Origin of the sequence: Clostridium formicaceticum (assembly GCF_001854185.1) — a bacterium.
GTDB classification, from domain to species: Bacteria; Bacillota; Clostridia; order Peptostreptococcales; family Natronincolaceae; genus Andreesenella; species Andreesenella formicacetica.
On record NZ_CP017603.1, the window covers coordinates 1,441,788 to 1,672,473 of the forward strand.

Sequence of the window (230,686 nt, forward strand, 5' to 3'; positions counted from 1 at the left end):
TACCTGACCTCAACTCAGCAGGGCATTGAGTTGAGATATAAGATAATAGTTATTAATTACAAAAGGCCTATAGGATTAAGGGCATTAAGCTTTAAACCAAAGTGCAGGTTCTATTGGTCAATTTTGACGTAACCGACGTAATCATCGATGGAATAGGAAAGACAATTTCCCTTTTCCATACAGATACGATTTTTCTCATAAAGTCACATATATGCTGAAGAAGTAGTAAAGGGGGATTTGAAATGGATAACAAAATATTAGTAACCGGCTCATCCGGTTTCATAGGATTTCATTTATCTGTGCTATTATTAAATAAAGGATATCGAGTAATAGGAATAGATAACTTGAATGATTATTACGATGTAAGTCTCAAAGAAAGTCGTTTAAAGATTTTAGAGAAAAAGGATAACTTTATATTCCACAAAATAGACTTGAAAGATAAAGAGCAAGTAAATAAGCTTTTTCAACAATACAAATTTGACTATGTTATAAACCTAGCAGCCCAGGCTGGTGTGCGGTATTCAATTGAAAATCCATATGCTTACGTGGATTCAAATCTCACTGGGTTTATGAATGTCTTAGAGGCCTGTAGAAATTATCCTGTAAAACACCTGCTTTATGCATCATCAAGTTCTGTTTATGGCGGCAATAAAGTAGCGCCATTTTCCACTAATCATAATGTAGATCATCCAGTAAGTCTTTATGCAGCAACTAAGAAATCAAATGAATTAATGGCGCATACATACAGTCATCTATATGATATTCCAACTACTGGACTTAGATTTTTTACTGTCTATGGTCCATGGGGAAGGCCAGATATGGCGTACTTTTCATTTACAAAAGATATTCTATCTGGGAAACCAATTAAAGTCTTCAATCATGGTAAAATGGAAAGAGATTTTACATATATAGACGATATTGTGGAAGGCGTTTATAAATTAATTGATAAGCCACCAGTTCCTAACAAAGACTGGGATGAGAGCAAAGATGATTTAAGTACAAGCTTTGCACCTTATAAGATTTATAACATTGGTAACAATAATCCAGTTCAACTTATGAGGTTTATCAACGCTTTAGAGGCTGCCCTTGGTAAAGAAGTTGAGAAAATATATATGGACATGCAGCCTGGAGATGTTCTTAGAACTTATGCTGATGTCTCGGATCTAGAAAGAGACATTAATTTCAAACCCTCTACTAGCATTGAAGATGGACTTTATAAGTTTGTAGAGTGGTATAAAGAGTATTATAAAGTTGAGTTATAGGAAAAGTCTAAAACCGTCATCTGATATCTGATTTAAGAAACAAGCAAGTTATAAAAGGGGGACATTCAAATGAAAATAACAGTAGCAGGAACAGGATATGTTGGATTGTCATTAGCAGTTTTACTTGCACAACACAATGAAGTGACAGCCCTTGATATTATTCAAGAAAAGGTGGAGATGATTAATCGCAAAGAGTCACCTATTGTAGATAAAGAAATTGAAGAATTCTTAGCAAGTAAGGAGTTAAACTTAGTAGCGACTACAGATAATTTGAAAGCCTATAAAGATGCAGAATTTGTAATCATCGCTACACCAACTGACTATGACCCAGAGAAGAATTACTTTAATACCAGAACCGTTGAAGCGGTTATTGCGAATGTATTATCTATTAATCCAGATGCAGTTATGGTTATTAAATCAACAGTTCCAGTAGGTTATACAAAGCAAGTTAAGGAAAAATTTGAAACGGAAAATATTATTTTCTCACCAGAATTCTTAAGGGAAGGTCAGGCGCTTTATGATAACCTCTATCCGTCGAGAATTGTGGTGGGTGAACAATCTGAAAGAGCTAAAGTATTTGCAAACTTATTGCTCCAAGGCGCTATTAAGAAAGATGTTCCAGTTTTATATACTGATCCAACCGAAGCAGAAGCAATTAAGCTTTTTTCAAATACCTACCTGGCACTTAGGGTGGCATACTTCAATGAATTAGATACTTATGCTGAGGTTAGAGGATTAAATACAAAGCAAATTATAGAAGGTGTAGGTCTTGATCCACGTATTGGAAGCCACTACAACAATCCATCCTTCGGTTATGGTGGATACTGTCTGCCAAAGGATACTAAGCAATTAAGGGCTAACTATGAAGATGTACCCAACAATATAATAGGCGCTATTGTAGATGCCAATAGAACAAGAAAAGACCACATAGCAGATATGATTATCAAAAGAAACCCTAAGATTGTAGGAATTTACAGACTAACAATGAAAACGGACTCTGATAACTTTAGAGCTTCTTCTATACAAGGAATTATGAAAAGAGTTAAAGCTAAGGGTATAGAAGTAGTGGTTTATGAGCCAGTGTTAAAAGAAGAGGCTTTCTTTAATTCTAGAGTAATAAAAGATTTAAATGAGTTTAAGAAAATATCAGATGTTATAGTAACAAACAGGCTATCCAGTGAACTGATGGATGTAGAGGAGAAGGTGTACACAAGAGATTTATTTACTAGGGACTAAAAAACTTTTTCATAAATATAACTATCATAAACACAAGAATCCTAGTGTTGATAAGCCTTTTAGGAGAAAGGTATTCATTAAAGGGGAGTAATGATGGAAGCTTTTTTACAGCAAGTACTTAATTTTTTAACGATAGAACTAACAGTGCTGCTAACAGCGGCGCTGCCTATAATAGAGCTTAGGGGTGCAATACCAGTAGGAATGTCGCTTGGGCTGTCTCCCCTACATGCTACGTTTATAAGCTTCATAGGCAGCATGATTCCTGTGCCCATAATTTTATTTACTAGTAGGCCAATATTTAATTATCTTAAGAAAACGAGATTGTTTAAAAAAATGGTGAATAAGCTTACCGACAGATCTTTGAACAATAATGGAGGAAGAATACAGAAATATGGTGCTTGGGGACTGTTGTTAATAGTAGCTATTCCATTGCCTGGAACTGGTGTATGGAGTGGGAGCCTAGCCGCTGCACTTTTAGATATGCGCTTTAAGTGGGCATTTCCTGCTATATTGCTAGGAAATTTAATAGCGGCTATTGCTATTATGACACTAAGTAATGGTGTAGTAAGTGTACTATCGAGGTAAAGTAAAAGAAGGAGGATTGTACCAATGGAAGTACGTAAGGCAATTATACCAGCAGCAGGATTAGGAACTCGTTTTCTGCCAGCTACAAAAGCACAACCAAAAGAAATGCTACCAATCGTAGACAAGCCTACTTTACAGTATATTATAGAAGAGGCTGTAGCGTCTGGGATTGAGGAAATTTTAATCATTACAGGAAGAAATAAGAAAAGTATAGAAGACCACTTTGACAAATCTGTGGAACTGGAGCTGGAGCTGGAGACAAAAGGAAAACATGATTTGCTGGCGGAGGTAAGAAAGATCTCTGATATGGTAAATATTCATTATATAAGACAAAAAGAAGCTAAAGGATTAGGCCATGCTATACATTGTGCTAAAAGCTTTATAGGGAATGAACCCTTTGCAGTTCTTCTAGGGGATGATATTGTCCATCATCCAAATAAGCCCTGTCTAAAGCAAATGATAGATGCCTACTCTGAATATAAGACTTCTATCCTGGGTGTACAGGAAGTAGCTAGAGAAGACGTATGTAAATATGGGATTGTTGAAGGAAAGCACATTGAAGATAGAGTATATAAAGTAAAAGGATTGGTAGAGAAACCAGCTGTAGAAGAAGCGCCTTCCAATGTAGCGATTCTAGGCAGATATATTATTAATCCAGCGATATTTGATATATTGGAGGATACTGAGCCTGGGGCTGGTGGGGAGATACAGTTAACTGATGCGCTAAAGGTCCTAGCTGAGAGGGAAGCCATGTATGCCTATAATTTCGAAGGTAGAAGATATGACGTGGGAGATAAGCAAGGGTTTTTAGAGGCTACAGTAGAGTTTGCCTTAAGAAGAGAAGATTTACGGGAAGCGTTTCTAAAATATCTAAATAAGATTGTTGAGAAAGAAACAGAGGTTGTTGCATTAGAAGCGGTTGCTATGGCTAAGGAAGCATAAATGAGTAAAAGAGTAATTATCATTTCATGGATATCAGTTCTGTTTTGGATGGGACTGATATTTTATTCATCATCCCGACCTGCAATCCAATCTAAGGAGATGAGCAGGGGAGTAACGGAAATAGTCCTTCAGACGATAGAGAGAGTTGCTCCTGATAGGGCTGCTGAGTTAGATATGGGAAGACTACATCACTTGATAAGAAAAAATGCTCATTTCTTTTCCTATTTAGTGCTGGGGGTTTTGGTGTTGAATGCTTTGCGAAGAGGTGGAGTAGTTGGATTTAAGGGAGTTGTTATAGCTTTTATCATTTGTGCCATGTATGCTGTTTCAGATGAAGTCCACCAGCTCTATGTTCCAGGACGAAGTGGTGAGATTCGAGATGTATTTATTGATAGCGCTGGAGCAACTGTTGGGATTTTAGGATATTTAGGCGCCAGTAGCAAAATTAAGAAAGTGTAATACTGGGACACAAGGGAAGGGACAAGACACAGGGGGACAGTTCTTCTGTGTCGTTGTTAATTCTTCTTGAAATCTACCTTCGGAGAATATGTAAAAGCTATGGGAAAACTATAGTAAACCCTTTGACATTTTGATAGAATAGCAATAAGGTAGTCGGATAAAAGCAGGGTGTGGTTGCCACTTCACTTCAGATGAAGGGAGGTGGTGCGATGAGTACATATGAAGCAATATCAGTGATGATACTGTTTTCTATGTTGATTTTATCGCTTATCTCCTATTTAGATAGGAATAAGAACCAAAAGAAATAATCACCCTGTATGCCCCTACAGAGTGATTAAGATGATTTAAAACTGTTGGTGGCAATCGCATTATGCGAATCCGATTACCTTTTTTATTATTATATCATACTTAGAGAAAAAATAAACAACATTTTACAAAACCTCGGTGCACACTTGGAGAAATTGCTGGTAAAGAAGTAGGAAGAATAAATGTGGGAGAACACAAGGGGACGGAGGTTTTATGTCATTTTCACCTCCAATTTATGTTAATTGTAAAAAACAGTAGTAGAGAAATCTTTAAAATAGAACTCAATACCTGACATCAACTCAGCAGGGCATTGGGTTGAGAGAAAGGGCGTTAAGCTTTAAACCAAAGCGTAGGTTCTATTGGTCAATTTTGACGTAACCATTGATGGAATAGGAAAGACAAGTTCCCTTTTCCAGAGGATATACAAGGGGACGGTTCTTCTGTGTCGTTTTAACCTTAAGAGAAGCAATGATAGCATTAGATAAAATAGATAAACAAGAAAAAGGTATAGAATATTTTGAGACCTTCATTAGATACATTATGAATGCTAGAAATGACCTAGAGCTAAAAGCAGTGTATGATATGGCAAAGGATATTTCCATTGAAAGGAGAGATGTAATCATGACAATAGCTGAAAAGTTGATAAAAGAAGGCATGGAGAAAGGCATGGAGAAAGGCATGGAAAAAGGTATGGAAAAAGGCATGGAAAAAGGCATGGAGAAAGGTAAGTGGGAAGAAAAAAGAGAGGTGGCTAGAAACTTACTTGGTTTAAGCGTGGAAATAGATAAGATTATAAAAGCTACAGGACTTGAAGAAGCTGAAATAAAAAAATTAATGAATTAAGACAAGGGGTAACAACTATGGACAAACAAGAATGGTGACAGCTACCACAAACACCACACAAAAGCTGACACAGTGCCAGACACCAACTTATCAACTTAAAAACTTAAATGGATAAAGATAAAGAAACTACAGGCTCTAGTATAGGAGCTGTAACGATGGGTGTACTTTCACCAGATTGCTGGCATTTCCTAAATCATTCTATGTTTAGCAGCCATAATACACTCACTCCTAAAGCATCGGCAATAGCCACAAGTTCAATATCTGTTACCGGTCTTGTTTTTGCTTCTATCTTGGAAATTGTTGTTTTTTCCAATTCAATTCCTCGAACAGCCAGACGGGCCAAAAGGTCTGTTTGGGTTACTTTAGGTTTAGTTTTATGACGAGCTTGACGAACACGATTGCCTATTAAGTTTCTAGCATTTAAATTGTTCATATTTATCATAAATTAATCTCTCCAAATTGGTTGTTTATAAACTTGATTATAGAGCAAGTTTAGTGATATAATTTGCTTAACAAGCAAGTTATATAAAATTATTGGAGGAATTTACAGATGATAAAAATGAAAAAATGTATAGAAGAATTGAGAAAACAATTGGATATGTTTGCTAAAGATATAGATAACCGTAATAAAGAGAAATTGCTTGAGATTAGCCAGGAAATGGATAAAGTTATCAATGATTATATCAGTAAACGTAAAGTCTAGCACATAGGAGACACAAGGAGACGGAGGTTTTGTGTCGTTGTCAATTCTTCTTGAAATCTACCTTCGGAAAATATGTAAAAGCTATGGGAAAACTATAGTAAATTTCTTGACATTTTGATAGAATAGCAATAAGGTAGTCGGATAAAAAGCAGGGTGTGGTTGCCGCTTCACTTCGGATGAAGGGAGGTGGTGCGATGAGTACATATGAGGCAATATCACTAATGATACTGTTTTCTATGTTGATTCTGTCGCTTATCTCCTATATAGATAGGAATAAGAACCAAAAGAAATAATCACCCTGCACAGCCCTGCAGAGTGATTAAAAAGATTTAAAACTCACGGCGGCAATCGCATTATGCGAATCCGATTACCTTTTTTACTATTATATCATAACTAGGGCAAAAATAAACAGGATTTTTATAATTTTAAACCTAAACAACGGTGTCAGGCAGAGGATATACAGGGGGACGGTTCTTCTGTGTCGTTCTAACCTTAAGAGAAGCAATGATAGCATTAGATAAAATAGATAAACAAGAAAAAGGTATAGAATATTTTGAGACCTTCATTAGATACATTATGAATGCTAGAAATGACCTAGAGCTAAAAGCAGTGTATGATATGGCAAAGGATATTTCCATTGAAAGGAGCGATGTAATCATGACAATAGCTGAAAAGTTGATAAAAGAAGGCATGGAGAAAGGCATGGAGAAAGGCATGGAAAAAGGTATGAAAAAAGGCATGGAAAGAGGCATAGAGAAAGGTAAGTGGGAAGAAAAAAGAGAGGTGGCTAGAAACTTACTTGGTTTAGGCGTGGAAATAGATAAGATTATAAAAGCTACAGGACTTGAAGAAGCTGAAATAAAAAAATTAATGAATTAAGACAAGGAGTAACAACTATGGACAAACAAGAATGGTGACAGATGTCACAAGGACATAGCTGGCACTGAGGGACAGCTCTTCTGTGTTAAAAAGCAAATACACAGGGGGGATAGTTCTTCTGTATCGTTGTTAATTCTTCTTGAAATCTACCTTCGGAGAATATGTAAAAGCTATGGGAAAACTATAGTAAATCCTTTGACATTTTGATAGAATAGCAATAAGGTAGTCGGATAAAAAGCAGGGTATGGTTGCCGCTTCACTTCAGATGAAGGGAGGTGGTGCGATATGAGTACATATGAGGCAATATCACTAATGATACTGTTTTCTATGCTTATCTTATCGCTTATCTCCTATTTAGATAGGAATAAGAACCAAAAGAAATAACCACCCTGTTAGCGGCAGGATGGTTATCATGTATTAAACTTTAACCTGATTGTGGCAATCGCATTATGCGAATCCGATTACCTTTTTTACTATTATATCATAATTAGAGAAAAAATAAACAGCATCATAGGAATCTCTAAGTTAAATTTTTAAACGGTGGCAGACTGCGTAAAAACTAACCTTATTCGTGTTTTTGTCATTCTGAAGGTAGTGAAGAATCTTGTGTTTTAAACCTTTAATACCCATTCGCTACGATTTTCACGCAGTCTGACGGAGGCTTTGTGCTGTTGCTAATTCTTCTTAAAATCGATGTTTGAAGAATGCTTCAAAATCTATAGTAAATAGTGTGATGTTTTGATAAAATAACAGTAAGATAGTGGGAAAAGGAGAAAATGATGAGTGAAATAAAAAAACCTCATGACAAATTTTTTAAAGAGACTTTAAGCGATATCAAGACAGCAAAGAACTTTATGACCAATTATTTGCCTAAAGAAGTTTTGGAGATAATAGATCTAGAGACATTATCGCCCCAAAAGGATAGCTATATAGAAAAAGAGCTAGAAGAAACCTTTTCCGACCTATTATTTAAAACAAAAATGAAAGAAGGAGAGGGCTATATTTATTTCCTCTTTGAACATAAAAGCTATTCATCAGGCAGAATATCTCTTCAACTGCTAAAATATATGATAAAAATATGGGAACAGAAGATGGTTAAGGAAAAAGAAGCAAAGCTACCAATCATTATACCATTGGTAGTACACCATGGAAGAAGTTTTTGGAATACTTCTTTAAAGCTATCAGACATGATAGAAGGTTATAAAGACCTTCATAGGACGGTGGCAAAATATATACCCGACTATGAATATATCCTATACGACCTATCTCGATATACAGATGAAGAAATAAAAGGAGATACAAAGTTAAGAATATTCATAAAAATATTAAGAGATATATTTGAAAAGGACTATGATGAATTTCTTCTAACCTTAAGAGAAGCAATGATAGCATTAGATAAAATAGATAAACAAGAAAAAGGTATAGAATATTTTGAGACCTTCATTAGATACATTATGAATGCTAGAAATGACCTAGAGCTAAAAGCAGTGTATGATATGGCAAAGGATATTTCCATTGAAAGGAGCGATGTAATCATGACAATAGCTGAAAAGTTGATAAAAGAAGGCATGGAGAAAGGCATGGAGAAAGGCATGGAGAAAGGCATGGAGAAAGGCATGGAAAAAGGTATGGAGAAAGGCATGGAAAAAGGCATGGAGAAAGGTAAGTGGGAAGAAAAAAGAGAGGTGGCTAGAAACTTACTTGGTTTAGGCGTGGAAATAGATAAGATTATAAAAGCTACAGGACTTGAAGAAGCTGAAATAAAAAAATTAATGAATTAAGATAAGAAACAAGAACGGTGACAGACATCAATTTAACACCAACTTATCAATTTAAAACTTAATAAAACTTAATAACTTAATAGATTGATGAATGTCCTCCACACCCCCGTGACTTTAATCGTGGATTAAGGGGGGGCGGTTTTTTTATAACTGATTATGAAGGAGAGATTAATTTGGCTGTAGAAGGTGCAGAAAGAAAATGTCCTTTATGCGGACAGGACAATAATTGCCAACATGGAGAAAACAGTTGTTGGTGCAGTGATTATGAGTTTCCCCAGGACTTATTAGATATGGTTCCTGAGGATAAAAAAAGAAAGGCTTGTATATGTAAGTCTTGTGTAGAAAAGCATATTAGAAAAAAAGGAATTTCGGTGCCTGAGACTTAAATTCTTTAAAAAGAAGGTTGTAAAATAACATGAATAGAAAAAAACTAAGTATTATATTTTTTGTTGTATTTGCATTCTGGACGATGATCATATTTTACTTTTCATCCCAACCCCCCAGTGTATCTTATAGTCAATCAAATATGGCGGTAAGAATTATAAGAAAAATAGATGACATTTTAGATATAACCCATACAAGACTATATCAAAGGGCTGAAAATGTTATAAAAGACCTATGGCTTATGAATAGGTATAAAACAACAAATATGGTAGTGAGAAAAAGTGCCCATTTTGGTATTTATTTTATTCTAGGTATAATTTGTAGTAGCTTTGGCTATGTCTACTCAAAAAAAATATTTATAGGATTTTTGCTAGGCATAAGTCTGCCGGTAACAGTAGCGGTACTTGATGAATTCAATCAGGGGTTTGTAGGTAGAACAGCATCTCTAAATGATGTAATTATTGATGGAGTAGGGGCCTTTACAGGAACTATCCTTGTGATGGCAATAATATTTATAACAAAAGGCATCCTGCTATTAAAGAAAAAATGAAGACACAAGGGAAAGGAGATTTTGTGTTGTATAAGAGAGAAAAAGGACTTATAGAATAGAACATCAAGAATTTGGTGGTAGGTATGGAAGATGGAGGATTGAAGGAGCATATTGATAGAGCTGGAAAGGAATGATGATTATGAGTGAGTTTCCGTCGATAGATGAAGTGCATGATATGTTAGATGAAATAGCGGAAGAAATACCAAAGGATTTTTTTAGAGAACTAAATCAAGGAATTCTTTTGTTGCCTCAACACAAAATACATCCTGAAAGCAGAGCTAGAGATAAACTCTATATCATGGGGGAATATCATAAAAACATTACCGGAAGACAAATTATAATCTATTATGGTTCATTTAAAAGATTTTATCAAGAAATATCAAAAGAAAGGCTATACCAAAAACTTAAAGATACCCTCCTACATGAGTTCACACACCACTTAGAATCCCTAGCGGGAGAAAAAGGTTTAGAAATAAAAGATGCTAGAGATCTGTACAAATATAAAAATAGGCATAAAGACTAGACCCAGCACCAACGTTTGAAATATTCAATGAAAGGGTCTTTAAGTGAATATAGATAGAAATAAACGCAAAACCGCTTCAAGAACTCACTCCTAAGGGGATTTTGAGAAAGGTTTCTAGTTGTTTTAAATTTTTTTGTTGTATTTCTATTCCTTCAAAAATTTCGCAAACAATAACGGAATCATAATGGCTTTCTTTGAGCTTTATAAAAAACTCCTCGAAATCAATACTGCCTTCCCCTAAAGACAAGTGTTGGTCTTTTTCTCCATGATTGTCGTGAAGATGAATATACTGAAGATGTTGTCCATAGGACGCAACCCATGGTGTCAGTAGGCTTTTACCCAAAGCATGAGCATGACCTGTATCTAGGCAAGCTGCTAAATAAGGAGAATTTACTGTATTGATGACACTTTTAATTAGGTCAGCAGTTTTGTTATGTATATTTTCTATCACCACCGTAACCCTCAAGGCTTCAAACTCGCTAATAATATTCTTCCAAAATAAGATACTTTGTTTCAAGAAATAATCTTCGTACCCTTCATAGTATGCTGCAGATTCATAATCAGAATGAACCACCATAAATTTTGCATTTAATGCTGCAGCTGCCTGCAATGCCTGGCGATAACGCTGTGCACATAAGTCACGCACCAAAGGGTCGAAGCTGGTGGGGTGCAGATCAATATAAGGACCGTGTATGGTTAAAAGTCCTTTATAATTTTTTAAGATAGCACGATACTCTTCAACAATTTCATTGCGATTTTCATCCAAATTGCTAGGCATAACAAAATCTTGAAGCTCTAGACAAGTATATGTTTCCTGATAAAAGTCTGGATTTTCTTTTAGCTTTTCTAAATAGATGCCGGTACCAATTTTCATAAATATTCTCCACTTTTTTCTTTTCAGCTTAACATGTATTGTTTTGGGTGTCAAACAGTCTCTAGGGGAGAGGTTTAGGAACAAAGAGCTAAGCTCTCAGTTTCACCCAAAAAATTATTTAGATAAGTAGGTTGAGGTTGAAAGGAATAGCATGAAAAATCTACTGTTATTTGTCTTTAGCCTTGGACTTTAAAAAAGTTTCAAAGTAACTTCATCTAAAAACTTATTAAAGTATAGGATTGCGTCATCATATCTCTGGTGATAATACAATTCTCGGGCATAATAATAATACAGAGCACTAGGGCTTAAGGTATCACCTCTGCAGATGAATTACAGCAGGGTAACACATGTTGCCCTGCTGTGGTGCTTCAGCACAAAGTCGTTTGTAATCCTTCAAATATAAGGCATTAGATGGATACCATCCTATTTTGTTGATAAAAAAACTTATGCTTTACTAGGCATCTATTCTTTGAATTAAGATGGAAGCATTAACATTAACTTGTGTACCACCTGCAAAGGTTTGAAGAATAACAGGAACTTCACTGGTGTGGTTGCGTACTGTTAATACATCACCAGCAGAGGCGTTAATAATCGCCCAACCTGGGTTAGGTGAGGTACCCGCCTCAGCACCGTAGGTGGCGCCAGGTACAGGAGCGCCGTTTAAAAATAATGTAAACTGACTTGGTTCCAGAGCTGAAGCATAGAACCATACGGAATAATCACCAGCGCTGCCAAGAATGATTGCAGCTGTTCCTGCTGCATGTGTGATATTTCCGGAAATAACACCGTTATTACTGAATATAACATCTGTTTCCAACGGTATAGTTTGAGCACCTACATTGTAGATATAAGCATATTCAGATAATCCTTGAGGTCCAGTGGGTCCAACCGGTCCAGGCACGCCTTGAGGCCCAATGGGTCCAGTAGGCCCAGGCACGCCTTGAGGTCCGATGGGTCCAGTAAGTCCGGGTATGCCTTGGGGTCCGATAGGTCCGGTAGATCCTTGAGGTCCAATAGGCCCTTGGGGCCCAGCAGGCCCAGTAGGTCCTGGAGGACATGGTTGTGGCTTACATCCCGGATAATAGCAAGGTATAACTCCTAATTTATGGGAGTAATAGTGACACGTTTGATCACTCATAAATTTATTCTACCTCCTTAATGAAATACCTTTTATTTTAAAGAAAACAAACTTAACAAAGCACCATTTATAAAAACAACACCTTTTTTATCATTTGCTCCAACAGTATCTATGATTTTTTGCAAATAACGCTTAATAAGCTTCAAAAGAATAACTATCAGCGTTATATAAAGCAAACTTTTATGGCCTTTCAGTAGTAAATTATGCAGAAGTCATATAAAAGGTTACTAAAAATTTATCAGCAGGAGGGATATTAAAAAACAAGATAGGGTAAAGGGGGAAAATTTATGTTATAATTATAGATAGTTAATTCATTTATAAATATTTTGCACTAGGAGGAGTTAATAAATGAACTACAAAATGCTACATACTTGCATCAGAGTGATGGATTTAGAGAAGTCTTTAAAGTTTTACCAAGAAGCGCTGGGATTAGTAGAAACAAGACGTAAAGATTTTCCTGAACACGCCTTTACTTTAGTATATTTAAGTGACGCTTCAGGTCAATATGAATTGGAGTTAACCTATAACTATAATCCAGATAAGCCCTATGAGATAGGAAATGGATTTAGTCATATAGCAGTTGCAGTAAAAGATTTGGAAGGATCGAGAAAGAAGCACGAAGAAATGGGTTACAAGGTTACAAAACTAATGGGACTTCCAGGTAGCCCACCTAGATTTTACTTTGTCACAGACCCAGATGGATATGATGTTGAAGTAATAAGAGCAGATTAAAGGAACTGAACTTAAAGAGATTGGTTAACTAGATGAATTCTTAATAAGGCGCTATGTTTCTTTAATAACATAAAAAAAGGTCATGATGAGCAGGTGGTAGCCTGCTAGTTGTGACCTTTTTTTGCAAAAAAATTATTGATTTTAGTAAATACTCTTGATATCAAAGTTAAACTTTATCATAAGGGCTTCGATTTTAGCTTGTGATTCTAGAAGTTGTTTTTTGATTAATTCAGCTTTTTCCTCAGTTAAACGAAACTTAGGAACAGTAACACTGAGGGCCCCGCTAATAAGCCCATTTTTTCTAAGAGGCACAGCAAAACATTGGATATATTCTGTAATTTCCTCAGACTCGTAAGCTATTTGTGTTTGTCGCACTTCAAGAAGTTGTTCATATAAAACTTCAATATCTGTTATCGTACTTGGTGTAAACTTTTTTAAGCCTTCTGGAAATAGGTTATGCAGTGCTTCTTTATCATGATCGCAAAGAAGTGCTTTGCCAAGACTTGTACAATAAGCAGGGAGGCGTTTACCTACATGTGAAATCATCCGTATAGGTTCGGGAGAATCTATCTTCTCGATATAAAGAACATCTCCCTTATCCAAAATACCAAGTTGGCAGGTCTCAGAGCATGTATCTACAATATGCTGCATTTCTTTTCGAATAAAACTAAGCATACTATGACTATTTAGATAAGAAGAACCAAGATCTAGGGCCTTGATACCTAAAAAATATCTAGAGGTATTTTCATTGATTTCTATATAACCTCTGCTTTGAAGTGTATGAATAATAGGGAAGATGCTACTTTTAGGTGCATCAATAGCTGCAGCCACCTCTGTAAGTGTATAGCCCTTCTGTGAAGAAGCGAGTACTTCTAATATATCTAAAACTCTTGATGTAGAGCGATGGTTATCTGAAGACATAGTTACACTTCCTTTCAATTTTTCAAAATAAATGTCAGTCTATTATAACAATTTTTTTGTTTTTAATGCATGCAGGGTTGTAGGTTGATATACAAGTTACATTATACCATAAAATGATTCAATAGAAATCTTTTGCGTAGATAAAATTATCCTTTACTTACAATAGCCGGCCTATAATTATTTAATCCTACGTTATATGCCAGGGGGATATTATAGGGGATAAAAACAAATTTGCCAGGGTATAAAGATTTACCCTGGCTACATTATAAATATAAGGAGGTAGAAATAGTTAAAAAAAGAAATTTTTTAAAGCAAAATCTCAATCGTACTTTGTGCTTTTAGGTTTTCTATAAATTCACCAAAACTTGTTTGAAATTTTTGATACTTAAGCTCTTCCTCTAATTCAAACTGCATTTCTTCGAAGGCAGGTAGATCCTCCATAGATTCACTATATTCTTCATACATAGCAATTATTTCTTCCTCTGATACAGTAGGTTCACCGATTTCATTTTGTATATACTGTGCCAGCATGATTTCGTTAGCGATACTTTCTATTAAGGCATCTAAAGTTAGATGATTTGCTTCTAATGCCATATCAAACTCCTCATCAGTTCCAAATTGAGCTTTAATCTGTTCTAGTTCATGGTCTATTTCATCTTGAGAAGCTGCATAGTTCTTTTCGAGTGCACTTTGTAAAAGTAGTTCTTGTTGAATTAAATTATTTAAAGCTTCTTCCTTCATTAGCTCTAGCATTTCCTTATTTTCCTCGCTATCAAAATCCAGACCAAACTGTTGGTAAGATAATTTCATATTTTCCAGTACGTTTTCAAAATCTGATCTTTGAATTTCCTTGCCATTTACGAGGGCTACTATAGCGCTAACCTCTTCATCTACTGAATCGGATGCACCATCCTCTGTAGCAGTACACGCTGCAAATGAAAACAACAGCATTCCCGACAATATAATTAGAAATAATTTTCGTAGCAAATAAAAAACTCCCTTCATATATAGTATTTTTAAACTATCCATAATTGCTATCTTAACATAAAAACCATTTAATTTCAAATATACAGACATATGCACTAAGGTAGGACTCATGACTGAGTATAACAGCCAATTATAAACTGTAGCTAAATAAAGTATTAAATATTTATTAAATATCATGTTAAATTATGATAACGATCATTGGCTTTAGATTTCCTTATGGAGAAAATATCTACTTCGATAACTTTCCTTTAGATGCAGGTGTGAAAACTTTTTATGGGGCAGTGGCCGTTTTAACCTTATTTAAAAGTTCCCTACGTTTTTGATACTTGCTTTGTATATAGTACTTTTCTATATCTTCAACCAAAGATAAGTCTTGGTTTTGTTGTTTAAGCTCCGCTGAAAGCTGTTCAAGTAGAAGCTTTACTTCCTGATCTCCCTTTTTTTCTAATTCATTAAGGGCGTATAAGTATTTGTTTCCTAGTGCATAAATAGAGATGGTGTCTTTGTTTTCCTCATATTCCTTTTTTCCTTCTTCTACTAAACCCCATAATAGTACTTCATAATTTGACTGTAGTTCCACGAAGGCTTTCTCGTATTTTTGTATAATGGCTGGATCATAGATAAGTCCGGCTTCTGGTGCAAAGGGATACCTTAACTGCGCCACTTCTTCATGGAAAGGGGAAACGGGATCTATATTCTTCAAGCTCTGAAAACCCCGAACAAAAAATGCAGTAAGAATAAGCAGAATAGATAATGTAGAAATAGCGATAATGAAGGTAATTTTTTTCAATAAATAATTCATAAAAACAGCACCTTTGTTTTAAATATGCAGCTACCATAGCGGTGAAAAAAGTGATATAATAGCTATATTAAACTTCAAGTATAAAGGTATATAGTTATTATACTTATAAATTATTAGGATTAGTAGTAGTGTCGGGAAAAATAGAAAATATATACGTTTTATGCTATAGAGATAATAAAAACACAGAAGAAGGGGAGATGAGCAAATGAAAAAAAAGCTATTTATTGGTTTAGCGGTTATATTGGCCATCGGTGGGGTGGCAGGGCTTTGGGGGTATAAGTACTTTCTTGGGACAGATGAAAAACTAAGGAGTCAATTACAGGAAGAATTAAGTGAAAACTTTTTTTATTTTGGAGAGGCAGATTTAGAGGGCAATGTTGCAGAGGGTGAAGGTATAGCAGAGGTACATAATGAAGAAGATCAACAAGAAGCCGAATCTGCTCCAGAAACCTCTCTAAGCCCACAAGATCAGGAAACTAAAAACACCGAAATAACCAAAGAGGTGATAGCAGATAACTATAGACCTAGATTAGAAAGGTTAGAAGCTACAGCATTAGAAAGAATAGATGTTTTATTCCAAAGAGCTCATGAAGAATACAATCAACAGAAGGCAGAAGGCAAAGTAAACAAAACACAGCTGGCCAGAAAATACCTACAGGCCGCCGCCATGCTGGAAGAATCAGTAGAAGGAAGATTTAATGAACTATTAAAAGAAATGGAGACGGAGCTTCTTCAAAATCAGTTACCTACTGATCTAGTGAAAGAGGCAAGAGATCAGTATGATCAAGCAATAAAACAAAAGAAAACATCGATGTTTAGCAAATTGGAGGGCTTAATATAGCCTTCTTTTATTTTAAGCAATTTACTTGTAATCAAAAATGCATTTTTCCATAAATAATGATATATGGCATATTAATAATTTATATAAAAAATTTAACAAAAAAGAAGGATTATGGGAGGATGTAGAGAATTTATAAGTTTAAGTGTAAAACTATGTAAAAATTAGGATCAGACAATATAAGGTAAGGCAAAGGGGTGATGGGAATTAATACATAAGATGCACTATGCTACAAGCAGTTTTAAAAGAATTTTATAAAAGGAGGATGACAAATTAATATGAGAAAGTCAATTGCAATGTTATTAATTGTAACCATGATGGTTACTATGTTAAGCAGCTTTGCTTTTGCTGCACCTGCAGCAACGGCAGATTGGTTTGATCAGGTAGTACAGAATGATCTAGTACAGAACCTGATGGGTTTATCCAATTGGAATAAGCTACAGGTAGCAACAGCTATGAAGGCCCTTGATGATGCAGATGTTTTTGTAAGTACAACCATGGAGGCTATAAGCGCTTCAAATTACTTAACCACTAGATTAAGTAGAAATGGTGTCAACTTAGCAACAGCAGAAGCGATTTCAAGAGAAGTTAGAAAATCTAGACGAAATATTGGCTCAAATATAGATGACCTTATTCTTGACTTATTGAATGGTGGGCTTAATTCAGGGACAACAATAGGGAATACCACTGTAGGAAAAGAGATTGAAGACCTTCGCACTAGATTATTGGCAGATTCTGCTGTAAAGGAAATGAATCAAAATGTAAACAGCAAGTTGAATGCCAACTATGAAGATAATCCAATGGAGGCAAAGGTAAACTTTGTTTTAGATGCCATGGATATAGTCATTCAACATGTTAACATCACCAGCCAAGTAGTAGATGGCAAAAAAGTTTATACAGCTGCTGTAAGCAATGGCGCTGGATTTGCAAGTGCCATGAATCAAGCAGCAGAGAAGTACTTTAATGTTGCTTCAGTGCCAGCAGAAGAATATAAACTGGTTATAAATGCTTTTGTTAAAGAGATAGATACCTATCTAAATGAAACAGATGTATTTACTCAAGCTCAAAAGGACGCAATCGTGACAATGTTTAAAGTCCTAAAAGGCGAAGATGTAAGTTTAAGTGATCAAAACCTTATCACTGAATTTACTTTAGTCACCACAGATGGTGCAAAGTATCCAGGAGTAATTGATCAAGATGCCAAGACGATTGTTGTCAGAGGCGTTCCAGCAGACAAAGACATCTCCAGCTTAAAGCCTGAAGTAAAAGTGTCAGAATATGCAACCATCAAACCAACTACAGCACAAGACTTTAGAAATGATGTGGCGTATACTGTAACTGCTGAAAATAGTGATGAGAGAACTTATGTAGTAACAGTAAGAAAACTAGCTAAAGTTTCTGCAACATTTGTAGCAGATGCTGATGGAAGCATGAAGATTGAACCACCTGTGGGTTACAATCCAGCAAGAGATGAACTGCAAATTGAGTTAGTGGATATCAGTTCTGATACCTTCAATGGCAAACTAGAAATTCTAGTGCCACCAGGACTTACAGGAACATTAAACATAAGAATAAAGCCAGCAGCAAAGGATGCTATAAAAACAAATAAACCAGTTAATGCTATTGAAATCACTGGCTTATCTGGACTTAAAAAGGTAAAAATTAAAATTACTGTTCCTAAAGGCGTAAACAAAGCAGCAGGTTTCCACGAAAACAAAAATAACGGACGTTATGAGTTTAGAGAGGCAACCGTAGAAAATGGCGTGGCTACCTTTGAAACAGATTTAAGTATGGTGTTAGTGGCAGAGGAAGTAGCAGTACCTTCTGTTAGTACTACTAAGACACATAATAGTGTAACATTAAGCTGGTCTCAACCAGCGGGCACTACTTATGAAGTGTTCCAAGGAGATACAAAATTAACAGCTGCACCAATTAACGCAAGTTCATACACCGTTTCAGGATTAAGTGCCAATACTACTTATGACTTTAAAGTAAGAGCGATAGATGCTGATAACTTTGAATCTGATTATGCAGAAGTTAGTGTAACAACCAACGCAAGCTCTGGCAGCAGTGGCGGCAGCAACAGTGGCGGCAGCAGTGGCGGTGGTACGTCAACATCAACAACCACAACCATTAAAGCTACTGCTGGTGGAACAGTTACAAGAGATGGATTAAGCATTAAGTTCCCAGCAAACGCATTGAGCACTGATTTCACAGTGAAGGCAGAACAACTTGGCAGAGTAGCTGCTTCTAGATTGGCCTTACCAGAAAGAACCAAGTTAGTAAGTGGCGTATTTGAAATCACCAAGGATGTAAAAGGTGACTTTGATAAAGCAGTAAGTCTTACTCTAGAATACGATAATGATGAAGTAGATTTAGACAAAGAAGAAGTAAGCCTATACTGGTTAGATGAAGAAGACAATGTATGGGTAGAGCTAGATAATATAAAAGTGAATGAAGATAAAGCTACCGTTACAGGTGAAGTAGATCACTTCACAAAGTTTGCAGTTTTAGCAACAGAGAAACCAGAAGCACCACAGCCAAAGCCTGTAGCTGCATTTAAAGATGTTGCAGGACACTGGGCAGAAAGCTACATAACAGCATTAGTAGAAGCTGGTGCAATCAGTGGTTACCCAGACGGTACTTTCAAACCAAATAACAACATTACAAGAGCAGAATTTGCTACTGTATTAGTAAAAGCCCTTGACTTAGAGATGGCACCAGGAAAAGTATTCCAGGATACAGCAAATCATTGGGCGAAGGATTACATTGCTACAGCGCAAGCTAATGGAATCCTTAGTGGTTACGATGATACTACTTTTGGAGCAAATGATCTAATAACAAGAGAACAAATGGCTGTAATGATTACCAAGGCATTCAATTTAGTAGCTACAGAAGATGTAAAAGTGTTTAATGACGCTGACAACGCTTCAGTATGGGCTGCAAATGCTATAGAAGTAGTGTCCTCCAATGGTATTGTTTCAGGTTACCCTGACAACACCTTTGGACCAAAGAATAATGCAACAAGAGCAGAAGCTGTAACAGTGATTGTTAAGGCACTTGCTCAATAAGAAAATGATAAATACTCCTCTGATTGAAGTGCATCAGAGGAGTATTCATTATCTAGAATTTAATGGAAAATCAAGGAGGCACAAAAAAAGATGAAACTTAAAAAATTACTATCTTTAACACTAGCATTCTTGTTGACGTTAGGGGCATTTCAATTAAACAGTGTAAATGCAGCTGATTTTGTAGATAGCTACAACAAGCTTAAAAATGATTATGCAGATTTTGTGAATGCTGTAGGGGTTACTGACAATCAAATGATAGCCTTTCTTACAGAGCTAGAGCAAACAGTAAAGCAAGGTGGAGACTTGACTCAATCAAATTTTAATAGTAGAATGTTCAGTGCTTTACCTGGAGTTTTAAATAATCATCCAGCGGTTTTTGAAGGTGTGATCAATCAATTGACGGCAGAAGAAATAGCTGCCCTTGCAAGGGGTCAGGTTCCTAGCAGTCTTGCACCCTTAAGCAATGCTGTAAAAGAAAGTTTGTTAGGTACTGACACCCAGACAGGCGGAAGCAGCGGCGGCGGTGGAGGCGGCGGTGCCCAAACGCCTAAAGCAGAAGAAAAAATAGAAGAGGAAGTTGAAGAAGAAGTAGAAGAAGTAGAAGAAGTAGAGGAACAACCAGCACCACAAGAAGAAGCTCCTCAAACAGAAACCTTTCAAGATGTTGTAGGTCATTGGGGTGAAAAGTATATCACACCTTTAGTAGCTACAGGGGCCATCAAAGGATATCCTGACGGTTCTTTTAGACCAAATGCAAACATCACTAGAGCGGAGTTTGCTACTGTGCTTGTGAAGGCTTTTGATCTAGAAATGAAGGGTGATAAAGTATTTGATGATACACAAAACCATTGGGCGAAGGATTTTGTTGCAGCGGCACAAGCCCATGGAATTATTAGCGGTTATGATGACACTACCTTTGGAGCCAATGATTTAATTACAAGAGAACAAATGGCTGTAATGATTGTGAAAACCGCGAAGCTAGAGGCAGTAGCAGGAAATAGCACTTTTATAGATAGCAGCAATATTTCTGAATGGGCTGTAGCAGCAGTAGAAGCAGCAGCGGCCAATAGCATTATTTCTGGATATCAAGATCAAACCTTTAAACCTAAGGCAAATGCTACAAGAGCAGAAGCGGTTACTGTGATTGTAAAGGCTTTAGAAAAATAGTAAAATTGTATAGGAGAAAGGGTCAAGGGGAGAGGACTTCACCTTGATCCTTTTTTGTATATAATTTTAGATTATAATATTTCCATAAATAGAAATAATAGTGATAGATAAAATAATCTATAAAAAATTCCTTAAAAATTGACCTAAAGAAGAAAAAACATCATAATATAGATAGGTAAAAGTAAATTGCCCTAAGGAAACCATATGGATAAAGGAGAATCTATGCATAGTATTCATGAAGAAAAAGGAAAAGAGAAATAAGTTCAAATGATAGGCTTTTACTAGTCAAATACTAAAAAAACCAGTATAATAGAAATGAAACTTACAAAATTAGGAAGTAAAAATATTTTATTCATAAAATAAGCTAGGGGGAGGATAAAATGGACCTGCAAACCATAAAAAACTACGAGACGTGGTTATTTGATCCATATTTTGATGATAAAACAAGAGAAGAATTGAAAGAAATCATGGGAAAGGAAAAGGAAATAGAAGATCGTTTTTATAGAGATCTAGAGTTTGGCACAGGGGGGCTAAGAGGTGTTATTGGTGCTGGTACCAATAGAATTAATAAATACACCATTAGAAAGGCGACACAAGGATTAGCTAATTACATAAAGGCCCAAGGAGAAGAGGCGATAGACCGTGGGGTAGTGATCGCCTATGACTCAAGACATATGTCCAAAGAATTTACGGAGGAGGCCGCTTTGGTCTTAGCTGCAAATGACATAAAAGCCTATGTTTTTGAAGATCTAAGACCAACACCAGAGCTTTCCTTTGCTGTAAGGTACCTGAAGGCTATTGCGGGTATTGTTATTACGGCTAGCCATAATCCTCCGGAATACAATGGCTACAAGGTATACTGGGAGGATGGGGCGCAGGTGGCCACCAGACTGGCAGAGGAAATTACAAAAGAAATTCAACAAATCCACGATTTATATAAAGTCATTCCAATGAATAAAGAGGAAGCCCAAAGAGCCAAACTGTTTCAGTACATAGGGGAAGAGGTAGATGATGCCTATATAAAGTCTGTAAAAAATCAATCTTTAAGGGGGGAAATGATTCGTAAAGTAGCCAAGGATTTTAAAATCGTTTTTACACCATTGCATGGCACAGGAAATCTTCCTATAAGGAGGGTGCTGAAGGAAATTGGGTTTGAAAAGGTATTGGTGGTGCCAGACCAAGCGTTGCCAGATCCTAACTTTTCTACAGTAGCTTATCCTAATCCAGAGGAAGAGGCAGCTTTTCAACTAGCTATTGGCTTGGCGAAACAAGAAGATGCTCACTTGATTATCGGGACGGATCCTGATTGCGATAGGGTTGGGGCAGTGGTGAAAAACAAAGAAGGAAAATACAGCATCCTTACCGGCAATCAAGTAGGTGCATTGCTGGTAGAGTATATCCTCTCCACGTTGAAGGAAAAGCAAGGAATACCTGCTAATGCTGTGATTGTAAAAACCATTGTCACCAGTGAAATGGGGGCAGTCATAGCAAAACAACATGGAGTAGATGTCGTCAACACTTTGACAGGTTTTAAATACATTGGTGAAAAAATTAAGGAATTCGAAGAAACTGGAGAAAAAACCTTTTTGTTTGGTTATGAAGAAAGTTACGGTTATCTAGCAGGTACCTACGCTAGGGATAAGGATGCAGTGGTGGCTTCTATGCTGATCTCTGAAATGGCTGCCTTTTATTATGCTAAAGGGATGACCCTATATGAAGGGCTGATGGCGCTTTATAAAAAGTATGGCTATTATTTGGAGGACTTAAAATCCATTACGCTGAAGGGAAAGGAGGGCATGGAAAAAATCCAAAACACTTTGGAGATTTTTAGAAGTAACCCTCCCATTGAAATCGGAGGTTACAAGGTGGCGTTGGTGGAGGATTATTTGAATCAAAATAAACTTCCTAAATCCAATGTATTGAAATTTATCTTAGAAGACAACGCATGGGTTTGTTTAAGGCCCTCTGGAACAGAACCAAAACTAAAAATCTATTGCGGGGTAGCAGAGGATTCTTTAGAGAATTGTAGAAAAAAAGTAAATGCCTTGATGAATTATATCGCAGAAAAGATATAAACGATAAATGGTGAAGAAGAAGTCTTCTTTACCATTTGTTTTTTTGTTTGAAACCAGGAAAAGAGGTATAATATAAAAATAGGCACTTATTTTTAATAAGGAGTTGAAATCTATGAAGGTATTAATCATTGATGATGAAAAATTGCTAGTCAAGGGATTAAAAAAAAGCTTAGAGCAAGAAGGTTTTGAAGTTTCAGTTGCTTATGATGGAGAAACGGGTTTTAGTGTTTTTGAGACCAGTAGTTTTGATTTATTGATTTTAGACTTAATGTTGCCAAAGATAGATGGAATTACCCTTTGTCGTATGATCCGTCAAAGTAGTGAAGTGCCTATTATGATGTTGACAGCCAAGGACAGTGATATTGACAAAATATTAGGACTGGAGCTGGGGGCAGACGATTATATGACAAAACCCTTCAATACGAGAGAACTGATTGCTAGAGTCCGAGCCATCCTTAGAAGAGTGGAAAAGCAAGAAGTTCAGCAAGAGACTGTCTATACATCTGGAGACCTGGTGGTGGACTCCGGCTATCGTACTGTAAAAAAGGCTTACAGGGAAGTTGAATTAACGCCTAAGGAGTTTGATATTTTAGAACTGCTTATCAGAAATAAGGGTCGGGTTTTTCCCCGGGAAGAAATTTTTCGTCTTGTTTGGCAAGAACCCTGTCTTGATACTAGAACGATTGATGTTCATATAAAAAATCTTAGAGAGAAGTTAAAGGATCATGAGAAAAATTCTCCCATGATTCAAACAAAATGGGGTGTAGGCTATTATTTTAGAAGGGATTGATGGCTATGTTTTCCTCCATTAAACAAAAGCTAACAGCAATTTATATCGTCTTGATTTTACTGCCTCTGTTTGTCATCAACTTTTTTTCTACAGAAAATATGAAGGAAACCGTGCTGCGGGAAATAGAGGTAAACACCCTAAAAACCGCCAATATTCTCTCCAACATCAGTAGAAATAACTTCCAGGACCCCCTGGCCCTAAAGGACAGTATTCAGCAATATACAGGAATGGTGGGGGGGAGAATTTTGGTCTTGAACCATCAGGGCGCTGTGCTGGTGGATAGTTTTCACCTTTTAGAGGACACTGTTATCGATAATGAAGAAATTCGCCAGGCCTTAAATATGCAGGAGAAGTTTAGCTACTATCAAACAGATAAATATGTGTTACAGGCAGCAGTGCCTATTTTACAAGTATCAGATACCAGCAGAAAGGTCTTAGGGGCGGTGCTAATATCTATCAGTGTGGATGATGCCTTTAACACGATTTATGAGTTTAGGAGCCGATTGATGGCCCTCTCAGTAGCGGCAGCGATTATAGGGGTATTTGCTGCGATTCTTGCCAGTGAAAAGATGGCAAAGCCTATTGTCGCCCTATCGGAGACAACAAAGCGAATTGCCAAAGGACATTTAGGGGAAGTGGTAGAAATTGATTCAAAGGATGAAATTGGTAAACTAGCGGAAAATTTTAATCAGATGAGCAAAGAATTGCATCGGATAGATGAGGGAAGAACGCAATTTATAGGGGATGTGTCTCATGAACTAAAGACGCCGCTTGCCTCAATGAAAGCATTGATTGACTCCCTTCTCTATGGAGAGGATGATATTGAAGTTTATCGAGAGTATTTAAGGGATATGGATGGAGAAATTGACCGTTTAGCAGGCTTGGTAAGTTCCCTTCTATCCTTAACAAAAATTGAGGAGCAGGGTATTACCACCAACTTCTTTTCCTTAAGAAGTATGGTGGAGGAGGCTGTAAAGATTTTGCATCCTTTAGCAGAGAAAGATGGGGTAGAGGTGGTGCTTGACTTAAAAAATCCTCCTGAGGTAAGATGTGATAGAGAAAGAGTCAAGGAGGTCTTTATCAATCTTATTGACAATGCAATGAAGTATAGGGATACAGAGAAGTTACAAAGCAAAGTAACTATAACAGGAAGATGGGAAAGTCAACATTATGAAGTTGCTATTGAGGACAATGGTATTGGCATTGAAGAGAAAGAAATTCAATCTATTTTTGACAAGTTTTATCGCACAGATTTATCCCGTTCTCGAGATACTGGAGGAGCAGGGATTGGATTATCTATTGTTAGTCGTATTGTGCAGCTGCACCAGTGGAAAATTCACGCTGAAAGTAAGCTGAAGGAGGGGACAAAAATTACCCTTTTTATTCCTAAAAATTCTTTAAAGGTTTCTTCATGATTTCTTTACATTTATTCATGGGGTCTTTATATTCCTCATGTATAATAAAGATAAGAAAAGAACAAGAAAAAGAAAGGAAGATAAAAATGAAGAAAACAGGTCTAATTTTATTGGTTATTGCTATGATGTTGACGTTTGTTGGATGCAACAGGACACCGAAAGAAACACCTGTGCCGCCGATAGAAGCAGAAAACCCTCCGCAAGGAGAAGGTACAGATACCGTAGTGGACCCCGCACCAGAAGGAGAAATAACTAGGGTTACACTATACTTTGTCAATGATGAATATGTGGCGACAGGAGATGAAAGACTTGAAAAGGTACTTCCTGTAGAAAAAGAGGTAACTGTAGGAGAAAAATCAGTAGAGGCAATGATCTTAGCAGAGCTTCAGCAAGTGCCTGAAGATGATGCGTTATCTACAACTTTAGAAGGAATTAAAGTGTTGAGCGTAGATACAGCTGAAGGTGTAGCCTATGTGAACATAGCAGGAGAAAGGTTAAGTGGTGGTAGCCTTCAAGAAACCTTAGTGATTCATCAAATTGTTTACTCACTAACAGGGCTTGAGGAAATTGAAGCAGTACAATTTTTAGTAGATGGCAGTAAAAGAGAAACCTTAATGGGTCATATACTTATTGAAGAACCGTTAAAGAGAGAAGACATTAGGTTTTAGTGAGGGAGGAAAATATACCTCCCTTTTTTATATAAGTAGGAAAGTTCTACTTTCCTATTATATAAAAAAGTAGGGGTTGTAGGGGATGGAATCCCCTGCCCGTATTAAGGAGGGTGCTCAGACTGCGATAGCAGTCGTCGAAGGGAACCATAGGGTTCCCTAGCGAAAGCGCTATAGGCGCTCTTTTTATGTTTTTTAGGACATCTACCTTGGTAGATTCTTTCTTGTGATACAGCAAGGTTTCTGCTATGATTAAATTGTATGAAAATTTTTTTTAGGGGGATCAAATCGTGGCGTTTTTTGCAACCTTTAACCAAATATTGATTTTATTTCTTGTAATGATGATTGGCTATGGTGCCAAGAAGCTAAATTATATGGATAATGCCCTTAACAAAGGTCTAAGCAATCTAGTGATGCATGTAACGCTTCCGGCTATGATTATTAAATCTATGCAGTTTGAGTTTTCAAAGGAGTTGTTTTTTACCAGTATAAAGGTTATTCTCCTTTCTCTAGTGGTGTATGCTATCGTCATAGGAATCTCTTTTTGTTTTCCTAGGATGATGAGGATAGGAGGTAAGAAGAGAGATGTTTTTCAATTCATTTTAATTTTTTCAAATGTAGGTTATATGGGATACCCCATCGTAGATGCCATCTATGGTGAGATAGGGGTATTTTATACGGCATTATATAATATCCCTTTTAACTTTATCATGTTGACACTAGGCGTCTATGTACTTCGTCGTAGTAGTGAAGGGATAAAGGAAAAGGTAGATTATAAGAAGGTACTGTTAAACCCGGGAATTCTTGCAGTAGCAGTAGGTTTTTCCTTCTTTTTATTATCTATAAAACTGCCGCTGCCGGTTTATGAAACCTTAGATATTTTAGGATCTACTACTACGCCTCTAGCTATGCTGGTAATAGGTTCTTTTCTGGCAGATATGTCCCTAGGGGATGTGTTTAAGGAGGAAAAAATATTATGGTTAGCCATGGCAAGACTGGTGGTTTTACCGGGAATGGTGATGGGGATTTTGTATTTTGTCGGGGTAAGGGGATTGATGCTAGGGGTGCCTGTAGTCATTACAGCAATGCCTGCTGCTGCCAATACCGCTGTGCTGGCTACCCTTTATGAATCAGATCATTACTTAGCTTCTAAGGGGATATTTCTTACGACAGCCCTCTCCCTCATAACAATTCCCCTTCTTACCTTTATCATTTAGGGCAAAAAACAAGATTAGAGTAATCTAGACATGATTCTAGTATTACTCTAATTTTAAATTTAAATGGAAGAAGTTTTTCCTGGAGATCTCTTTGCTGATCTATCGCATGAGGCGATGATCTTCTACAATATGGTTTATGAATCTTTATATTTAGACTTTTTTATCTACCTATCGTTAAACGATGATATTCTACAATTAATTTATCGATAGTTATATTTAAGCTGAAGATTTTATCATAGTCTTCATTTTGTTCCAAATAACGACCTAATTTGTTTCTTAATCTTTCTATTTCTAGTTTTAATTCGTCTACTCTACTCATCAGCTTCTCTCCTCACTATGATTTTTAAATAGGCTGCAAACTTTTTCGTTGGTATGTATATTTATAAGTCGTAGTTTGTAAATTAAAATGAAAATAGTATTATCTTCCATAAGTAAAAATATAGATTATAATTGGTTCTTAAGTAAGATTATACCATAAATGCAAAGGAAAAACATTAAAATTATATTACAAATTTTAAATATTTTAACATATTGTCGATATATACATGTATTTCCATAATCGATTGTTCTACCCACCTCTAAGAACTTATATAATGATATAGAATAGAGGTGAAATTATGGAAAAAATATTGGAGATTGTTACCCATGAACTGATGGTTTTGTTGATTGCTGCTATGCCTTTAGTGGAGTTGAGGGGTGCAATACCCATTGGTGTATCATTAGGGATGCATCCTATTCATGCGACAGTTTTAGGCATCGTAGGAAGTTTGATTCCTGTGCCTTTTTTGTTGATTTTTGTAGGGCCCATGTTTAACTATCTACGGAGGATCAAGCTATTTTACAAAGTGATAGACAACACTGTAAAAAAAACACTAAAGCGAAGCAAAAATGTAAAAAAATATAGTATCGTAGGGTTGATGTTGTTTGTGGCAATACCACTGCCTACTACAGGCATATGGAGTGGTTGCTTAGCAGCGATTTTATTAAATATTCCCTTTCGATATGCTTTTCCTGCCATTGCTATGGGGGCTACAATAGCAGGAACCATTATGTTTCTTGTGAGCTATGCTGTTATTCTTATCTGACAACAAAAATTCATAGCGCTGTCTATTTTTGCAAAATACTTATTGACATATAAAACCCGGGATGATATTATAATCATTGGTAAAATTAAATAAAATCTTGATGCCTTATCAAGAGCGGTGGAGGGAAGGGCCCGACGAAACCCGGCAACCATAGAAGGTATGGTGCTAAGTCCCACAGAATGTTGATTCTGAAAGATGAGGAGACGGTATAAGCGTAAAGGTACCTCTTCTTTTTGAGAAGAGGTTTTTTTAATGCTTTTTAAAGGGTTTGAGGGATAATTTTTCAATAAAAATTAAAAATAAAACTAAACATGCATCTAACACAATTACTTATGAAAAACTATATATTAAGGAGGAATACGATAAATGGCGAAAAGATTATTTACTTCAGAGTCTGTAACCGAAGGACATCCAGATAAAATTTGTGACCAAATTTCTGATGCAATTTTAGATAGCATCTTTGCACAAGATCCAAAGGCGAGGGTAGCTTGTGAGACATCTGTAACCACTGGACTTGTGTTGGTGGCGGGAGAAATTACAACAGATTGTTATGTAGATATCCCTAAAATTGTTAGAAAAACGATAGAAGAAATCGGTTATACAAGAGCAAAATATGGCTTTGATAGTGACACTTGTGCAGTTTTGACAGCGATTGATGAGCAGTCTCCTGATATCGCTATGGGAGTAAATGAAGCGCTTGAGAGGAAAAAGGGAGAAATGCAGGACGAGCTAGAGGCTATTGGTGCTGGAGACCAAGGAATCATGTTTGGTTTTGCCTGCAACGAAACGCCAGAGCTTATGCCACTACCTATTGCTTTAGCCCACAAATTGGCTAGAAGACTTTCAGAAGTAAGAAAAAATGGCACCTTAACCTACTTACGTCCTGATGGTAAAACCCAAGTAACTGTAGAATATGATGGAGACAAGCCAGTAAGAATTGACGCAATTGTTATTTCTACACAACATAGCCCTGATGTAGATGTCGAAACGATTCAAGCTGACCTCATGGAGCATGTTATTAATAAAATTGTTCCAGCAGAATTATTAGATGAAAATACAAAGTACTACATCAATCCTACTGGAAGATTTGTTATTGGAGGACCACAGGGAGATGCTGGTTTAACCGGTAGAAAGATTATTGTGGATACCTATGGTGGATATGCTCGTCATGGCGGTGGCGCTTTCTCTGGAAAAGATCCAACAAAGGTAGACCGTTCAGCTGCCTATGCTGCTAGATACGTAGCAAAGAACATTGTAGCAGCAGGTTTAGCCGATAAATGTGAAATTGAACTGGCTTATGCTATTGGGGTAGCGCAGCCGGTATCTATCATGGTGGAAACCTTTGGTACTGGAAAAGTAGAGGAAGAAAAAATGGTACAACTTATAAGAAAGCATTTTGATCTAAGACCTGCTGCCATCATTAGGGACCTAGACTTAAGACGTCCAATCTATAGACAAGTAGCAGCCTATGGACACTTCGGAAGAACCGATATTGACCTTCCATGGGAAAAAACCGATAAAGCAGAAGCACTAAAAAATGATGAAATCTTAAAAGCCTAGTTTAGAGAGAAGGGATACTTTTCCCTTCTTTTTTTCTGTTTTCGGGAAAAAAGACAATTCCCTTATGATTTTTTGCTCTTTTAAATAAATTCTCCGCTAGAAATCATCTTATTCCTTTTGAAACAATAAAAATCAACCATGAATTCATGTAAATTCCTTCTTAGGAGGATTGAAAAATCTTCTGTATAATAAGGTTGCCGGTAAAAAAAGAAAAGGAGGTGTAGAAAATGCCAGTAAGAATCAAAGAACAAACCTCAAGGGTAAGACTACAGTTTGTTGATAGCAGAGATGAAGAGGGGAAAGAAAAGTTATCTTCTACAAGCTATAGCAATATCAAGCCTGAAGCCAGTGATGAAGCAGTATTTAATCTAACGACACAATTGATAGGCTTGCAGGAAAAAGAAGTAAAAACCATCGTAAGAGTTGTAGAAAAGGAGTTGGTGGAGGAATAGGAAATGTCATTGAAAGTTAGAAAAGGGGGTGAAAAGCCATGAAAAAAGTATTGGAAATGACTTTTAAAAAAGAAGATGACAGCACCAGTAAATTCACCTTAGCCAACCCTCGCCAGGATATAACGCCGCAGGAGGTAAAGGCGGTGATGGAGAGCATATTAAGCGAAAACATCTTTAGAATAGGAGGGTCAGAACTAGTAGAAATTGATACTGCAAAAGTCATTACGACAACAGAGGAGATTTTAGATTTAGCATAAAGGAAGAAAGTCCAGCAGTCTTATGTATTTTTATACATTGAGACAGCTGGACTTTTCTTTATAGCTCTTAAGTCATCACCAAATACCTCCTTCAGGTTGTCATCCTGAGCAGGGCGAAGGATCTTATGGCTTATAACCAAATGCTGGAGCAGTGGCATCATCCTATGGTATAATAAGGCTAGCGAATTACACAGGAGGAAAAAAAGGTGGTTGAAATAGAGGGAAGATTGATAGAGATTATTTTTAAAAATGAATCAAATGGCTATACCGTTGGGGTGCTGGAAACAGCAGAGGAGGAAGTAACCTTAGTGGGGTATTTGCCGGCATTGAGGGAGGGAGAACATCTTCTTGTGAAGGGAGACTGGAAGGTTCATCCTGTGTATGGACATCAGTTAGAGGTAGAGGAATATCGTCCTCAAGTTCCTTCATCGGAGGAAGGGATGATCACCTATCTGTCTTCTGGTATTGTTCCTGGTGTAGGAAAAAAGATGGCAAAGCGGATTGTAGAACACTTTGGGCAAGAGGCCTTAGAAATTATAGAGTTTCAAACCCATAGACTGACGGAGGTATCGGGAATTGGAAAAGCAAAGGCAGAGGCGATTGCGGAGGCTTTTCAAGAGCAGCGGGAGCTTAGAGAAATTATTCTTTTTCTTTCTCAATATGGTATTTCTCCTAGCTATGCTGTCAAAATTTATAAAAAGTATGGAGACAGTACGATTGCCACCATACAAGAAAATCCTTATCGTTTAGCGGAGGATATTGTAGGGATCGGTTTTATTACGGCAGATAGAATTGCTAAAACCATGGGAATCGCTGCAAATTCTAAGTATCGTGTCTATGCTGGAACAAAATACATACTCAATACCTTTCATATGGAAGGCCATACCTATGCGCCACAGCAGCTGTTGATAGAACGTACAATGGAGCTCTTGAAGGTGGAAGAGGAGATGATTAGAGAGGCAGTCCAAAGCTTAGCTTTAAACCAAAAAATCCAAGTGGAAAGACAGGGAGAAGAAGTCGTTGTCTATACAATGCCTTACTATTATGGAGAGACAAATGTATGCAAGAAATTAATCGAACTTTCAAGGGTAGAACTAGATGCTTTAGAGATGAATCTAGAAGAAGAGCTTCAAGCTTTACAACAGGAAGAGAATATCTCCTTAGCAGAAAATCAAAAAGAAGCCATTAAGCAGGCGTTGGAAAATGGTATTTTGGTGATTACAGGAGGTCCAGGAACAGGAAAAACCACCACCATCAATACCCTCATAAAGGTTTTTGAAAAATTAGAGATGAAAATTATACTAGGCGCCCCCACTGGACGAGCCTCTAAAAGGATGACAGAGGCAACAGGGAAGGAAGCAAAAACTATTCACCGTTTGCTGGAAATGGGGTTTTCGGAGGATGAAGATAGCATGATGTTTCAAAGGGATGATAACAATCCTTTAGACTGTGATGTGGTTATCATCGATGAGGTTTCGATGGTGGATATCCTGTTGATGAATAGTTTGATGAAGGCAGTTGCCCTGGGAACCAGGTTGATTTTGGTGGGGGATGTGGATCAGCTGCCCTCCGTAGGGGCAGGAAATGTACTGAAGGATATTATTTCTAGCAGAATTGTGAAGGTAGTACGTCTGGAGGAAATTTTTCGACAGGCGGGGGAAAGCATGATCATTGTTAACGCCCATAAAATTAATCATGGCCAATATCCTGTAGTCAATGTCAAGGACAAAGATTTTTACTTTATTTCTAAATACCAAAAAGAGCAGGTAGCCCAAACTATTTTGCAGCTGGTAAAGGAACGCCTGCCTAAGCATTATCAGTACGATCCTATCAAAGAGATCCAGGTATTAACCCCTATGAAAAAAGGGGAAGTGGGGACCTTCCAGCTAAATAAGATGCTGCAGCATGCCCTAAATCCTCCTGCACGGTGGAAGGCAGAAAAAGAAATGAAGGAAAAGCTGCTAAGGGTAGGCGATAAAGTAATGCAAATAAAAAATAATTATATGTTAAAATGGTACAGCCAGAATCCTGATGACGAAGAAGAAAGAGGAGAGGGTGTATTCAATGGAGATATTGGATTTATACAATCTATCGATCAACAAGAGCAGGAGTTGACGGTCTTGTTCGACGATTATCGTCTGGTGACCTACAATTTTAGCCAGCTGGAGGAGTTGGAATTAGCCTATTGTATTACAATCCACAAAAGTCAAGGCAGCGAGTTTCCAGTGGTGGTAATGCCTATTACATGGGGACCGCCTATGTTGTTGACCCGTAATCTGCTTTATACTGCGATTACTCGTGCAAGAAAATTGGTAGTGCTGGTGGGGACGGAAAATTATCTGAAAAAGATGGTGGATAATAATAAAATTGTCCAGCGTTATTCTGGATTGAGCTACCGTTTAAATAAATTTTATGAATTTCATCAATCGTAAGTATAGAGGATTTCTGTAGCGATGGTTTACTGGGCCAAAGTTACTAAAATTTTGAATCAATTTGTTAAAATACTGACAGTATATTGCAAGGATGTTGAATGCCCTATATAATAAATAGTAATAAATTTGTTTGAGAGGGATTTCGTTTAAGGTGGAGAAACGATGAGGGTTTTTGACGTCTTAGAAAACTATTTAGAAGCACTGCTGAAATTAATCTATCCATCGGATTTACACTGTATTGTTTGCAATAAATACTTACTTACAGCAGAGAAATACAGTATTTGCAACACCTGTTTTGAAAAAATTTCCTTTGATAAAGGTATCTTTCGAGGGCCTGTTGCGGTAGGTGTTCATGAAAATCCTTTGAAAAAATTGGTTTATCGTTTGAAGTATCAGGATGCCACCTATTTATCCAGCGTGATGGGTAGGATGATGGTAGAGGTTTATAAAAAAGAAGAATTAAAGGTGGATATGCTGGTGGCAGTGCCTTTGCACCGGAAAAAACAAAAACAAAGGGGCTATAACCAAGCCTGCCTTCTAGCAAAATATATGGGCAAAAAATTAGGTATACCTTACATAGAGCAAAACTTGATTCGTGTCAAAGATACAGATGTCATGTATAATCAAACAAGAGAAGAACGATGGAAAAATGTAGAGGATGCGTTTTCTGTAAAAAACCCTCAGGTTATAGATAAGAAAAAAATATTGTTGGTGGATGATATTTTTACCACTGGCGCTACTGTAGAGGCTTGCAGTAAAGTACTGATGAGAGCTGGAGCAAAGTCAGTGGAGGTAATGACCTTCACTAGAGGCGTGAATAGCGAATGATTTACTTAATAAAACCATGCGATGAAGGGGTGAAACTATGGATTTAAGAAATTGTGCCAACTGCGGCAGGGCATTTGCCTATGCTGGATCAGAACTTTGTTCTCGATGTGACACCACGATAGAAGAGGACTTTAAAAAGGTAAAGGACTATCTGTATGATCATCCAGGAGCCAACATCATAGAGGTTTCTGAAGCAACTGGAGTCAGTGAAAAAAAGATTTTGAGGTTTTTGAGGGAAAAAAGAATTGAAATCAAAGAAGAAGACAACCTGTTGTTAGACTGCCAGAGATGCGGTATTGCCATCCGCTCCGGAAGATTTTGTGACGCATGTACGATAGAATTGCAAAAGGAGTTTACAGAGGCAGTAAAACCAGCAAAGCAAGAAGCAGAAAGGAAAAAACTTCTCACAAGTACAGAAAGTCAAAAAATGTATATTGCGGAGATAAGAAAAAAGCAGAAATAATATAAAGAAACACCTTTAACTTGCCGATACTAGTAATAGGAAAATAATCGGAAAGCTAGAGGTGTTTTTTATGAAGATTCATAACAATCCCAATATCAATAAAGTGATGAAGTTATACAATAAAGCCTGCCAAGAGACAGAGAAAATCATGGAGACTCAGCAGAAAAAGGATAAGTTGGATATTTCTGATAAGGCAAAGGAATTTCAGGTGGCGATGAAGGCCTTTAAAAATTTACCAGAGACTCGACAGGAGAAGGTAAAGGTGTTAAAGGAAAGTATTCAAAACAATAGTTATAATGTGTCCGGTAAAGAAATCGCTGATAAAATGATGGAAGGTATTATGCTGGATAAAAAAATCTAGAAAATTTCAGTAGGTGGTGAAGGTATGATAAGATCGATTCAACAGCTTAAGGATACCTTATGGCAAGAGTTGAAGATGTATAAAGAGGTTTTAGAGACTGCCCAAGGGAAGACGGAAATTATAAAAAAAGGAAAACTCAAGGAATTAGAGGCAACCACTGAAAAAGAACAACAGTACATTCGAACGATGGGAACCTTTGAAAAAATCCGTCGTTCCATTTTTGTCAACATTTCAGAGGAAATGGATATTACACCTCCCTCTAGTGTATCAGAGCTGCTGCTGTATTTGGAGGAGGAGGAAGCGGCTGCTATAGATGGTCTGAGAAATGAATTGTTAGACGTGATAGCAGCACTGGCAGAAACAAATGAATTAAATGAAAAATTAATTTATCAAAATCTGGAATATGTTAATTTTAATATAGAACTAATGACTTCCCGACCAGAAGAAGGGAACAACTATGGAGAAAATCAAGGCATAAAAAGAAAGACTTCTTCAAGTTTATTGGATGTAAAGATATAGGAAAAAATTTTAATATTGACTAAGGTGGTAGATAAAAATGCGTTCAACATTTTCAGGATTTAATACAGCCCGTTCGGGGTTGTTTGCCGCACAGAGGGCTTTAGATGTCGTAGGACATAATATAGCAAATGTAAATACACCAGGCTATACAAGACAAAGGGTAGAACAAACTGCAAGTACCCCTATGGCGATTGCAGGTGGAAAAGGGATGTTGGGGACAGGTGTAAATACTTTAGCCGTCAAACAACTGAGAAATGAATTTTTGGACTATAAATACAGAAGTGAAATAAATTCCCAAGGCTACTGGGAGGTAAAAAGAGACGGCTTGTCCCTCATTGAGTCCATTATGAACGAGCCCTCTGATACGGGAATTGCTACTGTTATGGATGAACTTTTTTCTTCTTTTCAAGAGTTAAGCAAAAATCCTGAGAACCAGACAACCAGATCCCTAGTAAGGCAACGGGCAATCGCTTTTACAAACTCTGTGAACAGTACATATAATCAGCTGGAAAAGATGGCGACAGATTTAAACTTCGATATCCAAACAACCGTGAAAACTATCAATACCTATGCAGAACAAATCGCGGTATTAAACGAACAGATTTATCGTTTTGAGCTTAACGGCAGTAATGCCAACGACTTAAGGGATCAAAGAAATTATTTAATAGATCAGCTTTCTAAACTCGTCAATGTAGATGTGATCGAGGTAAGTGATGGTAATTATAATGTTGCCAGTGATCAGGAGCATGTAGGAAAAAAAATGGTATTACAAATTAATGGACAATCCTTGGTGTCTCATGATAGAGTCTACAAGTTGAGCGCAGAGGAAAAACAAAAAAGTGAGTTTTTTGATGAAATGGGTGCAGATGTACATCTTAATGTAGTACAATGGGCAGACGGTTCCAAGCTTAATACCAAAGCATTGCAGGGAGAATTGCGGGCGTTATTGGACCTAAGAGATGGTGATAGTGGTGCCAATAAAGGTGTGCCCTACTACATCAATGAATTAAATCGCTTTGTTGAGGTTTTTGCCCAGGAGATAAATGATCTGCATGTGGAGGGTTATGGCTTAGGTGGGGAAACAGGCTATCTGTTTTTTACTGCCAACGGTGTATCTACATTGGATATGCAAAATCCTGATGCCCCGAAAATAACAGCTAAAAATATAAAAATTTCTTTAGATATAGAAGATCCAAATAAAATAGCCGCTTCAAGCAGCGAGGATCTCTTGCCGGGGGATGGGTCTATTGCTCTGAAGATGTTAGAACTTCGACACAAAAGTAGTATGTTTCAGGAAGGAAAGCCAGAGGATTTTATAAAATCCTTGATTTCTAACTTAGGGGTAGACACCCAGGAGGCTATAAGAAATGCCTATAATCAGTACACATTGACAGAACAGGTGGATATCGAAAGGCAACGAATTTCAGGTGTATCTACTGATGAAGAGCTTTCTAAGATGGTGATGTTTCAGCACGCCTATAACGCTTCTGCCAGGATGATGACCACCATGGATGAGATGCTGGAAACCATTATTAGCCGTGTAGGGCTAGTAGGAAGATAAGGGGTTGATGACATATGAGAACCACGAATAATATGTTGATTCGTAATATGATGCGAAATTTAAATCAAAATATAACACGCTTAGATAAAAGGCAAATGCAAATGGCTACAGGAAAAAGAATCCATAAGCCTTCGGATGATCCCATTGCTATTTCTAGAAGTTTAAAAATTCGAGCAGATATTAAAGAGTTGGAGCAGTACAAAAAGAATACAGATGATGCTATCTCTTGGTTGGAGGCCACAGAATTAGCGGCAATTAATACTGGTGATGCTCTGCAACGCTTAAGAGAGCTTATGGTACAGGGTTCTAATGGGGTTTTGACAGAGGAGGAAACCCGGAAAATACAGGGAGAAATCAAAGAAATCAAGCAACAAATTATTAGTTTAGGGAATACTACTTATGCAGGAAAGTATGTGTTTTCCGGTAAAAGAACCGATACACCTTTATTTGATCATTATGGAAACTACAATATAGATCTATTTGATGCAAAAAATCCTAACTTAGTGGATCATAGAATTCAGTATGAAGTTGGCGTAGGTGAACTGATCGATGTAAATACGTTAGGGATAGACCTGTTTGAAAAGTACACTAGTGCCAGTGATTTAACCCTTCACATGCCAACAAAAGAGGGAGAAAACCATGCTACAAAGTTTCAACTGGAGGGGGCAGAAATTGTTATTGAAATGACAGAAGCTCCTGAAGAAGGTAGTCAGGAACCGCCGAAATTTAAGGTAACCATGAAGATAGCGGCAGATGAAACTGTTAAAGAAATAGAATTTACCAATATAGAAACCACCGAAGTAGATGGTGAGGAAGAAACTGTCATAATAAGCAAAGAAGATTTTATGAAAAAGATTGTTGAAGCCTTAAAGACTGAAATAGCTGCTATAGAAGATACCCATCATCCACTTAAGACTTTTGATTTTCAAGTAGAGGATCTAAAAAAAGGAAGGACGGTAGTGGGAGCGGAAGTAGGCCAAGAAAATTGGACTATCAAAGCAGTTCCACAAAAATCTGGACTTATTCATCTAATAGATACCATAGAAGCCCAGCTGTTGGCGGGAAAGCATGAAGAAATCAGCAATCAGCTTGGCAACATAGATAAATACATAGATTCACTATTGACTACCCGCGCTGAAATAGGGGCAAAAGTCAATAGAATGGATCTTGTGAAAAATAAAATAGAAGATAACATCATTAACTTCAGAAAACTTCAATCTCAATTGGAGGATGCGGATATGGGAGAGGTAATCATGGAGCTGATGAATGAAGAAAATGTCTATAGAGCTTCCCTCTCTGTAGGGGCCAGAATTATTCAACCAACCTTATTGGACTTTTTAAGATAGGAGGAAAATCATGCTACTGAATACAAAGCACTTCGACGAAATAGAAGTAGATGAAAATAAAATACTAGATTTTTCCGATGGCATCCCTGGATTTGAGGCTTTAACCAAATTCGTTATTATTCATAATCCAGAAGAAGAAGTTCCCTTTCAGTGGCTTCAATCGGTGGAGGATACAGATTTAGCTTTTGTCATTGTCAATCCCTTTATCTTCCGATCGGATTATGATTTTGAAATACCTAAGAGTACCTTAGAAAAATTACAAATTCAGTCCCCTGAGGATGTCAGTGTCTTTACCATCGTTATCATCCCTGAAGATATAAAGAAAATGACTGCTAATCTAAGGGCACCGATTATCATCAATACAAAAAATAACAAAGCAAAACAAATTGTTTTAGATGATGAAAACTACCACACAAAGCACTACATCCTAGAAGAAATGAAAAACGCCTCCGCTAAGCCTCAGCAAATACTAGAAGCTGAGGAACCTCAAGTAGCAGAGGAGGCAAGATAATATGCTGGTACTGGCAAGAAAACTAGAAGAAAGCATCATGCTAGGCAAGGATATAGAAATAAAAATCCTAGGCATAGAAGAAGACCGAGTAAAATTGGGGATCTCCGCGCCAAGGGATGTAGAGATTTTTAGGAAGGAAGTTTATTTAGAAATTCAAGAGGAAAATAAAGCTGCAAGTCAACAGAAGGGGAACTTTGCAGGGCTGAAGGATGTTTTTAAGAAGAAAGAAGAGAAATAACTAAGAAGGGTACAAAACCAATTGTATTTTTATGGTATTCAGGGTATACTATGAATAAAGATAGATTATTCTATCAAAACACTTTTTCTTTTGAAGGGGTTCAGTATGTATTCAGAAAAAAGCAGGTGGTGCGACACCTGCTTTTTTTCATTGGCTTTATTGTTTTAATACAGCTATTAATCCAGTAATTGCTGTAATTAAAGTAGCCAATGCCAGGATAAATTTTATCCTGTACTCTGATTTTTCTACGGGGTTCAATATGTACTCACCTCCTTTCAAAGAGGCTAACTTAATTATAGCATAAAGGAAAAAACAGTTAAAAATTCCCTCTAAAAAATTTGTATTTAACTATAAAGTTCTACAGAAGCATACCGATATATATAATAAGCACAAAAAATCTCACCAAAACCCTTGGCCAAGGAAAGGTAGATTTTAAATTTTTTTAAAACAAAACAAGGCAAGGATGCCAAAACGAAAATCAAGGAGGAATAACAAATGAGAATTAATAACAACTTAATGGCTATGAACACCCATAGACAGTTGGGAATTGCTAACAATGCTGGTGCGAAGTCAATGGAAAAACTATCTTCAGGTTTTAGAATTAACCGTGCAGGAGATGATGCAGCTGGTCTTGCAATTTCTGAAAAAATGAGAGGACAAATCAGAGGTTTAAATCAAGCTTCTAGAAATGCTCAAGATTCTATTTCTTTAATCCAAACAGCAGAAGGTGCTTTAACAGAGACCCATGCTATCCTTCAAAGAATGAGAGAGCTTGCAGTACAAGCATCTAATGATACCAATACAGATGCTGATAGAAACGAACTTCAAAACGAGGTTAAGCAATTAATCGATGAAATCGATAGAATTGGTAATACAACTCAATTTAATACAAAGAATCTATTAAATGGAGATTTAAAGAATGGTGCAGCTAAGATAGAAGGTAGTGTACGTTTAAGCAATAACTCTACAGTAGCTTTATCTGGTATGGATGCTTTCCTATCAGGAGTAAAAGCAGATGGTAAGGCAGTAGGCTCTTATACTATCACAAGAGTGAAAGCTACAAGTGGTGGTGGGAATTCAGATGACTTTGTAATCACTGGTCCTGATGGTAAAACTATTACTACTGGAATTACTATATCATCTGGTTCAATTACATTTGATTCAGGTACATTTGGTGTTTCACAGACATTAACCCTAAAAGATAGTCAAAGTATGTTTGCGGTAGACTCAGGAACTGGAGATGGAAAGAACTTCAAAGTAGGTCAAAGCATGACATTTGTATTTAATGAAGCACTAAAGGCAGAAGACATAGATCTAGACAAATCCTTCTCCACACAATTAGGAGCGAATACAGGTCAGAGCAGTTTTATGGCCATTAGAGATATGCGGGCAGAGGCTTTAAATGTTGATGATATAGATATTTCTGAAAAAAGATCAGCAGAAGCTGCCATCGAAAAAATTAATGGTGCTATTGAAAGAGTATCTGCACAAAGAAGTTACTTGGGTGCTGCACAGAATCGACTAGAGCATTCTATTAAAAACTTAGATACTGCCAGTGAAAACCTACAAGCATCTGAATCAAGAATCAGAGACGTAGACATGGCTAGAGAAATGATGGAGCAATCAAAGCAAAATATTCTTCAACAAGCATCTACTGCAATGTTAGCTCAAGCAAACATGAAGCCACAATCAGTTCTTCAATTATTAGGATAATCAGCCACAAGATAACGATTGTTAGCAAAAGAGGCATAAAGAGCCAGAGAGTACTTTCTCTGGTTCTTTTATGTATTTTTTGGAAACTTCCTTAAAACGCTTAAAAATTTGTCGCAAAATGCCGATAACATTTATGTATTGTATTATTTTGGAGGTGTCCTATGAAACTAATGTTATTAGATAATAGATTGGAATTTCCCAACAAAGAAGATTCAGTAGAAGTTATTTTAAATGAAATCAATAAAATACTAGAAGGTAGTCATTATTTTTTTAGTCATTTCATTATAGATGGGGTAGAAGTATATGATGATTATGAGGATTATCTTTTTGAAAACATTGAAGTTATTGAAGAAGTTAGAGTAGAAGTGAAAAAACTTAAAGAGTTGATCGAAGAAGTGCTAGAATCTACAAAAGAATATGTTCATAGAGCATTGCCTTTAATTAAAGATTTAGGAGAAGCTTTTTATCAAGTGCCAAAAGAAGCGTCATGGCAAAATTTAGCAGACCTTTTTGGTGGCATACAGTGGATGCTAGAGTCTTTCTCTAATATAGATCGAAACAAGCAGTTAGAAGAAGTCATATCAAGCTATGAACTATGGAATGAATATGCTCAACAAATTTTAAAGCTAAATGAAATTATACCAGATCTGCAGCAGGCGGTAGAAAATCAAGATATCGTTTTAATTGGTGATATACTAAGCTATGAAATAAGCCCTATATTTGAAGAGATGCTACAAAGACTACAAAGGCTGATGCCAGAGGGGGTGAATGATGGTCATGTTAATTGACAATATAAATTTTTTAAAGATGAACTATCCATCCTTATATCAACAAATGAAAGAGATAGAGGAAAATATAGATGAAACATTTGTACAATTAGAGGCAACGAGAAATGGAGAAAAAACTTTAAAAATACAAAATGATGGAAAAGGTATTTATCTTCATAGTAGATATGATCCTATAAAAGAAGCAAATACCCTCTTAGAACAATATGAAAATACGGATGCCATCGATGGAAATGTGCATGTTATTTTTTATGGTATTGGTTTAGGTTATCATGTAAATTTATTTTTACAAAAATATAATAACGTGTCCTTCTCCATCTATGAACCAGTAGATCAAATCCTATATCATTACTTAGCCAATCAAAATCTACAGCAGCTGCCGCTAAAAAATATGAGACAAATGCTGGTTGGTGATAAAGAAGAAAGTACAATGAAATTTTTAGAAGAAGTGGTGGGAAACAGGGATAAGGAAGTGATTATTTTTCCACTACCAAGCTATCAGAAAAATTTCTCTGAAAATTATGAAGCGTTTCTAACGATGTTTAAAAAATTCGTAAAAGACGAAAGAAGTTCATGGGGGACAAATTATACTTTTCAAAGAAGATGGATTTTAAATAGTATGGTGAATTTAAAAGAAGTATTAAGAACCCCCAATATATTGCTGAACAAAAAAGAACAGTTTAAAGATAAACCAGCTATCCTAGTAGCGGCAGGACCTTCTCTAGATGAAGAAATAGAGAATCTAAGATATATAAAGGATAAAGGATTAGCATATATTTTCACAGTAGGGTCAGCGATTAATACGCTGGTTCATCACAATATTTATCCCCATGCTGCTTGTACATATGACCCTAGTAAGGCAAATCAAAAGGTTTTTGAAAAAGTTGTAGCAAAAGGCATTGTAGACATACCTCTTATTTTCGGGAGTAGTGTAGGGTTTGAGACATTAGAAAACTACCCCGGGAAAAAAATTCACATGATTACCAGCCAAGATGCTACAGCAGCTTATTATCTGAAGGCAAAATTTTCTGAGGAAATTGAAGGTGTAATGGATGCACCTAGTATCGCAGTTATTACGCTGCAACTTCTATATAAACTGGGTTTTGAGAAAGTTATTTTGCTGGGACAAAACTTAGCATATCGAGATAATAAGGACTATGCAGAGGGAATTGATTATCATGCAGGACGAATTAATGAAGCAAACCTTAAAAGTGCAACTAAAGTAAAAGATGTCTATGGCAATGAGATATTGACCAATGATAATTTTAACAGAATGCGACAGCAAATAGAAATGTATATTAAGCAATTTAAAGGGGTAGAAGTCATCAATGCCACAGCAGGTGGAGCACATATAGAGGGCACTAGATTTATTGATTTAAAAACAATAATAGAGAAAGATCTTCAAAAACCAGTTGTAGAAAGAGATTGGTTGCTGATGGATAGCAACAATTATGATATGCAATATATGAAACAGCAGATGGAAAAAATGAATACTGCTTACAAAAACGTTGATAATCTGATAAAGAAAATTAGGGAAATATTAAATAAAATAAAAAGATTATGTCAGAATAGAAATTTTAAACAGGTTGAAAAAATGTATAATAAGTTGGATGAGGTTTTTGAAACCATCAAAAGGAATGATTATTTCAATACCTTTATCATGCCTAGAAATAGGGTGTTTTATAAAATTCTCCAAGATGAAGTAGTAAGCACTCAAAGTGAAGGCAATCAAATGAAAAAAGCGGAAAAGCTAATCAATGCCTTTGGTAAATTTATTTTTACATGTGAAAAAGACATAAAAATTATAGATAAATTTTTCAAGCAAATGCATAAAGAAGCTGAAGCTTATATGAAGGATAATGAATGTGACAATAAAGAACAAATAGATAGTAAAAAACAAGAGCTTTTCAATATAGATCAAGATCCAAAGCAAAAAGAGAAGGCTATACAGGAAGAAAAAAAAGAGTGGTTACCGAATGATTTAAAAGAAAGTGAAAATACAAAAAATGAAGAAACTAATAGAATGTTTATTGAAAATCTTTTCGTCAGGAAAGAAGATACCTTGAAATATACGATGGAAACGATAGATAGAACTGCAAAAGGAATTGCGCTGGTGACGGATTATGAAGGGAAGCTAGAAGGAACCGTAACAGATGGAGATATACGGCGAGCCATATTAAAGGGTAGTTCTTTAGAGGATACTGTTGAGAATATTATGAAGAAAAACTTTATATTTGTTGGTGAAAACTATAGTAGTAAATTTATTGAAAACATCTTTAGACAAAAATCTATCTTCCAGATCCCTGTATTAGATGAGGAAATGAAAGTAGTAGATATTATATTTTATCAGGATTTTATTAAAAAACCTGTTAGAGAAAATTGGGCAGTAATTATGGCAGGGGGAGAAGGTAAAAGGCTAATGCCCTTGACGGCGGATATTCCTAAGCCAATGCTGTCAGTAGGCTCTAAGCCTATACTAGAAATTATTATAGAGCAACTTAAAGATTATGGTTATAACAATATTTTATTATGTCTTAATTATAAATCAGATATTATAGAAAATTATTTTCAAGATGGGAAAGCCTTTGATGTTAATATTGAATATATTAAGGAGGAGAAGTCTTTAGGGACGGCTGGGGCTATTAGGCTAGCAAAAAGCCACCTAAATCAATCTTTCTTAGTTATAAACGGAGATATACTGACGAAGCTGAATTTTGAGGAATTTATGAATTATCATCAAAAACATAAAAATAAAATCACAATAGCTACGAGAAGGTATGAGCTTCAAATTCCATATGGTGTATTAAAGATAGATAATGAAACGGTAGTTTCTTTAAAAGAAAAGCCGTCTTCTAGCATGTTTATCAATGGTGGAATTTATTGTTTAGAACCAGAGATTGTAGAGGATATTCCTGAAAATGAATACTTTGATATTACCCAATTAATTCAAAAAATAATAGACAGGGAAGAAAAAATAGGGAGTTTTCCTATTGCGGAGTACTGGATGGACATAGGGCAGGTAGAGGACTATCATCAAGCGAATACAGACTATCAAACTTTATTTAGGAGGGAAGCCTGTGCATCTAAAGAATAAAAAGGTATTGATAACAGGTTCCGAGGGCTTTATTGGGAGTCATTTGGTTGAAAAATTAGTGGAATTGGAGGCTGAAGTAACTGCATTTGTGCTTTACAACTCCTTCAACAGCTGGGGCTGGTTAGATACTTTAGATGAGAAATATAAAAAGCATATTAAGGTATTTACAGGAGATGTTCGAGATGAAAATAGTATTAGAAAGGCAGTGGAGGATAAGGAGGTCGTCTTTCATCTGGCAGCATTGATTGCTATACCTTATTCTTACTATGCACCTTCTGCCTACGTAGATACAAACGTAAAGGGAACCTTAAATGTATTGCAGTCATGTAGAGACTTCAACGTAGAAAAGGTAATACACACCTCTACGAGTGAAGTCTACGGAACTGCTCAATATGTGCCTATAGATGAAAAACATTCCTTGCAAGGCCAATCCCCTTATTCTGCCAGCAAAATAGCTGCAGATATGATGGCGGAAAGCTACTATCGATCTTTCGAAACACCAGTTGCTACGATACGACCTTTTAATACCTACGGTCCAAGACAATCAGCAAGAGCTGTTATTCCCACTATCATAGCTCAAATCTTGGCAGGAGCAAAGGAAATAAAACTAGGAAGCCTTACACCAACGAGAGATTTTAACTATGTAAAGGATACAGTAGAAGGGTTTATAAAAGTAGCAGAAAGTGACAGGACGATAGGAAGGGTGACCAACATTGGAACGGGTAAAGAAATATCCATAGGAGAGCTGGCAAAGAAAATCATCTCACTAACAGGAAGAAATGTAGAAATCATCTGCGAAGAAGAAAGAATAAGACCAGAAAAGAGTGAAGTTAATAGGCTTTGTGCCTGCAACAAAAAGGCTATGGATGATGCTGGTTGGAAGTCACAATATTCTCTAGACACTGGACTAATAGAGACAATACACTGGATAGAGAAAAACTTACAGTATTTTAAAAGCAATATCTATAATGTATAAAAAACAAAAAGAGGTGGATCATATGATTCCATTAGCTATACCTAACATAGCAGGCAATGAATGGAGGTACATTAAGGAGTGTTTAGATACGAATTGGGTATCCTCTGTAGGTAGTTATGTAGACTTGTTTGAAGAAAAATTCAGGGAGTATTTAAGTACACAAAAAGCAGTAGCAACCATGAATGGTACTGCTGCCATCACTTTAGCATTACAAACGCTAGGAATAGGAGCAGGGGATGAAGTTATCGTTCCTTCTATGACCTTTGTTGCTAGTGTAAATCCTGTGGTATATGTAGGGGCAAATCCTGTATTTATAGATATTACCCCGGACACATGGGTGATGGATGTAGATATGCTAGAAGAACGAATCACGGAAAAAACAAAGGCAATTATTCCTGTGCATGTCTATGGAAATATGGTGGATATGGAGCCGCTATTAAAAATAGCCAAAAAGTATCATTTATATGTGATAGAAGATGCCACGGAAGCCTTAGGTTCAGAATATAGGACAAGTGATGGAAAGTGGCATAAAGCAGGAACATTAGGTAATTTTGGCACCTTCAGCTTTAATGGCAACAAATTGATTACTACAGGAGCAGGAGGTATGTTGGTTACACATGATGTAGATTTAGGAGAAAAAGCCAAACATCTGTGCAACCAAGCTAAAACCACCTTACCTAATGGTGATATAGTACATGAGGAAATAGGTTATAACTATCGCATGCCTAATATATTGGCTGCCATGGGTGTGGCGCAGCTAGAAAAAATAGAAGAATATATACTAATAAAAATAAAAAATGCAAAATTATATCATAGCTATTTGCAAAATATCGAAGGAATTAGACTACCAAAAGAAAAAGAAAATGTTAAGCATGTTCACTGGTTATACAGTATCTTAATAGAAGAAAATTATGGTTCTGATAGAGATGAATTGATAAAAAAGCTAAATGAAAGAGGAATTGGAAGTAGGGGTTTTTTTCAACCAATTCATACTATGAGACCTTATGCAGATTACTCAAAGGGAGCTATGAACAATACCTATAGGGTTAGTAAACGAGGAGTCAATTTACCCAGTTCAGTATCCTTGTCTTCAAAAGATTGTCAGTATATATGCAATACAATTCATAATATTCATAGAGGATGCTTGTAGTTGCAATTGTTACGAGGTGATAAACATTGAAAAAATTGTTGATCGCAGGTGTAGGTGGTTTTGGAAGAGAAGTCTTTCAATGGGCAAGTGATTTCCAAAACAAAACCCCTAAGTGGAGAGAAATAAAGTTTTTAATAAAAAGTTTACAGGAAAAGGACGACTTAGCGTTAATAGAACAATTTCACCTACCTTATGAAACGGAAGAGGAAATAAAGCTTAGTAATAAAGAGGAGATAGAAATAGTATGTGCGATAGGAGATCCTAATCTAAAGTTATCAGTTTGCAACGAACTGGAAAAAATGGGACTAAACTTCGTTACACTCATACATCCTACAGCCGTGGTGGGAAGAGATTGTGAGATAGGTAAGGGTGTGATTATTTGTCCTGGAGCAGTTATTACAACAAATGTTAAAATAGGAAACTTCGTTAGTATTAATTGTTTGTCCTCTATAGGGCATGATGTTGTTGTAGAAGAAGGGTGTACCATTAGTTCTCAATGTGATATTACTGGAAGTGTTTATATTGAAAGAGGCGTCTTTTTAGGGAGTGGTGCTAGAATACTGCCAAAAGGAAGGGTTGGAAGGTATGCAAAAGTTGGTGCGGGAAGCGTTGTTCTTAGGAGAGTTAAACCAAACTCCACTGTTTTTGGAAATCCAGCAAGAGAGATATAATATATGAACCAGGAGGTATAGCATGAAAGTAGAGGAATTGATAGAAAAAATAGCGGAAGCGTTATTAGAGGAAAGAGAAATTACTTTAGAAACAGAGCTTGATGAATTAGAAGGCTGGGATTCATTAGGAAGGCTAGGAATTATTGCATTATTTGATGAGCTATTTAATCAAAGCTTAGAGGCAGAAAAACTAAAGCGGTGTGAAACAATAGAGGACATCGTAAGTCTAGTTAAAGTAAATTTGGAGGAATAAAATGGCTATTTCAAAGATAAATAATGCTAAGATACAAGGAATAGTATGCGCATTACCAGATAATGAGATTTCTATTTTCGATCTTGGCAAAAATTATTTTCAGGAAAAAGATATAGAGAAGATATCTGAAATGAGTGGGGTAAAAAGGGTTTTTCATGCAAAGTCAAATCAAACCGCTAGTGACTTATGTTATGAAGCAGCAGAAAGATTACTTAAGGAATTGGACTGGCAAAAAGAAAGTGTAGATGGACTTTTATTTATCTCACAGACGCCTGATTACATTACTCCCTCCACTGCTTGTATATTACAAAACAAACTAGGCTTACATAGAAATTGTATTGCTCTAGATATCAACTTAGGCTGCTCTGGCTATGTGTATGGGCTCTGGTTAGCTAGTCAATTTATTCAAACAAAAGCCTGCAGCAGGGTGTTAGTTCTAGTAGGTGATACCTTAACACGGACCATTTCAAAACAAGATAAATCTGTAGCATTAATCTTCGGAGACGGTGCCTCAGCCACTGCTATTGAATACACAGAACAAAACAGTACAAGCACTTATATACTGAATTCTGATGGTGCGGGAGCAAATAGTCTAATTATACCAGCCGGTGGTTTTAGAATGCCTGCTTCTCCCACTACAATGAAATTAGAGTCAGATGAAGATGGGAATATAAGAGGGCAAGAACATATTTATATGAATGGAATGGATATTTTTAGCTTTGCGGTTAAAGAAATTCCTCAGATTATCCAGGAGGTTATCAACTATCATGGATGGAATATAGCAGATGTCGATCAATTTTTGTTACATCAGGCTAATAACTACATGTTAAAATTCATCGGTAGAAAGGCCAAAATCCCTATTGAAAAAATGCCTTTAAATATAGATGGATTTGGCAATACAAGTGGAACCACAATTCCTTTGTTAATATGTGATAAACTAAAGGATAGACTAAAAGGTGAGAATTTAAATATTGTCATGGCAGGATTTGGTGTAGGACTATCATGGGGAGCTTTGGCTGCATCTATGTCTCAGGTACATTGTACAGAAATAATCTATATATAAGGGGATGAGTAGACATGAGGGACCCATTTAGTCTTAATAATAAAACAATTCTTGTTACAGGGGCATCTTCAGGTATTGGAAGGGAAGTAGCTATTGCCATTAGCAACCAAGGGGGCAGAGCTATTATTAGTGGTAGAGATGAAATGGAGCTTAATAAAACCTATGAGGTTTTAGAATACAAAGAAAAACATGCTATTGAGGCATATGATCTTATGAATATTGATGGTATTCAAGCCTGGTTGACAAGTATAGTTAAGAAATATGATGGGAAATTAGATGGATTCGTCCATTGTGCAGGAATGAGTATGCTTAAGCCACTATTTCTTTTAAACCATCATGAAATTGATAAAATCATGAAATTAAACTTTCAGGCGGGAGTTGAGCTGTTAAAGCATGCTGGAAACCCTAAGATAAGTTTAAAAGGCAGTTCTTTTGTTTTTATTTCTTCAGTGGCAGGGATGATGGGGGAACCTGGAGCCCTAGCTTACTGTAGCAGCAAAGCGGCATTGATATCTGCAGCTAAGACGGCAGCAATAGAATTAGCAAGATTTTCTTATAGAGTGAACTGCATTGCTCCAGGCATGGTAAAGACCCCTATGCTGCAACAATATGAAGAAACTTTGGGTGAAGAACAAATGGAAGTTTTAAAAAGAAAGTTTCCATTAGGTATAGGGGAGCCTAAAGATGTGGCTGCTTCTTCTGTGTTTTTGCTTTCAGAGGCGGCAAGGTGGATTACAGGCACAACATTAGTAGTAGATGGTGGATATACCTGCGGAAAATAATAATGGTGAATTGGAGGTTTAAGGTGTGAAGACTATTCATCGAGAAGAAGTAATGACTATGATTAAAGAAGCAGTAGAGGAATATAACCAACTGCAGGAAACAGAGGAAGATAAGATCCCTTTTGGAGAAGAAACAAAACTATATGGCAATGGTGGACTATTAAAGTCAATTGACTTAGTAACCCTTATTGTAGAACTGGAGTACAAATTGGAAGAAAGATATGGGCTCTTAGGTGTTCTAACAGATGAAAAAGCCATGTCCCAAAAAAATAGTCCTTTTAGAACCATTCAAACACTGGCAGACTACATCTCTTCACTGGAGGTAGCGTGATGGAGGAACAACCAATTATTTTAATAACTGGAACTAGAAAAGGAATTGGCAGATTTTTAGTAGATTACTATATTAAAAAAGGATTTAAAGTAATTGGATGCAGTCGAGGCAGTTTTGAGGAAGATATTGAAGGCTATGAACACTACTTAGTAGATGTTACAGATGAAAGAGAAGTTAGTAAAATGATTAAGGACATTTATAAAAAATATACAAAGTTGGATGTTGTTATTAATAATGCAGGCATAGCATCAATGAATCACATGATGTTAACACCTACAAAAACAGTAGAAAAAATTTTAAACACCAATGTCATTGGTACTTTTAATGTTAGTCGTGAAGCATCTAAGCTGATGATGCGTAGAAAATATGGGCGGATTATAAATTTTGGAACGGTTGCTGTTCCTCTAAAAATTGAGGGAGAAGCAGTTTATGCGGCATCTAAAAATGCAGTTGTTTCCTTGACACAGGTGATGGCAAAGGAATTAGCGCAATACAATATTACTTGCAATGTAGTAGGACCAGCACCTATTGCTACTGATCTGATCGCCAATGTTCCTAAGGAAAAAATTCAACAGTTAATTGATAAAATGACAATAAAACGTCTTGGAAAATTTGAAGATGTTGCAAACGTCATAGATTTCTTCATAAAAAAAGAAAGTAATTATATTACTGGACAAGTTATTTATCTAGGAGGAGTTTAAGATGCATCTACAGTGGTTGTTGGATAGATTCACCTCCTTTCAAGACAGAGAAGCGATTATTTGGAAGGGAAAAGTATACACCTATAATTGGTTAAGCCACAAAACTAAAGAGTTCTTGCAAATTTTAAAAAGCCAAAATATTCATGAAGGTCAAATTGTTTCAGTAGAAGGCGATTACTCACCGACAATTAGCGCTTTAATCATTGCACTAATTCACAATGGAAATATTATTGTACCTTTGTCTTCAGCTATTGAGGAAAACAAGAAAGAGTTTTTACAAATTGCTGATGTTTCTAAACGAGTTGTCTTTGATAAAGAAGACCACTATGAAATGATAGATACAGATAATAAAATAGAGAGTCCTTTGCTGGAGAGATTAATTAAAGAGAAGGAATCGGGATTGGTTTTGTTTTCTTCAGGTTCCACAGGGAAAAGCAAGGGTGCGCTGCATAATTTTAACCTATTATTAGAGAAGTACAAGAAACAACAAAAAACGCTAAGGACATTGATATTTTTACTGATTGATCATATTGGTGGCATAAATACTTTGTTTTATATTTTAGCAAATGGCGGAACGATGGTGATTGAAACCTCTAAAAATCCTGGAGATATTTGTAGGGCAATTGAAAAATACGGGGTAGAACTATTACCCACATCGCCTACCTTTATGAATCTGCTTATGCTTTCAGAGGAATACAAGAACTATAACTTAACATCTTTGAAACTAATAACTTATGGCACGGAGCCGATGCCAGTATTTACATTGAAAAAATTCAATGAAATTTTTCCTCATATACAACTGAAACAAACCTATGGTTTATCAGAACTGGGAATAATGGCTACAAAGTCAGAAAGCAATTCTTCGTTGTGGGTTAAGCTTGGGGGAGATGGCTATGAAACAAAAGTAGTAGAAGGAACGCTATGGATAAAAGCAAAGTCATCTATGTTGGGATACTTAAATGCTCCCAATCCTTTTGATGAAGATGGCTGGTTTAATACTCAGGATATGGTGCTGCAAAAAGGTGATTACTTTATGATTTTGGGGAGACAATCGGAAATCATCAATGTTGGAGGAGAAAAAGTTTACCCTGCAGAAGTAGAAAGCGTCATTTTAGAGGTGGAAAATATCAAAGATGTGACTGTAAGAGGTGAAGCTAATCCTTTGATGGGAAATATCGTTTGTGCAAAAGTAAACCTATTGTATCCAGAAGATCTTCTTTCGGTTAAAAAAAAGATTAAAGCATATTGTCAAAAAAGATTAGAAAAATTTAAGATTCCTATAAAGATAGAAGTTGCTGAAGAAAATCTATTTAATCCTCGATTTAAAAGAATGAGAAGAGAATAAAAAAGGAGTATTTATGTTTATTGGTATCGATATTGTAGAGATTAAAAGAATAAAAGGGCTATTAGATAAAGGGAAGTATATAGAAAAAGTTTTTACCCAAAATGAGATAGCTTTAGTTAAAGATATAAAGGAAAGACGAAGGATAGAGATTCTGGCAGGAAGATTTACAGCTAAAGAAGCGGCAGTCAAAGCTTTAGGTACGGGATTTGCTGAAGGAATTTTGCTAACAGATATTGAGACCATAAAAGATGAAAAGGGAAAGCCCCTTATGTTTTTATACAATAAAGCAAAGGAAAAGGCTAACACAATGAATATACAAAAATTCAATGTATCTATATCCCACTGCAAAGATTATGCTGTGGCAATGGTAGTTTTTGAAGGAGAGACAAACAATAAAGGGGGTTTTTAATGAGAAAAAAAAGGTTTGCTGTTATTACTGGAACTAGAGCTGAATATGGGTTGCTATATCCATTAATACAAGAAATAAATAAGGATACAGAAATAGATATGGACTTGATTGTTACAGGGTCCCATCTTGCTGAATCCTATGGAAAAACCATTAGCTTTATAGAAAGCGATGGCATAAAAATAGACCATACTGTAGATATGGAGATACAAGGAGACAAAGAAACAGAAATCTGTTCTTCCATTGCAATAGGATTAGAAAAATTTTCAGATACACTTGAAAGGTATTCTTTTGATGGACTTATTATACTGGGGGATCGCTATGAACTATTAGCAGTATGCACAGCTGCTATAATTCATAGAGTGCCAATTATTCATATCAATGGAGGAGAAGTTACAGAAGGAGCTATTGATGATGCCATAAGGCATGCTATCACTAAGATGGCATCGATTCATTTTCCTTCTTTAAATATATATAAAAAGAGAATTATACAAATGGGAGAAAATCCAAAACGTGTTCATTTAGTAGGCTCACTAGCAATGGATAATATGAAAAATATAAACTTGATGACGCAGGAGGAAATCTCTGAATACACTAAAATAAATTTTGCAAAAAAAGTAGCATTGATGACTTATCATCCTGTTACATTAAACAGTTTAGAAGAATCAACAAAAGAAGTACAAGAAATTATGGAAGCTTTATTAGAAACCGACTTAATTACCTTGATCACCATGCCTAATGCAGATGCTGGCAGTCAAAAAATTTACAATAAGATGTTAGATTATATTGAAAAAAATTCCAATAAATTTTACTTGCGAAATAACTTAGGACAAAGAGGATATTTAAGTGTCATGAAACATGCAAAGTTAATGATAGGTAATTCTTCCAGTGGTATCGGAGAAAGCCCCTACTTCAAGATAGGGGTAGTTAATGTAGGAGAAAGGCAGAAAGGTAGATTTCGGACGCCTAATATTGTTGATTGTCAAGGCCACAAACAAGATATACTAAACAACATTAAATGGGTGCTTTCTGAAGAATTTCAACAAAAAGTGAAAAACATGCAAAATCCTTATGGAGAGGGAGATACGGCAAAAAAAATAGTACAAGTATTAAGACAGACAGATTTCAGGAATAAAGAAGCATTGCTTAAAAAAGGATTTTATGATTTGATTTAAATAAGGATGTGTTGAATATGGGATGTTTCATTATTGCAGAAGCAGGAGTAAATCATAATGGAGACTTAAAACTAGCTAAAAAGCTGGTAGATATTGCAGTAGAAGCTAAGTGCGATGCCGTAAAATTTCAAACCTTTAAAGCGGAGTTAGGTTTGACGAAATCTGCTCGTAAGGCAGCATATCAAGTAGAAAACACAGGACAAGATGGAACACAATATGAGATGGTTAAGAAGTTAGAACTAAATGAAACGGATCATATAGAATTGATAAGCTATTGTAAAGGCAAGAAAATATTATTTCTTTCTACACCTTTTGATAAGGAATCGGTGGATTTATTACACAGATTAGATGTTGCTATGTTTAAGGTTGCTTCAGGAGAAATTACAAACAAGCCTTTGCTTAAATACATTGCAAAAAAAGAAAAGCCAATTATTCTGTCTACAGGGATGTCTACTTTAGGGGAAGTAGAAGAAGCGCTGGAATGGATTTATCAAGAAAACAATAGGCAAGTGACACTCCTACATTGCACTTCAAGCTATCCAACCCAGATGATAGATGTCAACTTAAAAGCAATGGAAACTTTAAAAAATGCTTTTCAGGTAGATGTAGGATATTCTGATCATACCCTCGGAATAGAAATACCAACAGCTGCTGTAGCATTAGGTGCTAAGATCATAGAAAAACATATAACCCTTAACAAAGAAATGGAAGGGCCAGATCACAAAGCCTCCCTAGAACCCCATGAATTAAAGCAAATGGTAGCAGCAATTCGCAATGTTGAAGCTGCATTAGGGAACGGAATAAAAAAAGTGGCAGATGGAGAAAAAGATACGTTGATCGTAGCTAGAAAAAGTATTGTAGCAAAGCGAAGAATTAAACAGGGAGAAGTGGTCACCGAGGAAATGCTCTGTGTGAAGAGACCTGGCAATGGGATATCACCTAAAAATATAGGACAGGTAGTGGGGCTCAAAGCAAAAGCAAATATTGAAGAGGATACACTGATTACACTAAAAGATTTTTGGTAAAGGAAAGAGGTCTGTGGGGGGACATTATGAAAAAAACAGATGAAAAGATATTGTGTATTATACCAGCTCGTGGTGGTTCGAAGGGTGTAAAAAGAAAAAATATTAAACCTTTAAGAGGAAAACCTTTAATAGGGTGGACAATTGATGAAGCTAAAAAATCTAAGTATATCGATAGAATTATTGTGTCTACAGAGGATGAGGAGATTCGAAGAGTAAGTGAAAAGTTAGATGTTGAAGTGTTAATAAGACCAGAGGAATTAGCACAAGACCATACGCCTTCAATCGATGTAGTTTTTCACACATTAGATGAACTAAAAGAAGGGGGATACGTACCGGACTTAGTAGTATTATTACAATGTACATCTCCCTTAAGAAAAGCTAAGCATATAGATGAAGCGCTTTCTATGCTAATACAAAACAAAAAAAATGCAGATGGAATAGTTTCAGTAACAAAAGAGGAGCATCCACCATGGTGGTTGAAGAAGGTAGATGAAGATGGTTACTTGACCGACTTTTTAGAAGATCAAGATAATAAATTTACTAGGAGACAGGACTTCCCAGACGTTTACCGCTTGAACGGCGTTATATATGTAACAAAGACAGAGACACTTCATAAAGAGAAGTCTTTTATTACTAATAAAACCATGTCTTATGTAATGGATAGAAATGCTTCAATTGATATTGATACGGAGGAAGATTTTTTGCTAGCCGAAATCTATTTTAGGTAAGAAAATAACTTGATAGGTCGTGGATGATTTAAGCTACTAGATACACATTGGGAATGCTGCAAAACATAGAGCTAGTAACGAATAGAAACAAGATTTGAAGGAGGCCTAAATAGATGGTAAAAGTTAGTGTCTTAATGCTTACTTACAATCATGAAAACTATATAAAAGAAGCGATAGAAAGTGTTTTGAGGCAAGATACAAGTTTTACATACGAATTAGTTATAGGCGAAGACTGCTCTACTGACAATACAAGAAAAATAATTACAGCGTATAAAAAGGAATATCCTGATATAATTAAATTAAATTTGCACAATCGTAATGTTGGTGGGAGAAAAAATTTTATTTCTACTTTGCCCATGTGCCAAGGTCAGTATGTGGCATTACTTGAAGGTGATGATTATTGGACAGATGAGAAAAAGCTTCAAAAACAAATAGAATTTTTAGATAATAATCTTGATTGTAGCTTTTGTGCTCATTCTTATAAGATATATAATGAGGGTACTAAAAACTTTGTAGGTGATAGGGTTTTTAGCAACGCTAAGTTTAATCTGAAAGATTTTTTAAAAGGAGATGCAAATAATAATAGAGAACCGAATCAATGGTACATGAGAACCCTTAGTATTATGTTTAGAAAAGAAGCCTTAGACAAGCCACCAACAATTTGGTATCAGGTTCCTTATGGGGACTATATATTTCACATACTATTTTTAGAAAAAGGATTGGGCTATTGTTCAGAAGAGATTATGGGGGTATATAGAATAAATCCCAATAGTGCCACCAACAAGGATCCTAGTAAACATGATGAGTTAATACTTCAGTGTAGAAAGTTAGCTTTAGGATATGTGCCTGAAAAGTATAGGCATTATATCCAACAAAGTATAGATGGTTTAATTCTTAGAAAAAAATATTCTAGTCTGATGAACCGTTTAAAGTATGCAATGAGCAGGGAGAAAGTTATAGATTATTTTAACAGGAAAAGCTTTAATAGGATAGCTATATATGGAGCAGGAACTTCAGGCAATTTATTAGCGAATAAGCTAGAAAATTCTACTATTGCTATTTCATTTTTTATAGATAAAAATATACTATCCTCTGATAATAGAACTGTAATAAAGCCTGAAGAAATAGATGAAGGTTTCTCTGTAGATGCGATTATTATTACGCCAGTTTTCGATTTTGATAATATTAAAGCATCTCTATTGAAAAACAAAGTAAACGCTGAAATTATATCATTATGCGATATCGTAGAGAATGTCTAGTCCTTAGCTAGGAGAAGGCTGAAAATAGGTGGAAAGGAATATTTTATTATGAAAAATAGCATAAGGGTTGGAATAACAAGTGTGGGCAGTGGCGTGGGGCAGAGTGTTATAGACTCATGTCGATTATCGAAAATGTCCTTGTATAAAATAGGGCTAGGCGCAAATCCTATGGCTTTTGGTGCTTATGATTGTGACCTACAAGATACCTTGCCAAATATATATGCAGCAGATTATATTGAGGCATTACTGTCTCAATGTAAAAAACATAAAATACAGGTATTGATTCCAGGGTTAGATGATGAACTATATAATATTTCTTTAAACATAAATGAATTTAAAAAAATGGGGGTAATACCTATTGTTGCAAGTCCGGAAGTCATTGAACTCTGTAGAGATAAAGAAAAAATGAGCAATATCTTAAATAACATTGAAAAAGTATTTGTTAATAGTTATAACAAAGAATCCCTCATTAATCAATACAACAAAGATCAAGTGAGATTTCCATTGATTGCAAAACCTAGAAGTGGATTTTCTTCCAATGGATTAGTGATCATTAATTCATATGAAGACTTTAAATTAATCAATGATCAACAAGTAATACAAGAGATCGCTGTTCCTCACGTTGATGATCCTAACTACGAAAGCTATGTGTACAATCTTCAGCAGGGAAATGTTTCTCAGGTAGCAGAAATATCGGTCCAATTTGTGATAGGAAAAAAAGGCAATATTATTGGAAAGTGTGCTACCTATAATAAGCTGAAGGGAGGCGTGCCGATAGAAATTATTCCATATAGCAACGATGTTATATGGCAGTCATTAGACAAGATTATTACCTATCTAGTGAAGATAGGTTTAAAAGGCCCTATTAACATACAAGGAAGAATCACTAATGAGGGACCCAAATTTTTTGAAATGAATGCGAGGTTTACAGGTATTACTGGATTGCGGGCGATGATGGGCTTTAATGAAGTAGAAGCATTGATTAAGGATTTTATGAATGTAGATGAACCAATAGAGGAACTTAAACTCAATGAAAGGCGTGTGGGAATAAGACAGGTTAGCAATCGTACTATCCAGTATGGAAGAAATCATGAATTGGATAAAACGGTGGAGAACGTGGGATACGGAAACTGGAGAAAAACAGGTAAAACAGTTCTCCTTACAGGAGCAACGGGATTTTTAGGCACAGAAATTGTTAGACAGTTATTACAACGCAGGGATATTGAGACTATCGTCTGTCTTGTAAGGGATGCGAGGAAAGCAAAGAAGTTTTTTTCAAAAAGTAATGGGGTTAAAATATTTACAGTAGAGAATATTGAACAGGGGTTATATAGTTTTGGGCATGTAGATGTTCTTATTCACGCTGCCTTTGGCAGAAGTCATGAGGGGCTTCAGTCTATCTCTCAAGGGTTACAGTTTACAAACTGGATAATGAATACAGCATATAAGCACCACGTTCCAGCAGTTATTAATGTATCAAGTCAGGCTGTTTATGGATTGTCTAGGCCTCCTCTATGGAAAGAGTGTTTAATACCAATTCCTGAAACACCTTATGGACAAGCTAAATGGGCTAGTGAATTAATGGTATCAAATATTAACGAAAATAATACACAAATATGTGCAACATCTATAAGACTATCAAGTATCTTAGGCCCTAATCTTTCAAATAACGAGCTTTCATATAAATTTATAAAGACAGTATTGAAAAATGAAGATATTATTATTAGAGGCGGAACACAAAATTTAGATCTATTGGATGTCCGTGATGCAGCAGCAGGTATAATTAGCTTGCTAAATTTATCTCCAACAAAATGGAAGAGTGTATATAATATCGGATCAGGGGTTCCTACAAACATTAAGGTTGTTGCAGATACAGTAAATTGTGCGGCTAGAGCTTTACAGAAAAAAACTTCAAATGTAGTAATAAGGTCGGAAGAAATTAGTCTAGATCTAGGGATGGACATAAAAAGAATTAGTACAGATACAGGTTGGAGACCTAAAATAGGACTTGTAGAATCATTTGTTGATATAATAGATTGGTTCGTTAAGAATGAAGAAGTTGAAAGGCATCTAAAGATTTAAATTAATAGGTTCTATTTTGATATTGTGATTAAGGTTTTTTAGGAAGAACAGGAGGAACATTGTATGGAAACACCTTTTGCAGAACCTATTTACATAACAAGGCCATTAATTCCTGAACTAGGAAATATAAATGCTAAAATGAAAGAAGTATTTGATAGTAAATGGTTAACAAATAATGGTGCTCAACATGAAAAGTTACAAAATGAATTAAGAAAATACTTAAAGCTCAATCATTTAGTTCTCTTTAATAATGGCACATTAGCATTATTATTAGGATTAAAGGCATTGCAATTGTCAGGAGAGGTGATCACTACACCCTTTACTTTTCCTGCTACTATACAGGCGTTAGATTGGAATGGGTTAATACCAGTTTTTTGTGATATAGATAAGGATACTTTAAATATAGATGCTAATCAGATAGAGGCGTTGATTACAGAAAAAACAAGTGCGATTCTTGCAGTACATGTCTATGGGAACCCTTGCAATGTAAACCAAATCAACAAAATAGCTGAAAAGAACAACTTGAAAGTAATATATGATGCAGCGCATGCCTTTGGAACAGAAGTAGATGGTATACCCATAGGTGAGTTTGGGGATATGACCATGTTTAGCTTTCATGCTACTAAATTATTCAACACGATAGAAGGTGGAGCATTAACTTTTAAAGATGCTTCGTTAGAAAAAAATTTGAACCTTTTGAAAAATTTTGGCATAGCTGGTCCCGAAGAAGTGGTGTTGTCAGGAATTAATGCTAAGCTCAATGAGGTTCAGGCAGGTATAGGCCTAGAAGTATTGAAACTAGTAGAAGAAGAAAAACGCAAAAGGGAAAAAATAAAAGGTCTTTATGAAAAAAGGTTTGCAGAGATTGAAGGAATAAAAATTGCGACTAAATTTAGTGGGAGCAGCAATAGTTATCAGTACTTTGTAATAGAAGTTGATCAAGAGAATTACGGAAAATCGAGAGATTGGCTCCATGAAGAATTGAAAAAGTATAATATCTTTACAAGAAAATATTTTTATCCATTATGCAGTGATTTTCAGTGGTATCAAGATGTAAAACCTTCTAACGATCCAAATCTTTCCCAGGCTCGAAAATCAGTACAAAGGGTGTTGGCACTGCCTTTTTATGGGGAGTTGCAATTAGAATCAGTAGAAAAAATCTGCAACATTATAAAGATACTGAAAAGATGCAAGATAAATTATACTGAACATAATGAGATTATTTATAAACATGGATAGGGGGCGAAAAAGTTATAGTATTTAACGCTATAACCAATGGTGCATATGCAAAATAATTTAAACCTATATGAAATTGTAGAAAAAACTGAATGGCAAAGCTTTTTACAGGATACAAAGAATAAAAAAATTATTGTTTTTGGAGCAACTTCTATTGCAGAGGAAATGGTGAAGTTTCTTCCATTTAAAGTCGATTATTATGTAGATAATGATTGTAAGAAATGGGGAAAAGATTTGAATGGTATATCAATATTTGATCCTCAAGTACTACTAAATGAAAATGAAGAAATTGCGGTTTTAGTAACTAGTAGTTTTTTAAAGGAAATAACTGAACAAATTAAATCATTTAATATATCAAAGTATATAATTATTGACCTAGGAAAAATGTTTATAAAGTTAAAAGCATTTCTTCAATTAGACAATTATAAAGCTGATTTTGAAAGATTTGTTCTAAGAATGCCTAAATTAGAAGAATTTAAGAAGCATGTAAAATCATCCAAATGCAATTTAGAGCCCAAGACGAAGCCTATTGGTGTCGTTATATATAGTTATATATTTACTCTCGTACCTTTTTATTTTATGACGATAGCAGCTTTATTAAAATACCAAGGGCATAATGTAATTATAATTTGGGATGATGTTAACAAACACAGTGATATGCTAATAGATTGGCAGGGATCAACAGAATATCAAAATGAACAAATAAAAGAAAGTATAAATTTATTAAGCAGCAAACTGAAATTGCAAGTTATAAAAGTTAGTGATATGCCAGAAGCGAAACTGGATGTGGCTGATAAGAATGAAATAAACAGGCTAGCAGAGTTAAATACCATATGGAAGTATAGAGCGAGTTCAATGAGGGATGAGCTGCTTCATTTTAAGGAAGAGTATGCAAATAAACTTACCAACAACTTGAAAAGCATAAAGTCTCTTTTTAATAGGATAGATTTTCAAAGATTGATAGTGTTTACAGGAATATATGACTGTATGGGGTTATATTCATGGATGGGTAAAGTAAAAGGGATTGAGGTTGCAAGTTGTGACATTGGACCAGAGGGAGGTTTTTTGTCAACAAATGCGCCTTGTGGACATATGATGGACGTAAAAAAGATATTAAAGGAATATTTCTCAAATATAGAAATAAAAGAGAAATTTGTTGAATTAGGAAGACAGAAGTTTAAAGAAAATATTGCCTCAAAAGGGCGGGTAGCAAATGGAGTCTGCCAAGAGATTTCTTATTATGAAGATAGATCCGATGAGGAATATAACATTATCATACCACTAAATGTAGGTTGGGATGCAGCTGCGCTAGGAAAAAGCAGATTTTTTTCTTCTATTAGGAATTGGGTTATAGAGACAGTTGACTTTATACTAAAACATACAAATGCTACAGTTGCTATAAGGCAACATCCTGCTGAAAAAAATCAAGTGGGTGTAAATCACAATTTGCTAAAGTATAAAAAATTTGAAGAAGTTTCAAAAAGCGGAGAGGATTTATTCTTAGAATTAAATAAAAAATTTGAAGGAAATAAAAGGTTTCGATATGTAAGAAGTGAAGAAAACGTTAATACTTATCGATTGATAGAGAAAGCTGAATTAATTCTTCCCTATACATCAACGATAGCCTTAGAGGCTGTAATGATGAAAAAAAATGTGATAATAGAAAGCGATGCTTATTATGGTGATATTACTGCTATAAAAAAAGCCAACTCTAAGGAAGATTATTTTAATAAAATATTACAGCATTATAAGCACAAGAGTAATATAAGGCTAGAGGATATTGAGGAAGTAGAGTTTGCTTATGGAATAACAAGACACAGTTATTTGCAGACAGAGTTCACGCCCTCTGCCGGTAAATGGTTGAATAGAAGTATCATAGATCTGCTTGATGACGCAAGCGTTGTAAAAACTTTAAAGGTTTTAGGAGAGGGAGTACCTCTAGCGGTTTTACATATTGAGGACTTCTTAAAGAAATAAAAAAATATTACGAGTTTAGAAGGAGATTAATTATGCTAAACAATGCATCTATATTAATAACAGGAGGGACAGGTTCTTTTGGCAAAAAATTTGTAGAAAAGATTTTTGATAAATACAGTCCTAAAAGATTAGTTATTTATTCAAGAGATGAGTACAAGCAGTATAATATGAAAAATATGCTTTTAAAAAAACTAACAGAAGAGCAAATGGCAAAATTACGTTTTTTTATAGGAGATGTTCGTGATAAGGATCGATTATACAGGGCATTTAAAGATGTTGATTATGTAATTCATGCGGCAGCTATGAAACAGGTTCCAGTTTGTGAATATAATCCTTTCGAAGCTATTAAAACCAACATTCATGGAGCACAAAATGTAGTAGATGCAGCTTTGGATAGAGGAGTAAAAAAAGTGGTTGCACTATCAACTGACAAAGCAGTAAATCCTATTAATCTGTATGGAGGCACAAAACTAGTATCGGACAAATTATTTACTTCTGCTACTGCCTATTCTGGAGAGAAGGGGACAGTGTTCTCTGTGGTTCGTTATGGAAATGTGGCAGGCAGCAGGGGATCTGTTATTCCTTACTTTAAAAGTCTGATTGATAGGGGGGAGAAAGAACTTCCTATAACAGATTTCAGAATGACTAGGTTTTGGATAACATTAGAAGAAGGGGTAGAACTTGTATTTAAAGCGTTGGAGGAGTCTAAGGGTGGAGAAACTTATATTTCTAAAATACCTTCTTTTAAAATCACAGATTTAGCTAAGGCGATGCTTCCACACTGTTCGTTTAAGGAAATAGGTATAAGAGAAGGAGAAAAACTTCATGAAGTAATGATTACAAAAGATGATGCAAGGATGACCTATGAATATGAAAAACACTACATCATATATCCCCATTTCGACTGGTGGTCTTCCAAGAGATATTTTACCAAAGGAGGAAAGCCTATTAAAGATGAGTTTGAGTATAATTCCAGTACGAATAGTGAGTGGCTGAATATTGACTCATTGCGAGAAAGGATAGCGATGTTGAACTTAGAAGATTAAGATTGTTGCTTGTTATAAATACATGTGTATATAAAATGAAGGAGGTGTTTGAAATCAAAAAAGTGGTTGCAATAATACAGGCAAGAATGGGTTCTACTAGGTTACAGGGAAAAGTTCTAAAAGATTTATGTGGAAAAACAGTTCTAGCACACGATATTGAAAGAGTAAAGCAATCGAAATTAGTTAATGAAATTGTTATCGCTACAACTATATCCAAAGAAGATGATGCAATTGTTGCTGAATCCCTTAATAATGGGACTAAATTTTATAGAGGAAGTGAAGAAGATGTATTAGGGAGATATTATAAAGCCGCTTTAGAAAATGAAGCTGATGTAGTAGTGAGGATTACCTCCGACTGTCCCTTAATAGACCCCTATATAGCAGATGAAATTATAAATTATTATTTAGAAAATAACTATGATTTAGTAACTAATGCAGGTTCAGATTTAGGACAAAGAACGTATCCAAGAGGACTAGATGTGGAGGTTTTTTCCTTCTGCATACTAAAAGAAGCCCATGAAAAAGCTAAACAACTATATCAGAGAGAACATGTAACACCTTATATATATGAAAATAGTGAGAAAATATATTACTATAAGAATGAAGTGGATTACTCAAGATATAGATGGACTTTAGATACGGAGGAAGATTTTCAGCTTATTACAGAAATATATAAAGAATTATACGAAGGAAGGCATGATTTTTATTTAGATGATGTTATAAAATTGTTCAACAGGAGACCAGAATTGTATGATATTAATAAACATATAAGTCAAAAGAAGGTTTAGCATACTCTTGGCAAAAAGACTTTTCATAAATTAAAAGGTAATTTAGATTCTAAGTTACCTTTTAAGCGTGATAGATATAATTTTTCATGTAACGTTAGAAAGATCAACTATAAAAGCTTAATAGCTGAAATGCAAAAATAACGATTAGACAAAATCAGTAAAATTGCACTACAAAAATACCTGTTAACGACAAGTTTTAATATAGATGCTAAGATTAAAGCGATGCCAGTTTTCCAGATATGGGACAGTATCTCAAGAAGTGAATGAGACTCCTCTATTCAATAATCTAATCATACATGTGGATACATAACATTTCATCTAAAAAGGGTTACAGGTTGCCTTTAATAACCTAAATATATTATGCAAGGAGTACATGATTGTTATGAGTAAAAGTGTACCAATAAATAAAGGAAACTATTCAATGGAAACAGAAAATAGAGAAAGGTTATTTGAGAAAAATAGGGGAGAAGGATGGGAGGAAGAGTATAAACAGTATAGAAACAACTGGATAAAATATCCTCAAGAATGTATTGTTTCAGAATATCCCTTATTAGTTGATCTAGAATTATCGACTATATGTAATCTAAGCTGCCCTATGTGCTATACAATTACAAAAAAATTTAGAAAGAATATTAAAAAAAGCTATATGGATTTTAGCTTGTATAAAAAAATCATTGATGAAATAGCAGGCAAGGTGCCTGCGTTGAGATTAAGCCTTAGAGGCGAAGCTACATTACATCCGAATTTTATAGAGTGTATTCAATATGCAAAGAAAAAAGGGATTAAAGAAGTGTCTTTTCTTACTAATGGAAGCAAACTAGATTATGAGTTTATTGAAAAAATCATAAGATCAGAAGTCGACTGGATCACTATTTCAATAGATGGAGTTGGGGAAACATATGAAACAATAAGAAAACCGATGAAATTTAATAATATATTAAATAGTGTTATCTCCTTAAAAAGTATAAAAGAAAAGCTGGGTGTTAAAAGACCAGTTGTAAAGATACAGACGATTTGGCCTGCAATAAAGGATGATCCTGAGAAATATTATAATACTTTTAAGCAATATGTTGACTTAATAGCTTTTAATCCACTTATAGAGTTTTCCAGCAAAACTAGTGACATTGCTTACGAAGATTTTTTTTATTGTCCTCAGCTATATCAAAGACTAGTTATCGGCGCTGATGGATATGCCTTGATGTGTGCTTGTGATGAATATGGAAAAAGTAGAGGACATATAGGAAATGCTAATGAAGAAACTGTATATGAGATTTGGCACAGTAGTAAATTAAACTATATAAGGGAAACTCATAAAAAAGCAAATGGCTTTAAAGAACTTGAAGTCTGTAGCCAATGTTTTGTTCCAAGAAAAACAGAAGAAAATGAAAGTTTTGTTTTAGATGGCAGGAAAATCATAGTTAAAAACTATAAATAGTGGAATACGATTAGATATGTAACTTCATATTTCTATTGAGTGGGTGAAATAGATGTCCATAAAATTTAGGATTGCTACAGAAAGAGATTGCGATTTGATGTTTAAATGGGTAAACGATGAAAAAGTTAGAGCAAATGCATTTAGAAGTAAAGTAATTAGATATGACGAACATAAAGAGTGGTTTAAGAAAAAAATAGCTTCTGATACTACGAAAATATTTATTGCTAGTAGAAATAATGAGGATATAGGTCAAATTAGAATTGACATTGAAGAAAGAATAGGTACTATTGATTATAGCATTGCAAAATGTTATCGAGGAAAGGGATATGGCGTTGAACTATTAACTGGGATAACTAGGTTAATTAAAGAATATAAGATACCAGTAGTTAAACTAGTTGGAAAAGTGAAATATGCTAATACAGCATCAAAAAAAGCTTTTATTAAAGCAGGGTATACTGAGGAGAGAAAAGAAGAATTTATAGAGTTTAGTAAGCAGACGTAAAATTAATTAAAAGAAGAATTTGCTACATAATCGTTTTATAAAGCCTAAAGAGATTGTTAATAAAGGAAAAAATAGAAGAACTAAGTTTTAAGTCTATATTAACTTAGTACCAGATATTAAAGTAAGAAAGTAGAAAATATCTTATCATAAAGTCATATAAAAACGTAGTAAACTAGACATTCAAGGAGTGATATTATGGGAAAGTTTTTAAAGATAAAAAATAGACTAATCGGAGATAAGCAACCAGCTTATATCATAGCAGAAATGTCTGCAAACCATGCTGGCGATATAAGCAGAGCAATAGAGATTATTCATGCTGCGAAAGAAAGTGGTGCAGATTGTATCAAGATACAAACTTATACTGCTGATACTATAACAATAAGCTCTAATAAAAAATATTTTCAAATAGAACAAGGCACATGGAAGAATGAAAATTTATATAGACTTTATGAAAAAGCTTATACTCCTTGGGAATGGCATGGAAAACTAAAAAAAGAAGCGGAAAAAGTTGGGCTAGATTTCTTCTCTACCCCCTTCGATTTTACGGCAGTAGACTTTCTAGAAGACTTAGGTGTAGAATTTTATAAGATAGCTTCTTTTGAATTGATAGATATCCCTCTAATAAAATATGTAGCCTCTAAAGGAAAGCCAATTATTATGTCTACAGGAATGGGAACATTGGGAGAAATTGAAGAAGCTGTAAGAGCTGTTCGTTCACAAGGCAATGAACAATTATGTTTATTAAAATGTTCAAGCGAGTATCCAGCTATACCAGATGACATGAATTTAAAAACAATGCAAAACATATCTGAAACCTTTGGAGTTATAGTAGGATTGTCCGATCATTCATTAGGATCTATTGCAGCTATTACAGCAGTTGCTATGGGAGCTAAAGTTATAGAAAAGCATTTTTGCATGAGCAGGCAAATAGAAAATCCTGATGCTTCTTTTTCCATGGAGCCCCATGAGTTTAAAAAAATGGTAGAGGATATAAGACAAGTTGAAAAGGCCATAGGTACAATTAGCTATGAGGTATCGGAAAAAGAAGAAAAGAATAGAATGTTTCGAAAATCTATTTTTGCAGTAAAAGAAGTAGCAAAAGGTGAAGTTTTTACAAAAGATAATATTAGAATAATTCGACCTGGAAACGGACTAGCACCTAAATATTTTGATGAGATAATAGGAAAATATGCTAGTGAAGAAATACAAAGGGGAACGCCGTTACGTTGGAGTATGATTAAATAAAATAAAAGTGTTTACTGTAATTACTTATAATCTTATCTCTTTAATAAAGAGATAAAACCATTATAAATCGTTAAGCGTGTAATTAATTGTAAAAAATTAGAGGAGTTATTTGGAGATGAAAAAAATAGCTATTAGTCAGCCGAGGTATTTGCCTGCATGTAATTATATTGAGAGAATGATTTTATCAGATACTTTTGTGATGTTAGATAATGTTCAGCATCAAAGACGGGCTTTCGAACATAGAAATAAAATAAGAACAGATAATGGAGACTTTTGGCTATCAATTCCTATTGATAGAGTAAATTCTAAAAGCAATCAAATTAAAGATTTATTAATATTAAATGGCGAAAACTGGGAAGAAAAACATTTTAAAAGTTTTGTACACTATTATAGAAAGACACCATTTTATGATGAAGTCATTAAGCTTTTAGATAATTTCTACTCAGTAAAAAGAACAAGCTTAAACCAAGTTGTAAAAGATATGTTAAATATTCTAATAGATTATTTAGACCTGCAAGTTGATGTTAAGTGGGCATCTAGCTATAATTGGACAAAACAAAAAGACGACTTACTAATTGAAATTACGGAATTTTTTGGCGGTAGTACATATATATCGGGTCCTAATGGCAGGAACTATATAGATGAAAGGAAGTTTGAGAACAAAGGCATTCAATTACTTTATCATGAATATGATCATCCAGTTTATAGACAAGTTTGGGGGGAGTTTATTCCTTATATGACTATATGGGATCTCCTTTTCTATTATGGCAAAGACACTGTTAATTATATAAAAAAAGGGAACTTAGTAAAAGAATAATAGAAATATAAAATAAAGAACAAGAGTATTAAAAGAAGATATTAACTACTTTTATTTATGGTGATAAAGTTATGGATTAACATTTGATAAGAATTAAGAATATAGAAAGTAAGTATTATCTTAGGAGGATTATAAATGATAAAAGTTCTTGTAATAGCAGCTCATCCTGATGATGAAGTGCTAGGTTTAGGTGGCACCATAAAAAAACATGTAAATCAAGGAGACTTGGTTCGATGCCTTATACTAGGAGAAGGCGTGACTTCAAGAAAAAGCAGTTGTGAGGATGCTCAAAAAGCTGCAGTTGATTCATTGCATAAGCACGCAATCCAATCAGCTAAAACTATAGGCTATGAAAAGATTTTTTTTGCTAACCTTCCAGATAATAGATTCGACTCAGTGAATCTATTAGATATTATAAAAATAATTGAAGAATATGTAGAAGTAGTAAGACCAGATATTATTTATACGCATCATTATGGAGATCTAAATATTGACCATAGGGTGACATTCGAAGCAGTACTTACAGCTTGCAGGCCAGTAGGAGACGATTCGGTGAAGGAAATATATTCCTTTGAAACTCCATCCTCCACGGAGTGGAATTTCAAGTATGGGGAGAGTAGCTTCAAACCTAATGTATTTGTTGATGTTACAGATACCATTGATGATAAATTGAAGGCTATAAGCTGTTACAAAAGTGAGTTAAGAGAGTATCCTCATCCAAGATCATTAGAAGCTTTGAAAATCATTGCTGCAAAGTGGGGGACAGTTATAGGAAAGAAATATGTAGAAGCATTTGAGTTAATACGAAAGGTTCGATAGTATGTACAAAGTTTGTATTCGAGCAGATGGCGGTTGCAATATTGGTATGGGCCATATTATGAGGTGTATATCTTTAGGAAAAATGTTTGAACAAAAAGGTTGTGAAGTGTTTTTTATAAGTAAGTATAAAGAAGGTAAAGAAGCAATCAAGGCAAATGGGTTTGATATAATTCCTCTTACTGTGGAAGACAAAGGATACAACATTGAATTAGGATTCACTTATGAGGGTGGAAAACACCTTGAGAGTGAAAAAGAAGAATTAGCAAATATTTTGAAAAATAAAAAGGTAGATATATTCATTATAGACCATTATAACGTAACAGAAGATACCTTCATGTTTTTAAAATCTTATGTAAGTATACTAGCATATATAGATGATGTTAATGCGTTTACTTATCCAGTAGATGTAGTAATCAATGGTAATATTACTGGCAAGCATATAGGTTATAAATCATATTTTAAAGAACAACAGTTTTTACTGGGGCCATCTTATAATCTTATCCGAGAGGAATTCAAACACACTCCTATAAGAAATGTGTTTGAAAAAGTAAAAAAAATCATGGTAACTACTGGTGCCTCAGATTCATTTGGAGTTACAGGGCAACTGATAGATATGGTACGAAGTGAAAACTTATTTAATGAGATTGAGCTACATGTGATTATGGGAAATAGTTTTATAAACAAAGCTGAAATAAAAGAAAAACAAAGTAAATATAAAAATATTGTTATTTATGAAAATATAGAAAAGATATCTAAGATAATGCTGAATTGCGACATAGCCTTGTCTTCCTGTGGCAGTACATTATATGAGCTTTGTGCTTGTGGTGTGCCTACTTTAGGATTTATATTAGCAAAAAACCAGGCTTTTATTGCAGAAAAGATGGATGAGCTTGGATACATAAAAAATCTAGGATGGTACTATAACTTTAAAGAAGAAGAGATAATCAGAGGAATAAAATTTTTTATCAATAATTTTGAGTCTAGAAAGGAAATGGTTGAAAAACAGCAAAACTTAGTAGATGGAAGAGGAACTGAGCGAGTTGTAGGAGCTATAATTAAAATGATGAAAGAAAAAGAAGGTGTTACCCATGAAAAAAAAATTCATACCCTACGGGAAACAATGGATTGATGAAGAAGATATACAAGCAGTGGTAGACGTATTGCGATCAGATTATTTAACAACTGGTCATAAGGTAGAAGAGTTTGAAGAAAAATTTGCAGAATATGTAGGTGCTAAATACGCAGTAACTATTTCTAACGGAACAGCTGCACTACATGCAGCTTGCTATGCAGCTGGCATAGGCGATGGGGATGAGGTTATTACGGCACCTATTACCTTTGCGGCTTCTGCCAATTGTGTGCTATATTGTGGTGGGAAGCCTGTCTTTGCAGATATTGATCCTAAAACCTACAATATAGATTCAGAAGAAATAAGAAAACATATTACATCTAAAACCAAGGCAATTATACCAGTACATTTTACGGGACAACCCTGTGATATGAAGGAAATACATAAAATAGCCGAAGAATATAATCTAACTGTGATAGAAGATGCTGCCCATGCATTAGGGGCTCAGTATCAGGGTAAAAACATAGGCAGCATATCAGATATGACCACCTTTAGTTTCCATCCTGTAAAACATATAACTACAGGTGAAGGAGGAATGATTACTACTAGCCAGAAGGAATTATACGAAAAGTTGCTATTATTCAGAAGTCACGGAATTACAAGAAATAAAGAGTTGCTTCATAATAAAGAAGAAGGACCTTGGTATTATGAACAATTAGATTTAGGATATAACTACCGCATGACAGATATTCAATGTGCATTAGGGATAAGTCAATTAAGAAAATTAGATAAATTTGTTGCTAGAAGAAGAGAAATTGCTGCTAGATATAATGAAGCCTTTAAAAACCTAGAAGGCGTAACAGTTCCTTATCAGAAGGAAGATACAAATTCCAGTTGGCATTTGTATGTCATAAAGTTGGAGTTAGAAAAGCTTAAAGTAGGAAGAAAAGAAATCTTTAATCTTTTAAAAGAAAAAAACATAGGTGTAAATGTTCACTATATACCTGTCTATTATTTGCCATATTATAAGAGCTTAGGTTATCAAAAGGGAATTTGCTACAATGCAGAGAATCTATATGAAAGTATGATCACTATACCATTATTCCCTAGGATGAGGAGCGAGGATGTAGAGAATGTAATAACAACTATTTGTGATGTTGTGAATAACAATCTTATTTAATACCTAAAGGAGTTTACTATTATGAGCGAAAAGAAGAAAATTATTTTATTTGGTGCCAGTGATTCAGGAAAAGACGCATATCAGAGATTGAAAGATAAATATGATATAGTTGTCTTTTTTGATAATAATGGGGCAAAGCAAGGTGAAAAGTTTTGTGACGTTCCAGTAGTGGCCCCCATACCTCCACAACATTTCGATGCTGAATTTATTGTAATTACTAGTCACCAATGGAAAGATATCTATGAACAACTTAATAGAAGCTTAAATATTGGGGATGAAAAAATACGAATAGGACATGCTCTATTAGAGAAATCAAAATTAATTAGAGATATTACAATACTTCAAGTAGATGAAGCGGATAATGGAAAAATAAATACAGATAAATTTGAAATCTATTGGTTGTTAGGCTATCAATGCAATTATACATGTTCTTATTGTTTTTATAAAATGAAGGAAAAAAACGTGTTCAAAGTGTCAGATGATCAACTTAGAAATGCGACAAATAACATAGCTTCATTGCACAATAAAAAAATAAAGGTAGATTTAGTAGGTGGAGAACCTACTATATTTCCATACTATCAGCAACTTATATGGGATCTAGAAAAATTACCGAACGTAGAAATGATTCAAACCGAAACTAATCTAAGCAGAAGTTTAAAATATTTTGAAGAGCTTTTTAGTCAAACAGTGAATATAGAGAAGTTAACTTTCAGTGCTTCATATCACTTTGAATTTGCAAAGCAAGATGAATTTATAGAAAAGATATTATTGTTCAATAGATATAATGTGCGTATAGGTATAACCTTTATGGCACATCCTGATAAACTTCAGGAAGTTAAGCGATTTATTGATACTTGTAGCATTTATGAAACAAAATCTGTTGCATTTCAATTGGCTGTGGTATTGGATATGGGTATGCCTGATCCACGGTATAAAAAAAGTGATTTAGAATGGATAAACTCTGTGAATGATATATTTAGAAAAAATTCTAATAAGTCAGATAGTGGTGTTTGTATCAAGTATCAAAAGGATGGAGGAAATATACATGAGATAAAAATAAGTCCAAGACGAGCCATTGCTGATGGTTTTAATGATTTTAGAAATATGCAATGTATGGCGGGTATGGATTCTATAAGAATTAATGAGAAAGGTGATGTTTTTCCAGCCATGTGTTTTTGGGAAAGCAGCAAGGATGATTTCTGCAGAGGAAAAAATATATTTAATAAAGATGAACAGCTTTATTTTGATTCGCCAGTTATTTGTCCTTTTTCTTGTTGTTTGGTGCCATCAGATGTGCGAATAAAAAAACGTTAGATGAGAGAGAAGATTTAGCTATTATGTAAACCCACAAAACTTTTATTAGTTGAGGTACTAAAAAAAACTCCAACAAAAAGCCGATAGCACGACAGCACAAGGCACAAGACAGAGCACAAGTGAGAGCACAAGGGGAAGGAGGTTTTGTGTCAAAAGCCTTTCCGGAATATATAGCGAAATTAAGAAAACAGGTGACACCATGCCAAATCAAGAAGTAATCAAACAAACGCTAGATTTCCTGGAAACCATGGAAGAAGGAATTGGCTATGTAAAGCAAAAACTAGGAGAAATTAACACGGAAGCAACGATGACAGTACTGACAGATCTCACTACTGCCTTTACAGAAATACAAAAAAACATCTCCAATGCTAAAAGAACTGCAAAAAAAGTCAGATAGCAGAAAGAGCTGGTAAACTAAAAAAAGCCTTTGATATCATGGTAAAGGAATATGAAAGTACAAATGGACAAAAAGCCTATGAAATTATGCAGCTGACCCTAGAACCAGCCTTCAAGAACTGGAAGGAAGAACTGGAAAAAACGTTGAGACCCTACATTCTATCATAGGAGAAAGGAGATGATACTATGGATATAGCAGCCTTATCAATGGGACTAAGTCAAATGAAAGTAACTCAGCAAGCCAGCATTTCCGTCATGAAAATGGCAATGGATGCAGGGCAAACCCAGATGAATGATATGGTACAAATGGTACAGGAAAACACCAAGATGATGGAGCAATCTGTAAATCCTCATCTAGGGAAAAATCTAGATATTAGTCTGTAAATAATAAAAAATGAGATGATGAGATGATGCAAGAAGAGCAGGTAAAACTATTAGATAGGGAAAGTACCCAGCTGTTCTAGGATTAAAGTTTAATAAAATGGCCGCTAAAGATCCTGAGAGGGGTCTTTTTTCTGCTGCTTTTTACACAAACTTTATTGCTAGAAACAGTTCAAAACCTATACTTATCGTAAAATATAAGTATAGCAAAAAGAAAGTGTTAAAAGCGGATAAAGATATTATTAAGGAAAACAAGCAAAAAGCCGATAATATTTATAGAACATGCTATCCTGAATAAGAAGCTACAGTGACAACAACTCAAAAGTGATTGATATTTAGTCTGATGAAGAACCTTCAGTGGGCAATGAATGCTGCTAAGCTGTAGTGATAAAAAACTTTTTAAGGTAGGATGGAAAAAATAAATCTATTGACTTTAAGGGGGAGATTTTGATGAGAATCAACAGTGTACCCGACAAAAATTATTTTTCTAACAGACAAATAACAACGAAAGAGGAGAAACAAAAAAATATTCCTTCAAAGGATAAAGAACTAAAGGATGAATACATACCAACCCAGAAGGAAGAAAAGACTGGGATCTATAAAAAACCTATGCATAAAGTAGATATGGATACCATCCAAAAACTAAAAGAAGAAAGTGAAAGAACCTATAGCCATTTAAAAGAAATGGTAAGACAGCTGCTGGAAAGACAGGGTTTAACCTTCAAGGATCTTGTTGGACTAGAATCAGAGATTAAGGTTGATGAAGAAACTCGTCTAGAAGCACAGGCTATGATTGCTGAAGGAGGGCCATTAAGCCCTGAGGGTGTTAGCGACAATATTATAGCCTTTGCCAAAGCCATTTCAGGTGGTGACAAAGAGAAAATTGATCTGTTAAGATCTGCCATCGAAGAAGGTTTTAAGCAAGCAGCAAATATATTGGGAGGAGAACTGCCAGAGGTTTGTCAAAAAACCTATGACTTAACGATGGAAAAATTAGATGCATGGAAGGCGGAGGAATAATTAAAGCATAATCACAATATTATTGGTTACGGGTCGTTCTCTTCCATCTGATGGCTTATTTAAAAGGAGATCTTTAAAATACATAGCGCTAGATCCTCATTAAGGTACCTGAAAGAAGAAAAATCATCTTCTAGCTTTGGTAGAAGATGACGTGGATAGGGAAAAAACTAGATATTCGGTTGTAATGCAAGAACTTAAAACCCCCCATGTTACTTTGATAACATGGGGGGTTTTTAAGTTCTTTATCTTACTGATAAATTTCTATGGTATTTGTTGCATCCTGCCATATAACATAAAAACCGTAGTTTTCTAAATCTTTGATAGCTAATAAATCTTCACTAGCCGCTATCTCTAGGTCTAGCAGTTTAGAGGCATCTGCCATAGTGATATGGGCTCTTTTATTTACTAAATGTAATTGAAGTTTTCCTGCTTCTACTTCTTCTGCCAGTTTTACATAATCTCCCTCAAGACCGATAACGGCTTTTAATTCCATATTAGAAGTTTCAGCAGAAGTTTGAGTAAGGCCCCCTGTTAGTAGATGAGTAAGTTCTTCTTCTGTAATCGTCATCACTGATGTTGGTAGTTGAATATTAGAAGAAGTGAGTCTTTTAGAAGTAGAAGTACTTTCCATATCTACTTGACCCATAGGGGTTTTTATCGCTAAGGTTGCTTTTTCATTATAGGCATCATCTTCAAATGTGCTTACTTGATGATAGAAGCTTCCTTGAATAAATGCCTTTGCCATTTCCTTATGGGGTGCTAGGAAGGTATTGTAGCTTTGTAAAACCTCTTGTTTTTCTTCTTCTGTTAGTGTGGCTTCAGGTGGCATAAAACCAGCAGGCAATTGATCTATATTGGTGATGACGTATTGGATATAGGCATCCAAAAGGTCGATAAGTTCATCAGATTCTAATGTTAAGGTATAGACATTACCCTCCTGTGTCATACCTAAATCAATACCTAAGTCCATTTCTTCAATGAATGCGATCATATCCTTTAGTATATTAGCATTCATATCCATGTTGTTTTGATTACTTTGTAACATGACATACGCTTCTGGTATATCCAGCGCTTCTTCTTTCCCCATTGCCGCTAGAAGAGCAAGCATAGCTTCTCTATTGATATAAAGATTTGAACCTTGTGTATAAGCTTTAATTGTTGGAATATGTTGCAAGCCTGCTACATCTTCAATATGCATTTCAGTATAAGAGATAAAATCCTTTAGATTTGTTTCTGAATACATATGTACCTTATATTGCTGGTCTAAGTCAGGAGGAACTACTACTGTAAGATTTAATGTTACATCTCCCTCCATAGCGTCCCATTCATACATTGTTTTTAGCTCTTCCCAGTAGGATGCTTCTGCTGGGGCAAATCCAACCATGGTTAACATGGAAGCTACTAGTAGCATAACAACCAGTACTTTTTTCATTTCCTATGCACTCCCTTTCAAGATTTTTTATGAAGAATTTAACACTTATTCCTATATTTTACCATAGAAATGCCTTTTTTTCAAATATTTATGGCAAACTCAGAGGTTTTATCTATTGGCTCATGACTTCATTAAAATAATATGATAATATAGAATAAAATTCATTAAAATGAGAGCAAAATCATTGGAGGCATAGGATGAAAATTAATTTCGAGGGCAAGAATAAAAAGCTTTTGGTGATTGTACCTATGATTTTGATTATTGGACAATCCTTTGTAAGTAGCATTTCTTTAAAACTTCTATTAAACACAACCGCAGTACAAATTATTTTTGCGGGGATTTTTATATCTGTGTTCATTAGTTTTTCTATGACGACGTTAGCAGATACATTGAAAATCACGAAAGAAAGCTTTATAGAAGAAATCAATTATGCTGAGGATATCTATAAAATCCACAGTCTTGCTGTGAAGGTAAAAAAGGATGGTTTGTTATCTATACAATCTGACATCGCTGTAGAAGAGGATGTTTTTATAAGAGATGGCATGATTTTGTTAAATGATTATAAAAAGCCAGAGGTCATTCGGGATATTTTAGAAAAGGATATTGAATCAAGGGAGATAAACTTGCTTAAAGCCTATCATGTTTTCAAAATGATTTCCCATGTTGCACCTTCTTTGGGTCTTATAGGAACACTGGTGGGATTGATAGGGTTATTGGCCAACATGCATCAGCCCTATGAGATCATGAATAATATGGCAGCGGCTTTAGTAAGTACACTGTACGGTAGTTTGATCGCTAACTTTATCGCTGTTCCCATTATGGTAAGAATTAAGGAATATATTGATAAAATTGTTTTAAGGTATGCTATGATTATGGAGGGCATGCTGCTGATTGCTCAAAATGATTCAGCAAGAAACGTGTTTGATAAGATGAACGTTATGCTAAAGGAAGAGCATCGTCTAGAATATCCTGGTAAGAGGGTAAATGAAAGGAACTATCAGCTCCATGAGTTCAAAATACAAGAATAAAAAACCAGAAATAGAGTTTTCAAACAACTGGATTATTACCTATAGTGATATGATCACCATTGTTTTATGCTTTTTTATTATATTTTTTATCTTTACGGCGGAGGAAACCAGTTTGTTACATGATATAAAAGCTGCCCTTTCTTCAGAGGTAGAGGATTTAAGTAGTCAAGTGGATGAGCTTAGTAAAGAAAATGAAGTATTAAAAAATCAAAACCTTTCTTTGGCTGCTTTGCTCTTTGGCTTAGAGGATATAGAAGTAGATATTCAACAATCCCAGGAAGAGTTTATTGCCTATTTAAGAGAACAAGACCTTTTGGATCAAGTCAATATTATACAAAACGATACGGGACTTCTGATTCGATTTAAAGATGGTATTCTGTTTCCAAGCGGACGAGCAGATCTATCGGAGGAGGGACATATCGTATTAAATCATATTGGAGAGAGATTACAAAAAATCGACAATAAAATTATTGTAGCAGGTTATACAGACAATCTTCCTATAAATACGTCTGTATACCCATCAAATTGGGAGCTGTCAGTGGCTAGAGCCATTAATGTAGCCAAAGTTTTAATCGAAGAAAAGTCAGTGGCGGAGGAACGAATTTCTGTGAGTGGCTTTGGAGAAAATCATCCTATTGCCTCCAATGCTACAGCAGAAGGACGAGCCAGCAATCGAAGAATTGAAATTACGATTCTTCATTAAATCATTGCGCCAGCTAAGCAAATAACAATAAAAGGGGACATAATAAAGTATGGTTATTTTTACTGCAATACAAAGTATTCTTAGTATTATTATTTTGATTCTAATCGGTTATATTTTAACCAAAATAGGATGGTTTGATGAAAGCACATCTAAGCTTTTTTCTAGAATGGTTACAACCATCTCTCTCCCAGCACTAATGATTTATAACTTTACCACTTCTTTTACTAAAGGGATGCTTCTAGATTCAGCAATTGGATTGCTGATTCCTTTTTTATCAATATTTATATGCTTCTTAATCAGTGTTGTTTTTTCTCATTTCTTTGTTCAACCCAATAGGCGTGGAACCTTTGAGACAATGTTTACCGTATCCAATACAGTGTTTATAGGTATTCCTGTAAATATTGCCTTGTTTGGAGAAATCAGTGTTCCTTATGCTTTATTATATTTTGTAGCAAATACACTTTTTTTCTGGACCATCGGTATCATGAAAATTAGCCATGATGGTGGAGAGGGAAAGAAGAAAATATTTTCTAAGGAGACTGCAAAGTCTATCTTATCACCCCCCTGTATGGGCTTTTTTGTTGGGGTGCTTCTTGTGCTTTTGGAAATCAGATTGCCTAGCTTCATCGTGGATACCAGCAGATATTTAGGGAATTTAACAACCCCTCTATCTCTGCTTTTCATTGGCATGACTTTTCATTCTATTGATATCAGGAAGCTTTCCTTTAGCATAGACCAATTACTTTTGTTTTTGGGTAGATTTTTGATCGCTCCTCTTGTGGTCTATCTTTTAGCGATTTTCTTTCCAATTCCTCCGCTAATGTTCAAGGTGTTTATTATTCAATCTGCTATGCCTGTGATGGCACAGGTAGCGATTGTTTCTAAAGCCTATGGGGGAGATTATGAATATGCTACCCTTATGGTTACTTTTACAACCCTAGCCAGTGCCTTAATCATTCCTTTATATATGGTGTTATTGAGTAGAATTTAGTAGGACAGGGGCGGTGTTTCGCCCCTGTTTTCATCCTTTACTGGAGGAGATCTTTGAGAATCTCCTGATGATTTTTACCTGTCTTCAAGGCTTCTGCAATAGAAATTTTATTGTTGACTGCCTTTTTTACCTTCGGTATCTTTGCCATATCATTGATGACTACACCACCAGTAATGATACCATCAGTGACATAGAACTTATAGTGGACCTCTGCATCTCTATCTGCTATCGTATCTGTGAAGTTTTGTACATTTCCTATAGAAAAGACCGACAATCCTCCAATGTTTAGCAATGTACTCAATTGACTGGGATGATAGGTTTTTGTACCACCTGTCATATTTTCTCCAGCTACCTTTCCTTGATCAGCGGCGGTATTCCATAAACCCAAAACGTTGCCATCTATTTCTGCTACGTCTCCTGCAGCAAAAACATTTTCTAGGTTGGTTTTCATATGGGGGTCTACGTGAATACCTTTATCTGCTTTGATGGTGAGACCTTTTATGAGGTCTAAGTTGGGGCGAATGCCGGCTGAAAATAATACAGCATCTGTTTGTAGCTCTTGACCACCTTTTAGTGCCAATCCTGTGACCTTTTCTTCTCCTAAGATTTTTTCAGCGGCTGTATTTGTATAGATATTTAATCCTTTTTCCTCTAATTTTTTAGTAAATTCTTTTGAAATATTTTCATCTAACTGTCTTGGCAGTAGATAAGGGAAAAACTCTAGAACATTTACGCTTTTGCCTAGTTCTTTGATGGCCCAAGCTGCTTCTAGCCCCAATAATCCCCCTCCGATGACGGTAACGGTATTACAGTCTTTTAAGTAATCTTGAAGGTTTTTTAAATCCTCTAGCGTCCTGAGAGCAAAGACCCCCGCTAGCTCCCTTCCAGCGATGGGAGGGACAAAAGGACTACTGCCGGTAGCAATTAACAATTGCTCATAAAATACCTTCTTGCCACTGGATAACTGAAGCTCTTTTTTCTGGGGATCAAGTCCATCTACAGTTACACCTAGCTCTACATGCACTTGATTCTCATCATACCATTGCTTTTTACTAACGAGTAGCTCCTCATCTTGAAAATTTTTACTAATAAAGTGTGATAGTTTGACGCGATAATAAGTTAAATATTTTTCACAACTGATGATTTTTATACTTCCCTGAGCATCAAGTTTTCGAATGGTTTGGGCGGCAGATAAGCCAGCAATGCCATTGCCAATAACAACGTACTTGATTGTTTCCTGCATTTGATAAAAGCCTCCTTCTTATTTGAGCATGATCATTGGATAAACCTATGCTCTTAGTATATTAAAATTTATAGCACTATATTTATATACACTTTTTTTACCCATTTGATTTATATTAAAATCATAAAACAGGGAATTATTTCAAGTTGAGTAAATAGCCTCCATTGACAAATACAGGTTTCCTACCTACAATGAGATGAGAAAGGGGGAATCGGATATTTCATCCCCCAGTAAATCCTACAGCGGTGGTTGCGTTAGTGGAGGAAGCTCCTGTCTTACCACAGGATATAGAAGATTTCGTTTTAGAAAGGGTTCCTTATCAATATTGGTGGCTAAGAAAAGGTTGATAGAAAAAAATAGTGAGAAAAAAGCAGTGATATATGCCTAAGCCATATATTTTCTTCATATTGAACTTCTAATCCATAGTTGGTATACTGAAAGAGTAGTACCAACTATTTTCTTATAAAGGAGTGTTCTTATGTCAAGAGGTCCAAGAGAAATATTCAATGAATTTGCGCAGGGACTACAAGAGGTGCAGACAACCAACAAAGCCCAAGTGGAAGCTTTTATGAAGTTAAACGCAGCAGCCTACAAGACCGATGTGATGGATTTAAAAACAAAGGAATTAATCAGTGTAGCAATCGGTGCCTATAATCGTTGCGAGTATTGCATCGTGTATCATGTGTATAAGGCACTAGAGGCTGGAGCAACTCGTGAAGAAATTATGGAGGCGGCGATGGTAGCGGTTGCCTTTGGAGCAGGGCCTTCTATGGCTTATTCTGTAACACTATTAAAACAATCTATTGATGAATTTGAAAAGGACTTCTTAGCAAAAGCTTAAAGATATTACATAATGCATAGATCATAGGATTTTGGAAACCATAAGTTTGCAATCATTTTAATGAAATCTTGAAATGCAGGAGGTAAGTCATGCCATACATTAGTTTTGACGGTCCTAAACTAACCAAGGAACAAAAGGAAAAATTAGTAAAAAAACTGACAGAGGCTTCTACCAGTGTGCTAAGTATGCCTAAAGAAGCTTTTACTGTAGTGATTAAGGAAAACGATTTAGAAAACATTGGGGTAGCTGGAGAACTGTTAGCGAATAAATATAAAAAGTAATTTCATAAAACCAACCATCCTTCATTAGAGGATGGTTGGTTCTTTTAGTGAAAAATATTGGCATGGATTTCTAAACCTTTGTGAAATATCTTTTCGAAGCATTTTTCGTATTTCATGGCGCCGCTGATTTCTAAGTCTACAGGATGATCCGCTTGAAGCCTAATTTTTACCTTGTTGGGGGTGATACTACAATAGAGATTTTTTACACCGCCATAGCCTCCACGATCCAGTTTTTCGGCAATCTGCAGGAAAATCGTAAGTTTTCGTATAATATCATGATCATTTTTATCAATCAGCATGGTATAATTTCTCCAGTTTTCACGAAATTTCATTTCACGATGATTGGAGACGATAAAAGCACACATCAGTCGTTCTCTATTTCTAAGACCATTTAACACACTGTTCAGTACAAGATAGAAGCCATGCTTATGATGATTATAATAATCAATATACATGCCAATGTCATGTAGCAGGGCAGAGGCCATCAAAAGTCTTCTTTCTTCTTGCCCTAAGCGATGGATTTCTTTGGTTTCGTCAAATAATGCTAGGGCCAAATCTTTTACATGATAACAGTGCTTTCTGTTCATATCATAATTGATCAATAGGTTTTCAATGCTGTGTAGTAGAACATCCTCTACTAAGTCCTGTTGTTGCGTCATGGCCAGGTAGTTTTTATAAAAAACCCCCTCCCGTAGTCCATTACCACTAATGATCAATTGGGTACCTCTGATATATTCCATTAACAATTTAATAGGTACAAGTCCAGCGGTTAAAATATCCCCCCGTTCCTTTTTTACACCGGGAATTTTTTTTATGGCTGCTTTATTTCCGTGGTTAACTTTTTCGTAAATAGCTAAAACCTCTTGAAAAGTGATCTGATAATTATGCAGGCTCACTAAGGGAAATCCGATGATGTGCTTATTTATTTTTGCCAGGGTTCGAATCGTTCCCCCTAGCCCTACTATAGGCAAACCGTCTGCTTCTTTTAACCAAGGTATCTTATCAAATTGCTTCTTGATAAAGTTTTCTAGCGTTTTTACAGCAGAAGCTTCAATTGTATCTTTAGGTAAAAACATTTCAGTTAAGGTAACAGCTCCGTAGGGGAGACTCACAGCTTTTTTTAATTGCTTATTTTCTATCCAAACTAATTCTGTGCTGGCGCCCCCGATATCGATCATCAGAGCGCTTTCTAATTTGATGGTATTGATTACCCCCATATAACCGTAATAGGCTTCTTCCTCACCAGTGATAACATGAAAGGAAAAACCCGTTTCTTGTTGTACTTTTTCTAGAAAAGCCTCTTGGTTTCTAGCGATTCTTACGGCAGCGGTAGCGATAGGGAAGATTTGATCTACCTGATGAACATTGATTAACTTTTTAAATAGTTTTAAGGTATCAAGGGTTCTTTCCATGGGAAGAGGCTTTAGGATTCGTTCTTCCCCCATACCTTCACTTAATCGTACCATTTCCTTTGCCTGTTCAATCATTTTATAGGAGGCATCTTCATAAACCTTCATAATAATCATGCGTACAGAATTAGATCCTAAGTCGATGATGGCAAGTTTTTTGTTCATAAATTTTCACCTTCTATTGTGGGTTAGTTTTCATCTTGTTGTATGCGTTTATCCGACAGGATAGGTTCGAAAATGGCTTGAGACCTCTCCTGTAGGTGCTTTTTCGTGGTTTTTAAAGCAAATTTACAAAAATATTTTTGGGAATGCAGCAGTTTTTTTCCCCGCTTATCTATTTTTATGTACTTGCCTTCGGCATTCAGTTGTTTTGCTTTGATTGTATCCAAAAGGGTGATCTTCAGGATATCAATAATTCTTTCCTTGATACGAAGGCTTTCTATAGGAAAAAGTATTTCTACCCTTCTATCTAGATTTCTTGGCATCCAGTCGCAGCTGGACAAATAAAGATTTTCTTGACCATCGTTATAAAAATAAAAAATTCTACTATGTTCTAAAAATCTGCTAACAATACTAATCACGGTAATATTTTCACTGACACCTGGAATGCCAGGCTTCAGACAGCAGATTCCTCGTATGATCAGCTCCACCTTTACACCAGCAATAGAAGCACGATAAAGGTTTTTGATAATTTCTGTATCTACCAAGGAATTCATCTTAGCAATAATTCTTGCCTTTTTGCCCCTTTGAGCATTTTCAATCTCGTTTCCGATCAGTTGTAGAAACTTGCTTCTTAAATTGAGGGGAGCTACCTCCAGCTTGTGTAAATCAGGGGGATCAGAATAGCCGGAGAGCATATTAAAAATGGCAGAAGCATCAGCACCGAAGTGTTGATTACAGGTAAATAACCCCATGTCTGTATAAAATTTAGCGGTAATATCGTTATAATTGCCTGTACCTAGATGAACATATCTTTTGATCCTATTTTCTTCCATACGAACAATCAGGGTAATTTTACAGTGGGTTTTTAACCCCACAAGACCATAAATTACATGACATCCTGCTTTTTCTAGTTTTTTTGCCCACTGAATATTATTCTCTTCATCAAAACGAGCTTTTACCTCCAGCAACACCGTCACTTGTTTTCCTTTTTCCGCTGCCTCCATCAATGCTTGAACAATAGGGGATTTACCGCTGACACGATAGAGGGTTTGTTTGATGGCTAATACCATAGGGTCATTAGCAGCTTTTTTTACAAATTCCACTACTGGATCGAAGCTTTCATAAGGGTGATGGAGGAAGATATCTTTTTTATCAATGGCTTCAAGAATATCTTCGCAATCGATTAAATCCTTTGGGGTCTGGGAGATATATTCTGTATATTTTAAATGATCATAACCTTTTAGATCGTATAACTTCATCAAAAAGGTTAAGTCTAAAGGACCATTAATAGAATAGATTTCTCCATCATGGATTTCTAACACATTTTTTAGTATATGGACAAGTTTTTCATCCATATCTTCATCTACCTCCAGCCTAATGGCAGCCCCCCACTTTCTCTTTTTTAAAGAGCGTTCGATTTCAATCAAGAGGTCTTCTGCTTCCTCTTCTTCGATGGTTAAGTCTGCATTTCTGGTGATCCTATAGGGATAGGCACAAAGGACAGTATGGCCTAAAAATAAATCATCAATAAATAATGCAATAACTTCCTCCAACAGGATGAAGCACTGATGTTTATCGGTGACCTTAGGAAGTTCAATTACTCTAGGCAATACAGAAGGTACTTGAACGGTGGCAAAAATCACCCCATCTGGCGCCTCCTTTTCCTCTATCAGTACGGCAATATTTAAGCTTTTGTTTAAGATCAGAGGAAAGGGTCTACTGGAATCTACTGCCATGGGCGTCAGCACAGGGTAAACAAAGGTTCGAAAATACTCCTGTAAAAAACTTTTTTGATCCTCCGCCAGCTCTTCTTTCGTAATAAGGTAAAGCTGATGCTTTTTAAGAATCGGCATGATAGATCGATTGAAAATATGATACTGCTGCGAGACCATTTGCTGTGTACGGAGAGAAATCTCCTTTAACTGTTTTTTAGGGGTTAAACCAGAGGGATCTGGCTTATGGTAATTTGCGTTAACCTGATCCTTTAGGGAAGCTACCCGAATCATAAAAAATTCATCCAGGTTAGAGCTGGTAATGGCTAAAAACTTTAATCTTTCCAGCAGAGGGTTTTTATTGTCTCGTGCCTCCTGCAGAACCCTATCATTAAACTCCAGCCAACTTAGTTCCCTATTAATAAAGTATTCACTTTTATTTAAGTTTACTTCCTTCAACATCATATCTCCCTCTTTATATGTAAAATAGGTGTTATGCCAAATACCTCCTGAAAGAAAAAGGATTTGGCTTCAAAAGTCCATTCCTCCAATAAAATCTCCTCTGCTGTGGTGGCTTTAATGATCATCTTGTTTTCCTGGAGTTTTACCTCGATATTCTTAACTTTTTGTTGATGACTACGATCTAAGGCATCGGCGATTCTGATGATAGATACCAGCTTTGCAATAATCACCCGATCATCGTGGCTTAATCTGTTGAAATTCTTGTGATTGATGGTAGGGGTCAAGGTACTGTGATACTTTGCTATATTTGCTATAATTTCCAATTGTTGCTGAGAAATACCCATGATATTGGAAGCCATAATAATATCATAAGAATGATTATAATGTTGGTTGATATTAATAAACTTCCCAACATCATGAAGAATCGTCGCCAACTGCAGTAAAAATCTTTCTTCTTCGCCTAAGCCATGTAATCGCTTGAGTCCATCAAAGAGTCGAAGGGATTTATCCATCACTTCATTGGCGTGATTTTCGTCATAACGATATTTTTTTGCTAAGGAGCGCACTAAGGTGAAGATATCGTGAAGAAATTCCTGTTTTCTCTTGGTGTTTAACTTTTGGTCGATTAAATCTGCTACAATACCATCCTCAAGATTTACCAAAGGAGCATAGATTTGAGGTGAGGAGGTCATACCTAAAAATACTTTCAAAAGGATCAAGGAGGGCATCAGTGTATAGGCTCCTTCTTTAGAAATCTTATAAGAACTTAAAATTTTGTGGGAGGGTTTGTATAGAAGGTTTTGGTAGATGGTAAAAAACCGGTCTTTTTCTATATAATTGTTATTACAATCACACAGCTTACTAAGATCCTTCATCACATCCCCCAGTACAATAAAGTGCTTCACATTACTATGCATATCGAAGGTTTTTGCTAAGATATCTGTATTGCTTTTAATGTAGTCCTCCAAGAGTTTAGGAAAGTCTAAGGTTTTGCTTTCTAATTCAGATAAAACCTCCTTTAGACGTAGTGATCCCAGCTTTAGATTTTGACTAAAGGTTAAGTTACCTTGCTGATAGATGGAGACTTCGATATTACCTGAACCAATATCCAATACCATAGACCCTTCTTCCCGGATTTTTTCATGATTTTGTAAATTTTCCCGAATGGCTTTGTAGGTAAGAAAACGCTTCACGGAACTATTGATGATTTCAATCTTTAATCCAGTTTTAGAATAAATCTGATCTAAAATATAATCCTTGTTTTCGGCTTCACGAATACCGCTGGTGGCTACGGCACGATAGGTTTTTACCTTATATTCACTCATTAATTTCTTAAAGCCCTTCAAGACCTCACAAATTTCGTTCACAACCTCATAGCTTACCTTTCCTTTGGAAAAGGTATCTCTCCCTAAGGCAATAGATTTACTGACGATTTCTAAGGGTCTTATTTTGCCATCTGCTAGAACTTCTGCTATATTCATTCTTAAGGCACAGGAACCTACGCTGATTCCTGCCATAATGACCAAAGTGTTTTTATCATCCATATAGATTTCTCCTCATTAGAAGTGGTAAAATTATTGATATTATACCATAAAACCCTTGATGCTAAAGCAAATAAAAGTTAAATTTTTAGAAAATGTAGCCCTTAGTATATTAAAATTTAGGGGCACACATCTATAAAGGCTTTTTGATCTTAATCTAAAGTTTGTCATCCTATAGATAAAATTAGAAAATTTTTACGGAAGGAATAAGTTATAAAAATGGTATAATAAAAACAAGCATGATATAATAAAGAACAAAACATTGAGGGAAGAAAATGAAGAAAGAAAAATATAACAATAAAAATGTAATAAGGCCTTTAAAACAGTACTTTGAATGGGGAACGGTGAAGTGGCTTCATGAACCGGAAGAAGTGGACAAAGGGAAGTTGATGGTGGGGCACATTACTTTTTTACCCAATACAGAGCAAAAAAAACATCTTCATACAGGGGATGAACAAATACTATATACTTTGTCTGGTAAAGGTGTGCATTGGATTGACGGAGAAGAATATCCTTTATCCTACGGAAGAATCTATCATATGCCTCCTTATGCGGAACATGAAGTGAAAAACCTGACGGATGAAGCCCTAGAAATGATTATCGTGTATAATGCTACGAGTCTAGATTATAGAGAAATATTACCGCCAGTGGAATTTACAAAACGTTTTGCCATGGATAATTTAAAAAATATTATTGATGTAACCATGCTGCAAAAAATTCAAGATAAGTTTTCAGAGGCTTCCCAAATGGCGATTGTCATTAAAGATGAAAAAGGAGAAATTATTACAGAGCCCAGCAATCTTTCAGCTTTTTGCAAACTGCACTGCAGCTACGACACAAACTGTCATTTGAAGAATAAAAAGACCATAGAGGTGGCAAATGAGACGAAGGTGGCAAACTGCTGCCTGGATCTTGTGACAGTTCATACCCCTATATTTATGGGAGACACTTATATAGGCAGTATTAGTTGTGGGCCGGTATTTTTAAACGAACCTTCTAAAGAAACCATCAAGGTCTTAGAAAAAGAAGTTAAGGGAAATGAGGAATTGATGACCGCCTACCTTAACCTACGGAGAATGACGAAGGGAAGGTTGCATGCTATTATTGAATCCCTTATGACCATGAGTCATTTTATTGTGGAATCTGGTATCAGTCATTTAGCCCAGAAGGAATTGCATAAGAAAACGATTCAAGTATTAGAGGAGCAGAAAAAGAAAATAGAGCTGGAAAAAACGCTGCAAGAGGTGAAAATGGGGGTCTTACAGGCTCAGTTAAGTCCTCATTTTCTCTTCAACACCTTAAGTGTCATAGGAGAATTAGCCTATATGCAGGGGGCCAAGGAGGCAGCAGAAACCACTTTTGCTCTTTCCAACCTACTAAGAACTACGCTAAAGAAATCAGAGGAATTGGTGAAGGTAAAAGAGGAGCTAGACTATATTCAAGATTATTTATTTATACAAAAAAAGCGTTTTCAACACCTTATTCAGACAAAGATAGACATGGAAGAGGCTGTTTTGGACATAGAGATTCCCTTTATGACACTGCAAATTTTAGTAGAAAACACGATTGCCCATGGTGTAGAGGCTTTAGGAAGGGAAGTTACTATTACCCTTGAGGGAAGAAGAAAAAACAATTATCTATATTTACAGGTGATGGATGACGGTTGTGGTATAAAAAAAGAAGTCATGGAAAAGTTATTTGAGAAAAAAAGTGATGAAAAAGAAGGAACTGGCATTGGATTAAATAATTTAAAGGAGAGATTTTCCTACTATTATGGAGAAGACTTTCAATTTGATATACAAAGTCATTGGGGAGAAGGTACCAAGGTATTTATAAAACTACCAATAACCAATTACAAAAAGGAGCTTGGGTAATGAAGTTATTTGTTGTAGATGATGAAAAAATGATTAAAGAGTATATTAAATTTATCATTGCAGAGGAAGCAATGAAGATTGAGGTGTTTGAGGCTTCCACTGGAAAAGAAGCCATTGATATGGCTCCTAAAATAAAGCCTTTCGCTGTTTTGATGGATATTAAAATGCCAGAGGGCAACGGATTGGAGGCGGCTAGAAAGATCGTAGAAAAACTGCCTTACGTAAAAATTGTTTTTCTTTCTGCCTATGATAAATTTGAATATGCTCAGGAAGCTTTGCGGTTAGGGGCTATGGACTACTTGTTGAAGCCTATTTCTCCAGAAGACTTAAAACAATTATTAAAAAGGCTCTTGACTTTAACGGAAAAACAGGAAGCAAAGCCTGCTATAATGCGACAAGAGGAAGATGATGAAGATTATGAAGATGAAGTGATTGTAAAGGCGAAGGAATATATTCAAGCACATTATCATGAAAAGGTGCAACTGCAGGATGTGGCAAATTATGCGGGTTTAAGCAGTACGTATTTTTCTAAGTTTTTCAAACAAAAAACTGGTATCAATTTTTCCAACTATTTAAATCAAGTGCGACTTCATAAAGCCAAGGAGCTTATGAAAAATCCTAATTTGACTTTGAATGAAATTTCTTATCGCGTGGGATATGAGGATTTAAGCTACTTTAGTATTGTTTTTCAACGCTATGAAGGCATGACCCCTACCAACTATAGACGACAACTTATGACAAAATAATCAAAAATAACAAAATAATAAAAATAGCCATGACAAAAGATTCTAACTATTTCTTCAAATAATGAATAGTTTTGAATCTTTTTTTTTGATAAAGTATAAAAAAAAGCAACAGGGAGTTGAATCAATGATGAAAATTAACAATACTTATCAAGGTCCAGATCGAGCACCCCATCGTTCTTTATTTTACGCTATGGGCTATTTGCCAGAGGATTTAAAAAAACCAATTATTGGGGTTGTTAATGCCCATAATGAAGTAATTCCAGGACACTTTCATTTAGATGAGATAGCACAGGCGGTGAAGCTAGGGGTAAGTGCCGGGGGTGGAACCCCTATGGAATTTCCTGTGATTGGTATATGTGATGGTATTGCCATGAATCATAGTGGCATGAAGTATCCATTGTCTACTAGAGAGTTGATTGCTGATTCTATTGAAGCCATGACAGTAGGTTATAAATTTGATGGTCTAGTTCTAATAGGAAACTGTGATAAAATCGTGCCGGGGATGATGATGGCAGCTGCCAGAATGAATATACCTGCTATCTATATTAGTGGTGGCCCTATGCTGACAGGAAGCCATAAGGGAAAGACAGTGGACTTAATTAGAGGTGCTTTCGAAGCAGTAGGTTCTTATGCGGAAGGAAATATTGATGCACAACAATTAGAGGAAATTGAAATGGAATCCTGTCCAACTTGTGGCAGCTGTGCTGGGATGTTTACTGCCAACACCATGAATTGCCTTGCAGAGGCTCTAGGAATAGGTCTTCCAGGAAATGGAACGATACCAGCACCCTATGGACAAAGAAAGCAATTGGCAAGAAGAGCGGGACTTCAAATTATGGAGTTGGTAAAGGAAAATATTCGACCTAGAGATATTTTAACCCTAGGGGCCTTTAGAAATGCTGTTACTGTAGATATGGCTATAGGTGGTTCCTCCAATACAGTGCTGCATCTTATGGCGATTGCCAATGAAGCAAAGGTACCTTTAAGTCTTGAGGTGTTTGACGAAATCAGTAGAAAAGTTGCCAATATCACGAAGTTAAGTCCTGCTGGCACCTATAGTATAACAGATCTTCACAGGGCGGGAGGGATCTCTGCTGTTATCAATCAATTAATTAAAGCAGGTATGGTCTATCCCGATGAAATTACTGTTACTGGCAAAACATTAGGGGAAAGTGTGGCAAAGGCATCGGTTTGGGATAATGATGTTATTCGTGATATGGACAATCCTTATAACAAAGAAGGTGGTATTGCCATTCTTAGAGGTAACCTTGCACCAGATGGAGCTGTTATCAAACAATCGGCAGTAGAGCCTGAAATGATGGTGCACAAAGGACCAGCAAGGGTATTTGAATCAGAAGAAGAGGCTTATGATGCCATTATCAGTAAGAAGATCAAATCAGGCGATGTGGTAGTCATCCGTTACGAAGGCCCTAAAGGTGGCCCTGGTATGAGGGAAATGCTAAGTCCTACTGCTGCTATCGTAGGTATGGGCTTAGAAAAATCTGTTGCCTTAATTACTGATGGACGTTTTTCTGGGGGTACGAGAGGACCCTGTATAGGACATGTTTCTCCAGAGGCATCAGAGGGGGGACCGATAGGGATTATTCAAGAAGGAGATATGATTGAAATTGATATTCCCAACAGGATATTGAAGGTAGATTTAAGTGACGAAGAAATACAAAACCGTCAAAAGGATTGGAAGCAACCACCTTCAAAGGCAGAAGAGGGAACTTATCTATATCGCTATAGCAAGTTAGTTACCTCTGCCAGTACAGGAGCAGTATTTAAGTACTAAGATTAGTGTTTAACGCCAACAAGCGGATATAAGTAATATACAGGTACAAATTAATTCATACGAAAAACCATGAAGATGCAAAAAATCTTCATGGTTTTTTTACGTAAAAACCATTGTTTAAAAAACTTTTGTAAATTCTAAAATTTTGTATTATAATGAAATTATTGGATGAATATGGACAGTTGTTCTCCAATTATATACATATTTCTAGTTATTAGAAGCATATGTATAAAATGGATTCTTCGGTGATTTCTGAAGGATGCATATAAAAAAAGAAGAATCAAAAGGGGGAATTTACGTGAAAAAGTGGCTTTCAATTTTATTAGTTATGTTGTTGGTGGTATCATTAGGCTTAACAGGCTGTAGCAGCCAAGCACCAGCAGATACATCAGCGCCTGAAGGGGAGGAATCTTCAGAAGACGTTATTAAGATTGGTATTTTTGAACCAATCACTGGTGCGAATGCTGCCGGTGGTGCATTGGAAGTAGAAGGTGTTAGATTAGCAAATGAGCTATATCCAGAGGTATTAGGCAAAAAAGTAGAGCTTGTTATTGCCGATAATAAGTCTGATGTTGTTGAAGCAGCCAGTGCAGCAGCTAGACTTGTGGAAAGAGATAAGGTTACAGCGATTATAGGAAGCTGGGGTAGTGGTTATTCTATAGCCGCTGGAGATATTGTTAGAGATGCTGAAATACCAGCGGTTGCTGCATCTGCTACAAATCCTTTGGTTACACAAGGAAATGATTACTACTTCAGAGTGTGTTTTATCGATCCATTCCAGGGAACTGTTATGGCCAACTATGCCTTTAACAATCTTGGTGCTAAGAAGGCGGCGATTATGCAAGAGGTTTCTAATGACTATGCTGTTGGTTTGGCCAAGTTCTTTACAGACTCCTTTGTAGAGTTAACTGGAGATGAACAGGCAATTGTTGAAGTGGTTAATTACAATACTGGAGATCAAGATTTTTCTTCACAATTATTAAACATTGCTGCTAAAAATCCAGAGGTAATTTTTGCTCCTGGTAACTTTACTGAATCTGCGCTAGTGATTCAGCAGGCAAGACAATTAGGCATTGATATTCCGATTATTGGTGGAGATACCTGGGAAACACCAGAATTTATTGACATCGGCCAAGAGCATGTGGAAGGTGCTGTATTCTCAACCTTCTTTACATCTGAAACGCCGATTACAAAAGAATCAGAGGTTTTCTTAGATGCTTATAGAACCAAGTATGGTAAAGAACCTGCTGCTGTTACAGCATTGGGTTATGATGCTTACATATTAATTCTTGATGCGATTGAAAGAGCTGGAACAACAGATCCAGTGAAAATAAGAGAAGAGATTGCTAAAACAACAGGTTTTGAAGGAGCTGCTGGTGTAATCACCTTAGATGCAAATGGTGATGCTGTAAAGAGCGCTGTTATCAAAACTGTAAAAAATGGTGAATTTGTATACTTAGATACGATAGAGCCTTATTAGAAAGATGACTTTAAGTACTACGCTTCCCTCCTGTAGGAGGGAAGCGTAGTTATGTGATATACCAAATGGAAAAATTAGTATATAAATTCTAATGAGGTGGTGGACATAGAATGTTTGAGATGAGTTTTGATCAGTTTATGCAGTACTTGACCAACGGGATATCACTGGGGAGTTTATACGCACTTATTGCTATTGGTTACACTATGGTTTATGGTATTCTTCGACTTATTAACTTTGCCCATGGTGAGATTTTTATGATGTCCTTGTATTTTGCTTTTTATGGCGTTAGTGTCTTTAATATGCCCTGGTATCTATCCTTTTTGGTGGCAATTATTATGACAGCAGCGTTGGGGATGATGGTGGAAAGAGCCGCCTATAAGCCTTTAAGGGATTCACCGAGGATCACTATTATGGTTTCTGCTATTGGTGCTTCCTTCTTCATTCAAAATCTTGCCATCGTTATTTTTGGTGGTAGACCAAAGGCTTTTCCGAATGTAAAGTTATTAACAGATGTAATGAAAATTGGTACAGTTTCTTTTCAAAGGTTAACACTAATTATCCCTGTTGTAACCATTATTCTTCTATATAGTTTATTATTTCTAGTGCATAAAACCAAAACAGGCATGGCAATGCGGGCTGTGTCGAAGGATCATGAGACCGCTAGGTTGATGGGCATCGATGTCAACAGAATTATCACTATTACCTTTGGTATCGGCTCTATTTTGGCGGCTATTGGAGGGATTATGTGGGGAGCAAAATTCCCTCAGATTCAGCCAGCAATGGGGGTAATGCCAGGATTAAAATGTTTTGTTGCTGCCGTTGTAGGAGGGATTGGTAACATTACTGGAGCGGTGATAGGAGGATTTATCCTTGGTGTAGGGGAAATTATGCTGATTGCATTTTTGCCAAACTTGACGGGTTATCGTGATGCTTTTGCCTTTGTACTATTGATTATTATCTTGCTATTTAAACCAACGGGCATCATGGGAGAAAAAATATCGGAGAAGGTGTAGACTATGAAAAAGAGAAATGTAATTTTAACCATCTTATCTATCGTTTTGTTAGTACTATTTCTAGGGTATGCCAGTAAAAACTTTGATTCCTATAAAGTAAGAATTCTAAATCTATGTGCAATTTATGTGGTGCTAGGCCTCAGTATGAATTTAATCAATGGCTTCACCGGTTTGTTTTCTTTAGGACATGCTGGTTTTATGGCGGTGGGGGCTTATACAACAGCTTTGTTGACAATGACACCGGAAAGTAAAGAAATGACTTTTTTTCTAGAGCCTATTATTTCTCCACTGGCAGAGATAACGCTACCTTTTTTCATAGCCTTGCTGTTGGGAGGAATGTTGTCGGCCTTAGTAGCCTTTTTGATTGGTGCACCTACATTGAGGTTAAAAGGAGACTACTTAGCGATTGCAACCTTAGGTTTTTCAGAGATTATTCGTATCATTTTTACCAATACCCAAACCATCACCAATGGCTCTTTGGGATTGAAATCCATACCGAACACAACCAATCTTTGGTGGAGCTTTGGTACAATGCTCTTCACAGTGATGGTCATGGTTTCGTTAATTAACAGCAGCTATGGAAAAGCTTTTAAGGCGATTCGAGAAGATGAAATTGCTGCTGAAAGCATGGGCATTAATTTGTTTAAACATAAGGTGATGTCTTTTGTCATCGGTGCTTTTTTTGCTGGAATTGGAGGTGGATTATTAGGGAACCTATTAGGCACCATCAACCCTATGATGTTCCGCTTCGTCTTAACTTTCAATGTATTGCTGATTATTGTTTTAGGTGGTATGGGAAGTATCACGGGAACAGTGATTTCTGCTTTTATTGTAACCGCGGGATTAGAATATTTGAGATTTTTAGATGAATCCATCAACCTTGGTTTCGTTAAACTAGAAGGGATTGCTGGGCTTAGAATGGTAGTTTTTTCTGCCTTATTGATGATTGTAGTTATTTTCTTTAGAAACGGTTTAATGGGTACCAATGAATTTAGCTGGGATAATTTTTTTAACTTCTTTCAAAGAAGGCCCTTTAGCAAGAAGGGGGTAGGACAATAATGACAATGTTAAAAACAGATCATATCACAATGCGATTTGGAGGATTAACTGCTGTAAAAGAGCTTAACCTTCAGATTCATCAAGGAGAAATTATTGCACTAATTGGACCGAATGGGGCAGGAAAGACAACTGCCTTCAATATGATTACAGGCGTTTACAAACCGACAGAGGGTAAAATTATTTTTGGTGATGGAGAAATTACAGGATTGAAGCCCCATGAAATTACAAAGAGGGGAATGGCTAGAACCTTTCAAAATATTCGTTTGTTTAAGGAACTGAGTGTATTGGACAATGTATTTATTGCTAACCATCTACACTTAAAATCCAATTTATTTCAATCCATCGGTGGTAAGATGTACCCTGACTTTTTAGGCAAAATTTGGGAGCCTAAATATAAGAAGGAAGAAAAAGAAATCTTAGAAAAATCCCACATGCTGTTGGAGAAGGTAGGACTAATAGATTTAAGATACGAAAAGGCCAATAGTTTGCCCTATGGTGTTCAAAGAAAATTGGAAATTGCTAGAGCTTTGGCTACAGATCCTAAGCTGCTACTGTTGGATGAACCTGCCGCAGGTATGAATCCGAAGGAAACCAATGATTTAACAGATTTTATTAGACAAATTCGAGAGGAGTTTGACCTAACAATCTTCTTGATTGAACATCATATGCAGGTGGTTATGGATATATCCAATAGAATTTACGTTTTAGATTATGGTGTTACGATTGCAGAGGGCAGCCCCTATGAGATTCAAAACAATGAGAGAGTAATTCAAGCCTATCTGGGGGTGAGTGAAGATGCTTAAAATAGAAGATTTGAAGGTTTCTTATGGTGGTATTCAAGCCCTAAAGGGGATTAACTTAGAGGTACAAGAGGGAAAAATTGTTGCCTTAATCGGTGCCAATGGTGCCGGTAAAAGTACAACCCTTCGTTCTATTGTAGGTTTGATTAAGCCGGAGTCAGGAAGGATTACTTATCATGGGGAGGATTTATCTAAAATACAAACCAAAGACATGGTAAGAAAGGGGATCACCCTTGTACCTGAGGGTAGAAGAGTTTTTCCAGACTTGACGGTATTGGAAAATATAAAAATCGGTGCTTTTTATAGAAATGATGAAAAGAATATTAAAGAAGACATAGAGTGGGTCTATTCTCTATTCCCACGATTAAAAGAAAGAACATGGCAGCTGGCAGGAACACTGTCTGGTGGTGAACAGCAGATGCTGGCAGTAGGAAGAGCCCTGATGTCAAGACCAAAGCTTTTGATGATGGATGAACCTTCATTGGGATTAGCACCCTTGATTGTAAAGGAAATTTTCAATATTATTGAAGAAATTCATAAGCAAGGGGTGACAATTCTTCTGATAGAGCAAAATGCCAACGTATCCTTAAAAATCGCTCATCAAGCTTATGTTATGGAGACAGGAACAATCACCCTTGAAGGTACAGGCAAGGAATTGTTAACCAATGAAGAAGTAAAAAAGGCATACCTCGGGGAAAGTGTACATGGATAATAAGAAGGATAAAGAAACCTTTAGGATTTAATCCTAAAGGTTTCTTAGTGTAGACTTGTGATTATGACTGAGAATGAATTCTACCATTGATGTAATTCTCAATTGCAGCATCATAAGCCCTTTGTACTTTATAAATCGTTGCATTCCTTATAGAATCATAAGGCTTACCATCTACAGAGGTAATGGGCAAGACCTTCGGAGAAGTTCCAGTCATAAATAAACCGTCAGCTTCCCTTAAAAAAGTTAAAGAAATGGGGGTCTCCACTACGGAGAACTTCAAACTTTTACATAAATCAATAATGCGGTTTCTTGTAACCCCCTTTAGTACCTTTGCCGCTGGAGCGGTATAAAGAATATCTTCCTTGACCAAAAAGATATTGGAGCGACTGCCTTCTGTGATCTGCTGATGTTGATCTACTAGAATAGCTTCATAGGCGTCAGCTGCCTTCAGCGCCTCCTGTACCTGTTGACGAAAACTCTTTAAAATAACTTTGGCATTAGGATTTTCTCTTTCTCCTTGGTACAGTATAGCTGCTATGCCTTTTTCGTATTGTTGATGGCTAGGATAATTACTTTCAATAAAGAATAAAAATATATTTGGATAAGCTTCTTTGAGATTGTTGACAATAAGTTTTAAATTGTAGTGATAACACTTGTTGATTTCTACTAATTGATGAATTTGCTGTGTTATACTTTTCTTATCTATGGAAAAATCAAAGCCTAATAAATGGAAGGATTGATTCAACCGTTCTAAATGCTCCTCTAAAAAGAGGGGAATACCGTGAATGATACGAATGACTTCATAGACTGAAGTGGTTTTTGTGATTTCATGGGGATCAAATGCCTCAGCAGGAGCAATTTTCCCATTAATTAAAAAGTAGTCTTTGTGCATTTCTTTGTGACTTCCCTTCATTTTTACACCTCCATCTGCTAAGATTATTTTACCACCCATTAAATCAAGTGGGAAGAAAAATTTATTATTGCTCACCCCTACCCATAGGGGGTATAATATTTGTAAGGAGAGTGATAAAAGTGGCCAATCTAATCTTATATGCTACTGCCTTTGGTTTTTTAGGTGTATCCTATGTGAAAGATCGAAAAAAAACGAAAATGGCACTAAAAAAGGCTTGGAAAGCCTTTGAAAATATTTTGCCACAATTTTTAGGTATTATTATTGTTGTAGGGCTTTTGTTATCGATATTAAACCCTGAAGTGATTGCTAGGATCTTAGGGGGTCAGTCAGGCTGGTTTGGCGTGGTAATTTCCTCTGTGGTGGGGGCGATTACACTAATGCCTCCCTTTGTAGCCTTCCCCACAGCTGCATTATTATTGGAAAATGGTGCAGGGCTTATGCAAATGGCAGCCTTCGTATCTTCCTTGATGATGGTAGGGGTAGTAACGGCCCCCATAGAGATGCAATATCTAGGAAAAAAATTAACCCTGTGGAGAAATGTTTTAGCGTTTATTTTTTCTTTTCTTGTAGCTTATGTCATGGGAAGGGTGGTATAGGATGAAAAAAATGTTGAAGCGATATAGATTTTTCTTTGCGATGTTTAGTGTATTGGCGCTGGTTACTCTTACACATAGAAGTATTGGGGTAAAGGCCATAGGCATAGCGACCTTCAGCTTTAAAGAAATGGCGATGATTGTACCGCCAGTATTTCTTTTGCTAGGATTACTAGACGTATGGGTACCTAAGGAGCTGATGATTAAATACATGGGGGAGGATTCTGGCATCAAGGGAACTGCATTGGCTTTTTTAATGGGATCAGCAGCAGCAGGACCGCTTTATGCAGCTTTTCCAGCTGTACTGATCCTGATAAAAAAAGGGGCTGGCTTTAAAAATATTTTGGTTTTCATTGGAGCATGGTCCACCACAAAAATTCCTACCTTATTATTTGAAATATCTGCTCTAGGCAAAGATTTTGCTTTAACAAGATTGATGATAAATATCCCTGGAATCATTATTATGGCTCATTTGCTAAATTATTTTGTGGCTTCCAGAGAAAAAGAAAATATTTATGAAAATGTCAAGAAACTTGAAAAAGCCTAAAAAAAGTTAAACTTTCTCTGTGAACGAACCGATAATAAGTTATAGAGAAATATGTTAAAAACAGGAGGGAGCCTAGGTGAGATTAGAAGGGATGCAGAACATTCAAGTAAATCCTGGCGTAAAAAGTGTAGGTGAGCAAGGAAGCTATCAACCTATCAAAAACAACGGTGTTGAAATAAAACATCAGGAAAATGTAAAAGAAAAGGACAGATATACTGAGGAACAACTGGTGAAGGCGGTAAAGAAAGCTAATGAAAGCTTTGAAGCTTTTGACAGAAGATTAGAAATCACCATACATGAGGCAACAAAGCAAGTGATGGTGAAAGTAATCAATTCTTCTAATGACGAGGTTATTAGGGAAGTGCCTCCAGAAAAAATATTAGACTTTGTGGCTTATATGATGGAGGTAGCAGGTTTGATTGTAGATAAAAAAGTATAGAAGGTAGCCAAAAGAAGGGATGAGGAAGGAAGTGGGATCATGAGAATTGGGGGAATTGCCTCCGGCATGGATACGGAACAAATGGTTCAAAGCCTAATGAAGGCAGAGAGATTAAGAATTGACAGATTTTTTCAGCAGGAGCAGCGCTTAAAGTGGCGACAGGAAGCCTATAACAATATCAATAGAAGTATGGCAAACTTTATTTTGGATTCACGAAAAGCTTTTGGATTAACTACTGTTTCTAACACAGGCACGATGCTAAACAGGAGTGCTGAAAGTTTTAATTGGGTAAAAAAAGCTACCTCTAATGACGAAAGTATTGTGAAGGCTACTGCTAATGCCAATGCGATGGCAGGAACTCATAAAATAGAGGTGAAGCAGCTGGCGGATGTAGCTAGTGCCACTAGTAAGAACCTCAAAGAAGAGAATTTTGATGGTAAAATGCTTGTAGATGGGGAAGGAAAATTTAATTTTAATAAAAGGGAGTTAATACTGAGTACTGGTGCAGCTGAGGGGCGATCCATAAAGGTAGAAATTGGATCAGATACAAATATCAAAACAATGGATGACTTTGTAAAGTTTTTAAATACAGCTACATCAAAAGAAGAAGGAAAAGAAGACGTTAGTCTAGGCATGAGGGCTGCCTATGATAAAAGCTTAGGTAGATTGATGCTTACTACGAAAGAAACTGGTGATAATCAGTATATAAAAATAAAGGATACTACAGGAGATAATTTAAATTTTGCAGAAGTAGCATTTGATGCGGAACAGATTGATGGCGAAGGAAATCTAAAGATTAAAGGAGAGGATGCTAAAATCCTCTTTAACGGTCAAGAAGTAAAAAAATCTACCAATAACTTCTCTATCTTCGGTATTAACCTACAGCTTCAAGCAGAGCAGGCAGAGAATGCTGAGCCTATTACCATCCGTGTAGAAGCAGATACAGACAGTATCTTTGATAAAGTAAAATCTTTTGTCGATGAATATAATAAAATCATAGACATGATTAATGGGCAATTGGGAGAAAAGTATTATAGAGACTTTGCACCTCTTACTGATGAACAAAAAGAAGCTATGTCAGAAAAAGACATTGAACTTTGGGAGGAGAAGGCAAAGAGTGGACTGCTCCGAAATGATAGTACCTTGACCCGAACACTACAGACGATGCGAAGTAATTTATATGAAAGAGTAGAGAATGTTACTGGTAGCTATAACAACATCACACAGTTAGGTATTACAACAGGTGCTTACCAAGATGGGGGCAAGCTAGTGATTGATGAACAAAAACTGCGAAATGCTATCAATGATGACCCGGAGGGGGTAGTTAATCTACTATTTAAAACTCCAGATGCAAGTATAACAAATGACAAAGAAAAAATGAAAAATACAGGCTTGGTGCAAAGAATTTATGATGGTATGACCGATGGCATAAAGGAAGTAATAAGGCAGTCTGGTCCAGGTGAAGATGCTGCACTACTAAGAAATGTTCGATCCAATATTCTAATTGATTTTGTAACAGCAGGATCACAAAGTGTGCTGGATAAGGATCTTAGTAATATTAATTCTAGAATCGCTAGGGAAGAGATGCTTTTAGCAAAAAGAGAAGATCGCTATTGGCAGCAATTCACAGCCATGGAGAAAGCCTTATCACAAATGAATCAGCAGAGTGCGTGGCTGATGTCACAGTTGGGTCAGCAATACTAATAGGGGGAAGATAAGCAATGGCAATGCAAAATCCATATAATCAGTACAAAGAAAACAACATCATGACGGCTTCACCCGAAAATTTGACATTATTATTATACAATGGTGCATTAAAGTTTATCCATCAAGGCAAAATGTTTATAGAACAAAAAAATATTCAAAAGGCAAATGATGCTATAATAAGAACACAGGATATTATTCAAGAGTTAAATATTACCTTAGATATGCAGTATGAAGTTTCTAAAAACCTAAGGAGCCTATATACCTATATTATAGAAAGATTGGTGGAGGCTAATATTCATAAAGATACAGCGATATTAGAAGAAGTCAATGGGATGATTACAGAATTAAGAGATACTTGGAAAGAAGCCATGAAGTTAGCGAAAATAGGAAAATAGGTGGTTAGATGATAAGAGAAGAACTGGTGGCATACCTTCTTCGTATTAGCCAGGGAAAACTGCTTTTAGTAAATCATTTACTAAAAATTACACAGCAGCAGAGCAAGGCCTTGGAGGAAGAGGACATAAAAATCTTAGAAGATCTCGTTCAAGAAAAGCAAGGGATCATGGAAAAAATAGATGTGTTGGATAAGGAATTTATGGACAAGTACAGCCTCATCAAAGAAGAGTTAGGAATAGAAAACCTTCAGCAATATGAAGGGGAAGTTTCTGAGACCTTTAAAGAATTGAAGGAAAAAATAGCTGTTATTTTTAAAGTAATAGAAGAAGTACATGATCTAGATCAGGAAAACACAAAAAAGGTAAAAAACAATATTGCGAAATCTCAGCAAAACATTAAATCCATCAAAACAGGTAAAAGAGCCTTAGCGGGATATAATCAACCCTATAAGGAAAGTCATTCTTTCTTCATAGATAAGAAAAAATAATTTAAAATCTCATCTATGCTAAGGCTTAGGAGGAGAAAAAAACTTTTTTAGTGATGCTATCCACAGATGGGATCACATATTGTAAAAGAAAAATCCAGATAAGTCTTGAGAAGTGTAGGGATATAGTGTATAATAAAATAGAATGTGTATTGTACAATGGAAGGTCTGTGGTTGAAAGTCCATGCCAGTCGCAGGCAAAGGGACCCACGTAAGATAGTAAAAAACTTACTAACGATCATGGTGCGGCTTAGATGTTAGACCTGCCGGTGATTTCACCGAGAGGAGTAGTAGTGAAGGTAATCCCTGGGCGAACCTTCCAGCAGGCGAGTGTGGGGGCAAAGACCAGGTCAGCTTCTCTTGTACCATATTTACCATTGAAAAAGCTTTGACATTAAGTCGGGGCTTTTTTTAGTGCTTAATTTGTGGAATAAAAGAGATTTTATTGAAAATAATGTAAAAGATAAAAAGTAAAATATTTAGAAGATTTGTATAACAAGGATAAAATATGTAATAGAAAATTCAGAATTTACAGTTGTCCCTGACTGTGCACATATATATACACATGCTGTTTCCTTTGAAAATAAAGTTATCAACAATGTTATTAACATTATCCACAAAAACTATTTATACATATCCACATAAACAATTATTTTGTAAAAGAAAAACGAATACTTCTGTGGATAAAAAAACACTGACTATTTTCCAATAGAAATTCATATAATAACTTTAAACGAAGACAATTTATTTATTATTTTATAAAAAATAAAAAAACTTTGTTTGACAAGCTCTGCTGGGGGTATGTATATAGATACCTACATCATTAACTTTGTTTTATAATTTTAAGTTGATTTTTATCAGCTTAATGTAGAATAGAAGGGAAAGGAGCTGGAGATATGAAGGTCATTATAAGTGGAAAAAACATAGAAGTAACCGAGGCTTTGAAAGGGACAGTTGAATCGAAAATCTCTAAGCTAGACAAATATTTTAATGAAGGAGCTGAGGCACAGGCTACTTTGACAGTAGAGAAAAATAGACAAATTATAGAAGTAACAATACCTATCAACGGTTCTATTTTGAGGGCAGAGGAAGTTACTCATGATATGTATACTTCTATTGACAAGGTTGTAGATAAATTAATTCGCCAGCTAAGAAAGCATAAAACGAAGATGGAGAAGAATCGTGTGAGCAATTATGAAACAATTCGATTCGAAAATATACCAGTATTCGAAGAGGAAGATAGGGATGTTGAGGCAAAAATTGTAAAAACAAAGCGTTTTGCGTTAAAACCAATGGTATCTGAAGAGGCAGTACTACAAATGGAGCTGATTGGGCATAATTTCTACGTATTCGCTAATGCTGATACCGATGAAGTAAATGTTGTTTATAAAAGAAAAGACGGAAACTACGGATTGATAGAGCCTGAATTCGATTAGGACAAATTTTAAATAAATAAAATTTACAAGGGTAGATCGAAAGATCTACTCTTTTGTGTATGAAAATTTAAATCAAAAGAAGCATATTCATAAACTTTCTAAAAAATAGCAGGAAAAAAGTATTTTCTATAGAAAAGTTATGAAATAAAGAAAGTTTTTAAAAATTCGAAGGGTTGTGATTTGTGTGGTGCTAGAGGCCATCGTATTAGGATTAATTGTAGGGAAAATTCGGGGAGGTCAGTTTAGAAGATTGGGTATTACTACTTTAAGGTTTTCGTGGGTTATTTTGCTGGCTTTTTCCTTAAGGCTGGCAATCTCTGTGATGATTTCTCTAGGGCATCCCGTTGTTATACATTATAGAATGATACTTTATTTAGCCTCCTATATCCTGTTGTTTGTAGCATTATTCTTCAATATGCATTTTAAGTGTATGTGGCTTATCACAATAGGTAGCATAACAAATTTTTTAGCGATTTTATTAAATAAAGGAAGTATGCCTATCAACATGGAAACATTAGAAAAATTTGGATTTGAAAATATGCTAACTTCTATTCAATTAGGAGTACTACCTCAATATATACCGATGGAGGAAGCGGAGCTTTACAGTACCTACCTGGGAAAAGGTCTCTCTATGCCTTCTATTTATCCTTTGAAACAGATTTTTAGTATAGGAGATCTTCTCATTGTAATAGGAATATTTTTCCTAGTGCAGCATATGATGTCTTCTAGTTTGTATCATAAAACCTCTAGGGTATTACATTTCGATCATAAAAGCAAACCGTCTTTGTAATGAAATCTTCTTTTTATTGTTTTAAAAATAGATAAATGATACAATAATAGGATAGATAGGCAGGTATAATCAAGTTGAGGCTAATAAGAAAAAGCCTCTCTTAATTTTGCAAATATATAAATGAGGTGAATTACTTGAAACAGTTATTTGAGAAGGTTTTTGGCACCTATAGTGAAAGAGAACTTAAAAAATTAGATAAAATTATTCAAAAAATAGAAGCTTTAGATGAGGTTTATTCAAAGTTAAGTGATGATGCATTAAAACAAAATACTTTTGAGTTTAAAGAACGTATACAAAAGGGAGAAACTTTAGATGATCTTCTTCCAGAGGCATTTGCCACTGTAAGAGAAGCCTCCTTCAGAGTATTAGGTATGAAGCATTATAAAGTACAGTTATATGGAGGTATTGTACTGCATCAAGGTCGTATCGCAGAGATGAAGACTGGGGAAGGTAAAACCCTGATGGCAACCCTAGCAGTTTACTTGAATGCCCTTGCCGGCAAGGGAGTACATGTGGTTACCGTAAATGATTACTTAGCTAAGAGGGACTGTGAATGGATGGGAAAGGTCTATCACTTTTTAGGACTTTCTGTAGGAGTGATTCTTCATGGATTGACACAGCCAGAGAGAAGAATTGCTTACAATAGTGATATTACCTATGGTACCAACAATGAGTTTGGTTTTGATTATTTAAGAGACAATATGGTGATTTATAAAGAAGAACGCGTCCAAAGGGATTTAAACTATGCGATCGTGGACGAAGTAGATAGTATTTTAATTGATGAAGCTAGAACACCACTGATTATCTCAGGGCAGGGAGAAAAGTCTACAAAAATGTATTTTATTGTAGATCAATTTATAAAAACCCTAAAGGCGGAAGTGGACTTTACCATAGACGAAAAAGCAAACTCTGTTTCATTAACAGAGGAGGGGGTAGAAAAGGCTGAAAAATCCTTTGGCATTGAAAATCTATCGGATTTATCCAATATGGAATTATCTCATCATATTAATCAAGCCCTGAAGGCCCATACCCTCATGAAGAGGGATAAAAATTACGTGGTAAAGGATGGAGAAATTGTTATTGTAGATGATTTTACAGGCCGTTTGATGTTTGGAAGACGCTACAGTGATGGATTACACCAGGCGATAGAGGCTAAGGAAGGACTTGAAATCCGAAGAGAATCCAAGACCTTGGCCACCATTACCTTTCAAAATTACTTTAGAATGTATAATAAGTTATCAGGAATGACTGGAACAGCAAAAACAGAGGAAGAGGAATTTATGTCTATTTATAAAATGGATGTTATAGAAATTCCTACCAATAAGCCGATCCTCCGACAAGATCATCCTGACGCCGTTTATCAAAGAGAAATAGGCAAGTTTCAAGCTCTTGCAAAAGAAATCGAAGAAAAACATAAGAAGGGGCAACCAGTATTGGTGGGCACCATTTCTATTGAAAAATCAGAGGAATTATCAAAGTTATTAAAGAGGAAGGGTATTCCCCATGAAGTATTAAATGCCAAACATCATGAAAGAGAGGCAGAAATTGTTGCTCAAGCAGGTCGTAAAGGCGTTGTTACCATTGCCACCAATATGGCGGGACGTGGTACCGACATTCTGTTAGGAGGAAATCCTGAGTTTTTAGCAAAACAAGAGATGAAGAAAAAGGGCTATAATGATGATTTATTAGCGGAGACTACGAGCTTTACAGATACAGACAATGAAGAAATTCTTGAAGCTAGAAGAACCTATGAAGAACTTTCTAAAAAGTATAAAGAAAAAACAGACCAGGAACATAAGGAAGTAATTGCTGTAGGAGGTCTGCATATTATTGGTACAGAAAGGCATGAATCACGAAGAATAGACAATCAGTTAAGAGGCCGTGCAGGCCGTCAAGGAGACCCAGGTTCCAGTCGATTCTATATTTCTCTAGAGGATGATTTAATGCGTCTTTTCGGTGGTGATAAGATGCAGGGCTTTGTAGAAAAAATGGGGCTGCAGGAGGACGAAGCAATAGAACATAAGCTTCTTTCTAGATCAATTGAAAATGCTCAGAAAAAAGTAGAAGGAAGAAACTTTGGTATTCGTAAGCATGTATTACAGTACGATGATGTTATGAATAAGCAAAGAGAAGTTATTTATGGGGAGCGTAAAAAGGTGTTGGCGGAGGAAAATATGAGGGAACATATTTTCAACATGCTTGCTAATATCATAGATAATGCTATTGCTATTTATACCGCTGATGCTCAATATCCTGAAGAATGGGATTTGAAAGGCTTGGAAGAAAATTTAAGTAATATCTTTTTGCCTAAGGAAACCCTTGCTTTTGACAATGTAGAGGATTTAACCATTGAGACACTAAAGGAAAAAATCATGACGCTTTGTGAAGAACTTTACCAAACAAAAGAAGAAGAGCTGGGCCAAGAGAGAATGCGAGAAATTGAAAGAGTTGTTCTTTTGCAGGTGATTGATACGAAGTGGATGGATCATATTGATGCGATGGATCAATTGCGTCAAGGAATTGGTTTGAGGGCAATTGGTCAGGTAGATCCTGTCAGGGCTTATCAAATTGAGGGTTATGATATGTTCCAAGAGATGATTAATAAAATTCAAGAGGATACGGTAAGATATCTGTTTAATATTGAAAAGGAAGTAAAAGTTCAACGAAGACAAGTGGTGAAGCCAACCGCCTCCAATCATGGTGGAGAAGATGCTAAGGCAAAACCAGTAGAGAAAAAAGAAGAAGCTGGACGAAATGACGCATGCCCTTGCGGTAGCGGTAAAAAATATAAAAAGTGCTGCGGAAGGTAGGGAAGAAAGAATAGATGATTAATTTAGATATTTATAGACAGCAGCTTTTAAAGCTCAAGGAAGAAATTGAGGAAATGAGGGTTTCTCTTTGACATAGAAACATTAAAAACAATACTTGAGGAGTATGAAACCAAGATGACGGAAGGCAGTTTTTGGGATCATCCTCAACAGGCTCAAGAAATATCCAAAAAGGCAAAAGATATACAGGGAAAAATAGAAGCCTATGAGGATCTAAACACCCGTTATGAGGATTTGGAGACCATGGTGATTTTTATAGAAGAAGGAGACAGCTCCTTTGAAAAAGAACTGATAGCCGGTTTGGAGGTTTTGGAGAAGGATATAGCCGCCATGAAAATAGAAACCCTATTGAGGGGAGAGTATGATAAGAATAACTGTATCTTATCGATACATGCTGGAACTGGAGGACTGGATGCTCAGGACTGGGCTAAGATGTTATGGCGAATGTATACCCGATGGTGTGAGGAAAAAAATTACAAGGTAAAAATGTTGGATTTATTACAGGATCCTGAAGCTGGTATCAAAAGTGTGACGCTTTTGATAGAAGGATTAAATGCTTATGGTTATTTAAAGGCAGAGAAGGGGGTACATCGTTTAGTAAGAATTTCTCCCTTTGACTCCTCTGGAAAACGCCATACATCTTTTGCTTCTGTGGATGTTATGCCAGAGATTGATGAAACAGTGGAAATAGATATCAAACCAACAGATTTGAAAGTAGATACCTATAGGGCCAGTGGTGCTGGTGGGCAGCATGTGAATAAAACTGATTCTGCTGTTCGTATTACCCACATACCCACTGGTGTGGTTGTACAGTGCCAAAACGAAAGATCGCAGCATAGCAATCGTGAGACTGCCATGAAGATGCTGAAGGCAAAACTATTGGAGTTAAAGGAATTGGAGCAAAAAGAAAAAATCGAAGATTTGCAGGGAGAGTATAGTCAAATTGCATGGGGCAGTCAAATTCGATCCTATGTGTTTAACCCCTATAATTTAGTAAAGGACCATCGTACCAATGCGGAGGTAGGGAATATTCAAGGGGTTATGGATGGGGATATTAATTTATTTATTAATGAATTCTTAAAAAACAGCAGAGATCAGTGATCTCTGCTGTTTTTTTAAAAACTTACATGAAATTTCTAAACAGTTTACTACAGATGATTTATAAAACAACAAGGACCCACAGTAATGTGGGTTCTTACATGAATGTATCAAATAACATTCCTCGTATATCATCTAATCTTTTTAATACATTAATGCGATCTACTTCCTGGGTTAAAAATTCCTTCGTTAAGGCTTCTAGTTCACGATCTACTTTTTTTACAATACAATAAACCCTATGGCGACCCCTACGGTCTAAAAAATTCTGCTTAGAAAATTTGTGGGAATTTTTTACGGCTACATCTAAAAATTCTCTAACCAAATTTTTGTATCGAACCACTTCACTTAGATGAAGCTTCTCTCCTATTTTCTCTGACTGTTTTACAATTTTTTCATAGAGACCCTCAAGATGTTCTCTTACATGTTGCGATTGAATATCTTGAAATTTCGAGATGAACTGGCTTGCTTTTACGTCAGTTTTTTTATTTTGAGATTCTATTTTACTTAACATTTCATTAATATGAACAGCACTAATTTTATCCATAAAATTTCCTCCAATGAGAACACAGTAAAAGCTATAAGTACATTTTACAACAAAAACGAACTTTGTACCATCATATATTCTATCGGCAAATAAATAAAAAACATTAATGAAATGCTATTTTATTTAAATTAAAGGAAGAGAAGAAAAATGACGATAAAATAAGCAGAAGGTAAAAGGCGGTGACAAAATGAACAGTAATATTTTTCAAAAACTAACCTTAGGAATTCGTCATCAACATTATGGTAAAAGTGCCGAATCCTTTAAAATCAAAGGAACCTTAGTGCATAAAGAAGCAAATCACATTACCCTTCACTTAGGTGATAACAAAATGCTAGAGGTACAGTTGAAGGGTGACATTGAAGGAGAAATAGGAGAAACTGTCGTTGTAGACAAAAAAGATTTCGTAAAATCTAAACTATATGATGAATCTGATACAAAAGTCCTGGATGAAATTTCTGAAGAGGAAAGTGAAGCAGAGCTATTAAGGAAACTAGATATTCCTGTCAATGAAACCACAAAAAATGCGCTAACCGTCTTAGAAAAGCATGGGATGAAAATTTCTAAAGAAAATATTCAAGCCTTCGTTAGTGCTAAGGAGCATTTAGAACAAGTGGTAGAGGGGCTAGACTATGATACAGCCATTAAGCTTTTGAAAAAAAATGTAGATATTTCAGAAGAGGCATTACAAAAGTTAGCTGTGGGTATACAGGAGGTTAAAGGAGAAAAGGAAGGTTTTTCACTACGAAAACTTTTTATGAGAAAAAAGGAGTTATCTACAGAGGATGCAGAAAAAATTTCCATGAGGCTTTATGGCAGCAAAATGGGTAAGGATATTATTGATACTATGAAGGCCCTACATAAGGCAGAGATGGATATTACAAAGAAAAACATCCATCGAATCCATGATGTTATCAGAAAAGTGGATGACCTTCAGGACATAAAAGAGGAGACCATCATTGATGCTGTAAAAAATAAAATCGATGCAACTGTAGATTATCTATATAAATTAAAAAATGCCGTAGTAAAGGGAAAAATTCAACCACAAAAACATATAGGACAGGCTGTTGCTAATCTCTATGAAACCACATCCTACAGAGCTCCTCAAGTCACAGAAAAAGACTTAAGGACAATGGAGGAGGATATTAGGGAGCTTTTAGCAAGAGAAGAAGTGAAGGCAACAGAAGAAGCTGTACGACTTTCGAAGGATTTTGTTAAGGCTGGGCTAGACCTTACAAAGGCGAATATTGAAAAGGTACAAGAAATTAAAGAGGCAATTAAAGAATTAAAAGACCATCTTAATTATGAAAAAACAGCGGAACTTCTAGGCAATGGGATAGAGGTGGAAAAGGAAGAAATTACAGAGCTGGTAAAACAAATAAAGGAATCTGAAGATGAAAAGATAAAAAGGTCTGAAGGGACAGAAAAAGTAACGGAAGAGGCGTCTGTAAAAGAAACTTCAAGAGAAATGATAGAAGAAATAAAAGAATTAATGAAAAGCATAGAAAATAAAATACCACAAACTACAGATGAAAAAGCGCTTCATGAACTAAAGAAAAAAGTTGCTGAGCTAAAGGATAAAATAGTAGAAGTAGAGAAATTGAAAATTCCTGAAGTGGCAGAAAAAGAAAAAAACGAAATGCTGCAACAACTGAAAAATATTATGATAGAAGTAGAAAATATCAGGAATCAAGAGGATATGAAAAAAATTCAAGCAGAAAAAATAAGTGTAGAAAAAACAGAGGGAGAGAAAGAAAAGTCAGAAGATACGGAAATAGAAAAACCTCTGGGAGAGTTAGTGGAAAAGATAAGAGAAAAAGAAATAGAGGTAAAAAATCTACTGGGTAAGTTGGAAAAGTTGGAGAAGGTAGAAAATGAAAAATTGATAGAGTTGATTAAAGAAGAAAAATCCATCAATATAAAAACATTGATGGCGCTGGTAGATAAACGAGAAAAAACGCTAAAATTCTCTAAGGCTTCAGAAGGGTTGGAGGTTTCAAGGGTTTCATCAGCCGAAGCAAGGGTAGTGGCGGATACTAGCCTGAGATTAGCAAAAATGTTGAACCAATTAAAGGACTTGAAATTTGATACAGTAGCTTTTCAAATGAACAACAAGCTGCCTATGACCCTAAAAACCTTATCCACCAGTCAGGAACTGCTAGAGGTCAGAGAAGAAGTACAACACCTGACAGAAAAAAGTGGTGAAACAGCAGCAAAGGAAGTAGAAAAACTACAGGAAAGAAGTCAAGGATTGGCCAAGCATCTACAGCAGTATATGAAAGAAACTGTGAAACTGCCTAAAATTGCCATGGCAAATACGATGGAGGCAATTAAAAGCTTTATAGACAAAAACGGAGAAAAACTGGGGCTAACAGCAGAAAACAAGGATATAGAAGCAGTGCAGGCTTTGGTAAAGAACAGCATTCCTCTTAGCAAAGAGAATATAGCAAAACTTTATGAAACCAATCTTCACGTGGAAAATATCACAGAAAATCTAACCACCACTACGGTAGATAAAAGTTTACAGGAGGGCCTACAGTTAGAGGAAGTGGAGGTAAAGGATTTAGCAGAATATATAGAAAATCAGACAGTCAAAGAGATGCCGAAAGAAGCTACACAGGAAGTGGCAAAAAAAGCAGCAGAAGAGATCAAAGAAATATCTAGAGAAACAGTGAAGGAAATATCTGTAGAGATAGATAAGCATCTTAAGGAGATAAAAATCAAGGCAGCTGAATTAGAGGAAAAAATGCCAAGAGAAGCTTTTGAAGCAGTAAAAGAAGCGGTAGCAAAGTTAAAGGTTCCTGAAATAGAAGGTAAAGAAGAAAAGAAAATATTACAGCAGTTAAAGGATGCTATCGTAGAAGTAGAAAAGATTAAACCCCAAGAGCATGCAATGAAAACAGATGAAGAACGAATAAATGTAGAGAAAATGCTGACAGAGGTGGTAGAAAAACTAGAAGAAAAAGAAGTAATAATAAAAAATCTACTGGGTAAGTTGGAAAAGTTGGAACAAGTAGAAAGTGAAAAGTCCAACAATATAAAAACATTAAAATTCTCTAAGGCTTCAGAAGGGTTGGAGGTTTCAAGGGTTTCATCAGCCGAAGCAAGGGTAGTGACGGATACTAGCCTGAGATTAGCAAAAATGTTGAACCAATTAAAGGACTTGAAATTTGATACAGTAGCTTTTCAAATGAACAACAAGCTGCCTATGACCCTAAAAACCTTATCCACCAGTCAGGAACTGCTAGAGGTCAGAGAAGAAGTACAACACCTGACAGAAAAAAGTGGTGAAACAGCAGCAAAGGAAGTAGAAAAACTACAGGAAAGAAGTCAAGGATTAGCCAAGCATCTACAGCAGTATATGAAAGAAACTGTGAAACTGCCTAAAATTGCCATGGCAAATACGATGGAGGCAATTAAAAGCTTTATAGACAAAAACGGAGAAAAACTGGGGCTAACAGCAGAAAACAAGGATATAGAAGCAGTGCAGGCTTTGGTAAAGAACAGCATTCCTCTTAGCAAAGAGAATATAGCAAAACTTTATGAAACCAATCTTCACGTGGAAAATATCACAGAAAATCTAACCACCACTACGGTAGATAAAAGTTTACAGGAGGGCCTACAGTTAGAGGAAGTGGAGGTAAAGGATTTAGCAGAATATATAGAAAATCAGACAGTCAAAGAGATGCCGAAAGAAGCTACACAGGAAGTGGCAAAAAAAGCAGCAGAAGAGATCAAAGAAATATCTAGAGAAACAGTGAAGGAAATATCTGTAGAGATAGATAAGCATCTTAAGGAGATAAAAATCAAGGCAGCTGAATTAGAGGAAAAAATGCCAAGAGAAGCTTTTGAAGCAGTAAAAGAAGCGGTAGCAAAGTTAAAGGTTCCTGAAATAGAAGGTAAAGAAGAAAAGAAAATATTACAGCAGTTAAAAGATCTTATCGTAGAAGTAGAAGAAATGAAAGTTCAAGAGAATACAGAAGAGGTGAGTGCAGAAAAGATAGGTTCAGTAAAAACAGAGATAGAAAAAATAAAGATGGAACAAGCAGAGATAAAGCAAACAGATGTAAAGGGAGTTCAAATCCAGTCCCAAAAGACGGGAGTAGAAAGAAGAATAGCAAGAGAAAAAGAAGAAGTCTTACAACAAGTAAAGGATGCTATAGCAGAGATAGAAAAACTCCAGCCTCAAGAGAATAAGGAAAAAGTAGATGTAGTAGAAACGATAGATCCAGAACAAGGAAAGGTAGGGACAAAAGCTTTAAGTTTAGGATTTCAACGCTTAGAGATGCTGGAAAGGCTTGAAAAAATAGAAATGGGTACATTGATTTTTCAAATAAAGAATCAACTTCCTATGACCATAGAAGCCTTAGAGTTAAGTCAGAAGCTTTTACAGGGGGAAATAGAAGCCATAGAGATGCAGGAGGGCACTCAGCTACGATTTCCAAAGGAGCTTCCATTAGGAACAGATATTATAATTAAAAATTATTTGAAGGAAAATACACCGCAGCTAGGGGCTATAGCAGAGGAAAAGAACATTAAAGAAGTTATAAGAAACCTTCTTGAAAATAACCTGTCTTTGAATAGGTCAAATTTGCAGAAGGTATATCAATTTCAAAAACATCTAGAAGCCATTAAAGAAGGCCTAACAACAGATCTACTTGAAAAAATAGAAGTACAGGGCATGACATTAGATAAAATACTGCTAAAGGACCTAAGGGATTTTATAGAGAGGGAGATTCCTGCAGATTTATTACAAGAGGAGAATGTTCTTAAAGATGAAATGTTAAAAGGGCTACTGCAAAGCATGGAGGGTATTACCTATCAGCAAAAAGATAGCATTCTTTCTTTGCTCTTAAAAAATGCCATACCTGTTACATTGAAGGAAGTGCAAAACCTTTCCTTCTTTTTAGGCAATCAACAGCAAATAGGATATCAAATGAAGGAAATCCTAAAGGCGATTGAGAAAAGTCCTAGAAAAGAAATAAAAGAAGTTGCTTTTAAAATGAGGGAACTACTTCGAGAGGTAGACGAAGCTTTAAAAGTGGGGAAGATAGAAGGCAATAGACCTTATGAGGAGTTTGGAAGACTTTTAAAGCAATTGGAGACAAAGACCCATCTGCTAGACAATGAAAGCAAGACATCCTTACAAAAATCAGGAGAAAAGCTTTTGGATTCTTTAGAGATTCAAATGCATCTAAACAAGGAGGATACAGTCTTGCAATTACCTGTGATGATGGGAGATCAGCTGAAAAATCTTCAAATTTATATCATGAAGGATAAGAAGGGCAGTAAAAAAATTGATCCTAGAGATATGTCTATTCTTTTAAACTTTGACACCAATACCATGGGAAATGTAAATGTGTATGTGGGGGTAAATTATAAAAGGGTTGTTATGAAGATGGGACTCAATCATCAAGAAGATCAACAACTGATAGCGAAATATGAAAATCAGTTGAAGGAACTTTTACAAGAGATGGGTTATGAGCTAAAGGATTTAAGCTTTAGGGTGGAAGAAGAGCAACATATTTTGACAATGGCAGATGAAGTAGCTACTAATGAAAAAAGAAAGAAAAGCCTTTTGGATGTAAAGATATAGAGGTGTAGCGATGAAAAAAAACCAACTTAAAAAAGCCGTAGCACTACAGTACGATATAGAAAAGGATCAGGTACCTAAAATCACCGCTGCTGGTGAAGGATATGTTGCTGAAAAGATCATACAACGGGCAAGAGAACATGAAGTTCAAGTATATGAAGATGAAAGGCTGGTGAAGGAATTGATACAATTTAAGGTAGGTACAGAGATACCGCCGGAGCTTTATGAAATTGTAGCACAAGTACTGATTTTTGTGGAAGGTATTGATAAGGAGAAGGCTGAAAAAGCCAGAGCCCTCTTTTAAGAAGTAAAGGTGGATAATATTTTGCAAAAAAGCTAAAGAAGATGAAGAAATAGGACGATAAATGTAATGAGGATTGAAGGAAATTAACGAAGATATGTTTTGAAATTTTACATAGAGTATTATTAGAGAAAAAATGAGGAGGAATCGGGATGAGAATTAACCACAATATTCCGGCATTAAATGCCCACAGATTATTAAACAGCAATACCAATGCATCAACAAAGGTATTAGAAAGACTGTCATCAGGAAAAAAAATCAACAAGGCAGCAGATGATGCAGCTGGTATGGCGATTTCAGAAAAAATGAAGGCACAGGTACGAGGTCTTAAAAAATCATCTCAAAATGCATTAGATGGTATTTCACTGATTCAAACAGCAGAGGGAGCTATGAACGAAATCCACTCTATGCTTCAAAGAATGAGAGAATTAGCAGTACAATCCGCTAATGGAACCGTGACAGATGAAGATCGTAGAGCGATTCAAGATGAAATTAATCAATTAACCTCTGAGGTCAATAGAATTGCTAACGGAACAGAATTCAACACCAGAAGAATCTTAAGAGGAAATGAAGGACCAAACTCCAATACAGAAGTACATAGAATGTCTACAGGACAGCCGGCTTCTATGGTGGTGGGGATTGCTGGTAATTTGATTGATGTCTCCACAGGAGGAGATAAAATCAGTCAAGTAAATGAAATAAATCCTAGTGTAGCGCAGACAAATGCAGAGGCTGCGGAATATGTTGTAGAAGTTACAAGTGGTAATACACAGACAATTAACTTCGGTACTAATAACGGAGCTAATGCTAATGCTTTAAAGATTGTATATGCTGCAGGTAGTGGTGCTACTGCTGCTACTGCAGTATTTAACGGCACTGATACGATTACTATCACTACAGGCACTTCTGGTGGCAGCAACACTGCTGCAATAATCCAAGCTGCTTTGCAAGGTTTAAATTTATCTGGTTTAGGTATAGATGCAAGTGAGATTACTGTGGTGGGTGATATAGGTGTTGTTGCTGATAATGACGCACTAACTGATGCTGCAAAAACAGCTTCTACACCAACAACAGAAGGTGTAACCGCAGCAGCAGAGTCCTTAGGCGCATGGAACTTTGATATTATAGAGCCCTTTAAGGTGGGAGAAACCATTAGTATAGATGGGCAGGTCTTTAAAGCCGTAGTTAATGACAAAGATCCATTGGGCCCAAATGAGTTTAAGGTAGGAGATGGAACAGTAGAACAGCAAGCTGCTAATCTAAAGGCAGCAATTGCAGCAAATGATACACTAAATACTAGATTTGCTATAACTGGTACTGATGCTAATATTGTTCTTACAGAAAAAACAGGTCAAGCAACAGGCACAGCAATAACTGCGGAAGCAAAGATAGATACGAAAGACTGGTCCTCCATGAGCTTAGCCATTTATATAGACGGCGAAGAAAAAAGAGTTTCTTTAGGAAAGTTAGGAGACTTGACCCGGGAATTAAATGGTGCTGCAGGTGCTGGAAAAACTGATGCTGAAAAACAAGAAATGTTGGAGAATGCATTTTTAGAGTCTATCAACATTGCTCTTGGCAAAGCAGGAACAGCGGTATTTACAGATGCAGGCGGACCGCCTAGACAGTTAGAATTTAGAACCAGCACTGTAGGAGGAAATGCAAGTATTTCTTTTGTAGGAAGCGATGCCATAAAGACATTATTTGGGGAAAACATGGTGGATGCAGCCGGAAGAAAGCTGGTAGAGAATGGTGTATCTAAAGTGTATAAAGGTGTGGCTGAAAATGATGTATCCCTGGCAAAGGGAAGCTTCCATTTCAATCAGCTACCCGAGATTGGTTCTAGAATTCTAATAGGCAATGAGATTATTGAGTTTTACAACAGTGATGTGGAGGTTTATGCAGGAACCAACCGTGCTATCAATATGAAGGACTATGCAGCAGCTACAAATCCTAGCCTAAATGGTGTAGATGATATAGCAGGACTTGTAAAGGCGATAGCTAGCTTAGAGCTGCAAGCGGTAGAGTTAGTTCAAGGAAATGATGCGGAAAAGGTAGCAGCATTATTCAATGAATATCAAGGAACTGATCCAAGTGCAGCAGATTATATCTTTAAGAATGTGTCAGAGTCTGCCAATAGATTGTATATGCAGGCAAAGCCTGGTAATGTAGGTTTTGCGGGACAGTTGATTTATATAGAGGGAACACCAGAAGAGTTTGTTACGAACCTTCAAATAGGTCCAAATCAAGGACAAGGTTTTAGGCTATCCGTGGGAGATGTAAGAGCGCAACAACTTAATATCAGCTCTAATGTGCCAAATGGTAACCCAGGGGTGGAGGGAGCTGCCTATGTGTTAAATGCCAGTGTAACAGATGGTCTTTCTGCTAACCTAGTAGAATATTCTTTAGATGTTTCTACTGAAGAAAAGGCAACAGCGGCTATTACCGTATATGATAATGCTATTCGACAAGTAGCAGAAATTAGAGGAGCTTTAGGAGCAACCCAAAATAGATTAGAGTATACAATTGCAAACCTCGATAATACAACAGAAAACTTAACAGCGGCCTTATCGAGAATCGAAGATGCGGATATGGCGTTAGAGATGTCTGAGTTTACGAAGCTAAATATTCTAATGCAGGCGGGAACTGCGATGCTGGCTCAGGCTAACCAAAGGCCACAGTCTATCCTGCAGTTGTTGGGAAGCTAAAATAAAAAAGGATTATAGGCATTAACTTAAAAATAATAATGCAAAATTTTCTCAAGCTGTTCCCTGAGCATAAGGGGGAGAACCTTTGGGAGGATAGGTCATAGTTAAAGCTAATGTTGATGTACAGAGTTATAGGATATAAATACAAAAAGCCAGAGGTTAAGATTGTTTTCAGTCTTAACCTCAAGCTTAATTTGGGGTGAATAAAATTGATAGAAAAAGAATATCTAGCCAGCCGTGTAGCAAATGCTAATGAAGCCCAGTTGGTGGCGATCTTATACGAAGGCTTATTGGACGTTTTAGAGGACGGTATAGATTATTTAAAGGTGAGTGCTTATAAAAAGCTAAATAACAGCCTGCAAAAGGCTAGAGCAATTTTAGCAGAGCTTTTATCCACAATACAAGGGAATTCAGAAATTGCTAGTAATCTAAAAAGCCTCTACATTTATGCAAATCAGTTAATAACAGAGGCTGAAAACAACAAAAATATAGAAAAATTGGAACTGGCGATTAAAGTGATTACGCCACTTTATGAGGGATGGAAGGAACTAGGGGAAAGGGCAGGAAGCCAAGGAACAGTGACATCTCCTCAAGCCCCTAAAATTGTAGCAGGCATGACCTACGGAAAAGGACAACTAAATGACTATGTTGTCAACAATAATAAAGAGTGGCAAAAAGGATAATAAGAACACCATCTTAGTAATAAGTTTACTAAGGTGGTGTTTTTTTGACAGGAGTTAAAAAAAGTAGTAAACTATTGGACTGAGAAAGTTTATTTTAGCCAAAACTTGTTTCTGCTGGGCATCGTTCATACAGAATAGAGATTGTTATAATTCTTTCAGATGCATTCGCTTCGTACATTTGATTCTCCTTTGGATAACTAGAAAAATTGCATAAGTGGCGTATATAATTAGTTTTTGCTTAAATAAAGCAGAACTGTAGAATACTAATAAAATACTTAGAAGTAAAGATAACAGGAAAAACAACTATAGATATAAGGGGTATGATATATGTTTAAAATATTTCAATACGTTGGAGAATATATGACAAAATGGCTGGTTGTCGCCACCTTGATGGGGATTGGAGGAGGGCTGGCGGCGGTGGTTTTAAAATTTTCTATAGATTTTATAACCCAAATGAGTGCTATGGTTCCCCAGTGGATTGCACCAGCTGTAGGGGGGATTTTGGTATCCGTTTTATACCTATGGGATAAAAATGCCGCAGGCTTTGGTACGGATAAGTACATCTATGCTGTCAATAAAAAGAATAGTCCTCTACCCTTTAAAATGGTATTTAGCAAAATAGCTGTTACAGCCATTACCTTAGGTTTTCAAGGCAGTGGTGGGGTAGAAGGGCCTATGCTGGTAATCGGGGGAGGTCTTGCCAGTGGTATCACCAAACTCAGGGCATGGAAAAATTATTTTTGTGATGAAGATTGCAGGACTTTAGCAATATGTGGGGCAGCTGGAGCGATAGGTGCTATTTTTCGTTCTCCTTTGGGGGGAGGAATTTTTGTGGTGGAGATATTATATAAATCTTCTTTACATTATGCAGACCTTTTTCCAGCGATGTTATCCTCCACCATGGGTTTTGTCATCTATAGTATGCTAGCAAATGCTAACCCCATGTTTGTTATTCCAAACTATTTGCCCAATGTCTGGAATGTCCCCTCTTTCCTACTGGCAGGGGTGACAGCAGGATTAGCCTCTCTTTTGTTTATGTGGATTTTTCGTAAAGTTCAAGGCTTTTTTGATAAGCTTCCCTACAAAAGGATGCATCCTTTCATAGGAGGATTGCTTACGGGAATCATTCTTATCTTTCTTCCAGACGTAGCAGCTACGGGAACAAATGTTATCCAAGAAATGATTCATGGAGTTTTTCCAATAAAGCTATTGCTATTGTTATTAGCAGGTAAGATTCTAGCTACTTCTTTTACAGTAACTTCAGGAGGAAGTGCTGGTTTAGTCATTCCTGCTCTTTTTATAGGGGCCATTAGCGGCAACTTTATTTCTGTCCTTATGGGAAATGGTGAATTTGGTTTATCGGCTTCCTTAGTGATAGCAGGCATGGCGGCAAGCTTAGCCTCTATTGCCAATGTACCTATCGCTGCTGCTATTATGCTGGTGGAGATGGTGGGATTGAGGCTTGGGGTACCAGCTACTTTAGGCAGTATCATAGGCTATGCCTTAGGACACGGCCAGGTGATTTACGGTGTTACTTCTCCAGATCATTGGCAGTTTGAAGAGGTAAAGCAATGGAGAAAAAGCGATATCAATAAAAAAGGTCATTAATGAAAAAGTGCTGTGTATACTTTAAAAGAAAAATCATGATAAAATAAAGGAATTGGAAATAAGTAAGAAGAATAATAAAGGGAAGAAAATTTTTAAAATAAAATTAGGAGAGATTATCAGAATGAAGTTAATAAACCAGTTGGCAAAAGAGTTTAATATTAAAATCAGTCAAGTTGAAGAGACGATAAAGTTGATAGATGAAGGTAACACGATACCCTTTATTGCGAGATATAGAAAGGAAATGACTGGCGGGTTAAGTGATGAGGTTTTAAGAGACTTACACGAACGGCTTGTATATTTAAGAAACCTAGAATCAAGAAAAGAAGAAGTAATAAGGTTGATTGATGAACAGGGAAAGCTGACAGAAGAATTAAAGAAGGAAATACTAATGGCGGAGGTACTTCAAAAAATTGAAGACTTGTATAGACCCTTTAGACCGAAAAGAAGGACAAGGGCTACAGTTGCAAAGGAAAAAGGCTTAGAACCTCTAGCAGAGATATTTTTGATACAGGAAATTTCACATGGAACAATAGAAGATTTAGCAAAGCCATTCATTAATGAGGCATTAGAAGTAATGAATGTTGAAGATGCTATAAGTGGTGCTAAGGATATTATCGCTGAAATTGTATCAGATGATGCAAAATATAGAGAAAAAATAAGAGGGATGAACTTAAGAAAAGCCGTGATTCATAGTGAAGCGGTGGATCAAGAAGAAAAAACAGTTTATGAGATGTATTATGGTTTCAGTGAAGGGGTAAGTAAAATCGCCAACCATAGAATCTTAGCTTTGAACAGAGGAGAAAAAGAAAAAAAGTTAAAGGTAAAGCTGCTAAGCCCGGAAGAAGAAGTGATGACATACTTAATGGAAGAGGTGGTTGCCAGCAAAAAAGGCATTACTATTCCTGTTCTAAAGGAAGCTATAGAAGATGCATATAAGCGTCTAATAGCTCCCTCTATGGAAAGAGAAATCAGAAACATTCTGACAGAAAGAGCTGAGGAGGAAGCAATAAAGGTTTTTGGCAAAAACACTAAGCCACTGCTTTTAATTCCTCCTGTGAAGGATGTCAGGATTTTAGCGATTGACCCAAGTTATAGGACAGGGTGCAAAATTGCTGTGTTGGATGAGACAGGAAAGTTATTAGACTATACTACCATTTATCCCAATGCACCTCAAAATAAAGTAGAAGAGGCCAAGAAAGTACTAAAGGAGCTCATAGATAAATATAAAATTGATATCATCCCAATAGGAAACGGTACTGCCTCTAGAGAAACGGAGTTTCTTATAGCAGAGCTGTTAAAAGAAATTGATCATAAGGTATATTACACGATTGTAAGTGAAGCAGGTGCATCTGTATATTCAGCTTCTAAGCTGGCAACGGAGGAGTACCCAGACATAGATGTATCCATTCGTGGTGCTATTTCTATAGGCCGCAGACTACAAGACCCATTAGCGGAACTAGTAAAGATAGATCCTAAAAGCATCGGCGTAGGCCAGTATCAACACGATCTAAATCAAGGCAAATTGGGAGAAACGTTAAAGAATGTGGTTGAAGACTGTGTAAATAGTGTAGGGGTAGATTTAAATACGGCTACACCGTCTTTATTGCAATATGTAGCGGGAATTTCCTCTGCTGTTGCTAAAAATGTTGTACAGTATAGAGAAGAAAACGGAAAGTTTACTAATAGACTTCAACTAAAAAAAGTCAAGAGACTGGGAGATAAAGTATTTCAGCAGTGTGCAGGTTTTTTAAGAATCTCTCATGGGGATAATCCGCTAGATAATACAGCTGTCCATCCTGAGTCTTATAAAATTACAATGAGATTGGTAGAAAAGCTAGGATACAGCAAAGAAGATATACAGGTGGGCAAGCTTAGGAGTATTGAAGAAAAGATAGCAGAATACGGAACTAAGTTAAAGGATTTGGCAGAGGAATTAGAGGTAGGACTACCTACTTTGCAGGACATTATTCAAGAGATAAAAAAGCCTGGCAGAGATCCAAGAGAAGAAATGCCGAAGCCTATCTTTAGGAGTGATGTTCTAAAGATGGAGGATTTAAAGGTAGATATGGTTATGACAGGTACCGTAAGAAATGTTGTTGATTTTGGCGCTTTTGTAGACATAGGGGTAAAGCAGGACGGCCTTGTGCACGTTTCTGAGCTAAGCAACAAGTTCGTGAAAAATCCAATGGAGGTAATTTCTGTAGGAGATGAGGTAGAGGTAAAAATTATTGGTTTAGATGTAGAACGAGGAAAGATTGCTCTTAGCATAAAGCAAGTACAAAATCTATAAAAAAGAGTTGATTTTAGGACTACTTGGAAGGGGGTGTAGGTTTTGTCTGAATTTATTTATCAAATTAAGAATCTAACCTATCATAATTCAGATGGATATATAGATAATATAAATTTAAATTTAGGCTTTAAACAGGTACACGTCTTAATAGTAAAAAACAGCTCTGAACAAAGTGTTTTTATACATTCTTTAAGAGCATTTGAAGAAGATGTTCAAGGAAAAGTATTATTCAAAGGAAAAAGAGTGGATGAAAATTTACTTAATAAAAGAGATGTGGTGCTTTTACATCAAAAACCAGTATTGGTAAACAACCTTTCAGTAGCGGAGAATCTTTCTTTAACTAATATACCTAGAAGAAAATTTTTCCCTTTGATTAACTGGAAAAAGCTTAAGAAAACGGCCCAAGAAATTTTAGACAAGCTGGATTTTGAGTTGAACTATAATATAAAGGTGGGTAACTTATCAAGAGAAAATAAAAAAATTGTATATATAGCTCAAGTATTTATGAAGAATCCACAAGTGATTATTATGCATGAACCTACGGAAGGATTATCAGCTCAAAATGTTTCTAAACTATATAGAATCATCCAAGACTATAAAGAAAATGGCGGTAGTGTTATTTATATTACGAAACAATGGGAAGAGGCTTTAAAACTTGGAGATCAGATTTCAGTCTTATCAAAGGGAAGAATTAGCGGAGGACTATCGGCCGACATAGCTAAAAAAGATCCACAATCACTGCTAAACATGCTAGAAGATTATAAATATAAAGGAAGTGGTGGAGACAAAGAAGCAGGTACTCAAAGTGTTTTAGATGCAGTTTTTAAAGCAGCAGAATTTTTGACATCAGAATATGAACTAAAAGATGTTCTATTGCTCTTAGCAAAAGAAGTAACCAAAGTCATGAATGCAGATGGATGTGTGATTGATTTAATTGATGAAAGCACCAGTACAATTATAGATAGCTTAGAATTTAAAACTAAAAAAGAGTTTCAAGCTCAACTAAAGAAAGAAGTGATCATAAAGATAGCACAACAAAGTGACATCTATTATTCCAACCAACAGGACAGGGTGTTTAACTCTTTGTTTGAAAAAATGAACAAAATCAAGACGATTATTTGTATTCCAGTTTTGATTAGATCTCAAATAACCGGCATTATTCAGATTTATTATGAAGACTTTTATGTTTACTCTAAAGAAGAATCTAAGTACTTATCGGCTTTTGCAAGACATGCTGCTATAGCTATTGAAAGTACAAGATTAATGGGGCGATCAGCTTTGTTGCAGGAGAGTCACCATAGGATTAAGAACAATCTTCAATCTATTGTAGGATTAATTTCCTTACAAAAGAGGTTTATTGATAAAAATCCCCAAAAATCTATAGATGATATATTAGACAATATTACTTCACGTGTAAAAAGCATAGCCGCTGTTCATGATCTTTTATCTAGAGATAAATTAGGAAGAAGCATTATTAATGTAAAAAAGATCATTGAAGTTATTGTGGACTTTATTAATATTGATGCTAAAATAACAATATATTTAGACTTAGATAACATATTTATTCCCTATAGCAAAGCTTCATCTATAGCCTTAATCATCAATGAGCTAGTACTTAATTGTTTTAAGCATGCTTTTTTAGGAAAGGATGCGGGAACAGTTCATATTCAATGCAAACGTTTCAATGAAAAGGTTTTCTTATCAGTTAAAGATAATGGTGTAGGCCTGGCAGCAAATTTTGATTTAAGCAAATTAGACAGCTTAGGATTATCTATTGTGTATGCCATTGTCACCAATGAATTTCACGGTAAAATGGATTTCGATAATAGAGATGGGACAGAGGTCAAAATTACATTACCTGATCAAAAGATTCTTATAAAGTGACTAAGCACCAAAAGTTCAAGACAATCATGGAAAATGTAAAATTAGGTAATAACCTAAGCGTACTTTATGTTAGAAATTGGAGGGGAAGATATGAGAAAACCGCTGAGAATTTTGGTAGGGGAAGATGAATATTTATGCCTAATGGGCTTAAAATCTAATATCGAAGAACTAGGCCATCAAGTGGTAGCAGAGGCTACTGATGGTATGAAGGCGGTGAAATTAGCTATAGAAAAAAAGCCTGATCTTGTTATCATGGACATTAATATGCCTATTTTAGACGGCATTGAAGCAATTAAGAAAATGAATGAAGAGTTATTTATTCCCAGTATCATAGTAAGTGGTTATCATGATGAAAATCTTATTAAAAGGGCTACAAAAGAAGGTGTTCTTTATTATTTAATAAAGCCTATTGATATAAGAGATATAAAGGTAGCTATAAATATCACTTTAGCCAGGTTTGAGGAATTTACAAAATTACAGCACGAGCTTAAGGATACAAAAAAAGCTTTAGAAGCTCGCAAACATATTGAGAAGGCAAAGGGTATTTTGATGGATAGAATGAACTTAAAGGAGCCAGAGGCCATGAAAAGACTACAGAAAATGAGCAGAGATCATAATAAAAAGTTAGTAGAAGTGGCTAAAGAAATTATTCAAGCGGATAAGCTTTTCGATTTTAAGTAATATTTTTAGAACATAACAAAACACAATTTATTATGTTAAATAAAAAACTAAACTTGACTACTAAATATAAAAATATTATAATAAATACAAAAGTTACTGAAAATTTAAAATTTGGATTACATGAACAGTTATATGCTTATGGGTGGCATAGACTTACTTGAACTATGTTTGTGTTAATGGATTAAAGGATATTAAAATAAAATACATTGGAAATTTTATGTCTACGGTTGATATAGGATTTCGTTGAGGCTATGGGTGCCTTGTTTGCGTATTGCTTTAGGTTTTTTTATTATTGCTATACGTATAATAAGGCATCCTTTTTTGTCTTTTTAGAGAAAACTTAATGGGATGATAAGGTTACAAGATAATAATAGATACAAAACAGTAGATAATCAGAGGAATAAAACAAGTTCGAGAGGGGGTTTTGAGAAATTTAGAAATTCTTTAGAACACTATACAGGAAGAAGGGGGTGGGGCATCTGATTATTAAAGGGTAATATGTTTTGCAGATAGGGAAATCGTTTCGAAATTGAATAAAATTAGAAAAGGGGAGAAATTCAATGAGTAAGAAGTCGATTGCTTTATTACTAGTATTACTTATGTCAGTAATGGTATTTGCCGTAGGATGTAGTGGGGGAAACGTGGATGTAGATGGGGATGCTGAAGCGGGTGGAAGTGCAGGAGGTACAGGTGAACAGTTAGTAATTGGAATGGCTTTTCAAGATATGAATAATCCATATTTCATAACAATGCATGAGGCATTTGAAGAGGCAGCAAAGTCAATAGGAGCTAGGGCTATTGTTACTGATGCACGCCATGATGTAGGAAAGCAGACAAATGATATAGAAGATATGATTCAGCAGGGAATTGATATTTTATTATTAAACCCAGCTGATAGTGCAGGGATAGAGACAGCAGTTATTGCTGCTAAAAATGCAGGGATTATTGTTGTAGCAGTTGATGCACAAGCCAATGGACCGATTGATTCTTTTGTAGGTTCTAGAAACTATGATGCAGGTTACTTAGCAGGTAAAAAGATGGCAGAAGACTTAGGGGGAACAGGAAAAGTAGCAATTCTTGATGGTATTCCAGTTGTTCCTATCTTAGAGCGGGTTGCAGGTTTTAAAGATGCTGTTGCTGAATATCCAGGGATCGAAATTGTAGATACCCAAAATGGTAGACAAGAAAGAAGCGTGGCGATGGATGTTACAGAGAATATGTTACAAGCACATGCTGACCTAGATGCTATCTTCAGTGTAAATGATGGGGGAGCATTAGGTACGCTTGCAGCTATTGAAGCTTCTGGACGTGATGTATGGATTTATAGTGTAGATGGACATCCAGAAGTAATTGAAGCTATCTTGGAAGACGGTGTTTTCAAAGCTACTACTGCTCAATTTCCACGTGACCAAGTAAGAATAGGACTTGGAATGGCTTTAGCTAAACTATGGGGAGCTGAAGTTGTACCAGAAGTAGTACCTATCGATGTTCAGTTACAAACCATCGAGAATGCTGCAGGATTTAGCTGGTAATATATTTCTTTGACTTCGGTTTTAATTGCGGGGCCTAGTGTTTCAGGAAGCATGATTCGTATATTAAAATTTATAGACATACTTTAATATATTGAAGCGCTCCAACAAAAAAGGAGCGCTTCAATAAACACAGTGGGGCTCATAGAAAGGAAAGTGATATAAGTGGATAAGATTTTAGAAATTCAAAATATAACTAGAGAATTTCCTGGAGTTCGAGCACTTAATGGTGTAAGTTTTGATATAAGACGGGGGGAAGTGCATGCCTTAGTAGGAGAAAATGGCGCGGGGAAGTCAACCTTAATGAAGATTTTATCAGGTGTTTATAGGCCTACTACTGGCAGAATCTTATTCAATGGTCAAGAAGTTAATTTTACAAACCCAAAACAAGCACAGCAGCTGGGAATCAGTATCATTCATCAAGAATTCAGTTTAATTCCCTACCTAAGTGCTGTTGAAAACATTTTTTTAGGTCGAGAACTAAAAAAAAGCGGCGGACTTTTAGATAAAAAAAGAATGAAAAAAGAGGCAAGCGAGGTATTAGAAAGATTAAATGCAGAGATTGATTTAGACAAACCAGTAGCTAGATTGAGTGTTGCCAATCAACAATTCATTGAAATTGCCAAGGCGATTGCCATAGATACAAAGATATTAATTTTTGATGAACCTACAGCCAGTTTAACGGGTAATGAAATAGATAAATTATTTGAACTTATAGCTACACTGAAAGAAAACGGCGTAACGATGATTTATATTTCCCATCATCTAGATGAGATCTTTAAAATTGCGGATCGTATGACCTGCTTAAGAGATGGTGAATGGGTTGCAACAAAGGATATAGCAGCATGTACAAAGCAAGATATTGTAAAAATGATGGTAGGAAGAGAGATCATTAATAGTTTTCCACAGAAACCCTCATGGGAAAATAAAGAAGCTGATATTTTGCTGGAAGTGAAAAAGCTGAAAAACAGCATCATTAATGATGTAAGCTTTCATCTAAAAAAGGGAGAAATTTTAGGGATTGCTGGATTGGTGGGGGCAGGAAGAACAGAAACCATAAGAGCATTAATTGGTGCTGATAGTGTAGAAGAAAAGGAAGTTTACCTAAAAGGAAAAAAGATAGAGATTAAGTCCCCTGCTGAAGCCTTAGATCATGGTATTGGCTTGATTCCTGAGAGTAGAAAAACGCAAGGGTTAGTTTTAGATATGTGCGTTAAAAACAATATTACACTATCCATATTAAAAAAGATTGCAAGTAACTATGGCTTTATTGATAAAAAGAAGGAGCAAAATATTGTTGAAGAATCCATTGAAAATCTCCTGATAAAGACGCCCCATATGAGGCAAAAGGTGAAAAATTTAAGTGGAGGTAATCAGCAAAAAGTAGTATTAGCAAAATGGTTAAGTACTGAATGTGAAATATTAATTTTCGACGAACCTACCCGGGGAATTGATGTGGGAGCAAAAGAAGAAATTTATAAATTAATACGTAATCTAGCAGACAACGGAATTTCAATTATTATGATTTCCTCTGAACTACCAGAGGTGCTTGGAATGAGCGACAGGATTGTTGTTATGTACAAGGGAAAAGTAATGTCAGAAATTAGTGGAAAAACAGCTACATCAGAAGAAGTGATGTATTATGCAACAGGAGGTGTTGGCAATGAGTCAAATCAATACTCAAAAAATTGAAACGAAAAATAATAAGCCTTCTTCAAAGCTGAAGGAGTTATTTGAAAATCAAGAAATGCTAACTTTGGTGGGATTCTTAGGTTTATGTATATTTATGGCTATCATCAGTGAGCAATTTTTAACCACATCTAATTTAGTAAATGTAGCAAGACAGGTATCTATTAATGGGATTTTGGCTGTAGGAATGACTTTTGTCATTTTAACTGGTGGTATCGATCTCTCCGTTGGTTCTGTGATGGCTTTTACAGGTACCATTATGGCGGGAATGATGATCAACTCTGGTTTACCTCCTGCAGTGGCAGTGATCATTGGTATTGCACTTGGGGCCTTTATAGGTTATCTAAATGGTATTTTTGTAGCCTATGCTAAAATCCCAGCAATCATCGTTACACTAGCCATGATGGAGATTCCAAGAGGATTGTCTTTATTATATACAGGGGGGTACCCCTTATCAGGCTTGCCAAGGTCCTTCGCTTTTATAGGAAGAGGATATATTTTAGGCATCCCTATGCCTGTAGTGATTATGATTATTGTTTATATTTTGGCTTATGTGATTCTAAATCATTTACCACTGGGCAGATACATTTATGCTATCGGAGGAAATGAAGAAGCAGTTCGTTTATCAGGTGTTAAGGTAAAAAGGTATAAAATTATAGCTTACCTTATAAGCGGGTTTACTGCTAGTATTAGCGGGATTATTTTAACCTCTAGACTTATGTCTGGTCAGCCAATGGCAGGAGTTGGATTTGAGTTGGATGCTATTGCAGCTGTTGTACTGGGAGGAACAGATATTGCTGGTGGCCGTGGACATATACTAGGAACTTTATTAGGAGCCCTGTTGATGGGGGTTTTAAGTAATGGTTTAAATCTTATGGGGGTATCTCCCTATGTTCAGAGGGTTTTTAAGGGATTGATTATTCTTGTGGCAATTTATTATAGTACTAGACGAAAGTCAGACTAATATTTCTATATAAGCAGCTAAAAGCAACTATAAATAAATTATTTATAAGGGGAGAGGATTTTATGACAAATTTATCAGGTAAAATGAAGGCTGTTGTATGCTATGGTCCAGAGGACTATCGAGTAGAAGCGGTACCGGTACCAAAAATCGGGAAGGAAGAAGTACTGATTAAAGTTGAAGCTTGTGGGGTTTGCGGTAGTGATGTAAAGGCTTACTATGGATCTGATATGTATTGGGCTGGGGAAGATCCTTGGCTAAAAGCTCCGGTTATACCTGGACATGAATTTTATGGTGTGGTTGTAGAGCTAGGAGAAGGTGCAGCAGAGAAATTTGAGTTAAAAGTTGGTGACAGGGTAACAGCAGATCAAATTAATCCCTGCGGTAAGTGTCGTTTCTGCCAGACAGGAAAATATTGGATGTGCGAAGTACATAATATCTATGGTTTCCAAAAAGATGTTGCTGAAGGTGCAATGGCAGAATATATGAAATTTAGCAGCACATCAAAGATTCATAAAATTAGTGATGGTGTAACACCAGAAGAAGCCAGCTTAATTGAACCAATGGGATGTGCAATTCACACAGTACAAAGAGCAAATATTGAGTTTGAAGATGTGGTAGTTATGGCTGGAGCAGGAACTTTAGGTTTATGTATGATACAGTTGATTGCTTTAAAAACGCCGAAAAAGCTGATTGTATTAGATGTAAATGAAAAAAGATTAGAAATGGCTAAAAAGTTTGGAGCAGATATTTGTATTAATCCTAAGGAAGAAGATGCAGTGAAAAAGGTTAAGGACTTAACGGATGGATATGGATGTGACGTATATATCGAAGCAACTGGTTCTCCAATAGGGGTAACGCAAGGGCTGGAAATGGTGAGAAAACTAGGAAGATTTATAGAATTTAGTGTATTTGGCAAAGAAACCACCACCGACTGGAGTGTGATCGGAGATAGAAAGGAACTAGATATAAGAGGATCTCACTTATCCCCATATACCTATCCGATTGCCATAGATTTGTTTGAACGTAAGTTAGTAACTGCTGAGGGAATTGTTACACACAGTTATAAACTAGAAGATTTTGTAGAAGCTTTTCAAAAGGCTCAAATGCCAGATGCTATAAAGGTTTTATTAAAGCCATAGCAAGAGCATTGGATTTAATTTGCTAGAATAAAACAGAAAGTTCTAAGAAATTTACTCAGTATCTACATAAATAAAAGGGATAAAGGAGTTGGAAAGATGGCGTATCTAATCGGAGTAGATATAGGAACTCAGGGTACCAAGGCTGTTTTGATAAATCCAGCAGGTAAAGTTTTAGCCCATAGTTATAGAGGTTATGATGTTGAGACGCCTAAGCCTTCTTGGGCGCAGCAATGGCCAGAACCATGGGAGGAGGCTACCTATGCTACCATTAAAGAAGTGGTGGAGAAATCTAACGTTGGGGCAGAGAACATTAAAGGCGTAGCTATAAGCAGCTTGTATGGGGGATCTGGAATCCCTGTGGATAAGGATATGAAACCATTAGCCCCTTGTTTAATCTGGATGGATCGGCGGGCAGAAGCTGAAGTAAAGTGGGTAGAAGAAAATATTGATCTTGATGAACTGTTTGAGGTAACGGGAAATTCTGTAAACTCTTATTTCGGGTTTACTAAAATCTTATGGATGAAGAATAACCTGGATATTTGGGACAAAATACAATATTTTCTGCCTCCAGCACCTTATCTAGTTTATAAACTCACTGGAGAAGTAGCTGTAGACTATTCCTCAGCAGGAAATATTGGAGGGGTATTCAACCTCAAGGAAAGAACATGGTCTAAAGAAATGATAGAAAAGCTGGGTATTCCTTTGGGATTTTTTCCTCCACGCCTTGTAGAGTGTACTGAGATTGTTGGGGGAATTACAAAGGAGGCGGCTATAAAAACTGGATTGAAGGTAGATACACCAGTAATCTGTGGTGGTGTAGATGCGCCTGTAGCTACTTTGGGTGCTGGTGCCTTCAGTGAAGGAAACCATGTGGCTATGACGGGGACCTCCATGTGTTGGGGCTTTATTACCAATAAACCCAATCTTTCTCCAAAACTAGTGAGTATGCCCCATACGATAGATTCCAAGGAGATTATCTATACCTTTGGAGGAGCGGCTACTGCTGGAGCTGTGGTGCGATGGTTTAGAGATGTCTTCGGAGCTCAGGAAATGGCAGCAGAGGAGAGTTTAGGTATTAATGCTTATACACTACTAGAGTTAAAGGCAAAGGATGTACCTGCTGGATCAGAAGGTTTACTAGTACTTCCCTACTTTATGGGAGAACGAAGTCCAATATGGGATAGTAATGCCAGAGGTACAATTCTTGGATTAAGCTTATTTCACAACAAAGCCCATTTATATAAAGCCTTTATGGAGGGGGTTGCTTATTCCTTAAGGCATAATATGGAAATGGTAGCCGAAACCGATGCAGTACTGGATCGAGAAACGATTCTTGTCGGAGGAGGTTCAAAGTCTACGATTTGGCCTCAGATTTATGCGGATGTTACAGGACGCCCTGTGAAAATTATAAAAAATGATGTAGAGGCTCCCTTAGGAGATGCACTATTAGCAGGACTGGCTACTGGTGTCATTAAGGACCCAGGAGTGATAACAACATGGTTGGACTTTGAAGATACCATTGAACCAAACTTAGAAAATACGAAAAAATATGATCAATACTATGAACAGTATAAACAGGTGTATCTAAACCTAAAAGAAAATATGATGGCTCTTAATCAGATAGGGAAAGAATAAGGTTTTATTTCATGCTTAGTTAAGGAGGGTCAAGGATTGTTGAAAAAATTGAAGGAGCAAGTATTACAAGGCAATTTAGAACTGCCAAAGCGCAACCTTGTCACCTATACCTGGGGCAATGTAAGCGGAATTGATAGAGAAAAAGGATTCGTTGTTATTAAACCTAGTGGTGTGCCTTACGAGGAAATGACATTAAAGGATCTTGTTGTGGTAGATTTGGAGGGAAATCAGGTGGAAGGAGATATGAAACCCTCCTCTGATACCCCCACGCACTTAGTACTTTATAAAGCTTTTCCTGACATTGGGGGCGTGGTGCATACGCATTCTCATTGGAGCACAGTATGGGCCCAGATAGGGAAAGGGGTTCCTGCCTTAGGAACTACCCATGCCGATTACTTTTATGGTGAAATACCTTGTACCAGAAAAATGACATTGCAGGAAATTGAAGGAGATTATGAAGAAGAAACAGGAAAGGTGATTATTGAAGGATTTATAGACAAAAACCCTAACTATTTTCCTGGAGTACTTGTAAAAAATCACGGTCCATTTTCCTGGGGAAAAGATCCTCAAAAGGCAGTTGAAAATGCAGTAATTATGGAAGAAATAGCTAAGTTAGCTTACTATACGCTATCTTTTTCACCAGACACTGAGGCTATTAGTGATGGTCTATTAGACAAACACTTCCTAAGAAAACATGGAAAAAATGCTTACTATGGACAGGGATAAATTAGGAGTGAACAGTATGCGTTATAAATTGGTAGTACTTGACATGGATGGAACACTATTAGACGATCATCATCAAGTATCGGAAAAAAATAAAAAAATCATTCAGCACTTCAGTAAAGAAGGAATACAATTTATTTTAGCCAGCGGCAGACCTTATGCATCTTTATATCCTTATGTAAAAGATTTAGGCTTGCAGCTACCTGTGATTGCCGCCAACGGTGCTGTGGTAAAATGTCCTTTAACCCATAAAACCCACTACGAATCTGTTGTTCCTTTGGAATTAGCACAAGAAATTTTAGATTATGGCAAAGCCTATGCATATTCGATTAGTTGCTATTTTGAAGATGAAGTTATTACCTTTGATGAGAGAATGGTTAAAGTACACTGGGAGCTAGAAAAACTTAAAGCCAAAATGATGGATAAGTTTTTAGTGGAAAAAGCTCCAAACAAGATGATTTACTCTGCTGCGCCGCAAAAGATTGAAAAGGCTTTTAAATTCTTAGCAAATAAGTATTCAGAAAGATTATATATCACTTGTTCTGCTGATATTTACTTAGATGTAATGAATTTAGGAACCTCTAAAGGAAGGGCATTAAGTCATATACTGAGCCAGATGAATATATCTTCCAGTGAGGTAATGGTAATTGGGAATAATTTTAATGATTTAGCCATGTTTGAGGTGGCAGGCCTGGCTGTAGCGATGGCCAATTCACCGGAAAAAGTAAAACATGAAGCTGACTTTATTACTAAACTTAACACAGAAGATGGTGTTGCTTATGCATTAGAGCAGTTGATCACATAGCGATTCTCCCCCTTCCATAATACCCGGTTTGTCTTGAGACAAAGCGGGTATATTATTTTTATAAACTTTTATGGTAATATAAAGACTACTGAAGTGAACTGGTTCCAACAAGCTGAAACATCGGTGAATCGAGTGGAGAGTCTACTCCACCTGATTTTAAAATCTCACCTACGCTAACGCTTAGAGGTGGGGGTCTTTACCCTAAAAACAAAATAGAGATAAAATAGAACAGTAGTAATTTATTACCTTTTATGCCAAGAATATTTTTGATAGAATGAGATTAGTATAGATAGACTGATAAATATAACAAATCGAAGGAGAGAAAAATAAATGATAACAGAAGAAAGGAAGCTAAAAACCTATAGATGGTATGTGTGGGGGGCATTAGTAATAGCATATATTATTGTGTTTTTTCACAGATTGTCGATAGCAGTAGTTAGGGAAGAACTGGTGGAAGCTTTTGATATTACCAGTACAACCTTTGCCAACTTAGGTTCAGCTTATTTTTATCCCTATATGGTAATGCAAATTCCTTCAGGAATTTTGGCAGACTCTCTAGGGGCTAGAAAAACAGTAACCTTAGGAACACTAGTAGCGGCGATCGGTTCTATCTTATTTGGGTATGCCCCAACAATTGCTGTAGCCTTTCTAGGAAGATTTTTAGTAGGTATAGGTGTATCGGTAGTGTTTATAGCTATTTTGAAGGTGCAATCCCAATGGTTTTTTGAAAGGGAGTTCGCTACTATGTCGGGACTCACTGCCTTTATGGGAAACTTAGGAGGCATCTTTGCTCAGACACCTCTGGCTGTCCTTGTAGCATATTTTACATGGAGAACCACCTTTATTGGTATTGGTGTTATTAGCTTGGGTATTGCTTTGTTGTGCTATATGGTTGTGAGGAATTCTCCGGCGGATATGGGACTACCCACAATAGAAAGCCTTGAAGGAAAGAAAAGGGAGATAATAAAAACACCACCTTTGGGGGAGGGGCTGGTGAAGGCATTATTGAATAAAAGAACATGGCCGCCTTTTCTTGCTTTTGTTGGTTTTTTTGGCGCTTTTATGACATTAACAGGCACTTGGGGTCCTAGTTATTTGATGGAGGTATATGGTTTTTCAAGGCAGGAAGCGCCCAATTATACAACGGTGGCGATGCTAGGCTTATCGCTGGGATGTATTATTATTGGTAAGATTTCTGATGCTATGAAAAGCAGAAAAATGCCTATGCTGGGCTTTGGAGGTATTTATGTCACAACCTGGGGGATGCTGGTTTTCGTAGGGGGAGGAAAACCACCAGTAGGGATGCTATACCCTTTGTTTTTTGCTATGGGTGTTGGGTGTTCTACCTTTGTTTTGGGCTGGGCATGTGGAAAGGAAGTAAATCATCCTAGCATTGCAGGAATATCTACCTCCATTGTTAATATAGGGGGCTTTCTAGGTGCGGCTGTGCTTCCACCTATATTAGGAAGGGTTTTTGATCGATATGCAGATGTATTAGAAGCAACAGCATTATTTCAAAAAGCTTTTATGTACTGCTTTATTTTTGCAGCAGCAGGATTTTTGTTTATTTTCTTTATAAAAGAAACCCATTGTAAAAATATATATGAAGAAAATAAACAAAAATAATATTTTTTGAAACTTTTATGAAGTAAAGTCGTCTAATAAATAAGTGCAGCAGGGAAAATTTTGGGAAAAGGGAGTTTTATCATGGAGACGATGCCTTGGAAGGTTGTGATTTTCAACGCTATGCCAGAGGCAATGCTGTTAATTTACCTGGGATTGACTTTGATAGGCATAAAGCCAGATAAAAAAAGGGTATTCATCGCAGGTGTTTTTCAAGGAGTTATTTGTTATTATGTAAGAAAAAACTTTGATTTTGGTATACACATTTTGTTGCAATATCTTTCTTTTGTTATTTTAGTATGGCTATTTACAAAGGCTCCTCTTATTGCTTCTTTTATAGCTAGTATTATAGGAATCATCATAGCTATATTACTAGAGAGCTTCATAGGTATAAGCATCCCTTATTTAACAGGGATTACTATTTTGGAGATTATGTCGAGGGATTGGATACGGATATTCATTTGTTTACCTTATCTAGGTACGCTAATACTAATTGCCTACTTGATTGATAAATATGAATTTACATTGGAACAGGAAATTAAAATCCTTAAGAAAATAAAATGACACTTCATAAAGCATTGCATAAAACGAAAAAAAGGTGTATAATGAGTTCAATAAAACTACATAAGATATTGTTTCTTCAGGGCAGGGTGAAATTCCCGACCGGCGGTGATAGTCCGCGAGTCGATGCTATAATCGACTGAACTGGTGAGATTCCAGTACCGACAGTAAAGTCTGGATGGGAGAAGATATAATACAAGAAATTTTGTAATGTTATAACACGCCTGAAGAGTTTATCTTTTGGCGTTTTTTATTTGCTAAAAACACCTTAAATATTTTCTCCTAGATGCCATTTTTAGAATTAATTGTTAAGGAGGCGTTATCTATGCAAAATGTAGAAAAAACAGTAAATCTTAAGAAGAACAAGGTCTTTACCACTAACAATCTAGTGAAAATGTCGGTTCTGACGGTAATAGCGTATATTTTAATGTTTGTTCATTTCCCACTACCGATTTTTCCTGGATTTTTAAAAATTGATGTAAGTGATGTACCAGCACTAATAGGAGGATTTGCATTGGGTCCTGTAGCAGCAATTGTGATCACCTTCGTTAAAAATATTTTACACTTTTTAACGAAGACTTCTACTGGGGGAGTAGGAGAACTATCCAATTTTATTGTAGCGACATCCTATGTGGTACCGGCAGCGATGATTTATCATTTAAAAAAGGACAAAACCCATGCCCTTGTAGGTGTACTGGTGGGGACAATCACCATGACCATTGCTGGGGCGCTATCAAACACCTACTTAATCATTCCTTTTTACTCAAAAATCATGCCAATAGATGCTATTATACGGATGGGAACGGTTGTGAATAGTAGAATTGTAGATGTACCTTCCCTAGTACTTTATGGTGTTACACCCTTTAATATTTTTAAAGGACTGTTAATGGCCTTTACAACCTTATTAGTTTACAAAAAAATATCACCAATTCTTAAAAAATAAGACTGAAACAGTCTTATTTTTTAGTTGGCTTTTTTACCTTTAGCATTAGCGCTATTGCCCTTGTTTTTATTATCGCTATTATGTTTTTCTTTTATAGATTCTTGAATAATTTGTTTATCCTCTGCTTTTTTCTCGATAAGCTTTACTGGCGTTTCTTCTGATAAAGTTTTTTGTGCATTTACTTTTAGCTCAATCACTTTATTTTCTATCTTTAAGTTTTGAAGATTGTCCTTTTCTTCTTCCAAAAGATCTTTTAACTTATCTGTAGTATAATCTGAAATTTTCAGCTGTATTTTATCAATATTTTTTTGAATAGCTGGTTTTGCTGGTGCTGCAACGCGATGATAGACTGCTTCATACTTTTCTAGTTTTCTATGTAATTTTTCCAATGCTTTATCTGCTATTTCTTCTTTTGTTTTTTCCTTATCTTCCTTATCTTTCTCATCCTTATCAACAGATGAATCACTTTCATCCTCATACAGCTCTTCTAAAACCTCTTCTAGTAATTCAACGAGTTCTTCCTGCTGGTCTACTTCTGCGATAATCTCTAAAATTTCTTCTAAGGCTTCTGTGGTTGTCTTGGTAGAATCCGCTCGAAGATCTTCTGCCTCCACGACAATAACAATAGGCTCCTCCTCTGCTTTATTTGTTCCTTCTAGTCCAAAGGCATAGGCGGCAGAACCTATTAATAAAGAACCTCCCAAAGCAAATGCTAACATTTTTTTCATATGATGTACCTCCCTGTAGTATTTTTTCAATATAGTATACGCAGCATATTTCATAAAAAAGGGTATCTCAAGGAAACAAAAAATTATTGAATATATGGATAAAAGATTTAATTATGTTAAAATAAAGTATGAAGCGTCAGAAATTCATTCATAATCATAAGAAGCGTATAATAAAAAGAAAAAACAAGTAGGTGTACTGATGAAATGTATTAAAACTTTTAATGAAAAAGAAACAAAGGCATTAGGAAAGAAACTAGGGGATTTAGTAAAGGCAAAGGATGTTTTATGCTTAGTAGGGGATTTAGGCGCTGGAAAAACCACTTTTACAAAGGCTTTTGCTATAGGGCTGGAGGTAGAAGAGGATGTTACCAGTCCTACTTTTACGATTGTACAGGAATATCAAGGGAGAATACCTCTCTACCATTTTGATGTATATCGCATAGAAAATATTGATCAAATGGAGGACATACCCTATGAGGAGTATTTTTACGGAGATGGCGTATGTGTGATTGAATGGGCTCATTTAATTGAAGAAATTTTGCCAAAGGATTATATAAAAGTTCAAATAAACTATGTAGATATAGAGACAAGAGAAATCTGTTTTGAAGCTACCAATGGATACTATAAAAAACTAGTGGAGGAGTTGTTGAAATAAAACGAGATAACTTGAATCGTTGTCTTGTTTTTGGTAGAATTATCTTAATAATCTGAAAAGTGGACTCCTCCAGCTAAAACTGAGCAGCGGGGAATCAAATGGAGAGCCTACTTCACCTGATAGGAATCCCTTCTAAGCTAATACTTAGAGGTGAGAGGCGTATAGCCTAAAAGTAAAATCATGATAAATTGATGAATGAGTTACAATATAATATTGCTTCGTTGTTTCTTAAGATTCATTCATATGTGGGGGACTATGAAAAAAAAAGCGAGAAGTATTTTTACTTTTTTTGTGATTTTAGTGTGGACGTTGATGATAGGTGGTTGTAGCGATACCATTGAAAAACCAAAAGCTGTTAATGGTGTTCTGGATTTATCTCAGTGGAGCTTTGAAGAGAAGGGGCCTGTAGAGTTAGATGGAGAATGGGAGTTTTATTGGGAACAACTACTGATGACAGAGGAGCCTAGGCCTGTTCAAGAAGAATCTCTGGACAAAGCGTATATACCTGTACCACAAACATGGAATACCCATGAGATACGAGGAAAAGGGAAGACAGGGTATGGTTATGGCAGTTATCGATTACAGGTTATACTTCCGGATTACGAAAAAGTACATGCTCTAAGGGTTTCCTCTATTGCCACATCTCATGAAGTTTGGATTGATGGAAAACTCGTGTCAGTAAGAGGAAAGGTAGGGGTTGATCAGAACACAACGCACTCGAACGTTAGGCCAAATATCATTTATTTCAGTGCTGATCAGCCTAAGATTGAAATCATTATACAGGTATCTAACTTCATGCACAAGAAAGGCGGGATATGGCAGTCATTACTTATTGGCAGCAATGAGCAAGTCCGTAAGATATATGACTTCAGCGCTTTTTTAGATGTTGCTTTATTTGGGAGCATATTTATTATGGCTTTTTATCACTTAGCTCTCTATATTTTGGGAAAAAAAGATCCTTCTACCTTGTACTTTAGTATTTTTTGTTTTTTAATTGGACTTAGGATTTTATTAGTAGGGGAAAAATTTTTACAGCAATTCGTTCCTGGATTATCTCAAGAAATAGCATTCAAGTTAGAGTATCTAACCTTTTATTTAGGTATGGTGGTATTTTATATGTTCATTTATGCTCTCTTTCCAAAAGAAATGTCCACCAAGGGCTATAGGGGTGTTATTGTTATTGGAGGCATTTATTCAGCGATTGTATGCATTACACCTGCCAGTATATATACCCATATGTTATCCAGCTTTCAAATACTTTCGGTTATTTTTTGTATTTACATCCTCTATGTTCTATCTGTGGCTGCTTTTCGGCGAAGAGAAGGAGCAGGTATGATCTTGACAGGATCGGTTGTTTTTATTGCTACAGTGATCAATGATATTTTTTATTATAGTGAGATGATCTTTACAGGAAACCTAATAGCCTTTGGATTATTTGTATTTATTTTTGTACAATCTATTATTGTTTCAGTGCGGTTTTCAAAGGCTTTTACGACTATAGAGCAGATGTCTGAAAAATTATTATCCATGGATCGTTTGGAAATGCAATTTCTTCAAGCACAAATTAAACCCCATTTTTTATATAATACATTAAACACGATTATGGCTTTTTGTCGTACTGACCCAGAAAAGGCATGGGAACTATTAGATGAATTTAGCAACTATTTGCGAGGAAAATTTGGTTTTAAAAGTACAAGTCGTTACATAACTTTAGAAAAGGAGCTGAATTTTGTTTCCTCTTATCTTGCTATTGAAAAAGCGCGGTTTGATGAACGATTAAATGTAGAATATGACATTCGATCGGATACTGCTGTGTTGGTACCGCCTTTGATTCTACAACCTATTGTAGAAAATGCAGTGCGTCATGGTATTTACCCCAAGAAAGAAGGGGGGACCGTGACCGTATCCGTAGAGAAGCAAACCGAGGCTGTAAGGATACAAATAGCAGATAATGGTGTGGGAATGACACAGCAGCAGATCAAGGATTTATTAAAAGGAAAAAAGTCACAGCAAGGGATTGGTCTATTAAATGTACATACACGCCTGAAGGCAAACTACAATCAGGGGCTTGAGATTCAAAGTGAACCAGGGCAGGGTACTAAGGTTACGATTATGATTCCACATGGAAATCCAGCAGCCGAAACAATGAAAGAGTGAGTAAATAAAAATTTGTAGCTATGTATACAAACGTAAGGGGAGAAGAAAAGTGGTGAGTGCTATACTAATTGATGATGAGAAAGTTTCATTGCAGGAGCTTACCTACATGTTGGTACAATATAAAGAGATACAGATTCTTGGAACCTTCACTGATCCTGTAGAAGCTTTAAAAGAAATACCAAAACTAAATCCTGACGTCATCTTTTTGGATATTGAAATGCCAGAAGTAAATGGTTTTGAAGTAGCTGAACAAATTGAAAAACTTTCAGTGGAACCTGCTATTGTATTTGTTACAGCCTATGATGAATATGCCATTAGGGCTTTTGAAGTCAATGCTGTGGACTATATTTTAAAACCCATCTCTCCTAAAAGAATCCGAAATACCCTTCAGAAGCTAATGAAAAAGAAGTTTCATCCTGATAGTCAAGGTAAGAAAAAATACGTATCAAGACAAAAGTCTATAGATTTCAATAAGGTTTATGACAACAGATTTTCGAAAGTATTTATATATCAAGGAGAAGAAATTATTCTCTTAAAGCCTTCTGATATTTTATATTTTATGGTGGAAGGCGGCGTAGTAACAGTGGTGACGCAGCAAAAGACTTATAAAACACGAGAAAGTTTAAACTATTGGGAAGAAAAATTGCAAAGGCAAGGTTTTTTTCGCTGCCACCGTTGTTATTTAGTGAATTTAGAGAAGATAGAAAAAGTTATTCTTATGTTTAATAGTACCTACTTGCTCAAACTTGCCAGTAGTACTGCTGAAATTCCTGTTAGTCGCAATTATAGTAAATTATTAAAACAAATCTTGATATAAGAAACAAAAAGAACAGCTATTCTCCTTAGCTGTTCTTTTTGACTTCCTACGATTTAATTCCTGCATCTCACAGGCAAATCACATAGGTTTTTTATGAAATATGCTAAAATTACACTAAGACCGTCTTATCTTAGGTTTTTGCCACATGATATGACCATTTGAAAATAGGAGAATATGTGGGTGGAAGTATGATTGATAACTATAAGAATATAGAATTTCAGCTTTATGGCTACCTAATACAACTACGACAGATATTTCAGGCAAATTGTACGAGTAAATACGAGATTGAAAATATCAATAAAACTATTGAATTAATTCAAAATAGAAAATTTAATGTTGCTGTTATGGGCGAATTTAAAAGGGGAAAGAGTTCGTTAATCAATGCTTTGCTTGGAGTAAATATTCTACCATCAGATGTAACCCCTACAACCGCCACCATTAATAGAATCACCTATGGGACAGAACCCTCTATGACGATATTTTATTACGATGAAACAACAGAAGTTGCAGATATAGATAATATCTCTGAATATGTCACGATGCTTACCGAAGAAGGTTTAAAACGGGCAGAGGAAATTCGAGAGGCAGTTATTCATTATCCAACCGTCATATGTCAAAACCATGTTGATATTATAGATACTCCTGGATTAAATGATAACAGAGATATGACAGCAATAACAATGAATATGCTTGGCTGCATTGATGCTGCTATTGTTGTTATTTCTGCATTAGCGCCTTTTTCAGAAAAGGAAGCTGAATTTGTAGGTCAGCTGATAAAAAGTGATTCTATTGAAAATATAGTTTTTGTGGTGACCTTTATTGATGAAATTGATGAAGATGAGCAGAATAAATTCATCACATATATTCACAATCGAATAGTCAAAAGCGTTTTAGAACTTATAGAGAAAGAAAATTCTCCAGGAAAAATACGGATAAAAGCTAAACAGTTATTAGATAACTCGTTAATTTTTGGTGTATCTTCTTTATTGGCTATGCAGTCGTTTGTTGCGGGGGATCGGGAGTTACTAAAGAAGAGCAGATTTGAAATATTTAAAACTGAACTATATGAATTTCTTACGGCACAGCAAGGTGCCAATACCATCATAAAGGCAGTAAAGTGTATACAAAAAGCAGGCGAGGAATTTGATAAGTTATATAGCAATAAAATATTCCAAGAAGATCAGTGCCTATATATCATTGACCAAAAAACCAGCACCATCAATAACTATTGTAGTGAATATAGGAAAGCATTGGAATGTGCCCTTCAAAAGCTTGAAAAACCACTAAAGGAATGTCTTGATGATATTTTACACTTAAAAAGTGTTTTTACAAATAATTTCACAAGTGCTTTAAGTAAGTCTCAAAATAGCCAACAAAATGAAATCATAGAGGCGATAGCATCGGAAGCTGCTGGATGTTGGAGAATAGCAAATGAAGAATGTGCAGAAAAGCTTAAGAAAAAAGTATTTCAGCTATTTACTTCTGTTATGGAGGATTATTACAGTATGAGAAAATGTGAATGCATGGAACCAATTGAGGAATTAAGCAAAATATGCAATTTTCACTGGCAGGCTTCTCCATGTTTTGATAAAAGTATGATAGAGATCATAACATCTTTTGGGTTTCCTATATTCAACTGGCAGGCATCACCTATTCCTCATCCTCAATACTTTCATAACTATAACCTGCTGGATAATATGAAATATGCTGTTGAAATTTCTGTAGAGAAATACTATGAGCACTGGCAGTTTCTTATCCATTCAGTGAAAAATTGGTGGATGCAACAAAGTGATCATGAAGTTTTAGCAATAACGGCGTTATTAAATAATGAAATCAAAGAAAATAAAACCTCCAAAAAAGCTGAGTTATATGCGTTAATAGATACTTACCATAAACAAAAAAGCATGATACAAGAGATAAGAGAAAAAACAGAGGCAATTTTCATTACTACATCAAATCATGGCATAACTTAAGGAATTAAATTCATGTTAAGTAAGCTTGTGCAATTAAAGCTGAGCACCGGGGAATCAGGTGGAGGGTCTACTTCACCTGATGGAGAATCCCACCTACGTTAACGCTTAGAGGTGGGGTCGTATACCCTAAAAGCAAAATCATGATAAAAGGGGATGTTAATGATGAATGAGAAGGCAACAAATTTCAGTAGTTTTGTAGGCTATAGGCAGTTGGTCATTGATCTTACTACTGATCTAAAAAAGCTAAAGGAATATGGAGAACATTTAAAGCTGGAAAACGGTAATATGCTCATTGAAGAAATACTGAAAAGAATTGCTAATGATTCCTTTGACATTGCAATTGTAGGAGAATTTAAAAGAGGAAAAAGTACTTTAATCAATGCTCTTTTAGGTAAAGATATCTTACCTACGGATATTCTGCCTTGTTCCGCCACATTAAATAGAATTACCTATAATGTATCTCCTTTAGTAAAAATTGAGTATAAGGACGGACAAATTGAAGATATTTCCATAGATAAACTTCCAGAATATGTAACAAAACTGACGGATGAATCAGCAAAAATATCTGAAAAAATAAAAGAAGCAACAGTGTATTACCCTATAAACTATTGTAGAAATAATGTTGATATTATTGATACGCCAGGGTTAAACGATGATAAAAGCATGACAGATATTACGCTATCGGTACTTCCACAGGTAGATGCAGCGATTTTAGTCATCATGGCACAATCACCCTTTTCTGAATATGAAAGAGATTTTTTAGAAAACAAGCTGCTGACCAATGATTTGGGCAGAGTTTTATTTGTGGTAACGGGAATTGATCGTTGTGACGAAGATGAAGTTGATAAAGTTCTTAAATCAATAGCAGATAGGATTGAGAAATATGTTCTGAAAAAGGCGGCAAAAACCTTAGGAGAGGATTCAGAAGAATTTGCTGTATATCGAAGAAAGCTGGGGAAACCAAAAGTATTTGGCATATCTGCAAAACAAGCATTAAAAGGGAAGATAAAAGGCGATGATGAGCTGCTTGAAAAAAGTTGTTTCCCACAATTTGAAAAGGAGCTAGAACGTTTCTTGACGGAAGATCGAGGGGCTGTAGTTTTGCAAGTGCCTGTAAACAGGATATTAGCTACTTCTTCCGAAATACTTAAAACAATAGAAATTCAGGAAAATGCTCTGGCAATGAAAAAAGAAGAATTCGAGGAAAAGTATCAGGAGGCCATCAATGAAATTAATCACTTAAGACAAAAGAAAAAAGAGGAATTATCCCGCATCAATACATCCGCAACAAATGCATTTAATCATCTTCAACCCCTCCTTGATGAATTTTGGCCGACGTTGGAAAGTCAATCTCTAGCAATCATTGATAATGTGGATATTCAGGCAGAGGACATAAAAAAAGACAATATAGAGTATACACAGCAGCGAATACTCTCACAAGTTAGTGATAATGCAAAAAATATAGGCCAAAATTATTCTGAACGGATACAAATTGAAATTGAAAAAGCCCTTGATCAAGAAGCAGTAAGACTTCAAAAGTTTGGTGACGAAATGTTAGCATCCCTTGATAGAATTCACAATATTTTCGTAAATCCAACTGGTGCACCTGATTTAATGGTTGAGGGAATTGTCAGTTCTGCCATAGGCAGCTTTACTATTCCGGGACTTGCGGGAGTATGGACGGGTTATCGTATTGCAGGTGTCAAAGGTGCTTTCGTTGGTGGAATTGGAGGGTTTGGAGGTGCAGTGGGAGCAGGAGCTATTATGGCACTGTTAGGAATACCTCTTGTCTGGCCCGCCTTTCTAGCTGTCAGTATAGTTTCTGTTTTTACTGGAAATTGGTTAACGAAAGCAGTATTTAAAAAGGATGGCATTGAAGCGTTTAGAGCTGGCATGAGAGAAGCAGTATTGAATCAGTTTGATGAGATGAAAAAACAGGGGGATTTTGTGAAGAATGTTCGTCAGCAAGTCAATCGTGCCTTTGATGCATTAAAAGAAAAAATTGAAAGTGAAACGGAAACGGTATTAAACGATACACAGCATACGCTGGATGAACTAAAAACAAAAATTCAAAGAGAAAATATTATGACGGAAAAGGAAAAAGAAGAATTAAAGGAAATTGCTCTGGGGGTTACTAAAATCATGGAAAATGCCAGTAAGATCAATCAACAGTTGATTTCAGTACTGGATAAGTAAAAGGGAGTGGATGAATATGAATCCTACTCAAGATATAAATATTAGCTTCAAAAGCTATGCAGCTAGGAGAAAACATGAATTATCTGCCCATATAGTGAATGGCGTACCTGATTATTCCTTTTCAATGGACTATGCAATACGGCAAAAAATCAATGCAATACCAGGAATGTTTCAGTTGTTTAAAGCCATTACAAGTCATATGGTACCCTTTCAAAGACAAAAGCTAAATATGGAATGCGTTGCAGCAGGACCACAACAATATCCAGAGCTGCATGCTATGGGAGAAGAATGTGCTAAAAGACTTGGAATAGGTGTTCCTCAAATATTTGTAAAATATGATGTGAAAATTAATGCTTATGCCTTTGCTACAGAAGATTCCACACCAGTAATCATGGTGACATCTGCTATCGTAGAAAATTTTACAAAGGCTGAACTCAAAGCAATCATAGGGCATGAATGTGGCCATATACACAATAACCATACGATTTATAAAATGGCGGCAGGTATTGTTACAGGAACAATAACAGAAGGTTTGCATTTGATTCCCGGACTTAAGCAAATGGTTAGTTTGCTTTCGCTAGGGGCAAAATGGCTATTGTTAAACTGGTCAAGATGTGCTGAAATAACTTGCGATCGTGCAGGACTTATATGTGCAGACAGTCTTGATGATGCTGTCAAAGCTATTGCAAAATTTGGCTTTGGTGGTGTAAAAGCTTTAGAGCATATCAATATTAATGAATATATAAAACAAATTGAACAAATGCAGGCAACCCCCGTACGCTATATGGAATTGGAAAGCACACATCCCTTGACGCCCAAAAGACTACTGGCTTTTAAAATTTTTAACCAGTGCGATGTTTTGTACTCATGGAGACCAGATTGGAAAACATCTGATATGGATTTATTTTCTAAAGAAGAAGCTGATAAAAAATGCGAAAGCTTCATATCAGTTACATCTAAAAAAATGAATGTCAAATAGGGGGATGGTTATGAAAAATGTTATTGATGAATCAATAATGGATAGAATTTTTATCGATTTTGAAGAAGTAAAAAATGACATTCAGTCTATTTTAGATGAACTCCTGCAGTTTAAAATTGATAAAAGAATACAGGTATCTGTTGGCTCAGAGAACATTGAAAAACTACATGCTTGGGAAAGAAATATTAAGAGACGATTAAATGATGATTTTTCCATAGTGATCATTGGAGATTTCAAGCGTGGTAAATCTACGCTTGTTAATGCTCTGCTTCGTGAACAGGTGGTTACTACAAATGTTACTCCAGAAACTGTTACCATCAATCGTATTTCATTTGGTGAAAAAAACAGTATAGAAGCTGTTTTACAAGATGGGAGACGTGCGATGTTAGACATGGTTGAGTTAAATAGAGAGAAGCTGGAGAAAATTATATCAAAACTTCCTTCTCCTGTGGCGTATATAGACATCAAAGTCCCAGTGGATGCCTTAAAGGGAATAAGGATAGTAGATACTCCGGGTGTCGGAGACTTGTTAAGGAAGTTTGATCATCAAGTGCAGGATTACATGGTACACGCAGATGCAGTGATTTATGTGGTATCGGCTTTATCCCCACTATCAGAAACTGAGCAAGCTTTTTTGTGTGCATCTATATTACCACAAAACTTCTCAAAACTATTTGTGGTTTTAAACATGGTGGATTGTCTTGAGAGCAAAGAAGAAGTTGAAAAAGTGAAAGGTCTTACCAATAGTAAACTAGCAAATATTTTTCCTAACAGTTATGTTTATGCAGTTAGTTGTTTGGATGAATTTTGCAGAAGAAAAAATCTTAAGAGACCTAAACCAGATTTAAAAGAGGTATTAGAAAGGTCCTTTGATGCTATGTATGATACTCTCCAAAATGACATTGTACTGAAAAAAGATAGCATTCAAACAGAACGTTGTTTAAATATGCTAAAAATCATGATCAGTGAAATAGAAGGAAGAATAGCTTTGATTGAGAATATGTTGCTGCTTAATCAAAGTAAACTGAAGATTTTGATGGATCAATATCAAAATGAAAACTCAGATTTATTACAGCGCATTAATAAACATAAAGAATCCCTAAAGCTTGAAGTGAGAGAAATGCATAGCGAGGCAAGAGAATGGATGGAGGATTTTTTAAGTCGTTTAGAAGAAGAAATCCGTTCTGCTGAAAGTACACCATTAGAAACATTAGAAAAACATTTTCATTTTTATATGATTGATATGCTTCGTTCCGCAATGATAGAATGCACAAATGCTCACCTTAAAAACATAGCTGAATTATTAAAAAGCACTACAACAGCCTTTGCCTATGAATTTTCAAATCTTACATCTGTAGCCTGTTCTACAAAAATTGCGACTTCTACTGTGGAAGTCTCCTGGACCAATTTAGATGCTACTGCTGCTGCACTGAACTTCATTCCTGGATTAGGTCCATTAACCTTATTAGGTCAAGCCATTATCGGATTTTCAAAACAAAAAAACACATCGAATCTACAAAAAAAATATACTAACAATATTTTAAATCATTATAGGGAAATCAAAGAGAGCGTATTTTTGGAATTAAGAAGTATTTATGAAAATCTTGTACAGTTTGCAGAACAGCAGATCAATATCATTTACCAAAATCAAGTAGAGGCTTCTGTACAAGCGATAAAACAAGCACAAGAAATAGCTATGAAGGAGAGTACAGAAAAAGAAGAGATGCACTTGGGTCTTGACGCAGCAAAACAAATCCTTGCATCGGCAAAACTTAGACTAAGCAAATACGAAGAAGTCTCATAAAACCAGACTTTGAAGATGTAGTGCTTGAGCTTCCGACTTAAGAAGTGGGTGCCTTAGCAATACATCAAAAGATATAAAAACTTGATAAAGAAAAGGGGAAAGATGATGGTCTTTTGTACAAAATGTGGCAAGGAATTGACGGACTTTTCTTTGTTTTGTTCTGTCTGCGGAATGCCTGTAGAAGAACCGAAAATAAAACAAGAAATTAGCAGCGCTACGTTGCTATTTAAGTACCAAAAAAATCCGATGTTGATGATGCTGACAGAGCCCTTAGATGTAACGCTAGATGGACAGCTGCACTTTAACGTAGTAAGTGATGGGGAAGTTTGTTATAATGTGGCACAGGGCAACCATACTTTTTCGACTTATGTACCTTATATGAGTGGAAAGAAGTATGGCCTTACTACTAAAACTTTTTATGTTGGCGCTAATGAAGTTTTAGAAATATGCTATAAGCCGCCAATGGCAGTTTTTATGGCAGCCAATATTACAATAAGACCAGTACATAAGAAGCCCATATTGGAGACAGCTGAAAAAGAGTATCATCATAGAGATCTAGCAGAACCTATGAGTTTGTCACAAGAAAATCATCAAAAACAAGCACAAAATATCTCATTAAATGATGAGGGAATAAAAAGCATTTTACATCAATACAAGCAAGAAGGAGAAGAGTTTGTTTACTACCTTTATGGTGTTGTTGAAGCCACCTTCAAAGAAGCCATAAAGTATGGGCCATTTGTCTCCTTTGCAAATACCTATTATCTTGTACTGTTTTCAAATAAAAAAATTGATATGATTGAATTAAGCAAACTCACGATGAAGCCTAAACCTGTCAATCATTACTTAATTCCTATAGAAGATGTGAAATTAGTTAAAGTATCTAGCTGGCTCTCTAGTTTTGGTAAACAATTTAACATTTTAACAAAGGAAGGTAAAGGTTTTAAGCTGAAGGTGTCTAAAGTTTGCTATGGAATAAAAGAACAGAAAAATAATATGAAAAAATTTGAAAGATATATAGAAAGTTTGGGGCTTAAAGCTTAGCTGGGTTGAGTCTCATGGATTATTTAGAGAAAGTCTCTGCAAAAATGCTAGAGACTTGTTGTTTTTTATACGCTAAGTATATCTATTTACCCTATAGATATAGATGTGTGCCCTTAAATTTTAATATACTAAGGGCTACATTTGCAGTCCACGGTTTTGGGGCGAAACCGTAGACCGTGTATATTAAAATTTAACTTTAGAAGCGCACATCTATAATAGTAGAGGCTAGGGATAGAAAGAGCGTATTTTGTCAAAATAAAAAAATAAATAGGAATAAAATTTTCCAACATGTTAAAATATGTTAAAATAGAGAATAAGAACAAGTGACAAATAGAGGAGCTGTTAAAACGATGAAAATATTAGCATTGGATACATCATCCATCGTAGCTACCGTAGCTGTTTTGGATGATGAAAAATTGATGGGAGAATATATTTTAAATCATAAAAAGACCCACTCCCAAAAACTTATGCCCATGATGGAGGAGGTACTAAAAAGCTGTGAATTATCTCCTAAGGAAATCGACGTATTTGCTGTATCTTTAGGACCCGGTTCTTTTACAGGTCTGAGAATAGGTTTAGCTACCATAAAAGCAATGGCTCAAGCTCTGGACAAGCCAGTAGTAGGGGTTTCTACATTAGAGGGCCTGGCCTTCAATTTAGTCCACTGTGAAGCGCTGATTTGTCCTATTATTGATGCGCAGCGAGATTTGGTTTATACAGGAGGATATCAATGGAAACAAGGATTTTCTAAAGTAGTGGAGGAAGAAGTTATTGCCATAGAGCAGCTGTTGATGAACCTGAAAAGCAGAAAAGAAAAAGTGATTTTTCTTGGAGATGCTTTGGAGAAATTTCGAGAACTTATTATAAGAGAGTTAGGAGATTTGGCGATATTTCCTCCAAAGACGCTTACAATGCCTAGGGCTTCTTCTATAGGGGAGCTAGCTAGACGAAAAGTGCAAAATGGAGAACTGAGAAAAGCATCGGAAATATTGCCGGTGTATATGAGAAAATCTCAAGCTGAAAAGCAATGGGAAGAGCGAAATAGGAGTTAAGGGACGATGGAAAAATTAGAAATAAGAAAGATGTTGATGAAGGATATTCCAAGTGTCATAGAGATAGAAAAACAATGCTTTCCTATACCATGGACAAGAGGTGCTTTTGAAACAGAGTTAAAGAAGAATAAGTTAGCAATTTATAGGGTGGCTACTTGGGAAAATCAAGTAGTAGGCTATGGGGGTATGTGGTTCATTGTAGATGAAGGGCATATTACAAATATAGCAATACATCCAAATTTTCAAGGCAGAGGCATTGGAGAAGCTATCGTAAGAGCTTTGATGGAGGAGGCAAATATAAAAAGAATTTATCGTATGACATTAGAGGTTAGAAAGTCTAACCTCATTGCACAGAATCTTTATAAGAAACTAGGTTTTATCTCCTGCGGCATAAGACCTGGTTATTATAGTGATAATGGTGAAGATGCTTTGATTATGTGGAAGGAGATTTAAGGGGGAGAGACGATGTCAAAGAGTAAGTCTAAAAAGAAGATCATTATTTTTGCAGTAATCATGGTTATTATTGCAGTCACCATAGTAACTGCTGCTGCCATGAGAGGAAAGGAGCAGGAGATTTCGGTAGATGTATTTACCCTCAAAAAAGGAGAAATAACGGTAACCGTCCCTGCTAATGGCATTTTGGAGGAGGTAGAGAGACAAACAATTTATACAGAAGATAGTGCAAAGGTGCTATCTATCGAAGTAGAAGAAGGCGATCATGTGACAGCAGGCCAGGTATTGGCTTTATTAGATGGGGATGATTTAGAAATCCAGCTAAACATTAAAGAGAAAAATCTAGAAATGAATAAAATTGAATTAGCTAAATTGGAAAAGATATATGGGGAAGAGAAAACAGAACACAATCGGCGATTAGAAAGTGCAAGTAGAAAAATGGAGGAAGCGAAGAGGGACTTCGATAGGGATAAAGAGCTATATGAACATGGAGCTATTTCTCAGCAGGAATATAGACAAAGTGAGAGAAATTTTGAAGATGCTGTGGAAAGTTATGAAGAAATACAGGCAAAAGTATATACCACTGAATTTGATATTGATAGAATGAAAAAGAGTATTGCAGTGACAGAACTAGAGATTCGTGAAATACAAAATAGAATAGAAAAGCAAGAAGACAAGATTCTTAGTTCTATCAATGGTGTTGTTACAGCCATTCATCTAGAAGAGGGAAGTTTTGTAAATCCAGCAAACCCTGGTTTTGTTATCTCCAATATAGAGGATTTAACGATTGAAATAAAAGTGAGTGAATACGATATTGCTAAGGTAGAATTAGGTCAAGAAGTAGAAATTCAAACGGATGCTATAACAGGAAAAACCTTTAAAGGAATTGTGGAGAAAATATCCCCTGTAGCAAAAAGAGAGTCTACAGGGCAGACAACAGAAACAATTATTCCTGTAACCATTAAGGTAGAAGAAAAGGATGATCTTTTAAAACCAGGATTTTCTGTAAAGACAAGAATTATTAGCCAGCAAAAGGAAGGTGTGTTGGTGGTGCCTTTTGATACAATTACGATGGAAGCAAATGGTGCAAAGACTGTTTTTATAGTGAAGGAAGAGGTTTTACATAAGGTAGAAGTACAAACAGGAATAGAATCTGACTTTGAAATAGAAATTGTTGATGGATTGCAGGAAGATGACAAGATTGTTTTAAACCCTTCCATGTATTTACAGGAAGGAATGAAGGTTGTTGTGAATGAGAGATAATAGCAGGGAAAATAAGGACAGGGAAGGATTGTTATGAACTTATTAGAAAATGTTGTGTTAGCTTTCTCTACGATTTGGGCAAATAAGATGAGGTCCTTTTTAACGATGTTAGGAATCATCATAGGCATTGCCGCAGTAGTAGCCATATCTGCCATAGGTAATGGGGGGAAATATCAAATACAAAAAAGCATGGAACAATTCGGAACAAATCGGTTGATGATCTATATGAATTGGGAAAAACAAGGAGATATGAAACTTAGAGATTTTCTTAATGATAGGGATATTGAAGCGATTAAAAATCTAGAGGGGATAGAAGCGATTACACCTCTTTACGAAGATTGGTCTTCTATTGGTGTTAAAAATCGTCATATAGACGTGGTTTTAGTAGGCGCTAATGCCGATAGTCAAGCGATCACAAATGTTGAAGTAAGCAAGGGAAGATTCATTACTGACAATGATGTAGAAAAATATAGCAACAGCATCGTGATTTCTGAAAAAGAGGCAAGGGAGTTATTTGGAACGACTGATGTTATGGGAGAGATCGTCACATTAAATAGTTATAGAGGGCCCGTTGATTTTCAAGTGGTAGGTATCACAAAGTATGAAGAAAACTTTTTTAGCAACACGATGAATGGTGGGAGAGCACAGGTTTATGTGCCTATCACAACTATCATGAGAGTCTATAATCAAACCGTATACTATGGTGTAAACCTAAAGGTTGCTAATAGAGAGGATATGGATCGTGTGGGCCAGCAGGTTATAAATTTATTAGGGAGGATACATAATAATCAAAACATGTATACGGTATTTAATCTTGAACAGATGATGCAAACCATTACAGGTGTAATTAATACCATAACAACTGTATTAGCTTTTATTGCAGGAATAGCTTTGCTGGTGGGAGGGATTGGCATTATGAATATTATGCTGGTTTCTGTAAGCGAAAGAATACGTGAAATTGGCATTAAAAAAGCTATAGGTGCTAAAAGAAGTACAATACTGCTGCAATTTTTAACAGAATCCTCCATTATAGCTTTAATAGGAGGGGTTGTAGGCATTGGTATCGGATTTTTATTAGGGACAGGTGCTTCTTTTTTGTTGAAAATGCCACCTTTGATCAGCTTAAAGGAAGTGTTAGCTACTTCCCTATTGGCAATGGTAATAGGTATAGTATTTGGCGTTTATCCTGCAAATAGGGCTGCAAAAATGGACCCAATTGAGGCCCTTAGGTATGAATAGAGAATTTAGGTTAAAAAGGAAGGTAGAAAAATGTTATTAATAGAAACCTTTAAGGTAGCACTGCAAAGCATATGGGCAAACAAAATGCGATCTAGTTTAACGATATTAGGCTTAGTTATTGGTATTCTGTCAGTGGTAGTAATTACAACCTTAGGCAATGCTGCTCAAGCGGACATGATGGGGGCTTTTGATAAATATGGCAAAGGAAAGTTAAACCTCAATCTCAACTATTATACTGAAAGACCAGTGGTTTATCGAGATTATTTCAGTGATGATGATGTTGCTGCCATAAGCAGAATGGAAAGCGAAGTGGCTGCTGTATCTGCAGAATTAAGAGAATGGATGACGATTAAATATGGTGATAAGGAAATGCGTATAGATACCTATGGGGTAAGCAATAACTATGATGAAGTTGAAACGGTGGATTTGCTTCGAGGTAGGTTTTTAACGGAAGAAGATGTATTAGGAAGAAGAAATGTAATGGTTATTGACGAAAAAATCGCTAGATATCTATTTGGTTCTACCGATTGCATTGGTGAAGTTGTAACCCTTACTACTGGATGGTATACAATGGAACTGATGGTGATAGGAGTAGATAAACTATCGGATTCTGCTATCTTAAATATGGCGCAAGGAAACTACGCCTATGGTTATATGCCTATTTCAGTAGCCTCTAGGATGAACTTTATCGACAGATATCCTAGATTGATGCTGCAGGCACAAGAGGGCCTAAATATCAATAGCGTAGGAGAAAAAATACTTAACCTATTGGAAAGAAGAGATAAAGAAAAAAGTATGTATCGTGTAGATGCCAAAGAAAGTCAGTTTAGTCAAGTTACGCAAGGCCTAGGATTTTTAACAGCAACGATATCAGGAATTGCTGCGATATCTCTAGTGGTGGGGGGGATTGGCATTATGAATATCATGCTGGTATCAGTGACAGAACGGACACGAGAGATTGGTCTTAGAAAAGCTATAGGTGCTAAGCCATCAGTTATATTACTTCAATTTCTGGTAGAAGCAGTGATTCTTTCTGTATTTGGCGGAATGCTGGGCTTATTGGTGGGAGGAATCATTAGTTTTGGTATTGTTCAAGTCTTAGGATTACCTTTTATCCTATCAATAAACACAATTGTTTTGGCTTTTCTTTTTTCAACGACAGTGGGTGTTGCTTTTGGTGTATATCCAGCTAGAAAGGCTTCAAAACTTGACCCTATAGAAGCTTTAAGATATGAGTAAATGAGGTGATAGCATGATTACTGTTAAAAATTTAAATAAAGTCTATGAAAATGGTAGTATAGCCGTGCAGGCATTGAAAAATATAGATTTAGAAATTAAAGCGGGGGAGTTTGTAGCCATCACTGGCGCCTCTGGTTCTGGCAAATCTACTTTTATGAACATTATCGGGTGTTTAGATCGAACAACTTCCGGATTATATATATTAGATGAGGAAAGAATAGAGGATTTATCTGATTATGACCTAGCAGAAATTCGTAATAGAAAAATTGGATTTGTGTTCCAATCCTTTAATCTATTACCCCGTACTTCTGCTTTGAAAAATGTAGAGCTTCCTATGATGTATGCTGGCGTATCGGGAAAAGAGAGAAAACAAAGAGCGATGGAGGCATTAGAAAAAGTAGGTCTAGCAGATAGAGTGCATCATAAACCGAATGAATTATCGGGGGGTCAGAAACAGAGGGTGGCTGTTGCTAGAGCCTTAGTAAACCAGCCTTCTATTATTTTGGCAGATGAACCTACTGGGAACCTAGACTCTAAGGCGACCCACGAGGTAATGGACTTATTCCAAAAATTAAATGATGATGGTGTGACAATCGTCATAGTGACCCATGAGCAGGAAATTGCTGAAAAAACAAAGCGCATTATAAGTTTTCGCGATGGAGAAGTTATTTTAGATGAGCAAACAAATGCTTATAAGAAAGCTTAAATCGATAGAAGCAAAAACAGCTCCTATCGATTATCCTTTTACCTTCGCCTATTGTTCTTTGGATATCTTCCTCGCATGATTTGAAAAACTGCTAAGTCTGTTGGTTCAACTGGATACAGCATACCATCTGGCATGATGTTTTCGCTGCCTAATCGCTCAGCTAAACTTCTTTTATGGGAAGTGGTGCGATACCTTCTGGCCATCGTCGTCAACTCCTTTAAAAAGAGAGATATATTAAAGTTCAGTTTAAAGGTGTATAGCTATATAGATAAGCAAGTACAAAGATGAATAAGCCGCAGAGGGCGTACTTTGTTAAGTTGTAAATTGGTTATCTATATATAGATGTGCGCCCCTAAATTTTAATATACTAAGGGCTACATTTGCAGCCCACGGTTTTGGGGTGAAACCGTAGACCGTGTATATTAAAATTTAACTTTAGAAGTGCGCATCTATAAAGTTTCTTATTTATAGTATAAACCAAATTTAAAAAACTAGTAATTTAAAAAATTCCAAATGCAAAAATTTTGCAATTCATATATAATCTATAATAGAGTGGACAATCTAAATAGATGGAAGGCTTGCAAATATTGTAGAGCCATTTGAATAGAAGAACTGTTCCTGTGGCGTATAGAAGGAGAGAAGAAGTAGAATGTCTATTGATGTTATAAAAGATGATGTCATCACTTTAGCTATCGAAAGCAGCTGTGATGAAACTTCCGTTAGTGTTTTAAAAAACGGTAGATTCGTTTTGTCAAATATTATTGCTTCGCAAATTGAACAACACCAAAAATTTGGTGGTGTTGTTCCGGAGGTAGCCTCTAGAAAGCATATTGAAAATATTAATCTTGTTATTGAAGAAGCACTGCAAGAGGCAAAAATTACCTTTGATGATGTTACCCATGTAGCTGCAACCTATGGGCCTGGATTGGTGGGAGCACTGCTGGTGGGGCTATCTGCAGCAAAAGCCATTGCCTTTGCAAGAGAAATCCCTTTAAATGGTGTAAATCACATAGAAGGTCACATTTATGCCAACTTTATTGAACATAAAGAGCTAGAACCTCCTTTTATCTGTTTGATTGTTTCTGGGGGACATACTCACTTAGTTTATATGAAGGACTATGGTGCCTATGAAATACTGGGTAAGACAAGAGATGATGCGGCTGGAGAGGCTTTTGATAAGGTAGCTCGAGCACTAGGCTTAGGTTATCCTGGCGGCCCCCTGATCGATAAACTTGCAAAGGCAGGAAATAAAGAAGCAATCCCTTTCCCGAAGGCATACTTGGAGGAGGGAAGCTATGATTTTAGCTTTAGTGGCTTAAAATCTGCTGTATTAAATTATTTAAATGGTCAAAAAATGAAGGGGAATCCTATTCCTGTGGAGGATGTAGCAGCTAGTTTTCAACAGGCGGTTATCGAAGTTTTAGTAGAAAAAACCATAGCCTGTACTGTGGAAAAGGGAATGAAGCAAGTTGTTTTGGCTGGAGGGGTAGCCGCTAATAGCGGACTTAGAGAATTATTACAACAAAAGACAAAAGAAAAGGGCATAGACTTAAAATATCCATCTCTAAAGCTATGCACAGATAATGCCGCTATGATTGGTTGTGTAGGATACTATAACTACATAGGAGGTCACCGATCAAGTTTAGCGTTAAACGGTATTCCAAATCTAAAAATCGGAGAAATACATTCATAATATTTGTAAAATTTACTAAAACTACATAAGATTACTTGTATAAGCCGCTATCCCCTCTATGCTATAATAAAATGGATAAACCAATACAATAGGGGGAGAGTTTATATGGAAATGTTATCATGGATGAAAAAAGTGGATAGCTCTATGGAAAAAAACGCGCTCTTGGAATTAATTGACGAAATGCATGGTGTTATTCATGCACTCTTAGAAGAAAATAAAGCATCTAAAAGCACGATTGAGAAACTATCAAAAGAGCTAGAAAAGTAATAATATCTTACATAGTGATACAGCAAAAACCATAATAAATTTAATTTTATGTTAATAGAAAACCCTGCTCTTGGAATAGAGAAGGGTTTTTATTTTTTAAGGTTTTTATAGTATTATACACAGATATATAAAAACAAAGGTGTTATGATTGTGGATAATTTTGAAACAAGGCGATTGTAAGGGGTGTAATTGTGGATAACTCTGTGGAAACTGTGGAAATCCTGTGGATGAATGTGGATATACCTCCTCACTATAATATATGCTTCTTCTCTATAGAATATGCATAAAAAATTGCAGCCGAATTTATGCTTCTTCCACTTCCCACATTTCATAGAGCTCATTAATTTTTTCCTTAATCTTTACTGTTTCTTGATGCACTTCTTTGCTTTTATCAGGATTGGAATAGACTTCTTCCTGACACATAAAAGCTTCTAGTTGCGAGAGTTTTTCTTCTAAGGTCATGATTTCTTCTTCAATTTTTTCACGTTTTTTTGACAGCTGACGTATTCTATCACGTTCCTCTTTTTCTTTACGACGCTCTTCTTTTAATTGCGTTTTTGTTTTGGTTTGTATATCTTCCTCTTCTGTGAACTGTTCTTTCTTCTTTTCCACATAGTAATCATAGTTGCCCAAAAAGACTTCTACCCCGCTACAGCTTAAATCGATAATTCTAGTAGCTACGCGATTTAAAAAATAGCGATCATGAGAAATAACAAAAATCGTGCCATCATATTGTAAAAGCGCCTCTTCTAATACTTCTTTAGAATCAATATCTAGATGATTTGTGGGTTCGTCTAATAGTAAAAGATTTGCTTTAGATAAAATTAATTTTAGTAAAGACAGGCGGGCTTTTTCACCCCCACTCAAAGTAGATATTATTTTAAATACGTCTTCTCCTTGAAACAAAAATGAGCCCAGCAATGTTCGTACTTCTGTTTGATCCATATAGATATGATCGTTCCAAATTTCATCAATGATGCTTTTGTTAGGATGCAAACCTTCTTGTTCTTGATCATAATAGCCCATATGGACATTATGACCTAAACGAAAATTTCCTGCTGTAGCATGAAGTTTGTTTAATAGGATCTTAAATAGCGTAGATTTTCCTACACCATTAGCGCCAATCAGTGCTACTCTTTCTCCACGATAGATATCAAAGCTTATGTCTTGAAATAATACTGTATCGCCAAAGGATTTGCTAAGATTTTCGACATGCAGTATGTCATTGCCGCTTTGTATGGCTGCATGAAACTGCATTTTTGCTTTGCCACGCTGGCTTGGAGGGGGAAGAATTTCTTCTATTTTAGTCAATTGTTTTTCTTTGCTTTTAGCACGATTTATTAACTTCTCTGTACCATGTTGACGAAGTCGTCGAATGATATCTTTTTGTCGTGTAATTTCTTTTTGCTGTTCTGTATACTCTTTTAGCTGTTGTTCTCTTATGATTTGCTTTTTTTTCGTAAAGGCTGTATAATTACCGTTATAGCTCTCTAATTGACAATTTTCTATCTCCATAACACGATTTACTAATTGATCTAGGAAATATCTGTCATGGGAAATAATGAGGATGGTTCCAGGGTAATCCTTAAGAAATCCTTCTAACCATTCCACTGCTTCTATATCCAAGTGATTGGTGGGTTCATCTAGCATTAAGACATCTGGTTTTGATAGTAGGAGTTTAGCTAGTGAGACACGGGTTTTTTGTCCACCGCTAAGTTGTAGAACTGGTTGTTGGAACTCCTCTTCAGTAAAGCCCAAACCCCGTAAAACGCCCCTGACTTCACTACGAAAACCATAGCCATTTCTTTGGTTAAATTCATCTAACATGATGGCATATTGCTGCATATGCGTGTCTAGTGCTTGACTTGGATTATTTCCTAATTCTGCAATTTTATGTTCTAAAGTTCTTAACTTTTCCTCCATTTCCACTAGGTCAGAAAATACAGTCATTACCTCTTCGTAGACAGTATGAGGGGGATTTAAAATATTGTTTTGCTCTAAGTAACCAACCCTGGTAGATTTGGCTATATACAACTCACCGTCGTCATAGGGGAGCTGCTGGCAAAGAATCTTAAAAAGAGTAGACTTCCCAGCACCATTGATACCGACTAAAGCGACTTTTTCTCCTTTGTTGATACTAAAGGTAATATTTCTGATAATTACATCAACGCCAAAAAATTTTGATATATTATTACAGGATAATACAATCATTTTTATAGTGTCCTCCCAAAATTATTGCTATTATTGAAAAAGAGTTTTTTTACTCCATTAATGTATTTGCAATTAATTTATATTTTATTAATAGTTTAGCAAAAAAAGTGGGAATAATAAAGACAAACCTATAGGTAGCCTAAATAGCCTAGTGGAAAATGATTGTTAAAAATTTGTTTAATAAAAGATTTACACAAAAATTTTTTTTTGTTATAATACACTAATATAGAGGGGATTGCTTGTTGTGAGCTTATTACGAGATATGTGGATAGAGAGATTCATTTACATATAGAAAAATCTGTAATTTGTTGTTTTATGGGTGTTACAGTACTAAAAATTAATAGTGGGAGACGATTGCATGGCAAAAAATAATAAAAATATATCAATGGCGGTGATACGTAGGTTACCTAAATACCACAGATATTTAAAAGAATTGTTAGACAAAGAGGTTTACAGAATTTCTTCCAAAGAACTAAGTGTTATGATGGGATTTACTGCTTCTCAAATACGACAAGACCTAAATAACTTTGGTGGCTTTGGTCAACAGGGATATGGTTACAATGTAGAGGAGCTTTACAGAGAAATTCAAAAGATCTTAGGATTAACAATTACTTATAGGACCGTGATTATAGGATCTGGGAATTTAGGTCAAGCTATTGCCAACTATACGAATTTTCAAAAGTATGGTTTTAAGTTATTGGCGTTATTTGATACGAATCCAAAACTAATTGGTATGAAAATTAGAGATGTACCTGTATTTGATATTGATGAACTGCAAGAGTTCATTGAGCAAAAACAGGTAGATATAGGTATTATTTGTACCCCTAAAGAGTTTGCTCAAGATATAGCAAATAAACTTGTGAAGACAGGTGTGTCTGCTATTTGGAACTTTGCTCCAGTAGATCTTAAGGTTCCAGAACATGTTATTATTGAAAATGTACATCTAAGTGATAGTTTATTTATTCTATCTTATTTGTTGAGTAATCAAGAAAATTTTTAAAAAGATGATGAAATAAAGTGACATAAAATCCCTAATAAATTTATGGGAGGAAGGTCGCTTTTATTTTATTCATGTGAAAAGTAAAAGATAGAAGGAATGTTAATAAATTAACAATAGAAGGTATGCTTTTAAGAAATAAATTTCTTATAGATAATATATATAAAAGGCAAACGTTTGGAATAATATTTTTTCTATAAAATTGTAATTTAAAAGGTGATGGGATGAGAAATTATTATGTTGAAATTAATGAATACCTACAGAAACTAGTCAAAAACACTATTTTTTATGATAGAAAGGGGATTTGTTTTAGCGTAGGAATGTTGTCAATAACAGATTTGCTGATATTGAAAGCATTGGGGGATGAAAAAGAAAAGAAGATGTACGAAATTATTGATGATTTGGGAATAGACCGTAATGTTTTTGCAACCATTATCAATAAATTACAACAACAGCAATTCATTATGAAAACAAAGTCTAAAAGAGATAAAAGGGTTCAAATTTTAAGTTTAACAGAAAAAGGACAAGATGTTTTCCGTGAAATAACCAGTAAAGAGAAAGAAATTATTTTTTCTCTATTAAACGATTTTTCTTTTAATGAAGAAAAAGCAGTACTAAAGTTTTTAGTAAAACTAGATATGTTGCGCAAAGAAAAAAATAAAACTTTGGAAGAAACACCATGAAAAAAAGTGGCAGTATAACATATACGCTACCACTTTTTTAAATCGTTTTTAAAATTACTTTTGAGCAGGTGCATCTACAGGACATACATTAGCACAAGCACCACAGTCAATACATCCTTCAGCGTCGATTACATATGTGTCTTCACCAGCTGAAATAACATCTACTGGACACTCTGGTTCACATGCCCCACAATTAATACAAGCATCACTAATTACATAAGCCATGATCAGTTCCTCCTCTTTTAATATGTATATTTTGTTTTCCTACAATTAGTATTATATCAAGGAGAAAATAATATAATCAACAAATAAATAAAATTTTTGGACAAAATCAGCAAAATATAATGATTTTCATTTTAAATGCGCTTCTGTATAAAATAAATAAATTGTGCTAAAATAAGTAGAAGTATTAATTAGGGGGTTCAGTTTATGAGGGTAGTTGTGTTGGTGGGACCTAGTGGTACTGGTAAGAGTTACCAGGCAGTTCATCTGTCAAAGACTAAAAAAATTAACTATATTATTGATGATGGTCTGCTGATCAAAGGGAATAAAGTGGTGGCAGGCTATTCTGCTAAAAGAGAAAAGTCAAAAATGGCTGCTGTAAAAAGAGCCTTATTTCTAGCTGAAATTCATCGTGAAGAAGTGAAAAAGGCATTGAACAAAGAAAAACCTGAAGGAATTTTGGTTTTAGGTACTTCAGAAAAAATGGTGAATGCCATCGTAGAAGCTTTGGAGCTTGGAGAGATTACAGAAAAAGTTTTTATACAGGATATTGTTACAGAAGAAGAAATTAAGTTAGCTAAAAAAATTAGAAAAAAAGAAGGAAAACACGTTATTCCCGTGCCTACTTTTGAAATAAAAAAAGATTTTTCTGGATATTTTTTAAACCCATTAAGGGTTTTGAAAAAGCTAGGAAAGGGAGATTATCAGGAGCTAGAGGAAAAATCTGTTGTAAGGCCCACCTTTAGTTATATGGGTAAATACACGATTTCCGACAGAGTTATTAGGGATCTTATATTTTACACTGCCAACAAGATCATTGGTGTTTATAAGGTGGAGAATGTAGATATTGTTAATACCCACGGAGGATTAATTATTGAGTTGGAAGTTAAAATTCTTTATGGTAATCCAATTAGACCTTTGATGGAAAGATTGCAGGAACAAGTAAAGCATGAGGTGGAAGAAATGACTTCTTTCAATATCATAGCGGTTGATGTAGCTGTAAAAAGTTTAGTAATATCCTAGCAGGCTGTTTACAATCAAAACGAGGGTATGTTATAATGCAAATGAAGGTCATGAAAAGGATTTCATGGGTTTCCTATACCTCTCTGAAGCAAGCATTCTCAAGTCAAGGGAAAAGCCTTTCAAAATGCTACGCCAGATTTTTTATCACCCTAAAAAATATTTTTAAGGAGGACTTAGAAACATGGGAGAGAAGCACATTAATGTATTTGAAACAGCACAACAACAGGTAAGACAGGCATGCGATAAGTTAGGTGCAGATCCGGCGGTATATGAGATACTGAAAAATCCAATGAGGGTATTGGAAGTAGCCATCCCTGTTAAAATGGATGATGGCACAGTAAAGAGTTTCATTGGCTATAGATCGCAACATAATGATGCTGTTGGTCCCTTCAAAGGTGGCGTGAGATTTCATCCGGATGTAACGATGGACGAAGTAAAAGCGCTTTCTACATGGATGACCTTCAAATGTGGTGTAGTAGGTATTCCTTATGGTGGTGGTAAGGGTGGTATTGTTGTAGACCCATCAGAGTTATCTCAAGGGGAATTGGAAAGGTTATCCAGGGGTTTTGCAAGAGCTATTTCTCCAATTATTGGAGAGAGGGTGGATATTCCGGCTCCTGATGTAAACACAAATGGTCAAATCATGGCCTGGATGGTAGATGAATATCATAAAGCTACTGGTAGATTTGAGCCAGGTGTACTTACAGGAAAGCCTGTAAACTTCTATGGTTCTTTAGCAAGAACAGAAGCTACAGGATATGGCGCAGCAATCATGGCAAGAGATGCTGCTAAAAAAATAGGCATGTCATTACAAGGAGCAACAGTTGCTATTCAGGGCTTTGGCAATGTTGGTAGCTATGCTGCCGTATATATCGAAGAGATGGGAGCAAAGGTAGTAGCTGTTTCCGATGCATCTTGTTGTCTTGTGAAGGAAGATGGACTAGATATTCCAGCACTAGTAGAATATACAAAAGCTAACAAGTTGATAAAAGGGTTTCCTGCTGCCCAAAAAGAGCTGGATAGAAATCAATTGGTTACAATGGATGTGGATATTCTTATACCTTGTGCCCTAGAAAATCAGATTACAGCAGAAAATGCAGGAAATATTAAGGCAAAAATCATTAGTGAAGGGGCAAATGGTCCTACCACGCTTGAAGCGGATAAAATACTTGATGAAAAAGGTATTGTTTTAGTACCGGATATCTTAGCAAATGCTGGTGGTGTTACAGTATCTTACTTTGAGTGGGTACAAAACTTGATGAGATATACATGGACATTCGAAGAAGTCCAAGAAAAACAAGAGCAGCTTATGGTAAAAGCCTTTGAAGAAATTTGGGGCTTAAAAGAAGAGCACGGAGTAAATATGAGGGTGGCAGCTTATATGATGTCCATCAAGCGTGTTGCCGATGCTATGAAATTAAGAGGTTGGTACTAAGTATATATAGACTGATTTACCTCGAGTTCCTGTAAGAACTCGAGGTTTTTGCAAAGGATAAGTATTTCTAAGAAAAAACTTGGCCTCATGTCTAATGAAGGAAGAAATAAAAAAATCACTAGACTTGCAGGAAAATCTATTATATAATGTTCGAAAAAAGGTAGAAAATTCAGACAACAAATAACAGCGTAAGATTTTTGAGCCAATGTATGGAAACAATTCCTTTAAAATAGTGTGAAGTAAGAGGAAGAGGGGGAAATTATGGCGGCTAATTACAAAGCGTTGACGGAAGATACTGCAATGGAGTATGTGAAAAAAAATTTAGACATTTTTTCTGAAGAGGCTGTTCTTCGATGTAAGGAAATTGGAGACGGCAACTTAAATCTAGTGTTTCGTGTTTGGGAAGAGATTTCCAGCAAAAGTATTATACTGAAACAGGCGCTACCCTATGCTAGAATTGTGGGAGAAGCAATGCCAGTAACACTGGATCGTGCTAGAATAGAAAGTGAGGCATTGATGTTGCAGGGAGAGTTATGTCCTGCTTTGACACCTAAAGTATATCGCTTTGATAGGGATCTATATCTGACCGTTATGGAGGACTTATCTGACCACATTATATTGAGGAAGGGCTTGATTGAGGGTAAAGAGTATCCTAACTTTGCAGAAAATATTGGAGAGTTTATGGCATATACACTTTTCTTTACTTCTGATTTGGGCATGGATCAGGTAAGGAAAAAACAATTACAAAAAAAATTTATTAATCCAGAGCTTTGTAAAATTACGGAGGATTTAGTATTCTCTGAGCCTTATTTCGATGCAGCAGGAAATAAGATCGAACCCCATCTATTGGATAGAGTAGAAGAAAATTGGAAAAATAAAGATCTTATTAAGGAAGTTGCTATCCTAAAGGAAGGTTTTATGACAAAAGCGCAGGCTTTGATTCATGGAGATCTGCACACTGGCAGCATTTTTGTAACGGAAAAAAGTACAAAAGTGATTGATCCAGAATTTGCATTTTATGGACCAATGGGCTTTGATATAGGCGCAATTATAGGAAATTTTATTTTAAATTATGCTGCACAGCCTGCCTATATGGAAAAAGATCAACAAAAACTACAACACTATAGAAGTTATCTATTAGAAAGTATAAGAAAGATATGGCAGGAGTTTTATAAGGAATTTATAGAATTATGGGAGATACATGTTAAAGCACCTATAGAATCCAGTAACTTATATAAAGAAGTCTATATGAGAAATTTGTTTGAAGATACATTAGGTTACGCTGGATGTAAAATGATTCGACGGATTTATGGATTAGCTGGTGTTGCGGATATTGACAATATTAAGGAGCTTGTAAAAAGAAGTAGAGCACAAATGCTAGCGCTAGATATTGGAGAAATGCTTATCTTAAAACGTAGAGAGATAAAGGATATTGATGAAGTTATAGAGAAAATAAAGTCTTTTGATTAGTTTTATAAAAACAATAAAACATAGGAAAACCCAGCAAATTTACCTATACAGATATAGTTAAATGTGCTGGGTATAATTGTAGAATATAAGTCTATAAGAAGGCGATGGTGGAGAAGCATGAGAGAAGAAATTTGTCAGATAGGTAAGCGAATGTATGATAGAGAGTTTGTAGCGGCTAACGATGGTAATATATCTGTTCGCATCTCAGAAAATGAAATATGGACTACCCCGACAGGAGTAAGTAAAGGTTTTATGACACCGGAGATGTTGGTAAAGGTAGATTTACAAGGAAAGGTATTGGAGGGGGATAGCAAGCCATCTTCTGAGCTAAAAATGCATTTAAAAGTATATGAAGAAAGGCCAGAAATCAAAGCAGTGGTGCATGCTCATCCCTTAACAGCAACAGTTTTGGCGGTGGCTGGAATCCCATTAGATCAGGCACTTCTGCCAGAGGCTATTGTTACATTAGGAACGGTACCTATAGCGCCGTATGCTACACCCTCTACAGAAGAGGTGCCAGAATCTATAGCTAGTTATTTGAAGGATCATAATGCAGTGTTACTGGAAAATCATGGAGCACTAACATGGGGAAGAGATATTTTAGAAGCCTACTATCGTATGGAAACCTTAGAGTTTTACGCAAAAATCATACTCACTACTAGAATGTTAGGTCAAGCCAATGAACTACCTTATGATAAGATAGCGGGTTTATTGAAAATCAGGGAAAGTATGGGAATTGTGGGCAACATACCATGGCCTAAAAAAAACTAAGATGATTTAGTTTCCACATCAGATCCAACCCCAGAGGAGCTAAAGGCGTTAGATGATGTTGATCCCCTGAGGATTAGAGATATAGAATTTACTTAAAGATTTAAGGATTTATGACTTTTTCTTTTTTTCTTCGAAGGCATAACAAGGTTTCCTTGAGGATTCAAAAACAGAAGCTGAGGGGAGCTGATAGGTTTTAAAACCGAAAAATTTGCAACCCTTTGGAAATTTTTTATCCCAAGTAATATGAAAATGTCTACACTTATAACAGTTGATAGGTTGTTGTTTCATAGATATCCCACATTTCTGTAAGCAGGGACAGACTTGTTATAAACATGCCATCCTTTGCTATGGTCTTTTAATTCCATGGTAACTAGAAAGCCTGAAAAAGTCAAGAAAGGACTTACTCATTCTTCTATCTTTGTGGTATGATATAGGAGAGAAAAGAAGCTAGGGGGTCATAGAGGCAATGAAGAAATATACCAAAGCCATTCTAGTTATATTGTTAATAGGCAGTATAGGGATCAATTTGATTTACTATAGAGATTTAAGAAATGCCAATGAAAAGATAAAACAAGCAAATACTGTTATAGCTTCTAATGTTGAAAGCAATATACGACAAAGTATTATGTATATACAAGAGTTAATCGAAGAACAGTCCCCAGAGGCACTGCAAAGTCTTGAAACATCTGTTGTGACTTTGGCTTTTGTATTCAATCATTGGGTTGATTTAAACCAATCTAGTGAAAACCCTAACGAAAGAATGCAAAGAGGACTCAGTGCAGTTGAAACCTTAAGAAACACAATTAGTCACCATTTAAGTAATCAATATAAGACAAACGAGCATCAATTGATGGTGTATGATATAGAGATGCTGGAAAGTATGAAGGAGCAGCTAAAAAGATTGTCATTAGCCTATCATAATATAGAGGATCATTTAGCAGAATCGAAAAACTCTGGCCCAAATGATGGAGGATTAATCCAAATTGCAAATAATATTGAGGAAATTAGCAGACTCTATAGACATAGTCAGTTACCGAATAAGCATCCTAAGTATATTTCCTATGAAGAGGCGGTAACTCTTGCTGAAAGTACAATACCTTTTCTAAAAGACGTGTTGTTGAAGCAAGAGAATCAGCAGGTGGTTATAAGGGATGGAATACATTACTATCAATTAAGCTATTACGATGATGATGATGAAGCTTATTTAATAGGGATAGATGCTATAAATGGTAACGTTAGAAACTACGAAGCCAAACAAAATATTTCTCAAGAAAAAAACCTATCTACAAAAGATGCGCTGAATATTGCAAAGAATTTTCTAAATAGATTGTATAAAGGAGAGATGAAGGAAGAAGTCTTTTACATGGAATCATCCGATAAAAAGGATGCGGTATACTCCTTTAGATTTACGCCTATAAGAGATGAAGTGCAAATTACGTCAGATGCTTATGTAATTAACATAGCTGCTAATTCAGGAAAAATTTTAAAATGTACCAATGATTTTACAGACACAAAACTAGGAGATTATAAGCAAGCAATAACAGAAGAAGAAGTGCAAGAGACCTATAGAGAAAGTTTTGGGGATATGGAGTACAACGGGTTAGCTATCATTAGGTCGTTTTATACCCGTTATCAACCTAAGCTAACCTATAGTTATAGAACGATACAAAATCAGCAGCAAGTAATGATGTTTATTGATGTAACGACGGGGATGCCGGTTTATGAAATGTATTATATATATCAACCTATTTTTTGATACACACTCTACCACTTCCGTATATAGAAGTGGTATCTTCATGGATAAGGTTTTCGCGTAAATATAGCCCTTAGTATATTGAAATTTAAGGGCGCACATCTATATACCTTTAGACTTGAACTTTAATATACAAGGAGGAGCTTGAGTAGATAATGCTCAGCAAAAATGGAGAGCATGGTGATTAGAGAATTGCAGCAAACAGAAAAAGGAATCTTTGATACACAAAAAGAAGGTTCGAAGGTTTTTGTTATAGAAAAGGAAGGGACAACCATAGGATATATTGAAATGCTCTATGACGAAGACCGCAGCCTTTTAAGAATATTAAACCTTTGGGTTTTGCCTCAGTACCAAAGGAAAGGTATCGCTAAAAAGCTAGTAAAAGCCTCTAAGGGATATGCAAGATTTGAAAAAGCAGAGGGAATTATCGTGGAAGTAAAAAGTGATAACAACCCTGCTATTGCATTTTTTCAAAAGGAGGACTTTAAAATTTGGTCTGAGGAAACATCAAAGGCAGAGGAAGAAAGAAGTGTTTTTCTAGGCTTTAGATTTGAGGATATTTATAGATAGCTCATATAAAACCTTAGAAAAATGATAGTAGCCATTGATTAAAATATAGAACCAGTTGAAAAAGAAGGAGAAAAATATGCAATTAGATATCCTCTATAAAGATAATGAAGTAATTCTAAAAAATATGCTAGACTTTGACCCAAAGCATATATTTGAATGTGGACAGTGTTTTCGATGGAATAAAGAAGAGGATGGAAGTTATACAGGAATTGCTTTTAAGAAGGTATTAAATATAAAAAAATCAGGTGGAGATATTATATTCCGTTATACGAATAAAGATGATTTTATAAAAATATGGATGAATTATTTTGACTTAAATACCGATTATAGTGAAATTAAGAAGAAGCTAAGTAAGAATGATGCTATTATGAAGGAAGCGATAAACTTCGGTGAAGGGATTAGAGTTTTGCGACAGGAACCGTGGGAAACGTTAGTGTCTTTTATTTTGTCGGCCAACAATAATATACCTAGAATAAAAAGGTCTATTGAATTGCTATGTGAAGGGTATGGGGAATACCTAGGAGCGTTTTATGGACAAAAAAGATATAGCTTTCCTGATGCGAAAACCATAGCGAATTTAAAGGCGGAAGAAATCACAGCCTGTAATACAGGCTATAGGGCTGCTTATATTGCCAAAACTGCAGCTATGGTTGTTGATGAACCTATGGCGTTGGAAAGAATAAAAGCTTTTGATATAGAAGTTTGTGAAAAAATGTTGATGCACTACCCAGGTGTAGGGCCCAAAGTTGCCCAATGTGTTCTGTTTTTTTGCATGAGCAAAATGGAGGCTTTTCCAGTAGATGTATGGATAAAAAGGGTGATGGAGTACTTTTATTTTCACCAGGAAACAACGGTGGAGGTAATTCAGCAGTTTGCTAAGAAAAAGTATGGAAGGTATGCAGGTTTTGCACAGCAATATTTATTTTATTATGCTAGAGAATTAGGCTTGGGAAAAAAATAGCATAAGAAATTGAATTTTAAAAGAAAAATTAGAGGGAAACGGGGGAACTAAGGATGTTGGGAACAATTGTAAACACAATAGCGATTGCTTGTGGAGGGCTGTTGGGGGTTTTGCTAAGAAAGGGTATTCCTGAACATTATAAAACGACGATTATGCAGGGGATTGGTCTTAGTGTACTTGTAATAGGTTTAATGGGGGCGTTTAAGAGCGGTAACATTCTTGTAGTGATATTCAGTATTGTAGTAGGAAGTATCATTGGAGAGAAGATAAAAATTGCTACGAAGTTAGATGAAATGGGACTTTGGATCGAAGGAAAAATGGGTAAAGGGCACGGATCTGTTGCCAAAGGCTTTGTAACTGCAAGTCTTGTTTACTGTGTAGGAGCGATGGCCATTGTGGGCTCTTTAGAAAGTGGATTGACGGGAAACCACCAGACTCTATATGCAAAATCCCTGCTTGATGGGATTTCTTCTGTTATTTTTGCCTCTACGCTAGGTATTGGTGTTGTTTTTTCTGCTGCGGCTGTTTTTATTTATCAAGGAATCATCACGATAACAGCAGGAGCTGTAAAGTATCTTTTAGTAGAGGCAGTGATACAGGAAATGTCGGCTATAGGGGGACTGCTTATTGTGGGGATTGCCTTCAATATCTTAGAAATCAAGCGAATTTCCGTTGCCAACATGTTGCCGGCAATATTCTTACCGATTGTCTATCAATTGTTACAACCATTACTTCTTAGTATTACTACAATTTTACAGAACATTTTTTAAAAAGCGATGTGATGCTGCTTTTTAAAAAGTAGCATCAGTACTTACTTAATAAATTCCGCTACAATTCAGTGGGACTAAAACCTCGCCCTGCGTGAAGTCTCATTTTATAAAAATGTATATAAATCAACAAAAAAGAATGAAAAAATGTAAAAAACTTAGATAAATAGTAATAATAAACAATAAATGGTTATAATAACAAATAGCGAAGTTTGCCTGGAAAAATGCTTTTATATAATATTATAAATGTAATTAGCACTCCTTAAAGATGAGTGCTAACAGAAAGTTAGGCAAATCTATTTTAAAATAAAAAATTTTGTTAAGGAGGTTAAATTATGAATATTAAACCATTAGGTGACAGAGTTGTTATTAAAAAAGTGGAAGCTGAGGAAACAACAAAAAGTGGTATTGTTTTACCAGGAAGCGCTAAAGAACAACCACAAATGGCGGAAGTTGTGGCTGTAGGTCCTGGAGGTGTAGTAGAAGGTAAGGAAATTACAATGGAAGTAAAGCCAGGAGATAAAGTAATTTTCTCAAAATATGCAGGAACAGAAGTAAAGTATGATGGTGTTGAATACACGATCTTAAGACAAAATGATATTTTAGCTATTGTTGAATAAACGAGAGAAGAATACATAATAAGAGAAAAAACAAAAAGATTCGAGGAGGGTATTACAATGGCAAAAGAAATTAAATTCAGTGAAAACGCTAGACGTGCGTTAGAATCAGGTGTAAATAAGCTTGCTGACACTGTAAAGGTAACATTAGGGCCAAAGGGAAGAAATGTTGTTATCGATAAAAAGTTTGGATCACCACTAATTACAAATGATGGTGTTACGATTGCTAGAGAAATCGAACTAGAAGATCCTTATGAAAATATGGGAGCTCAGTTAGTGAAAGAAGTTGCTACAAAAACAAATGATGTGGCTGGAGATGGAACTACCACAGCTACACTTTTAGCACAAGCGATTATCAGAGAAGGTATTAAGAATGTAGCAGCTGGAGCAAACCCTATGATCTTAAAAAAAGGTATAGAAAAGGCTGTAACTGCAGCAGTAGCTGAATTAAAAAATATTTCTAAAGCAGTAGAGGGTAAAGAAGCTATTGGGCAAGTAGGTGCTATTTCTGCTGGTGATGAAGAAATCGGAAAATTAATCGCGGATGCTATGGAAAAAGTAGGTAAAGATGGCGTTATTACTGTAGAAGAATCTAAGTCTATGGGAACTACTTTAGATGTAGTAGAAGGTATGCAATTTGATAGAGGATACTTATCTCCATACATGGTTACAGATACAGAAAAAATGGAGGCAGTGCTAAGCGATCCTTATGTTTTAATTACAGATAAAAAGATTGCCAACATTCAAGAAATCCTACCGGTATTAGAGCAGATTGTACAGCAAGGTAAAAAGCTATTAATTATTGCTGAAGATGTTGAAGGTGAAGCCTTAGCTACATTAGTTGTAAACAAATTAAGAGGTACTTTTGAGTGTGTAGCTGTAAAAGCGCCAGGCTTTGGTGATAGAAGAAAAGCTATGTTAGAAGATATCGCTATCTTAACTGGCGGTACAGTGATCTCTGAAGAATTAGGTTATGAATTAAAATCTGTTACAATTGATATGCTAGGAACAGCTAGAACTGTTAAGGTAGATAAAGAAAACACAACTATTGTAGAAGGTAGTGGTGATGAAAAAGCCATTAAGGATAGAGTACATCAAATAAAAGTACAAATCGAAGAAACAACCTCTGAATTTGATAAAGAAAAACTTCAAGAAAGATTAGCAAAATTATCTGGTGGTGTAGCTGTAATCCAAGTGGGTGCTGCTACAGAGACAGAATTAAAAGAAAGAAAACTTAGAATTGAAGATGCACTAAATGCTACAAGAGCTGCTGTAGAAGAAGGTATTGTACCTGGTGGTGGTACAGCATTAGCAAATGTTACTTCAGCTGTAGAAGCCTTATTAGACACTGTTGAAGGCGACGAAAAGACAGGTGTTAAAATCATCAGAAGAGCATTAGAAGAGCCTGTAAGACAAATTGCAGAAAATGCAGGACTTGAAGGTTCTGTGATCGTAGAAAAAGTAATGAACTCAGAAAAAGGTGTAGGCTTTGATGCATTAAACGAAAAGTATATCAATATGTTTGAAGCGGGTATTGTAGATCCAACAAAGGTAACAAGATCTGCATTACAAAACGCAGCATCTGTTTCAGCGATGTTATTAACAACTGAAGCTGCAATCGTGGATGTTAAGGAAGATGAGCCAGCAATGCCTCCAGGAATGGGTGGCGGCATGCCAATGATGTAGTTTAATATTGCTAAAGGGAGTAAGGTTTTTCTTACTCCCTTATTTATTGTGCGCCAGCATGGGCGTCTTAGCAATATACGGAAGGGTAGAAAGGACTTTTGTGCTGGAAATAATTAGAAAATTTTAAAAATTTAAAATATTTTTAAAATAGTATTGTTAATTTTCAAAAAACTTGGTATACTATAGATAAGATCCTTCCCGAGCAGGTTATACCAAAAGCTTTATCATAAGTGTTTGTAGTACAGTAAAAATATAGAAATAAGAATTTTCAAACTTTGCATGAAGGACCGCAATATAGTTTTAGGTGTAAATAGTAAGGTGTAAGGATAAAAAAGTATTATCGCAATAGTGTACAAGGAAGCTTTAAGAAATGATTTTGTAGGTTGAAGGGTAATATAAGCAATCAAATGGAAGAGGTTCAAAAGATAAGACGACAAGCATCTACCAGTGAGATTTGGAGATGACTTAATTTCAAGGCTATAAACTCGTTGGTAAATAACATGGAAAGGAATAAAATGGAAGAATTGATTGAAGAAGTGTTTCAAAAATCTGCTGAGAAGGATTCTAAAAACTAACAAACCAGGTATTCAACGTATTGAAAACCTGGTCTGTTAGTTTTTTGCTGCTATGGTTATTTTAATTCTGTTTTCATCTGATTATATTTTGTTTTAGCGTTTTGAACATCTTGAGATTGTGCTTGCTTTATTTGATACCAGCCTCTTTTCTGCATTGCATCGAAGATTTGGTATTCAATTTGTTGTGCATCGTTTAGACATTGTGTTAAATGCTGTCTCAGATTTTGGCAAGAGGCTTCAGTAATACCAACATTGTAAGCAGAGGTTACTTGTTTTTCAGAAGCCAATAAATCGTTCATTAACTCTTTTTCGGTAAAGCTGGCTTGGTGGTTTGTATTCATACAATGATCCTCCTTGAAATAGATTTAAGGTTATAGGCATACGTCTGTAAGTTTGAATTTTAATGTTCGGGGTCTATGGTTTCGCCTTAGCTAAAAACCTAACCAAAAACTGAAAATGTAGTCCTTAGTATATTAAAACTTATAGGCACATTTCCATATGATGATTATTGATGTGTGTTTAAATAATTTAACAATTCATTGTAATGCTGCTTGTGTTTTTGTGCTGCTTGCTGACATAAGTTTTTTAGCTCAGTGTCTGTACAATATCCAGCATAGGTGGCAAATTTTTTGTTCATCATAGCTTCATAGTTCAATTGATCTTCTAATATTTTTAGATTATTAGCATCTAGCTGTGGTGATGTTTGATTGTTCATATTAGTATTCATCAATGCAACCTCCTTAAATATGTAAAGTGACATCTTTTCCTACATTATTATTGGATAAAATCAAAAAAATATAGGTGGAAAATAAATGTAATAATAAAAACTCATATTCCTATGGGGGGTTGAACTTGCATAAAGGCATTCAAGAAAAATTAGAAAAAGAAAAAAAATTCATGTATAATAAATAAAAAGGAAAAACTATCTATATGGAATCATAGTAAGAAAGTAACAAGGAGGCTTCAGCATGATTTATAGAGAGTATGGTACCACGGGGAAAAAAGTCTCTGTGATTGGCTTTGGTGGAATGCGGTTTGGTAAAGATGAAGATTATGCTGTAGAAGTAGTGCGAAGAGCTAATGCTTTAGGAATCAATTACTTTGATACAGCTCACCTTTATTGCGATGGGCGTAGTGAGGCAATTTTCGGTAAGGCTTTTAAAAGTATGCCAAAAGAATTTTATATTTCTACGAAAACTATGTTGAGAATCGACCCTGATGCAGATGCTGTTAGAAGAAGAATAGAAAACTCTTTAAAGCAGTTGGCGGTAGAGAAAATCAACTTTTTCCATATGTGGTGTATTACAGACTTAGAACAATATAAGAAAATTATGGCGCCTGGAGGTCCTTATGAAGGAGCCTTGAAGGCGAAGGAAGAAGGCTTAATTGATCACCTCGTGTTTTCTACCCATTGTAAGGGAGAAGATATTCGTAAAATTATTGAAGACAAGGTTTTTGAAGGGGTGTTATTAGGTTACAATGTGATTAACCATCCTTTTCGCCAAGAAGGTATCAAAGCAGCCCTTCAGCATAAGGTAGGTGTTGTAACCATGAATCCTTTAGGAGGAGGATTGATTCCTCAGAATCATGAGTATTTCGACTTCATAAGACAATATGAGAATGAATCAGTGAATCAAGCGGCTTTGAGGTTTAATGGGGCAGAAGATGGTATAACAGTAGTTTTGGCAGGGATGGGAACATTAGAAGAGGTGGAAGAAAATATAAAGACTTTAGAGCATCCTTTAGCTTTTTCGGAAGAAAAACGTGAAGAAATTAAAAGAAAAATTGTTAAAGATATGGACTCTCTGTGCACAGGCTGTCAATACTGTATTAGATGTCCTAAAAAAATACAGATTCATCATTACTTACAGGCTTATAACTTAAAAATTTTAAAAGATAAAGAAACAATGAAAAAGCAAGTTGATTGGCTGAAACAGGCGGGTAGGATTAAAGAAAATGATCCTATTGCAGCCGACTGTATAGCCTGTGGTAAATGTGAAGATTTATGTACACAAAAGTTGCCTATTATAGAGAGGTTACAGGAGATCGCTGCATTATAATATTATGTTCATTTTCAGTTGATAAGCGTTGTTGCAATACTTTCAAATCCTTTCGCTTAATATATTTAATTTTTTCTCAAAACAGCTGAAAAATTGCACGAGTCAAGTATGTAAGTTAAGAAACATGATTTTTAAATTTAACAAGGGGTGTATGAGGAATGGAATTTAATTTAAAGGTTGGTATGTCTTATAAGGCAGAATTACAAGTTGAATTAAAGGACACAGCGGTATCATTGGGAAGTGGTAGTGTAAAAGTACTAGCTACACCAAGGATGATTGCTTTGATGGAAAATGCAGCATTAAATGCGGTAGATGCCGATTTGCCTGAAGGTTACTCAACAGTGGGAACCCATTTGGATGCAAAACATATGGCTGCTACGCCGATTGGCATGAAGGTTTATGCGGAGGCTGAGTTGGTTAAAATAGAGGGTAAAAAACTGACTTTTAACGTTGTTGCCTACGATGAAAAGGATAAGATAGGAGAAGGAACCCATACAAGATATGTTATTGCGGTGGATTCATTTATAGAGAAAACCAATCAAAAGCTAAATGGCTAGAAATACGAACAAAATCGCAAAAAATGGCAAAATAATTCTTGACATTTGTCGAATCATTTGTTAACTTATATATAATTAACAACTCAATAAAAACAACACTCATATAATATCGGTAATATGGATCGATAGTTTCTACCATTGGGACCGTAAATCCCTGGACTATGGGTGAAGTTATTATATTACGGTGGGGCTGTATGGAGAGGATTTCTGTGTGGTTTTGCTGAGTTTTATATATTTTGTAAAATCCGTATAATAATTTCACTCTTTTGAGAGAGTAATTATATACGGGTTTCTCTTTATCTATTATATTATTTCAACAAAGGAGGGTTTACCCCATGGAGGATAAAATTGTAAAAGAAGGCTTAACCTTTGATGATGTCTTGTTGATTCCTGCTAAGTCTGAAATTTTACCAAATCAAGTGGATTTATCTACTTATCTTACGAAGACAATAAAGCTAAACATTCCTTTAATGAGTGCCGGTATGGATACAGTAACAGAAGGTAAAATGGCAATTTCAATGGCTAGAGAAGGTGGCATCGGTATTATTCATAAAAATATGTCCATAGAAGAACAGGCACTAGAGGTGGACAAGGTAAAACGAAGTGAGCATGGGGTTATTGTGGATCCCTTCTTTTTATCACCGGAACATGCTGTTTCTGATGCTTTAGAATTGATGGAGCGATATCATATCTCTGGCGTACCTATCACTGTAAAAGGAAAACTTGTGGGTATTATTACGAATCGTGATATTCGTTTTGAAACCAACTACGATAGAAATATCACTGAAGTAATGACGAAGGACAATCTGATTACTGCAAAAGAGGGCATTACTATGGAGGAAGCCCAAAAAATATTGATGGCAAATAAGATTGAAAAGCTACCTATTGTAGATGGCGACGGCATGCTAAAGGGATTAATCACCATAAAAGATATCGAAAAATCTATAAAATATCCTAATTCTGCTAAGGATCAAAAGGGAAGATTATTGGTTGGAGCGGCTGTAGGCATTACCAAAGATATGATGGAGCGGATAGAAGCCTTGTACAAAGCAAAGGTAGATGTCATCGTAGTAGATACTGCTCATGGCCATTCTAAAGGGGTTATCGAGGCGGTAAAGAAAATCAAAAACCAATATCCTGAGCTGCAATTGATAGCAGGAAACGTAGCTACTGCTGAAGCAACTGTAGCATTGATTGAAGCTGGTGTAGACGCTGTTAAAGTAGGGATTGGTCCAGGATCTATCTGTACTACAAGGGTCGTAGCAGGTATAGGCGTTCCACAAATTACAGCCGTATATGACTGTGCAAAGGCTGCTAAAGCCTATGACATCCCTGTCATTGCTGACGGTGGTATAAAGTATTCTGGAGATATTCCAAAGGCTATTGCTGTAGGTGCTAATGTTGTGATGATCGGTTCTTTATTTGCAGGGACAGAAGAAAGCCCTGGAGAAACAGTGATTTATAAAGGAAGAAGCTTTAAAACTTATCGAGGTATGGGATCTATTGGGGCGATGGAAAAGGGAAGTAAGGATCGTTATTTCCAGGAAGACAATAAGAAGCTAGTGCCAGAAGGCGTAGAAGGAAAAGTGCCTTATAAAGGACCTTTAAAGGATACAGTACTCCAACTAATAGGTGGACTAAAGGCAGGTATGGGTTATTGTGGTACTGGTAGCATCAAGGATTTACAGGAAAATGGCAAATTTATTAGAATTACAGGAGCTGGATTAAGAGAGAGTCATCCCCATGATATCATTATTACAAAAGAAGCACCAAACTATAGCGTAGGAGAATAAAGACGAGAGGATGAATAGCATGAATAATGAACTAGTCCTGATTCTAGATTTCGGTGGACAGTATAATCAATTAATCGCTAGACGGGTTAGAGAATGCAATGTATACTGTGAAGTTGTGCCCTATAAAATAACGATAGATGAGGTTAAAGCCAAAAATCCCAAAGGCATTATCTTTACAGGAGGACCTGCCAGTGTTTATGGAGAAAAATCTCCAAAATGCGATGAAGGCATTTTTAAATTAGGTATTCCTGTGCTGGGAATCTGCTACGGCGGTCAGCTAATGGCTGAAGTTTTAGGCGGTAAAGTAAACGCTGCTGAAAAAAGAGAATATGGAAAAACCGCTCTAAATTTAAAGAATAATTCTTCATTATTTAAAGATATAGCACAAAATAGTATTTGCTGGATGAGTCATACAGACTTTATTGAAAAAGCACCAGAAAACTTTGTTATTACAGCTACTACAGCGGATTGTCCTGTGGCGGCTATGGAAAATAAAGAGAAAAAGCTCTATGCTGTTCAATTTCATCCAGAGGTAGAACATACAGAGTCTGGAAAAGAAATGATTAAGAACTTCTTATATGAAGTATGTGACTGTGAAGGAACTTGGACCACCGAAAACTATATAGAAGAAGAAATAGAAATTGTTAAAAACGTGGTAGGAGATAAAAAAGTATTATGCGCTTTATCTGGAGGTGTAGATTCTTCTGTAGCGGCAGTATTGATTCACAAAGCAGTAGGAGATAATTTAACCTGTGTTTTTGTAGATCATGGACTGCTGCGCAAAGAGGAAGGAGACCAAGTAGAGGAGATCTTTAAAAACAAGTTTAAAATGAACTTTATACGGGTAAATGCAAAAGATCGCTTCCTTGGAAAGCTAGCGGGTGTATCGGACCCTGAAAGAAAACGAAAAATCATTGGTGAAGAGTTTATTCGTCTTTTTGAGGAGGAAGCTAGGAAGTTGGGACAAATTGATTATCTGGTACAGGGCACCCTTTATCCAGATATCATAGAGAGTGGTACAGAGACGGCTTCTGTTATCAAAAGTCATCACAATGTAGGCGGACTTCCTGAGGATATGCAGTTTGAACTGATAGAGCCCTTTAAGTACTTGTTTAAAGATGAAGTAAGAGCTGTTGGTACACAGTTAGGTCTTCCAGAAGAAGTTGTGTGGAGGCAACCTTTCCCAGGGCCTGGGCTGGCTGTTCGTGTTTTAGGAGAAATTACAGAGGAAAAGCTGTACATTGTTCGAGAAGCAGACGCAATTGTTCGGGAAGAAATCAAAAAAGCTGGCTTAGATCGAGAAATATGGCAGTACTTTGCAGTATTGCCAGGTATCAAAAGTGTAGGTGTTATGGGGGATGAAAGAACCTATGCTCACACGGTAGGTATTCGTGCCATCACCAGCTCTGATGCCATGACAGCAGATTGGGCGAGGATTCCCTTTGATGTATTAGAAAGAATGTCCAATAGAATTGTAAATGAGGTACAGGGAGTAAACCGTATTGTTTATGACATCACCTCCAAGCCACCATCAACAGTGGAGTGGGAATAAGGTCGGTGGATTTCCACCAAGAAATACAACGCAAAAGTACCTGCTGTAATTTGTGCACAGGTACTTTTGTATTTATTCGACATAAAAAGAGAGATCATATCTGCAAATATCATTGTAAAAAATGTAAAACCTAGTAGGTTCTAGAATTCATAGTGAGACCACATACTGATAATTTTTACAGTTTGTATGTCTTCGATCACTTCATAGACAAGCCGATGTTGAATATTGATTCTACGGGAATATGCGCCTTGCAAATCACCTTGAAGTTTTTCGTATGGCGGTGGTGACTGATAAGGATTTTCTCGTAAAATATCAATGAGTGCTTTGGTTTTGCTGTCCAGTTTGCTTGCTTTCAGCTTGGGAATATCCTTTAAAGCCTTTTTATCATAAAAGATGGAATACATTACCATTGAACCTCGTTTTCAGGAACACACTCATCAATAGGGGTTTTTAAGCCTTCCATGATACGTTCGCGCATGTTTGGAATCAAGCAGAGATAAAGTGTTTCCATTAAGCCGTTATAATCATCTTCACTGATAATGACTGCATTTCCTTCTTTAGTACTGATGTTGATAGGCTCATTGTATTTTATTGTTTGTTCTAGCATGCTAAACAGATTTTTTCTGAAATTAGTGATATTTGTATTAATCATGATGGATACCTCCAATCTATCTTATATGTACATTATAATGTACATATAAGATGTTGTCAATATTTACATATGCAATAATGTACATAGTTATTCTTGATGTAAATTAAAAAGTTTTTTTATATTATTGTATCCTGATGACTTCATTTTGACTCCAATTTTTAGGCAAGTCATTTACTTCATCGAAAATAATGATAATACGAATACGAGAAATTGCTAAAAGTCAACAAAAAACATGAAATACAAATCTATCCTTATCGAATGGGTATAAGGTATGAAGGTATAAGATCAAAATAGGTGGTTTAGGTTTTGCTCTATTTTAGAGCTATCTAAACCACCTATTTTCATTTGTTGGTTTATCAACAATGGATAAAACAAAAAAACAATAGATTACTAAGATTTTTTACAAATATGATTCAGTTTCATCAAAACTAACGGTGACGTAGAATTTAGGATCTAAATATTTTTTTTGTTTAGTATTTCATATATAAGAAAAATTTGTAAAAATTAAGAGGAAAAAGTAAAAGATTGTAGAATATTATGAGAAGGTCAATGATGCTTATAAGCTACTATAGATACAACGTCTAAGGAGTGGGATAATGAAAAATAGCTTTATAAATAAAATAAACCTAGATAAAGCAAGTGATGCCATTAATCAAGCTAAGGAAAAAGGTGATTATTTTGTGTTTAGCCCTAAAACCGTATATGCAGTAGGGATAGTGTTTTGTCTTTTAATCGTTGGTATGGCCGTTTCTTTAACTATGCTGGCTACAGCCAGAAAATATAGCCCCATAGCCCATGTGGAGGAATTGATTGACATGGGGGATTATAAAAAGGCGGAGGAACTTAGCTATACAATGCTGTATAGTGAAGGGAGGCTATTGGGTTATTCAGAGGGAGCCCTATTGAGGATTGCAGGAGAATACGCCTCAAGGGGGAGACACAATGATGCCACAAGAGTCCTGGAAAGACTTCTTTCGGCTAGACCTGAGAGCTTTGCTGGTCGGACGGGATATGTTGTATCCTCCGCCCTAGCTGGTGATGCAATGGGTGCTATTAAGGGTGTGGCGGAGATACCTAATATAAATGCCTTTGTCCCGAATATAGGGACAATTGTTAGAGACTATTCCATTGGGAGAATAAGCAATACCAATCAATTGATAGAGCAGATTTTAAGGGGAATCTTTACTAAAAATTAAAATGTTTGGAGGTAGAATCCATGAGTATTTTCAACAGTGTTAAAGGAATTTTAGATGTTGTAGCCAACAATCAAATAACAGGTCAGTCGGGAACAATGATATGGAAGCATCCTAGTCCCGCAATTGTCTCTGGATCCAGGTTGATTGTTGGAGAATCCCAAGAGGCTATTCTAGTGAAAAGTGGAAAAATCATACATATCTTTGATACAGGAGCATATGAGCTGAATACACAAAACATGCCTTTTTTACAGGGTCTCTTAAATCTTCCCTTTGGTGGCAAAACACCTCATCCTGCAGAGATATGGTTTGTTAATAAATCCATCCAGATGGAGGTGCCTTGGGGGACCCCTTCACCTATTAAAGTGGAGGATAAAATCTATGAGGCTATTTTGGACATACGTTCCAATGGCTCTATAAGCTTCAAGGTAACAAATACTAGAAATTTATTTACAAACATTGCTGGTCAGGTTCCAAACTTTTCTTTGGAGGATCTGAAGAAAAAAACAAAAAGTATTGTAATAAGTAGGATAACCGATGTTTTGGTTAAATTCGTAATCAAAGAGAAAAAATCCTTTACAGAGCTGAATGGCCATTTGACGGAAATCGGTGGATTTATGGCCACTGCCTTAAGTGTTGAATTCCAGAGATATGGGCTAGAGATTGATGGTTGTTATATACAAAAAATAGAGCCTGTGGAAAATGAAAATTTAAGAGAGGTTATGGCTCTGAAGAAGGAGAAAAAGAGAAGAATGGACTTGGCTCAGGTACAGGCCTATGAAGAACAAACCATCGAAAACACAAGAATCCAAACCCAAAAACATAGAATGGCTGAGCTAGGCTATGACTATAGAACAGAGAAACAATTCGATGTTATTAAAACAGCCGCAGGGAATGCTGGCAATCCTATGATTGCTGGAGGCGTTGGCCTTGGTATCGGTATGGGATTAGGGAATGTAGCAGGACGACAGGTGGGGACCATGTCTGAAGAGCTTTTGAATAACGCAGATCAAGCCGAAGCAATGTCTCTAGCGGTTATGAAGCAGTCTAAGGGTCAAGTGGCAGCAACCTCAGAGGGTACCACCTGTCCAAACTGTGGAGAGGCATGTTCAAACAATGTAAAATTCTGCGCTAATTGTGGGTATTCCCTGAAGAAACAGTGCCTCCAATGTCGTAATACTATTGAAGGTGAGGTGAAGTTTTGTCCTGAATGCGGTAAAAAACTTCATTTTTGTCCCAACTGTCTAACCGACAATGAAGCTGGTGCAGAAACCTGCCAAAGGTGTGAGGCTGCACTGATTGAGAAGATGGTTTCATGTGGAGATTGTGGTTATGAGGTTATAAGTGGTACAAAATTTTGTCCCGAATGTGGAAAAAAGTTGATATAAGGGGGAGAAAAAAATGACCCAAGAAAGTGGACGAATGCTAAAAAAAGCGATATTTAGTTTAACAGCCATTATCATTACCTTTATAGTAGCCTTCTATGAAGTCCCTGCAGTAGCCAGGGATGTAGGCTTTTACTATTTTTTATTCTTACTTTCCTATGGATTTATTGCTATTTTTTTCTCGGATGTGGTGGTAAGGCCAAATTTTCAAAACTTAGGACAAAAGCTGGCCTTTTTAGCTATTCCAGTGGTCTATATTGTATTGATCGTAATTGCGAGGGTTATTTTTAACATCTTTGATATAGCCCTATTGTACTTCATTGTTACCACACTGCTGATGACGGTACTGTCCTCCACAGCTATTCAAAGTATTAACAAGGCCTTTGTTGATATTAACCAGCAGGAGGAGGAAAATAGAGGACTAAAGATTGCAGAGGGTGTGAAGAAAATCAGATTGGAGGAAATTGCAGCCACCATGAAGGAAAACAGCATGCTGATGGAGGATAGAGATTTGAAGCATCAGCTTGAACTCCTACAAAATGCTGTAAGGTATGGTAATCCTGGAGAAATTAAGGAAACTCAAGAAATTACCAAAGCGATTAATAACAATATTGAAACAATCGGTGGAATGATTGGGGAAATGGAGGAAGGCAGTGACATTGCTGCCATAACTGCATTAATGAAGAAAACTAGATTGATGCTTGAAGAAAAAGATAAAATTACGCAGCTTTACTACAAATAAAGGACTAGGAGGTAGAAGAATGAAGATATTAAAGGGAATTGTTAAATTTCTTGTTTATGTATGGATAATATGGCCCTTCACAAGGGGAATCATAGTGAGTATCTTTGGTTATAAGCTTGGTGACACTGTAGCCGTTATTGTAATGCTTGGGTTAATTTACTACTTTGAAAAGGCTAAGATTGTCACAGGTTTAATAGAGAAGGGCTTCAGAAAATTCAATATTGGGGCACGATCTAAAGGTCAGGTCTTTGATGCATCTACTACTGCTTTCACAGATGCTATCATGATGGAAGGGCCTAAAACCACCAAAACCTGCCCTAACTGTGGTGCAGTGGTGGAACTAACAGGTGGTAGAGGAAGTTGTGACAGTTGTGACACAATTTTTTCTTAAAGGATGAATATATGGATGAGGAGGGAGACCCAATAGCCTATTGGGGAAGCTTATGACACTTTGTACAAACTGTGGCACAAAAAATGAAGAAAATAGTAAGTTTTGCATAAACTGTGGTAGGGGTATGGAGATAGAAGCACTGAAGCAGGAGGCTGTAGAAGCAGCAGAAGAACTAGAAGCATCCCAGGAGGAGTCTAGGGATATAGAACAGTCTACTGAAGGTAAAAAAGAGGGTGGGACTCCCTATATCTTTAAAAAGCTTGATGACACAGAGGAAGAAGCTAAAATCCACTTTAGAAAACTAAATGATGATGAAGTCTTTACCCCTGTTGATAGAATAACCCCTATCAAGGAAAAAATGGTCAGTGCCTATAACGATAAGGTGAAAAGCAGCAAAGATAACCTGGATAAAAGGATTAGCAAAGGGAAGGCATTTATCAATGATAAGGCTACCCAATTAAAGGAGACGGATCCTAAAAAGCTTTTATTTCTAAAAATAGGGGTAGTTGCATGTGTCCTACTATTGATTTTTGCTATTGTTGGTGTAAATTTTTATAGGAATTCTGAGCATCGAGCCTTTGCTATTGCTGAAAAATATGAAAACAAGGAGGATTATGAAGGCGCTTTAGAGGCCTATTATTTGATATTAGAGAAGAATCCCAATAACCTATTGGCTAAGGAACGAATAGGATTCCTCTACCTAGAATACCTAGAGGATTATTGGATGGCGGAAAATTACCTTAGGGAAGTGGCCTTGCTGTCAGAGGACCCAGCTGTGCAACTGAGGCTCAGTAATCTCTTTCCTGTTATCACCGTAAGTCCTGAAGAAGATGATACAGTTTATAAGGATTTTATAACCGTTGAGCTTGCTACAACTGCCTCCGATGCTGTTATCTACTACTCTTTAATCAATAATAGCGGAGAGAGTCCCTTTACAGAGTATTATCAGCCTATAGTCTTAGATGATGGAGAAAATATTATTCTTGCCCAAGGAATATCCACCTATGGTTTTGAGTCGGACGTGTATACATTTGTATTTCATGTGAATGTCGATGATAAGTTTGTTGTCTTTGATAATGCAGCTTTAGAGGAGGCCATCAAGGGAGCTTTAGGAAAATCCCAGCAGGCGACATTAAAGGAAAGTGATATTTATAGTATTTCCTCTATCCAGATGCTAGGGAATAGAATAGCCATCAATAAAGATATCATAGAAGCGGAAGAACTGAAGGAAGAAAATATGACAGCTGGTAATTGGAATGATTTAGGGGACTTAGGTAAGCTTAAAAATCTCAAAGAGCTGATGATATACCATCAACCTAGTGCTAGGGATTTTCAGTTTGTTGCCTCTCTACCAAGTCTTGAGAACCTGACAATTACAGCTACGGGCCTTGAGGACATTCAGTTTCTAAAGGATAACCAGCAGCTTAACTATTTAAATCTCTCCAATAATAAGATACAAGGTTTAAATGGCATCCAAGACCTTTCTAATCTTCAATACTTAGATTTAAGCCATAATAGAGTCAATGATGTCTACCATATATCTAATCTAACTGCTTTAAAGAAGCTATATCTAGGAGGTAATTCAATAGAGGATGTCAACATATTAAGAAAGCTTCAAGAACTAGAGGAACTTTCAGTTGCTACCAACAGCAACACCGACTATGAATTCTTAGGAAGTATGACAGGTCTAAAAAAGCTGGATCTCAGCAATCCTTCTAATGCTAGGGTCTCTGGTGGCGATGATGGACGAGATATTTCTGGCCTTTCTCAATTGACCTCTCTTGAAGATTTATCCTTGGCAGGCTGTGGTGTAAAAAATGTTGAAGCCCTTTCTGACTTGCAGAATTTGAAGTATCTAGACCTTAGTCGCAATGCCATCAATGCTGAGGCATTAAAAACTATAGGGAAGCTTAGTGCCCTTGAGACTTTAAACCTTGAGGACAATCAAATAGATGAGGGATTATCTAGCCTTACTAATCTAGGAAGCCTTAAAGATTTAAACCTATCCTCTAATTCCGGGATAGATGACTTCGATTCTTTGGCCTCCTACCCAAAACTAGAAAGCTTGACCCTTAAGGGGGTAAGGCTATCGGACTTTAGTAGTATCAGCTCCCTAAGTGGTCTTAGATATCTTAACTTAGAGAACAATAGCCTAGAGGAGATCACCTTTAGGAATATGCCTAATCTGGAATACTTAAATTTAGCAGGCAATAATATTAGTCAGATGCCGGATATAGCTAAGTTGCCTAATATTAAAGTAGCTATTCTCAAGAATAATGGTATAACAGATATAACAACCCTAGAGGCGACAAAGGGCAGCTCTCTTCTTCTGTTGGATTTATCCAATAACCGCATAACTGATGCAGCAGCGTTTGCTGCCATGAAGAATCTGAAGTTCCTGAATATCTCTAGGAACAACCAGATGGTGAATATGTCTGTATTTGATAATATGGGGCATATGAAAGTTATTCCAGTCAATGGAAGGGAAGCGGATATTCCTAGAAAACTTTTAGAGGGTAATTTATAAGAAAAAAATGAAATCTATAGAGGAAAAGATTTATTGAAACCAGCTTTCAATAGATCTTTTCTAATAGAGGGATACTTTATAACAAATTTTACCGATTTGTCATGAACAGCAGCTAGCTGATTTAGCAGCAGCTTTAGTAGCAGGGGATGTTGCTATTGCATTATTACCTCAGCCTCATTTTACTACTGCCATGATGCAAAATGAGAACCTAAGAATAGCACTGGATATCACAGAAGAATGGCATAAGGTGATGAAAGAGGGAGGGAAGCTTCCAGTAAGGAATCTGTAGACTTTGTGAATAGCCAAATTGACAAGGCGGCTGAATTAATTGAAAAGTACGAAATTTTACCTAAAGCTGCCATTGCAAAAAAAGCAATTCCTTATAGCAATATTGTGTACATATTTTGCTTTCATGGTATAAGATTCCCCACCTCTAGACGTTAGCAGAGGTGTTTTTTTAGCTTGCTGGAATTAGTTCACTAAATGTAAAACAAGAATAACACAACCGATACAAAGACACAAAGAGATTAACATTCGTAATAATACAAACTTAATGTTAAATATACAGAAAAATATTCGAAAAAATCATTGACCTTTTACACTGCATTTGTTATCATAGAGGTAATAAGACATACTATGACAATAGAAACCTCATATAAAGTCGATAATAGGGTTCGACCGTTTCTATAGAATAACCGAGAATTATTCTACTATGAGTGAAAGTGTATCTAGGGTTCCGTTCTTATAAAGAAGCTGGTCCAAGGGATGCAGGCATTGATTTAATGCTACACCGATGGGAAAAAAGCCCGGACGGATAGGTTCACTTAAAAACAACCTATCCCTCCGGGTTTATTTTTTAATAAATATGGCATCATAAAACTATAACACAAAGGAGGTCATACTTATGAGTACAAAAGGTTTAGACAGAATGTTTAAGCTTACGGAAAATAAAACTGATGTAAAAACAGAAATTATTGCAGGGATTACTACTTTTATTACAATGGCGTATATTTTATTTGTTAATCCAGATCTTTTATCTGCTGCTGGCATGGACTTTAATGCCGTTTTTATGGCAACTTGTCTTTCAGCAGCGATTGGTACGTTGATTATGGGTTTTTATGCAAATTTACCCTTTGCGCAAGCACCGGGAATGGGTTTAAATGCATTCTTTACCTTTGGTGTTGTATTTGGTTTAGGTTACACATGGGAGCAGGCTTTAGCAGCAATTTTTATTTCAGGAATTGTTTTTATTATTTTAACTGTAACAGGTCTTAGAACTGCTATTGTGGAAGCTATACCTACATCACTAAAACACGCTATCGGTGGAGGTATTGGCTTATTTATTGCATTGCTTGGATTTAAAAATTCAGGAATTGTTGTGCCTTATGAAGCTACTTTAGTAGAATTAGGAAATTTTCAAGATCCAAAGGTATTATTGGCGGTGATCGGCTTAGTGATTACTTCTGTACTTATGGTAAAGAGAGTGAGAGGTGCTATTTTAATAGGAATTATTGCAACCATGGCTATAGGGGTTCCTATGGGTGTAACTGATTTATCTGCTGGAATGAATTTTTCCTTTGATATTCGTCCTACACTATTTAAGTTGGATTTACTTGGATTATTAAATATTGGAGAAGCTGGTGTTGTAGGAGCCATAACAAGTGTATTGACAGTCGTTATCTCCTTCAGTTTAGTAGATATGTTTGATACTATTGGCACATTAATTGGTACAGGTGCAAAAGCAAAAATGCTGGATGAAAAAGGTAATTTACCTAACATGAGCAAGGCATTGATGGCGGATGCTGTAGCAACCTCTGCAGGTGCATTATTAGGAACATCTACAGTAACGACTTATGTTGAGTCTGCTGCTGGTGTGGCTGAAGGTGGAAAAACCGGGCTGACTGCTGTAACAACAGGTGTGTTGTTTATTTTCTCTATACTTTTAGCACCTTTTGCCTTGATGGTACCGGCACAAGCAACAGCACCTGCGTTGATTATTGTTGGTGTGTTAATGATGAGTACATTAAAAGAAATTAATTTTGAAGACTTTGGTGAAGCGTTGCCGGCCTTTTTAACCATTGCCGTTATGCCTTTTTCCTTTAGCATAGCAAATGGTATTGCAGCAGGACTTGTGTTCCTTCCAATCGTTAAGATTGCTACAGGAAAGGCAAAGGAAGTACATCCGACTGTATATGTGTTAGCGTTGCTCTTCATCTTAAGGTTTACGATATTACCGCATTAATTGAAAATAGCAGCTAAGAAAACCTTAGCTGCTTTTCTAAACTAAAATTTAGTTAGAAAGGGAGGGACTAGGTTGAATTTTAAAAAAATTGGCATAATTGGCGGCGGTCAACTGGGAAAAATGATGGTTTTAGAGGGGAAGAAATTAGGGCTTCACTTTACTGTCTTAGATCCTAGTATGGATTGTCCAGCCTTCTCCATCGTAGATGAATATATTGAAGGAGACTTTTATGATAAGGATAAAATTCGAAAATTAGCGGAGGCAACAGACCTTATTACCTATGAATTTGAACATATTGATGCAGATATATTGATGGAACTTAAGGAAGAGGGCTATAAAATTTATCCTACGCCATCGACACTAAAAATCATTCAAGATAAATTTCAACAAAAAAACTTTTTAAGACAATGTAATGTTCCTGTGCCGGATTTTGATGCAGTAGATTCAGTGGAGGCGCTTGATGCGGCGGTTGATAAATATGGTTTGCCTTTGCTTTTAAAGAGTTGTAGAGGAGGTTATGATGGTAAAGGGAATTATCTTATAAGACATAGAGAAGAAATTCCAAAAGCTTATCATACTTTAGGTGGGGATGCTACGCAGCTTATGGTGGAGGCATTTGTTCCCTTTATCAAGGAAGTTTCAGTGGTAGTAGCAAGAGGGGTAGATGGAGAAATAAAGGTATATCCACTGGCAGAGAATATTCATGAAAACAACATTTTAAAAACTACCATTGTTCCAGCTAGAGTAAATAAGGTAGTAGCACATAAGGCACAGGCTCTGGCCTTAAAGACGATGGAACTACTGAAAGGGGTTGGGATATTTTGTGTAGAGATGTTTGTGGATGCCGATGATGATGTACTGGTGAATGAAATTGCTCCTCGAACCCATAACTCTGGCCATTATACCATAGAAGCCTGTAGCACTTCTCAATTTGCTCAACATATTCGAGCTATTTTAGGATTGCCCCTTGGAGAAACAAAGCTTTTGAAGCCAGCAGTCATGATCAATCTTCTAGGAGGGGATGGGTATGATGGAAGGGCAAAGTTGGTAGGTGCAGAGGAAATACTGGCTATCCCTGAAGTATATCTTCATTTCTACGGAAAAACCTATACACAGCCGGAACGTAAGATGGGGCATGTAACTGTGTTAGCAGAGGATGTAGATTCTGCTTTAAGCAAAGGGGATAAAGTAAAGGAATTAATGCGAATTATCGCTGAAGAATAAGTTTGGTGTAGTAGGAGGAAAAATATGAAAAATACAACTGTTAGTATTATTATGGGAAGTGATTCGGATTTACCTATTATGAGGGAAGCGGCAGATATATTAGAGGATTTAGGCGTTGTTTACGAGTGCACCATCGTATCCGCTCATCGTACGCCAGATAGAATGTATGAATTTGCAAAAACAGCAGAAAAAAGAGGTATTCAAGTGATCATAGCAGGAGCAGGAGGTGCAGCTCACTTGCCCGGGATGGTGGCTTCTCTTACGAATTTGCCTGTGATAGGGGTACCGGTAAAGACGAAAATCTTAAACGGCATAGACTCTCTCTATTCTATTGTACAAATGCCTCCGGGAATTCCTGTGGCTACAGTAGCCATCAATGGTGCAAAAAATGCGGGAATATTGGCAGCTCAAATCGTAGCTTTGCAGGACCAAGGGGTAAAGGAGAGCTTAGAGAAATACAAGAAAGACCTTAAACAAATGGTAGAAGAAAAGGCTTTGAATCTAGAAGAAGTGGGCTATGAAAGTTATTTATCAAAATAATCATTTTATGATGGCAGTATGATCTGTCATTCTGAAGATAATGGAAAGTCTAGGTTTTGGGAGTTTTTTTCAGACAAACAGGATGATAGAAATACTTCTTTCATGTTTCATGTTTATTTTAATATTGGATATTTTTTATTTAATCCACGAGAAGGGTATAGGAGGAGTTATCATGTGTAAAATCGAAAAATTACAGATGCTGTATGAGGGAAAGGCAAAAAAGGTTTATAAGACAAAGAATGAGGATCAGTATATCGTAGAGTACAAGGATGATGCTACTGCCTTCAATGGAGAGAAGAAGGGGACAATCATCAATAAAGGTATTGTTAATAACCAGATGGCAGCACTGATTTTTGCTATCTTAAAGGAACAGGGTGTTGATAATCATTATATTGAAACTCTAAGTGACAGAGAGATGTTGGTAAAGGCAGTAAAGATTTTGCCGGTTGAGGTTATTGTGAGGAATGTGGCGGCGGGGTCTATGGCAAAACGACTAGGTATGGAGGAAGGTAAAGTATTGAAAGCCCCTGTGCTAGAGTTTTGCTATAAAAATGATGAACTAGGGGATCCTCTAATTAATGAAGATCATGTGATGGCCTTAGAACTTGCAACGGAGGAAGAAATTAAGCGCATCAAAGAGCTAACCTTTAAAATTAATGAAGTATTAAAGAAGTTTTTTATAGAAAAAGATCTAAAACTTATTGATTTTAAACTAGAATTTGGTTTGTATAAAGGGCAGGTAATTTTAGCAGATGAAATATCCCCAGATACTTGCAGACTTTGGGATGTTCATACAAATGAAAAGTTAGATAAGGATCGTTTTAGAAGGGATTTAGGTAAGGTTGAAGAATCTTATCAGGAAGTATTAAATAGATTGAAAAATAGTAAATGATTGAAAAAATTTTAAGGAAGATGAGAGAGGGGCATTAAAATGTATCATGAAATAAATCTCGATAAACTAAAAGAAGAATGTGGCGTATTGGGGATTTATACAGATAGCGATGAAAATACCTCTAGGCTTTTATATTACGGACTATATGCATTGCAACACAGAGGTCAAGAAAGTGCTGGGATTGCTGTGAATAACGGCTTAAAAAGCAATTATCATAAAGGTATGGGTTTGGTGCCAGATGTATTTGATGAAGATATTTTAAAAAGATTGTTGGGCCATATCGGCATAGGTCACGTAAGATACTCCACTTCCGGCGAGAGCTATGTGGAAAATGCCCAACCCCTTGTGGCCAGATATAGAGGCGGCAGCATCTCTCTAGCCCACAATGGCAATTTAACTAATGCAAAGATTATTAAAGAGCGTCTAGAGGATGATGGGGTTATTTTTCAAACCTCTATTGATAGTGAAGTAATTGTTAATTTAATTGCCCGATACAGCGGGGATGGCATGATTGATGCTATTGAAAGAACGATGGATTTAATCAAAGGCGCTTATTCATTAGTAGTAATGACGGAGGAAGAACTGATTGGTGTGAGGGACCCATTGGGCTTAAGACCTCTTTGTTTAGGTAAAATGGGAGATAGTTATGTGTTAGCATCAGAAAGTTGTGCCTTTGATGTGATGGGAGCAACCTTGGTAAGAGATATTGAGCCAGGGGAGATTGTTACCATTAATAAAGAAGGTATTCAATCTACCTTCTATAAAAACAATGGTACACGAGCTTCTTGTATTTTTGAGTACATTTATTTTGCTCGTCCTGATAGTGTAATCGATGGCGTAAGTGTTTATGAGGCTAGAAAAAATGCTGGTAGAATATTAGCGAAAGAGCATCCAGTAGAAGCAGATTTAGTGGTTGCTGTGCCGGATTCTTCTGTTCCAGTAGCAATAGGATATGCAGAGGCTTCTGGCATACCCTTTGGAGAAGGTTTGATAAAAAACAGATATGTAGGCAGAACGTTTATTCAACCGACACAATCTATGCGGGAGTTAGCAGTAAGATTAAAGCTAAATCCTCTTAAGGACAATTTACAGGGGAAAAAAATAGTTATGATTGATGATTCTATTGTAAGGGGAACCACCAGCAGACGTTTGGTGGAGAGACTTAAAAGTGCTGGTGCCAAGGAGGTTCATGTGCGAATCAGTTCTCCTCCAGTGGCTTTTGGTTGCTATTTTGGTATTGATACCCCAGATCGAAACCAATTGATTGGTGCGGTAAAAACCGTAGAACAGATTAGAAAAACCATTGGTGCAGATAGCTTGGGTTATATCAGTACTGATGGGTTGGTGAAATCTACCGGGCTATCTAAAGAACATTTTTGCCTAGCTTGTTTTAATGGCGTGTATCCTTTGGAAGTGCCGGAAGTAGGGGATAAAAAGGTGTTTGAGAGATTATCAGGAGGTGAATAGCATTGGAAAATATGACCTATAAAAATGCTGGTGTAGATGTGGAAGAAGGCCAAAGGGCAGTACAGCTAATGAAAAATCATGTAAAGAGCACTTTTAATCAACATGTGCTAGAGGATATTGGTGGGTTTGGAGGATTGTTTGCTTTAGATCTTAAAGACATCAAGGAGCCTATTTTGGTTTCTGGAACGGATGGTGTAGGAACGAAACTGAAGCTGGCTTTCTTGTTAGATAAACATGATACCATAGGCCAGGATTGCGTTGCTATGTGTGTCAATGATATATTATGCCAAGGAGCAAAGCCTCTATTCTTTTTAGATTATATTGCTACTGGCAGACTTAAAGCTGAAAAGGTAGCAGACATTGTAAAAGGTATTGCTGAAGGATGTAAAATGGCAGGCTGTGCTTTAATCGGTGGAGAAACTGCAGAAATGCCAGGATTTTATCAAGATGGAGAGTATGATGTTGCCGGCTTTTCTGTAGGAATGGTGGACAAATCTAAGGTAATCACAGGCAAAGATATCCAGGTGGGAGATGTAATCATAGGTATTCCCTCCAGCGGTGTCCATAGCAATGGTTTTTCACTGGTGAGAAAGGTTCTTTTAGAAGGAGACAAATTTGACCTAAATGCGCCTATGGAGGAATTGGGAAATACCCTGGGAGAAACCTTAATTACCCCTACAAAAATTTATGTGAAGGCTGTGTCAGAGGTGCTAAAGGCGGTAGAAGTAAAGGGCATAGCACATATCACTGGTGGAGGATTTTATGAGAATGTTCCAAGAATTTTGCCTGAAGAGGTGGATGCGCATATCCAATTAGATAGCTGGTCAATACCTGAGATATTTAAAATGATTCAAAAGATAGGTAATATCCAAGAAGAAGAAATGTACAAAACTTTTAATATGGGTATCGGTATGATGTTGGTGGTCCAGGCGAAGGATGCTGAAAGCACTTTAAAGGTATTACAGGAGGTAGGAGAATCCCCTTATAAAATAGGAGAAATTCGTGCGGGGAATAAACAGGTGGTATTATGGAGGGAATAAAGATTGCTGTCCTTATATCCGGTGGAGGTACGAATCTTCAAGCATTAATAGATGCGGTGGAAGCGGGATTCATCAAAGGAAGCATTGCTTTGGTGATCTCTGATAGAAAAGGGGCTTTTGGTCTTATACGAGCAGAGAATCATGGAATACAAACCATGCTTTTGGATAAGAACACTTATGGTACTATAGAAAAAAGAGATGCTGTTTTATTGCAAGCATTACAGGAGAAGGAAATAGATTTAGTAGTTTTAGCTGGATATTTAGCGATCGTGCCCCAAAATATCATTGCTGAATATCGGAATAAGATCATAAATATTCACCCCTCTTTAATACCAAGCTTTTGCGGCAATGGATATTATGGAGAAAAGGTTCATCAGGAGGCATTCAACAGAGGTGTAAAGGTTACTGGAGCTACAGTGCATTTTGTTAATGAGGAAACCGATGGGGGACCGATTATCCTACAAGAGATAGTAGCCATAGATTTTGACGATGATTGGAAGGATATACAGCTAAAGGTGCTAAAGATAGAGCATAAAATCCTTCCCCTTGCAGTAAAATTATTTGCAGAGGATAGGCTAGAGGTTATAGGAAATAGAGTAAAAATAAACTGAGGTGATAAAAATGATAAAAAGAGCATTGATTAGTGTTTCTGACAAAACTGGGATTGTAGATTTTGCGAAGGCGTTATCTAAGCTGGGGGTAGAAATATTATCTACTGGAGGAACTGCAAAGCTTTTAAGAGATGGTGGTGTAAATGCCATCGATGTATCGGATGTAACCGGTTTTCCAGAATGTTTAGATGGAAGAGTAAAGACGCTGCATCCAGTAATCCATGGCGGCATTTTAGCTATACGGGATAATGAAGAACATCAAAAAACCTTACAACAACAAAATATTACTCCGATTGATTTAGTTGTTATCAATCTATATCCCTTCAAGGAGACGATTTTGAAAGAAGGGGTAACGATGGAGGAAGCCATAGAAAACATTGACATTGGTGGACCGACGATGCTACGTTCAGCTGCAAAAAATCACAAATTTGTAACAGTTATAACGGACCCTAAAGACTATGGAAAAGTCCTTGAAGAAATAAAAGAAGCAGGCGATACGTGTTTTGCAACAAGATATGACTTGGCGTTAAAGGTATTTCAACATACAAGTCATTATGACACATTGATTGCTGCTTATTTAGGGAAAGACAAGGAAGGCTTTGGCGATACTTTAACATTAACTTATGAAAAGGTACAGGACTTAAGATACGGAGAAAACCCTCATCAACAGGCAGTCTTTTATAGAGAGGTAGGTCTTCAGCCTGGCACATTGGTAGAAGGCATTCAGTTGCAGGGAAAAGAGTTGTCCTTTAATAACATTAATGATGCAAATGGGGCATTAGAACTGTTGAAAGAATTTGAAGAACCTACAGTGGTGGCGATTAAACACACCAATCCTTGTGGTGTAGCCTCTGGTGAAGATATCTACGAAGCTTATAATAAAGCCTTTGAGGCAGACCCCCTATCTATCTTTGGAGGTATTATTGCTGCCAACCAAGTCATTGATGGAAGAACAGCAGAAAAAATGAAGGATGTCTTTTTGGAAGTAATTATTGCTCCTGATTTTACAGAGGAGGCTTTGAAGATATTTAACGATAAGCAAAACCTGCGATTGATCAAGTTGACGAATATTACAGCAAAAAAAGAAAAAGCCATAGATATGAAAAAGGTAGCCGGTGGCCTTTTGATTCAAGATGTAAACAAAGAGCTAATCAAGGAAATAGAAATAGTGACAGAGAAAAAACCTACGGAAAAGATGATGGAGGACTTAGTTTTTGCCTTTAAAATTGTTAAACATGTAAAGTCCAATGCTATTGTGTTGGTGAAGGATAAGCAAACTTTAGCAGTAGGACCAGGACAAACCAGTAGAATATGGGCATTACAAAATGCTATTAAAAATAGCACCCATGACCTTGAAGGCAGCGTTATGGCATCAGACGCTTTCTTCCCTTTTAGTGATTGTGTAGACGCGGCTTTTAAGGCTGGAGTAAAAGCTATTATTCAGCCAGGGGGATCTTTAAATGATAAACTATCCGTTGAAGCTTGTAACGAGAAGGGAATTGCTATGGTGTTTACAGGAATGAGACATTTTAAGCATTAAACTGAAGTTGCTGAGGAGGTTTCGGTATGCACTTCCTTGGTCTTGTTACTTAGTTTCAAAGGGGTATCTATATAAGTAAAACATATGGAGGTGAAGAAATTGAGAGTATTGGTGATTGGTAATGGTGGCCGAGAGCATACGATTGTTTGGAAATTAAGTCAAAGTCCATTGGTAAAGGAAATATACTGCGCTCCTGGCAATCCTGGTATAGCCCAGCTAGCAAAGTGCGTAGAAATATCTGTGGAAAATATAGAAGAACTTGTAGCTTTTTCCCGGGAAATGTCAATTGATGTAACTATCGTGGGGCCAGAGGTGCCATTGGTGTTGGGAATTGCTGATAAATTCAAGCAACAGGGTTTGAAAATCATAGGGCCTTCTCAGGCAGCGGCTCAATTAGAAGGCAGCAAAGCCTTTTCGAAAGATTTTATGAAAAAGTACCGTATTCCTACTGCTATGTACCATGAGGTGCATTCCTATGAGGAGGCGTTAGCAACTTTGAAGGAATATAGTTTTCCAGTAGTGATTAAGGCAGACGGCTTGGCGGCAGGTAAAGGGGTCTTAATCTGTAGCAACCAACAAGAGGCCGAGAAGGCTTTGGAGGATATACTTATCACGAAGGTCTTTGGAAGCGCAGGAAATAAAGTAGTTATCGAAGAATTTTTAGAAGGGATAGAAACCTCCGTCCTTTGTTTTACAGATAGTAAGACCATTGTGCCAATGGTAAGCAGTCAGGATCATAAGAGGATTTATGATGGCGATCAAGGTCCAAATACTGGAGGGATGGGAACTTACTCTCCTAATTATGTTTACACCGATGAAGTTGCTAAAATTGTAGAAAGGGATATTTTACAACCTACATTGGAGGGAATACAGAAGGAAAATATGGATTACAAAGGCATTGTTTTTATTGGTTTGATGATTACAAAAGAAGGCCCAAAGGTATTAGAATATAATGTAAGGTTTGGAGATCCTGAAACCCAGGTGGTTTTGCCAAGGTTAGATACAGACTTGATGGAAATATTTCTTGCCATGCTAGAGGAAAAACTTTCTGACATAAAGATTAACTGGAATAATAAAGCGGTGGTATGTGTGGTATTGGCTTCGGGTGGGTATCCTGGAGATTATGAAAAGGGTAAGGAAATTACAGGTTTAGAGGAAGTGAAAGAAAACACCATTGTTTTTCATGCTGGCACTGCTATGAAGGAAGGGAAGTTAGTAACCAATGGTGGACGGGTATTGGGGGTCACTTCTTGGGCACAGGATATAGAAACTGCTAAAAAACAAGCCTATATGCATGTAGAGAATATACATTTTGCAGGAAAAACCTATCGTAAAGATATAGCAGTGAGATAATTCTCACTGCTTTTTTTAAATGCTAAAGGATATTTTAGTAATGGACTCAACAATAGGATCATGTTCTTTGCTAATAGTAAATATTTTGTATAGGAAAAATTTAAAGATCCTTTTGCTCTTTTCAATAAAGTATATGCTTGTAGATGTTATATGGTTCCATGAATTAACACAAATTCTGGCAGAGAGGACTATTTGTGGATAGATAATCGTTGTTCTAAAATATAAAATGAGACTTCATTCATAAGTAGATGACCAAAATCTATGATTTTGTGTCAGTCACTTATACAGAGTGCAAACTTGCACTTTAACTTTTTTGGCAGTCACTAAAAGACAATTATTGCAAAAATTAGTTCCGAATTATCATTTATGAAAGGGTAGAAGGAGATTATATTGAAATTTCCTACAATTTATGTTAATATTGTCCAAAGAAGAATTTTTTTACGGTAATAATCATTTTAACCTATATCGTGAGGGGAGCGGGACAACGTGAGGAAAATATTAGGCAATATCAGGCTTAATAATTTTATTATGGCTATTGTGTTTTTGGGACTTATCTCTATGATTCTTATAGGTGTCACAGGATATACAGGAATTAATAATATCCACTATAGAGTAAATAGCATGTATTATGATGCTGTTATCCCTAGTCAGCAGGCCAGTGACATCAATCATAAGTTTATGAGCATTAGGGTAGAGAGTCTACGTATGTTAGATATAGGCTATAATCTTAGTATTGCTAATAACATAAATAAGCTAGATCAGCAATTAAAAGAGGTAATCGATGATTACTTAGAAACAGAAAGAGAGGGCATCAACAGAGATTCAGCATTGTTTAGTACAATTATAAAAGACTATGATCAATATATGGAAGCTTGGCAAGGGGTACAAACAAAATTAATGGAGCAAGAGGAAGTCAGTCTTGATGAAAGATTTAGGTTAGATAGTAGAGGAAATGCTATTTTTAATAACCTAAGCTATATTTTATTAGAAAATAAAGAAAGAGCAGAAGCTCTTAATAAAGAGAGCATTGCCATTTATAATGAAAATAGTAAAAATCTTGTAAAAATTTTTATTATAGGGACTGCTTTACTGTTGTTCTTTTCCCTCATCATTATTAAAGTTTTCAAGGTCTCTATCAATGATATGTTAGAAGTTTACAAGAAGATAGCTACTGGAAATCTAGCTGTTTCCATAGATACCATTGGAAAAAATGAGTTTGGAACAATGAAAAAAACCCTATCATACACGATTGAAAACTTTTCTAAGATGCTGAAAAGTATTAAAGAAAATTCTAATGAAAACAGTGACAGCGCCCATGCCTTATCCTCTATTTGTCAACAGATGACAGCGGCTGCTCAGGAGGTTGCGGAGGCTGTACAAGGGGTGGCAAAGGGTTCTAACGATCAAACACAGGAGTTAGAAAAAGTTAAAATGATATTGAATGATTTTAGTGAGGCATTAGAAAAGGTTGTTAAGGAGATAGGAACAATCCATACCAGCACAAAAGAGACAGACAAAATGATTCTACAAGGAAATGAAAAATTGCAACACTTAGTAAGTTCTACAGAAAATATCAGCACTTCCTTCCATCAAGTAAGCAGTAATGTAACCTCCTTGAACGAAAAAATTAGTAAAATTGCTGATATTACAGAGCTTATCAATAGCATATCAGAGCAAACCAACCTGCTGGCGTTAAATGCTGCTATAGAAGCTGCAAGAGCAGGGGAAGCTGGGAAAGGGTTTGCGGTAGTTGCTGATGAAATCAGAAAATTAGCTGATCAATCCCAAAGATCATCTCAAGACATCAATGAATTACTGACAAACATTACAATCGACAGAGAAAGAATTACCCATACCACAGCCGACGGTATTTATAATCTACAAACGCAAGAGAAAGTGGTGGAGGAAGCTATCAACTCCTTTAAAGAAATATTACAAAATATAGAGGGGATTATACCGAAAATAGAAAGGGTTAGTGGTGAGATCAAAGAGGTAAACGAAAACAAAAATCATGTTGCGATGAATGTAGACGCTGTTTTGAAAATTTCTGAAGAAAATGCTGCTGTTGCTCAACACATCGCTGCTTCCTCTGAAGAAATGAGTGCTTCCGTAGAAGAGGTAGCATCGACAGCGCAAGTGCTAAATACAATGACCTTGAAAATGCAGGAAGAAATGGGACAATTTATCTTAGAAGAAAATTAATTTACATAATGAATAAGGAAAGCACCACCAAAGCATTTTAGATGATTTTGGTGGTGCTTTTACCTTTGTAATAAAGCGTTATTCACCCTTCATAATCGTTTCCCATTGTTCTTCATAAAAGTATTTGGGATCAAAAAAATCTACATCTCGCACCATATCTAGAGGCATAACATAAGCATTCATATCCTTATTTTCTATTTCAAAGTCCCTAGCGTTATAAGTGTCATCGATCATATCTTGAGGATTTCTAGGGGTAGGTAGAGATTTTCTTTTCATTTTGACACCTCCTTATACTTTCCTTATGCAACTTGTAGATATCCACATAAAGACGTATATGTATCCACTGATTTTCCAAATGGTCTTTAACATAGGTTAGGATGATTGCAAAGTTTAAGCCTCATTTTATTAGTATGGCAAGTAAAAGTATTTTTATCAGAAATGTTTAACAAAAAAATAAAAATGCCAATCGTTTATTGGCATTTTTTAAAGAAGAAAAAATTAAAAAGCAGGTACAATAGCTCCTTCGTATTTAGTTTCAAGAAACGCTTTAACTTCTGGAGAATTTAATACATCAACTAGAGCTAAAATAGCTTCATTGTTTTGATCCTCTGGACGTATTGTCAACACGTTGGCATAAGGGGAATTAGCATCCTCTATAATCAATGAATCTTTTACAGGGTTGAAACCAGTCTCTAAAGCATAGTTGGTATTGATGACAGAGGCAGCTACGTCATCTAATGATCTAGGTAGCAGCGGGGCTTCTAAAGCAACAAATTTTAAGTTTTTCGGATTAGAGGCAATATCTTTTTCAGTAGCTTCTAATCCAGCATCTTCTGCTAATTCAATCAGCCCATAATATTCCAATAATAGCAACGCTCGACCACCATTGGTTGGATCATTTGGAATGGAAATGGTAGCTCCTTCCTCTAAATCTTCGAAAGCAGCTAGTTTTTTAGAATAAAGACCCAATGGTTCCACATGTACTTTAGCTACAGCGCTTAATTGTAAGTTGTTGTTGGTAGCGAAAGTTTCCATGTAAGGTACATGCTGGAAGAAATTAGCATCAATTTCGCCATCGGCTAGTGCTAAGTTAGGGGTTACATAATCAGTAAACTCTGTTATGTTAAGTTGGATACCTTCTTCAAGAAGGATAGGTTGAATAAACTCGAGTATTTCCATATGGGGTACTGGGGTAGCACCGATTGTTAATACAGTTACATCTCCTTCTACATCTCCCTCTGCAATTGTAGCCTCCCCTGTAGGTTTAGCCTTTGTACAACCTGCTAATAAGGTTATTACCAATAATCCAATAATTAATAAAATACTTTTCTTTTTCATTTTGTTACCTCCTATCAATTTTTTTAGCGATAAAGTTTCCTGAAGCTTGAACAATTTGTACTATTAAAATAAGTAATATTACTGTCCATAGCATGACGTCTTTGTCGAAACGGTGATAGCCGTATCGAATGGCCAAGTCTCCTAAGCCACCTGCTCCAACTGCTCCCCCCATAGCGGAGTAGCCAATAACATTGACGATGGTGATGGTAATACCTAAGATAATAGCTGGCATGCTTTCTGGAATTAAAACCTTGTAAATAATTTGAAAATTGCTAGCACCCATTGCTTGAGAGGCTTCTATAACACCCTTGTTTACCTCTAGGAGAGCATTTTCAATCACCCTGGAGAAAAAAGGGATGGTTGCTACTGTCAAAGGAACGATCGCTGCCGTTGTTCCAATAGCGGTTCCTACTACCATACGGGTAAAGGGAATGATAGAGATCATTAAAATAATAAAAGGGAAGGAGCGTCCCATGTTCACAATGTAAGAAAAACAATGATGCAGCATTTTGTGCTCCATAATATGATCTTTTCTAGTAACTACAAGAAGAATGCCTAAGGGAGTTCCTATCAATACGGCTAACAACGTAGAGAGAGAAACCATATAAAAAGTCTCCTGTATAGAAGGAATAATAAGATTTAATAATCTTTCCATTTTATAGTCCACCTGCCTTAACATTTCTAAATAAATTAAAGGGAATAGGCTGATGCTTTTCAAAGGCCTTGTGACCTAACAACAACTTTGTATAGGGATGCTGTGGGGTTTTAAATACCTGTTGAGCAAGGCCTTCCTCTACAACCTCTCCATCTTTTAACACTGCTACTCTATTACATATTTGCTCTATAACCTCCATTTGATGGGTGATTAATACTACGGTTATATTCAACTTTTCGTTGATCTCTTTTAATAAGTTCAGGATACTTCTGCTGGTAATAGGATCGAGAGCGGAAGTAGCTTCATCACTTAAGAGGATTTGAGGATTTGTAGCTAAGGCCCTTGCGATAGCTACCCTTTGTCTTTGACCACCACTCAGCTGGGATGGATAGTGCTTTCTTTTATCCCATAGGCCTACTAACTGCAGTAGTTGTTCTACTCTTTCTTTTATCTCATGCTTTTTTACACCGTTAAGTTCTAAAGGATAAGCAACATTTTTTTCTACATTTCTGCTGGTAAGAAGATGATAGTTTTGAAAAATCATGCCCATATTTCTACGGGATTGTCTCAGAAGGTGGGGAGAAAGTTTCGTTAAGTCAACACCATCTACCCATACTTCTCCGTTAGTAGGGGTTTCTAAGAGATTAATGCAGCGAATCAAGGTGGATTTTCCTGCACCACTAAGGCCCATAATACCGTAAATATCTCCTTTGTCTATGTTTAAGTTAATGTTTTTTAATGCTAAGACATTACCTTCTTTAGATTCATAGAGTTTACTAAGATTTTTTAATTGAATCATTTCATCACTCCTTAAAAAATTTTAAGCATTAAAAAAGCCTCTTTACAAGGAAAGAGGCACTATAAAACATTCTCCTCCCTCATCTTTCAACACTTATGTGCTGCAGGAATTGGCACCTTCGATATAGGCTATATATCGTGGTTGCCGGGCTTCATAGGGCCAGTCCCTCCACCTCTCTTGATAAGAGTTTATAAATCTATTAGGTTTTTCATTAAAAAAACCTCTTCACAAGGAAAGAGGCACTATAAACCAGTTCTCCTCCCTCATCTTTCAACACTTATGTGTTGCAGGAATTGGCACCTTCGATATAAGATATATATCGTGGTTGCCGGGCTTCATAGGGCCAGTCCCTCCACCTCTCTTGATAAGAGTTTATTTTAACTTATATGATTGTATGCTAAGCTATGAAATAAATTATATTAGGTTTTAAATAAAAAGTCAATAATAAAAATGATAAAAAAATATTGGTAATTTTTCACATGAAAAATGTGAATTGATTAACGCATTAAAGTAAAAAAGTTTTCGTAAAGAAAAGGAAATTAAAAAAAATGGTCGAATTTATATAGTAAAGTAAGGATTTGAGGTGATAAAATTGTCCTATGAATCAAAAATTAAAGATCAATTTACCGATGAATTATTCGAAGCTATTTTAAAACTAGAGACAGTAGAAGAGTGCTATAGATTTTTTGAAGATGTTTGTACTATTAAGGAGATACGTTCTATTTCTCAAAGACTAGGGGTGGCGAAGTTGTTGAAGGAAGGCGGTACTTATAATGAAATAGAAAAGATTACTGGTGCCAGTACAGCTACTATCAGTAGGGTGAATCGATGTTTGCACTATGGAGCAGATGGATATAAACTAATTTTACAGAGATTGCAACAGCAGGATCAGGAAGTGATAGAAAAATAAAAAAGGTGAAGGCTTACTAAAAAAGAGACCACTTTAGAAGAAAATTTCTTTTCAATGGTCTTTTTTTATTTTTTACTATTTATTGATCCAAATGAAAAGCTTCATGCAAAGTGCATACTGCTTTTTTTGCATCCTCCTGTTTTACAAGGCAGGAAATTGTAGCGTGAGAATCAGAGGTTTGCAAAATTTTAATACCTTCCTTAGTTAAAGCATTTACTACTGTAGCCATCACGCCGGGTATCCCCGTAATGCGGGAACCTATGATGGTAACTTTGCTGCAGGCTTGGAGAATAGAATACTTTACCTGGAAATCCTTCAATATTGCTTCTAAAGCTGTAACTTGCACTTCTTCGATAGTAAAAACTTTTTTATCCATAAAAAAGTTGATCATATCGATGCTAATACTTGCCTTTGCTAAAGCTGAGAGCAATTGACTATCCGAACTCCCCTCCGTATAGATTGTAACCTGAACGATGCCGTCTTTATGCGTAATGGCGGTTAACAATTGTTCGCAAGATTTGCCAGAATACAGTGTTCCCCTCTTTTTACGGCAATAGTGAATGCTGGTACCTGGATGGGTAGACATGGTATTTTTAATTTTAACAGGAATATTGCCATTCTGAGCAATTTCTACAGCTCTTGGATGAATTACTTTTGCCCCCTTTTCCGCCATCTGGAATACTTCATCATAATTTATTTCATCGATAATTCTTGCCTTTGGTACTACGTTTGGATCCGCTGTCATGATACCATCCACATCCGTATAAATTTCTACCTGCTTTGCCTTCAGTGCTACCCCTAAGGCTGTGGCTGAAGTATCGCTGCCTCCACGACCTAAGGTGGTGATAAAACCATCCTTAGTAGCTCCTTGAAAGCCAGCAATAATAACAACCTTACCTTCTTCTAGATGAGGTAATATCTTATTACTATCTATACTCAGTATATCTGCGCTGCCAAAGGTATCATCGGTTAGGATACCTGCTTGGTAGCCTGTAAGAGGAATAGCTGCATAACCCATTGTCTCTAGGGCGGAAGCCAGTACAACAGAAGAGATCACTTCTCCACAGGACATTAGAAGATCTAAATGTTTTAGGTTATAGGTAGAAGCATCTTCTAAGATTAACCCACGTAGTGTGTCGGTAGCATAGGGCTCACCTTTTCGCCCCATAGCAGAAACTACTACAACTACAGCATAGCCAGCTTTTTTAGCTTCATCTATTTTATTCATCACCATGGATCTTCTTTCCTTTGTAGCAACAGAAGTGCCTCCAAATTTTTGTACAATAATATTCACAAAAACCACCTCATATTTATTTAAATTATTAACCTTTATAATTAAATTATGCTTCTATATTATAAATGTTCTACTTCTAAGTCAATGAGGTTTTATTAAACGTTGTAATCATTTTTTTGTGAATGCATAGGCTCTACAGTTTGTTAAGTCTTGCAGCTAAATTTTATAGCAAAAACAGTCGAAATTAAAATTATATTTTGACTATTAAAATAATGTATGATAAAATATTTTTTAAAAATTAAACTATATTTAAAAAAATAAAATAATACTTAACACTTAAATTTTTTTTAGGTTTGCAATTTATTTTGAAAACAAAAGGCTTAAGGGGGGATTGGCATGAACATTGTGGTATTGATTAAGCAGGTACCTGACATGGATAAAGTAAAGTTTGATAGTGAAAAAGGTACGATAGATAGAAAATCTGCGGGAACAGAAATTAATCCTTTTGATCTAAATGCATTGGAGACAGCAATACAAATTAAAGAGAAAACCGACGGAAAAGTAACAGTACTGAGTATGGGTCCTCCTAGTGCAGAAGATGCCTTAAGGGAGGCTATTGCCCGTGGTGCTGATGAGGGCTTTTTAATTAGCGACAAGTACTTTGGTGGTGCTGATACAAAAGCTACTTCTCACACACTAGCTGCTGGAATTAAGAAAATTGGTGATTTTCACCTTATTATTGCAGGAGAAAAAACGGTAGATGGAGATACAGGACAGGTAGGTGCCGAAACAGCAGGTTATTTAAATATACCCCATGTTTCTTATGTGAGTCGCATAGAAGAAGTGGGACTAGAAAACTTGCAGGTGGTGTCGGAAATATCTTCTGGATCTTATCTAAAGGAGATGAGGTTGCCAGGTTTGATTACCGTAACAAAAAATATTAATACCCCACGACTACCTGCTTTTAAAAGAAAAATGATGGCTAGAAAAGCAGAAATAAAGAAGCTTACCCTTGAGGATTTACAGGAATTTTTATCAGTAGAAGAAGTTGGATTAAAGGGTTCACCAACTTGGGTAAATAAAATTGAAATACCCTCTGTTTCAACGAGGGAAGGCAAAATTTTTCGTGACGATATAATGAAGGCTACTGATACATTGGTGGAACTCTTCAAAGAAATCAAAGTGGTGGAGGTGTAAGGAAGATGACAGAGAAAACCCATAGAGGTATTCTAGTCTTTGCAGAACAAAAAGATGGTAGGATACATAAAGTTACCTATGAACTTTTAAATAAAGGAAGGACGTTGGCAGAAAGCTTAGAAGTGCCGGTATATGCTATTGCATTAGGTCCAAAGAACATGGAGGTCGAAGAACTGATTTATCGAGGAGCGGATGAGGTTTTCTATGGGGAAGAGGATGCATTTAATCAGCCGGATGAATTATTGTACAAGGAAAATATCGTGGCTCTTATAAACCGTATAAAACCTGAAATATGTTTGTTTGGGGCCACTACCTTTGGAAGATCCTTAGCCCCACGGGTGGCAGGCAGTCTAGAAACTGGATTAACGGCAGATTGCACGGAGTTAAAGATTGATGAAGATGGAAAACTGATTCAAATTCGGCCAGCTTTTAGTGATAATATTTTAGCACATATTAAAACAAAAACTTATCCTCAGATGGCAACCATTCGATATAAGGAATTTTCTGAGGCCAAACGAGATGGACAACGTCAAGGGAAGATTACAAAAATTGAGGCTATCTTATTAGAGAATCCAGCAGTAAGGATTTTAAAGCAGCTGCAATCCAATGAAATCGATATCAGTGAGGCGGAAGTTGTAGTAGCAGGTGGGAGAGGATTAAAATCTTCTGAGGATTTTCATATGTTAAAGGAGCTGGCTGCCTTATTAGGAGGCGTGGTTGGTGCCAGCAGAGCTGTTGTGGAGGAGGATTATATTTCTAGCGACCATCAAGTAGGTTATAGTGGTAATCGTGTGAAGCCTAAACTATATATCGCCTGTGGGATTTCTGGCGCGCCGCAGCATTTAGCTGGAATGCGGGAGGCAGAAAATATCGTTGCTATCAATACAGACCCTTCAGCCCCCATATTTAATATTGCGGATGTTGGGATTGTAGGGGATTTATATGAAGTGATACCTATGCTGATCAATAAAATAAATAACCAAAAAGCTAAGTTAGCTAATGCTTAGAGGTAGGGATCTTTACCCTAAAAACAAAATCAAGATAAAAATGAATATACATGAGGGGGATGAAGATGAAACAAGAAGTGATTGAGGTTTTAAAAAATATTGTGGGGGAGGATTGGGTACTGACTAGTTTGGATCAGACGCAGGGATATTTATATGACGAAACAGAAGCATTGATTCGTCCTAAAGCAGCAGAGGATTGCGTTGTTGTAAAACCTGGAACACCTGAAGAAATTGCACAGATATTGAAGTATGCCAATGAAGTGTTGGTACCAGTAGTGCCAAGGGGTGGTGGTACAGGGCTTTGTGGGGCAGCGATACCGACCCAAACTAGTATTATTCTATCGGATGAAAGATTAAATAAGATTTTAGAAATCGATGAAGAAAACCTAATGGTAACCTGTGAATCCGGCGTTACCTTAGCTGCCCTCCTAGAAAAGCTTCATGACTATGATAATTTATTTTTCCCAGTACATCCAGGGGATGAAGGAGCACATATTGGCGGCATGGCGGTAGAAAATGCTGGTGGTGCCGGAGCGGTAAAACATGGTATTATGAGGAATCAGATAAAGGGATTACAAGTAGTGTTGCCTACAGGAGAGATTGTGAATCTAGGTGGAAAGTTAATTAAAAACAATACCGGATTAGATTTACTGCATTTGATGATTGGCAGTGAAGGTATCCTAGGGATTGTAACGAAGGTAACCCTAAAACTTTATCCGGAACCTAAGCATAAGGGTACTTTATTGGTTTCCTTTGATAATCGCAAAGATGCTATAGCTGTTGTACCCAAAATACTACAACAAGGCATTACACCTTTGGCGATTGAGTATATGGAAAGAGACATTGCTTTAGAATCGGCAGCGCATATTGGAGAAAAGTGGCCAGCGGAAGAAGGCAGTGTAGATGTCATGATTATTCTTTCTGAAGATAAGGAAGAGGAGCTTTACGAAAAAAGTGAAGTGATCGTAGACCTTTGTGAAAATCATAATGCTGTTTATACCTTGATTGCAGAAACAGCAAAGGAACAGCGATCTATTTTAGCTATCCGAAGTAATGTCTATACAGCGGTTGTTCATGATGCGGCGGATGCCTTAGATATGGCAGTGCCTGTCGGCTCCATTCCTGATTTCATGAATGATATCTTTGCATTGGCAGATAAATACGGAGCAAGGACACCAGCAGTAGGGCATGCTGGAGATGGCAATATTCATAACTTTATTATGAGGGAAAATGGTGAAATTCCTTCTTACTATGAAGCGTTAAAGGAAGCCATGTATAAAACCGCTGTAAAATACGGAGGAACCATCACAGCGGAACATGGGGTAGGAAAAACAAGAATGGCTAACCTGAATCTTCAGTTAAGTGAAAAGGAGATAGAATTAATTAAAGGAATCAAAAAGGCGTTTGACCCTAATGGCATTTTGAATCCTGGAACAGTAGTCACTATTTAACAAATGAAAACTTCTTGGGGGAGGAAATACACGATGAAAAAGAGTCCTGCTAGTGCTATGCCAGCTTTTTTTGCTGTAGCTTTTGTTTGGTTTACGACGCATTTTGGCGGAGGCTTTGCCTCCGGCAGACAGTTGGTACAGTTTTTTGTACAATATGGATGGTATGCATTGTTTACACCTATTATAGCGATGCTGCTGAATGCTGTGATTTTTTACTTTGTTTGGGATTTTAGTGTAAGTCAGAAAAAATTTGACTATAAAAGCTGGTGTGATGGTTTTTATAGTCCTTATGAAAAAATATTTACACCTCTTTATGAAATTGTATTTAACCTTACTTTATTTACAGCTACAGCTGTTGCCTTCGCTACCGGGGGCGCCACTTTAACACAGGTAATCGGCACACCATATATATTAAATACTGCTGTTATTGCTATTATTATGTTTATTGTAACAATTTATGGTGCAGATATGATTAGAGCAGTGGCCTCATGGATTGCCATTATTGTAATTGCAGGGCTATTACTTATTTACGGAAGTAACTTTATTGCTATTTTGCCAAATCTAAGGGAAGTCATTGCTACAGCCCCAGCACCTCAAGGCACATGGCCTCCTCTATGGGAAGCTTTGAAGTATGGAGGATTACAGGCGTCGGTGTTGGGAAGTTATGTAGCAGTGGCGGATGTATTGAAGGATAAAAGAGATGTAAAAAAAGCAGCTGTTGCAGGATTTATATTAAATGCTTTTATTATAGGACTTGCTGCTATTGTTATTTTAAGTTATTATCCAGCTATTTTAACAGAAGCAGTGCCGGTAATATATGTTATTAATAATGGAGTAGGAGGAAGAGCTGGGGAATTATTAGTATCTGTTTTGATCTTCCTAGGAGTTATATCTACAGGAGTGAACCTGATCTATGGAGGTGCTAAACGGGTAATAAGAGTTTTTGCTAAAGAAAAATCTGATGCCTCTGATAAAAAGGCAGAAATTATTGCTTCAGCAGTTTATGTATTGTTGACATGGGGGATTGCCCTTTTCGGTTTGATTCCTCTTGTGGCAAAGGGCTACGGTTATATTGGTTATATTTCTATACCAGCAATCGTAATACCGGTATTATATATGGGCTTTATGAGAAAAAATAATTCAGCGAAGGCCTCCAATATGTAAACATAAAAATGTAAAGAAGAAGAACAGATAGATTCAAATTAAATCTATCTGTTCTTTTTTAGTTTTTGCAGTAGAGAAATGGATGCAACTTTTATGGAAAGCTGCACCAAATATCTTTATAATTCATAAGATAAAATGAGACTTGATACAAAAATAAAAAGAGAGTGAGGTGGCAAAGAATGAGTGATTGCACAAAAGGTACAGGATTATTAAGTAATTTTTTTGGAGGTGGCGGTGTAGGTGTGGGTATACCCCAGACTAGTCTGCTGTTCTTCTTTCTATTGTTGGTAATTATTTTCTGCAACTGCCCATGCTTTAAGGATTCAGGAGATAGTCTACTATTCTTCTTCTTGATTTTAGTAGTATTATTTACTGGCGGTAACATATGTGGCATATAAATTTGCAAGGTTTATCCTTGGTATATTAAGGCAGATGGGTTTTATCTATCTGCTTAAATACCAGTAACCATTTTAAAATTTTCACATAGTATATATTAAGGCTAGAGATAGTCCTAATAAGAATATAAGGAGGGTGCTATAAATGAGTGAAGTTATTAAAAAAGATGTTCTTGGTGGTTTCTTCGGTGGCCAAAGTAGTATACTATTTTTCTTCCTATTACTAGTCATTATCTTCTGTAACTGCGGTATCTTTAGAGGAACAGGAGACAGCTTATTATTCTTCTTATTGTTACTAGTAGTATTATTTGGTGGAAGATATTTCTGGGTTTAATGTTTTAGTTGATTAGCAAAGTAAAGGGGTAGATAGGATCTACCCCTTTACTTTGCTAATTATGAGACTACAACTTTTTCTTTTTAGTAGAATTTGTTATAATAGAAATAAAGAATTATGGCAAAAAGTGGTGGAAGAAATTTTGCTCTTGATGGATAAATTAATAGAAGATACTATCTATGTTTATAAAGTGAAAAAACTAAGATAAATGAAATTTGGAGGGAGACACTTTCTATGAATTTTGTATTAGATACGCATTGCCATACATTGGCCAGCGGTCATGCCTACAGTACCATACAAGAAATGGCAGCACATGCTGCTACGATAGGATTTGAGTTAATCGCTATAACGGATCACGGTCCTAAAATGCCAGGAAGCACTCATTCTCTATATTTTAAAAACCTTCGCGTAATTCCAAGAAAAATAAATGGGGTAGAAATTTTAAGGGGTGTAGAAGTAAATATTTTGGATCACCGTGGAAAGCTGGATATTCCTGAAGGTGTTTTAGAAGAACTAGATATTGTTATTGCTAGTTTTCATCACCCTTGTATAAAACCTGGTTCAGTGGAGGAGAACACTAATACCCTAATCAATCTAATAAAAAAGCCTTACATAAATATTATTGGGCATCCAGGGAATCCTTCCTACCCTGTAAATATCGAAAAGGTGGTGGAGGCTGCTAAGGAATATCGTACTCTGATAGAAATCAATAATAGCTCTTTAAAACCAGACAGTTTTAGAACAGGAAGTAAAGAAAATTGTTATAAAATCTTAGAAGCCTGTAAGAAGAAGCAAGTGCCTGTAGCTATAGGAAGTGATGCGCATATTGCCTTCGATATAGGACATTTTCCTTTTGCTAAGGAAATGCTGGAGAGACTGCAGATGCCGGAAGAATTAGTGGTAAATACTTCGGTTGATAGATTAAAGGCTTATATAAAATGAGATTTAATTCAGGGGAGTTTTTCACTCCACCTAAATTGTAGTCGAAGTTACTTCGGGATGTATTGCTAAGACGCCCACTTTAAGAATCAGCGTTATTTTTTTAAATAGTTAAAACTCTTTTTCATTTAAGAATAAGAAGAGGTTTTAGCTATTTTTTTTATGAAAAAGAATAATGAACTGTGAATTTATAAACAATAATAGTTAGTTATATCTACTTAAACTTAGAGAGGAAGGAGTCAAATGCCAGAGGAACTTAGAGTCAAGGAAAAAAACAATCTTGAAAAGCCCCTACCGAAGGAACATTATGAAAAACTGGAGGAATATATAGACAGTTTACCTTCCCTAGAAGGCAGGCTAATACAAGTATTGCACCATGCCCAGGATATTTTTGGGTATTTGCCAAGGGATGTTCAATTATTTATTGCCAGAAGATTAGGGGTAACAGGGGCAAAGGTAAACGGTGTTGTTACCTTCTATACTTACTTTACAGAGGAACCAAGGGGAGAATATGTCATTAATGTTTGTACAGGCACCGCCTGCTTTGTAAAGGGGGCCAACAAACTATTGGAGGCCTTTCAAGAAAAATTAAAGGTATCTGTAGGAGATACAACAGAGGACAGAAGGTTTACTTTGAAGGATGTTCGATGCGTGGGAGCTTGTGGCTTGGCACCGTTGGTGGTGATTAATGATAAAGTCTACGGACGAGTAAAACCAGAGGAAGTAGAAGGCATCTTATCTGAATATCAACAATAGGAGGTGGAAAAATGAAGACAGTAAAATCCTTAGAGGCATTAAAGAAGCTTAGAGAAGAAGCTAGTAAAGATTTAGGTATAAGAAAGACCAGTCATGAGAAGGCAAAGGAAATCGATGAAAAAAACCATTCCTCCCATATATTAGTCTGTGGAGGCACTGCCTGCGAATCTCAAGAAAGTAGAGAAATCATGAACCATCTTCAAGAGGCGTTGAAAAAAGCAGGATGCCATGAAACTGTGCAGGTTCTCAAGACCGGCTGTTTTGGGTTCTGCGAAAAGGGTCCGATTGTTAAGATTTATCCTGACCATGTTTTTTACGTAGAAGTGAAGCCGGAGGATGCAGAAGAAATTGTTAGAGAACATATCCTTGAAGGAAAAAGGGTAGAAAGACTGCTTTATGAAGAGCCTACCTTGGGAAAGAAGATTGAAAAGCAAGAGGATATCTCTTTTTATCACAAACAGATGCGTATTGCTTTGAGGAATTGTGGTTTTATCAATCCAGAGAACATTAGAGAATACATAGCAGAAGATGGTTATCTTGCCCTTGGAAAAGTGCTGACAGAGATGACCCCTAAAGAAGTTATACAGATTGTTAAGGATAGTGGACTAAGAGGCAGAGGCGGTGGAGGATTTCCCACCGGCTATAAATGGGAACTTACCTATAGAAACAAGAACGATTTGAAATTTGTTATTTGCAACGCTGATGAAGGAGATCCTGGGGCCTTTATGGATAGAAGTATCTTAGAAGGAGATCCCCATAGTGTATTGGAGGCGATGAGCATCGCTGGTTATGCTATTGGTGCAGAAAAGGGATATATCTATATTCGAGCAGAATACCCATTGGCGATTGAAAGACTAAACATTGCTATAGAACAAGCCAGAGGATATGGGTTTTTGGGAGAAAAAATATTTAATACGGATTTTAACTTTGATATTGAGCTTAAGTATGGGGCAGGAGCTTTTGTCTGTGGTGAAGAAACTGCCTTAATCAACTCTGTAGAGGGAGGTAGGGGGGAACCAAATGCAAAACCACCTTTCCCAGCAGAAAGTGGATTATGGGATAAACCCACTTCCGTAAACAATGTAGAAACCTTTGCCAATATTCCACAGATTATTTTAAAGGGTGCGGAATGGTTTAGCGGTATAGGTACAGAAAAAAGTAAAGGCACCAAGGTCTTTGCCTTGGCGGGCAAAGTAAACAATGTTGGTTTAGTAGAGGTACCTATGGGCATTACCTTAAGGGAAATTATCTATGACGTTGGTGGTGGTATCAGGGATGGCAAGAAATTCAAAGCTGTCCAGACTGGGGGGCCCTCAGGAGGGTGTATTCCTGAAGAAGACTTAGATATCCCAATTGATTATGAAAGCTTAAAGGAAGTAGGCTCTATGATGGGATCAGGGGGAATGATTGTTATGGATGAAGACGATTGTATGGTGAATATATCAAAGTTTTATCTAGAGTTTGCGGAGGATGAATCCTGTGGCAAATGCACGCCCTGTAGAATCGGCAATAAGAGACTCCATGAAACCTTAATAAAAATTACTAACGGCAGAGGGACGGAGGAGGATTTAAAGAATCTAAAAGATCTAGGGGAAATGATCAAAGATGCTTCTCTTTGCGGCCTAGGGCAGAGCTCTCCCAATCCTGTTTTAAGTACAATGAAGTACTTTACTGACGAGTATCATGAACACATATTTAACAAAAACTGCCCAGCTGGCGTATGTTCCATGGGCAAGAAGAAAAAAACAGTAGTTTCTCCAAAAAGCTAGGGAGGGTGATAAGATAACCATGGCATGAGGCTTAAATCGTCATCCCGAAGATTGCAAAGAATTTTATAGTAAAATAAAAAATATAGATGAATTCGTGCTAATAAAAAGTAAATATCTATATAGATAAAGGTGGTGCAAACTTGAAGGAATATGTTAAAGTGACTATTAATGATAAAGAAGTAGAAGTGCCAAGAGAATATACAATCTTAAATGCAGCAGTGGAGGCAGGAATTAAAATCCCTACCTTATGTCATTTAGATTTGCATGACTTAAAGATGGTAAATCGTACCGCCTCCTGTAGAGTATGTATGGTGGAAGTGGAAAACAGACCTGGTCTCGCCCCTGCCTGTGCAACACCTGTAAATGACGGTATGGTGGTTCGTACGGATACAGTTAGAGCAATAAAAGCTCGAAGAATGGCTGTAGAATTACTGCTTTCCAATCATCCTACAGACTGTCTCATTTGTCAGAGAAATTTAAGATGTGAGTTACAGGCACTTGCCCAAGAACTGAATATACGGGAAATTCATTATTCAGGAAAGCGGAATAAGTATCACTTAGATACCTCCAGTCAAGCCGTTATTAAAAATCAAGATAAGTGCATCTTGTGTAGACGGTGTGAAACTGCCTGCAATGAAATACAGACTTGTGGGATTCTATCGGCTTTAAACAGAGGATTTGAAACTGTAGTAGGACCAGCCTTTAACTTACCGATGGTAGAAACCTCCTGTACCTACTGCGGCCAATGCGTAGCGGTTTGTCCCACCGCCGCATTGACAGAGGTAAACCATACAAGAAAGGTATGGAAGGCATTACATAACCCCGATAAGTATGTAGTGGTACAGGTGGCGCCTGCTATCCGCGTGGCATTAGGCGAATTATTTGGCATGGAGGCAGGAACCATTGTAACAGGAAAGTTAGCGGCGGCTTTGAGAAAACTAGGGTTCGATCAGGTTTATGATACTGAGTTTGGTGCAGATGTAACTATTATGGAGGAGGCAAAAGAATTAATTCATCGTCTGGAAACCGGTGGACGTCTACCGATGTTGACCAGTTGTTGTCCCGCTTGGGTAAGCTTTATTGAACATCAATTCCCAGATATGATCGACGTACCTTCCACTTGTAAATCCCCCCATATTATGTTTGGTACCTTAGCAAAAACCTATCTAGCAGAGAAGATGGGAATTGATCCTAATAAAATGGTGGTGGTTTCTGTTATGCCCTGTGTTGCTAAAAAAGCAGAGGCAGCTAGAACAGAGCTGAGTCTTGACGATCATGACAATGTAGATATTGTTATCACTACAAGAGAATTAGGCGATATGCTAAAGGAGGCAGGTATAGATTTTGATAAGTTAGCAGATGAAGATTTTGACCATCCTCTTGGAGAATCTACCGGTGCAGCCAGTATCTTTGGTACAACCGGTGGGGTAATTGAAGCGGCTATGCGTACAGCCTACGAATGGGTGACAGGTGAAACCTTAGAAAATGTAGAATTTCAACAGTTAAGAGGGATGGAGGGGCTAAGAGAAGCCACTGTAGATTTAAAAGGGCAGGAAATAAAGATAGGGATTGCTCATGGATTGGGTAATGCTAGACAGCTTTTAGAGGACATCAGAAACGGCAAGGGAGAATACCATGCGATTGAAATTATGGCCTGTCCTGGTGGCTGTATTGGCGGCGGTGGTCAGCCTTATCACTATGGTAATGATGAAATCGTAAAAAAACGTCAGCAAGCCATTTATAGAGAGGATCAGAGGAAAAGCATCAGAAAATCCCATGAAAATCCTGAGGTTATTAAGCTCTATAAAGAGTATCTAGGAGAGCCCTATGGAGAACTGGCGAAGAAACTATTGCATACAAAGTTTGAAGCGAAGGAGAGAATATAAAGAAGATTCTACCAATAAAGAATTTTTGTTAGAAAAGACTTGCCATAGAGATAGCATTATGATATCATGGATAATAAATAAAGACAGCTACCCAACGTTGTGTAGTGTTGAAAGAGCGGCGAAGCTTGCAAGAAAGAAAATATTTTTTCTTTGCAGGCTTTTCTATGTTTTTGTACCAAGACTGTAAAGGGGTGACTTGATGGCTATAGAACCAGCTAAAGCTCAAGAAAGATAGCTTATGTGTTTTAAATCAATTGTATAGTGGGAATAAATGAATTAAGATAATCAACGGAGATTATGAAAGTATCAAAGGAGGAAGGTGCCATGAAAGGGCGAGTGGTAATAGCCGATGACGAACCTATTACTAGAATGGACATAGTAGAAATGTTGTTGGAAGAAGGCTACGATGTTGTAGGTGAAGCCTCAGATGGATTTGATGCAATTGAGTTGTGTAAAAAGTATAAACCAGATTTGGTACTAATGGATGTTAAAATGCCTTTATTGAATGGCTTAAAGGCAGCTGAAGTAATCAATCAAGATGAGCTGGCAGAATGCATTGTATTGGTAACCGCCTATAGCGGAAAAGAATTTGTAGAAGAGGCTAAGAAAGCAGGAGCGATGGGGTATATTGTTAAACCCATCAATGAAAAAAACCTATTGCCTGCTCTAGAGGTGGCGGTATCTAAAAGTAAAGAGTTTAAAGAGATGAAACAACAGGTGAAAAAAGCACAAACGCAGTTGGAGGACAGAAAGCAAATTGAAAGAGCAAAGGGGATTTTGATGAAAACTGAAGGGCTTTCAGAGGAGGAAGCCTACAATAAAATAAGGACATTAAGCATGTCCAAAAGACGCTCTATGGGTGAAATAGCAAGGATTATTACGATGAATCAATAAGGATACTAAGGGGTGAATGGATGTTAAGGGAGCTTTGTGAAACCTATACGCAACTATCCGATACAGATATTCTTATTCTAGAAAATCTAAAGCAAATGTTACCACTGATCTCTAGAGCGATTAAAGCAGATGTCTTCATCGATTGTCTAACCAATATCCCCAACATCGCTGTCGTCGTGGCAGAAGCTAAACAAACGCAGGAAGAATCCATGTACCAGCACTCAGTTGTCGGGAAATTTGCTTTGGGAGAAAATGAACCTGCTGCTTTACGAACACTAGAAACCGGGGTTTCCTCCAGGGATTTAAAGGCATTGACACAGGAGAACAAAACAGTTAGACAAAGTGTAGAGCCTATAAAGAATAAGAAAGGTCAAGTGATTGGTGTTTTGATTATTGAACAAGATATTACAAAGCATATTAAGAGAGACAAAGAGATGAAGGATCTATTGGAAACAACAGAAAAGCTAACAGAAACCTTAAGTACGTTGAAGGGTGCAGAAAATACAATTATCCATCATGTAAATGAAGCCATTATTATGTTTAACAGCAATGGCACTGCTACTTATTGCAATCCTGAGGCCCATCAACTTTATAAAAAACTGGGTTATCAAGACGAAATTGTTGGATTAGCCTTCAGCAACTTAGCATTAAGTGGCAGGAGCTTTTCTGGCATTGTGCATAACAATTTTGTCAATGTAGAAGAAGTGAAAATAGGAAAATTATCCCTCCGTGTGAAATATGTGGCTATGGAGGATGAAAATAAAATTACCGGAATCATTATGATTATCAATGATGTTACAGAGGTAAAGGAAAAAGAAATGGAACTGATTTCAAAATCTGTTGCCATTAGTGAAATACATCATCGTGTGAAGAATAATTTGCAAACCATTGCCAGTTTGTTGAGGCTGCAGTCACGACGCATTCACCAGGATAAAGCAAAGAAAGCCTTCAACGAAAGTATTAGTAGAATTTTAAGCATTGCCATTACCCACGAACTGCTAGCTCAAAATGGTGTGGATGATGTTGATTTGCGAACCATCTTAGAAAGAATGAAGGAGAGTACATTGGATTATGTGGTATCTCCAGAAAAAAATATCAGTATTCAAATCAAAGGAGATCATATCACTGTAAATTCTAATAAAGCTACCTCTATTGCACTGGTTGTGAATGAGCTTTTACAAAATTCCTTAGAACATGGTTTTGAAGGAAGGAAAGATGGTCAAATTGAAATTACGATTCAAAAGGGTGAAATCTATACGCAGGTTACTGTAACCGATAATGGTGTGGGCTTTGATACAGAAAAGCCTCAAAGAAAAAGTCTGGGGTTAAGCATCGTCAACAGTATTGTTCGAGAAAGACTTTACGGTAATCTTCAAATGAATTCCAGTAGTACTGGAACGGAAATACGGTTTAATTTTAAAAACGAATAAATAAAGCACAACGGCGTGCTTTTTAAAGGCGATGGGGCCAGGGATTTATGAAGACACATAGATTCTTGGCCCCATTGTCTTTATAGATAACCAATTTTATAGCTTAACAAAATACGCCCTCCTGCGGTTTCAGAAATGAACAATGTTAACAATTCATTCCATTGAAAAATCCTAAAATTTGCAAACTCGCTAACGCTCAAACATGCAAATTTCTTTACGGATTTTCCACTTACATGAATTGAACATTGTAGTCATTTCCTGCAAATGCATGCGGTCTGCATTTTGTCAAGCTTTGTAGGTGGTTATCTATATAGGGGAAGGGAGGAAAAATTTTGAGAGAAAACATTTTTAGTGTAGGTATTGATATTGGAACATCCACTACGCAGTTGGTATTTAGCAAACTTACCATTGAAAACACAGCTTCCATGACAGCAATTCCTAAAATACAAATTATTGATAAAGAAATTATCTATAGAAGTGATATACATTTCACACCATTGCTATCAGAAACAAGAATCGATGGAGATGCTGTTAGAAAAATCATTGAGATGGAATATAAAAAAGCAAATATCTCCTTTGAAAAAATTGATACAGGGGCGGTAATTATTACAGGAGAAACTGCTCGGAAGGAAAATGCCAATGAAATCCTCAACACCCTCAGCGGTTTAGCCGGTGACTTTGTGGTGGCTACTGCAGGCCCAGACCTAGAAAGCATTATTGCCGGCAAGGGGGCAGGGGCAGGAAAATTTTCTAAAGAAAAGGCCTGCACTGTGGTAAACCTGGATATTGGCGGAGGTACAACCAATATAGCTATTTTCAAAAATGGTGAAGTAGTGGATACTGCTTGTCTTGACATTGGAGGGCGTTTGATTAAGTTTGAGGATGACCAATTAAAGGTAAACTATGTTTCCAGCAAAATAAAAACATTAGCGAAGGATATCGGAATCGATGTTCAAGTAGGCAAAAGACTGTCGGTAGATGAAGTAGAAGGTATATGCAGAAGAATGGCAGATATTTTGGCGGAAAGCATAGGGGTGATTCCTGCAACTCCTCTTCTACAAGAGATGCTGACTGGGACTTCTTTAAAATGGGAGAAGGAAATCGATTTTATTTCTTTTTCAGGAGGTGTGGCGGATTGTATCTTTAACAAGGGAAGTATCCCCCTTTTCCGATATGGCGATATCGGTATACTTCTTGGAAAAGCTATAGCCGCCTCCCCTTGGTTAGAGACTTCCAAAGTCATCCAAGCCAGTGAAACCATTGGAGCAACAGTTGTGGGGGCAGGAACTCATACAACAGAGATCAGCGGTAGTACCATCACCATTGAAGCATCGATTTTACCTATGAAGAATATTCCTATTTTACGATTAAGCAGAGAGGATGAAGGACTTGATCATCACCAACTAAGTCGTAGGATTGCTGAAAAACTAGATTGGTTTCGTTTAGAAAATGATCATCAGTTGGTGGCCTTAGCCATGAAGGGGATAAAAAACCCAGGCTTCCAAGAGATACAAGCCTTAGCAAAAGCTATCATTGAAGGGATGGACAATAAGCTGGGGGAAAAGGAGCCGCTGATTATTATCGTTGAAAATGATATGGCAAAGATACTGGGACAAGGCATTCAGGCCCACCTGCCCCAAAAAAGGGATGTCCTCTGTATTGATTCAATAAAAGTTGATAATGGGGACTACATTGATATCGGTAAACCTTTGGCCAATGGCAAAGTAGTACCTGTGATTATAAAAACCTTGGTATTAAATTATTGAACATAGAAGGGAGATAGAACATGCTATTAAAAACAAAATTATTTGGTACAGTTTATCAGTTTAAAAGCTTAAATGAAGTGATGGCCAAAGCCAATGAGGAAAGATCAGGAGACAAACTGGCTGGACTGGCGGCAGCTTCTATTACAGAAATGATAGCAGCCAAGGAAGTGTTAAGCAATCTAACATTAAAGGACATCAGAAACAATCCAGCTGTACCCTATGAAAAAGATGAAGTGACTAGAATTATTCAAGACGGTGTGAATGAAAAAATCTATGGAGAAATTCAGAACTGGACAGTTGCTGAATTACGAGAATGGATTTTAAATAGTGAAACCACCAGCAGTGATATTAGAAGAATCAGCAGAGGATTGACCAGTGAGATGGTGGCAGCGGTGGCTAAACTCATGTCTAATTTAGATTTGGTCTATGGTGCAAAAAAAATCATCGTCACTGCCCACTGTAATACAACCATCGGTCAGGCAGGAACACTGGCCTATAGACTTCAACCGAATCACACAACTGACAACATAGAAGGAATTAAGATATCTCTCTACGAAGGTCTAAGTTATGGGGTAGGGGATGCTGTACTGGGATTGAACCCTGTAAATGATACAGTAAACAGTGTAAAGAATGTCTTAAAACTATTCGAAGAAGTAAAGCAACAGTGGCAAATTCCTACACAAACCTGTGTACTAGCTCATGTGACAACCCAGATGGAAGCCATCAGACAAGGAGCACCCTCAGACTTGATTTTTCAAAGTATAGCAGGAACTGAGAAGGGAAATGAAGCCTTTGGTGTAAGTGACAGTATTCTATCTGAAGCCCGAGAACTTGTATTAAAGGAAGGAACTTCTACAGGACCAAATGTCATGTACTTTGAAACAGGTCAAGGCTCTGAGCTTTCTTCAGATGCCCATATGGGGGTAGACCAAGTCACTTTAGAAGCAAGATGCTATGGATTAGCTAAAAAGTATCAGCCATTCTTGGTGAATACCGTTGTTGGCTTTATTGGACCAGAATACTTATATGACAGTAAACAGGTAATTCGAGCAGGTCTTGAGGATCATTTTATGGGTAAACTATCGGGGATTCCAATGGGGGTAGATGTATGTTATACCAACCATATGAAGGCGGATCAAAACGATGTTGAAAATCTAAGCGTTCTATTAGCCAGTGCTGGATGTAACTTCCTGATTGGAACACCTGCAGGAGATGATATTATGCTTAACTATCAAAGCTCGAGTTTCCATGATGCCCCTACTTTAAGAGAATTGTTAAATCTAACACCGATTCCTGAATTTCAGCAGTGGTTAGAAAAAGTGGGAGTTTATGAAAATGGCAGATTATCCAAACGGGCTGGAGATGCATCTATTTTTTTCAGTAAATAGCCCAAGGGTTTCAGTAAGCTACAAACCTTTACCTTTCTTAAAGCTGGGAGATAAGGGCTTGTCGTAAAAAAATTTAGATAAAAAGAAAAAGGAGGGCATTTCATTGGTTTCAGAACAAGCAATCAAGGATATGGTTCAGCAAATTATTCAGCAGCTGTCCATAGATAAACAACAAGTCGCTGAAGAGAAGGATCTACAAAACACAGATACAAAGGTTGAAACAGAAGTACCTTTAGACGATACAGAGTTAAAGGATTTGACAGAGATAAAAATGCAGGATTACTTTGCAGTACCTGACCCAGCCAATAAGGAAGTTTATTTAGGGCTGAAGGAAAGTACCCCCGCTCGGGTGGGGATTTGGAGAGCAGGACCCCGTTATCGCACAGAAACATTACTGAGATTTAGAGCGGATCATGCTGTTGCTATGGATGCTGTTTTTACGTATGTCTCTGAGAAATTTTTAGAAGAAATGGGACTGTTTTCAGTGAGCACCCTATGCCGTGATAAAGATGAGTATGTGACAAGACCTGATTTAGGTAGAAAATTTAGTGAAGAGGCAATAGCAACCATTAAAGAAAGGTGCGTAAAAAATCCTCAAGTGCAAATTTATGTTTCTGATGGTTTAAGTTCAACAGCTATCGAAGCGAATGTTAAGGATATTTTGCCATCTATCATGCAGGGATTAGAGAACTATGGGCTAAAGGCAGGAACACCCTTTTTCGTAAAACATGGCAGAGTGCCAGCAATGGATGTTGTTTCAGAAGCCCTTGATGCCCAAGTAACGATAGTATTAATCGGTGAACGGCCAGGGTTAGCTACTGGAGAAAGTATGAGTTGTTATATGGCGTATCGTGCAAAGGTGGGTATGCCTGAATCCAGAAGAACTGTTATATCTAATATTCATAAGGGAGGTACATCTGCCACAGAAGCAGGAGCTCATATTGCTCATATTATTAAGGAAATGATAGAACAAAAAGCAAGCGGCTTAGATCTAAAGCTGTAAATATAAAGAATGGAGTGAAGAACATGAAAAATGATGCACTGCGTGCTTCTGTCCTAAGCGTAAAAATCATTCCTAATCTAAGTTCTGATATGGTAAGAGAACTGAAGCTGGAGCAGGGACATAGAAGTATAGGAATCATTACTGCCGATAGTGATGATGTAGCTTATACAGCTCTGGACGAAGCTACGAAAAAAGCAGATGTCAAGGTGGCTTATGCAAAATCCTTCTATGGGGGTGCCGCCAATGCCAATACAAAACTGGCAGGAGAGTTCATAGGCATTATCTCTGGACCGAATCCTGCTGAAGTAAGAAGTGGTGTGGATGCTGTCACTGAATTTATTGAAAATGATGCTTGTTTTTATAGTGCAAATGAGGACGATTCTATTGCATATTATGCCCACTGTATCTCCAGAACAGGTTCCTATTTATCGCAGGTGGCAGGTATCAAAGAAGGAGAAGCTTTAGCTTATGTCATAGCACCACCTCTAGAGGCACTGTATGCCTTAGATGCGGCTATGAAGGCAGCAGATGTTCGCATGGTATGTTTCTATGGTCCCCCTACTGAAACCAACTTTGGCGGTGGGTTATTAACAGGAAGCCAATCTGCATGCAAGGCAGCATGTGATGCTTTTGCGGAAGCTGTAAAGTTTGTGGCAGATAACCCTACAAATTATTAAAGTGAGTTGAGTTTATGATGCGCTATAATGCACTGGGACTACTAGAAACCTATGGTTATACGGCAGCAGTCACAGCCTTAGACGCTGCTTTAAAGACAGCAAATGTCACACTAAAAGACTTTAAAACTGTCGGCGGCGGTTTAGTGACGATGATGATAGAGGGAGATGTGGCAGCTGTTCAGGCGGCGATTGAAGCAGCAAGTGCTGTTGCAGCAACAGTAGGTTCAGTGATTTCTCAACATGTGATTCCAAGGCCAGATATCCAGCTAAAGCTTTTGTTTCAAGAATTTTCTCCCGGCAATCAAGCAGCCCCAGAGTCAGTAGAGGAAGAAAGGGTACAAAAGGAGACGAAGGATTCGGTGATTCATCTTCATGGGAAAGAGATGAAGATTATGTCCAAAAAAGATCTCTATAGAATGAAGGTGGTGGATCTGAGAAAAGTTGCTAGGGGATTAAAAGATTTTTCTATGGAAGCACAAAAAATCAAATTTGCCAATAAAGCAGAGCTGGTAGGTGCTATATTAAATTATTTGAAGATGGAGGTGGAATAAATGAATTTGCTGGATAAAGATTTAGTATCCATTCAAGAGGTAAGAAACATGGTGGCAAAAGCCAATAAAGCTCAGCAGGAATTTGCTAAATTTAGCCAAGAAGCCATTGATCAGATTGTCTATGCCATGAAGGAAGCCGCTTATCCTCAGGCAGAGTTTCTTGGACAGCTGGCTTCTGAAGAAACAGGGTTTGGTAAATGGCAAGATAAGAAAATTAAAAACGAAATTGCCAGCAAAGGTGTATACGATCATATTAAAGAGATGAAAACCATTGGAATCATTCATGAGGATCAAGAAAAAAGGATAGTAGAAATTGGGACACCAGTTGGTATCATTGCTGCCTTAATTCCCTCTACCAATCCAACTTCTACCGTGATTTATAAAACACTCATTGCATTAAAATCTGGGAACGCTATTATTTTCAGTCCCCATCCAAATGCCTTAAAAAGCATTTTAAAGACAGTAGAGATTTTAAATAAAGCTGCTGTAGAGGCAGGGGCACCAGAAGGATTAATTCATTGTATGACCATGCCAACCCTAGAGGGAACCAATGAACTTATGAAACATAAAGACGTAGATTTGATTTTAGCTACTGGAGGCTCCGGCATGGTGAAGGCAGCCTACAGTTCAGGAACACCAGCTCTAGGGGTTGGGCCTGGAAATGTTCCTGCCTTTATTGAAAGAAGTGCCAATATAAAAGAAGCAATCGAAAAAATTGTTTCAAGCAAAACCTTCGATCATGGAACCGTCTGTGCATCGGAGCAGGCGATTGTAACAGAAAGGTGTATTGCTGAAAAAGTAAAGGAAGAAATGAAGCGTCAGGGAGGCTATTTCCTAGCTGGAGACCAGCTGGCAAAGGTAACGGCAATTATGGAAACGGCTTCAGGAGGAATGAACCCTAAAATTGTAGGAAGATCCGCCCAGGATATCGCGAAAATAGCAGGAATTGAAATTCCAAAGGAGACAAAGATACTTCTTTGTGAAGAAAAGAGGGTTGGAAAGCATATTCCCTTCTCCAAAGAAAAACTTACCGCACTCTTGGCCTTTTATACAGTTGAAGACTGGCAAGAAGCTTGTGAGCTTTGCTACTGTCTATTAGAAAATGGCGGGTTAGGACATACCCTGGTGATTCATTCTCAGGATGAAGCGATCATTAGAGAATTTGCTCTAAAAAAACCGGTTTCTAGATTTTTGGTAAATACCCCATCAACTCAAGGGGCCATTGGTCTAAGTACAAACCTTGCACCATCCTTTACCTTAGGTTGTGGAGCTATTGGTGGAAGTGCTACATCAGATAATGTAGGACCGATGCATTTGATCAATATCCGAAGAATGGCCTATGGCATAGAGGATTGCAAAGAAACAAAAAAGACAGAGGAATTAAACAACATAGATATTGAAACAATTACCCAATTGGTGATGGAAAGCTTAAAAAATAAACTTAATTAATCTAAAGGAGGAATTTTAAATGGCAACTTTAAATGCATTAGGAATGATTGAAACAAAAGGATTAGTAGGTGCAATTGAAGCAGCAGATGCAATGGTAAAGGCGGCAAATGTCACCTTGTTAGGTAAGGAGCAAATTGGCGGTGGTCTAGTAACTGTGATGGTAAGAGGAGATGTTGGTGCGGTTAAAGCTGCTACAGATGCTGGTGCAGCTGCTGCAGAAAGAGTTGGAGAATTGGTTTCTGTACATGTTATTCCAAGACCTCATAGCGAAGTAGAAGTCATCCTTCCACAAGTAAAAGAATAAATACAAATTCCTCTTGGATCAAAACCTTGATCTGAGAGGTTTTCATTGATGAAAGGGAGGGAGCCTATGAAGGTTTTAACAGAAGCAGGACTTCGAATGGCGTTCAAAAACAAGTTTCCCGAAACCTATTCCGTCAGTTCAAGGGTATTAGTAACCCCTTCAGCAAGAGAATATTTGAAAGAAAAGAAAATTGCATTGATCATTGAAGAAGAAGGGGATGCAGAAAAACAAGCTACAACATCAACCACCTCTGTGGAAACAAAGCAAGAGAGAAAAGATCAAGTTCCCCCTAAATATAAGTGCTATTACCATGGAGGATTTTTTGAAAAGAAGCCTGAACATATGACACAGCTTCACGGAAATTTCCTCGTCAACAAAGATCACCCTAGAATTCACTTAAGAGGAAAACTGGATAGCTTTCAGGCTCAAATCCTCGAGGTGCAGGTGTTTTTAGATAGCCTTAAAGAGAAAAAACTTTTAGATGATTTAGGAGAGGTACTTGTCTTTGTTAGAAATATCTTAAGGGCAGAAGTGCTGGAGGAACCCTTTGGTGAATGTAAAATACTGGGATTAGATGAGGAACAGCTAAGAAAAATGTCCCATCATCCAGAAAGGTTCTTTGATGTAAGCCATCTTCTGCCGGAGTATTCTATGGGGGCAGTGCTGATAAAACTAAATACTTTAAGAAGTGCTTCTAGAGAAGTAGAAATCGTTGGAGTGAAGGCCTTTACGGGAGAAAACGGAGAGATAAAAAGAAATGACATTCTTCAAGCACTTAATCGATTAAGCAGTTGTTTGTACATTATGATGTGCCGGTGGCAAGGTGGTCACTACAAGTAGGGGGTGCAGAGGATGCAGGAAGAATTGATCAAACAAATTGTAGAAAAGGTCATGCGGAATATAGAAGGATATCAAGAAACTTCAACGGAAATTCCAGTGGAGGTTTCTGCTAGACATGTTCATTTAAGTAAAGAGCATATGACCGCCCTATTTGGCGATGAGGCGCAGCTAGCTATTTTAAAAGAACTGTCTCAGCCAGGACAATTTCAGTATGATAAACGTATAACCCTGATGGGACCTAAGGGTTCCATCAGTAATGTAGCTATCTTAGGGCCTGCTAGAAAAGATACACAGGTAGAAATATCCTACACAGATGCTAGAACTCTGGGAATTAACCCTCCCTTAAGGGAGTCAGGTAATTTAGAAGATACAGAAGGTGTTATTATTGTTGCAGGTCGCAGGGTAGTCAATATAGACAAAGGGGTTATGATCGCAAAGCGACACATTCATATGACTCCTGAGAATGCCAAAGTCTTTCGTGTAGAGGACGGTCAGCAGGTGAAGGTGAGAATTAAGAGTCAACGACCTGTTGTTTTAGAAGATGTTTTGATAAGGGTGAGCGAAAAATATCGACTTAGTATGCATATTGACCACGACGAAGGGAACGCCGCTGCCTATCAACCAGGAATGACAGGAGAAATCGTAAAGTAATAGGAAATAATACTTATTGTAAAAAATAGGGGGTGATTCAATGGAGATGGAAGCATTGGTTCAAAAAATAACGGAAGAAGTGTTGAAGCAGCTTCGAGAAGGGCAAAGAGAAAGGCAAACCAGTGAAGAACTACAATTCACGAAGAAAGCCTGGGTACTTTTCTCTAGAGAACAAGCCAATCAACAGTATATAACTTATCTAGAGGAGATGGGGATTGCATGTGTATTTTTAGAGGAGTGTACTGAAGATGAAATAAAGCAGATGGACTATATTATTCTGCCTATCTTGCCCTTAAGCAGCTTAGCCCATATTGCTATGGGTATTGAGGGGGATGCAATTTCTAAAAAGGTTATTCGAGGCTTATTGCACGGAAAAGAGGTTTTTGTTTTAAGTGACGGAATGGAGCATCGAAGTTTTGAGAAAAGCAGTCAACCCTATTTTTATCAGATGTACGCAGATTATGAAAAAAAACTGCAGGATTTTGGGGTGAAAATAGGAACACTAGAAGAAATTCTTTCCCCCTCTCAGCAGCAGCCACAACAGCCTATCTCACCAATAAAGCAAGAAAAAACAACAGAGGAAACTTCAATAGATAATAAAGTAATCACTGAAAAAATTTTAAAGGAAATGGACTGTCACCCAAATAGCAGGCTTTGTATAAGACAAAAGGCAATCATTACCCCCATGGCAAAGGATTATATACGAATGAAGAAAATACAAGTCATTAGAGTGTAATGAGGAAGGAAGATAAAATTGATTATTGGCAGAGTAATCGGCAATGTATGGGCCACTCGAAAGGATGAAAGCTTAAATGGACTAAAACTTCTAGTGGTTGAAACTATAGATTATGGTAGAAATCAAACGAAAGAACCTTTTGTAGCTATAGACAGTGTAGGTGCTGGCATTGGAGATCAAGTACTGGTGGTAAAGGGAAGCTCCGCTAGGAAGGTTCTTCAAAGAGAGGATGCAGCTGTGGATGCGACAGTAGTGGGTATCATAGATGAAGTGGAAGTTACATTGCAAAATAACAGTTAGCAAGGGGAGGTAAAATGAATATTTTAGAAAAAATATTTCAAGCCGGCGTTGTTGGGGCTGGCGGGGCTGGCTTTCCAACCCATATTAAGCTGAAGGGTGTAGCAGAATGTTTGTTAATCAATGCAGTGGAGTGTGAACCTTTATTAGAAACCGATAAATTTTTAATACGGTATAAAAGCCATGAAATCGTTGAAACGTTAGGGATTATAGCGGATCAAATTCAAGCAAAAAAAGTTATAATTGGTGTAAAAAAGAAAAACACCAGGGAAGTACAAGCCCTTACAAAAGCCATCGAGACTTTAAATTCAAGGGTAGAGCTTTGTTTCCTTAATAACTTTTATCCCGCAGGAGATGAGCAAGTATTGGTATACGAGCTGACCCAGAGGCAGATTCCCCCTGGAGGTATTCCAAAGGATGTAGGGGTTGTGGTGTGTAATGTAGGTACAGTGGTAAATATCTATGAAGCCCTCCATGAAAAACCTGTCACACACAAATTTATTACAGTTTTAGGGGAGGTGAAAAATCCCTCTATCATTTATGCACCTATCGGTACTTCTCTTGATAAATGTATTGAAGCAGCAGGTGCAGCAACGATACAGGATTATGGTATTATCCTAGGGGGTCCTATGATGGGCAGGATGATAGACAAAAGTCAGCTAAGTCAAGAAGTGGTGACAAAAACAACAGGGGCAATGATCTTGCTGCCTCAGGAACATTTTCTTTTCAAAAACAAGCAGCAGGATTTGGCACAAATGATTAACAGAAGTCGGTCTGCTTGTATCCAATGCTCTTTTTGTACAGATTTGTGCCCAAGAAACCTGATTGGTCATCCTTTGCGCCCCCACCGAATTATGAGAAGCTTGTCAGTAGATAAACAGCAACATGAGATATTAAAAGAAGCTCTTTTATGTTGTGAGTGTGGTGTATGCCAGATTTATGCTTGTCCTATGGGGCTTTCTCCTAAAAGCATCAACGGAGAGATTAAAAACCTCCTTCGAAAGGAAGGGATAAAGTATTCAAATTCACCTGCACAAAGTGAAGTCCATGGCGTGCGGGAATATAGAAAGGTACCAGCAGAAAGACTGTTGTCAAGACTAGACCTTCACAGGTATGCTGGTAAGATTCAGGAGGGATATGCTTGTATAGAAGCTGAAGAAGTAAAAATACCACTGAGGCAGCATATTGGTAAAACAGCAATGCCTATTGTAGAGGTTGGAAGCGTCGTAGAAGCAGGTCAACTGATTGCAACGGTAGAAGAAAAGGATGTAGGAGCCAATATCCATGCCAGTATACAGGGTGTAATTAAAGAAGTAAACAATGAATTTATTTGGATTGAGGCTGGAGAGAAGGTGGTGATGCAATGATAAGAAGTATAGGATTAATAGAGCTGAATAGTATTGCTAGAGGCGTAGAAACAGGGGACACCATGATAAAGGCAGCGGATGTACAGCTATTAAAAGCACATTCTGTATGTCCCGGTAAATATATTATACTCATATGCGGAGATGTGGGAGCTGTTGAAGCCGCCATGGATGCAGGCAAGGAAATAGGTGGCGCTTATGTTGTTGATCATTTAATTTTACCAAGTATACATCCTCAGCTAATTGATGCCATTCATGGTACAAATACTGTCCAAGAGGTAAATGCTATTGGCGTGTTGGAATTTTTTAATATTGCTACCTCCATTGTAGCCGCGGATGCTGCTGCAAAGGCCGCTGCTGTTACCCTTATTGAAATCCGCTTAGGTCTTTCTATAGGAGGTAAGTCCTTTATCACACTATGCGGAGATGTCAGTTCTGTCCAAGAAGCAGTGGAAGTTGGAGCAGTCATCGGGAAAGAAAAAGGCATGATGGTAGAAAAAAGTGTCATCCCATCTCCACGAAAAGAGTTGTTCGAAAAGTTGCTGTAGAAGTAAAAGTCTTCTTATTGAAATACAAAGGTGTTTATTAAAAATTCAAAGGAAGAGGTGTGTTTATGAACATTAATGAAATTATTGTTTATATTATGGTAGCCTTCATGGTATTGGGTGCCCTGGATAAAATCATAGGCAACAAATACGGTTTAGGAGAAAAGTTCGACGAAGGAATCATTGCAATGGGTTCTCTAGCTGTGGCAATGGTGGGGGTTGTATCCTTAGCGCCAGTACTGGCTACAATTCTGGAGCCTATCGTTGTACCGGTTTATACATTTTTAGGTGCAGACCCTTCGATGTTTGCAACCACGTTATTAGCTAATGATATGGGTGGATATCCTTTGGCGATGCAGTTAGCGCAAAGCCAAGAAGCAGGACTATTTGCTGGACTAATCTTAGGAGCTATGATGGGGCCAACCATTGTTTTTACCATCCCTGTAGCTTTAGGTATTATTGAAAAAGAGGATCATAAGTATTTAGCAACAGGGGTTCTAGCAGGGATGATTACGATTCCAATCGGTTCCTTTGTTGGGGGAATCGTAGCTGGTTTTGACATTTCAATGATTTTAAGTAACTTAGTGCCAATTATTTTAGTATCTCTATTACTTTCTCTTGGATTATGGAAAGCACCTGAAAAGATGATCAAAGGCTTCACGGTTTTTGGTAAGGGTGTTGTAGTGGTGATTACAATAGGATTAGCAGCCATTATAGTGGAAACCTTAACAGGGATTGTCATTATTCCCGGTATGGCGCCAGTATCTGAGGGAATCGAAATCGTAGGAGAAATTGCCATTATGCTGGCAGGAGCTTTTCCAATGGTTCATTTTGTAACGAAAGTATTTAATAAGCCCCTAATGAAGCTAGGGAAGCTACTGGGAATGGGGGATGTTGCGGCTGCAGGTATGGTAGCTACTTTGGCCAATAATATTCCTATGTTTGGGCTTATGAAGGATATGGACCATCGTGGAAAAATCATCAATGTTGCCTTTGCAGTGAGCGCGTCCTTTGTTTTAGGCGATCATCTTGGCTTTACTGCTGGTGTAAACCAAGATATGATTTTTCCAATGGTGGTAGGTAAACTAGTAGGTGGTATTACTGCTGTGATGGTGGCTATCTTTATTGCCAATAAAACTGCAGCAAGGGAAAGTGCGGCAAAATAATAGAAACCACTAGACTAAAAAATATAAAGGTAAAACTTGGTGAAAATCAGGTTTTATCTTTATGTTTTTTATGTAAAAGTAGTATAATAGTAAAAAAACGTATTGATTTTAAGTAAGGAGAGATTTTTTATGGAGATAAAAAAATTTGTTGTGGGTATGAACGAAACCAATTGTTACATTATTTATGATAAAAATACCTTGGAGGCTCTCATTATTGACCCGGGGGATGAGGAAAAAGTACTGATTCAGTATATTGATAAACATGCATTAAAGCTTCAAGGTATTCTTTTAACCCATTACCACTATGATCATATAGGCGGAGTAGAAGGACTGAAGAGAAAATACGGCTGCCCTATCTATGCCCATAAAAAGGAAGCGGAAGGATTGCAAAAGCCTGAGATGAATCGATCTAGCATTGGTGGAAGAACAGCTGTATCCATAAAGCCGGATAAGACGTTAATCGATGGAGATATGATTTCCATAGGTACAATCATACTACAGGTGATCCACACCCCTGGTCATACTCCAGGAGGAATTTGTCTTAAGATAAAAGATAGTAGTATCATCTTTACGGGAGACACGATTTTTAGTGATGATTTAGGTAGAACTGACCTAGAGGGTGGCAGTGAAGAAAGTTTAAAGAAAAGTATTGTAAATAAAGTCTCTAAATGGTCGGATGATACCATGATTTACCCAGGCCATGGAGAAGCTGCTTTAATGTTGGAGGTTAAGGGGAGGGGTGTGCAGTACTTAAATTAGTGAAAGAAATACAGGATTTTGGGGAAGGTAGAGAATTGATTAGGCTCTAGCATGTATTATTCTGATTTTTGATTTTATAATGATAATCAAAGACAGATTAATAGAATTGCTGGAGCTTTTTTTATTTATACAAAATATAAAATATATGTAATAAAATGAAAGGTTTTGCGTATTAACATGTGAAATTACTTAGCTAAGTAAAAAGATGAAGGAAGGGAGGGACTGCCAGAAGATGCAGCAGTTTGCTTTAATAAATGTTCTAGATAAAGGTGACATCAAGAAAAATATTTGTAATGAAGAAGCCTTTACGCATATTTTTGAAACCTATTATAGGAGGGTTTACAACTATATATATTATCGCGTTCACTGTCAATCTACAGCAGAAGATCTGACAAGTCAGGTTTTTGAAAAAATAATGATCAGTATTGACAAGTATGATGAAAAGAGAGCACCCTTTGAGGTGTGGCTCTTTGCCATAGCTAAAAATATTCTAAGGGATCATTTTAGAAGCTTAAAAAAGCAAAAGTTTTTTTCCTTCTCTCTTGATAAAGTGAAGCAGTTGGTATCGAGAGAAAAGACACCAGAAGATATGATTCTGATAACAGAAACCAATGATGAACTTATCAAGGCAATAAAGACTTTAGATGAAAGAGAAAGAAATATTATAGCCTTTAAATTTGGTGGAAATTTAAAAAACAATGAAATTGCAAAAATATTGCATATTACAGAAAGCAATGTTGGGGTAATTCTCTATCGGTCAATGAAGAAGTTAAAAAAGGAAATGGAAAGGGAGGAATGGCTATGAATCCAAAGGATATGGAAGAGAAATTCTCTATAGATTTAGAGGCTTGTATGACTGAGATAGAAGATAACAATGATAAGCTGATGTCCCAAGAGTACAGCCAACTTTTAGAGCTAGGGAAGAATTTGATGGATAAGGATTTTAGTAGAGACAGTGACAAAGAAAAAGTATTGAAAAACACTTTGCAAAGTATGAATCAATGTAAAGGAGAGATTCCTATGAAAAAAGCAAATAAGTTTAGAAAAGTTTTTGCTGCCGCAGCAGCACTGGGGGTGGTATGTATCATGAGTATCTCACTCATCCAGCCCTCTTTTGCTCATAACATAGTGGAGAAGGTAATCAATACAATAAGTCTTGGTCATATAAAAGCTATACAGGTTGAACCTGCTGGATATCAACAAGAAAATTTTCCTGTTCCAGAGGTGTTAAAGGGCAAGTTGTTTGACGAAGAAGGGAAAGAAGTAGAGGTATTTTCAAGTCAATATACTGGGAAGTTCTATACAGCCGATGGTGAAGAAATTGTTGACATGTGCTTTACAACTGGAGAAATAACAACTGTGGGCATGAGAGATGAGAGGGTATTGGTGATAAAAGATCTTAGTAAATTAAATCAATATACTTGCTTTGAAGTTCTTCTTCCCAGTTATTTACCCGAGGATTACCAATTTGATAGAGCTGAGTTTTATAAAGATGAAGATGGAGCAGTAAACAACAGTAAGTATATTAGCCTATACTTTACCAACAATAAAACAGGAAAATATATTTATATGCAACAAAGATTTGCTGATGAAGAAACAGCATACGAAATGGCAACAGATGGGAAGATTGAAAAAATAAAAATCAATGGTGCAGATGCCATAATATCTGATAATAGAAGTATTGACTGGGAGGCAAATAACACACTGTATATGCTAAGCGGCAGAGGCGAAATTAGTAAAGCTGAGTTAATTAAGATTGCGGAATCTATTAAATAATGAAGAGGCTATCGTAGCTATTGTAGGTGTTAAAACGAATAGATATATGCCTTTAAACTTGAATTTTAATATACACGGTGTACTGCTTCCCTTTGGTTTAAAGACCAGCTAAGAACTGCAAATAGTCCTTAGTATATTAAAATTCATAGGCGTATATCTATGTAAGTATCTTCTATATTAAAAAGAATATATCTGTATAGGGATGAACCAGAATGAATTTGGACTCAGCTGATTTTAAGCAAGCTAAAACTTTAGACAGGCAGGTGAAGCGTCTGTTTCACCTGCCTGAAAGTTCTTATCCGTGGACAAGCGGACGTTTTGTATGTCTTCTAACTGTCGATATGTTATTCTTTAATAAGATGATATTATGACAATACAAGCAAGAAACAGAAGTACAAGTGTCCTCAATAAAATTATTTACTATAAAGTTTCCACCAATTGTCTCAACACTTACCGATACACGTTTACCATTCGGTAATCGGCCTTGAACCATACCGTTATGTCCTAAAGAACAAGCTGCGTACTCCTCATCTTTGAGTGTAAAAAACCATGCTGTCAAGTCAATTGATTTAGCAGGAACGTTGATTAAAGCATCATTTGTTCAAAGTAGGGGATGTCGTAAAGGGAATGATAAATTGATAGCCTCCGTGAATATGATGACCTTCAGAATAAATGTCAGTTCTAGGTAAAGCTATAGCTATCCGATCACCAATATATGCATCTACATCCTCTGGCTTAGGATGTGGCATTTCACCTAATATTTTTTTGAATAATAATGCATCCATAACTAAACCTCCTTCATTCTTCTTCCAATTGAAAAATAAAAAGCATTCTTATTTTCATCATATATAACCTGAGTGGTGCCTAAGGAGAGTCCTAAAAGAGTAAAAATTTTATTTTCAATGTCTGTGCTTATATTACGAAAATCACTTTTCTACTTGGTACTCATGTGGAATTGAATACGTGAAATAAAGTAAATCATTGTTCCTTTAGGTGAGCGTAAAGTAATATGATATTTTCCTAGTCCGGGAACAATCATTTCAACTTCTGCTATTTCTTCTTTTTCTTCTAGTAGTTTAATGGAAATGCCATTTTTAGTTTTTAATTCTTCTTTGCTATAGTGCACATGTTCATTTAAAATCATAGCATTTTGAGCTATTAAATTAGAACAATTCACAGTCACCACATCGATAGGATTGCTCAACCAAGGTTGATGACCTTCTTCATGTTGTTTGAAAACATCATCTTCTACATACACAATTCTTCCTCTCTCATAATAAGGAATTTGTGTGGGAGAAAGTTCGAAGAAACTGTCTGCTAAGTGATATACTGTCAGAGGTTGAAAAAGCT

220 protein-coding genes and 6 riboswitches (1 of these 226 running past the window's edge) are annotated in these 230,686 nt (G+C 36.4%); of the genes, 191 read left to right on the top strand and 29 right to left on the bottom strand.

The features are described 5' to 3' along the window. Positions 1-242 precede the first annotated feature (242 nt). The 7 genes from BJL90_RS06710 to BJL90_RS06735 all read left to right on the top strand — a co-directional run bounded on the left by BJL90_RS06710 (position 243) and on the right by BJL90_RS06735 (position 5,633). The gene (locus BJL90_RS06710; RefSeq protein ID WP_070965656.1) at positions 243-1,262 is read left to right on the top strand and encodes an NAD-dependent epimerase; all 1,020 of its coding nucleotides are present in this window, start codon (positions 243-245) and stop codon (positions 1,260-1,262) included. Between the two features lie 69 nt (positions 1,263-1,331). After that, on the top strand, positions 1,332-2,498 hold the full coding sequence (locus tag BJL90_RS06715; protein WP_070965659.1) for a nucleotide sugar dehydrogenase: 1,167 nt from the start codon (positions 1,332-1,334) through the stop codon (positions 2,496-2,498). Positions 2,499-2,591: 93 nt separating this feature from the next. Continuing rightward, complete coding sequence (locus BJL90_RS06720) at positions 2,592-3,083, top strand: COG2426 family protein (protein ID WP_070965662.1); 492 nt, start codon at positions 2,592-2,594, stop codon at positions 3,081-3,083. 24 nt (positions 3,084-3,107) lie between these two features. After that, positions 3,108-4,025 (top strand): UTP--glucose-1-phosphate uridylyltransferase GalU, encoded by a 918-nt coding sequence (galU, locus tag BJL90_RS06725; RefSeq protein WP_070965665.1) that lies wholly within the window; start codon positions 3,108-3,110, stop codon positions 4,023-4,025. After that, positions 4,026-4,484, top strand: a complete 459-nt coding sequence (locus BJL90_RS06730; protein ID WP_070965668.1) for a VanZ family protein — start codon at positions 4,026-4,028, stop codon at positions 4,482-4,484. A gap of 209 nt (positions 4,485-4,693) precedes the next feature. Next, positions 4,694-4,792 (top strand): putative holin-like toxin, encoded by a 99-nt coding sequence (locus BJL90_RS22710; RefSeq protein WP_236905037.1) that lies wholly within the window; start codon positions 4,694-4,696, stop codon positions 4,790-4,792. Between the two features lie 466 nt (positions 4,793-5,258). Further along, complete coding sequence (locus BJL90_RS06735; RefSeq protein WP_070965671.1) at positions 5,259-5,633, top strand: RpnC/YadD family protein; 375 nt, start codon at positions 5,259-5,261, stop codon at positions 5,631-5,633. A gap of 193 nt (positions 5,634-5,826) precedes the next feature. Here BJL90_RS06735 and BJL90_RS06740 read toward each other — a convergent pair whose 3' ends face one another. Then, on the bottom strand, positions 5,827-6,075 hold the full coding sequence (locus tag BJL90_RS06740; protein ID WP_070965674.1) for a helix-turn-helix domain-containing protein: 249 nt from the start codon (positions 6,073-6,075) through the stop codon (positions 5,827-5,829). A gap of 108 nt (positions 6,076-6,183) precedes the next feature. Between BJL90_RS06740 and BJL90_RS21395 the strand changes: the two genes are divergently transcribed. The 8 genes from BJL90_RS21395 to BJL90_RS06765 all read left to right on the top strand — a co-directional run bounded on the left by BJL90_RS21395 (position 6,184) and on the right by BJL90_RS06765 (position 10,453). Beyond that, positions 6,184-6,336 carry a Spo0E family sporulation regulatory protein-aspartic acid phosphatase gene (locus tag BJL90_RS21395; protein WP_081561879.1) on the top strand — a complete coding sequence of 51 codons (153 nt, stop codon included), beginning with the start codon at positions 6,184-6,186 and terminating at the stop codon, positions 6,334-6,336. Positions 6,337-6,530: 194 nt separating this feature from the next. Further along, positions 6,531-6,629 carry a putative holin-like toxin gene (locus tag BJL90_RS22715; RefSeq protein WP_236905038.1) on the top strand — a complete coding sequence of 33 codons (99 nt, stop codon included), beginning with the start codon at positions 6,531-6,533 and terminating at the stop codon, positions 6,627-6,629. A gap of 148 nt (positions 6,630-6,777) precedes the next feature. After that, on the top strand, positions 6,778-7,215 hold the full coding sequence (locus BJL90_RS22720; RefSeq protein ID WP_236905039.1) for an RpnC/YadD family protein: 438 nt from the start codon (positions 6,778-6,780) through the stop codon (positions 7,213-7,215). A gap of 285 nt (positions 7,216-7,500) precedes the next feature. Beyond that, positions 7,501-7,599, top strand: a complete 99-nt coding sequence (locus BJL90_RS23045; protein ID WP_257786403.1) for a putative holin-like toxin — start codon at positions 7,501-7,503, stop codon at positions 7,597-7,599. A 395-nt stretch (positions 7,600-7,994) separates the two neighbouring features. Next, positions 7,995-8,996 carry an Rpn family recombination-promoting nuclease/putative transposase gene (locus BJL90_RS06750; RefSeq protein WP_070965679.1) on the top strand — a complete coding sequence of 334 codons (1,002 nt, stop codon included), beginning with the start codon at positions 7,995-7,997 and terminating at the stop codon, positions 8,994-8,996. A 173-nt stretch (positions 8,997-9,169) separates the two neighbouring features. Continuing rightward, a complete protein-coding gene (locus BJL90_RS06755) occupies positions 9,170-9,382 on the top strand; it encodes a cysteine-rich CWC family protein (RefSeq protein ID WP_070965683.1) in 213 nt (70 codons plus the stop codon). A 29-nt stretch (positions 9,383-9,411) separates the two neighbouring features. Continuing rightward, positions 9,412-9,930 carry a VanZ family protein gene (locus tag BJL90_RS06760; RefSeq protein WP_070965685.1) on the top strand — a complete coding sequence of 173 codons (519 nt, stop codon included), beginning with the start codon at positions 9,412-9,414 and terminating at the stop codon, positions 9,928-9,930. A gap of 130 nt (positions 9,931-10,060) precedes the next feature. Next, the gene (locus tag BJL90_RS06765) at positions 10,061-10,453 is read left to right on the top strand and encodes a metallopeptidase family protein (RefSeq protein ID WP_236905040.1); all 393 of its coding nucleotides are present in this window, start codon (positions 10,061-10,063) and stop codon (positions 10,451-10,453) included. A 76-nt stretch (positions 10,454-10,529) separates the two neighbouring features. Here BJL90_RS06765 and BJL90_RS06770 read toward each other — a convergent pair whose 3' ends face one another. Both BJL90_RS06770 and BJL90_RS23115 read right to left on the bottom strand, forming a co-directional pair. Beyond that, complete coding sequence (locus BJL90_RS06770) at positions 10,530-11,327, bottom strand: sugar phosphate isomerase/epimerase family protein (RefSeq protein ID WP_070965688.1); 798 nt, start codon at positions 11,325-11,327, stop codon at positions 10,530-10,532. 454 nt (positions 11,328-11,781) lie between these two features. Next, the gene (locus BJL90_RS23115) at positions 11,782-12,465 is read right to left on the bottom strand and encodes a collagen-like protein (protein ID WP_070965690.1); all 684 of its coding nucleotides are present in this window, start codon (positions 12,463-12,465) and stop codon (positions 11,782-11,784) included. Positions 12,466-12,813: 348 nt separating this feature from the next. Between BJL90_RS23115 and gloA the strand changes: the two genes are divergently transcribed. Continuing rightward, on the top strand, positions 12,814-13,197 hold the full coding sequence (gene gloA, locus BJL90_RS06780) for a lactoylglutathione lyase (RefSeq protein WP_070965693.1): 384 nt from the start codon (positions 12,814-12,816) through the stop codon (positions 13,195-13,197). A 141-nt stretch (positions 13,198-13,338) separates the two neighbouring features. Here the strand turns inward: gloA and BJL90_RS06785 are convergent, their stop codons facing one another. From BJL90_RS06785 to BJL90_RS06795, 3 genes are all read right to left on the bottom strand, one after another. Beyond that, positions 13,339-14,118, bottom strand: a complete 780-nt coding sequence (locus BJL90_RS06785; protein WP_070965696.1) for an IclR family transcriptional regulator — start codon at positions 14,116-14,118, stop codon at positions 13,339-13,341. 306 nt (positions 14,119-14,424) lie between these two features. Further along, complete coding sequence (locus BJL90_RS06790) at positions 14,425-15,195, bottom strand: SurA N-terminal domain-containing protein (protein WP_205684280.1); 771 nt, start codon at positions 15,193-15,195, stop codon at positions 14,425-14,427. A 181-nt stretch (positions 15,196-15,376) separates the two neighbouring features. After that, positions 15,377-15,907: a hypothetical protein gene (locus tag BJL90_RS06795; protein WP_070965702.1), complete on the bottom strand. Its 531-nt coding sequence runs from the start codon at positions 15,905-15,907 to the stop codon at positions 15,377-15,379. 205 nt (positions 15,908-16,112) lie between these two features. On the opposite strand from BJL90_RS06795, the gene BJL90_RS06800 reads away from it, so the two are divergent. The 8 genes from BJL90_RS06800 (at position 16,113) to BJL90_RS06835 (ending at position 27,148) form a co-directional block, all read left to right on the top strand. Continuing rightward, positions 16,113-16,748 (top strand): flagellar basal body-associated FliL family protein, encoded by a 636-nt coding sequence (locus BJL90_RS06800; protein WP_070965705.1) that lies wholly within the window; start codon positions 16,113-16,115, stop codon positions 16,746-16,748. Positions 16,749-17,023: 275 nt separating this feature from the next. Further along, positions 17,024-19,816 (top strand): S-layer homology domain-containing protein, encoded by a 2,793-nt coding sequence (locus BJL90_RS06805; protein ID WP_070965708.1) that lies wholly within the window; start codon positions 17,024-17,026, stop codon positions 19,814-19,816. 90 nt (positions 19,817-19,906) lie between these two features. Continuing rightward, positions 19,907-20,983, top strand: coding sequence for an S-layer homology domain-containing protein (locus BJL90_RS06810; protein WP_070965711.1), 1,077 nt, complete (start codon positions 19,907-19,909; stop codon positions 20,981-20,983). A 380-nt stretch (positions 20,984-21,363) separates the two neighbouring features. After that, positions 21,364-23,058 carry a phospho-sugar mutase gene (locus BJL90_RS06815; protein WP_070965713.1) on the top strand — a complete coding sequence of 565 codons (1,695 nt, stop codon included), beginning with the start codon at positions 21,364-21,366 and terminating at the stop codon, positions 23,056-23,058. A 112-nt stretch (positions 23,059-23,170) separates the two neighbouring features. Then, positions 23,171-23,848, top strand: a complete 678-nt coding sequence (locus BJL90_RS06820; RefSeq protein ID WP_070965716.1) for a response regulator transcription factor — start codon at positions 23,171-23,173, stop codon at positions 23,846-23,848. Next, the gene (locus BJL90_RS06825; protein ID WP_070965719.1) at positions 23,848-25,263 is read left to right on the top strand and encodes a sensor histidine kinase; all 1,416 of its coding nucleotides are present in this window, start codon (positions 23,848-23,850) and stop codon (positions 25,261-25,263) included. Before BJL90_RS06820 ends, BJL90_RS06825 begins: the two co-directional genes overlap by 1 nt. Before the next feature lie 86 nt (positions 25,264-25,349). Further along, complete coding sequence (locus BJL90_RS06830) at positions 25,350-25,931, top strand: GerMN domain-containing protein (protein ID WP_169824195.1); 582 nt, start codon at positions 25,350-25,352, stop codon at positions 25,929-25,931. A gap of 290 nt (positions 25,932-26,221) precedes the next feature. Continuing rightward, the gene (locus BJL90_RS06835) at positions 26,222-27,148 is read left to right on the top strand and encodes an AEC family transporter (protein ID WP_081561880.1); all 927 of its coding nucleotides are present in this window, start codon (positions 26,222-26,224) and stop codon (positions 27,146-27,148) included. Between the two features lie 160 nt (positions 27,149-27,308). Here the strand turns inward: BJL90_RS06835 and BJL90_RS21820 are convergent, their stop codons facing one another. Continuing rightward, complete coding sequence (locus BJL90_RS21820; protein WP_156778723.1) at positions 27,309-27,467, bottom strand: aspartyl-phosphate phosphatase Spo0E family protein; 159 nt, start codon at positions 27,465-27,467, stop codon at positions 27,309-27,311. A 298-nt stretch (positions 27,468-27,765) separates the two neighbouring features. On the opposite strand from BJL90_RS21820, the gene BJL90_RS06840 reads away from it, so the two are divergent. From BJL90_RS06840 to BJL90_RS07070, 47 genes are all read left to right on the top strand, one after another. Further along, the gene (locus tag BJL90_RS06840) at positions 27,766-28,233 is read left to right on the top strand and encodes a COG2426 family protein (protein ID WP_070965724.1); all 468 of its coding nucleotides are present in this window, start codon (positions 27,766-27,768) and stop codon (positions 28,231-28,233) included. 102 nt (positions 28,234-28,335) lie between these two features. Then, a riboswitch (SAM riboswitch) is annotated at positions 28,336-28,435 on the top strand. Positions 28,436-28,599: 164 nt separating this feature from the next. Beyond that, positions 28,600-29,793, top strand: coding sequence for a methionine adenosyltransferase (gene metK / locus BJL90_RS06845; protein ID WP_070965727.1), 1,194 nt, complete (start codon positions 28,600-28,602; stop codon positions 29,791-29,793). A gap of 227 nt (positions 29,794-30,020) precedes the next feature. Beyond that, on the top strand, positions 30,021-30,245 hold the full coding sequence (locus BJL90_RS06850) for a DUF1659 domain-containing protein (RefSeq protein ID WP_070965730.1): 225 nt from the start codon (positions 30,021-30,023) through the stop codon (positions 30,243-30,245). Positions 30,246-30,283: 38 nt separating this feature from the next. Then, positions 30,284-30,502 carry a DUF2922 domain-containing protein gene (locus tag BJL90_RS06855; protein WP_070965733.1) on the top strand — a complete coding sequence of 73 codons (219 nt, stop codon included), beginning with the start codon at positions 30,284-30,286 and terminating at the stop codon, positions 30,500-30,502. Positions 30,503-30,708: 206 nt separating this feature from the next. Continuing rightward, complete coding sequence (gene recD2, locus BJL90_RS06860) at positions 30,709-32,934, top strand: SF1B family DNA helicase RecD2 (RefSeq protein WP_070965735.1); 2,226 nt, start codon at positions 30,709-30,711, stop codon at positions 32,932-32,934. Between the two features lie 162 nt (positions 32,935-33,096). Further along, entirely contained in the window at positions 33,097-33,762 is a 666-nt protein-coding gene (locus tag BJL90_RS06865) for a ComF family protein (protein ID WP_070965738.1), read from the top strand. Positions 33,763-33,799: 37 nt separating this feature from the next. Next, positions 33,800-34,225 (top strand): TIGR03826 family flagellar region protein, encoded by a 426-nt coding sequence (locus BJL90_RS06870; protein WP_070965741.1) that lies wholly within the window; start codon positions 33,800-33,802, stop codon positions 34,223-34,225. A 70-nt stretch (positions 34,226-34,295) separates the two neighbouring features. Further along, entirely contained in the window at positions 34,296-34,586 is a 291-nt protein-coding gene (flgM, locus tag BJL90_RS06875) for a flagellar biosynthesis anti-sigma factor FlgM (RefSeq protein ID WP_070965744.1), read from the top strand. Between the two features lie 24 nt (positions 34,587-34,610). Beyond that, positions 34,611-35,105, top strand: coding sequence for a flagellar protein FlgN (locus BJL90_RS06880; RefSeq protein WP_070965747.1), 495 nt, complete (start codon positions 34,611-34,613; stop codon positions 35,103-35,105). A 37-nt stretch (positions 35,106-35,142) separates the two neighbouring features. Beyond that, on the top strand, positions 35,143-36,666 hold the full coding sequence (flgK, locus tag BJL90_RS06885; protein WP_070965749.1) for a flagellar hook-associated protein FlgK: 1,524 nt from the start codon (positions 35,143-35,145) through the stop codon (positions 36,664-36,666). Positions 36,667-36,680: 14 nt separating this feature from the next. Beyond that, positions 36,681-38,012 carry a flagellar hook-associated protein FlgL gene (gene flgL / locus BJL90_RS06890; protein WP_070965752.1) on the top strand — a complete coding sequence of 444 codons (1,332 nt, stop codon included), beginning with the start codon at positions 36,681-36,683 and terminating at the stop codon, positions 38,010-38,012. 10 nt (positions 38,013-38,022) lie between these two features. Beyond that, the gene (gene fliW / locus BJL90_RS06895) at positions 38,023-38,523 is read left to right on the top strand and encodes a flagellar assembly protein FliW (protein ID WP_081561881.1); all 501 of its coding nucleotides are present in this window, start codon (positions 38,023-38,025) and stop codon (positions 38,521-38,523) included. Between the two features lies 1 nt (position 38,524). Beyond that, a complete protein-coding gene (gene csrA, locus BJL90_RS06900; protein ID WP_070965755.1) occupies positions 38,525-38,761 on the top strand; it encodes a carbon storage regulator CsrA in 237 nt (78 codons plus the stop codon). A 495-nt stretch (positions 38,762-39,256) separates the two neighbouring features. Next, positions 39,257-40,474 (top strand): flagellin N-terminal helical domain-containing protein, encoded by a 1,218-nt coding sequence (locus BJL90_RS06905; RefSeq protein ID WP_070965758.1) that lies wholly within the window; start codon positions 39,257-39,259, stop codon positions 40,472-40,474. 161 nt (positions 40,475-40,635) lie between these two features. After that, the gene (locus BJL90_RS06910; RefSeq protein WP_070965761.1) at positions 40,636-41,262 is read left to right on the top strand and encodes a hypothetical protein; all 627 of its coding nucleotides are present in this window, start codon (positions 40,636-40,638) and stop codon (positions 41,260-41,262) included. Then, a complete protein-coding gene (locus BJL90_RS06915) occupies positions 41,246-44,353 on the top strand; it encodes a sugar phosphate nucleotidyltransferase (RefSeq protein WP_070965764.1) in 3,108 nt (1,035 codons plus the stop codon). Before BJL90_RS06910 ends, BJL90_RS06915 begins: the two co-directional genes overlap by 17 nt. Further along, positions 44,337-45,329, top strand: coding sequence for an NAD-dependent 4,6-dehydratase LegB (locus BJL90_RS06920; RefSeq protein WP_070965767.1), 993 nt, complete (start codon positions 44,337-44,339; stop codon positions 45,327-45,329). The genes BJL90_RS06915 and BJL90_RS06920 overlap by 17 nt, the downstream gene beginning before the upstream one ends. Positions 45,330-45,351: 22 nt before the next feature. Next, entirely contained in the window at positions 45,352-46,479 is a 1,128-nt protein-coding gene (locus BJL90_RS06925) for a LegC family aminotransferase (protein WP_070965770.1), read from the top strand. 26 nt (positions 46,480-46,505) lie between these two features. Further along, complete coding sequence (locus tag BJL90_RS06930) at positions 46,506-47,150, top strand: acetyltransferase (protein WP_070965773.1); 645 nt, start codon at positions 46,506-46,508, stop codon at positions 47,148-47,150. 22 nt (positions 47,151-47,172) lie between these two features. Beyond that, on the top strand, positions 47,173-47,403 hold the full coding sequence (locus BJL90_RS06935; protein WP_070965775.1) for an acyl carrier protein: 231 nt from the start codon (positions 47,173-47,175) through the stop codon (positions 47,401-47,403). Position 47,404: 1 nt separating this feature from the next. Continuing rightward, positions 47,405-48,466 (top strand): 3-oxoacyl-ACP synthase III family protein, encoded by a 1,062-nt coding sequence (locus BJL90_RS06940; RefSeq protein ID WP_070965777.1) that lies wholly within the window; start codon positions 47,405-47,407, stop codon positions 48,464-48,466. Positions 48,467-48,480: 14 nt separating this feature from the next. Then, a complete protein-coding gene (locus BJL90_RS06945; protein ID WP_070965779.1) occupies positions 48,481-49,248 on the top strand; it encodes an SDR family NAD(P)-dependent oxidoreductase in 768 nt (255 codons plus the stop codon). A gap of 25 nt (positions 49,249-49,273) precedes the next feature. Beyond that, positions 49,274-49,579 (top strand): hypothetical protein, encoded by a 306-nt coding sequence (locus BJL90_RS06950; RefSeq protein ID WP_156778724.1) that lies wholly within the window; start codon positions 49,274-49,276, stop codon positions 49,577-49,579. After that, positions 49,579-50,280, top strand: coding sequence for an SDR family oxidoreductase (locus BJL90_RS06955; protein WP_070965781.1), 702 nt, complete (start codon positions 49,579-49,581; stop codon positions 50,278-50,280). The genes BJL90_RS06950 and BJL90_RS06955 overlap by 1 nt, the downstream gene beginning before the upstream one ends. Position 50,281: 1 nt before the next feature. Continuing rightward, on the top strand, positions 50,282-51,625 hold the full coding sequence (locus BJL90_RS06960) for a long-chain fatty acid--CoA ligase (RefSeq protein WP_070965784.1): 1,344 nt from the start codon (positions 50,282-50,284) through the stop codon (positions 51,623-51,625). A gap of 13 nt (positions 51,626-51,638) precedes the next feature. Continuing rightward, positions 51,639-52,034, top strand: coding sequence for a holo-ACP synthase (gene acpS, locus BJL90_RS06965; RefSeq protein ID WP_070965786.1), 396 nt, complete (start codon positions 51,639-51,641; stop codon positions 52,032-52,034). After that, entirely contained in the window at positions 52,034-53,206 is a 1,173-nt protein-coding gene (neuC, locus tag BJL90_RS06970) for a UDP-N-acetylglucosamine 2-epimerase (protein WP_070965789.1), read from the top strand. Before acpS ends, neuC begins: the two co-directional genes overlap by 1 nt. A 17-nt stretch (positions 53,207-53,223) precedes the next feature. After that, a complete protein-coding gene (gene neuB, locus BJL90_RS06975; protein ID WP_070965791.1) occupies positions 53,224-54,231 on the top strand; it encodes an N-acetylneuraminate synthase in 1,008 nt (335 codons plus the stop codon). Between the two features lie 26 nt (positions 54,232-54,257). Then, entirely contained in the window at positions 54,258-54,959 is a 702-nt protein-coding gene (locus tag BJL90_RS06980) for an acylneuraminate cytidylyltransferase family protein (RefSeq protein ID WP_070965794.1), read from the top strand. Between the two features lie 113 nt (positions 54,960-55,072). Next, positions 55,073-56,218 carry a glycosyltransferase gene (locus BJL90_RS06985; RefSeq protein ID WP_070965797.1) on the top strand — a complete coding sequence of 382 codons (1,146 nt, stop codon included), beginning with the start codon at positions 55,073-55,075 and terminating at the stop codon, positions 56,216-56,218. A gap of 48 nt (positions 56,219-56,266) precedes the next feature. Further along, a complete protein-coding gene (locus BJL90_RS06990) occupies positions 56,267-58,300 on the top strand; it encodes an NAD-dependent epimerase/dehydratase family protein (RefSeq protein ID WP_070965800.1) in 2,034 nt (677 codons plus the stop codon). A gap of 63 nt (positions 58,301-58,363) precedes the next feature. After that, positions 58,364-59,539 carry a DegT/DnrJ/EryC1/StrS family aminotransferase gene (locus tag BJL90_RS06995; RefSeq protein ID WP_070965802.1) on the top strand — a complete coding sequence of 392 codons (1,176 nt, stop codon included), beginning with the start codon at positions 58,364-58,366 and terminating at the stop codon, positions 59,537-59,539. A gap of 36 nt (positions 59,540-59,575) precedes the next feature. Next, positions 59,576-61,513, top strand: coding sequence for a hypothetical protein (locus BJL90_RS07000; protein ID WP_070965805.1), 1,938 nt, complete (start codon positions 59,576-59,578; stop codon positions 61,511-61,513). Between the two features lie 32 nt (positions 61,514-61,545). Continuing rightward, positions 61,546-62,559: a UDP-N-acetylglucosamine 4,6-dehydratase (inverting) gene (gene pseB / locus BJL90_RS07005; protein ID WP_070965808.1), complete on the top strand. Its 1,014-nt coding sequence runs from the start codon at positions 61,546-61,548 to the stop codon at positions 62,557-62,559. A gap of 35 nt (positions 62,560-62,594) precedes the next feature. Continuing rightward, positions 62,595-63,347: a cytidylyltransferase domain-containing protein gene (locus BJL90_RS07010; RefSeq protein WP_070973053.1), complete on the top strand. Its 753-nt coding sequence runs from the start codon at positions 62,595-62,597 to the stop codon at positions 63,345-63,347. 382 nt (positions 63,348-63,729) lie between these two features. Continuing rightward, complete coding sequence (locus BJL90_RS07015; protein ID WP_070965811.1) at positions 63,730-64,782, top strand: radical SAM/SPASM domain-containing protein; 1,053 nt, start codon at positions 63,730-63,732, stop codon at positions 64,780-64,782. Between the two features lie 52 nt (positions 64,783-64,834). After that, the gene (locus tag BJL90_RS07020; RefSeq protein ID WP_070965814.1) at positions 64,835-65,284 is read left to right on the top strand and encodes a GNAT family N-acetyltransferase; all 450 of its coding nucleotides are present in this window, start codon (positions 64,835-64,837) and stop codon (positions 65,282-65,284) included. 195 nt (positions 65,285-65,479) lie between these two features. Further along, positions 65,480-66,529, top strand: coding sequence for a pseudaminic acid synthase (gene pseI, locus BJL90_RS07025; RefSeq protein ID WP_070965816.1), 1,050 nt, complete (start codon positions 65,480-65,482; stop codon positions 66,527-66,529). Between the two features lie 115 nt (positions 66,530-66,644). Next, a complete protein-coding gene (locus tag BJL90_RS07030) occupies positions 66,645-67,346 on the top strand; it encodes a WbqC family protein (protein ID WP_070965819.1) in 702 nt (233 codons plus the stop codon). Between the two features lie 135 nt (positions 67,347-67,481). Next, positions 67,482-68,165, top strand: coding sequence for a PIG-L deacetylase family protein (locus BJL90_RS07035; protein WP_070965821.1), 684 nt, complete (start codon positions 67,482-67,484; stop codon positions 68,163-68,165). A gap of 1 nt (position 68,166) precedes the next feature. Further along, complete coding sequence (gene pseG, locus BJL90_RS07040; RefSeq protein ID WP_070965828.1) at positions 68,167-69,294, top strand: UDP-2,4-diacetamido-2,4,6-trideoxy-beta-L-altropyranose hydrolase; 1,128 nt, start codon at positions 68,167-68,169, stop codon at positions 69,292-69,294. Then, a complete protein-coding gene (gene pseC, locus BJL90_RS07045) occupies positions 69,254-70,414 on the top strand; it encodes a UDP-4-amino-4,6-dideoxy-N-acetyl-beta-L-altrosamine transaminase (RefSeq protein WP_070965831.1) in 1,161 nt (386 codons plus the stop codon). The genes pseG and pseC overlap by 41 nt, the downstream gene beginning before the upstream one ends. A gap of 21 nt (positions 70,415-70,435) precedes the next feature. Further along, the gene (locus tag BJL90_RS07050) at positions 70,436-71,728 is read left to right on the top strand and encodes a radical SAM protein (protein WP_070965833.1); all 1,293 of its coding nucleotides are present in this window, start codon (positions 70,436-70,438) and stop codon (positions 71,726-71,728) included. A 199-nt stretch (positions 71,729-71,927) separates the two neighbouring features. Continuing rightward, positions 71,928-72,125 carry a DUF8042 domain-containing protein gene (locus BJL90_RS22735; RefSeq protein ID WP_070965836.1) on the top strand — a complete coding sequence of 66 codons (198 nt, stop codon included), beginning with the start codon at positions 71,928-71,930 and terminating at the stop codon, positions 72,123-72,125. A gap of 38 nt (positions 72,126-72,163) precedes the next feature. Continuing rightward, complete coding sequence (locus tag BJL90_RS23050) at positions 72,164-72,292, top strand: DUF8042 domain-containing protein (protein ID WP_257786404.1); 129 nt, start codon at positions 72,164-72,166, stop codon at positions 72,290-72,292. Positions 72,293-72,310: 18 nt separating this feature from the next. Then, positions 72,311-72,508 (top strand): YjfB family protein, encoded by a 198-nt coding sequence (locus tag BJL90_RS07060; protein ID WP_070965840.1) that lies wholly within the window; start codon positions 72,311-72,313, stop codon positions 72,506-72,508. A 447-nt stretch (positions 72,509-72,955) separates the two neighbouring features. Further along, a complete protein-coding gene (locus BJL90_RS07070) occupies positions 72,956-73,525 on the top strand; it encodes a hypothetical protein (RefSeq protein ID WP_070965846.1) in 570 nt (189 codons plus the stop codon). Positions 73,526-73,772: 247 nt separating this feature from the next. Here the strand turns inward: BJL90_RS07070 and BJL90_RS07075 are convergent, their stop codons facing one another. Beyond that, on the bottom strand, positions 73,773-74,957 hold the full coding sequence (locus BJL90_RS07075; RefSeq protein WP_070965849.1) for a hypothetical protein: 1,185 nt from the start codon (positions 74,955-74,957) through the stop codon (positions 73,773-73,775). 197 nt (positions 74,958-75,154) lie between these two features. Here BJL90_RS07075 and BJL90_RS07080 point away from each other — a divergent pair, with 197 nt between their 5' ends. The 3 genes from BJL90_RS07080 to BJL90_RS07090 are packed head-to-tail and all read left to right on the top strand — an operon-like array spanning position 75,155 to position 77,679. Then, a complete protein-coding gene (locus BJL90_RS07080; RefSeq protein ID WP_070965852.1) occupies positions 75,155-75,985 on the top strand; it encodes a motility protein A in 831 nt (276 codons plus the stop codon). Further along, complete coding sequence (locus BJL90_RS07085; protein ID WP_169824198.1) at positions 75,963-76,688, top strand: OmpA/MotB family protein; 726 nt, start codon at positions 75,963-75,965, stop codon at positions 76,686-76,688. Before BJL90_RS07080 ends, BJL90_RS07085 begins: the two co-directional genes overlap by 23 nt. 49 nt (positions 76,689-76,737) lie before the next feature. After that, positions 76,738-77,679, top strand: a complete 942-nt coding sequence (locus BJL90_RS07090) for an AEC family transporter (protein WP_070965857.1) — start codon at positions 76,738-76,740, stop codon at positions 77,677-77,679. A 37-nt stretch (positions 77,680-77,716) separates the two neighbouring features. Here BJL90_RS07090 and BJL90_RS07095 read toward each other — a convergent pair whose 3' ends face one another. Beyond that, complete coding sequence (locus BJL90_RS07095) at positions 77,717-78,922, bottom strand: NAD(P)/FAD-dependent oxidoreductase (protein ID WP_081561883.1); 1,206 nt, start codon at positions 78,920-78,922, stop codon at positions 77,717-77,719. Between the two features lie 478 nt (positions 78,923-79,400). On the opposite strand from BJL90_RS07095, the gene BJL90_RS07100 reads away from it, so the two are divergent. Both BJL90_RS07100 and dmpI read left to right on the top strand, forming a co-directional pair. After that, on the top strand, positions 79,401-79,763 hold the full coding sequence (locus tag BJL90_RS07100; RefSeq protein WP_070965860.1) for a carboxymuconolactone decarboxylase family protein: 363 nt from the start codon (positions 79,401-79,403) through the stop codon (positions 79,761-79,763). Between the two features lie 89 nt (positions 79,764-79,852). Beyond that, the gene (gene dmpI / locus BJL90_RS07105) at positions 79,853-80,044 is read left to right on the top strand and encodes a 4-oxalocrotonate tautomerase DmpI (RefSeq protein WP_070965863.1); all 192 of its coding nucleotides are present in this window, start codon (positions 79,853-79,855) and stop codon (positions 80,042-80,044) included. 44 nt (positions 80,045-80,088) lie between these two features. Here dmpI and ppx read toward each other — a convergent pair whose 3' ends face one another. From ppx to BJL90_RS07120, 3 genes are read right to left on the bottom strand one after another with little or no spacing between them, the layout of a single operon-like run. After that, entirely contained in the window at positions 80,089-81,618 is a 1,530-nt protein-coding gene (gene ppx, locus BJL90_RS07110) for an exopolyphosphatase (protein ID WP_070965866.1), read from the bottom strand. Positions 81,619-81,641: 23 nt separating this feature from the next. After that, entirely contained in the window at positions 81,642-83,789 is a 2,148-nt protein-coding gene (locus BJL90_RS07115; protein WP_070965869.1) for an RNA degradosome polyphosphate kinase, read from the bottom strand. Beyond that, positions 83,789-85,333 carry a Ppx/GppA phosphatase family protein gene (locus tag BJL90_RS07120; RefSeq protein ID WP_070965872.1) on the bottom strand — a complete coding sequence of 515 codons (1,545 nt, stop codon included), beginning with the start codon at positions 85,331-85,333 and terminating at the stop codon, positions 83,789-83,791. Before BJL90_RS07120 ends, BJL90_RS07115 begins: the two co-directional genes overlap by 1 nt. 272 nt (positions 85,334-85,605) lie before the next feature. Here BJL90_RS07120 and BJL90_RS07125 point away from each other — a divergent pair, with 272 nt between their 5' ends. The 8 genes from BJL90_RS07125 to BJL90_RS07160 all read left to right on the top strand — a co-directional run bounded on the left by BJL90_RS07125 (position 85,606) and on the right by BJL90_RS07160 (position 94,809). Continuing rightward, complete coding sequence (locus BJL90_RS07125; protein ID WP_070965875.1) at positions 85,606-87,204, top strand: PocR ligand-binding domain-containing protein; 1,599 nt, start codon at positions 85,606-85,608, stop codon at positions 87,202-87,204. Continuing rightward, positions 87,204-87,950 (top strand): response regulator transcription factor, encoded by a 747-nt coding sequence (locus BJL90_RS07130; RefSeq protein ID WP_070965879.1) that lies wholly within the window; start codon positions 87,204-87,206, stop codon positions 87,948-87,950. Before BJL90_RS07125 ends, BJL90_RS07130 begins: the two co-directional genes overlap by 1 nt. Positions 87,951-88,077: 127 nt before the next feature. Further along, on the top strand, positions 88,078-89,745 hold the full coding sequence (gene ilvD, locus BJL90_RS07135; protein ID WP_156778887.1) for a dihydroxy-acid dehydratase: 1,668 nt from the start codon (positions 88,078-88,080) through the stop codon (positions 89,743-89,745). A gap of 298 nt (positions 89,746-90,043) precedes the next feature. Further along, complete coding sequence (locus BJL90_RS07140; protein ID WP_070965885.1) at positions 90,044-91,225, top strand: ABC transporter substrate-binding protein; 1,182 nt, start codon at positions 90,044-90,046, stop codon at positions 91,223-91,225. A 110-nt stretch (positions 91,226-91,335) separates the two neighbouring features. Beyond that, positions 91,336-92,238 (top strand): branched-chain amino acid ABC transporter permease, encoded by a 903-nt coding sequence (locus BJL90_RS07145; RefSeq protein WP_472235307.1) that lies wholly within the window; start codon positions 91,336-91,338, stop codon positions 92,236-92,238. 3 nt (positions 92,239-92,241) lie between these two features. Further along, complete coding sequence (locus tag BJL90_RS07150) at positions 92,242-93,297, top strand: branched-chain amino acid ABC transporter permease (protein WP_070965888.1); 1,056 nt, start codon at positions 92,242-92,244, stop codon at positions 93,295-93,297. Continuing rightward, complete coding sequence (locus BJL90_RS07155) at positions 93,297-94,100, top strand: ABC transporter ATP-binding protein (RefSeq protein ID WP_070965891.1); 804 nt, start codon at positions 93,297-93,299, stop codon at positions 94,098-94,100. Before BJL90_RS07150 ends, BJL90_RS07155 begins: the two co-directional genes overlap by 1 nt. After that, positions 94,093-94,809 (top strand): ABC transporter ATP-binding protein, encoded by a 717-nt coding sequence (locus BJL90_RS07160; RefSeq protein WP_070965894.1) that lies wholly within the window; start codon positions 94,093-94,095, stop codon positions 94,807-94,809. Before BJL90_RS07155 ends, BJL90_RS07160 begins: the two co-directional genes overlap by 8 nt. 61 nt (positions 94,810-94,870) lie before the next feature. Here the strand turns inward: BJL90_RS07160 and BJL90_RS07165 are convergent, their stop codons facing one another. Beyond that, entirely contained in the window at positions 94,871-95,761 is an 891-nt protein-coding gene (locus BJL90_RS07165) for an aminotransferase class IV (RefSeq protein WP_236905041.1), read from the bottom strand. Positions 95,762-95,841: 80 nt separating this feature from the next. Here BJL90_RS07165 and BJL90_RS07170 point away from each other — a divergent pair, with 80 nt between their 5' ends. The 10 genes from BJL90_RS07170 to prfB all read left to right on the top strand — a co-directional run bounded on the left by BJL90_RS07170 (position 95,842) and on the right by prfB (position 106,043). Beyond that, complete coding sequence (locus tag BJL90_RS07170; RefSeq protein ID WP_070965897.1) at positions 95,842-96,318, top strand: permease; 477 nt, start codon at positions 95,842-95,844, stop codon at positions 96,316-96,318. 1 nt (position 96,319) lies between these two features. Further along, positions 96,320-96,862, top strand: coding sequence for a permease (locus BJL90_RS07175; protein WP_070965900.1), 543 nt, complete (start codon positions 96,320-96,322; stop codon positions 96,860-96,862). Positions 96,863-96,938: 76 nt separating this feature from the next. Next, positions 96,939-97,301: a flagellar protein FlaG gene (locus tag BJL90_RS07180; protein ID WP_236905042.1), complete on the top strand. Its 363-nt coding sequence runs from the start codon at positions 96,939-96,941 to the stop codon at positions 97,299-97,301. Positions 97,302-97,340: 39 nt separating this feature from the next. Beyond that, on the top strand, positions 97,341-99,005 hold the full coding sequence (gene fliD / locus BJL90_RS07185; protein ID WP_070965903.1) for a flagellar filament capping protein FliD: 1,665 nt from the start codon (positions 97,341-97,343) through the stop codon (positions 99,003-99,005). A gap of 17 nt (positions 99,006-99,022) precedes the next feature. Then, positions 99,023-99,403 carry a flagellar export chaperone FliS gene (fliS, locus tag BJL90_RS07190; RefSeq protein WP_070965906.1) on the top strand — a complete coding sequence of 127 codons (381 nt, stop codon included), beginning with the start codon at positions 99,023-99,025 and terminating at the stop codon, positions 99,401-99,403. A gap of 8 nt (positions 99,404-99,411) precedes the next feature. After that, the gene (gene flgN, locus BJL90_RS07195; RefSeq protein WP_070965909.1) at positions 99,412-99,891 is read left to right on the top strand and encodes a flagellar export chaperone FlgN; all 480 of its coding nucleotides are present in this window, start codon (positions 99,412-99,414) and stop codon (positions 99,889-99,891) included. An 893-nt stretch (positions 99,892-100,784) separates the two neighbouring features. After that, positions 100,785-101,324 (top strand): ribosome hibernation-promoting factor, HPF/YfiA family, encoded by a 540-nt coding sequence (gene hpf, locus BJL90_RS07200; protein WP_070965912.1) that lies wholly within the window; start codon positions 100,785-100,787, stop codon positions 101,322-101,324. Positions 101,325-101,508: 184 nt separating this feature from the next. Continuing rightward, the gene (locus tag BJL90_RS07205; protein ID WP_070965915.1) at positions 101,509-102,114 is read left to right on the top strand and encodes a DUF5317 domain-containing protein; all 606 of its coding nucleotides are present in this window, start codon (positions 101,509-101,511) and stop codon (positions 102,112-102,114) included. 134 nt (positions 102,115-102,248) lie between these two features. Further along, positions 102,249-104,924 carry a preprotein translocase subunit SecA gene (secA, locus tag BJL90_RS07210; RefSeq protein ID WP_070965918.1) on the top strand — a complete coding sequence of 892 codons (2,676 nt, stop codon included), beginning with the start codon at positions 102,249-102,251 and terminating at the stop codon, positions 104,922-104,924. A gap of 14 nt (positions 104,925-104,938) precedes the next feature. After that, a protein-coding gene (gene prfB / locus BJL90_RS07215) for a peptide chain release factor 2 (protein ID WP_156778727.1) occupies positions 104,939-106,043 on the top strand; the annotation gives its coding sequence in 2 pieces (ribosomal slippage) (positions 104,939-105,001 and positions 105,003-106,043; 1,104 coding nt in all). A 94-nt stretch (positions 106,044-106,137) separates the two neighbouring features. Here prfB and BJL90_RS07220 read toward each other — a convergent pair. Continuing rightward, positions 106,138-106,584, bottom strand: coding sequence for a YaaR family protein (locus BJL90_RS07220; protein ID WP_070965924.1), 447 nt, complete (start codon positions 106,582-106,584; stop codon positions 106,138-106,140). A 187-nt stretch (positions 106,585-106,771) separates the two neighbouring features. Between BJL90_RS07220 and BJL90_RS07225 the strand changes: the two genes are divergently transcribed. The 18 genes from BJL90_RS07225 to BJL90_RS07310 all read left to right on the top strand — a co-directional run bounded on the left by BJL90_RS07225 (position 106,772) and on the right by BJL90_RS07310 (position 133,940). Beyond that, on the top strand, positions 106,772-112,177 hold the full coding sequence (locus tag BJL90_RS07225; RefSeq protein WP_070965928.1) for a DUF6240 domain-containing protein: 5,406 nt from the start codon (positions 106,772-106,774) through the stop codon (positions 112,175-112,177). A gap of 10 nt (positions 112,178-112,187) precedes the next feature. Further along, on the top strand, positions 112,188-112,478 hold the full coding sequence (locus BJL90_RS07230; protein ID WP_070965931.1) for an EscU/YscU/HrcU family type III secretion system export apparatus switch protein: 291 nt from the start codon (positions 112,188-112,190) through the stop codon (positions 112,476-112,478). Between the two features lie 149 nt (positions 112,479-112,627). Continuing rightward, positions 112,628-115,183, top strand: a complete 2,556-nt coding sequence (locus tag BJL90_RS23130; RefSeq protein WP_070965934.1) for a flagellin N-terminal helical domain-containing protein — start codon at positions 112,628-112,630, stop codon at positions 115,181-115,183. A 209-nt stretch (positions 115,184-115,392) separates the two neighbouring features. Further along, entirely contained in the window at positions 115,393-115,866 is a 474-nt protein-coding gene (locus tag BJL90_RS07240; protein WP_070965936.1) for a flagellar export chaperone FliS, read from the top strand. A 327-nt stretch (positions 115,867-116,193) separates the two neighbouring features. Continuing rightward, positions 116,194-117,474, top strand: coding sequence for a chloride channel protein (locus tag BJL90_RS07245; protein WP_070965939.1), 1,281 nt, complete (start codon positions 116,194-116,196; stop codon positions 117,472-117,474). Positions 117,475-117,595: 121 nt separating this feature from the next. After that, a complete protein-coding gene (locus tag BJL90_RS07250; protein WP_070965942.1) occupies positions 117,596-119,764 on the top strand; it encodes a Tex family protein in 2,169 nt (722 codons plus the stop codon). Between the two features lie 42 nt (positions 119,765-119,806). Beyond that, complete coding sequence (locus BJL90_RS07255) at positions 119,807-121,648, top strand: histidine kinase dimerization/phosphoacceptor domain -containing protein (RefSeq protein WP_070965944.1); 1,842 nt, start codon at positions 119,807-119,809, stop codon at positions 121,646-121,648. A gap of 90 nt (positions 121,649-121,738) precedes the next feature. Then, on the top strand, positions 121,739-122,329 hold the full coding sequence (locus BJL90_RS07260) for an ANTAR domain-containing response regulator (RefSeq protein ID WP_070965947.1): 591 nt from the start codon (positions 121,739-121,741) through the stop codon (positions 122,327-122,329). Between the two features lie 560 nt (positions 122,330-122,889). Next, positions 122,890-123,861 (top strand): ABC transporter substrate-binding protein, encoded by a 972-nt coding sequence (locus BJL90_RS07265; protein ID WP_070965950.1) that lies wholly within the window; start codon positions 122,890-122,892, stop codon positions 123,859-123,861. A 162-nt stretch (positions 123,862-124,023) separates the two neighbouring features. Further along, entirely contained in the window at positions 124,024-125,550 is a 1,527-nt protein-coding gene (locus BJL90_RS07270) for a sugar ABC transporter ATP-binding protein (RefSeq protein ID WP_070965952.1), read from the top strand. Next, positions 125,522-126,511, top strand: coding sequence for an ABC transporter permease (locus BJL90_RS07275; RefSeq protein ID WP_070965955.1), 990 nt, complete (start codon positions 125,522-125,524; stop codon positions 126,509-126,511). The genes BJL90_RS07270 and BJL90_RS07275 overlap by 29 nt, the downstream gene beginning before the upstream one ends. A gap of 62 nt (positions 126,512-126,573) precedes the next feature. Beyond that, positions 126,574-127,650 carry an alcohol dehydrogenase catalytic domain-containing protein gene (locus BJL90_RS07280; RefSeq protein WP_070965957.1) on the top strand — a complete coding sequence of 359 codons (1,077 nt, stop codon included), beginning with the start codon at positions 126,574-126,576 and terminating at the stop codon, positions 127,648-127,650. Between the two features lie 96 nt (positions 127,651-127,746). Further along, positions 127,747-129,285 carry an FGGY-family carbohydrate kinase gene (locus BJL90_RS07285; protein ID WP_070965960.1) on the top strand — a complete coding sequence of 513 codons (1,539 nt, stop codon included), beginning with the start codon at positions 127,747-127,749 and terminating at the stop codon, positions 129,283-129,285. Between the two features lie 36 nt (positions 129,286-129,321). Continuing rightward, entirely contained in the window at positions 129,322-130,011 is a 690-nt protein-coding gene (locus BJL90_RS07290) for an L-ribulose-5-phosphate 4-epimerase (RefSeq protein ID WP_070965962.1), read from the top strand. 16 nt (positions 130,012-130,027) lie between these two features. Next, a complete protein-coding gene (locus BJL90_RS07295; protein ID WP_070965965.1) occupies positions 130,028-130,813 on the top strand; it encodes a Cof-type HAD-IIB family hydrolase in 786 nt (261 codons plus the stop codon). A gap of 330 nt (positions 130,814-131,143) precedes the next feature. Beyond that, positions 131,144-132,439 carry an MFS transporter gene (locus BJL90_RS07300; RefSeq protein ID WP_070965968.1) on the top strand — a complete coding sequence of 432 codons (1,296 nt, stop codon included), beginning with the start codon at positions 131,144-131,146 and terminating at the stop codon, positions 132,437-132,439. 60 nt (positions 132,440-132,499) lie between these two features. Next, positions 132,500-133,000, top strand: coding sequence for a hypothetical protein (locus tag BJL90_RS07305; protein WP_156778728.1), 501 nt, complete (start codon positions 132,500-132,502; stop codon positions 132,998-133,000). Between the two features lie 68 nt (positions 133,001-133,068). After that, positions 133,069-133,191: riboswitch (FMN riboswitch) on the top strand. A gap of 131 nt (positions 133,192-133,322) precedes the next feature. After that, positions 133,323-133,940: an ECF transporter S component gene (locus BJL90_RS07310; RefSeq protein ID WP_070965973.1), complete on the top strand. Its 618-nt coding sequence runs from the start codon at positions 133,323-133,325 to the stop codon at positions 133,938-133,940. A 20-nt stretch (positions 133,941-133,960) separates the two neighbouring features. Here the strand turns inward: BJL90_RS07310 and BJL90_RS07315 are convergent, their stop codons facing one another. Then, positions 133,961-134,668, bottom strand: coding sequence for a hypothetical protein (locus tag BJL90_RS07315; RefSeq protein ID WP_070965976.1), 708 nt, complete (start codon positions 134,666-134,668; stop codon positions 133,961-133,963). A 199-nt stretch (positions 134,669-134,867) separates the two neighbouring features. Here BJL90_RS07315 and tsaE point away from each other — a divergent pair, with 199 nt between their 5' ends. The 14 genes from tsaE (at position 134,868) to BJL90_RS07385 (ending at position 152,242) form a co-directional block, all read left to right on the top strand. Beyond that, positions 134,868-135,323: a tRNA (adenosine(37)-N6)-threonylcarbamoyltransferase complex ATPase subunit type 1 TsaE gene (gene tsaE, locus BJL90_RS07320; protein WP_205684281.1), complete on the top strand. Its 456-nt coding sequence runs from the start codon at positions 134,868-134,870 to the stop codon at positions 135,321-135,323. Positions 135,324-135,578: 255 nt separating this feature from the next. Further along, on the top strand, positions 135,579-137,480 hold the full coding sequence (locus tag BJL90_RS07325; RefSeq protein WP_070965981.1) for a sensor histidine kinase: 1,902 nt from the start codon (positions 135,579-135,581) through the stop codon (positions 137,478-137,480). 52 nt (positions 137,481-137,532) lie between these two features. After that, positions 137,533-138,297 (top strand): LytR/AlgR family response regulator transcription factor, encoded by a 765-nt coding sequence (locus BJL90_RS07330; RefSeq protein ID WP_156778729.1) that lies wholly within the window; start codon positions 137,533-137,535, stop codon positions 138,295-138,297. 188 nt (positions 138,298-138,485) lie between these two features. After that, positions 138,486-140,270, top strand: coding sequence for a dynamin family protein (locus BJL90_RS07335; RefSeq protein WP_156894484.1), 1,785 nt, complete (start codon positions 138,486-138,488; stop codon positions 140,268-140,270). A 162-nt stretch (positions 140,271-140,432) separates the two neighbouring features. After that, positions 140,433-142,466: a dynamin family protein gene (locus BJL90_RS07340; protein ID WP_169824199.1), complete on the top strand. Its 2,034-nt coding sequence runs from the start codon at positions 140,433-140,435 to the stop codon at positions 142,464-142,466. Between the two features lie 16 nt (positions 142,467-142,482). Next, positions 142,483-143,445, top strand: coding sequence for a M48 family metallopeptidase (locus tag BJL90_RS07345; protein ID WP_169824200.1), 963 nt, complete (start codon positions 142,483-142,485; stop codon positions 143,443-143,445). Positions 143,446-143,455: 10 nt separating this feature from the next. Beyond that, positions 143,456-145,249 (top strand): dynamin family protein, encoded by a 1,794-nt coding sequence (locus BJL90_RS07350; protein ID WP_070965996.1) that lies wholly within the window; start codon positions 143,456-143,458, stop codon positions 145,247-145,249. 81 nt (positions 145,250-145,330) lie between these two features. Beyond that, positions 145,331-146,290: a zinc ribbon domain-containing protein gene (locus BJL90_RS07355; protein WP_156778731.1), complete on the top strand. Its 960-nt coding sequence runs from the start codon at positions 145,331-145,333 to the stop codon at positions 146,288-146,290. A gap of 350 nt (positions 146,291-146,640) precedes the next feature. Beyond that, complete coding sequence (gene tsaB / locus BJL90_RS07360) at positions 146,641-147,342, top strand: tRNA (adenosine(37)-N6)-threonylcarbamoyltransferase complex dimerization subunit type 1 TsaB (RefSeq protein ID WP_070966004.1); 702 nt, start codon at positions 146,641-146,643, stop codon at positions 147,340-147,342. Between the two features lie 6 nt (positions 147,343-147,348). Continuing rightward, positions 147,349-147,795: a ribosomal protein S18-alanine N-acetyltransferase gene (rimI, locus tag BJL90_RS07365; protein WP_070966007.1), complete on the top strand. Its 447-nt coding sequence runs from the start codon at positions 147,349-147,351 to the stop codon at positions 147,793-147,795. Positions 147,796-147,807: 12 nt separating this feature from the next. Further along, entirely contained in the window at positions 147,808-149,058 is a 1,251-nt protein-coding gene (locus BJL90_RS07370) for an efflux RND transporter periplasmic adaptor subunit (protein WP_070966010.1), read from the top strand. A 33-nt stretch (positions 149,059-149,091) separates the two neighbouring features. Then, positions 149,092-150,297 carry an ABC transporter permease gene (locus BJL90_RS07375; RefSeq protein ID WP_070966013.1) on the top strand — a complete coding sequence of 402 codons (1,206 nt, stop codon included), beginning with the start codon at positions 149,092-149,094 and terminating at the stop codon, positions 150,295-150,297. A 30-nt stretch (positions 150,298-150,327) separates the two neighbouring features. Then, positions 150,328-151,536, top strand: coding sequence for an ABC transporter permease (locus BJL90_RS07380; RefSeq protein ID WP_070966016.1), 1,209 nt, complete (start codon positions 150,328-150,330; stop codon positions 151,534-151,536). Between the two features lie 13 nt (positions 151,537-151,549). Then, a complete protein-coding gene (locus BJL90_RS07385) occupies positions 151,550-152,242 on the top strand; it encodes an ABC transporter ATP-binding protein (protein ID WP_070966019.1) in 693 nt (230 codons plus the stop codon). A gap of 38 nt (positions 152,243-152,280) precedes the next feature. Here BJL90_RS07385 and BJL90_RS21835 read toward each other — a convergent pair whose 3' ends face one another. Then, the gene (locus BJL90_RS21835; protein WP_156778732.1) at positions 152,281-152,445 is read right to left on the bottom strand and encodes a hypothetical protein; all 165 of its coding nucleotides are present in this window, start codon (positions 152,443-152,445) and stop codon (positions 152,281-152,283) included. Positions 152,446-152,891: 446 nt separating this feature from the next. On the opposite strand from BJL90_RS21835, the gene tsaD reads away from it, so the two are divergent. Next, positions 152,892-153,935, top strand: a complete 1,044-nt coding sequence (gene tsaD, locus BJL90_RS07390; protein ID WP_070966023.1) for a tRNA (adenosine(37)-N6)-threonylcarbamoyltransferase complex transferase subunit TsaD — start codon at positions 152,892-152,894, stop codon at positions 153,933-153,935. A gap of 105 nt (positions 153,936-154,040) precedes the next feature. Further along, complete coding sequence (locus tag BJL90_RS21840; RefSeq protein WP_156778733.1) at positions 154,041-154,202, top strand: hypothetical protein; 162 nt, start codon at positions 154,041-154,043, stop codon at positions 154,200-154,202. Positions 154,203-154,505: 303 nt separating this feature from the next. On the opposite strand, the gene BJL90_RS07395 is transcribed toward BJL90_RS21840, so the two are convergent. Further along, positions 154,506-156,413 carry an ABC-F family ATP-binding cassette domain-containing protein gene (locus tag BJL90_RS07395; RefSeq protein ID WP_070966025.1) on the bottom strand — a complete coding sequence of 636 codons (1,908 nt, stop codon included), beginning with the start codon at positions 156,411-156,413 and terminating at the stop codon, positions 154,506-154,508. A gap of 358 nt (positions 156,414-156,771) precedes the next feature. Between BJL90_RS07395 and BJL90_RS07400 the strand changes: the two genes are divergently transcribed. Continuing rightward, complete coding sequence (locus BJL90_RS07400; protein ID WP_070966028.1) at positions 156,772-157,413, top strand: redox-sensing transcriptional repressor Rex; 642 nt, start codon at positions 156,772-156,774, stop codon at positions 157,411-157,413. 221 nt (positions 157,414-157,634) lie between these two features. After that, complete coding sequence (locus BJL90_RS07405) at positions 157,635-158,093, top strand: MarR family winged helix-turn-helix transcriptional regulator (protein WP_070966031.1); 459 nt, start codon at positions 157,635-157,637, stop codon at positions 158,091-158,093. A 54-nt stretch (positions 158,094-158,147) separates the two neighbouring features. Here the strand turns inward: BJL90_RS07405 and BJL90_RS07410 are convergent, their stop codons facing one another. After that, positions 158,148-158,318, bottom strand: coding sequence for a DUF362 domain-containing protein (locus tag BJL90_RS07410; protein WP_070966034.1), 171 nt, complete (start codon positions 158,316-158,318; stop codon positions 158,148-158,150). A gap of 204 nt (positions 158,319-158,522) precedes the next feature. Here BJL90_RS07410 and BJL90_RS07415 point away from each other — a divergent pair, with 204 nt between their 5' ends. From BJL90_RS07415 to groL, 10 genes are all read left to right on the top strand, one after another. Further along, entirely contained in the window at positions 158,523-159,338 is an 816-nt protein-coding gene (locus tag BJL90_RS07415; protein ID WP_070966037.1) for an Asp23/Gls24 family envelope stress response protein, read from the top strand. A 181-nt stretch (positions 159,339-159,519) separates the two neighbouring features. Then, complete coding sequence (locus BJL90_RS07420) at positions 159,520-160,773, top strand: Glu/Leu/Phe/Val family dehydrogenase (protein ID WP_070966039.1); 1,254 nt, start codon at positions 159,520-159,522, stop codon at positions 160,771-160,773. Positions 160,774-161,034: 261 nt separating this feature from the next. Continuing rightward, the gene (gene mtnK, locus BJL90_RS07425; protein ID WP_070966042.1) at positions 161,035-162,243 is read left to right on the top strand and encodes an S-methyl-5-thioribose kinase; all 1,209 of its coding nucleotides are present in this window, start codon (positions 161,035-161,037) and stop codon (positions 162,241-162,243) included. A gap of 117 nt (positions 162,244-162,360) precedes the next feature. Then, complete coding sequence (locus BJL90_RS07430) at positions 162,361-163,014, top strand: class II aldolase/adducin family protein (RefSeq protein ID WP_081561889.1); 654 nt, start codon at positions 162,361-162,363, stop codon at positions 163,012-163,014. 466 nt (positions 163,015-163,480) lie between these two features. After that, entirely contained in the window at positions 163,481-164,770 is a 1,290-nt protein-coding gene (locus BJL90_RS07435; protein ID WP_070966045.1) for a YcdB/YcdC domain-containing protein, read from the top strand. Between the two features lie 165 nt (positions 164,771-164,935). Then, positions 164,936-165,337: a GNAT family N-acetyltransferase gene (locus BJL90_RS07440; protein WP_070966048.1), complete on the top strand. Its 402-nt coding sequence runs from the start codon at positions 164,936-164,938 to the stop codon at positions 165,335-165,337. Between the two features lie 76 nt (positions 165,338-165,413). Next, a complete protein-coding gene (locus tag BJL90_RS07445) occupies positions 165,414-166,298 on the top strand; it encodes a DNA-3-methyladenine glycosylase family protein (protein ID WP_070966051.1) in 885 nt (294 codons plus the stop codon). Positions 166,299-166,351: 53 nt separating this feature from the next. Continuing rightward, a complete protein-coding gene (locus tag BJL90_RS07450) occupies positions 166,352-167,068 on the top strand; it encodes a DUF554 domain-containing protein (protein ID WP_070966054.1) in 717 nt (238 codons plus the stop codon). A 332-nt stretch (positions 167,069-167,400) separates the two neighbouring features. After that, the gene (gene groES / locus BJL90_RS07455; protein ID WP_070966056.1) at positions 167,401-167,685 is read left to right on the top strand and encodes a co-chaperone GroES; all 285 of its coding nucleotides are present in this window, start codon (positions 167,401-167,403) and stop codon (positions 167,683-167,685) included. 57 nt (positions 167,686-167,742) lie between these two features. Next, positions 167,743-169,368: a chaperonin GroEL gene (groL, locus tag BJL90_RS07460; RefSeq protein ID WP_070966059.1), complete on the top strand. Its 1,626-nt coding sequence runs from the start codon at positions 167,743-167,745 to the stop codon at positions 169,366-169,368. Positions 169,369-169,999: 631 nt separating this feature from the next. On the opposite strand, the gene BJL90_RS07465 is transcribed toward groL, so the two are convergent. Next, positions 170,000-170,284: a spore coat protein gene (locus BJL90_RS07465; RefSeq protein WP_070966062.1), complete on the bottom strand. Its 285-nt coding sequence runs from the start codon at positions 170,282-170,284 to the stop codon at positions 170,000-170,002. Positions 170,285-170,448: 164 nt separating this feature from the next. Then, positions 170,449-170,670: a hypothetical protein gene (locus BJL90_RS07470; RefSeq protein WP_236905043.1), complete on the bottom strand. Its 222-nt coding sequence runs from the start codon at positions 170,668-170,670 to the stop codon at positions 170,449-170,451. A 241-nt stretch (positions 170,671-170,911) separates the two neighbouring features. Here BJL90_RS07470 and BJL90_RS07475 point away from each other — a divergent pair, with 241 nt between their 5' ends. The 4 genes from BJL90_RS07475 to guaA all read left to right on the top strand — a co-directional run bounded on the left by BJL90_RS07475 (position 170,912) and on the right by guaA (position 175,905). After that, the gene (locus tag BJL90_RS07475; protein ID WP_070966065.1) at positions 170,912-172,003 is read left to right on the top strand and encodes an aldo/keto reductase; all 1,092 of its coding nucleotides are present in this window, start codon (positions 170,912-170,914) and stop codon (positions 172,001-172,003) included. A gap of 158 nt (positions 172,004-172,161) precedes the next feature. Continuing rightward, the gene (locus BJL90_RS07480; RefSeq protein WP_070966069.1) at positions 172,162-172,560 is read left to right on the top strand and encodes a thioesterase family protein; all 399 of its coding nucleotides are present in this window, start codon (positions 172,162-172,164) and stop codon (positions 172,558-172,560) included. A 79-nt stretch (positions 172,561-172,639) separates the two neighbouring features. Continuing rightward, a riboswitch (purine riboswitch) is annotated at positions 172,640-172,742 on the top strand. 153 nt (positions 172,743-172,895) lie between these two features. Then, a complete protein-coding gene (guaB, locus tag BJL90_RS07485; protein ID WP_070966073.1) occupies positions 172,896-174,353 on the top strand; it encodes an IMP dehydrogenase in 1,458 nt (485 codons plus the stop codon). A 19-nt stretch (positions 174,354-174,372) separates the two neighbouring features. Then, complete coding sequence (gene guaA / locus BJL90_RS07490) at positions 174,373-175,905, top strand: glutamine-hydrolyzing GMP synthase (RefSeq protein ID WP_070966075.1); 1,533 nt, start codon at positions 174,373-174,375, stop codon at positions 175,903-175,905. Between the two features lie 140 nt (positions 175,906-176,045). Here guaA and BJL90_RS07495 read toward each other — a convergent pair whose 3' ends face one another. Both BJL90_RS07495 and BJL90_RS07500 read right to left on the bottom strand, forming a co-directional pair. Continuing rightward, positions 176,046-176,309, bottom strand: coding sequence for a Txe/YoeB family addiction module toxin (locus BJL90_RS07495; protein WP_070966078.1), 264 nt, complete (start codon positions 176,307-176,309; stop codon positions 176,046-176,048). Further along, on the bottom strand, positions 176,309-176,557 hold the full coding sequence (locus BJL90_RS07500) for a type II toxin-antitoxin system Phd/YefM family antitoxin (RefSeq protein WP_070966081.1): 249 nt from the start codon (positions 176,555-176,557) through the stop codon (positions 176,309-176,311). Before BJL90_RS07500 ends, BJL90_RS07495 begins: the two co-directional genes overlap by 1 nt. Before the next feature lie 596 nt (positions 176,558-177,153). Here BJL90_RS07500 and BJL90_RS07505 point away from each other — a divergent pair. The 16 genes from BJL90_RS07505 to BJL90_RS07575 all read left to right on the top strand — a co-directional run bounded on the left by BJL90_RS07505 (position 177,154) and on the right by BJL90_RS07575 (position 195,906). Next, positions 177,154-177,753: a hypothetical protein gene (locus tag BJL90_RS07505; protein ID WP_070966083.1), complete on the top strand. Its 600-nt coding sequence runs from the start codon at positions 177,154-177,156 to the stop codon at positions 177,751-177,753. A 20-nt stretch (positions 177,754-177,773) separates the two neighbouring features. Beyond that, positions 177,774-179,138: an SPFH domain-containing protein gene (locus tag BJL90_RS07510; protein WP_070966086.1), complete on the top strand. Its 1,365-nt coding sequence runs from the start codon at positions 177,774-177,776 to the stop codon at positions 179,136-179,138. Between the two features lie 13 nt (positions 179,139-179,151). Then, positions 179,152-179,877, top strand: coding sequence for a hypothetical protein (locus tag BJL90_RS07515; RefSeq protein ID WP_070966089.1), 726 nt, complete (start codon positions 179,152-179,154; stop codon positions 179,875-179,877). Between the two features lie 19 nt (positions 179,878-179,896). Continuing rightward, positions 179,897-180,268 carry a hypothetical protein gene (locus BJL90_RS07520; protein WP_070966091.1) on the top strand — a complete coding sequence of 124 codons (372 nt, stop codon included), beginning with the start codon at positions 179,897-179,899 and terminating at the stop codon, positions 180,266-180,268. Positions 180,269-180,320: 52 nt separating this feature from the next. Continuing rightward, on the top strand, positions 180,321-182,795 hold the full coding sequence (locus BJL90_RS07525; protein WP_070966094.1) for a leucine-rich repeat domain-containing protein: 2,475 nt from the start codon (positions 180,321-180,323) through the stop codon (positions 182,793-182,795). A gap of 294 nt (positions 182,796-183,089) precedes the next feature. Continuing rightward, positions 183,090-183,239 carry a hypothetical protein gene (locus BJL90_RS21845; RefSeq protein ID WP_156778734.1) on the top strand — a complete coding sequence of 50 codons (150 nt, stop codon included), beginning with the start codon at positions 183,090-183,092 and terminating at the stop codon, positions 183,237-183,239. Positions 183,240-183,426: 187 nt separating this feature from the next. Further along, positions 183,427-183,528, top strand: a riboswitch (purine riboswitch). Positions 183,529-183,699: 171 nt separating this feature from the next. After that, positions 183,700-185,037: an NCS2 family permease gene (locus BJL90_RS07530; protein WP_070966097.1), complete on the top strand. Its 1,338-nt coding sequence runs from the start codon at positions 183,700-183,702 to the stop codon at positions 185,035-185,037. A 72-nt stretch (positions 185,038-185,109) separates the two neighbouring features. Next, positions 185,110-186,261: a 5-(carboxyamino)imidazole ribonucleotide synthase gene (locus BJL90_RS07535; RefSeq protein ID WP_070966099.1), complete on the top strand. Its 1,152-nt coding sequence runs from the start codon at positions 185,110-185,112 to the stop codon at positions 186,259-186,261. Between the two features lie 24 nt (positions 186,262-186,285). Further along, complete coding sequence (gene purE / locus BJL90_RS07540) at positions 186,286-186,801, top strand: 5-(carboxyamino)imidazole ribonucleotide mutase (RefSeq protein ID WP_070966101.1); 516 nt, start codon at positions 186,286-186,288, stop codon at positions 186,799-186,801. Between the two features lie 172 nt (positions 186,802-186,973). Further along, positions 186,974-187,693 carry a phosphoribosylaminoimidazolesuccinocarboxamide synthase gene (purC, locus tag BJL90_RS07545; RefSeq protein WP_081561891.1) on the top strand — a complete coding sequence of 240 codons (720 nt, stop codon included), beginning with the start codon at positions 186,974-186,976 and terminating at the stop codon, positions 187,691-187,693. 39 nt (positions 187,694-187,732) lie between these two features. Next, a complete protein-coding gene (gene purF, locus BJL90_RS07550; RefSeq protein ID WP_070966104.1) occupies positions 187,733-189,160 on the top strand; it encodes an amidophosphoribosyltransferase in 1,428 nt (475 codons plus the stop codon). A gap of 11 nt (positions 189,161-189,171) precedes the next feature. After that, entirely contained in the window at positions 189,172-190,200 is a 1,029-nt protein-coding gene (gene purM / locus BJL90_RS07555) for a phosphoribosylformylglycinamidine cyclo-ligase (RefSeq protein ID WP_070973068.1), read from the top strand. Beyond that, positions 190,188-190,811: a phosphoribosylglycinamide formyltransferase gene (gene purN, locus BJL90_RS07560; protein WP_070966106.1), complete on the top strand. Its 624-nt coding sequence runs from the start codon at positions 190,188-190,190 to the stop codon at positions 190,809-190,811. Before purM ends, purN begins: the two co-directional genes overlap by 13 nt. Positions 190,812-190,821: 10 nt before the next feature. Next, positions 190,822-192,351: a bifunctional phosphoribosylaminoimidazolecarboxamide formyltransferase/IMP cyclohydrolase gene (gene purH / locus BJL90_RS07565; protein ID WP_070966109.1), complete on the top strand. Its 1,530-nt coding sequence runs from the start codon at positions 190,822-190,824 to the stop codon at positions 192,349-192,351. A gap of 99 nt (positions 192,352-192,450) precedes the next feature. Then, the gene (gene purD / locus BJL90_RS07570; RefSeq protein ID WP_070966112.1) at positions 192,451-193,704 is read left to right on the top strand and encodes a phosphoribosylamine--glycine ligase; all 1,254 of its coding nucleotides are present in this window, start codon (positions 192,451-192,453) and stop codon (positions 193,702-193,704) included. A 486-nt stretch (positions 193,705-194,190) separates the two neighbouring features. Continuing rightward, a complete protein-coding gene (locus BJL90_RS07575) occupies positions 194,191-195,906 on the top strand; it encodes a methyl-accepting chemotaxis protein (protein WP_070966114.1) in 1,716 nt (571 codons plus the stop codon). Positions 195,907-195,984: 78 nt separating this feature from the next. Here the strand turns inward: BJL90_RS07575 and BJL90_RS07580 are convergent, their stop codons facing one another. From BJL90_RS07580 to BJL90_RS07595, 4 genes are all read right to left on the bottom strand, one after another. After that, a complete protein-coding gene (locus BJL90_RS07580; protein ID WP_070966117.1) occupies positions 195,985-196,182 on the bottom strand; it encodes a hypothetical protein in 198 nt (65 codons plus the stop codon). A 222-nt stretch (positions 196,183-196,404) separates the two neighbouring features. Further along, the gene (locus BJL90_RS07585; RefSeq protein ID WP_070966119.1) at positions 196,405-197,244 is read right to left on the bottom strand and encodes a MetQ/NlpA family ABC transporter substrate-binding protein; all 840 of its coding nucleotides are present in this window, start codon (positions 197,242-197,244) and stop codon (positions 196,405-196,407) included. Between the two features lie 4 nt (positions 197,245-197,248). After that, entirely contained in the window at positions 197,249-197,899 is a 651-nt protein-coding gene (locus tag BJL90_RS07590; RefSeq protein WP_070966122.1) for a methionine ABC transporter permease, read from the bottom strand. 1 nt (position 197,900) lies between these two features. Then, positions 197,901-198,698 (bottom strand): methionine ABC transporter ATP-binding protein, encoded by a 798-nt coding sequence (locus tag BJL90_RS07595; protein WP_070966124.1) that lies wholly within the window; start codon positions 198,696-198,698, stop codon positions 197,901-197,903. 76 nt (positions 198,699-198,774) lie between these two features. Then, positions 198,775-198,885, bottom strand: a riboswitch (SAM riboswitch). Between the two features lie 73 nt (positions 198,886-198,958). Then, positions 198,959-199,069, bottom strand: a riboswitch (SAM riboswitch). 221 nt (positions 199,070-199,290) lie between these two features. Here BJL90_RS07595 and BJL90_RS07600 point away from each other — a divergent pair. Then, positions 199,291-199,608, top strand: coding sequence for a YerC/YecD family TrpR-related protein (locus tag BJL90_RS07600; RefSeq protein ID WP_070966127.1), 318 nt, complete (start codon positions 199,291-199,293; stop codon positions 199,606-199,608). Positions 199,609-199,687: 79 nt separating this feature from the next. On the opposite strand, the gene dapG is transcribed toward BJL90_RS07600, so the two are convergent. Then, positions 199,688-200,902: an aspartate kinase gene (gene dapG, locus BJL90_RS07605; RefSeq protein WP_070966130.1), complete on the bottom strand. Its 1,215-nt coding sequence runs from the start codon at positions 200,900-200,902 to the stop codon at positions 199,688-199,690. Positions 200,903-201,238: 336 nt separating this feature from the next. On the opposite strand from dapG, the gene BJL90_RS07610 reads away from it, so the two are divergent. From BJL90_RS07610 to BJL90_RS07750, 30 genes are all read left to right on the top strand, one after another. Continuing rightward, the gene (locus BJL90_RS07610) at positions 201,239-202,039 is read left to right on the top strand and encodes an electron transfer flavoprotein subunit beta/FixA family protein (RefSeq protein WP_070966132.1); all 801 of its coding nucleotides are present in this window, start codon (positions 201,239-201,241) and stop codon (positions 202,037-202,039) included. 5 nt (positions 202,040-202,044) lie between these two features. After that, positions 202,045-203,046, top strand: coding sequence for an electron transfer flavoprotein subunit alpha/FixB family protein (locus tag BJL90_RS07615; protein WP_070966135.1), 1,002 nt, complete (start codon positions 202,045-202,047; stop codon positions 203,044-203,046). 65 nt (positions 203,047-203,111) lie between these two features. Further along, positions 203,112-204,497, top strand: coding sequence for an FAD-binding oxidoreductase (locus tag BJL90_RS07620; RefSeq protein WP_070966137.1), 1,386 nt, complete (start codon positions 203,112-203,114; stop codon positions 204,495-204,497). 33 nt (positions 204,498-204,530) lie between these two features. After that, positions 204,531-205,661: a YkvI family membrane protein gene (locus BJL90_RS07625; RefSeq protein WP_070966140.1), complete on the top strand. Its 1,131-nt coding sequence runs from the start codon at positions 204,531-204,533 to the stop codon at positions 205,659-205,661. Positions 205,662-205,840: 179 nt separating this feature from the next. After that, the gene (locus BJL90_RS07630; protein WP_070966142.1) at positions 205,841-206,059 is read left to right on the top strand and encodes a hypothetical protein; all 219 of its coding nucleotides are present in this window, start codon (positions 205,841-205,843) and stop codon (positions 206,057-206,059) included. A gap of 142 nt (positions 206,060-206,201) precedes the next feature. Then, positions 206,202-206,390 carry a hypothetical protein gene (locus tag BJL90_RS07635; protein WP_070966144.1) on the top strand — a complete coding sequence of 63 codons (189 nt, stop codon included), beginning with the start codon at positions 206,202-206,204 and terminating at the stop codon, positions 206,388-206,390. 61 nt (positions 206,391-206,451) lie between these two features. Beyond that, positions 206,452-206,598, top strand: a complete 147-nt coding sequence (locus BJL90_RS21850) for a hypothetical protein (RefSeq protein ID WP_156778735.1) — start codon at positions 206,452-206,454, stop codon at positions 206,596-206,598. Between the two features lie 26 nt (positions 206,599-206,624). Continuing rightward, on the top strand, positions 206,625-207,332 hold the full coding sequence (locus BJL90_RS07640) for a phosphatase (protein WP_070966146.1): 708 nt from the start codon (positions 206,625-206,627) through the stop codon (positions 207,330-207,332). Between the two features lie 240 nt (positions 207,333-207,572). After that, positions 207,573-208,085: an NADH-quinone oxidoreductase subunit NuoE family protein gene (locus BJL90_RS07645; RefSeq protein ID WP_070966147.1), complete on the top strand. Its 513-nt coding sequence runs from the start codon at positions 207,573-207,575 to the stop codon at positions 208,083-208,085. 11 nt (positions 208,086-208,096) lie between these two features. Then, entirely contained in the window at positions 208,097-209,854 is a 1,758-nt protein-coding gene (locus BJL90_RS07650) for a NuoF family protein (protein WP_081561892.1), read from the top strand. Between the two features lie 140 nt (positions 209,855-209,994). Next, a complete protein-coding gene (locus BJL90_RS07655; protein WP_070966152.1) occupies positions 209,995-211,740 on the top strand; it encodes an NADH-dependent [FeFe] hydrogenase, group A6 in 1,746 nt (581 codons plus the stop codon). A 324-nt stretch (positions 211,741-212,064) separates the two neighbouring features. After that, positions 212,065-212,634 carry an ANTAR domain-containing response regulator gene (locus BJL90_RS07660; protein WP_070966155.1) on the top strand — a complete coding sequence of 190 codons (570 nt, stop codon included), beginning with the start codon at positions 212,065-212,067 and terminating at the stop codon, positions 212,632-212,634. Positions 212,635-212,654: 20 nt separating this feature from the next. Further along, the gene (locus tag BJL90_RS07665; protein WP_070966157.1) at positions 212,655-214,064 is read left to right on the top strand and encodes a sensor histidine kinase; all 1,410 of its coding nucleotides are present in this window, start codon (positions 212,655-212,657) and stop codon (positions 214,062-214,064) included. A 332-nt stretch (positions 214,065-214,396) separates the two neighbouring features. Further along, positions 214,397-215,830, top strand: coding sequence for an ethanolamine ammonia-lyase reactivating factor EutA (gene eutA / locus BJL90_RS07670; protein WP_070966160.1), 1,434 nt, complete (start codon positions 214,397-214,399; stop codon positions 215,828-215,830). Between the two features lie 20 nt (positions 215,831-215,850). After that, positions 215,851-217,218: an ethanolamine ammonia-lyase subunit EutB gene (locus BJL90_RS07675; protein WP_070966163.1), complete on the top strand. Its 1,368-nt coding sequence runs from the start codon at positions 215,851-215,853 to the stop codon at positions 217,216-217,218. Between the two features lie 103 nt (positions 217,219-217,321). Further along, positions 217,322-218,221 (top strand): ethanolamine ammonia-lyase subunit EutC, encoded by a 900-nt coding sequence (gene eutC / locus BJL90_RS07680; protein WP_070966165.1) that lies wholly within the window; start codon positions 217,322-217,324, stop codon positions 218,219-218,221. A gap of 23 nt (positions 218,222-218,244) precedes the next feature. Continuing rightward, positions 218,245-218,898 carry an ethanolamine utilization microcompartment protein EutL gene (eutL, locus tag BJL90_RS07685; protein WP_070966168.1) on the top strand — a complete coding sequence of 218 codons (654 nt, stop codon included), beginning with the start codon at positions 218,245-218,247 and terminating at the stop codon, positions 218,896-218,898. Between the two features lie 14 nt (positions 218,899-218,912). After that, positions 218,913-219,449 (top strand): BMC domain-containing protein, encoded by a 537-nt coding sequence (locus tag BJL90_RS23135; protein ID WP_081561893.1) that lies wholly within the window; start codon positions 218,913-218,915, stop codon positions 219,447-219,449. Next, complete coding sequence (locus tag BJL90_RS07695) at positions 219,450-220,898, top strand: acetaldehyde dehydrogenase (acetylating) (protein ID WP_070966171.1); 1,449 nt, start codon at positions 219,450-219,452, stop codon at positions 220,896-220,898. 19 nt (positions 220,899-220,917) lie between these two features. Further along, positions 220,918-221,202: an ethanolamine utilization microcompartment protein EutM gene (eutM, locus tag BJL90_RS07700; RefSeq protein ID WP_044823203.1), complete on the top strand. Its 285-nt coding sequence runs from the start codon at positions 220,918-220,920 to the stop codon at positions 221,200-221,202. A gap of 66 nt (positions 221,203-221,268) precedes the next feature. Further along, complete coding sequence (locus BJL90_RS07705) at positions 221,269-222,042, top strand: cobalamin adenosyltransferase (RefSeq protein ID WP_070966174.1); 774 nt, start codon at positions 221,269-221,271, stop codon at positions 222,040-222,042. A 12-nt stretch (positions 222,043-222,054) separates the two neighbouring features. Beyond that, positions 222,055-222,693, top strand: coding sequence for a phosphate propanoyltransferase (pduL, locus tag BJL90_RS07710; protein ID WP_070966177.1), 639 nt, complete (start codon positions 222,055-222,057; stop codon positions 222,691-222,693). Positions 222,694-222,733: 40 nt separating this feature from the next. After that, entirely contained in the window at positions 222,734-223,429 is a 696-nt protein-coding gene (locus tag BJL90_RS07715; RefSeq protein WP_070966179.1) for a hypothetical protein, read from the top strand. Positions 223,430-223,447: 18 nt separating this feature from the next. After that, positions 223,448-223,729 carry a EutN/CcmL family microcompartment protein gene (locus BJL90_RS07720; protein WP_044823199.1) on the top strand — a complete coding sequence of 94 codons (282 nt, stop codon included), beginning with the start codon at positions 223,448-223,450 and terminating at the stop codon, positions 223,727-223,729. A 14-nt stretch (positions 223,730-223,743) separates the two neighbouring features. Continuing rightward, positions 223,744-225,093, top strand: a complete 1,350-nt coding sequence (locus tag BJL90_RS07725) for a 4Fe-4S dicluster domain-containing protein (RefSeq protein ID WP_070966182.1) — start codon at positions 223,744-223,746, stop codon at positions 225,091-225,093. Continuing rightward, the gene (locus BJL90_RS07730) at positions 225,090-225,638 is read left to right on the top strand and encodes a BMC domain-containing protein (RefSeq protein WP_070966185.1); all 549 of its coding nucleotides are present in this window, start codon (positions 225,090-225,092) and stop codon (positions 225,636-225,638) included. Before BJL90_RS07725 ends, BJL90_RS07730 begins: the two co-directional genes overlap by 4 nt. Positions 225,639-225,703: 65 nt before the next feature. Then, on the top strand, positions 225,704-226,801 hold the full coding sequence (gene eutH / locus BJL90_RS07735) for an ethanolamine utilization protein EutH (RefSeq protein WP_070966186.1): 1,098 nt from the start codon (positions 225,704-225,706) through the stop codon (positions 226,799-226,801). Between the two features lie 129 nt (positions 226,802-226,930). Further along, a complete protein-coding gene (locus BJL90_RS07740) occupies positions 226,931-227,560 on the top strand; it encodes an MBL fold metallo-hydrolase (RefSeq protein ID WP_070966189.1) in 630 nt (209 codons plus the stop codon). Between the two features lie 205 nt (positions 227,561-227,765). Continuing rightward, positions 227,766-228,365, top strand: coding sequence for a sigma-70 family RNA polymerase sigma factor (locus BJL90_RS07745; RefSeq protein ID WP_335617829.1), 600 nt, complete (start codon positions 227,766-227,768; stop codon positions 228,363-228,365). Beyond that, positions 228,362-229,336, top strand: a complete 975-nt coding sequence (locus BJL90_RS07750; protein ID WP_070966194.1) for a DUF4367 domain-containing protein — start codon at positions 228,362-228,364, stop codon at positions 229,334-229,336. Before BJL90_RS07745 ends, BJL90_RS07750 begins: the two co-directional genes overlap by 4 nt. Positions 229,337-229,929: 593 nt before the next feature. Here BJL90_RS07750 and BJL90_RS07755 read toward each other — a convergent pair. Continuing rightward, the gene (locus tag BJL90_RS07755; protein WP_070966197.1) at positions 229,930-230,121 is read right to left on the bottom strand and encodes a hypothetical protein; all 192 of its coding nucleotides are present in this window, start codon (positions 230,119-230,121) and stop codon (positions 229,930-229,932) included. 149 nt (positions 230,122-230,270) lie between these two features. Continuing rightward, positions 230,271-230,686, bottom strand: partial view of a hypothetical protein gene (locus BJL90_RS07760; RefSeq protein WP_156778736.1) — the 3' portion only. Its footprint extends 133 nt past the window's final position; the window shows 416 of its 549 coding nt (coding positions 134-549); its start codon lies off the right edge, out of view; it ends in the stop codon at positions 230,271-230,273.

Excerpts from the sequence above, each read along its gene's own strand:
- BJL90_RS07470 (WP_236905043.1), bottom strand. The coding sequence starts at position 170,670 with ATGAATACTAATATGAACAATCAAACATCACCACAGCTAGATGCTAAT.
- BJL90_RS07515 (WP_070966089.1), top strand. The coding sequence starts at position 179,152 with ATGACCCAAGAAAGTGGACGAATGCTAAAAAAAGCGATATTTAGTTTA.
- dmpI (WP_070965863.1), top strand. The coding sequence starts at position 79,853 with ATGCCATACATTAGTTTTGACGGTCCTAAACTAACCAAGGAACAAAAG.
- BJL90_RS22715 (WP_236905038.1), top strand. The coding sequence starts at position 6,531 with ATGAGTACATATGAGGCAATATCACTAATGATACTGTTTTCTATGTTG.
- BJL90_RS07650 (WP_081561892.1), top strand. The coding sequence starts at position 208,097 with ATGAAGACAGTAAAATCCTTAGAGGCATTAAAGAAGCTTAGAGAAGAA.
- BJL90_RS07120 (WP_070965872.1), bottom strand. The coding sequence starts at position 85,333 with ATGGATGATAAAAACACTTTGGTCATTATGGCAGGAATCAGCGTAGGT.
- BJL90_RS07090 (WP_070965857.1), top strand. The coding sequence starts at position 76,738 with ATGGTTATTTTTACTGCAATACAAAGTATTCTTAGTATTATTATTTTG.
- BJL90_RS07505 (WP_070966083.1), top strand. The coding sequence starts at position 177,154 with ATGAAAAATAGCTTTATAAATAAAATAAACCTAGATAAAGCAAGTGAT.
- BJL90_RS06825 (WP_070965719.1), top strand. The coding sequence starts at position 23,848 with ATGGCTATGTTTTCCTCCATTAAACAAAAGCTAACAGCAATTTATATC.
- BJL90_RS07640 (WP_070966146.1), top strand. The coding sequence starts at position 206,625 with ATGAATTTTGTATTAGATACGCATTGCCATACATTGGCCAGCGGTCAT.
- BJL90_RS21850 (WP_156778735.1), top strand. The coding sequence starts at position 206,452 with ATGAGACTACAACTTTTTCTTTTTAGTAGAATTTGTTATAATAGAAAT.
- BJL90_RS06820 (WP_070965716.1), top strand. The coding sequence starts at position 23,171 with ATGAAGGTATTAATCATTGATGATGAAAAATTGCTAGTCAAGGGATTA.
- BJL90_RS07665 (WP_070966157.1), top strand. The coding sequence starts at position 212,655 with ATGTTAAGGGAGCTTTGTGAAACCTATACGCAACTATCCGATACAGAT.
- BJL90_RS07660 (WP_070966155.1), top strand. The coding sequence starts at position 212,065 with ATGAAAGGGCGAGTGGTAATAGCCGATGACGAACCTATTACTAGAATG.
- pduL (WP_070966177.1), top strand. The coding sequence starts at position 222,055 with ATGCAGGAAGAATTGATCAAACAAATTGTAGAAAAGGTCATGCGGAAT.
- BJL90_RS21395 (WP_081561879.1), top strand. The coding sequence starts at position 6,184 with ATGATAAAAATGAAAAAATGTATAGAAGAATTGAGAAAACAATTGGAT.
- BJL90_RS07070 (WP_070965846.1), top strand. The coding sequence starts at position 72,956 with ATGAGAATCAACAGTGTACCCGACAAAAATTATTTTTCTAACAGACAA.
- BJL90_RS07080 (WP_070965852.1), top strand. The coding sequence starts at position 75,155 with ATGAAAATTAATTTCGAGGGCAAGAATAAAAAGCTTTTGGTGATTGTA.
- BJL90_RS07030 (WP_070965819.1), top strand. The coding sequence starts at position 66,645 with ATGAAAAAAATAGCTATTAGTCAGCCGAGGTATTTGCCTGCATGTAAT.
- BJL90_RS07705 (WP_070966174.1), top strand. The coding sequence starts at position 221,269 with ATGAAGGTTTTAACAGAAGCAGGACTTCGAATGGCGTTCAAAAACAAG.
- BJL90_RS06730 (WP_070965668.1), top strand. The coding sequence starts at position 4,026 with ATGAGTAAAAGAGTAATTATCATTTCATGGATATCAGTTCTGTTTTGG.
- BJL90_RS06985 (WP_070965797.1), top strand. The coding sequence starts at position 55,073 with ATGGTAAAAGTTAGTGTCTTAATGCTTACTTACAATCATGAAAACTAT.
- BJL90_RS06795 (WP_070965702.1), bottom strand. The coding sequence starts at position 15,907 with ATGAATTATTTATTGAAAAAAATTACCTTCATTATCGCTATTTCTACA.
- groES (WP_070966056.1), top strand. The coding sequence starts at position 167,401 with ATGAATATTAAACCATTAGGTGACAGAGTTGTTATTAAAAAAGTGGAA.
- BJL90_RS06790 (WP_205684280.1), bottom strand. The coding sequence starts at position 15,195 with ATGTCTGTATATTTGAAATTAAATGGTTTTTATGTTAAGATAGCAATT.
- hpf (WP_070965912.1), top strand. The coding sequence starts at position 100,785 with ATGAAGGTCATTATAAGTGGAAAAAACATAGAAGTAACCGAGGCTTTG.
- BJL90_RS07300 (WP_070965968.1), top strand. The coding sequence starts at position 131,144 with ATGATAACAGAAGAAAGGAAGCTAAAAACCTATAGATGGTATGTGTGG.
- BJL90_RS07145 (WP_472235307.1), top strand. The coding sequence starts at position 91,336 with ATGTTTGAGATGAGTTTTGATCAGTTTATGCAGTACTTGACCAACGGG.
- BJL90_RS07225 (WP_070965928.1), top strand. The coding sequence starts at position 106,772 with ATGAACAGTAATATTTTTCAAAAACTAACCTTAGGAATTCGTCATCAA.
- BJL90_RS07725 (WP_070966182.1), top strand. The coding sequence starts at position 223,744 with ATGAATATTTTAGAAAAAATATTTCAAGCCGGCGTTGTTGGGGCTGGC.
- BJL90_RS06915 (WP_070965764.1), top strand. The coding sequence starts at position 41,246 with ATGGTCATGTTAATTGACAATATAAATTTTTTAAAGATGAACTATCCA.
- BJL90_RS23050 (WP_257786404.1), top strand. The coding sequence starts at position 72,164 with ATGGTAAAGGAATATGAAAGTACAAATGGACAAAAAGCCTATGAAATT.
- BJL90_RS06995 (WP_070965802.1), top strand. The coding sequence starts at position 58,364 with ATGGAAACACCTTTTGCAGAACCTATTTACATAACAAGGCCATTAATT.
- fliS (WP_070965906.1), top strand. The coding sequence starts at position 99,023 with ATGGCAATGCAAAATCCATATAATCAGTACAAAGAAAACAACATCATG.
- BJL90_RS06750 (WP_070965679.1), top strand. The coding sequence starts at position 7,995 with ATGAGTGAAATAAAAAAACCTCATGACAAATTTTTTAAAGAGACTTTA.
- BJL90_RS07695 (WP_070966171.1), top strand. The coding sequence starts at position 219,450 with ATGAATTTGCTGGATAAAGATTTAGTATCCATTCAAGAGGTAAGAAAC.
- neuC (WP_070965789.1), top strand. The coding sequence starts at position 52,034 with ATGAGAAAAAAAAGGTTTGCTGTTATTACTGGAACTAGAGCTGAATAT.
- BJL90_RS06925 (WP_070965770.1), top strand. The coding sequence starts at position 45,352 with ATGATTCCATTAGCTATACCTAACATAGCAGGCAATGAATGGAGGTAC.
- BJL90_RS07415 (WP_070966037.1), top strand. The coding sequence starts at position 158,523 with ATGAGGGTAGTTGTGTTGGTGGGACCTAGTGGTACTGGTAAGAGTTAC.
- BJL90_RS06840 (WP_070965724.1), top strand. The coding sequence starts at position 27,766 with ATGGAAAAAATATTGGAGATTGTTACCCATGAACTGATGGTTTTGTTG.
- BJL90_RS06815 (WP_070965713.1), top strand. The coding sequence starts at position 21,364 with ATGGACCTGCAAACCATAAAAAACTACGAGACGTGGTTATTTGATCCA.
- purC (WP_081561891.1), top strand. The coding sequence starts at position 186,974 with ATGTGTAAAATCGAAAAATTACAGATGCTGTATGAGGGAAAGGCAAAA.
- BJL90_RS23130 (WP_070965934.1), top strand. The coding sequence starts at position 112,628 with ATGAGAATTAACCACAATATTCCGGCATTAAATGCCCACAGATTATTA.
- BJL90_RS07050 (WP_070965833.1), top strand. The coding sequence starts at position 70,436 with ATGAGCGAAAAGAAGAAAATTATTTTATTTGGTGCCAGTGATTCAGGA.
- BJL90_RS06735 (WP_070965671.1), top strand. The coding sequence starts at position 5,259 with ATGATAGCATTAGATAAAATAGATAAACAAGAAAAAGGTATAGAATAT.
- BJL90_RS07635 (WP_070966144.1), top strand. The coding sequence starts at position 206,202 with ATGAGTGAAGTTATTAAAAAAGATGTTCTTGGTGGTTTCTTCGGTGGC.
- BJL90_RS06715 (WP_070965659.1), top strand. The coding sequence starts at position 1,332 with ATGAAAATAACAGTAGCAGGAACAGGATATGTTGGATTGTCATTAGCA.
- BJL90_RS07405 (WP_070966031.1), top strand. The coding sequence starts at position 157,635 with ATGAGAAATTATTATGTTGAAATTAATGAATACCTACAGAAACTAGTC.
- BJL90_RS06905 (WP_070965758.1), top strand. The coding sequence starts at position 39,257 with ATGAGAATTAATAACAACTTAATGGCTATGAACACCCATAGACAGTTG.
- BJL90_RS06980 (WP_070965794.1), top strand. The coding sequence starts at position 54,258 with ATGAAAAAAACAGATGAAAAGATATTGTGTATTATACCAGCTCGTGGT.
- BJL90_RS07525 (WP_070966094.1), top strand. The coding sequence starts at position 180,321 with ATGACACTTTGTACAAACTGTGGCACAAAAAATGAAGAAAATAGTAAG.
- BJL90_RS06770 (WP_070965688.1), bottom strand. The coding sequence starts at position 11,327 with ATGAAAATTGGTACCGGCATCTATTTAGAAAAGCTAAAAGAAAATCCA.
- BJL90_RS07150 (WP_070965888.1), top strand. The coding sequence starts at position 92,242 with ATGAAAAAGAGAAATGTAATTTTAACCATCTTATCTATCGTTTTGTTA.
- BJL90_RS07325 (WP_070965981.1), top strand. The coding sequence starts at position 135,579 with ATGAAAAAAAAAGCGAGAAGTATTTTTACTTTTTTTGTGATTTTAGTG.
- BJL90_RS07095 (WP_081561883.1), bottom strand. The coding sequence starts at position 78,922 with ATGCAGGAAACAATCAAGTACGTTGTTATTGGCAATGGCATTGCTGGC.
- BJL90_RS07755 (WP_070966197.1), bottom strand. The coding sequence starts at position 230,121 with ATGGATGCATTATTATTCAAAAAAATATTAGGTGAAATGCCACATCCT.
- BJL90_RS07745 (WP_335617829.1), top strand. The coding sequence starts at position 227,766 with ATGAAGGAAGGGAGGGACTGCCAGAAGATGCAGCAGTTTGCTTTAATA.
- eutH (WP_070966186.1), top strand. The coding sequence starts at position 225,704 with ATGAACATTAATGAAATTATTGTTTATATTATGGTAGCCTTCATGGTA.
- BJL90_RS22735 (WP_070965836.1), top strand. The coding sequence starts at position 71,928 with ATGCCAAATCAAGAAGTAATCAAACAAACGCTAGATTTCCTGGAAACC.
- BJL90_RS07480 (WP_070966069.1), top strand. The coding sequence starts at position 172,162 with ATGGAATTTAATTTAAAGGTTGGTATGTCTTATAAGGCAGAATTACAA.
- BJL90_RS07335 (WP_156894484.1), top strand. The coding sequence starts at position 138,486 with ATGATTGATAACTATAAGAATATAGAATTTCAGCTTTATGGCTACCTA.
- BJL90_RS07395 (WP_070966025.1), bottom strand. The coding sequence starts at position 156,413 with ATGATTGTATTATCCTGTAATAATATATCAAAATTTTTTGGCGTTGAT.
- BJL90_RS23115 (WP_070965690.1), bottom strand. The coding sequence starts at position 12,465 with ATGAGTGATCAAACGTGTCACTATTACTCCCATAAATTAGGAGTTATA.
- BJL90_RS07285 (WP_070965960.1), top strand. The coding sequence starts at position 127,747 with ATGGCGTATCTAATCGGAGTAGATATAGGAACTCAGGGTACCAAGGCT.
- neuB (WP_070965791.1), top strand. The coding sequence starts at position 53,224 with ATGGGATGTTTCATTATTGCAGAAGCAGGAGTAAATCATAATGGAGAC.
- BJL90_RS07400 (WP_070966028.1), top strand. The coding sequence starts at position 156,772 with ATGGCAAAAAATAATAAAAATATATCAATGGCGGTGATACGTAGGTTA.
- BJL90_RS07130 (WP_070965879.1), top strand. The coding sequence starts at position 87,204 with ATGAAGTTATTTGTTGTAGATGATGAAAAAATGATTAAAGAGTATATT.
- purH (WP_070966109.1), top strand. The coding sequence starts at position 190,822 with ATGATAAAAAGAGCATTGATTAGTGTTTCTGACAAAACTGGGATTGTA.
- BJL90_RS06805 (WP_070965708.1), top strand. The coding sequence starts at position 17,024 with ATGAGAAAGTCAATTGCAATGTTATTAATTGTAACCATGATGGTTACT.
- BJL90_RS07315 (WP_070965976.1), bottom strand. The coding sequence starts at position 134,668 with ATGAAAAAAATGTTAGCATTTGCTTTGGGAGGTTCTTTATTAATAGGT.
- BJL90_RS07385 (WP_070966019.1), top strand. The coding sequence starts at position 151,550 with ATGATTACTGTTAAAAATTTAAATAAAGTCTATGAAAATGGTAGTATA.
- BJL90_RS07370 (WP_070966010.1), top strand. The coding sequence starts at position 147,808 with ATGTCAAAGAGTAAGTCTAAAAAGAAGATCATTATTTTTGCAGTAATC.
- BJL90_RS07010 (WP_070973053.1), top strand. The coding sequence starts at position 62,595 with ATGAAGGAGGTGTTTGAAATCAAAAAAGTGGTTGCAATAATACAGGCA.
- BJL90_RS07445 (WP_070966051.1), top strand. The coding sequence starts at position 165,414 with ATGCAATTAGATATCCTCTATAAAGATAATGAAGTAATTCTAAAAAAT.
- BJL90_RS06865 (WP_070965738.1), top strand. The coding sequence starts at position 33,097 with ATGAGGGTTTTTGACGTCTTAGAAAACTATTTAGAAGCACTGCTGAAA.
- flgM (WP_070965744.1), top strand. The coding sequence starts at position 34,296 with ATGAAGATTCATAACAATCCCAATATCAATAAAGTGATGAAGTTATAC.
- metK (WP_070965727.1), top strand. The coding sequence starts at position 28,600 with ATGGCGAAAAGATTATTTACTTCAGAGTCTGTAACCGAAGGACATCCA.
- purF (WP_070966104.1), top strand. The coding sequence starts at position 187,733 with ATGTATCATGAAATAAATCTCGATAAACTAAAAGAAGAATGTGGCGTA.
- BJL90_RS06850 (WP_070965730.1), top strand. The coding sequence starts at position 30,021 with ATGCCAGTAAGAATCAAAGAACAAACCTCAAGGGTAAGACTACAGTTT.
- fliW (WP_081561881.1), top strand. The coding sequence starts at position 38,023 with ATGCTACTGAATACAAAGCACTTCGACGAAATAGAAGTAGATGAAAAT.
- BJL90_RS06880 (WP_070965747.1), top strand. The coding sequence starts at position 34,611 with ATGATAAGATCGATTCAACAGCTTAAGGATACCTTATGGCAAGAGTTG.
- BJL90_RS07275 (WP_070965955.1), top strand. The coding sequence starts at position 125,522 with ATGAGTCAAATCAATACTCAAAAAATTGAAACGAAAAATAATAAGCCT.
- BJL90_RS07015 (WP_070965811.1), top strand. The coding sequence starts at position 63,730 with ATGAGTAAAAGTGTACCAATAAATAAAGGAAACTATTCAATGGAAACA.
- BJL90_RS07435 (WP_070966045.1), top strand. The coding sequence starts at position 163,481 with ATGAAGAAATATACCAAAGCCATTCTAGTTATATTGTTAATAGGCAGT.
- BJL90_RS07475 (WP_070966065.1), top strand. The coding sequence starts at position 170,912 with ATGATTTATAGAGAGTATGGTACCACGGGGAAAAAAGTCTCTGTGATT.
- BJL90_RS07620 (WP_070966137.1), top strand. The coding sequence starts at position 203,112 with ATGAAACAAGAAGTGATTGAGGTTTTAAAAAATATTGTGGGGGAGGAT.
- BJL90_RS07165 (WP_236905041.1), bottom strand. The coding sequence starts at position 95,761 with ATGGGTGGTAAAATAATCTTAGCAGATGGAGGTGTAAAAATGAAGGGA.
- BJL90_RS07295 (WP_070965965.1), top strand. The coding sequence starts at position 130,028 with ATGCGTTATAAATTGGTAGTACTTGACATGGATGGAACACTATTAGAC.
- BJL90_RS23135 (WP_081561893.1), top strand. The coding sequence starts at position 218,913 with ATGATGCGCTATAATGCACTGGGACTACTAGAAACCTATGGTTATACG.
- BJL90_RS07750 (WP_070966194.1), top strand. The coding sequence starts at position 228,362 with ATGAATCCAAAGGATATGGAAGAGAAATTCTCTATAGATTTAGAGGCT.
- BJL90_RS07245 (WP_070965939.1), top strand. The coding sequence starts at position 116,194 with ATGTTTAAAATATTTCAATACGTTGGAGAATATATGACAAAATGGCTG.
- BJL90_RS07430 (WP_081561889.1), top strand. The coding sequence starts at position 162,361 with ATGAGAGAAGAAATTTGTCAGATAGGTAAGCGAATGTATGATAGAGAG.
- BJL90_RS07175 (WP_070965900.1), top strand. The coding sequence starts at position 96,320 with ATGAAAAAAATGTTGAAGCGATATAGATTTTTCTTTGCGATGTTTAGT.
- gloA (WP_070965693.1), top strand. The coding sequence starts at position 12,814 with ATGAACTACAAAATGCTACATACTTGCATCAGAGTGATGGATTTAGAG.
- BJL90_RS07075 (WP_070965849.1), bottom strand. The coding sequence starts at position 74,957 with ATGAAAAAAGTACTGGTTGTTATGCTACTAGTAGCTTCCATGTTAACC.
- BJL90_RS07310 (WP_070965973.1), top strand. The coding sequence starts at position 133,323 with ATGCAAAATGTAGAAAAAACAGTAAATCTTAAGAAGAACAAGGTCTTT.
- BJL90_RS07380 (WP_070966016.1), top strand. The coding sequence starts at position 150,328 with ATGTTATTAATAGAAACCTTTAAGGTAGCACTGCAAAGCATATGGGCA.
- BJL90_RS07350 (WP_070965996.1), top strand. The coding sequence starts at position 143,456 with ATGAAAAATGTTATTGATGAATCAATAATGGATAGAATTTTTATCGAT.
- BJL90_RS07280 (WP_070965957.1), top strand. The coding sequence starts at position 126,574 with ATGACAAATTTATCAGGTAAAATGAAGGCTGTTGTATGCTATGGTCCA.
- ppx (WP_070965866.1), bottom strand. The coding sequence starts at position 81,618 with ATGAACAAAAAACTTGCCATCATCGACTTAGGATCTAATTCTGTACGC.
- BJL90_RS07675 (WP_070966163.1), top strand. The coding sequence starts at position 215,851 with ATGCTATTAAAAACAAAATTATTTGGTACAGTTTATCAGTTTAAAAGC.
- tsaE (WP_205684281.1), top strand. The coding sequence starts at position 134,868 with ATGAAATGTATTAAAACTTTTAATGAAAAAGAAACAAAGGCATTAGGA.
- BJL90_RS07440 (WP_070966048.1), top strand. The coding sequence starts at position 164,936 with ATGGAGAGCATGGTGATTAGAGAATTGCAGCAAACAGAAAAAGGAATC.
- BJL90_RS07465 (WP_070966062.1), bottom strand. The coding sequence starts at position 170,284 with ATGAATACAAACCACCAAGCCAGCTTTACCGAAAAAGAGTTAATGAAC.
- BJL90_RS07160 (WP_070965894.1), top strand. The coding sequence starts at position 94,093 with ATGCTTAAAATAGAAGATTTGAAGGTTTCTTATGGTGGTATTCAAGCC.
- BJL90_RS07155 (WP_070965891.1), top strand. The coding sequence starts at position 93,297 with ATGACAATGTTAAAAACAGATCATATCACAATGCGATTTGGAGGATTA.
- flgK (WP_070965749.1), top strand. The coding sequence starts at position 35,143 with ATGCGTTCAACATTTTCAGGATTTAATACAGCCCGTTCGGGGTTGTTT.
- BJL90_RS06870 (WP_070965741.1), top strand. The coding sequence starts at position 33,800 with ATGGATTTAAGAAATTGTGCCAACTGCGGCAGGGCATTTGCCTATGCT.
- BJL90_RS07740 (WP_070966189.1), top strand. The coding sequence starts at position 226,931 with ATGGAGATAAAAAAATTTGTTGTGGGTATGAACGAAACCAATTGTTAC.
- purE (WP_070966101.1), top strand. The coding sequence starts at position 186,286 with ATGAAAAATACAACTGTTAGTATTATTATGGGAAGTGATTCGGATTTA.
- BJL90_RS07250 (WP_070965942.1), top strand. The coding sequence starts at position 117,596 with ATGAAGTTAATAAACCAGTTGGCAAAAGAGTTTAATATTAAAATCAGT.
- flgL (WP_070965752.1), top strand. The coding sequence starts at position 36,681 with ATGAGAACCACGAATAATATGTTGATTCGTAATATGATGCGAAATTTA.
- BJL90_RS22710 (WP_236905037.1), top strand. The coding sequence starts at position 4,694 with ATGAGTACATATGAAGCAATATCAGTGATGATACTGTTTTCTATGTTG.
- BJL90_RS06940 (WP_070965777.1), top strand. The coding sequence starts at position 47,405 with ATGGCTATTTCAAAGATAAATAATGCTAAGATACAAGGAATAGTATGC.
- BJL90_RS21820 (WP_156778723.1), bottom strand. The coding sequence starts at position 27,467 with ATGAGTAGAGTAGACGAATTAAAACTAGAAATAGAAAGATTAAGAAAC.
- ilvD (WP_156778887.1), top strand. The coding sequence starts at position 88,078 with ATGAAAATTAACAATACTTATCAAGGTCCAGATCGAGCACCCCATCGT.
- BJL90_RS07495 (WP_070966078.1), bottom strand. The coding sequence starts at position 176,309 with ATGTATTCCATCTTTTATGATAAAAAGGCTTTAAAGGATATTCCCAAG.
- purN (WP_070966106.1), top strand. The coding sequence starts at position 190,188 with ATGGAGGGAATAAAGATTGCTGTCCTTATATCCGGTGGAGGTACGAAT.
- mtnK (WP_070966042.1), top strand. The coding sequence starts at position 161,035 with ATGGCGGCTAATTACAAAGCGTTGACGGAAGATACTGCAATGGAGTAT.
- BJL90_RS07060 (WP_070965840.1), top strand. The coding sequence starts at position 72,311 with ATGGATATAGCAGCCTTATCAATGGGACTAAGTCAAATGAAAGTAACT.
- BJL90_RS23045 (WP_257786403.1), top strand. The coding sequence starts at position 7,501 with ATGAGTACATATGAGGCAATATCACTAATGATACTGTTTTCTATGCTT.
- BJL90_RS21835 (WP_156778732.1), bottom strand. The coding sequence starts at position 152,445 with ATGGCCAGAAGGTATCGCACCACTTCCCATAAAAGAAGTTTAGCTGAG.
- BJL90_RS07625 (WP_070966140.1), top strand. The coding sequence starts at position 204,531 with ATGAAAAAGAGTCCTGCTAGTGCTATGCCAGCTTTTTTTGCTGTAGCT.
- BJL90_RS07375 (WP_070966013.1), top strand. The coding sequence starts at position 149,092 with ATGAACTTATTAGAAAATGTTGTGTTAGCTTTCTCTACGATTTGGGCA.
- BJL90_RS07520 (WP_070966091.1), top strand. The coding sequence starts at position 179,897 with ATGAAGATATTAAAGGGAATTGTTAAATTTCTTGTTTATGTATGGATA.
- acpS (WP_070965786.1), top strand. The coding sequence starts at position 51,639 with ATGTTTATTGGTATCGATATTGTAGAGATTAAAAGAATAAAAGGGCTA.
- BJL90_RS07585 (WP_070966119.1), bottom strand. The coding sequence starts at position 197,244 with ATGAAAAAGAAAAGTATTTTATTAATTATTGGATTATTGGTAATAACC.
- galU (WP_070965665.1), top strand. The coding sequence starts at position 3,108 with ATGGAAGTACGTAAGGCAATTATACCAGCAGCAGGATTAGGAACTCGT.
- BJL90_RS07590 (WP_070966122.1), bottom strand. The coding sequence starts at position 197,899 with ATGGAAAGATTATTAAATCTTATTATTCCTTCTATACAGGAGACTTTT.
- BJL90_RS07630 (WP_070966142.1), top strand. The coding sequence starts at position 205,841 with ATGAGTGATTGCACAAAAGGTACAGGATTATTAAGTAATTTTTTTGGA.
- pseB (WP_070965808.1), top strand. The coding sequence starts at position 61,546 with ATGCTAAACAATGCATCTATATTAATAACAGGAGGGACAGGTTCTTTT.
- rimI (WP_070966007.1), top strand. The coding sequence starts at position 147,349 with ATGGAAAAATTAGAAATAAGAAAGATGTTGATGAAGGATATTCCAAGT.
- csrA (WP_070965755.1), top strand. The coding sequence starts at position 38,525 with ATGCTGGTACTGGCAAGAAAACTAGAAGAAAGCATCATGCTAGGCAAG.
- BJL90_RS07420 (WP_070966039.1), top strand. The coding sequence starts at position 159,520 with ATGGGAGAGAAGCACATTAATGTATTTGAAACAGCACAACAACAGGTA.
- BJL90_RS06960 (WP_070965784.1), top strand. The coding sequence starts at position 50,282 with ATGCATCTACAGTGGTTGTTGGATAGATTCACCTCCTTTCAAGACAGA.
- fliD (WP_070965903.1), top strand. The coding sequence starts at position 97,341 with ATGAGAATTGGGGGAATTGCCTCCGGCATGGATACGGAACAAATGGTT.
- tsaB (WP_070966004.1), top strand. The coding sequence starts at position 146,641 with ATGAAAATATTAGCATTGGATACATCATCCATCGTAGCTACCGTAGCT.
- flgN (WP_070965909.1), top strand. The coding sequence starts at position 99,412 with ATGATAAGAGAAGAACTGGTGGCATACCTTCTTCGTATTAGCCAGGGA.
- BJL90_RS07230 (WP_070965931.1), top strand. The coding sequence starts at position 112,188 with ATGAAAAAAAACCAACTTAAAAAAGCCGTAGCACTACAGTACGATATA.
- BJL90_RS06935 (WP_070965775.1), top strand. The coding sequence starts at position 47,173 with ATGAAAGTAGAGGAATTGATAGAAAAAATAGCGGAAGCGTTATTAGAG.
- BJL90_RS07410 (WP_070966034.1), bottom strand. The coding sequence starts at position 158,318 with ATGGCTTATGTAATTAGTGATGCTTGTATTAATTGTGGGGCATGTGAA.
- BJL90_RS06855 (WP_070965733.1), top strand. The coding sequence starts at position 30,284 with ATGAAAAAAGTATTGGAAATGACTTTTAAAAAAGAAGATGACAGCACC.
- BJL90_RS07100 (WP_070965860.1), top strand. The coding sequence starts at position 79,401 with ATGTCAAGAGGTCCAAGAGAAATATTCAATGAATTTGCGCAGGGACTA.
- BJL90_RS06830 (WP_169824195.1), top strand. The coding sequence starts at position 25,350 with ATGAAGAAAACAGGTCTAATTTTATTGGTTATTGCTATGATGTTGACG.
- pseI (WP_070965816.1), top strand. The coding sequence starts at position 65,480 with ATGGGAAAGTTTTTAAAGATAAAAAATAGACTAATCGGAGATAAGCAA.
- BJL90_RS07530 (WP_070966097.1), top strand. The coding sequence starts at position 183,700 with ATGAGTACAAAAGGTTTAGACAGAATGTTTAAGCTTACGGAAAATAAA.
- BJL90_RS07345 (WP_169824200.1), top strand. The coding sequence starts at position 142,483 with ATGAATCCTACTCAAGATATAAATATTAGCTTCAAAAGCTATGCAGCT.
- eutL (WP_070966168.1), top strand. The coding sequence starts at position 218,245 with ATGAAAAATGATGCACTGCGTGCTTCTGTCCTAAGCGTAAAAATCATT.
- BJL90_RS06945 (WP_070965779.1), top strand. The coding sequence starts at position 48,481 with ATGAGGGACCCATTTAGTCTTAATAATAAAACAATTCTTGTTACAGGG.
- BJL90_RS07125 (WP_070965875.1), top strand. The coding sequence starts at position 85,606 with ATGAAGAAAGAAAAATATAACAATAAAAATGTAATAAGGCCTTTAAAA.
- BJL90_RS07595 (WP_070966124.1), bottom strand. The coding sequence starts at position 198,698 with ATGATTCAATTAAAAAATCTTAGTAAACTCTATGAATCTAAAGAAGGT.
- BJL90_RS06785 (WP_070965696.1), bottom strand. The coding sequence starts at position 14,118 with ATGTCTTCAGATAACCATCGCTCTACATCAAGAGTTTTAGATATATTA.
- BJL90_RS07500 (WP_070966081.1), bottom strand. The coding sequence starts at position 176,557 with ATGATTAATACAAATATCACTAATTTCAGAAAAAATCTGTTTAGCATG.
- BJL90_RS07260 (WP_070965947.1), top strand. The coding sequence starts at position 121,739 with ATGAGAAAACCGCTGAGAATTTTGGTAGGGGAAGATGAATATTTATGC.
- BJL90_RS06990 (WP_070965800.1), top strand. The coding sequence starts at position 56,267 with ATGAAAAATAGCATAAGGGTTGGAATAACAAGTGTGGGCAGTGGCGTG.
- BJL90_RS07715 (WP_070966179.1), top strand. The coding sequence starts at position 222,734 with ATGGAGATGGAAGCATTGGTTCAAAAAATAACGGAAGAAGTGTTGAAG.
- BJL90_RS07085 (WP_169824198.1), top strand. The coding sequence starts at position 75,963 with ATGAGTTCAAAATACAAGAATAAAAAACCAGAAATAGAGTTTTCAAAC.
- BJL90_RS07610 (WP_070966132.1), top strand. The coding sequence starts at position 201,239 with ATGAACATTGTGGTATTGATTAAGCAGGTACCTGACATGGATAAAGTA.
- BJL90_RS07115 (WP_070965869.1), bottom strand. The coding sequence starts at position 83,789 with ATGTTGAAGGAAGTAAACTTAAATAAAAGTGAATACTTTATTAATAGG.
- BJL90_RS07000 (WP_070965805.1), top strand. The coding sequence starts at position 59,576 with ATGGTGCATATGCAAAATAATTTAAACCTATATGAAATTGTAGAAAAA.
- BJL90_RS07450 (WP_070966054.1), top strand. The coding sequence starts at position 166,352 with ATGTTGGGAACAATTGTAAACACAATAGCGATTGCTTGTGGAGGGCTG.
- pseG (WP_070965828.1), top strand. The coding sequence starts at position 68,167 with ATGTACAAAGTTTGTATTCGAGCAGATGGCGGTTGCAATATTGGTATG.
- BJL90_RS06740 (WP_070965674.1), bottom strand. The coding sequence starts at position 6,075 with ATGATAAATATGAACAATTTAAATGCTAGAAACTTAATAGGCAATCGT.
- groL (WP_070966059.1), top strand. The coding sequence starts at position 167,743 with ATGGCAAAAGAAATTAAATTCAGTGAAAACGCTAGACGTGCGTTAGAA.
- BJL90_RS07220 (WP_070965924.1), bottom strand. The coding sequence starts at position 106,584 with ATGGATAAAATTAGTGCTGTTCATATTAATGAAATGTTAAGTAAAATA.
- BJL90_RS07730 (WP_070966185.1), top strand. The coding sequence starts at position 225,090 with ATGATAAGAAGTATAGGATTAATAGAGCTGAATAGTATTGCTAGAGGC.
- BJL90_RS07340 (WP_169824199.1), top strand. The coding sequence starts at position 140,433 with ATGAATGAGAAGGCAACAAATTTCAGTAGTTTTGTAGGCTATAGGCAG.
- BJL90_RS06720 (WP_070965662.1), top strand. The coding sequence starts at position 2,592 with ATGGAAGCTTTTTTACAGCAAGTACTTAATTTTTTAACGATAGAACTA.
- guaA (WP_070966075.1), top strand. The coding sequence starts at position 174,373 with ATGAATAATGAACTAGTCCTGATTCTAGATTTCGGTGGACAGTATAAT.
- BJL90_RS06810 (WP_070965711.1), top strand. The coding sequence starts at position 19,907 with ATGAAACTTAAAAAATTACTATCTTTAACACTAGCATTCTTGTTGACG.
- BJL90_RS06955 (WP_070965781.1), top strand. The coding sequence starts at position 49,579 with ATGGAGGAACAACCAATTATTTTAATAACTGGAACTAGAAAAGGAATT.
- BJL90_RS06710 (WP_070965656.1), top strand. The coding sequence starts at position 243 with ATGGATAACAAAATATTAGTAACCGGCTCATCCGGTTTCATAGGATTT.
- BJL90_RS06765 (WP_236905040.1), top strand. The coding sequence starts at position 10,061 with ATGATGATTATGAGTGAGTTTCCGTCGATAGATGAAGTGCATGATATG.
- eutM (WP_044823203.1), top strand. The coding sequence starts at position 220,918 with ATGGCAACTTTAAATGCATTAGGAATGATTGAAACAAAAGGATTAGTA.
- tsaD (WP_070966023.1), top strand. The coding sequence starts at position 152,892 with ATGTCTATTGATGTTATAAAAGATGATGTCATCACTTTAGCTATCGAA.
- BJL90_RS21840 (WP_156778733.1), top strand. The coding sequence starts at position 154,041 with ATGGAAATGTTATCATGGATGAAAAAAGTGGATAGCTCTATGGAAAAA.
- BJL90_RS06760 (WP_070965685.1), top strand. The coding sequence starts at position 9,412 with ATGAATAGAAAAAAACTAAGTATTATATTTTTTGTTGTATTTGCATTC.
- BJL90_RS06800 (WP_070965705.1), top strand. The coding sequence starts at position 16,113 with ATGAAAAAAAAGCTATTTATTGGTTTAGCGGTTATATTGGCCATCGGT.
- BJL90_RS07580 (WP_070966117.1), bottom strand. The coding sequence starts at position 196,182 with ATGAAAAGAAAATCTCTACCTACCCCTAGAAATCCTCAAGATATGATC.
- BJL90_RS06910 (WP_070965761.1), top strand. The coding sequence starts at position 40,636 with ATGAAACTAATGTTATTAGATAATAGATTGGAATTTCCCAACAAAGAA.
- BJL90_RS07035 (WP_070965821.1), top strand. The coding sequence starts at position 67,482 with ATGATAAAAGTTCTTGTAATAGCAGCTCATCCTGATGATGAAGTGCTA.
- guaB (WP_070966073.1), top strand. The coding sequence starts at position 172,896 with ATGGAGGATAAAATTGTAAAAGAAGGCTTAACCTTTGATGATGTCTTG.
- BJL90_RS07510 (WP_070966086.1), top strand. The coding sequence starts at position 177,774 with ATGAGTATTTTCAACAGTGTTAAAGGAATTTTAGATGTTGTAGCCAAC.
- BJL90_RS07645 (WP_070966147.1), top strand. The coding sequence starts at position 207,573 with ATGCCAGAGGAACTTAGAGTCAAGGAAAAAAACAATCTTGAAAAGCCC.
- BJL90_RS07615 (WP_070966135.1), top strand. The coding sequence starts at position 202,045 with ATGACAGAGAAAACCCATAGAGGTATTCTAGTCTTTGCAGAACAAAAA.
- BJL90_RS07265 (WP_070965950.1), top strand. The coding sequence starts at position 122,890 with ATGAGTAAGAAGTCGATTGCTTTATTACTAGTATTACTTATGTCAGTA.
- pseC (WP_070965831.1), top strand. The coding sequence starts at position 69,254 with ATGAAAAAAAAATTCATACCCTACGGGAAACAATGGATTGATGAAGAA.
- purM (WP_070973068.1), top strand. The coding sequence starts at position 189,172 with ATGACCTATAAAAATGCTGGTGTAGATGTGGAAGAAGGCCAAAGGGCA.
- BJL90_RS07020 (WP_070965814.1), top strand. The coding sequence starts at position 64,835 with ATGTCCATAAAATTTAGGATTGCTACAGAAAGAGATTGCGATTTGATG.